This is a genomic window from Streptantibioticus parmotrematis (genome assembly GCF_019890615.1).
Taxonomy (GTDB): domain Bacteria; phylum Actinomycetota; class Actinomycetes; order Streptomycetales; family Streptomycetaceae; genus Streptantibioticus_D; species Streptantibioticus_D parmotrematis.
The window spans coordinates 336,444-522,337 of record NZ_JAINVZ010000002.1 but is presented as its reverse complement, the minus strand read 5'-3'; the positions used below and the strand labels follow the sequence as shown (position 1 = coordinate 522,337).

General features: G+C 72.5%; 168 protein-coding genes and 1 pseudogene. 84 read left to right on the top strand and 85 right to left on the bottom strand.

Going from position 1 to position 185,894, the window contains the following annotated elements; translation table 11 throughout:
* Positions 1-238 precede the first annotated feature (238 nt).
* Entirely contained in the window at positions 239-1,582 is a 1,344-nt protein-coding gene (locus tag K7472_RS05125; RefSeq protein WP_222974299.1) for an ABC1 kinase family protein, read from the top strand.
* A gap of 10 nt (positions 1,583-1,592) precedes the next feature.
* Here K7472_RS05125 and K7472_RS05120 read toward each other — a convergent pair whose 3' ends face one another.
* From K7472_RS05120 to K7472_RS05100, 5 genes are all read right to left on the bottom strand, one after another.
* Positions 1,593-1,811: a hypothetical protein gene (locus K7472_RS05120; protein WP_222974297.1), complete on the bottom strand. Its 219-nt coding sequence runs from the start codon at positions 1,809-1,811 to the stop codon at positions 1,593-1,595.
* Between the two features lie 174 nt (positions 1,812-1,985).
* Positions 1,986-2,297 carry a putative WhiB-interacting protein gene (locus K7472_RS05115; RefSeq protein ID WP_222974295.1) on the bottom strand — a complete coding sequence of 104 codons (312 nt, stop codon included), beginning with the start codon at positions 2,295-2,297 and terminating at the stop codon, positions 1,986-1,988.
* The gene (locus K7472_RS05110) at positions 2,294-2,653 is read right to left on the bottom strand and encodes a WhiB family transcriptional regulator (RefSeq protein ID WP_222974293.1); all 360 of its coding nucleotides are present in this window, start codon (positions 2,651-2,653) and stop codon (positions 2,294-2,296) included. The genes K7472_RS05115 and K7472_RS05110 overlap by 4 nt, the downstream gene beginning before the upstream one ends.
* Positions 2,654-2,820: 167 nt before the next feature.
* On the bottom strand, positions 2,821-3,171 hold the full coding sequence (locus tag K7472_RS05105) for a hypothetical protein (protein WP_222974292.1): 351 nt from the start codon (positions 3,169-3,171) through the stop codon (positions 2,821-2,823).
* 161 nt (positions 3,172-3,332) lie between these two features.
* Positions 3,333-5,693, bottom strand: coding sequence for an ATP-dependent DNA helicase UvrD2 (locus K7472_RS05100; RefSeq protein ID WP_222974289.1), 2,361 nt, complete (start codon positions 5,691-5,693; stop codon positions 3,333-3,335).
* 232 nt (positions 5,694-5,925) lie between these two features.
* Between K7472_RS05100 and K7472_RS05095 the strand changes: the two genes are divergently transcribed.
* Positions 5,926-6,183: a mycoredoxin gene (locus K7472_RS05095; RefSeq protein WP_222974287.1), complete on the top strand. Its 258-nt coding sequence runs from the start codon at positions 5,926-5,928 to the stop codon at positions 6,181-6,183.
* Between the two features lie 74 nt (positions 6,184-6,257).
* Here the strand turns inward: K7472_RS05095 and nudC are convergent, their stop codons facing one another.
* The 3 genes from nudC to K7472_RS05080 form a co-directional block, all read right to left on the bottom strand.
* Positions 6,258-7,181 (bottom strand): NAD(+) diphosphatase, encoded by a 924-nt coding sequence (gene nudC / locus K7472_RS05090; RefSeq protein WP_222974407.1) that lies wholly within the window; start codon positions 7,179-7,181, stop codon positions 6,258-6,260.
* A 178-nt stretch (positions 7,182-7,359) separates the two neighbouring features.
* Positions 7,360-8,757 (bottom strand): dipeptidase, encoded by a 1,398-nt coding sequence (locus K7472_RS05085; RefSeq protein WP_222974285.1) that lies wholly within the window; start codon positions 8,755-8,757, stop codon positions 7,360-7,362.
* A gap of 57 nt (positions 8,758-8,814) precedes the next feature.
* On the bottom strand, positions 8,815-12,426 hold the full coding sequence (locus tag K7472_RS05080; protein WP_222974283.1) for an ATP-dependent helicase: 3,612 nt from the start codon (positions 12,424-12,426) through the stop codon (positions 8,815-8,817).
* A gap of 70 nt (positions 12,427-12,496) precedes the next feature.
* On the opposite strand from K7472_RS05080, the gene K7472_RS05075 reads away from it, so the two are divergent.
* Positions 12,497-13,057, top strand: a complete 561-nt coding sequence (locus K7472_RS05075) for a Uma2 family endonuclease (RefSeq protein WP_222974281.1) — start codon at positions 12,497-12,499, stop codon at positions 13,055-13,057.
* Between the two features lie 15 nt (positions 13,058-13,072).
* On the opposite strand, the gene K7472_RS05070 is transcribed toward K7472_RS05075, so the two are convergent.
* Positions 13,073-16,402, bottom strand: coding sequence for an ATP-dependent helicase (locus tag K7472_RS05070; RefSeq protein ID WP_222974279.1), 3,330 nt, complete (start codon positions 16,400-16,402; stop codon positions 13,073-13,075).
* 273 nt (positions 16,403-16,675) lie between these two features.
* Positions 16,676-17,044, bottom strand: a complete 369-nt coding sequence (locus K7472_RS05065) for an MGMT family protein (RefSeq protein WP_289678870.1) — start codon at positions 17,042-17,044, stop codon at positions 16,676-16,678.
* 251 nt (positions 17,045-17,295) lie between these two features.
* On the opposite strand from K7472_RS05065, the gene K7472_RS05060 reads away from it, so the two are divergent.
* The 6 genes from K7472_RS05060 (at position 17,296) to K7472_RS05035 (ending at position 25,681) form a co-directional block, all read left to right on the top strand.
* On the top strand, positions 17,296-20,244 hold the full coding sequence (locus tag K7472_RS05060) for a lysylphosphatidylglycerol synthase domain-containing protein (RefSeq protein WP_372457913.1): 2,949 nt from the start codon (positions 17,296-17,298) through the stop codon (positions 20,242-20,244).
* A gap of 128 nt (positions 20,245-20,372) precedes the next feature.
* Positions 20,373-20,771, top strand: a complete 399-nt coding sequence (locus K7472_RS05055; protein WP_222974274.1) for a TOBE domain-containing protein — start codon at positions 20,373-20,375, stop codon at positions 20,769-20,771.
* Between the two features lie 29 nt (positions 20,772-20,800).
* Entirely contained in the window at positions 20,801-21,610 is an 810-nt protein-coding gene (modA, locus tag K7472_RS05050; protein ID WP_222974271.1) for a molybdate ABC transporter substrate-binding protein, read from the top strand.
* Positions 21,607-23,622, top strand: a complete 2,016-nt coding sequence (locus K7472_RS05045) for an ABC transporter permease (protein WP_372457912.1) — start codon at positions 21,607-21,609, stop codon at positions 23,620-23,622. The genes modA and K7472_RS05045 overlap by 4 nt, the downstream gene beginning before the upstream one ends.
* A gap of 242 nt (positions 23,623-23,864) precedes the next feature.
* A complete protein-coding gene (locus tag K7472_RS05040; RefSeq protein WP_252395045.1) occupies positions 23,865-24,611 on the top strand; it encodes a VC0807 family protein in 747 nt (248 codons plus the stop codon).
* 53 nt (positions 24,612-24,664) lie between these two features.
* Complete coding sequence (locus K7472_RS05035; protein WP_222974269.1) at positions 24,665-25,681, top strand: glycoside hydrolase family 113 protein; 1,017 nt, start codon at positions 24,665-24,667, stop codon at positions 25,679-25,681.
* Positions 25,682-25,769: 88 nt separating this feature from the next.
* Here K7472_RS05035 and moeZ read toward each other — a convergent pair whose 3' ends face one another.
* The 10 genes from moeZ to K7472_RS04990 form a co-directional block, all read right to left on the bottom strand.
* On the bottom strand, positions 25,770-26,948 hold the full coding sequence (moeZ, locus tag K7472_RS05030; protein WP_222974268.1) for an adenylyltransferase/sulfurtransferase MoeZ: 1,179 nt from the start codon (positions 26,946-26,948) through the stop codon (positions 25,770-25,772).
* Between the two features lie 143 nt (positions 26,949-27,091).
* Positions 27,092-27,997: an NAD-dependent epimerase/dehydratase family protein gene (locus K7472_RS05025; RefSeq protein WP_109451907.1), complete on the bottom strand. Its 906-nt coding sequence runs from the start codon at positions 27,995-27,997 to the stop codon at positions 27,092-27,094.
* 76 nt (positions 27,998-28,073) lie between these two features.
* Positions 28,074-29,330, bottom strand: coding sequence for a hypothetical protein (locus K7472_RS05020; RefSeq protein ID WP_222974265.1), 1,257 nt, complete (start codon positions 29,328-29,330; stop codon positions 28,074-28,076).
* Positions 29,327-30,979 carry a glycosyltransferase gene (locus K7472_RS05015; protein ID WP_222974263.1) on the bottom strand — a complete coding sequence of 551 codons (1,653 nt, stop codon included), beginning with the start codon at positions 30,977-30,979 and terminating at the stop codon, positions 29,327-29,329. The genes K7472_RS05020 and K7472_RS05015 overlap by 4 nt, the downstream gene beginning before the upstream one ends.
* Before the next feature lie 185 nt (positions 30,980-31,164).
* Positions 31,165-32,901, bottom strand: a complete 1,737-nt coding sequence (locus K7472_RS05010; protein ID WP_222974261.1) for a dipeptide ABC transporter ATP-binding protein — start codon at positions 32,899-32,901, stop codon at positions 31,165-31,167.
* Positions 32,898-33,887: an ABC transporter permease gene (locus K7472_RS05005; RefSeq protein ID WP_222974259.1), complete on the bottom strand. Its 990-nt coding sequence runs from the start codon at positions 33,885-33,887 to the stop codon at positions 32,898-32,900. Before K7472_RS05005 ends, K7472_RS05010 begins: the two co-directional genes overlap by 4 nt.
* Positions 33,884-34,975: an ABC transporter permease gene (locus tag K7472_RS05000; RefSeq protein WP_222974257.1), complete on the bottom strand. Its 1,092-nt coding sequence runs from the start codon at positions 34,973-34,975 to the stop codon at positions 33,884-33,886. Before K7472_RS05000 ends, K7472_RS05005 begins: the two co-directional genes overlap by 4 nt.
* 10 nt (positions 34,976-34,985) lie before the next feature.
* Positions 34,986-36,695 (bottom strand): ABC transporter substrate-binding protein, encoded by a 1,710-nt coding sequence (locus tag K7472_RS04995; protein ID WP_222974254.1) that lies wholly within the window; start codon positions 36,693-36,695, stop codon positions 34,986-34,988.
* A gap of 213 nt (positions 36,696-36,908) precedes the next feature.
* A complete protein-coding gene (locus tag K7472_RS33645; protein WP_372457910.1) occupies positions 36,909-37,001 on the bottom strand; it encodes an Ms4533A family Cys-rich leader peptide in 93 nt (30 codons plus the stop codon).
* A gap of 101 nt (positions 37,002-37,102) precedes the next feature.
* Positions 37,103-38,191: an alpha/beta fold hydrolase gene (locus tag K7472_RS04990; protein ID WP_222974252.1), complete on the bottom strand. Its 1,089-nt coding sequence runs from the start codon at positions 38,189-38,191 to the stop codon at positions 37,103-37,105.
* A 282-nt stretch (positions 38,192-38,473) separates the two neighbouring features.
* On the opposite strand from K7472_RS04990, the gene K7472_RS04985 reads away from it, so the two are divergent.
* The 4 genes from K7472_RS04985 (at position 38,474) to K7472_RS04970 (ending at position 40,237) form a co-directional block, all read left to right on the top strand.
* On the top strand, positions 38,474-38,650 hold the full coding sequence (locus K7472_RS04985) for a hypothetical protein (RefSeq protein WP_222974249.1): 177 nt from the start codon (positions 38,474-38,476) through the stop codon (positions 38,648-38,650).
* Between the two features lie 201 nt (positions 38,651-38,851).
* The gene (locus K7472_RS04980) at positions 38,852-39,502 is read left to right on the top strand and encodes a TetR/AcrR family transcriptional regulator (protein ID WP_222974247.1); all 651 of its coding nucleotides are present in this window, start codon (positions 38,852-38,854) and stop codon (positions 39,500-39,502) included.
* A gap of 60 nt (positions 39,503-39,562) precedes the next feature.
* On the top strand, positions 39,563-39,790 hold the full coding sequence (locus K7472_RS04975) for a DUF3107 domain-containing protein (RefSeq protein WP_222974245.1): 228 nt from the start codon (positions 39,563-39,565) through the stop codon (positions 39,788-39,790).
* Positions 39,791-39,967: 177 nt separating this feature from the next.
* Positions 39,968-40,237 carry a hypothetical protein gene (locus tag K7472_RS04970; protein ID WP_222974243.1) on the top strand — a complete coding sequence of 90 codons (270 nt, stop codon included), beginning with the start codon at positions 39,968-39,970 and terminating at the stop codon, positions 40,235-40,237.
* A 3-nt stretch (positions 40,238-40,240) separates the two neighbouring features.
* Here the strand turns inward: K7472_RS04970 and K7472_RS04965 are convergent, their stop codons facing one another.
* Positions 40,241-40,975: a ferritin-like fold-containing protein gene (locus K7472_RS04965; protein WP_222974241.1), complete on the bottom strand. Its 735-nt coding sequence runs from the start codon at positions 40,973-40,975 to the stop codon at positions 40,241-40,243.
* Between the two features lie 428 nt (positions 40,976-41,403).
* Here K7472_RS04965 and K7472_RS04960 point away from each other — a divergent pair.
* The 3 genes and pseudogenes from K7472_RS04960 to K7472_RS04950 all read left to right on the top strand — a co-directional run.
* Positions 41,404-43,113, top strand: a pseudogene (locus tag K7472_RS04960) (DEAD/DEAH box helicase); the annotation flags it as partial.
* A 104-nt stretch (positions 43,114-43,217) separates the two neighbouring features.
* The gene (locus K7472_RS04955) at positions 43,218-44,108 is read left to right on the top strand and encodes an alpha/beta fold hydrolase (RefSeq protein WP_222974239.1); all 891 of its coding nucleotides are present in this window, start codon (positions 43,218-43,220) and stop codon (positions 44,106-44,108) included.
* A 181-nt stretch (positions 44,109-44,289) separates the two neighbouring features.
* The gene (locus K7472_RS04950; protein ID WP_222974237.1) at positions 44,290-44,433 is read left to right on the top strand and encodes a DUF8834 family protein; all 144 of its coding nucleotides are present in this window, start codon (positions 44,290-44,292) and stop codon (positions 44,431-44,433) included.
* 87 nt (positions 44,434-44,520) lie between these two features.
* On the opposite strand, the gene K7472_RS04945 is transcribed toward K7472_RS04950, so the two are convergent.
* From K7472_RS04945 to K7472_RS04935, 3 genes are all read right to left on the bottom strand, one after another.
* Positions 44,521-45,129: a MarC family protein gene (locus K7472_RS04945; protein ID WP_222974235.1), complete on the bottom strand. Its 609-nt coding sequence runs from the start codon at positions 45,127-45,129 to the stop codon at positions 44,521-44,523.
* A 152-nt stretch (positions 45,130-45,281) separates the two neighbouring features.
* Positions 45,282-46,139: a PHP domain-containing protein gene (locus tag K7472_RS04940; protein WP_222974233.1), complete on the bottom strand. Its 858-nt coding sequence runs from the start codon at positions 46,137-46,139 to the stop codon at positions 45,282-45,284.
* 118 nt (positions 46,140-46,257) lie between these two features.
* Positions 46,258-46,926: a DUF6758 family protein gene (locus K7472_RS04935; protein WP_222974231.1), complete on the bottom strand. Its 669-nt coding sequence runs from the start codon at positions 46,924-46,926 to the stop codon at positions 46,258-46,260.
* A 280-nt stretch (positions 46,927-47,206) separates the two neighbouring features.
* Between K7472_RS04935 and K7472_RS04930 the strand changes: the two genes are divergently transcribed.
* Entirely contained in the window at positions 47,207-48,400 is a 1,194-nt protein-coding gene (locus K7472_RS04930) for an MFS transporter (RefSeq protein ID WP_252395134.1), read from the top strand.
* Between the two features lie 65 nt (positions 48,401-48,465).
* Here the strand turns inward: K7472_RS04930 and K7472_RS04925 are convergent, their stop codons facing one another.
* Positions 48,466-49,119 (bottom strand): suppressor of fused domain protein, encoded by a 654-nt coding sequence (locus K7472_RS04925; RefSeq protein WP_222974227.1) that lies wholly within the window; start codon positions 49,117-49,119, stop codon positions 48,466-48,468.
* Between the two features lie 458 nt (positions 49,120-49,577).
* On the opposite strand from K7472_RS04925, the gene K7472_RS04920 reads away from it, so the two are divergent.
* Positions 49,578-50,681 (top strand): magnesium and cobalt transport protein CorA, encoded by a 1,104-nt coding sequence (locus tag K7472_RS04920; protein ID WP_222974225.1) that lies wholly within the window; start codon positions 49,578-49,580, stop codon positions 50,679-50,681.
* Positions 50,682-50,720: 39 nt separating this feature from the next.
* Here K7472_RS04920 and K7472_RS04915 read toward each other — a convergent pair whose 3' ends face one another.
* Entirely contained in the window at positions 50,721-51,704 is a 984-nt protein-coding gene (locus K7472_RS04915; protein WP_372457909.1) for a DMT family transporter, read from the bottom strand.
* Between the two features lie 134 nt (positions 51,705-51,838).
* On the opposite strand from K7472_RS04915, the gene K7472_RS04910 reads away from it, so the two are divergent.
* The 4 genes from K7472_RS04910 to K7472_RS04895 all read left to right on the top strand — a co-directional run bounded on the left by K7472_RS04910 (position 51,839) and on the right by K7472_RS04895 (position 55,823).
* Positions 51,839-52,390 carry a hypothetical protein gene (locus tag K7472_RS04910; RefSeq protein WP_222974223.1) on the top strand — a complete coding sequence of 184 codons (552 nt, stop codon included), beginning with the start codon at positions 51,839-51,841 and terminating at the stop codon, positions 52,388-52,390.
* Positions 52,391-52,743: 353 nt separating this feature from the next.
* Positions 52,744-54,039: a magnesium transporter MgtE N-terminal domain-containing protein gene (locus K7472_RS04905; RefSeq protein ID WP_222974220.1), complete on the top strand. Its 1,296-nt coding sequence runs from the start codon at positions 52,744-52,746 to the stop codon at positions 54,037-54,039.
* Positions 54,029-54,649: a DUF1003 domain-containing protein gene (locus K7472_RS04900; protein WP_222974218.1), complete on the top strand. Its 621-nt coding sequence runs from the start codon at positions 54,029-54,031 to the stop codon at positions 54,647-54,649. The genes K7472_RS04905 and K7472_RS04900 overlap by 11 nt, the downstream gene beginning before the upstream one ends.
* A gap of 19 nt (positions 54,650-54,668) precedes the next feature.
* Positions 54,669-55,823, top strand: coding sequence for an Mrp/NBP35 family ATP-binding protein (locus tag K7472_RS04895; RefSeq protein ID WP_222974216.1), 1,155 nt, complete (start codon positions 54,669-54,671; stop codon positions 55,821-55,823).
* Positions 55,824-55,872: 49 nt separating this feature from the next.
* On the opposite strand, the gene K7472_RS04890 is transcribed toward K7472_RS04895, so the two are convergent.
* From K7472_RS04890 to sigE, 5 genes are all read right to left on the bottom strand, one after another.
* On the bottom strand, positions 55,873-56,559 hold the full coding sequence (locus K7472_RS04890) for a hypothetical protein (protein ID WP_252395043.1): 687 nt from the start codon (positions 56,557-56,559) through the stop codon (positions 55,873-55,875).
* A gap of 136 nt (positions 56,560-56,695) precedes the next feature.
* Positions 56,696-57,160, bottom strand: coding sequence for a sec-independent translocase (locus K7472_RS04885; RefSeq protein ID WP_222974211.1), 465 nt, complete (start codon positions 57,158-57,160; stop codon positions 56,696-56,698).
* A 197-nt stretch (positions 57,161-57,357) separates the two neighbouring features.
* A complete protein-coding gene (locus K7472_RS04880) occupies positions 57,358-58,767 on the bottom strand; it encodes a S1C family serine protease (RefSeq protein WP_222974209.1) in 1,410 nt (469 codons plus the stop codon).
* 117 nt (positions 58,768-58,884) lie between these two features.
* Complete coding sequence (locus K7472_RS04875; RefSeq protein WP_308013775.1) at positions 58,885-59,874, bottom strand: zf-HC2 domain-containing protein; 990 nt, start codon at positions 59,872-59,874, stop codon at positions 58,885-58,887.
* A complete protein-coding gene (gene sigE, locus K7472_RS04870; RefSeq protein WP_222974207.1) occupies positions 59,871-60,665 on the bottom strand; it encodes an RNA polymerase sigma factor SigE in 795 nt (264 codons plus the stop codon). Before sigE ends, K7472_RS04875 begins: the two co-directional genes overlap by 4 nt.
* 171 nt (positions 60,666-60,836) lie before the next feature.
* Here sigE and K7472_RS04865 point away from each other — a divergent pair, with 171 nt between their 5' ends.
* Entirely contained in the window at positions 60,837-61,523 is a 687-nt protein-coding gene (locus K7472_RS04865; RefSeq protein WP_222974203.1) for an O-methyltransferase, read from the top strand.
* Positions 61,524-61,658: 135 nt separating this feature from the next.
* Here the strand turns inward: K7472_RS04865 and K7472_RS04860 are convergent, their stop codons facing one another.
* On the bottom strand, positions 61,659-61,826 hold the full coding sequence (locus K7472_RS04860; protein ID WP_107101321.1) for a DUF3117 domain-containing protein: 168 nt from the start codon (positions 61,824-61,826) through the stop codon (positions 61,659-61,661).
* Positions 61,827-62,168: 342 nt separating this feature from the next.
* On the opposite strand from K7472_RS04860, the gene chcB reads away from it, so the two are divergent.
* A complete protein-coding gene (gene chcB / locus K7472_RS04855) occupies positions 62,169-62,966 on the top strand; it encodes a 2-cyclohexenylcarbonyl CoA isomerase (RefSeq protein WP_222974201.1) in 798 nt (265 codons plus the stop codon).
* A 24-nt stretch (positions 62,967-62,990) separates the two neighbouring features.
* Here the strand turns inward: chcB and K7472_RS04850 are convergent, their stop codons facing one another.
* Both K7472_RS04850 and K7472_RS04845 read right to left on the bottom strand, forming a co-directional pair.
* A complete protein-coding gene (locus K7472_RS04850) occupies positions 62,991-63,587 on the bottom strand; it encodes a DNA-3-methyladenine glycosylase I (RefSeq protein WP_308013774.1) in 597 nt (198 codons plus the stop codon).
* Positions 63,580-63,915 carry a DivIVA domain-containing protein gene (locus K7472_RS04845; protein WP_222974199.1) on the bottom strand — a complete coding sequence of 112 codons (336 nt, stop codon included), beginning with the start codon at positions 63,913-63,915 and terminating at the stop codon, positions 63,580-63,582. Before K7472_RS04845 ends, K7472_RS04850 begins: the two co-directional genes overlap by 8 nt.
* Positions 63,916-64,051: 136 nt before the next feature.
* Between K7472_RS04845 and folP the strand changes: the two genes are divergently transcribed.
* Positions 64,052-64,912 carry a dihydropteroate synthase gene (gene folP / locus K7472_RS04840; protein ID WP_222974196.1) on the top strand — a complete coding sequence of 287 codons (861 nt, stop codon included), beginning with the start codon at positions 64,052-64,054 and terminating at the stop codon, positions 64,910-64,912.
* A 40-nt stretch (positions 64,913-64,952) separates the two neighbouring features.
* Here folP and K7472_RS04835 read toward each other — a convergent pair whose 3' ends face one another.
* From K7472_RS04835 to K7472_RS04825, 3 genes are all read right to left on the bottom strand, one after another.
* Positions 64,953-65,822 carry an LOG family protein gene (locus K7472_RS04835; protein ID WP_308013773.1) on the bottom strand — a complete coding sequence of 290 codons (870 nt, stop codon included), beginning with the start codon at positions 65,820-65,822 and terminating at the stop codon, positions 64,953-64,955.
* 65 nt (positions 65,823-65,887) lie between these two features.
* On the bottom strand, positions 65,888-66,973 hold the full coding sequence (gene dapE, locus K7472_RS04830; RefSeq protein ID WP_222974194.1) for a succinyl-diaminopimelate desuccinylase: 1,086 nt from the start codon (positions 66,971-66,973) through the stop codon (positions 65,888-65,890).
* 131 nt (positions 66,974-67,104) lie between these two features.
* Complete coding sequence (locus tag K7472_RS04825; protein WP_222974192.1) at positions 67,105-68,001, bottom strand: C1 family peptidase; 897 nt, start codon at positions 67,999-68,001, stop codon at positions 67,105-67,107.
* 367 nt (positions 68,002-68,368) lie between these two features.
* Between K7472_RS04825 and K7472_RS04820 the strand changes: the two genes are divergently transcribed.
* From K7472_RS04820 to K7472_RS04800, 5 genes are all read left to right on the top strand, one after another.
* Positions 68,369-69,343: a helix-turn-helix domain-containing protein gene (locus K7472_RS04820; RefSeq protein ID WP_222974190.1), complete on the top strand. Its 975-nt coding sequence runs from the start codon at positions 68,369-68,371 to the stop codon at positions 69,341-69,343.
* Between the two features lie 431 nt (positions 69,344-69,774).
* The gene (locus tag K7472_RS32455) at positions 69,775-70,185 is read left to right on the top strand and encodes an ATP-binding protein (protein ID WP_252395042.1); all 411 of its coding nucleotides are present in this window, start codon (positions 69,775-69,777) and stop codon (positions 70,183-70,185) included.
* 363 nt (positions 70,186-70,548) lie between these two features.
* Positions 70,549-70,752 (top strand): cold-shock protein, encoded by a 204-nt coding sequence (locus K7472_RS04810; protein ID WP_222974187.1) that lies wholly within the window; start codon positions 70,549-70,551, stop codon positions 70,750-70,752.
* 334 nt (positions 70,753-71,086) lie between these two features.
* Positions 71,087-72,568, top strand: a complete 1,482-nt coding sequence (locus tag K7472_RS04805; protein ID WP_308013772.1) for a DEAD/DEAH box helicase — start codon at positions 71,087-71,089, stop codon at positions 72,566-72,568.
* An 80-nt stretch (positions 72,569-72,648) separates the two neighbouring features.
* Entirely contained in the window at positions 72,649-72,951 is a 303-nt protein-coding gene (locus K7472_RS04800) for an SCO5918 family protein (protein WP_222974183.1), read from the top strand.
* A 9-nt stretch (positions 72,952-72,960) separates the two neighbouring features.
* Here the strand turns inward: K7472_RS04800 and dapC are convergent, their stop codons facing one another.
* Positions 72,961-74,055, bottom strand: coding sequence for a succinyldiaminopimelate transaminase (gene dapC / locus K7472_RS04795; RefSeq protein ID WP_222974181.1), 1,095 nt, complete (start codon positions 74,053-74,055; stop codon positions 72,961-72,963).
* A 168-nt stretch (positions 74,056-74,223) separates the two neighbouring features.
* The gene (gene fdxA / locus K7472_RS04790; protein ID WP_222974179.1) at positions 74,224-74,550 is read right to left on the bottom strand and encodes a ferredoxin; all 327 of its coding nucleotides are present in this window, start codon (positions 74,548-74,550) and stop codon (positions 74,224-74,226) included.
* Between the two features lie 115 nt (positions 74,551-74,665).
* Between fdxA and K7472_RS04785 the strand changes: the two genes are divergently transcribed.
* Both K7472_RS04785 and K7472_RS04780 read left to right on the top strand, forming a co-directional pair.
* On the top strand, positions 74,666-75,703 hold the full coding sequence (locus tag K7472_RS04785; protein WP_222974177.1) for a GNAT family N-acetyltransferase: 1,038 nt from the start codon (positions 74,666-74,668) through the stop codon (positions 75,701-75,703).
* A 5-nt stretch (positions 75,704-75,708) separates the two neighbouring features.
* Positions 75,709-76,542, top strand: a complete 834-nt coding sequence (locus tag K7472_RS04780; protein ID WP_222974391.1) for a transglutaminase family protein — start codon at positions 75,709-75,711, stop codon at positions 76,540-76,542.
* Between the two features lie 96 nt (positions 76,543-76,638).
* On the opposite strand, the gene K7472_RS04775 is transcribed toward K7472_RS04780, so the two are convergent.
* Positions 76,639-77,277 carry a response regulator transcription factor gene (locus tag K7472_RS04775; RefSeq protein ID WP_222974175.1) on the bottom strand — a complete coding sequence of 213 codons (639 nt, stop codon included), beginning with the start codon at positions 77,275-77,277 and terminating at the stop codon, positions 76,639-76,641.
* Positions 77,278-77,469: 192 nt separating this feature from the next.
* Here K7472_RS04775 and K7472_RS04770 point away from each other — a divergent pair, with 192 nt between their 5' ends.
* Positions 77,470-78,786, top strand: coding sequence for a NucA/NucB deoxyribonuclease domain-containing protein (locus K7472_RS04770; protein ID WP_222974173.1), 1,317 nt, complete (start codon positions 77,470-77,472; stop codon positions 78,784-78,786).
* Positions 78,787-78,863: 77 nt separating this feature from the next.
* The gene (locus K7472_RS04765; RefSeq protein WP_222974171.1) at positions 78,864-79,514 is read left to right on the top strand and encodes a DUF6461 domain-containing protein; all 651 of its coding nucleotides are present in this window, start codon (positions 78,864-78,866) and stop codon (positions 79,512-79,514) included.
* 61 nt (positions 79,515-79,575) lie between these two features.
* Here the strand turns inward: K7472_RS04765 and K7472_RS04760 are convergent, their stop codons facing one another.
* Entirely contained in the window at positions 79,576-80,181 is a 606-nt protein-coding gene (locus K7472_RS04760) for a TetR/AcrR family transcriptional regulator (RefSeq protein WP_222974169.1), read from the bottom strand.
* Positions 80,182-80,352: 171 nt separating this feature from the next.
* Here K7472_RS04760 and K7472_RS04755 point away from each other — a divergent pair, with 171 nt between their 5' ends.
* A complete protein-coding gene (locus K7472_RS04755) occupies positions 80,353-81,804 on the top strand; it encodes an amidase (RefSeq protein ID WP_222974167.1) in 1,452 nt (483 codons plus the stop codon).
* A 94-nt stretch (positions 81,805-81,898) separates the two neighbouring features.
* On the opposite strand, the gene K7472_RS04750 is transcribed toward K7472_RS04755, so the two are convergent.
* The 4 genes from K7472_RS04750 to K7472_RS04735 form a co-directional block, all read right to left on the bottom strand.
* Positions 81,899-83,353: a hypothetical protein gene (locus tag K7472_RS04750; RefSeq protein WP_222974165.1), complete on the bottom strand. Its 1,455-nt coding sequence runs from the start codon at positions 83,351-83,353 to the stop codon at positions 81,899-81,901.
* Between the two features lie 17 nt (positions 83,354-83,370).
* Complete coding sequence (locus K7472_RS04745; protein ID WP_222974163.1) at positions 83,371-84,000, bottom strand: hypothetical protein; 630 nt, start codon at positions 83,998-84,000, stop codon at positions 83,371-83,373.
* 138 nt (positions 84,001-84,138) lie between these two features.
* Entirely contained in the window at positions 84,139-84,711 is a 573-nt protein-coding gene (locus K7472_RS04740) for a hypothetical protein (protein ID WP_222974161.1), read from the bottom strand.
* A complete protein-coding gene (locus K7472_RS04735; RefSeq protein ID WP_222974160.1) occupies positions 84,708-84,974 on the bottom strand; it encodes a DUF7848 domain-containing protein in 267 nt (88 codons plus the stop codon). The genes K7472_RS04740 and K7472_RS04735 overlap by 4 nt, the downstream gene beginning before the upstream one ends.
* 361 nt (positions 84,975-85,335) lie before the next feature.
* On the opposite strand from K7472_RS04735, the gene K7472_RS04730 reads away from it, so the two are divergent.
* Genes K7472_RS04730 through K7472_RS04710 form a run of 5 tightly spaced genes read left to right on the top strand, consistent with a single transcriptional unit; the run spans position 85,336 to position 86,959 of the window.
* Positions 85,336-86,163 (top strand): helix-turn-helix domain-containing protein, encoded by an 828-nt coding sequence (locus K7472_RS04730; protein WP_222974158.1) that lies wholly within the window; start codon positions 85,336-85,338, stop codon positions 86,161-86,163.
* Complete coding sequence (locus tag K7472_RS04725) at positions 86,160-86,369, top strand: DUF397 domain-containing protein (protein ID WP_222974156.1); 210 nt, start codon at positions 86,160-86,162, stop codon at positions 86,367-86,369. Before K7472_RS04730 ends, K7472_RS04725 begins: the two co-directional genes overlap by 4 nt.
* 13 nt (positions 86,370-86,382) lie before the next feature.
* Positions 86,383-86,583 carry a DUF397 domain-containing protein gene (locus tag K7472_RS04720; RefSeq protein ID WP_222974154.1) on the top strand — a complete coding sequence of 67 codons (201 nt, stop codon included), beginning with the start codon at positions 86,383-86,385 and terminating at the stop codon, positions 86,581-86,583.
* Positions 86,580-86,768, top strand: a complete 189-nt coding sequence (locus K7472_RS04715) for a DUF397 domain-containing protein (RefSeq protein WP_222974152.1) — start codon at positions 86,580-86,582, stop codon at positions 86,766-86,768. Before K7472_RS04720 ends, K7472_RS04715 begins: the two co-directional genes overlap by 4 nt.
* Complete coding sequence (locus tag K7472_RS04710; RefSeq protein WP_222974150.1) at positions 86,765-86,959, top strand: DUF397 domain-containing protein; 195 nt, start codon at positions 86,765-86,767, stop codon at positions 86,957-86,959. Before K7472_RS04715 ends, K7472_RS04710 begins: the two co-directional genes overlap by 4 nt.
* 186 nt (positions 86,960-87,145) lie before the next feature.
* On the opposite strand, the gene K7472_RS04705 is transcribed toward K7472_RS04710, so the two are convergent.
* From K7472_RS04705 to K7472_RS04675, 7 genes are all read right to left on the bottom strand, one after another.
* Positions 87,146-88,405: a sensor histidine kinase gene (locus tag K7472_RS04705; RefSeq protein ID WP_222974148.1), complete on the bottom strand. Its 1,260-nt coding sequence runs from the start codon at positions 88,403-88,405 to the stop codon at positions 87,146-87,148.
* Positions 88,406-88,411: 6 nt separating this feature from the next.
* Complete coding sequence (locus K7472_RS04700; protein ID WP_222974389.1) at positions 88,412-89,170, bottom strand: ABC transporter permease; 759 nt, start codon at positions 89,168-89,170, stop codon at positions 88,412-88,414.
* A gap of 56 nt (positions 89,171-89,226) precedes the next feature.
* Positions 89,227-90,180 carry an ABC transporter ATP-binding protein gene (locus K7472_RS04695; protein ID WP_222974146.1) on the bottom strand — a complete coding sequence of 318 codons (954 nt, stop codon included), beginning with the start codon at positions 90,178-90,180 and terminating at the stop codon, positions 89,227-89,229.
* 188 nt (positions 90,181-90,368) lie between these two features.
* Positions 90,369-92,663: a hypothetical protein gene (locus K7472_RS04690; RefSeq protein WP_222974144.1), complete on the bottom strand. Its 2,295-nt coding sequence runs from the start codon at positions 92,661-92,663 to the stop codon at positions 90,369-90,371.
* Positions 92,664-92,805: 142 nt separating this feature from the next.
* Positions 92,806-93,165 (bottom strand): DUF6113 family protein, encoded by a 360-nt coding sequence (locus K7472_RS04685; RefSeq protein ID WP_222974142.1) that lies wholly within the window; start codon positions 93,163-93,165, stop codon positions 92,806-92,808.
* Between the two features lie 5 nt (positions 93,166-93,170).
* On the bottom strand, positions 93,171-94,088 hold the full coding sequence (gene mshB / locus K7472_RS04680; protein WP_222974140.1) for an N-acetyl-1-D-myo-inositol-2-amino-2-deoxy-alpha-D-glucopyranoside deacetylase: 918 nt from the start codon (positions 94,086-94,088) through the stop codon (positions 93,171-93,173).
* Between the two features lie 51 nt (positions 94,089-94,139).
* Positions 94,140-94,334 carry a hypothetical protein gene (locus K7472_RS04675; RefSeq protein WP_222974137.1) on the bottom strand — a complete coding sequence of 65 codons (195 nt, stop codon included), beginning with the start codon at positions 94,332-94,334 and terminating at the stop codon, positions 94,140-94,142.
* Between the two features lie 305 nt (positions 94,335-94,639).
* Here K7472_RS04675 and K7472_RS04670 point away from each other — a divergent pair, with 305 nt between their 5' ends.
* The 11 genes from K7472_RS04670 (at position 94,640) to K7472_RS04620 (ending at position 110,225) form a co-directional block, all read left to right on the top strand.
* Positions 94,640-96,850, top strand: coding sequence for a S9 family peptidase (locus K7472_RS04670; RefSeq protein ID WP_222974135.1), 2,211 nt, complete (start codon positions 94,640-94,642; stop codon positions 96,848-96,850).
* 677 nt (positions 96,851-97,527) lie between these two features.
* Positions 97,528-98,526 (top strand): ABC transporter permease, encoded by a 999-nt coding sequence (locus K7472_RS04665; protein ID WP_222974133.1) that lies wholly within the window; start codon positions 97,528-97,530, stop codon positions 98,524-98,526.
* An 86-nt stretch (positions 98,527-98,612) separates the two neighbouring features.
* Entirely contained in the window at positions 98,613-100,373 is a 1,761-nt protein-coding gene (locus K7472_RS04660) for an ABC transporter substrate-binding protein (RefSeq protein WP_222974131.1), read from the top strand.
* A gap of 95 nt (positions 100,374-100,468) precedes the next feature.
* Complete coding sequence (locus tag K7472_RS04655) at positions 100,469-101,479, top strand: ABC transporter permease (RefSeq protein ID WP_222974130.1); 1,011 nt, start codon at positions 100,469-100,471, stop codon at positions 101,477-101,479.
* Positions 101,476-102,606: an ABC transporter ATP-binding protein gene (locus tag K7472_RS04650; protein WP_222974129.1), complete on the top strand. Its 1,131-nt coding sequence runs from the start codon at positions 101,476-101,478 to the stop codon at positions 102,604-102,606. Before K7472_RS04655 ends, K7472_RS04650 begins: the two co-directional genes overlap by 4 nt.
* 114 nt (positions 102,607-102,720) lie before the next feature.
* On the top strand, positions 102,721-103,821 hold the full coding sequence (locus tag K7472_RS04645) for an ABC transporter ATP-binding protein (RefSeq protein ID WP_222974127.1): 1,101 nt from the start codon (positions 102,721-102,723) through the stop codon (positions 103,819-103,821).
* A 381-nt stretch (positions 103,822-104,202) separates the two neighbouring features.
* Entirely contained in the window at positions 104,203-105,222 is a 1,020-nt protein-coding gene (locus K7472_RS04640) for an ABC transporter permease (RefSeq protein ID WP_222974125.1), read from the top strand.
* 16 nt (positions 105,223-105,238) lie between these two features.
* On the top strand, positions 105,239-107,038 hold the full coding sequence (locus K7472_RS04635) for an ABC transporter substrate-binding protein (protein ID WP_222974123.1): 1,800 nt from the start codon (positions 105,239-105,241) through the stop codon (positions 107,036-107,038).
* A 3-nt stretch (positions 107,039-107,041) separates the two neighbouring features.
* Complete coding sequence (locus K7472_RS04630) at positions 107,042-108,019, top strand: ABC transporter permease (RefSeq protein ID WP_222974121.1); 978 nt, start codon at positions 107,042-107,044, stop codon at positions 108,017-108,019.
* A gap of 11 nt (positions 108,020-108,030) precedes the next feature.
* Positions 108,031-109,098, top strand: coding sequence for an ABC transporter ATP-binding protein (locus K7472_RS04625; RefSeq protein ID WP_222974119.1), 1,068 nt, complete (start codon positions 108,031-108,033; stop codon positions 109,096-109,098).
* 20 nt (positions 109,099-109,118) lie between these two features.
* Entirely contained in the window at positions 109,119-110,225 is a 1,107-nt protein-coding gene (locus K7472_RS04620) for an ABC transporter ATP-binding protein (protein ID WP_222974116.1), read from the top strand.
* A 52-nt stretch (positions 110,226-110,277) separates the two neighbouring features.
* Here K7472_RS04620 and K7472_RS04615 read toward each other — a convergent pair whose 3' ends face one another.
* Positions 110,278-110,592 (bottom strand): hypothetical protein, encoded by a 315-nt coding sequence (locus K7472_RS04615; RefSeq protein ID WP_222974114.1) that lies wholly within the window; start codon positions 110,590-110,592, stop codon positions 110,278-110,280.
* 235 nt (positions 110,593-110,827) lie between these two features.
* A complete protein-coding gene (locus K7472_RS04610) occupies positions 110,828-111,364 on the bottom strand; it encodes a hypothetical protein (RefSeq protein ID WP_222974112.1) in 537 nt (178 codons plus the stop codon).
* A gap of 427 nt (positions 111,365-111,791) precedes the next feature.
* Here K7472_RS04610 and K7472_RS04605 point away from each other — a divergent pair, with 427 nt between their 5' ends.
* Positions 111,792-115,766, top strand: coding sequence for an SGNH/GDSL hydrolase family protein (locus K7472_RS04605; RefSeq protein ID WP_222974110.1), 3,975 nt, complete (start codon positions 111,792-111,794; stop codon positions 115,764-115,766).
* Positions 115,767-115,782: 16 nt separating this feature from the next.
* Positions 115,783-115,974, top strand: a complete 192-nt coding sequence (locus tag K7472_RS04600; RefSeq protein WP_222974108.1) for a hypothetical protein — start codon at positions 115,783-115,785, stop codon at positions 115,972-115,974.
* Positions 115,975-116,040: 66 nt separating this feature from the next.
* Here the strand turns inward: K7472_RS04600 and K7472_RS04595 are convergent, their stop codons facing one another.
* The 8 genes from K7472_RS04595 to K7472_RS04560 form a co-directional block, all read right to left on the bottom strand.
* Positions 116,041-117,105, bottom strand: coding sequence for an ABC transporter ATP-binding protein (locus tag K7472_RS04595; RefSeq protein WP_222974106.1), 1,065 nt, complete (start codon positions 117,103-117,105; stop codon positions 116,041-116,043).
* A complete protein-coding gene (locus K7472_RS04590) occupies positions 117,095-118,114 on the bottom strand; it encodes an ABC transporter ATP-binding protein (protein ID WP_222974104.1) in 1,020 nt (339 codons plus the stop codon). Before K7472_RS04590 ends, K7472_RS04595 begins: the two co-directional genes overlap by 11 nt.
* 11 nt (positions 118,115-118,125) lie before the next feature.
* A complete protein-coding gene (locus tag K7472_RS04585; RefSeq protein WP_222974102.1) occupies positions 118,126-119,124 on the bottom strand; it encodes an ABC transporter permease in 999 nt (332 codons plus the stop codon).
* Positions 119,117-120,040, bottom strand: coding sequence for an ABC transporter permease (locus tag K7472_RS04580; RefSeq protein ID WP_222974100.1), 924 nt, complete (start codon positions 120,038-120,040; stop codon positions 119,117-119,119). Before K7472_RS04580 ends, K7472_RS04585 begins: the two co-directional genes overlap by 8 nt.
* An 88-nt stretch (positions 120,041-120,128) precedes the next feature.
* Entirely contained in the window at positions 120,129-121,754 is a 1,626-nt protein-coding gene (locus K7472_RS04575) for a peptide ABC transporter substrate-binding protein (RefSeq protein WP_222974098.1), read from the bottom strand.
* 193 nt (positions 121,755-121,947) lie between these two features.
* Positions 121,948-122,367, bottom strand: coding sequence for a MarR family winged helix-turn-helix transcriptional regulator (locus K7472_RS04570; RefSeq protein WP_222974096.1), 420 nt, complete (start codon positions 122,365-122,367; stop codon positions 121,948-121,950).
* Between the two features lie 129 nt (positions 122,368-122,496).
* The gene (typA, locus tag K7472_RS04565) at positions 122,497-124,362 is read right to left on the bottom strand and encodes a translational GTPase TypA (RefSeq protein ID WP_222974094.1); all 1,866 of its coding nucleotides are present in this window, start codon (positions 124,360-124,362) and stop codon (positions 122,497-122,499) included.
* 208 nt (positions 124,363-124,570) lie between these two features.
* Entirely contained in the window at positions 124,571-126,484 is a 1,914-nt protein-coding gene (locus tag K7472_RS04560) for an ABC transporter family substrate-binding protein (protein WP_222974091.1), read from the bottom strand.
* A gap of 311 nt (positions 126,485-126,795) precedes the next feature.
* Here K7472_RS04560 and K7472_RS04555 point away from each other — a divergent pair, with 311 nt between their 5' ends.
* From K7472_RS04555 to K7472_RS04540, 4 genes are all read left to right on the top strand, one after another.
* Positions 126,796-127,083 (top strand): Rv0250c family protein, encoded by a 288-nt coding sequence (locus tag K7472_RS04555; protein WP_222974089.1) that lies wholly within the window; start codon positions 126,796-126,798, stop codon positions 127,081-127,083.
* Between the two features lie 74 nt (positions 127,084-127,157).
* Entirely contained in the window at positions 127,158-127,976 is an 819-nt protein-coding gene (gene sdhC, locus K7472_RS04550) for a succinate dehydrogenase subunit SdhC (RefSeq protein WP_222974087.1), read from the top strand.
* Positions 127,977-127,991: 15 nt separating this feature from the next.
* The gene (locus K7472_RS04545) at positions 127,992-130,028 is read left to right on the top strand and encodes a fumarate reductase/succinate dehydrogenase flavoprotein subunit (RefSeq protein WP_222974085.1); all 2,037 of its coding nucleotides are present in this window, start codon (positions 127,992-127,994) and stop codon (positions 130,026-130,028) included.
* Positions 130,025-130,792: a succinate dehydrogenase/fumarate reductase iron-sulfur subunit gene (locus tag K7472_RS04540; RefSeq protein ID WP_222974083.1), complete on the top strand. Its 768-nt coding sequence runs from the start codon at positions 130,025-130,027 to the stop codon at positions 130,790-130,792. Before K7472_RS04545 ends, K7472_RS04540 begins: the two co-directional genes overlap by 4 nt.
* 18 nt (positions 130,793-130,810) lie before the next feature.
* Here K7472_RS04540 and K7472_RS04535 read toward each other — a convergent pair whose 3' ends face one another.
* A complete protein-coding gene (locus K7472_RS04535; protein WP_222974081.1) occupies positions 130,811-131,623 on the bottom strand; it encodes a class I SAM-dependent methyltransferase in 813 nt (270 codons plus the stop codon).
* 57 nt (positions 131,624-131,680) lie between these two features.
* Between K7472_RS04535 and K7472_RS04530 the strand changes: the two genes are divergently transcribed.
* From K7472_RS04530 to K7472_RS04510, 5 genes are all read left to right on the top strand, one after another.
* Positions 131,681-132,397, top strand: coding sequence for a GntR family transcriptional regulator (locus K7472_RS04530; RefSeq protein ID WP_222974079.1), 717 nt, complete (start codon positions 131,681-131,683; stop codon positions 132,395-132,397).
* A 298-nt stretch (positions 132,398-132,695) separates the two neighbouring features.
* On the top strand, positions 132,696-132,833 hold the full coding sequence (locus K7472_RS04525) for a hypothetical protein (RefSeq protein ID WP_222974077.1): 138 nt from the start codon (positions 132,696-132,698) through the stop codon (positions 132,831-132,833).
* A gap of 64 nt (positions 132,834-132,897) precedes the next feature.
* Complete coding sequence (gene tgmA / locus K7472_RS04520; RefSeq protein WP_222974075.1) at positions 132,898-133,161, top strand: putative ATP-grasp-modified RiPP; 264 nt, start codon at positions 132,898-132,900, stop codon at positions 133,159-133,161.
* Positions 133,162-133,164: 3 nt separating this feature from the next.
* Positions 133,165-134,142 carry an ATP-grasp ribosomal peptide maturase gene (gene tgmB, locus K7472_RS04515; RefSeq protein WP_222974073.1) on the top strand — a complete coding sequence of 326 codons (978 nt, stop codon included), beginning with the start codon at positions 133,165-133,167 and terminating at the stop codon, positions 134,140-134,142.
* A complete protein-coding gene (locus K7472_RS04510; RefSeq protein WP_222974071.1) occupies positions 134,139-135,224 on the top strand; it encodes a methyltransferase domain-containing protein in 1,086 nt (361 codons plus the stop codon). The genes tgmB and K7472_RS04510 overlap by 4 nt, the downstream gene beginning before the upstream one ends.
* 42 nt (positions 135,225-135,266) lie before the next feature.
* On the opposite strand, the gene K7472_RS04505 is transcribed toward K7472_RS04510, so the two are convergent.
* The 7 genes from K7472_RS04505 to K7472_RS04475 form a co-directional block, all read right to left on the bottom strand.
* On the bottom strand, positions 135,267-137,516 hold the full coding sequence (locus tag K7472_RS04505) for a SpoIIE family protein phosphatase (RefSeq protein ID WP_308013770.1): 2,250 nt from the start codon (positions 137,514-137,516) through the stop codon (positions 135,267-135,269).
* A gap of 243 nt (positions 137,517-137,759) precedes the next feature.
* Positions 137,760-140,288 carry a SpoIIE family protein phosphatase gene (locus K7472_RS04500; protein WP_222974069.1) on the bottom strand — a complete coding sequence of 843 codons (2,529 nt, stop codon included), beginning with the start codon at positions 140,286-140,288 and terminating at the stop codon, positions 137,760-137,762.
* Between the two features lie 95 nt (positions 140,289-140,383).
* Positions 140,384-140,788, bottom strand: a complete 405-nt coding sequence (locus K7472_RS04495; RefSeq protein WP_222974067.1) for a (deoxy)nucleoside triphosphate pyrophosphohydrolase — start codon at positions 140,786-140,788, stop codon at positions 140,384-140,386.
* Between the two features lie 57 nt (positions 140,789-140,845).
* Positions 140,846-141,016 (bottom strand): SPOR domain-containing protein, encoded by a 171-nt coding sequence (locus K7472_RS04490; protein WP_222974065.1) that lies wholly within the window; start codon positions 141,014-141,016, stop codon positions 140,846-140,848.
* A complete protein-coding gene (locus K7472_RS04485; RefSeq protein WP_222974063.1) occupies positions 141,016-141,477 on the bottom strand; it encodes an RpiB/LacA/LacB family sugar-phosphate isomerase in 462 nt (153 codons plus the stop codon). The genes K7472_RS04490 and K7472_RS04485 overlap by 1 nt, the downstream gene beginning before the upstream one ends.
* Positions 141,478-141,660: 183 nt before the next feature.
* A complete protein-coding gene (locus K7472_RS04480) occupies positions 141,661-143,295 on the bottom strand; it encodes an APC family permease (protein WP_222974061.1) in 1,635 nt (544 codons plus the stop codon).
* Positions 143,296-143,459: 164 nt separating this feature from the next.
* On the bottom strand, positions 143,460-144,212 hold the full coding sequence (locus tag K7472_RS04475; protein ID WP_222974059.1) for a GntR family transcriptional regulator: 753 nt from the start codon (positions 144,210-144,212) through the stop codon (positions 143,460-143,462).
* Between the two features lie 380 nt (positions 144,213-144,592).
* Here K7472_RS04475 and K7472_RS04470 point away from each other — a divergent pair, with 380 nt between their 5' ends.
* Positions 144,593-146,029 (top strand): APC family permease, encoded by a 1,437-nt coding sequence (locus tag K7472_RS04470; RefSeq protein WP_222974057.1) that lies wholly within the window; start codon positions 144,593-144,595, stop codon positions 146,027-146,029.
* A 77-nt stretch (positions 146,030-146,106) separates the two neighbouring features.
* On the opposite strand, the gene K7472_RS04465 is transcribed toward K7472_RS04470, so the two are convergent.
* The 4 genes from K7472_RS04465 to K7472_RS04450 all read right to left on the bottom strand — a co-directional run bounded on the left by K7472_RS04465 (position 146,107) and on the right by K7472_RS04450 (position 152,374).
* The gene (locus K7472_RS04465) at positions 146,107-147,315 is read right to left on the bottom strand and encodes a type III PLP-dependent enzyme (protein ID WP_222974055.1); all 1,209 of its coding nucleotides are present in this window, start codon (positions 147,313-147,315) and stop codon (positions 146,107-146,109) included.
* A 73-nt stretch (positions 147,316-147,388) separates the two neighbouring features.
* A complete protein-coding gene (locus K7472_RS04460; protein WP_222974053.1) occupies positions 147,389-149,218 on the bottom strand; it encodes an IucA/IucC family protein in 1,830 nt (609 codons plus the stop codon).
* Between the two features lie 106 nt (positions 149,219-149,324).
* Entirely contained in the window at positions 149,325-151,139 is a 1,815-nt protein-coding gene (locus K7472_RS04455) for an IucA/IucC family protein (protein ID WP_222974051.1), read from the bottom strand.
* Positions 151,136-152,374: an ATP-grasp domain-containing protein gene (locus K7472_RS04450; RefSeq protein ID WP_222974049.1), complete on the bottom strand. Its 1,239-nt coding sequence runs from the start codon at positions 152,372-152,374 to the stop codon at positions 151,136-151,138. The genes K7472_RS04455 and K7472_RS04450 overlap by 4 nt, the downstream gene beginning before the upstream one ends.
* A 167-nt stretch (positions 152,375-152,541) precedes the next feature.
* Here K7472_RS04450 and K7472_RS04445 point away from each other — a divergent pair, with 167 nt between their 5' ends.
* The gene (locus tag K7472_RS04445) at positions 152,542-153,378 is read left to right on the top strand and encodes a (2Fe-2S)-binding protein (RefSeq protein ID WP_222974047.1); all 837 of its coding nucleotides are present in this window, start codon (positions 152,542-152,544) and stop codon (positions 153,376-153,378) included.
* Positions 153,379-153,391: 13 nt separating this feature from the next.
* On the opposite strand, the gene K7472_RS04440 is transcribed toward K7472_RS04445, so the two are convergent.
* The 3 genes from K7472_RS04440 to K7472_RS04430 form a co-directional block, all read right to left on the bottom strand.
* A complete protein-coding gene (locus tag K7472_RS04440; RefSeq protein ID WP_222974045.1) occupies positions 153,392-154,198 on the bottom strand; it encodes a class I SAM-dependent methyltransferase in 807 nt (268 codons plus the stop codon).
* A gap of 126 nt (positions 154,199-154,324) precedes the next feature.
* Complete coding sequence (locus K7472_RS04435; RefSeq protein WP_222974042.1) at positions 154,325-155,050, bottom strand: hypothetical protein; 726 nt, start codon at positions 155,048-155,050, stop codon at positions 154,325-154,327.
* A 103-nt stretch (positions 155,051-155,153) separates the two neighbouring features.
* Positions 155,154-156,512 (bottom strand): lipase family protein, encoded by a 1,359-nt coding sequence (locus tag K7472_RS04430; RefSeq protein ID WP_222974040.1) that lies wholly within the window; start codon positions 156,510-156,512, stop codon positions 155,154-155,156.
* A 199-nt stretch (positions 156,513-156,711) separates the two neighbouring features.
* On the opposite strand from K7472_RS04430, the gene K7472_RS33640 reads away from it, so the two are divergent.
* Positions 156,712-157,065 carry an SAV_915 family protein gene (locus tag K7472_RS33640; protein ID WP_372457907.1) on the top strand — a complete coding sequence of 118 codons (354 nt, stop codon included), beginning with the start codon at positions 156,712-156,714 and terminating at the stop codon, positions 157,063-157,065.
* A gap of 109 nt (positions 157,066-157,174) precedes the next feature.
* On the top strand, positions 157,175-157,888 hold the full coding sequence (locus tag K7472_RS04425) for a hypothetical protein (RefSeq protein WP_222974038.1): 714 nt from the start codon (positions 157,175-157,177) through the stop codon (positions 157,886-157,888).
* A 161-nt stretch (positions 157,889-158,049) separates the two neighbouring features.
* Here K7472_RS04425 and ychF read toward each other — a convergent pair whose 3' ends face one another.
* Positions 158,050-159,138 carry a redox-regulated ATPase YchF gene (ychF, locus tag K7472_RS04420; RefSeq protein ID WP_222974036.1) on the bottom strand — a complete coding sequence of 363 codons (1,089 nt, stop codon included), beginning with the start codon at positions 159,136-159,138 and terminating at the stop codon, positions 158,050-158,052.
* A 206-nt stretch (positions 159,139-159,344) separates the two neighbouring features.
* Between ychF and K7472_RS04415 the strand changes: the two genes are divergently transcribed.
* A complete protein-coding gene (locus K7472_RS04415) occupies positions 159,345-160,361 on the top strand; it encodes a 4-hydroxy-3-methylbut-2-enyl diphosphate reductase (protein WP_222974034.1) in 1,017 nt (338 codons plus the stop codon).
* A gap of 174 nt (positions 160,362-160,535) precedes the next feature.
* Positions 160,536-161,387 carry a polyphosphate--glucose phosphotransferase gene (ppgK, locus tag K7472_RS04410; protein WP_222974032.1) on the top strand — a complete coding sequence of 284 codons (852 nt, stop codon included), beginning with the start codon at positions 160,536-160,538 and terminating at the stop codon, positions 161,385-161,387.
* A 52-nt stretch (positions 161,388-161,439) separates the two neighbouring features.
* Here the strand turns inward: ppgK and K7472_RS04405 are convergent, their stop codons facing one another.
* Complete coding sequence (locus tag K7472_RS04405; protein WP_222974030.1) at positions 161,440-162,072, bottom strand: DUF6542 domain-containing protein; 633 nt, start codon at positions 162,070-162,072, stop codon at positions 161,440-161,442.
* Between the two features lie 224 nt (positions 162,073-162,296).
* On the opposite strand from K7472_RS04405, the gene xseA reads away from it, so the two are divergent.
* The 3 genes from xseA to K7472_RS04390 all read left to right on the top strand — a co-directional run bounded on the left by xseA (position 162,297) and on the right by K7472_RS04390 (position 164,608).
* Positions 162,297-163,523 (top strand): exodeoxyribonuclease VII large subunit, encoded by a 1,227-nt coding sequence (xseA, locus tag K7472_RS04400; RefSeq protein WP_222974028.1) that lies wholly within the window; start codon positions 162,297-162,299, stop codon positions 163,521-163,523.
* A 9-nt stretch (positions 163,524-163,532) separates the two neighbouring features.
* On the top strand, positions 163,533-163,811 hold the full coding sequence (locus K7472_RS04395; RefSeq protein WP_222974026.1) for an exodeoxyribonuclease VII small subunit: 279 nt from the start codon (positions 163,533-163,535) through the stop codon (positions 163,809-163,811).
* A 203-nt stretch (positions 163,812-164,014) separates the two neighbouring features.
* Positions 164,015-164,608, top strand: a complete 594-nt coding sequence (locus tag K7472_RS04390) for a malonic semialdehyde reductase (RefSeq protein ID WP_222974024.1) — start codon at positions 164,015-164,017, stop codon at positions 164,606-164,608.
* 54 nt (positions 164,609-164,662) lie between these two features.
* On the opposite strand, the gene K7472_RS04385 is transcribed toward K7472_RS04390, so the two are convergent.
* Positions 164,663-165,169, bottom strand: coding sequence for a DUF4245 domain-containing protein (locus K7472_RS04385; RefSeq protein ID WP_222974385.1), 507 nt, complete (start codon positions 165,167-165,169; stop codon positions 164,663-164,665).
* A 224-nt stretch (positions 165,170-165,393) separates the two neighbouring features.
* On the opposite strand from K7472_RS04385, the gene glpX reads away from it, so the two are divergent.
* Positions 165,394-166,428 carry a class II fructose-bisphosphatase gene (glpX, locus tag K7472_RS04380; RefSeq protein WP_222974022.1) on the top strand — a complete coding sequence of 345 codons (1,035 nt, stop codon included), beginning with the start codon at positions 165,394-165,396 and terminating at the stop codon, positions 166,426-166,428.
* 113 nt (positions 166,429-166,541) lie between these two features.
* On the opposite strand, the gene K7472_RS04375 is transcribed toward glpX, so the two are convergent.
* Positions 166,542-166,895 (bottom strand): WhiB family transcriptional regulator, encoded by a 354-nt coding sequence (locus K7472_RS04375; protein ID WP_109451706.1) that lies wholly within the window; start codon positions 166,893-166,895, stop codon positions 166,542-166,544.
* Between the two features lie 263 nt (positions 166,896-167,158).
* On the bottom strand, positions 167,159-167,863 hold the full coding sequence (locus tag K7472_RS04370; protein ID WP_222974020.1) for a DUF1707 SHOCT-like domain-containing protein: 705 nt from the start codon (positions 167,861-167,863) through the stop codon (positions 167,159-167,161).
* A 158-nt stretch (positions 167,864-168,021) separates the two neighbouring features.
* On the opposite strand from K7472_RS04370, the gene K7472_RS04365 reads away from it, so the two are divergent.
* From K7472_RS04365 to K7472_RS04335, 7 genes are all read left to right on the top strand, one after another.
* Complete coding sequence (locus tag K7472_RS04365; protein WP_222974018.1) at positions 168,022-169,686, top strand: fumarate hydratase; 1,665 nt, start codon at positions 168,022-168,024, stop codon at positions 169,684-169,686.
* A 75-nt stretch (positions 169,687-169,761) separates the two neighbouring features.
* Positions 169,762-170,037, top strand: coding sequence for a ribbon-helix-helix domain-containing protein (locus K7472_RS04360; RefSeq protein WP_222974016.1), 276 nt, complete (start codon positions 169,762-169,764; stop codon positions 170,035-170,037).
* Positions 170,034-170,456, top strand: a complete 423-nt coding sequence (locus tag K7472_RS04355; protein ID WP_222974014.1) for a PIN domain-containing protein — start codon at positions 170,034-170,036, stop codon at positions 170,454-170,456. Before K7472_RS04360 ends, K7472_RS04355 begins: the two co-directional genes overlap by 4 nt.
* Positions 170,457-170,539: 83 nt before the next feature.
* Positions 170,540-171,946 carry a class II fumarate hydratase gene (locus tag K7472_RS04350; RefSeq protein ID WP_222974012.1) on the top strand — a complete coding sequence of 469 codons (1,407 nt, stop codon included), beginning with the start codon at positions 170,540-170,542 and terminating at the stop codon, positions 171,944-171,946.
* Positions 171,947-172,005: 59 nt separating this feature from the next.
* Positions 172,006-172,698, top strand: coding sequence for a cytidylyl-2-hydroxypropylphosphonate hydrolase (fomD, locus tag K7472_RS04345; protein WP_222974010.1), 693 nt, complete (start codon positions 172,006-172,008; stop codon positions 172,696-172,698).
* Positions 172,699-172,817: 119 nt separating this feature from the next.
* On the top strand, positions 172,818-173,501 hold the full coding sequence (locus K7472_RS04340) for a class I SAM-dependent DNA methyltransferase (RefSeq protein WP_372457916.1): 684 nt from the start codon (positions 172,818-172,820) through the stop codon (positions 173,499-173,501).
* Positions 173,502-173,553: 52 nt separating this feature from the next.
* Entirely contained in the window at positions 173,554-175,572 is a 2,019-nt protein-coding gene (locus K7472_RS04335) for a SpoIIE family protein phosphatase (RefSeq protein WP_308013769.1), read from the top strand.
* A 213-nt stretch (positions 175,573-175,785) separates the two neighbouring features.
* Here K7472_RS04335 and K7472_RS04330 read toward each other — a convergent pair whose 3' ends face one another.
* On the bottom strand, positions 175,786-178,020 hold the full coding sequence (locus K7472_RS04330; RefSeq protein WP_372457905.1) for a transglycosylase domain-containing protein: 2,235 nt from the start codon (positions 178,018-178,020) through the stop codon (positions 175,786-175,788).
* 205 nt (positions 178,021-178,225) lie between these two features.
* Between K7472_RS04330 and K7472_RS04325 the strand changes: the two genes are divergently transcribed.
* The 3 genes from K7472_RS04325 (at position 178,226) to K7472_RS04315 (ending at position 181,940) form a co-directional block, all read left to right on the top strand.
* Positions 178,226-178,750: a PadR family transcriptional regulator gene (locus K7472_RS04325; protein WP_222974003.1), complete on the top strand. Its 525-nt coding sequence runs from the start codon at positions 178,226-178,228 to the stop codon at positions 178,748-178,750.
* Positions 178,747-179,481: an ABC transporter ATP-binding protein gene (locus K7472_RS04320; protein ID WP_372457904.1), complete on the top strand. Its 735-nt coding sequence runs from the start codon at positions 178,747-178,749 to the stop codon at positions 179,479-179,481. Before K7472_RS04325 ends, K7472_RS04320 begins: the two co-directional genes overlap by 4 nt.
* A 104-nt stretch (positions 179,482-179,585) precedes the next feature.
* Complete coding sequence (locus K7472_RS04315) at positions 179,586-181,940, top strand: FtsX-like permease family protein (protein ID WP_222974379.1); 2,355 nt, start codon at positions 179,586-179,588, stop codon at positions 181,938-181,940.
* 84 nt (positions 181,941-182,024) lie between these two features.
* Here K7472_RS04315 and K7472_RS04310 read toward each other — a convergent pair whose 3' ends face one another.
* The gene (locus tag K7472_RS04310) at positions 182,025-183,047 is read right to left on the bottom strand and encodes a hydrogen peroxide-inducible genes activator (RefSeq protein ID WP_372457915.1); all 1,023 of its coding nucleotides are present in this window, start codon (positions 183,045-183,047) and stop codon (positions 182,025-182,027) included.
* 88 nt (positions 183,048-183,135) lie between these two features.
* On the opposite strand from K7472_RS04310, the gene K7472_RS04305 reads away from it, so the two are divergent.
* A complete protein-coding gene (locus K7472_RS04305) occupies positions 183,136-183,693 on the top strand; it encodes a peroxiredoxin (RefSeq protein WP_222974001.1) in 558 nt (185 codons plus the stop codon).
* Positions 183,694-183,702: 9 nt separating this feature from the next.
* A complete protein-coding gene (locus K7472_RS04300; protein WP_222973999.1) occupies positions 183,703-184,239 on the top strand; it encodes an alkyl hydroperoxide reductase in 537 nt (178 codons plus the stop codon).
* A 72-nt stretch (positions 184,240-184,311) separates the two neighbouring features.
* Here the strand turns inward: K7472_RS04300 and K7472_RS04295 are convergent, their stop codons facing one another.
* Positions 184,312-185,736, bottom strand: coding sequence for an AI-2E family transporter (locus tag K7472_RS04295; RefSeq protein ID WP_222973997.1), 1,425 nt, complete (start codon positions 185,734-185,736; stop codon positions 184,312-184,314).
* Positions 185,737-185,894: the final 158 nt, after the last annotated feature.

Genomic DNA, 185,894 nt, shown 5'->3' with positions numbered 1-185,894 from the left:
GGATCGGCGGGGGGGGGGGGGGGAGGAGGGGGAGGGGGCGGGGAGCCCCCCGGTGGGGATCGCGAGCGTCGGCGCTCGCCTCTCCCTCTCCCTCGCCGATCTCGCCCCCGTCCGCTCCCCCGCCCCGCCGCATCCGGATTGCGGGTGCGGTGCGGGGCGGAGGACGGGGCGCGCGACAATGGCCGGGTGACCACCCCGCGCCGAGGCGGGCGGCACGGGTGTGACGAAAGAGGGGCGCATGTCGGATCTTCCTCGCAAGGCAGTGACCCGGACCGCCAAGCTCGCGGCGCTGCCCCTCGGCTTCGCGGGCCGGGCCACGCTGGGGCTCGGCAAGCGGATCGGGGGGCGTCCGGCGGACGTCGTGGCGAGCGAGTTGCAGCAGCGCACCGCCGAGCAGTTGTTCAAGGTGCTCGGGGAGCTCAAGGGCGGGGCGATGAAGTTCGGGCAGGCGCTGTCCGTCTTCGAGGCGGCGCTGCCGGAGGAGGTCGCCGGGCCGTACCGGGCGGCGTTGACGAAGTTGCAGGAAGCGGCGCCGCCGATGCCCGCGCGCACGGTGCACGAGGTGCTGGCGAAGGCGCTGGGCGAGGACTGGCGGGAGTTGTTCGAGGAGTTCGACGAGCAGCCCGCGGCGGCGGCGTCGATCGGGCAGGTGCACCGGGCGGTGTGGCACGACGGCCGGGTGGTGGCGGTCAAGGTGCAGTATCCGGGGGCGGGCGCGGCGTTGCTGTCGGATCTGTCCCAACTGGGCCGGGTGGCGCGGTTGTTCGGGCCGTTGATCCCGGGGATGGACATCAAGCCGCTGATCACGGAGCTGCGGGAGCGGGTCTCGGAGGAGCTGGACTACGCGCTGGAGGCGCAGGCGCAGCACGCGCACGCGGTGGAGTTCGCGCAGGATCCGGACGTGGTGGTGCCGGACGTGGTGCACCAGGCCGAGCAGGTTCTGGTGACGGAGTGGATGGACGGGGTGCCGCTGGCGGAGGTGATCGCGGAAGGCACGAAGTCGGAGCGGGACCGGGCGGGGCAGTTGCTGGCGCACTTCCTGTTCGCGGGTCCGGCGCGCACCGGGTTGCTGCACGCCGATCCGCATCCGGGGAACTTCCGGCTGCTGGTGGACGACGGTCCGGCGGACGGCTGGCGGCTGGGGGTGCTGGACTTCGGGACGGTGGACCGGTTGCCGGAGGGGTTGCCGTTGCCGATCGGGACGTCGTTGCGGCTGGCGCTGGACGGTGACGCCGAGGGGGTGCTGGCGATCCTGCGGGAGGAGGGGTTCGTCAGGCCGACGATCACGCTCGACCCGGACGCGGTGCTGGACTACCTGCTGCCGATCATCGAGCCGGCGGGGGTGGAGGAGTTCACCTTCGGGCGCGGCTGGATGCGCAATCAGGCGGCGCGGGTGGCCGATCCGCGCTCGCCCGCGTATCAGCTGGGCAAGCAGCTGAACCTGCCGCCGTCGTACCTGCTGATCCACCGGGTGACGCTGAGCACGATCGGCGTGCTGTGTCAGCTGGACGCCGCGGTGCGGTTGCGGGACGAACTGCTCGACTGGCTGCCGGGGTTCGCGGCGGACGACCCCGAGGGGTGAGGGGCGGCGGCTACCACCACGCGGAGTCGAGGCGGCCTTCGATGCTGCGCAGGTGGGCGCGGGCGCAGTCGTCGCAGAAGTAGCGGCGGACGCCGCCTTCGACGGAGCAGGTCCAGGTGACCGGTGTTCGCTCGCTCACGGTGCCGCAGCGCGCGCAGACCGTGGGCGGCGCGGCGTCCGGCTCGGCGGGACGGTCTTCAGAAGCGGGGTTGCGAGTCTTCTGATCCACCTGGAGACGATACCTCCGTACGCCGGGCGGATCGGGACACAACGCACCGCAGGGCCGGTCCTGTGCGGGACCGGCCCCGGGGTGGTGGCTCCTGCGGGGAGCCGAGGCGTTATGCGATCGTTACGTGGTGACGGCGGCTGCCGTCACCCCGCACGTGCGTCGTCTCCGCGCGCGTTACTGCATGACGACGAGGGCGAGCGCCCGGCGGGCCTTGAGCGAAGCGCGCTCGGCCCGTCGCTGGAGGCGGCGAGCGGTGAGCACCCGGCGGGCGGCGCGTTCGGACTCGGCCTCGTAGAGCCGTTCCTGCACATGGGCGCGGGCCAGGGCTTCTGGGAAGAGTTGCATCTCACGGGTCCTGTTCTGGCGGGTCGCCGCGGCGGCGGCGTGGTGGGTGGTCTCGAAGGCGGACGGGGTCATCGGGGCCTGCTTCTGCGGGTTGTGCGTCATCGGGTTGTCGATCGTTCCGGTGGCGGCGCGGAGCCTCATGCCACGACCTCGTTCTTGCGCGGACGGCCACGCGGCCGCTTGCGGGGCACCACGACGCCCTGCACGAACAGCTCACCGCCCCACACGCCCCAGGGCTCACGGCGGCCCTTGGCCCCGGCGAGGCAGGCCTCGCGGACCGGGCAGGTCTGGCACAGGGACTTGGCGTACTCGACGTCGGCCGGGGTCTCGGCGAAGAACACCTCGGGGTCGTAGGAGCGACAGGGGACGGGGACGCCGAGGCGCTCGATCTCGTCGTCGAGCTCGGTCAGGGGGAGCAAGGGGGCCTCCGGGGGCACGGCGGGCTGGGAGATCGTTTCGGAAGGCGGTACTGACGGGGAGGGCGGGGTGGAATGCACGGTCTGGTGTCTTCCTCGTCTGTCGGTCCGGCCGGTGGGCCGGGCTGGGTCGGTACCGGGTCGGTGTGTTCCGAGGCCCCTTCACCTGTTTCACCTGCACAAACAGAAGGGCCGCGGATCCCGGTTCACGGGTTCCGCGGCCCTGAAGGTGCCGACCTGATGGTGGATCAGGCTGGATCTCTCCAGGGTTCGAGCCCGCGGAAGGCCCGCATCTTGCGGTGGTGCTTCGTCACTGCGTTCGTGTCGCCATTGGCGGCGCTGTCCCAGTCCTGCTGCGGGAATCCGGCACCGTCGGCCGCGGGCACATAGCCGAGGGCCAGTGCTGCCGCTTCCGCCGCCGGTGCCTGGACCGGTCGCTCGCCGGCACCGCCGACAAGACGGCCGCCGCCGAAGAAGCCGGCGCCGGACAGACCGGTGCCGCGCAGAGCGCAGGCGAGGGACAGCGACGAGCCGCCGGACAGGCGGGAGTCGGTGGCCGGGCGACCGGTCAGTTTGGTGATCTCGGTGATGCTGATCATTTCTCTCGCCTCCTCTCGGCGTCTCGCGGCTTATGGGGACAGGGTCCTGCGGGTGGTTCGGGACGTGCCCGGACCAGTACATCACGGCTTCCTCAGCCCCCGGAAGGGCCGTGAGCGACCGTGCTCACGCAGGCTATGAGGATTCCATCGACGCGCGCAAACTATTTATTCGACGAATCCGTAACGGGGGCAACAGGGCTTTCGATGGAATCCGGGGTTCCGGACAGTTTCGGTTCCCCGGGTTCTTCGACGGCGGCTTCGAGGGCGCCTTCGGGAGCGTCCTGCGGCGCGAGTTCGCGGCCCGCGCACAGGGCCAGGACGTCCGCCCCGAAGCTGCGCAGCTTGCGTGCGCCGACGCCCGCGATACGGGCCAGGTCCTGCTCGTCCTCGGGCCGCGCCTCGGCGATGGCCAGCAGTGTCTTGTCGGTGAAGACGCAGAACGCGGGCTGGCCGAGGTCGCTCGCGCGGGCCCGGCGCCAGTCGTGCAGCCGCTCGTGGAGGCCCTCGTCGAGGTCGCTGGGGCAGTCCTCGCAGCGCATCAGTTTGATCTCGCCGGCCTCCGACAGCGTGCGCCCGCACACCCGGCAACGCACCGGCCCGCGCCGACGCGCCCCCGGCACGCGCTCCCCGCCGCCCCCCGCGCCGCCCACGCCGTCATCCGCGCCGCCGCGTCCCGTGCGCCCAGAGCCGGCGAGGTCGGGACCGGTCACCGAGCCGGCGGCGCCGAACGGGCCCGGCGCGGCGTGGCGGGCGCCGGGTCCGCCGCGCAGGCCGGTGAGGAAGCGGGTGGGGCGGCGGCCGCCGTATCCGCCGGGGGAACGCGACAGCGCCCATGACAGAGACAGGTGGGAGCGGGCCCGGGTGACGCCCACGTAGAGCAGGCGTCGTTCCTCCTCGATCTGCGCCTCGGTCTTCGCGTAGGTGATCGGCAGCGTGCCCTCGGTGAGGCCGACGAGGAAGACCGCGTCCCATTCCAGGCCCTTGGCGGCGTGCAGGGAGGCGAGGGTGACGCCTTCGACGGTGGGGGCGTGCTGGGCGGCGGCGCGCTCGTCGAGTTCGGCCACCAGGTCGGCGAGGGAGGCGTCGGGGCGGACGGCGGCGAAGTCTTCGGCCAGCCGCACCAGCGCGGCCAGCGACTCCCAGCGGTCGCGCGCGGCGCCGGATCCGGCGGGGGGCTGCGGGGTCCAGTTCTTGGTGGACAGCACGGCGCGCACCTGGGAGGGCAGGTCGACGGCGCCGTCCAGCAGGGTGTCGTTGGCGCCGAAGCGGGCCGCGCCACGCAGGGCGGCTCCGGCCTCGCGGACCTCGACGCGTTCGAAGAACCGTTCGGCGCCGCGCAGTTGGTAGGGCACGCCCGCGTCGGCGAGGGCCTGCTCGTAGACCTCGGACTGGGCGTTGACGCGGTAGAGGACGGCGATCTCGCTGGGGCGCACGCCGGAGTCGATCAGGCGGCGCACGTGGCGGGCGGTGCCCTCGGCCTCGGCGGGCTCGTCGGCGTACTCGGTGCAGGAGGGGTCGGGGCCGGGCGGGCGCTGGGAGACCAGTTCCAGGCGGTGGGCGGCGGCCTGGCCGCGGGCCTGGGCCAGCACGCCGTTGGCGAGGTGGACGACCTGCGGGGTGGAGCGGTAGTCGCGCACCAGCTTCACGACGGTGGCACCGGGGTAGCGGCCGCGGAAGCCGAGCAGGTACTCGGGGGTGGCCCCGGTGAAGGAGTAGATGGTCTGGCCCGCGTCGCCGACGACGCACAGGGTGTCGCGGTCGCCGAGCCACAGGTCGAGCAGGCGCTGCTGGAGGGGGCTGACGTCCTGGTACTCGTCGACGACGAAGTGCTGGTACTGGGAGCGGACCTGGTCGGCGACGTCGGGCCGCTCGTGCAGCACGCCGACGGTCAGCAGCAGCACGTCCTCGAAGTCGATCACGCCGCGGTCGCGCTTGAGCTGCTCGTAGGTGGTGTAGAGGCGGGCGGTCTCGGCGGGGTCGCGGGGGGTCTCGCGGCCGGCCCGGGCGGCGGCGGCCGCGTAGTCCTCGGGGACGGTCTGGGTGACCTTGGCCCATTCGATCTCGCCGGTGACGTCGCGCAGCTCGCCGCGGTCCAGGCGCAGGCCGCCGCGTGTGGCGGCCTCCGCGACCAGCTGGGCCTTGCGTTCGACCAGCCGGGGCAGCGGCCCGCCGACGACGCGGGGCCAGAAGTACTGGAGCTGGCGCAGGGCGGCGGAGTGGAACGTGCGGGCCTGCACCCCGGCGGCGCCCAGCTGCCGGAGCCTGCCGCGCATCTCGCCCGCGGCGCGCGCGGTGAAGGTGACCGCCAGCACGCTGCCGGGCTGGAGTATCCCGGCGCGCACCCCGTAGGCGATGCGGTGCGTGATGGCGCGGGTCTTGCCCGTTCCGGCACCGGCCAGCACGCACACCGGCCCGTGCAGCGCGGTGGCGACGGCGCGCTGCTCCGGGTCGAGCCCGTCGAGCACCGCGTCCGGGGAGTCCGGGACGGGTGCGAACAGGGAGGCTTCCGTTGGTGCAGTCACCCCGCCATGCTGCCAGGTCCGCCGGAACGGTCGGGAAAGTTGTCCACAGGTGGTGTGCGATGGTCGTACGAACACCGGCAGTCGTACCGGCGCCTGTGGACGGCGGGGCGCCCGGGAATCGACGGCGGTCGTTGAGCGTTGCAGAATCGGGTGCCACGCGAACGGCGCGTGACCGCGCACCGCGCGCCACCCGGGCCGCGCACCACCGACCGCCGAGGGAGATCGAGGACCGATGCAGGGCACCGTGACGATGTACAGCACCACGTGGTGCGGCTACTGCCGGCGGCTGAAGAGCCAGCTGGAGCGCGAGGGGATCGCGTACACCGAGATCAACATCGAGCAGGACCCGGAGTCGGCGGCGTTCGTGGAGAAGGCCAACGGCGGCAACCAGACGGTGCCCACCGTCCTGGTCGTCCCGGCCGGCGGCGGCGAGGACGTCGTGATGACGAACCCGAGCCTGGCCCAGGTCAAGCAGGCCCTCGCGGTCTGAGGCCCCAAGGCGGACGCCCGCGCCCCGTCTCCCAGCGGTGGGCTGGGAGACGGGGCGCGGGCATGCGTAAGCCGTTACGCGTTCCGCTGCGCGCCGCCCGTCGGAAGCGGCTCGCCGAACCACAGCTCGATCAGGCGGGCCGCGATCGAGATGCCGCTCGGCGGCAGGATCTCGCCGGACTCGATGCCCTGGCGCAGGTCGTCGCGGGAGAACCAGCGGGCCTCGTGGATCTCCTCGCCGTCCACCGTGATCTCGGAGCTGGTGGCGCGGGCCATGAAGCCCAGCATCAGGCTGGAGGGGAACGGCCAGGGCTGGCTGGCGACGTAGGAGACCTCGCCGACCGTCACGCCGGTCTCCTCGGCCACCTCGCGCACCACGGCCTGCTCGATGGGCTCCCCCGGCTCGACGAATCCGGCGAGGGTGGAGAAGCGGCCCTGCGGCCAGTGCAGCTGGTGGCCGAGCAGGCAGCGGTCCTGGTCGTCGGTGACGAGCATGATGACGGCCGGGTCGGTGCGCGGGTAGTGCTCGGCGCCGCAGGCCGGGCAGCGGCGTACGTGCCCGGCGGCGGCGATGACGGTGCGTTCGCCGCAGCGGGAGCAGAAGCGGTGCATGCGCTGCCAGTTCTCCAGCGCGACGGCGTGCACCATCAGTCCCGCGTCGCGTTCCGACAGCAGGCCGCCGACCTCGCGCAGTCCGGCGGGCCTGGCGGCGTCGTCCATGCGGCCGGGCAGGGTGTCCTTCTGGAGGGCGAAGTAGTGCGTGCCCTTCTCGTCGGTGCCCAGGAAGTAGCGGTGGTTCTCGCTGACGGGGGCGTCGAAGGAGGGGACGAGGACGAGTTCGGTGCGCCCGTCGGCGGTGTCCTCGACGAGGACCTGGCCGCCGGATACCACCAGGACGCGGGTGGACGGGTGGCTCCAGGCGGCCGCCAGCCACGCCTCGTCCAGCCGGTGGTGGGCGGCGCGGTCGACACCCGGGCGGGTGAGGGCCAGGGGCCGCATGGGCAGGGGTGCTTGTGCTACGGACAAGGCTGCTTCCAACTCCCCTTGAAACGTGGACGTTCCGGGACGCGGTACGGCGTCGTGCCGTACGGCGTCACGCGTGGCGCCGGGCGGCGCCGCGGTCTCCTCGCGGCGCCCGCGACGGGCGCGGCGCCGCCTTCGGTTCACGGCGTCGCGCTCACCGCCGCCAATTCTCCGCCAGGTCGCTCCACAGGTACGCGGCGGTCTCCACGCCCTTGAGGAGCAGATCCAGCTCGACCTTCTCGTTCACCGAGTGCCAGCCGTCGGACGGTACGGAGATTCCCAGGAAGAGCACGGGCACGCCCAGCACGTCCTGGAGGTCCGCGGCCGGACCCGAGCCACCCTCACGAGTGAAGAGCACCTCGCGTTCGAAGGCCCGCCCCATCGCGCGGGTGAGCGCGGTCAGCGCGGGGTGGTCGAGCGGCGTCAGGCAGGGGCGGGTGGCGCCCCAGAAGGTGACCTCGTGGCGGATGCCGGCGGGCAGCCGGGCGGCGATCCAGTCGCGTACGGCCTGCTGCACCTTGCCGGTGTCCTGCCCGGCGACCAGCCGGAACGACAGCTTCAGCTGCGCGGTGGCGGGCACGATGGTCTTGCCGCCGGGGCCGCCGTAGCCGCCGTGGATGCCGTTGACCTCGGCGGTCGGGCGGGCCCAGATCCGTTCCAGGGTGGTGTGGCCGGTCTCGCCGAGGGCGGCGTGGGACTTCGCGGTGCGCAGCCAGCCCGCCTCGTCGAAGGGCAGGGCGGCGAACAGTTCGCGTTCGCGGTCGGTCAGCTCGGTGACGCCGTCGTAGAACCCGGGGACGGCGACGCGCCGGTCCTCGTCGTGCAGGGCGGCGGCGAGCCGGGCGGCCTCGGTGGCGGGGTTGGGGACCGCGCCGCCGAACGAGCCGGAGTGGATGTCCTGGTCGGGCCCGTACAGGTCGACCTGGCAGTCGGCGAGGCCGCGCATGCCGGTGCACACGGTCGGGGTGTCCTTCGCCCACATGCCGGTGTCGGAGACGATCGCGGTGTCGCAGGCGAGCCGGTCGGCGCGGTCGCGCAGCAGGGCGGCGAAGTGCGGGGAGCCGGACTCCTCCTCGCCCTCGACGATCAGCTTGAGGTTGACGGCGGGCGCGGTGCGGCCGGTGGCGGCGAGGTGCGCGCGGACCCCGAGGGTGTGGAAGAAGACCTGTCCCTTGTCGTCGGCGGCGCCGCGCGCGTACATCCGGCCGCCCCGGATCACCGGTTCGAACGGGTCGGAGTCCCAGCCGTCCTCGCGGGCGGCGGGCTGCACGTCGTGGTGGCCGTAGACCAGGACGGTGGGCGCGTCCGGGTCGCCGGACGGCCACTCGGCGTAGACCGCGGGCAGGCCGGGGGTCGGCCAGACCTCGACGACGGGGAAGCCGGTGGCGCTCAGCTCGGCGGCGAGCCACTCGGCGCTGCGGGTCACGTCGCCTGCGCGCCCGGGGTCGGCGGAGACCGAGGGGATCCGCAGCCAGGCGGCGAGGTCGTCGAGGAACGCGTCGCGGTGGGTGTCGATGTACGCGCGGACGCCGTTGTCCGGGGTGCTACTCATGCCCCGAGCCTATCCGGGTGTGACCGCCGGTGGGCCGGGGGCGGTCGCCGCGGGCGGTCAGGGTGCCTCGTCGAGGACCGCCGCGAACGGGTCGTCCGGGCGTACCGCGGCGGCCTCGTCGGCGTCGTCGGCGTCGTCGCGGGCGTCCTCGCCGCGCATCAGCCGCTCCAGCGCGGCGCGGTCCGGCAGGTCGTCCGGGCGCACGATCCGGCCGGTGCGGATGAAGACGAACGCGGCGCGGACCCGCTGCGGGGGCAGCCCGTGCCGTTCCGCCCAGGCCAGCCGGTAGACGGCGAGCTGGAGGGGGTCGGCGTCGGCGGTGCGGCCGGTCTTCCAGTCGACGATCTCGAAACCGCCGTCCGGCTCGGCGTAGACCGCGTCGATCCGGCCGCGCACCAGGCGTCCGGCCAGCGTCATCTGGAACGGGAACTCGACGGCGTGCGGGGTGCGCTCCGCGTAGGGCGTGCGGGCGAACGCCTCCTTGAGGGCTTCCAGATCGCGTTCGTCGGCGATCTCGGCGTCCGGTTCCGGTTCCATGCCGGGCAGTTCGTCCAGGCCGATCAGCGGCAGCTCCTCGAAGCGCGACTCCAGCCAGGCGTGGAAGCGGGTGCCGCGCCGGGCGCCGGGCCGCGGCTCGCGCGGCATGGGCCGGGCCAGCTCGTGGGCGAACGCGTCGGGGTCCTCCGCCATCCGCAGCAGCTGCGAGGCGGTGAGCGACGCCGGTACGGGTACCTCGCGGCCGGTGCGGCGGGCCGCGCGCAGTTCGGCGGCGAGCGCGTCGAGGTCCCGGTCCCAGGAGTCGACGGCACGGGCTTCCTCGGGCAGCAGCGCCGCCGACGGCTGCGGCGCGGGCTCGTGAGGGGTGAGTGCCGGTGCGGTTTCGGGCCGCGGCGCGGGCTCCGGTACGGGGCCGTGCGCGACGGGGCCGTGCGTGACGGGGTCGGCCTCCGGGCGGGCGGCGGGCACGCGGGGCCGCTCGGTGGACCACTCCTCCCAGCCGCCGTCCTCCCCGGCTTCGTCCTCCCAGGCGGCCTCGTCCCACTCCGGCCCGCCGCCCAGGTCCGGCTTCGGCTCACCCCAGTCGGGCTCCTCCGGCTCCTCCGGCGGCGGCCAGTCGGGGTCCACGAAGTCCTCGGCCCGGCCGGCGGACTCGCGCGGGCCGGACGTCGCCGACCACTCCTCCAGCAGCCCCCGCACCGTCCGGGCCGCCTCCCGGCGGCGGTCCAGCGCGGCGGGGTCGAGCGGCAGCGGCCAGGTGTGGTCGGGGGCGGCGTCCAGCGACGGGTTCGTCGCGTCGTCGGCCGGTTCGTCGGCCCACGCCTCGATCTCGCCGAAGCCGGGGCCCGCCTCGCAGTGCTCGCGCAGCGCCAGCAGGAAGTCCGAGGGGCCGCGCTTCTTCTTCTGGGTGGGCCCCCACCAGTGGCCGCTGGCCAGCAGCAGGGAGCGCGGGCGGGTGAACGTGACGTAGCCCAGGCGCAGTTCCTCGGTGGCGTTGTGCTCGCGCATCGCGACGCGAAACGCGTCGAGGCCCTGTTTGGTCCAGTCGGTGACGTCGGGCAGGGTGGCCGCGTCGCCGCGCAGGGCGTGCGGCAGCACCTGGGGGCTGACCGGCCACAGCTCGCGGGCCTTGGCGGAGGGGAACGCGTCGCGGACCAGTCCCGGCACCACGACGACGTCCCACTCCAGGCCCTTGGCCTTGTGGGCGGTGAGCACCTTGACAGTGTTCTCGCCGCCGGGCAGGGAGCCGTCGAGGCCCTTCTCGTACTGGACGGCGGTGCGCAGGAAGGCGAGGAAGGCGCGCAGGGTGGCGTCGCCGTCGAGGGAGGCGAAGCCCGCGGCGACGTCGAGGAAGGCGCGCAGTGTCTCGCGGCGGCGGGCGGCGAGCGCGTGCGGGGAGGCGGACAGCTCGACCTCCAGGCCGGTGACGGCGAGCACCCGGTGCAGCACGTCCATCAGCGGGTCGGCGAGCGCGCGGCGCAGGTCGCGCAGTTCGGCGGCGAGGCGGGCGAAGCGGGCGCGGGCGGCGGTGGAGAACGGCAGTGCGTCGCCGGGGTGGGAGGCGGCGTCGAGGAAGGTCTCCAGGGCGTCGGCGAGCGAGACGACCTCGGCGGGGTCGGTGCCCTCGACGGCCCTGGCCAGCGGGTCGCCGCCGTCGTCGCCGCGGGCGTGCCGGACCAGCAGGCGGGCGCGGCGGCCGAGCAGCGCCAGGTCGCGGGGGCCGATGCGCCAGCGGGGGCCGGTCAGCAGGCGGACGAGGGCGGAGTTGGCGGTGGGGTCGTGCAGGACCTCGCAGGTGGCGACGAGGTCGGCGATCTCCGGCAGGTGCAGCAGCCCGGACAGGCCGACGACCTCGACGGGCACGTCGCGTTCCACCAGTGCGGCGTGCAGGTCGGCGAAGTGCCCCGCGGTGCGGCACAGCACCGCGATCTCGCCGGGCGGGGTGCCGGTGGCGACGAGGTGGCGCACGGAGTCGGCGGCCCAGGCGGTCTCGTCGGCCTGGGTGGGCAGCAGGGCGCAGCGCACCGTGCCGTCATGTTCGGCGCCGGGCGCGGGTCGCAACGCCTCGACGCCTTCGTGGCGGGCGCGCAGCGGGGCGGCGAGGCGGTTGGCGAACTCCAGCAGGCGGCCGCCGCTGCGCCGGTTCTCGCTGAGCGAGTGGCGGGCGGCGGGGGTGCCGTCGCGGTGCGGGAAGTGCCGGGGGAAGTCGTCGAGGTTGGCGACGGAGGCGCCGCGCCAGCCGTAGATGGCCTGGCAGGGGTCGCCGACGGCGGTGACCGGGTGGCCGGTGCCGTCGCCGAAGAGGGCAGCGAGCAGCAGCCGTTGGGCGACGGAGGTGTCCTGGTACTCGTCCAGCAGCACGACGCCGAACTCCTCGCGCAGCGCCCGCCCGACCTGCGGATGGCGGCGGGCGAGTGCGGCGGACAGCGCGATCTGGTCGCCGAAGTCGAGCAGGTCGCGGCTCTTCTTCTGGGCGCGGTAGGCGGCGACGAGTGAGGCCAGTTCGGTGCGGGCGCGCACGGCCGGGGCGACGTCGCGCACCCACGCGTAGCCGCGTTTCGCGGGGTCGAGGGTGTCGAGCAGGGCGGTGAGTTCGTCGTCGTACGCGGTCAGCCGGGCGGGCTCGGTGAGGTGCTCGGAGAGTTCCGCGTCGAGGGCGAGCAGGTCGGCGGTGAGGGCGGACAGGCCACGGGTGAGGGCGGGGTGGGGGCCGGGGCTGGCGGCCAGGACGCGGGCGGCGAGCTGGTAGCGGGTGGCGTCGGCGAGCAGCCGGGAGCCGGGTTCCAGGCCGATGCGCAGGCCGTGGTCGGTCAGGAGCTGTCCGGCGAAGGCGTGGTAGGTGGAGATGCGCGGGTCGCCGGGGGCGGTGTCGGGGTCGGCCGGGTCGGGGTCGGTGACGCCCGCGCGCGCGAGGGCGGTGCGGACGCGCTCGGACAGTTCGCCCGCGGCCTTGTTGGTGAACGTCAGTCCCAGCACCCGGTCGGGGGCGACCTGCCCGGTGCCGACCAGCCAGACCACCCGGGCGGCCATCACCGTGGTCTTGCCGGATCCGGCTCCGGCCACGATGACGTTCGGGGCGAGCGGCGCGGTGACGCAGGCCAGCTGCTCCGGGGTGAACGGGATCCCGAGCAGTTCCTTCAGCTGCTCGGGATCGGTGAGGCGCGAGGACACACCGGGAGGCTACCGGCCACCTCGGACAACCCGAGCGGATGGGGCACGGCCGCCTCTAGACTGATCCGAAATGACCTGGGAGGGCGCCGTGTCCACCACGTTGGACGAGATGTTCGAGCTGATCGAGGCCATGAACGTCCCTGAGGACTACCGCGCGGAGATCATCGAGGGGGAGATCGTCCTGAATCCGCAGCGGGCCACGCACGCGACCATCATCCGGTTGCTGGCGGACGACCTGGCGAAGGCGCGTGGCCGCATGGCCCCCATCCTCTGGGACGTTCGCATCGACTTCCCCGGGACGCTCAACGGCTTCGCGCCGGACCTGGCGCTGGCGGCACCTGAGGCCAAGGCGCTCCCGAACGGAAGCTACCGGTACCAGGACATCGAACTGGTGGCCGAGGTGGTGTCGCAGAGCAGCCGCCGGGACGACTACGGGGCCAAGCTGGAGGTGTACGCCTCAGCCGGTGCCCCCGTCTATCTGCTTGCCGACCCCAAGCTCGGATTCACGCACGTGAACTTCCAGCCGAAGAAGGGCGCGTACTCCGACGTGTTGACCTACGCCTTCGGCCAGGTGTTCACGCTGCCCGGGTCCGGTATCCGGATCGACACCACGGACTGGCCGCGCGACTGAGCGCAGGCGGCAGCCTCACTCCACGACGTGCCTGCCCTCCGGGCGGGCGGAGCAGGTGCGGTGGAAGGCGCAGTGGCCGCAGTGCTGGCCGGGGCTGGGGACGAAGCGTTCCTCCAGGACGCGGGAGGCGGCCTCGGCGAGCAGGCCCGCCGCCCAGTCGCCGTCCCCGCCGCTGACCGCAGGCTGGGCCTGGACGCGGGGCAGCGCCTCGCCGCCCTCCTTCTTCGGGGCGGGCTGCCGCAGCTGGACGAGTTCGGCGCCGCCCGGCTCCGCGCCGGTCTCCTCGGCGACGGCGAGCTGGTAGACGGCGAGCTGGGGGTGGCGGGCGACCTCGGCGCCCGTGGGGGCGTTCTTGCCGGTCTTGAAGTCGACGACGTACAGCCGCCCTTCCTCGTCGCGCTCCAGGCGGTCGACGCTGCCGCGCACGTGGACCGCGTAGGACCCGGCCCGCAGGGTGACGTCGACCGGGTGCTCGGAGTCGACGGGCTCGCGGCCGCGTTCCATGACGTGCCAGCGCAGGAAGCGCTCCAGGGCGGCGCGGGCCTGCTCGCGTTCCTGGCGGGACTTGAACGGCGCCTCGAAGGCGAGCGCGTCCCAGACCGAGTCCAGGCGTTCCATGAGCACGTCGAGGCGGGCCGGGGCGCGTCCCGCCGTGACCTCGTCGGCGAGGACGTGCACCACGTTGCCGAAACCCTGCGCGGTGGTCGACGGGTCGTCCGCGCGCACCTCCCGGCCCAGGAACCACTGCAACGAGCAGGTGTTGACGAGCTGGTCCAGCGCGCTGGCCGACAGCGCGACCGGCTGCGCGGGGTCGCGCAGCGGCGCGCCGGTGTGCGTCGGCTCGTCCAGGCCCCACCAGCGGTCCGGGTGCGCGGCCGGTACGAGGGCGTGGCCGTCGTCGGTGAGCGCGGCGAGCCGGGCCAGCCGTACGGCGGCGGCGTGCCGCAGCGCCGGGGTCGCGTCGGGGTCGACGGTGGTGGCGCGCAGTTCGGCGACGAGGGCGGCGACGGCGAGCGGGCGGCGCGGGCGGACGGTGACGTCGCGCGGCTCGACGCCGAGTTCGGCCAGGAAACGGGAGGGCTGGTCGCCGTCGGCCGCCGGGGCCTTGACGGCGGTGACGACGAGGCGGTCGCGGGCGCGGGTGGCGGCCACGTAGAAGAGCCTGCGTTCCTCCGCGAGCAGTGCGCCGGGCGGCAGGGGTTCGGCCAGGCCGTCGCGGCCGATGCGGTCGGCCTCCAGCAGCGAGCCGCGCCGCCGCAGGTCGGGCCAGAGTCCTTCCTGCACGCCCGCGACGACCACCAGCGGCCATTCCAGGCCCTTGCTGCGGTGCGCGGTCATCAGGCGCACCGCGTCGGGCCGCACGGCGCGGCGGGTCAGCACGTCGGCGGCGATGTCCTGGGCGTCGAGTTCCGCGAGCAGGTTGAGGGCGCCACGGCCGCCGGTGCGTTCCTCGGCGCGGGCGGCGGTCTCGAACAGCGCGCAGACGGCGTCCAGGTCCCGGTCGGCGTTGCGGGCCGCCGCGCCGCCGCGCAGGGCGGCACGTTCCAGCCGGCCCGGCCACGGCGTGCCGTCCCACAGCAGCCACAGCGCCTCCTGCGGGGTGCCGCCGCGCGCGAGGATGCGGCGGGCGCGGCGCAGCAGGTCGCCCAGGCGCTGGGCTCCTCTGGCGTGGAGGGGGTCGTGGGCGGCCAGGCGTTCCGGCTCGGCGAGCGCCTCGGCGAGCAGGACGTCGGACGGCCTGGGCACGGCCCGCCCGGCGGCGCGTTCCTCCTCGCGCAGGGCGCGGCCGAGTACCCGCAGGTCGGTGGCGTCGAGCCCGGCGAGGGGGGAGGTCAGCAGGGTCAGGGCGTCCTCGACGGGCAGCCAGGCGGGCGGGCCGCCGGCCGGCTCGGGGCTTGCGGCGGCGCCGGGCGCGGGGGCCTGCATTTCCTCGGCCGCCTCCGGGCTGGTGGCGGCGCCGTCCAGCGCCCCCCGCGCCGCGACCCGTAGCGCCAGCAGCAGCGGGGCGACGGCGGGCTCGTCGCGCAGCGGGAGGTCGTCACCGTCGATCTCGACGGGCACTCCGGCCGAGGTCAGCGCGCGCCGCAGCACGGGCAGCGACCGCGCCCCCGAACGCACCAGCACCGCCATCTCCCGCCACGGCAGTCCGTCCTCCAGGTGGGCGCGGCGCAGCAGGTCGGCGACGGCGTCGGTCTCGGCCCCCGCGGTCGGGAAGGTCAGCGCCTCGACGCGGCCGCCCTCGCGCACCGCGGTCGGTTCGCGGTGGGCGCGGACCGCGTCGGCGGGCAGCCGGGTCAGCGGCATCCGCCGGGACAACAGCCGGGTCGCCGCCAGCAGTCCGGCGCCGGAGCGGCGGGAGACGCCCAGCACGGCGACCGGTGCCGGGCGGCCGTCGGCGCGGCGGAACGTGTCGGGGAAGTCGAGGATGCCGCCCACGTCGGCGCCGCGGAAGGCGTAGATCGACTGGTCGGGGTCGCCGAACGCCACCAGGGTGCGGCCGCCCGAGGCGAGCGCGGCCAGCAGCCGGACCTGCGCGGGGTCGGTGTCCTGGTACTCGTCGACGAAGACCGCGTCGTAGTCCCCGGCGCGTTCGCGGGCGGCGGGGACCGCGCGGTGTACGAGGTCGGTGTAGTCGACGGCCCCCTGCCAGTCCATCACGTCCAGGTATTCGGCGAGGAACCCGGCGGCGGCCTGCCAGTCAGGGCGTCCGGCACGGCGCGCGAACGCCTCCAGCTCCCCGGGCGCGAGTCCCAGCTCCCGGGTGCGCGCCAGCACCGCCCGCACCTCGTCGGCGAAGCCGCGGGTGGTCAGGCAGGCGCGCAGGTCGTCCGGCCAGCGCACGGCCGCCCGCCCGGCCCGCGCCAGCTCGGCCTGCCCGGCGAGCAGTTCCCGTACGACGACGTCCTGTTCGGGTCCCGACAGCAGGCGCAGCGGGTAGGAGAAGCGCTCCGGGTCCTGGTGGGCGCGGACCAGGGCGTAGCAGTACGAGTGGAAGGTCGTCGCCGTCGGCGCTCCCGCGGCGCCGCCGCTTCCGTCGAGGCGGGCGGCGATGCGGTCCCGCAGTTCACCGGCGGCCCTGCGGCTGAAGGTGAGCACCAGCACGCGTGCCGGATCGGTGCCGCGGCGCACCCGTTCCGCCACCGCCTCCACCAGCGTCGTCGTCTTCCCCGTGCCGGGACCGGCGAGCACCAGGAGCGGTCCGCCCCCGTGGTCAACCACGGCGCGCTGCCGGGCGTCCAGATCAGGGAGCACCGGCGCCCGCGGCGGGGTGTGGACCAGCCGGTAGCCGCGCGCCGGGACGCGCGCGCGCCGGGCACGAGGGGAACGACTGGAGGGGGAGGTCACGTGGATCGGCGGTTCCGGTTGCGGGGGCGGTCGGGGTCGGCGGCGCGGTCGTGCGGGCGGTCGCGGGGGTCGTACGGGCGGTCGGGCGGCGGTGCGGCGGGGGCCGCCGGGCCGGGTGCCGACGCTACGCCACGCCCCGCGCGGGCCGGTGGCCGCCTCGCCGCGCCCTGCGGTCCTCCGTGCGCCGTGGCGTCCGCTACTCCGTCCGGGCCGCGGACCGGGTGTCCCGGCGCCGGATGGCGGAAGCTGGATGGTGTGAACAGCCGTGGGCACTCACCCGCGCGTCCCGTCCCACCGGGCCCGCGCCAGGTCCAGGCGGGGTATGCGGTCACCGGCGGACCGCGCCGCGTCGCGCAGCGGTGTGCCCTCCTCGCGGTATCGGGCCAGCGCCTTCCGCTCGGCCCCGGGCAGCGGGCGGCCGTCGGCGCGCACCACCCGCCACCACGGCACGCCGCCGCCGTACAGCGCCATGACGCGGCCGACCTGGCGCGGGCCGCCCTCTTCCAGCCACTCGGCCACGTCGCCGTAGGTCATCACCTTGCCGGGCGGGATCGCCTCGGCGACGTCGAGCACCCGCTCCGCGTACGCGGGCAGCTCACCGGCTTCCCCCTCGGGGACGTGCTCGTCGCTCACCCGGGCCATCCTGCCGCATGCCACCGACAGTCCCCCCGGGCGCGCGTACGGAGGCCGCGCGGCGCATACCATCCGGCGCCCGCTCCCTCGAAATGCACCCTCATGCCCCCATCCGGGGCCCGTCCGTGCCACCATCTTCCGGGCGGTGACTGGTGATACGAGATCAAAACTCAACGGCCCCAGGGGCGGGCGCGGACTCCACCGAGGTGGTCCGGGCCGGTTCAGGGCTGCCCGCGCACCCGGACGAAGGCGACGGTGACGTGACGGACGAGCCGGCGCGCGACGCGGACGGCCACGACCCGGCACCGGCCCCCGCCGACGCCCACGGCGACGAGGGCGGCCACGACGACAGCGGCGCCCATGACGACGGCGCCCGGGACGACAGCGGCGCCCACGACGACGCCCGGGACGACACCGGCGGCCACGACGACCGCGACGACCACGCCCGTGACGACCACGACGACTCCCCCGACCCCGTGACCCACGACCCGGACGACGACGACGGATCCGGCCGCGAGGACGGCAACGGCGGCGACGGCGAGAGCGGCGACAACGGCGGCAGCGGTGCGGACGACTCCTCGCGCCCGCCCTCCGGCGCGACGGCCGTCGGCAACCCGCTGCCCGTCGAGCACGTGGACGAGTTGTCCGGTGACGAGCCGCTGCTGGCCGCGCGCGTGCACCGGCCGGTGGACCTGCTGCGCTTCCTGATGGGCGTCCTCGGCATCGGCGTGGTGCTGGCCATCGCCGGGTTCGCGCACGGCACGACCTCGGGCGTGGAGCAGGACATCGCGCGCGGCACCAACCACGCCCCGGACTTCCTGATCAGCTTCGCCGGGTTCACCGCCAGCGTCGCCGTGCTGATCGTGCCCGTCGCGTTCGCCGTCGAGCGGCTGATCAAACGCGACGGGCTGCGGGTCGCCGACGGCGTGCTGGCCGCGGTGCTGGCGCACGGCATCTCGCTCGCCGGTGACCTGTGGGTCACCGACACCGCGCCCGCCGCGATCCGCGAGGCGCTGACCCAGACCGCGCCCAGCGGCGGCATCACCGACCCCGTGCACGGCTATCTCGCGCCGGTCATCGCGTACATGACGGCGGTCGGGATGGCGCGGCGGCCGCGCTGGCGGGTGGCGCTGTGGGTGGTGCTGCTGCTGGACTCGTTCGCGGTGCTGGTCGGCGGCTACACGACACCGTTCTCGATCATCGTCACGGTGCTGATCGGCTGGACGGTGGCGTACGGCACGGTCTACACCGTCGGCTCGCCCAACGTGCGGCCGACCGGGCGGACGCTGCTGGCCGGGCTGCGCCGGGTCGGGTTCGCGCCGGTGACCGCGCAGCGCTTCGACGACTCGGGCGTCGCCGACAGCGCCGACCCGGAGTCGGAGCGGGGGCGGCGCTACCTGGTGACGCTGGAGGACGGCCCGCCGCTGGACATCACGGTGGTCGACCGCGAGCAGCAGGCGCACGGCTTCTTCTACCGGGTCTGGCGCCGCCTGCAACTGCGTGAGGTGCACGAGCGCCGCAGCCTCCAGTCGCTGCGGCAGGCGCTGGAGCAGGAGGCGCTGCTGGCGTACGCGGCGATCTCCGCGGGGGCGCACGCGCCGAAGCTGATCGCCACCTCCGAGCTGGGCCCGGACGCCGTGATGCTGGTCTACGAGCACATCGACGGGCGCTCCCTGGACACCCTCGCCGACGAGGAGATCACCGACGCGGTGATGGACGCCGCGTGGGAGCAGGTCAAGGCGTTGCAGTCGCGGCGGATCGCGCACCGCAGGCTGGTGGGCGAGTCGCTGCTGGTGGACCCGGCCGGGACGCTGTACGTGACCGACCTGCGCGGCGGTGAGATCGCGGCCGGTGACGTGGTGCTGCGCATGGACATCGCGCAGTTGATGACGACGTTCGCGCTGCGGGTGGGGCCGCGGCGGGCGGTCGCCTCGGCGGTGCGGGTGCTGGGCCCGGACGCGGTGGCCGACAGCCTGCCGCTGCTCCAGCCGATCGCGCTGTCGCGTTCGACCCGGGGCACGCTGCGGCAGCTGGCGAAGGAGCGCGCGGAGCGGGAGCGGGCCGCGGTGATCGAGGCCGCGCGTTTCAAGGTGCCCGCGGAGCCGCCGGACCCGACGCAGGACCGCAAGGCCGCCAAGGCGCACCGCAAGGCGGAGAAGGAGGCCGAGAAGCGCGCCATGGAGGACGCGATGGAGGCCGCCCGCGAGGAGGACCTGCTGTCGCAGATACGGCAGCAGGTGCTCCAGATCAGGCCGCAGGCGCCGGTGCAGCCGGTGCGCCTGGAGCGGTTCAAGGCGCGCACCCTGATCAGTTTCATCGCCGGTGCCATCGCCGCGTACTTCCTGCTGTCGCAGTTCGCGCAGCTGAAGTGGAGCCAGCTGGTCGGGCAGGCGAACTGGGCGTGGGTGCTGGCGGCGCTGGCGCTGTCCGCGCTGACGTACGTGCCGGCGTCGATGAGCCTGCTGGGCTTCGTGCCGGAGAAGGTGCCGTTCGGGCGCACGATGATGGCGCAGGTCGCGGGCAACTTCGTGAAGCTGGTGGCACCGGCGGCGGTCGGCGGCGTGGCGCTCAACACCCGCTTCCTGCAACGCAACGGGGTCCGGCCGGGCCTGGCGGTCGCCAGTGTCGGCGCGGCGCAGCTGGCGTCGCTGGGCGGCCACATCCTGCTGCTGGCCACCTTCGGCTATCTGACCGGCACCCAGCACGCGCCCTCGTTGTCGCCGTCCCGCACGGTGATCGCGGGGCTGCTGACGGCGGCGGTGCTGGTGCTGGTGGTCACGGCGGTGCCGCAGCTGCGCAAGTTCGTCTCCACCCGGGTGCGCTCGCTGTTCGCGGGCGTGGTGCCGCGCATGCTGGACATGCTCCAGCGGCCGAAGAAGCTGGCGACCGGCGCGGGCGGCGTGATCCTGCTGACGGTCGTCAACGTGGCGTGCCTGGACGCCTCGATCAGGTCGTTCGGGTTCAGCTCGATGAGCTTCGCGAGCGTCGCGGTGGTGTTCCTGGTGGCGAACGCGGCCGGTTCCGCGGTGCCGTCGCCCGGCGGTGTCGGCGCGATCGAGGCGGCGCTGTCCGGTGCGCTGACCATCGCGGGGATGCCGGGCGACAAGGCGCTGTCGGCGGTGCTGCTCTTCCGTCTGGTCACCTTCTGGCTGCCGGTGCTGCCGGGCTGGCTGGCGTTCACCCATCTGACACGCAAGGGCGCGCTGTGACGGGCGGACCGGGCCGCGACAACCACCGCTGAACGTCCGTAGGTTCGTACAACGGCCATCGCATCTGCCGGGCCCATCGACCGAACTTGCTTGCAGATGCGAGGGGGACGGCTCTAACGTCCATGCCCATGCGGTCCTACACCATCGGCCAGGCGGCACGTCTGCTCGGCGTCAGCCCGGACACCGCCCGCCGGTGGGCGGACGCGGGCCGGATCCGTACCCACCGGGACGACTCGGGCAAACGGCTGATCGACGGCCGTGACCTCGCCGCCTTCTCGGTCACGCTCGCCGAGGAGGCGGGTGTCGAGGACACGGACGGGCCGTACACCTCGGTGCGCAACGCCTTCCCCGGCATCATCACCGCCGTGAAGCTAGGGGACGTCGCCGCCCAGGTGGAGATCCAAGCAGGTCCGCATCGCCTCGTCTCCCTCCTCACCCGCGAGGCCGTCGAGGAACTGGGCTTCGAAGTGGGCATGGAAGCCATCGCCCGCGTGAAGTCCACCAATGTCCACATCGACCGCGCCTGAGCTGGTCCCGAAGCCTGACGGAGACTCCGATGTCCTCCACCCTCATCCGCCGTGCGGCCCTGCCCGCGGTGGCCGTCGCCCTCGTGCTGCCCCTGGCCGCCTGTGGCGGCTCCAAGTCCTCCTCCAGTTCCAGCGCGTCGGGGTCGCCCAGCGGCTCGGCGGCCTCCGGCAAGGAGGTCACGCTGACCGTGCTGGCCGCCGCCTCCCTCGACAACGTCTTCAAGGCCGAGGGCGCCGCGTACGAGAAGGCCCACCCGGGCACCACGGTGCGCTTCTCCTTCGCCGGGTCGCAGGACCTGGCCGCGCAGGTCAAGCAGGGCGTCCCGGCGGACGTGCTGGTGACCGCCGACACCAAGACGATGGACGGCCTGAAGTCCGAGACCGGCAGCCCGACGATCATCGCCAAGAACCGGCTGACGATCGCCACCGCGCCGGGCAACCCGAAGAAGATCACCGGGCTGGACGACCTGTCGAAGTCCAGCCTGAAGGTGGTGCTGGCCGCGCCGCAGGTGCCGGTCGGCAACTACGGCGACAAGGTCCTCAAGGCCCAGCACGTCACCGTGCACCCGGTCTCCCAGGAGGCCAGCGTCACGGCCGTGCTCAGCAAGGTGGAGCTCGGCGAGGCCGACGCGGGCATCGTCTACGTCACCGACGCCGAGGGCGCCAAGGGCAAGGTCGGCACGGTGACCATCCCCGACAGCCAGAACGCCATCGCCTCCTACCCGGCGGCGACGCTGGACGACTCCAAGGACAAGACCGACGCCTCGGCGTTCGTCAGCTTCCTGGCGTCCTCCCAGGGCCAGTCGATCCTGCGCTCCTACGGCTTCCAGCAGCCGTGACCGGCACCCGGCCGGCGGCAGCGCCGCCCGCCGCCCCCCGCGTGCGGCGGCGGGCGGCGGGCCGGGTCGGACGACCGCCGATCGCCCTCGCCCTCCCCGCGTTGGCGGCGGTCGTCTTCCTCGCGCTGCCGCTGGCCGGTGTCCTCGTGCGCACCCCGTGGTCGAACCTGTGGTCCGAGCTGACGGCGTCGGACGTACGGCAGGCCTTCAGCCTCTCGCTGACCGTGTCGTTCTCGGCGCTGGGCCTGTCGCTGCTGTTCGGGGTGCCGCTGGCGTGGGTGCTGGCCCGGGTGGAGTTCCCCGGCAAGACGCTGGTGCGCGCGCTGGTGATGCTGCCGATGGTGCTGCCGCCGACGGTGGGCGGTGTGGCGTTGCTGATGGGCTTCGGCCGCAACGGCGTCATCGGCTCGCTGCTTCAGGACTGGTTCGGCCTGACGCTGCCGTTCACCACCAAGGGCGCGGTGGTGGCGGCGGCGTTCGTGGCCATGCCGTTCCTGGTCATCAGCCTGGAGGGCACGCTCGCCGCGCTGCATCCCCGCTACGAGGAGACCGCCGCCTCGCTGGGCGCCCGCCCGCTGCGCGCGTTCTGGACGGTGACGCTGCCGATGACGGCGCCGGGGCTGGTGGCGGGCGCCGCGCTGTGCTGGGCGCGGGCGCTGGGCGAGTTCGGCGCCACGATCACCTTCGCGGGCAACCTGCCGGGCGTCACCCAGACCCTGCCGTTGCAGGTCTACCTGATGCTCCAGGACGACCCACAGGGCGCGACCGCCGTCTCGCTGCTGCTGCTCGCGGTGGCGATGGCGGTGCTGCTGGTGCTGCGCGGCCGCTGGACCGGGGCGCGCCCGGCCGCCGCCCGGCGGGTGGAGGACCCGGCCGGAGACGTCTCCGGGGGCCTGGCCGGTGCCGGGGCGCTCCCCGAGCGGCCGGAGGCGGAGCCCGTCCCGCCCGCCGACGTGACGCCCTGGCCGCTGGCCGCCGAGGTCACCGGCTACACGCACCTGTCGCTGTCCGCCCCGCCCGGCACCACGATCGCCGTCGTCGGCCCGAACGGCGCGGGCAAGACCACGTTGCTGCGGGCACTGCTGGGCCTTACCCCGCTCTCGCGCACCGAGACGCTGCGGCTGGGTGAGGTGGACGCCGCACGGCAGGCACCGCACCGGCGCGGGGTGGCGTGGGTGCCGCAGGACGGCGCCCTGTTCCCGCATCTGACGGCGCTGTCCAACACCGCGTACGGGCTGCGGGCGCAGGGCGTGCCGCGCAAGCGGGCGCGGGCCGAGGCGCTGGACTGGCTGGAGCGGCTCGGGGTCGGGCCGCTGGCGCGCCGCAAGCCGGGCCGCCTGTCCGGCGGGCAGGCCCAACGGGTCGCGCTGGCCCGGGCGTTGGCGGCGCGGCCACGGCTGCTGCTGCTGGACGAGCCGCTGGCCGCCCTCGACCAGACCACCCGGGCGCACGTGCGCCACACCCTGCGCGAGCACCTGTCCGGGTTCGCCGGGGTCTGCCTGATCGTCACCCACGACCCGGTCGAGGCGGTCTCGCTCGCCGGCCAGGTGCTGGTGCTGGAGGACGGCCGCCAGGTGCAGTACGCGCCGCCCGCCGAGGTCGCCCGGCACCCCCGCTCGCCCTGGGTGGCGCGGATGCTGGGCCGCAACGCCTGGACCGGCACGCTGGACGGCGCCGAGCTGTGCCTGCCCGGCGGCGCGCGGCTGGTGGCCGCCGAGGCGCCCCAGGGGGCGGACGGCGACGCCGCGCTGGCCGTGGTCGGCCCGGAGGCGGTCGCGCTGCACCGGGACCGGCCCGAGGGCAGCCCGCGCAACGTGTGGCGCGCGCGGGTGCGGGAACTGACCGCGCTCGGCGGCCGGGTGCGGGTGCTGGCGACCGCGCTCGGCGAGGCGCGCGGCCTGGACGCCATCGCCGAGATCACCACCACCGCCGCGGCCGACCTGGGCCTGGCGGACGGCCAGGAGGTCTGGGTGAGCGTGAAGGCGACGGAGATCACCCTCGTCGCCCTGTAGACCACGCGGCGCCCGCGTTCCGTCCGACGCGGGCGCCGCGTGTGGCCGGAAACCGACCCCGCTGCCCCGCCCCGCGCCCCGGTTCGAGTGCCGCTCCACCCGCTCGCGACCTGTGACATTTGTACTGGCGAGCCATGGAGCGACGACACTGCCGTACGCGCCCCGTCCTCCGCGAACCTGGTCCTGCGACACACCACGGCGGCCCCGAAGGCCGCGAGCCCACGACAGCGGAGGCGGCTGAGATGTCCGAGTCCCCCACCAAGGCCACCACCCAGGCCGACGCCACGTCCGAGGGTGTGGCCGGCAACGAGCTGGTCAACAACCTCAAGCCCCTGGTCCTCGACATCGCGATCCCCCTGGGGTCGTACTACGCGCTGCACGACGGCTTCGGCGTCGGCCTGGTGATGTCGCTGGCGCTCAGCAGCGTCGTGCCCGCCGCGCGCACCGTCTTCTCACTGATCAAGGACCGCCGGGTCAACGGTCTGGCCGCGCTGATGCTGGCGGTCAACGTGATCGGTATCGCGCTGAGCTTCGTCACCGGCAACCCGCGCATCATGCTGGCCAAGGACTCCGGCGTCAGCAGCGTGATCGGGATCGCCATCCTGGTCTCCGCGTTCGGTTCCAAGCCGCTGATGTCGGCCGGTCTGAAGCCGATGATCACCAAGGGTCAGGCCACGAAGGTCGCCGTCTGGGACCACCTGGCCGCCACCTCCACCCGCTTCCAGCGGCTGGAGCGGCTGTTCAGCGTGATCTGGGGCGGTTCGCTGCTGGTGGAGTGCGTGGCCCGGCTCATCGGCGCCTTCACCCTGCCGGTGTCGACCATGGTCTGGCTGGGCACGGTGCTGACCATCGTGGCGATCGGCGCGGCCATCGTGATCGGCCAGGTCGCGGCGGACCCGATGGAGAAGATGGTCGAGGCCGAGGCCGACGCGGTGGCCAAGCGGGAGGCGGCGGGCGCCGACAACGTCCGGCTGCCCAAAGCCGCCTGACGTAGCGTCGGCACACGAGACGACACGGCTGAGCGACCCACCCGAGGAAGACCATGCGCGGCAAGGGCATCAACTACGACACCGGCTTCCGCCCCGGCGGTGAGCTGTCCCGCACCGACTTCGACCCGGACGTGGTCGCCGAGGAGATGCGGGTCATCGCCTCCGATCTGCACTGCACGGCGGTGCGGATCTCCGGCGGGGACCCGGAACGGCTGACGGCCGCCGCGCAGCACGCGGCGGCCGTCGGCCTTCAGGTCTGGTTCGCGCCGTTCCCCTGCGAGCTGACCGCCGACGAGCTGCGGCCGTTCTTCGCCGACTGCGCGCGGCGGGCGGAGGAGATCCGGCGCGGCGGCGCCGACGTGGTGCTGGTGACCGGCTGCGAACTGTCCCTGTTCGCCGCCGGGTTCCTGCCCGGCGCCACCGTCTACGACCGCATCGCGGCGCTGACCACCAACAACCCGCGCGACTGGGCCGAGTTCGGCGGCCTCCCGGGCCGGATGAACGCTTTCCTCGCCGACGTCGTCGCCGACGCCCGGCAGCGGTTCGGCGGCCCGATCACGTACGCGGCCGGGACCTGGGAGGACGTCGACTGGGGGCCGTTCGACATCGTGGCGGCCGACGCGTACCGGGGCGGGCACAACGCGGACCGCTTCCGCGACGAGGTGCGGGCGATGTTCCGGCACGGGAAACCGGTCGCGGTCACCGAGTTCGGCTGCTGCGGCTACCGGGGCGCGGGCGAACGCGGCGGCACCGGCTGGATGATCGTCGACCGCGGCACCGAGCCGCCGTCGCTGACCGGCGACCCGGTGCGCGACGAGGACGAGCAGGTGCGCTACTTCCAGGAGGTGCTGGAGGTCTTCGAACGCGAGGGCGTGGAAGCCGCGTTCTGGTTCACCTTCGCCGGGTTCGAGCTGCCGCACGTGGCGGACGACCCGCTTCACGACCTCGACATGGCGTCGTACGGCGTGGTCAAGGTGCTGCCCGGCGGCCTGCGCGGCACCACGCACCCGTCGATGGCCTGGGAGCCGAAGAAGGTCTTCCACGCGCTGGCCGCGGCGTACGGGGGCTGAGGCCCGGGCGCACGCGCGAAGGGCCCGCACCGGGCGGCCGTTTCCGGCCACTCGGGGCGGGCCCTTCGTGCGAGGCGGGCCGGACCGGTCAGTAGACCGGCTTGTCCGGCTCGATCTGGTGGACCCAGCCGATGACGCCGCCGCCGACGTGGACCGCGTCGGAGAAGCCCGCGTTCTTCAGCACCGCGAGGACCTCCGCGCTGCGCACGCCGGTCTTGCAGTGCAGGACGATGCGCTTGTCCTGCGGCAGGTCCTGGAGGGCGCCGCCCATCAGGAACTCGTTCTTCGGGATCAGCTTCGCGCCCGGGATGGAGACGATCTCGTACTCGTTGGGCTCGCGCACGTCGATGATCTCGATGCTCTCGCCCGCGTCGATCCACTCCTTGAGCTGCTTCGGCGTGATCGTGGAGTCCTTGGCGGCCTCCTGGGCCTCCTCGCTCACCACGCCGCAGAACGCCTCGTAGTCGATCAGCTCGGTGACCGTCGGGTTCTTGCCGCAGACCGCGCACTCGGGGTCCTTGCGGACCTTGACCTGGCGGTACTGCATCTCCAGGGCGTCGTAGATCATCAGACGGCCGACCAGCGGCTCGCCGATGCCGGTCAGCACCTTGATCGCCTCGTTGACCTGGATCGAGCCGATCGACGCGCACAGCACGCCCAGCACGCCGCCCTCGGCGCAGGACGGCACCATGCCGGGCGGCGGGGGCTCCGGGTACAGGCAGCGGTAGCACGGCCCGTACTCGGACCAGAAGACCGACGCCTGGCCGTCGAAGCGGTAGATCGAGCCCCACACGTACGGCTTGTTCAGCAGCACGCACGCGTCGTTGACCAGGTAGCGGGTGGCGAAGTTGTCCGTGCCGTCCACGATCAGGTCGTACTGGGCGAAGATCTCCATCACGTTGGAGGACTCGAGCCGTTCCTCGTGCAGGACGACGTCCGTGTACGGGTTGATGCCCTTGACGGTGTCGCGGGCGGACTCCGCCTTGGAACGGCCGATGTCGGCCTGGCTGTGGATGATCTGGCGTTGCAGGTTGGACTCGTCGACCTCGTCGAACTCGACGATGCCGAGCGTGCCCACACCGGCAGCGGCGAGGTACATCAGCGCCGGGGAGCCGAGGCCGCCGGCGCCCACGCACAGCACCTTGGCGTTCTTCAGCCGCTTCTGCCCGTCCATCCCGACATCCGGGATGATCAGATGACGGGAGTACCGGCGGACCTCGTCGACGGTCAGCTCTGCGGCGGGCTCGACCAGGGGTGGCAGCGACACGGGAACTCCGTTAGTCGAGGTGATTCGATCTCATTCACGGGTGGTTCTGTTCCCGTAACACTGCCACGCCCTTCGGCATTCCGAGACTCCCGGTCCGAGGCGCGAGACAGTTCGCGCTCATATGCCGGGCATCGCCCGGCCGGTCAGATGCGGCACGCCGCCTCCATCCAGATGTCGGCCAGCGACTCGTCCAGCGCGATGCGCGGGCGCCAGCCCAGCCGGTCGCGGGCGGTGCGCACGTCCGCCTGCTGCCAGACGCCGCAACCGTCCGGGTAGGGAGCGGACAGACCCGCGGGCTCGTCCAGTTCGTGCAGCGCGCCGCCGTAGCCCGCCGCCCTGGCCAGGTGGGCGACGGCGTCCCGCAGCCGGACCGCGCGGCCGGTGCCGATGTTCACCACGCCCTGCGCGGCGGACAGCGAGGCGGCGTGCACCGCGCGGGCCACGTCGCGCACGTCCACGAAGTCGCGCTGCATGCCGAGGCCGCCCAGCTTGATCTCGGCGTCGCCGTTCTGCATCGCCCGCCGCAGCGCCTCCGCGAGACGGCCCAGCGGCGAGGCGGGCGGGGTGCCGGGGCCGACCGGCGAGAAGACCCGCAGCACGATCGCGTCCAGGCCGGAGCCGAGGACGAGTTCGGTGGCGGCCAGCTTGCTGACGCCGTACGGGCCGCCCGGACGCGGCACCGCGTCCTCGCCGGTGGACGAACCGGCGGGCGACGGGCCGTACTCGGCGGCGCAGCCCACGTGGACCAGCCGGGCCCCGCAGGAGCTGCGGCGCAGCGCCTCGCAGACGGTGGCGACCGCGACGGTGTTGTGCCGGGTCAGGTCGCGGGCGCCGCCCCTGGTCGTGCCCGCGCAGTTGACGACGACGCCGGGGTGGACGGCGTCCAGGAAGCGGGTGAGCGCGCCGGGGCTGCCGCTGGCCAGGTCGAAGCGCACGTCCGCGTCGTCGCGCCGGCCGAGCGCGGTGAGCTGGACGGCGGGGTCGGCCAGCAGGCGTTCGGCCACGTGGCGGCCGAGGAATCCGTCGGCACCGAGCAGCAGCAGTCTCATCGGGCGCCGCCCTGCCGGTGCGTGGTGGACGGGTGCGAGTGGTGCGTTTTCAAGGGGTCTCCTGGAAGGTTCTCGTTCACCGAGCCGCTGCCCGGTCGGCGGAGGTAGCGGCGGTGGACAGGTGCGGGCGGCCGGGGTGGTGGCCGGACCGGGGACGGCGCGGGGGCACGGCCGGGGGCCCGTACGCGGTGGGGGCGTGGTGGGCGCCGCCCCGGGCCAGCGCGGCGAGCGCGAAGGCGGCCAGGGCGAGCGTCGCGGCGCCGCAGGCGAGCGCCTGGACCGCGCCCGGGCCGCCGGTGCGCGCGAGCAGCCGCAGCGGCGCGCTCGCGGCGGCGAGGCCGGGCAGCCGGCTCACGGCGGCGAGCACGAGGACGGCGGCCTCGGCGGCGCACGCCGCGCCGGTCCCGGCGAGCGCGGCCCGGCCGTGGCCGTGGACGGCGAGGAGCTGGGCGGTGAACAGCAGCAGGCCGAGCAGCGCGGCACCGGCGAGCGCCACGACCGCGTGCGCACCGCCGTCGGCGCCTGCCGCACGGCCGTCCGCCACGGCGTACGCGAGCGTGAGCAGCGCGGTCAGCGTCAGGGCGAACGCGGCGAGCACGCCGAGCGCGGCCGGGCGCATCCCGGCGCCGAACTCGGCGAGGTCGTGGCTGTCGGCGAGCCGTCGCCGCCCGCGCCGGGCGAACCGCGCCGCCAGCCAGGCGGCGGGCAGCAGCGCGCCAGCCCGGGCGAGGAACCCGGACGCGGCGACCGGGTCGAGCAGCCCGCCGGGCCCGCCGCGCGGCAGGCCGGGCAACGCGTCGAGCGCGGCGGGCCCGTAGAGCGCGAAGGCCAGCAGCCAGCAGGTGACGAGCGCGGTGCCGGGGACGCGGGGCGCGCGCAAGGGCCCGCGCCGCACCGCGGCGCGGGCCGAGGCGGCCACCGCGACCAGCGCCGCGCCCCCGGTCACCGCGCTCCACCGGGACCCGGCCACGTGCGAGGCGGCGATCCCCGCCAGGCAGACGGCACCGGGGAGGAAGTGCCACAAAACTTGACGAATCGTCATTTTTGCTGTGGAGGGCGGGACTTTGGGCTCGTCGAGGGCGCGCGGTACGCGGGCGTACAGCTCCTCGGCGAGTGAGAAGACGTCGCGGTGGCGGCAGCGGGCGGCGTCGCGGTCGGTGACGCCACGCGCCTCCAGGCCCGCGGCGATCTCCAGCGGGTCGACCGCGTACGCGCACAGGTCGTGGTGGCGCAGCATCAGTTCGCGCACCGGGTCGGCACCGGCGCGGGCGGCCTGAGAGCGCTCCCCCGCCGGGCGTGCGTCGGCCCGGTGGGCGCGTGGGGCGGGGGTCACGCGAGATCACCGCCCACGGTCGCGGGCACCCGGCGCCGGGCCCAGGCGGGAGGGCGCGGCGCGCGGCCGGTGGTCCCGGCGGCGGGCAGCACCGCCTCGGCCGTCGTGGCGAACGGCACCGGCGCGGCGGCGGTCGCCGGGACGCGTCCGGCGGCCAGGTCGCGGTACATCGCGCGGAAGGCGGTCGCGTTCTGCTCGGCGCTGAAGAGTTCGACGGCGCGGGCGCGGGCGGCGGCGCCGAGGCGGGAGCGGCGCTCGGGGTCGCGCAGCAGGGCGGCGCAGGCCTCGGCGAGCGCGCGGGGGTTGCGCGGCGGGACGACGAGGCCGGTGCCGCCGACGACCTCGCGGACCGCGCCGGTGTCGGTGGAGACGGTGGCCCGGCCGCAGAACATCGCCTCGACGAGGGTGACCGGGAAGCCCTCGACGGCGCTGGAGAGCACCACGAGGTCGGCCGCCGCGTGGACGTCGGCGAGCGCGGGGGCGCCGGGGGCGGACAGGTCGGTGAACACCACCGGGTTCTCGCCCGGCGTGCTGGTGTCGGCGGCCTCGTCGGGGAAGAGCTGCGCCGCCAGCGTGCGGCAGCGGGCGAGGTGGTCGGGGTCGGCCGGGCCGCCGTGGGCGATGCGCAGCCGGGCCCCGGGGACGTGCGCGCGTATCGAGGTGAACGCGTGCAGCAGCGCGACGAGGTCCTTGCCCGGCTCCACCCGCCCTGTCCACAGCAGCGTGGGGGCGGTCCGGGCACCGAGGCCTTCGCGGGCGCCGCCGTCACCGCTCCGCCGCGCGGCCTCCGCCGCCTCGCCCACCTGGGCGAGCCGCCCGGCGTCCATGCCGGGGTGGACGGTGCGCAGGCGCTCGTGCGGGGCGCCGCAGCGTTCCTGCCAGCGGCGGATGTGGGCGTCGCCGGGGGTGATCAGCGCCGCCGCGCGGTAGGTCCCGGCGGCCAGCAGGCGGTGGAACGCGGAGGTCAACGCCCGTTCCGGCGGCGGGAGTTCGCGGGACGCGAGGTAGTGGGCGCGCAGCCGCACCGCGTACTCGGTGACCAGCAGCGGGGTGCCGAGCCGGTGGGCGGCAAGCAGTCCGGGCAGCGCGGCCGGGCCCACCGAGGTGGCGTGGCACAGGTCGGCCGCGCCGAGGGCGTCGGGCCCGTACCAGGGCGCCGACAGCGGGCGAAGGGCCCGCTCCAGCGCGTCGCGGGCGGCGAGCAGCCCGGCCGGGCCCCCGCTCGCGGCCAGCGGGTCGGCGCCGGGCGCCCGGCAGGTGGCTTCCAGGGTGCGGGCGGCCGCCTCCGAGCGCAGGGCGGCGGGCAGCCCGCCGTCCCGCTCCGCGCACCGCGCGAGGCCGTACAGACCACTGCTGAAACGGTCCTCCTGGTGGCCGTCCGACCCCCCGGCGCGGGCCAGCGCGTCCGCCATCTCCCCGTACGCGTCGAGGAAGCGGCGGCGGGCGGCGCGGCGCGGCGGGCGTCCGGCGGGCGGCGGGCCGTCGAGCGGCAGGCGACGCGTCCCCTCCGGGCACTCCCCCGCCGCCGCACCGACCGCGTACACCGCGAAGTCGTGGTCGGCGAGCCGGCGCACCAGGCGGTCGCACCAGGCGGAGGTGCGGCCCTCCGCGCCACCTCGATCACCCTCCGTGAGCAGCGCCACGTGCATCGGAGCACCCCCTTCGTGACCTGGGACGAGACGATGGGGTGACGCTATGCCGAGATGCCGGTGGCGCGACGGACGGTTGTCCGCCGCGCCACCGGAAGGGGTGAACGCCCGTAACTTTTCGGTGCGTCGGCGCGTTCCGGCCGCTACCGCCGGGACGGCGGCGTGCCCGGCGCGGTGGCGGCCGGTCAGCCGCGCACCAGCGCCCGCCGGGCCGCCCGCCGCTGCGCCGACTCCTCGGGGTCGAGCACCGGGACGGCGGCGAGCAGCCCCTTGGTGTACTCGTGCTGCGGGGAGTCGTAGATCCGGTCGGCGGTGCCGTGCTCCACGACGCGTCCGGCGCGCATCACCGCGACCCGGTCGCTGACCTGCCGCACGACAGCCAGGTCGTGGGCGACGAAGACCAGCGACAGGCCGAGTTCGCGGCGCAGTTCGCCGAGCAGGCCGACGACCTGAGCCTGGGTGGTGACGTCGAGCGCGGAGACCGGCTCGTCGCAGACGATCAGCTTCGGCTCGGGGGCCAGCGCCCGGGCGATGCCGACCCGCTGCCGCTGCCCGCCGGAGAACTCGTGCGGGTAGCGGTGGTACCAGTCCGGATCGAGTCCGACGCGTTCCAGCAACTCCCCCACGCGTGAGACGACTTGACGGTCGGTCAACCTGCCCGCCGCGCGCAGCGGGTCGGCGATGGACTCGCCGATGCTGCGGCGCGGGTTGAGCGAGGAGACCGGGTCCTGGAAGACCATCTGCAACTCGCGCCGGATCGGCCGTAGTTGGCGCTCACCGAGGCCGCCGATGTCGCGGCCGTCGTAGACGAGCCGTCCGGCGGTGGGCTCCAGCAGCCGCACCAGCATCCGGCCCAGCGTGGTCTTGCCGCTGCCGGACTCGCCGACGACGCCGAGCGTCTCACCGCGCCGTACGGTGAGCGAGATGTCGTCGACGGCGGTCAGCCGGGCGCCCCTGCGGCCGAACTCCTTGCGCAGCCCGGTCGCCTCCAGCAGTACGTCGCCCCCGGGCCCGGCGGCGTCCGTCGCCGCCCCGCCGTCCCCGCCGTCCGCGTCGGCCGCCGCGGTCACCGGCTCCGGCTCGCGGACCGCGTCCAGCCGGGGCACCGCGCCGACCAGGGCGCGGGTGTACGGCTCGCGGGGGCTGCCGAGCACCTCGGCGACGCCGCCGTGCTCGACGGCCCGGCCGTCCTTCATGACCAGCACCTCGTCGACGCTGCCGGCCACCACGCCCAGGTCGTGGGTGACCAGGATCAGCCCGGCGCCGGTCTCGGCGCGCAGGTCGTGCAGCAGGTCGAGGATCTGCGCCTGCACGGTGACGTCCAGCGCGGTGGTCGGCTCGTCGGCGATCAGCAGCCGGGGTTCGCAGGCCAGCGCCATCGCGATCAGGGCGCGTTGCCGCATGCCGCCGCTGAACTCGTGCGGGCGCAGCCGGGAGCGGCGGGCCGCGTCGGGGATGCCGACCCGGTCCAGCACCTCGACGGCACGGGCCCGCGCCGCCCGTCGGGTGACCCGGCGGTGGGTGCGCAGCACCTCGGCGATCTGGTCGCCGATGGCGTAGTACGGGTCGAGCGCGGACAGCGGGTCCTGGAAGACCATGGCCGCCAACTCGCCCCGCAGCGACTTCAGTTCGTCGCCCTCGGCGGTGTGCGGGTCGACGCCCGCGACGCGCACGGTGCCGCCGAGGCGGGCTCCGGTGCCGCGGTGCAGGCCCAGCAGGTCGAAGGCGACGGTGGACTTGCCGGAACCGGACTCGCCGACGATGCCGAGCGCCTGCCCGGCCCGCACGGTGAAGTCCAGCCCGTCGACGGCGCGCACGCTGCCGCCGTCGTCCACCGGGAACTCGACGGTCAGGCCGCGGACCTCGACCAGCGGCGCGTCCGCGACACCCGAGGCTTCCCGGGTGTCGGTGTCGGCGCTCACGTCAGCACCACCCTTCGGTCGGCCACCGCGTACAGCGTGTCCGCGAGGGCGTTGGCGAGGACCACGCAGAAGCCGGTGACCAGCACCAGGCCGACGACCACCGGCAGGTCGACGACGCCGACCGAGTAGACCAGCAGCTTGCCGAGGCCCGGCAGTCCGAACAGCGACTCGGTGAGCACCGCGGAGCCGAACATCGTGCCCAGGTCGAGCGCGGACAGCGCGATGACCGGGGTGAGGGCGCCGCGCAGCGCGTGCCGGGTGACCAGGGCGCGTTCGCTCACCCCGTAGGCGCGGAAGGTCCTGATGTGGTCCTCCGCGAGCGTCTCCAGCATCGAGGAGCGGGTCAGCCGGGCGTACTTGGCGGACTCGATGAGCGCCAGCGACACCCACGGCAGCAGCAGCCCCCAGAACCACTGCTGCGGGCTCTGGGTCAGGCCCACGTAGGTGGGGAACGGCAGCCACTGGAGGGAGGCGCAGAACAGCAGGAGCAGCAGCAGGCCGATGATGAAGACCGGCACCGCGTTGCCCGCCAGCGTCAGCGTGGTCAGGGCGCGTTCGGTGAACCGGCCGCGGCGCAGCGCGGACAGCAGTCCGGTGCCGACGCCGAGCGCCAGCCACAGCACCATCGCGCCGAGCGCCAGCGAGGCGGTCACCGGCAGCCGGGAGGCGATCAGCGAGGTGACCTGGTCGCCGGTCTTGTACGACACGCCCAGGCACGGCGCGTGGCAGTGCAGCACGCCGGTGCCGGTGCTGAAGTCCCGCCCGGCGACGATGCCTTGGAGGAAGTGCGCGTACTGGAGGTAGACCGGCTCGTTCAGGCCGAGCTGCTCGCGGACCTGCGCGACCTGCGCGGGCGAGCACTTGAGGCCGCAGGCGAGCTGCGCGGGGTCGCCGGGGGCGAGGTAGAAGACCGCGTAGATGACGACGGACAGGGCGAGCAGCACGACGACCATGCCGATCAGCCGCCGCAGGACGAAGCGCGTCATGCCGCGGCTCCCTTCGCGTCCGCGGACGCCTGCTTGGCGTCGCCGCCGCGCTTCGTGTCGTTCCCACGCTGTGCGTCGTTCCCGCGCTTCGTGTCGTTTCCCCGCTTCTTCGCGCGTCCGGTGCCCACCCGCAGGCGGGAGGCGGCGCGCGGGTCGAGCGCGGTGCGCACCGCGTCGCCGACGACCGTGAAGGCGAAGGTGGTCACGAACAGGAAGGCGGCGGGCAGCAGGACGTACGTCGGGTCGGACTGGAACCAGGTGGTCGCGGAGGAGAGCATCTGGCCCCAGGAGGAGGTGGGCGGCTTCACGCCGACGCCGAGGAAGGACAGGCCCGCCTCGCTGGCCACGTTGGACGGCAGCAGCAGCGCCGCGTAGGTGATGACCGGCGCGGCGAGCGAGGGCAGCAGTTCGCGGCGGGCGATGCGCCAGCGCGAGGAGCCGCCGAGCCGGGCCGCCGAGACGTAGTCGAGTTCCTTGAGGGTGAGGGTCTGGGCGCGCACCACGCGGGCCGTGCCGCCCCACCCCAGCAGGCCGATGACGAGCGTCAGCAGCAGGGGGCGCGGGAAGCCGGAGGGCACGACGGCCATCAGCGCGATCGCGAAGACCAGCGAGGGCAGCGCGAGCATCACGTCGGTGGTGTGGCCGAGGAACTGGTCGAGCAGCTTGTTGCCGAGGCCCGCGGCGAGGCCGACGACGACGCCGATGACGACCTCGACGAGGGTGGCGCCGACGGCGACCAGCAGCGAGACCTGCGAGCCGTAGACGAGCCGGGCGAACAGGTCGCGCCCGCTGCCGGGTTCGACGCCCAGCCAGTGCGCGCCGCTGATCCCGCCGAACGGGCCGACGGGCACGCCACCGGCCGCGGAGTTGAGCAGGCTGTCGTGGTACGTGGTGGGGTCCTGGCCCTCGATCGCGGTCAGCAGCGGTGCGCAGACCGCGACGAGCAGCAGCAAGGCGATGACGACGATCCCGGCCAGGGCGGACTTGCGGGCGCGCAGCCGCCGCCACACCTGCCGGGCCCCGGCGGCCGGGGCGGCCTCCCCCGCGGTGGAGGGGGCCGCCCCGGCCAGCAGGTCCTGAGCGCTCATGGGTCCCGGCCTACTTGACCGCGACGTCGGCCACGTCGACGCGGCCGTCCCAGTCGCTGATGACGACGTTGCGGATGTTCTTGCCGTACAGCCGCTCGTAGACCGGGTGGAACAGCGGCACGGTGAGGGCCCGCTGACCGAGCTGCTTGTCCAGCGCGCCCCACTCCTTGGCCGCCTCGGCGTGGTCGGTGACGGCGTTGATCTTGTCGATCGTCGCGTTCACCTGGGCGTCGTTCAGCTGGGCGTTGTTGAAGTTGGAGCCGTCGGTGACGATCTGGCGGCCGTCGAAGATCGGCGCCAGGAACGGGCCGCCGGACGGCCAGTCGGCACCCCAGCTGCCGAGGAAGACACCCGGCTCGGTCTTCACCGAGTCGACGGTCGAGGAGTAGCTGTCGTCCTGGATCTGGTTGATCCTGACGGTGATGCCCGCGGCCTTCAGGCCGTCCTGGACGGCGGTGGCGATGGCCGGGCCCTGGTAGGAGGCGTCGGAGGTGGAGGAGGCCAGGGTGATGGTCAGCCCGTGCGGGTAACCGGCCTCCTTCAGCAGCTCCTTGGCCTTGGCCGGGTTGCCGGTGGCACCGGCCGGGAACCAGTCGTAGGGCGTGTAGCCGAAGGTCGCCTGGTCCGGCAGGAAGGTCGTGGCGGGCTCGGCGAGCGAGGAGCCGCCCGCGGCGTTGACCACCGAGGTGCGGTTGACCGCGTAGGAGATCGCCTCGCGCACCTTGATGTCGTCGAACGGCTTCACCTTGGGGTTGAAGGCCAGGTAGTACGTCTCACCGAAGTGGCCGGTGCCGACGCGGGACTTCAGCTCCTTGTCGCCGTTGATCTTGGCGAGTTCGGCCGGGCCGAGGTTGGTGTCGGTGGTGACGGCGTCGGCGTCGGTGCCCGAGCTGGTCTCCAGACGCTGGTTGATGACGGCCGGGTCCAGGCCCGCCTGCACGTCGATGGTGTCCGGGTAGGCCTTGCGCTGGCTGTCGGTGGCGGCCGACCAGTAGGGGTTGCGCTTGAAGACCAGGTGGGTGCCGTTGTTCTGGTTCTCGGTGACCTCGTACGGGCCGGAGGAGACCGGGTGCAGGTAGTACGTGGCGCCGGTGTCCTTGGCCTTCGGCACCGGCGAGAACTGCGTCATCGTCGCCAGGTACGGGAAGTCGCCCTCGGGCTTGGTGAGGTGGAAGACGATGGTGGAGGCGTTCGGCGTCTCGATGGAGTCCAGGCCGTGCTTGTCCTTGTACGGGCCCTGGTAGTTCTCGGCGCCGACCAGCCAGTCGCGGAAGTAGGGCGGGCCGCCGGACAGTTCGGGGGCGAAGGACCGCTCGATGCCGTACTTGATGTCGGCCGAGGTGATCGCGGTGCCGTCCTGGAACTTCAGGCCGCTCTTGAGGTGGTACGTCCACACGGTGGCGTTCTTCGACGGCTCACCGGTGTCGGTGGCCAGGTCGGGGACGACCTTGGTGCCCTCGGCGCCGTTGGCCCGCTCGCGGGTGGTGAGGGTGCGGAAGACCAGGCCGGGGATGTCGCCGCCACCGGTGGTGTACTGGCGGGCCGGGTCGAAGTTGTCCTGCGGCGCCTGGTTGAGGACGGTCAGCGTGCCGCCCTTGTGCGGGGTCGCGTCGGCGCCCGCGTCACCGCTGGTCGGGCCGCACGCCGCGGCCCCTCCGGCAAGGGCCACGGTGACGGCCGCCGCGGCGGCGCGGCGGGATATACGGGGTGTTCTGGACATCGGGAGGGGCCTTTCTTGCTGCCGGAGGGCACGCGGATGCGAGGGGAACTGCGGAGGGGGCGCGTGCGGCGGCGGCCTGCGGGGCCTGGCGTGGTGGACGACAACACTGACAACGCTGACAACGCTGTCCATGGGCCGGGCGCCGTGCGCGCGGGGGTCGCCCCGGAACGCCGGCCGGGGACGGCCCGGCGGGGCTCTACGGGACGGGCTGGATCAGCGACAGTGGACGTCGGCCACGCTGTGTCCGGTCACACCGATGAGCGCCAGCTGGAAGGCGGTCGGGGCGGCGGCGTGAGGCGTGGACATGACGGCAACATTGAAGGATTTCTTTGGCAATGTCAAAGCCGGACTGATGGTTCGCCAGGCAATCGCAAGGCAAAAGCGGCGAATACGGGACGATTCCTCGGTCAGGCGCCGGCTTCCGTCAGGAGTTCGCGGAAGGTGCGGGCGACCGAGCGCGGGTGCTCCATCATCGCGACGTGGCCGCCGTCGGGGATGACCAGCAGCCGCGCGTCGCGGAACGCCTTCGCCGCGCGCCGGGCCATCCGGAACGACACCAGCTTGTCGCGCCCCCCGTACACCAGCAGGGTCGGCGCCAGCACTCGTCCGGCCTGCCGCCACAGCGAGTGCTGCCCGGGCAGGGTGTAGGCGTTCACGATGCCGCGGGTGGAGCGGATCATCGCGTCCCAGAAGTACGGCAGCTCCAGCCGCCGCCGGTACTCGCGCACCGCCTCCGCCATCTCCTCCTCGCCGAAAGCCGCCGGGTCGCCGTAGCACAGCGAGATCAGGGCGTGGGTGCGGCGCTCCACCGACCAGTCGCGGGTGGCGCGCATGTAGAGCCTGGGCAGTCCCGGTACCGAGGCGAGCGCGGTGGGCCAGGCGCTGCGCTGCGGGCGGATCTCCGGCAGCGCGGGCGAGACCAGGGTCAGGGTGCGCACCAGCTCGGGGCGGGCGGCGGCGACCCGGGTGGCGACGGCGCCGCCCATCGAGTTGCCGAACAGGTGGACCGGGCCGCGCCCTTCGGCCTCCAGCAGCCGCACGACCGCGCGGGCGTGGGCGTTGATGGAGTAGTCGCCGTCGTCCGGCGGCGGGGAGAAGCCGAAGCCGGGCAGGTCGACCGCCTCGCTGTCCAGCACGTCGTCGAGCAGGCCCATCAGCCGCGACCAGTTCTGCGACGAGCCGCCGAGGCCGTGCAGGAAGAGGGCGGGGGCGGGGCGGTCGCCGTTGGGCGGCGCGGGCGGCCGGGAGCGCACGAAGAGCGTCGCGCCGGGGACGGACACCGTGCGCGTGGTCTCCCGGTCGGTGTCCGCCCCGCTCCCGCCCGCGGGCGGCACGGTCGCGGCCGGCTGGGCCACGGCGGCGTCGGTCACCGCGGTGTCCGGCCCGGTCGGCGAGGCGTCGGCGGGCGCCTCACCCGGCCCGGGGGCCCCCGCGGCCCCGCGGGGCTCGCGCGACCCGTACGACTCCGGTGACCCGTACGACTCAGTGGAGGACATGCGCTCAATATTACGAGCCGATCACGTACCGGCACCCCCGGGACACCGAACCGCGCGCGTCACGGGACCTCGCCCGAAGTAACAGGCCGACGCAAGAGAGGGCTCGGGCGTCCCGGGCCCTCGCGCCGGGTACCCGCGCGGCGAGCGGCGTGAACGCGCCGGATGTCCCGCGGGCGGCGGTCACGGGAGGTGCGGCCCGGTGCGCGGCCCGTACGCTCGTAGTACGGGGTGCGCGGGCCGGCCGTCGCGGCCCCGCGCGGACCAGCAGGGACAGGAGGTTCCATGTCGGAAGAACCGAACGAGACCCTCGAGGCCAACGAGGCCGACGCCGCCGAGCAGCGGTCCGGCGTCCTGGAGGACGACGAGCAGGGCGAGGAGCCCACTCGCGACGACGTCGATCCGGCCGACGCCGCCGAGCAGCACCGGTCCGTACCGCTCGACGAAGACGACTATCGCTGACAAGTCCGTACGAAGCGGGCGGGCTCAGGGTGCCGAAACCGGCCGCTCGATGAGATTCTGCCGCCGGGCCACGCACAGGTCGGTTACCCAACCGTACGATGGCGTCCGCAGCGCGGGCACACCGCGGCAGACCGCACATTTCGACGACACCGGCCCCGGCACGGGCCCGGCGTCACGGGAACAAGCACTTTGGGAGGCGGCGTGACAGCCACGGAGCAGACTCAGGCGCGCCCGCGTGGGACGCGTCTGCCGCGCCGCGCCCGACGCAACCAACTGCTGGGCGCGGCCCAGGAGGTCTTCGTCGCCCAGGGGTACCACGCGGCGGCGATGGACGACATCGCGGAGCGCGCGGGCGTCAGCAAGCCCGTCCTCTACCAGCACTTCCCGGGCAAGCTGGAGCTCTACCTCGCCCTGCTCGACCAGCACTGCGAGTCGCTGTTGCAGGCGGTCCGCACGGCGCTGGCGTCCACCACGGACAACAAGAAGCGCGTCGAGGCGACGATGCACGCCTACTTCGCCTACGTCGAGGACGAGGGCGGCGCCTTCCGGCTGGTCTTCGAGTCCGACCTGACCAACGAGCCGGCCGTGCGCGAGCGCGTGGACAAGGTGGCGTTGCAGTGCGCGGAGGCGATCAGCGAGGTGATCGCGGAGGACACCGGCCTGGCCAAGGAGCAGTCGATGCTGCTGGCGGTCGGCCTCGGCGGCGTCTCGCAGGTGGTCGCCCGCTACTGGCTCTCCTCGGGCAGCCCGATCCCGCGCGACCAGGCGGTGCAGCTGCTGACCTCGCTGGCCTGGCGGGGCATCGCGGGCTTCCCGCTGCACGGCGCGGACCCAGCAGGTCAGCAGCACTGACGCCGCGCCGCAGACGCTACTGTTGGCGCACAACGCCGCACCATCGGAGGGAAGAGAGCCGTGGAGGTCAAGATCGGCGTGCAGTACGCGCCGCGCGAGATCGTCATCGAGAGCGAGCAGTCGCCCGAGGAGGTCGAGAAGGCCGTGGCCGCGGCCCTGGCCGGCACCGACAAGCTGCTGGCCCTCACCGACGACCGGGGCCGCAAGGTCCTGGTCCCGGCCGACCGGCTGGCCTACGTGGAGCTCGGTGAGCCGACGAAGCACAAGGTGGGCTTCGGCCCGCTGTAGTCGACCCGCGGGAGCCGTCCCGCTGTCGGGCGTTTCCGCGAACAGACGGCCGAACGGCGGCCATCCGGGAGTGAACCGGATGGCCGCCGTTTGCGTACCCGTGGCCACGGGGTAGGACCCGAAGCGTCTGCATTTACGACGGTGTGCCGGACGTAAGAGATCGGCGGGAGGGACGCCATGGCCTGGGAATCGCTGGTCAGCGCACTCATCGGGCTGGCGGTGGCCTGGACCGCCGTCCACCGGCTGCCCGACCGCTTCCGCGACCACCGCCTCACCCTGGCGACCGGCCCGGCGGCGGCCCTGGTCGGCGGCGGCCTGACGTCCTGGATCGTCGGCCCGACCCCGCCGCTTTTCCCGCTGGCCGCGGCCCTGTTGGTCTCGACGGCCCTGCTGTCGCTGCTGCTGAAGCCCCATCACCTGACGCTGAGCCAGGCGCGCAGGTCGTAGCGGCTAGGACGCGAGCCCGAGCGCCGACATCCGCTTGGTGTGCGCTTCCGTGATCCGGGTGAACATCCGGCCGACCTCCGCGAGGTCGAAGCCGTCCGCCACGCCCCCGACCAGCATCGTGGACAGCGCGTCACGTTCGGCGACGACCCGCTGAGCCTGCGACAGCGCCTCGCCCATCAGCCGCCGCGCCCACAGCGCGAGCCGCCCGCCGACCCGCGGTTCCGCCTCGATCGCGGCCCGTACCTTCTCCACCGCGAAGCTCGCGTGCCCAGTGTCGTCGAGGACGCCCAGCACCAACCCCCGGGAGTCGGAGTCCAGCCGCGCCGCGACCTCCCGGTAGAAGTCGCTGGCGATCGAGTCGCCCACGTACGCCTTGACCAGGCCCTCCAGCCAGTCGGACGGCGCGGTCTGCTTGTGGAAGCCGTCCAGGGCCGCCGCGAACGGCTCCATCGCGGCGGTCGGCTCCTCGCCGATCTCGGCCAGCCGCCCCCGCAGCCGCTCGAAGTGGGCGAACTCCGCCGACGCCATCTTGGCCAGTTCCGCCTTGTCGGCCAGCGTCGGCGCGAGCTTCGCGTCCTCCGCGAGCCGTTCGAACGCGGCCAGCTCCCCGTAGGCGAGCGCGCCGAGCAGGTCGACGACGGCGGCCCGGTACTGCGGGTCGGCGGCGGCGGTCGTCCAGTCCTGGGCGGCGATCCCGGTGGGCTCGGGCTGCTCGGAAGTCTCGTCAGGCGTCTGCATGCTCGGCACAATAGTCCGCCCGCGCCCCCGCGAGAGCCCCGCCCGGCGCCGCGGGGCCTTCCCGGCCACGGCGCACGGACGCGGGCCCGGGCGTGCGCGGGCGCACGCCCGGCGACAGCCCGAGAGAATCGATCCGCCACGCGTGAGCGGTTCCGGGGTACAGTGGTAAGAGAGCCCGCCGAATGAGTCGGCGGACTCATCCACGAATGCGGATGCCCGGTCGGTGGCCCGATCGGCTCCGAACCGACAGCCCTCCCACCTCCCTGTGGGCGGGCCCGCTCGCGGCGCACGTGAGGGCCGCGGTCCCGCGCTCCTCGTACGACCCGAAGCGGCCGTACGACGACACACAAGGCGCGGTCAGCGCCCGGCACGGCAGAGCATGACGCCGGCCGGAAGCTCGACCCCCCTCACCGTACGGCGCCGCGCTGATGGAAGAGGCAAGCATCCTGTCCACCACGACTTTCCGTGATCTCGGGATCCTCCCCGAGACCGCCGAGGCCCTGGAAGCCGTCGGCATCACCACTCCGTTCCCCATCCAGGAGATGACCCTCCCGGTCGCCCTCTCGGGCAGCGACGTCATCGGCCAGGCCAAGACCGGCACCGGCAAGACGCTGGGCTTCGGCCTGCCGCTGCTGGAGCGGGTCACCGTGCCCGCCGACGTCGAGGCGGGCCGCGCGGCCCCCGAGGCGCTGAGCGACGGGCCGCAGGCCCTGGTCGTCGTGCCCACCCGCGAGCTGTGCACCCAGGTCACCAACGACCTGCTGACCGCCGGCAAGGTCCGCAACGTGCGGGTCCTGGCCATCTACGGCGGCCGTGCCTACGAGCCGCAGGTCGAGGCGCTCAAGAAGGGCGTCGACGTGGTCGTCGGCACCCCGGGCCGCCTGCTCGACCTGGCCGGCCAGCGCAAGCTGAACCTGAAGTCCGTGCGCGCGCTCGTGCTCGACGAGGCCGACGAGATGCTCGACCTGGGCTTCCTGCCCGACGTCGAGAAGATCATGGAGATGCTGCCGAAGAAGCGGCAGACCATGCTGTTCTCGGCGACCATGCCGGGCCAGGTCATCTCGCTCGCCCGCCGCTACATGTCGCAGCCCACCCACATCCGCGCCACCGCGCCGGACGACGAGGGCGCGACCGTGGCCAACATCACGCAGCACGTCTTCCGCGCGCACTCGATGGACAAGCCGGAGCTGGTCGCCCGGGTCCTGCAGGCCGAGGGCCGCGGGCTGGCGATGATCTTCTGCCGTACCAAGCGCACCGCCGCCGACATCGCCGACCAGCTGACCCAGCGCGGCTTCGCGGCCGGCGCGGTCCACGGCGACCTGGGCCAGGGCGCCCGCGAGCAGGCGCTGCGCGCGTTCCGCAACGGCAAGGTCGACGTGCTGGTCTGCACCGACGTCGCCGCGCGCGGCATCGACGTGGACGGCGTGACGCACGTCATCAACTACCAGTCCCCCGAGGACGAGAAGACCTACCTGCACCGCGTCGGCCGCACCGGCCGGGCGGGCAACTCCGGCATCGCGATCACCCTGGTCGACTGGGACGACATCCCGCGCTGGCAGCTGATCAACAAGGCGCTGGACCTGCCGTTCAACGCCCCGGAGGAGACCTACTCGACCTCCCCGCACCTGTACGAGCTGCTGGGCATCCCGGAGGGCACCAAGGGCGTGCTGCCGCGCGCCGAGCGCACCCGGGCCGGGCTCGGTGCCGAGGAGATCGAGGACCTGGGCGAGACCGGCGGCCGCGGCCGCAAGTCCTCCTCGGGTCCGGCCGCCTCGACCGCCCCGGCCGAGCGCCCCAAGCGGGAGCGCGCCCCGCGCCAGCGCCGTCGCACCCGCAGCGGCGCTCCGGTGGACGAGTCGGCCGCGACCGTGCCCGCGCCCGCCGAGCGGCCCGCGGCGGAGTCGACCGCCGAGGGTGACGCGCCCGCGTCGCGTCCGGCGCCGCGCCGCCGCCGTCGTACCCGCTCGGGCGCCCCGGCGGCCGCGGAGTCCGGCACCGGCGGCACCGCCACGGCGACCGTGGAGGCCGCGCCCGCCGCGACCGCCGCGCCGCGTGAGGCGGCCGAGGGTGAGGCCAAGCCCGCCCGCCGCCGTCGCAGGACCCGCGCGACCGCCAAGGCGGAGCCCACGACGGAAGCCTGATCCTCCGGGATCTCGCACACCGTCGCACGCCACGGACGGCCCGCACCCCGGACGGGGGTGCGGGCCGTTTCGCGTTGATCGCGGGCGGTTAGCCTGGCCGCATGAGCCGACCTCCGATCCTCGACGTGCCCGAGTCCGCGCGGGCGTACCGGCTGCCCACCGCGCGCGGCGAGTTCGCCGTGCTGGACGCGGGAGAGGCGCGGCGCGGGACCGCGCTGCTGGTGCCCGGGTTCACCGGCAGCAAGGAGGACTTCGTGGCGCTGCTCGACCCGCTGGCGCGGGCGGGCTGGCGGGTCGTCGCGGTGGACGGGCGCGGGCAGTTCGAGTCCGGCGGGCCGCGCGAGGAGTCGGCGTACGCCCGCGAGGAGCTGGTCGCCGATCTGCTGGCGCAGGCGGCGGCGCTGGACGCGGGCCCCGTGCACCTGCTGGGGCACTCGTTCGGCGGGCTGGTGGCGCGCAGCGCGGTGCTGGCGGACGCCGGGCCGTGGGCGTCGCTGACGCTGATGAGCTCGGGCCCCGCCGCGATCGAGGAGGACCAGCGCAAGCGCACCGGGATGCTGCTGCGGGCGCTGGTCACGATGGACATGGAGACGGTCTGGCGGGCGATGCGGGCGCTGGACGCCGAGGACCCGACGGCCGCCGCCGGGGGCGCGGAGCCGGACGGGATGCCGGAGGGGCTCGACGCGTTCCTGCACCGGCGCTGGGTGGCGAACGTGCCCGAGCAGCTGATCGTGACCGGCCGCCAGCTGGTGGCCGAGCCGGACCGGGTGGCCGAGCTGGCGGCGGTGGCGCTGCCCAAGCTGGTGGTGTCCGGCGCGGTGGACTACGCGTGGCCGGTGCCGTGGCTGGACGCGATGGCGGAGCGGCTGGGCGCGCGGCGCGAGGTGATCGAGGGCGCCGAGCACTCCCCCAACGCCGAGCGTCCCGAGGCGACGGCGGCGGTGCTGGACGCGTTCTGGGGCGACGTCCCCCCGTCGGCTACTCGTCAGTAATTAGGCACCGAAAATTTTTCCTTAGCGTACGGAATATTTTCTTACCTACGTTCGTTGAGACGAGATGTAACGGGCAGGCAATCCGGCCGAAGCCGCCGCGAAGCAGCGCGGCTCTCCAATGGAGGAGTGTCCGAAGGTCTCGACCCCGCGCCCGTCGCGGGACGGACGAAGGGAGAAGCCAGTGCGCTTCGAGATCATGCGCCTCGACGACGCGAACGGCACGGCCGTGGACAGCACCGTCGTGGACGCCGCCTCCGTCAAGACGATCGTGCAGCAGGCCGCCGCCACCGGGCAGCGGCTCTACATCCGCCCCGCGGAGCAGTAGGTCACGACGTAGTACGACGAACGAGCGCCCCGTACATCGTGGTACGGGGCGCTTTCGCGTACCCGGGGGGTCGCAGCGGGGCCGGGGTCAGCTGCCGCCGTGGACGAAGCCCATGACGCCGTTGGCGACCTGCTGCACGGCGATGGCGGACAGCAGCATGCCGGACAGCCGGGTCACCAGGACCACGCCGCCGTCCTTGATCAGCCGGATGATGGCCAGCGAGTAGCGCATGGTCAGCCACAGCACGATGTGCATGGCCACGATCGCCGCCCACACCGAGAGCTCCTGGCCGGTGCCGTTGGCGTGCTGGACGGCGAGGATCACGGTGACGATGGCGCCGGGACCGGCCAGCAGCGGCATGCCCAGCGGCACCAGGGCCACGTTGACGTCCTTGGTCTGGCTCGGCTCGTCCGCCTTGCCGGTGAGCAGGTCCAGCGCGATCAGCAGCAGGAGCAGGCCGCCGGAGATGCGCAGCGCGGGCACCGAGACGTGCAGGTAGTCCAGGATCTGCTGGCCGCACAGGGCGAAGACGGCGATCACGCCGAACGCGACGAGCACCGCCTGCCAGGCCATCCGGCGCTGCACCTTGGCGGCGCGGCCACCGGTGAGGGCGATGAAGATCGGGGTGATGCCGGGCGGGTCCATGATCACGAAGAGCGTGACGAAGACCGACCCGAACAGGGTGACGTCGAACATGTTCAGTGGGAGCTTTCGCGGTCGCGGTGCGGGGACGTTCGCTGCGACGGCGCAGAAGGGCGCACCGGCGCAGGAGAGGGAGGTCTGCGGTCGTGAGGGAGTGTCCCGCCGTTCGGGGCGGCGGGCCGGGCGGGGGGAGCCGGTGTTCCGCGCTAGATGGCGGTGATCGGCACGGCGCCGGTGGCCCGGCGGGAGATCTCCCGGTAGACCTCGGGGTCGGTGGTGTACTCCCCGAGCCGACAGCTCTTGCGGCTGCCGTGGTAGTCGCTGGAGCCGGTGGCCAGCAGGCCCAGTTCGGCGGCGAGGGCGCGCAGCCGGGCGCGGGTCGGCTCGTCGTGGTCCATGTGGTCGACCTCGATGCCGTCCAGGCCCGCGGCGGCCAGCTCCGCTATCGCGGCCTCCGGAATGGTCCGGCCGCGCTTGGCGGCGGCCGGGTGGGCGAAGACGGTGACGCCGCCGGCGCCCTTGACCAGGCGGATGGCGTCGAAGGGGTCCAGCTCGTGCTTCTCCACGTACGCGCGACCGCCGTCGGCCAGCCACTCCTCGGTGAAGGCGTCCGAGACGGTCTCCACGACGCCCAGTTCGACCAGGGCGGAGGCGACGTGCGGGCGCCCGACGCTGCCGTTCCCGGCGATCCGGGCGACCTGCTCCCAGGTGATCGGCACGCCGAGGTCGCGCAGCCTGGCGACCATGCCCTTCGCGCGCGGCACCCGGTCGTCGCGGACGAGTTCGCGTTCGGCGGCGAGAGCGGGTTCGGCGGGGTCGAAGAGGTAGGCGAGCATGTGCAGGCTGGTGCCGTCCAGTCGGCAGGACAGCTCGGCGCCGGTGACCAGGGTGAGCGCGCCGCCCAGCGCGCGGACCGCGTCGGCGGCCTCCGCGTACCCGCCGACGGTGTCGTGGTCGGTGAGGGCGACGACGTCGAGGCCCTCGGCGGCGGCGTTGCGTACCAGCTCGGCGGGGGTGTCCGTGCCGTCGGAGGCGGTGGAGTGGGCGTGCAGGTCGATACGCACGACGTGGACTCCTTCCCTGCCTTCGATTCGTGACGGCGATCGCCATGGTGGCGTACTTGCGAAACCAAGGATAACTGCCGCTCGCTACCGGCAAATCCCAGGACAGGGGTCGGATGCGTCACCCCGGGCCGAGGGGCCCCGGCACGGGTCGGCCGATCAGCCGGGGCGACAGCGCCCCGCAGGGCAGCAGGTCCACCTCCGCCCCGGCGTCCCGCAGGTCGGTCAGCACGAGTTCGTCGTAGAGCAGCAGGCCGGACTGCTCGGGCCAGGCGACCGCCCACAGCCACAGGCCGCACGCCTCGCCCGCGAAGACGGCCCGGTCGGGGGGCGCGTTGGCGACGTGCCACAGCGGCGTGGGGCGGCCGGCGGCCAGCACCTTGGCGTGCGGGGGCTGGTCGACGCACATGCGCGGGCCGGGGTCGGGCCCGGGGATGCCCGCGTACCGGGCGCCGAGGCCGACGCCCAGCTCCTCGGCGACGAAGAGCAGCTCCCCCGGTCCGCCCAGCGGTCCGGGTCCGGAGCAGGCCACCGCGGTCGCGCGGCCGCCGCTGCGGTCGTCCCCGGCGGCGGCGATCCCGGTGAACAGCCAGCCGACCGGCAGCGGCCAGGGCATCCAGACGGGCACCCGGGAGCGGTTCACGGCGACGCCGAGCGCTTCCACGCTCGGCGGCACCACGGGCTGCAACGGATACACGGTCCCGTGTTCGTCGCACTGCCAGGAATCGGCGAAGAGGCCGGGCGCCCGGACCCGGCCACCGCACTTCGGGCAACTGGGTTCACCCCTCATAGCGACCCACGGTCCTCCCCCGCGCCGGGGGTCGTCAAGGACGATCACCCATCTGCGGTGGGTCGTTGGGGTACGGACGAGGCCGCGCGCCCGCCGGACACCCGGACATGTAGTTGCATCTTGCATCTATCGGCTTCGCCGACGTAATGTATGTAAAGCACAACTACCTGAGGACGTCGTGAACCCGGTCGTGATCCGGGAGTGAGGAGCCACCGTGCCACGCACCGACCCGCGTCCGGACACCCGCGAGCAGGACCCGTTCGACGAGGGCGCCCGGAGCCTGCTGAAGCAGCCCAGGGCCGTGTGGGCGACCGCGGGCGCGGCCGTCGTCGCGTTCATGGGCATCGGCCTGGTCGACCCGATCCTGCCGTCCATCGCCAAGGGGCTGAACGCCACCCCGAGCCAGGTGTCGCTGCTGTTCACCAGCTACTTCCTGATCACCGCGTTCGCCATGCTGATCACCGGCTTCGTCTCCAGCCGGATCGGCGGGCGCAAGACGCTGCTGGCCGGGCTGGCGCTGGTGGTGGTCTTCGCGGCGCTGGCCGGCACCTCGCACTCGGTCGGCGAACTCGTCGGCTTCCGCGCCGGATGGGGCCTGGGCAACGCGTTGTTCGTCTCCACCTCGCTCGCCGTCATCGTCGGCGCGGCCGCCGGAGGCAGCGCGGCGGCGATCCTGCTGTACGAGTCGGCGCTCGGTCTCGGCATGGCCTGCGGTCCGCTGGTCGGCGCGATCCTGGGCAACCTCAAGTGGCGCTACCCGTTCTTCGGCACCGCCGTCCTGATGGCCATCGGGTTCGTCGCCATCACCTGCTTCCTGAAGGAGCAGCCGAAGCCCGCGCGCAAGACCTCGGTGCTCGACCCGATCCGGGCCCTGGGGCACGGCGGGCTGGCGTCCGCCGCCGCGAGCGCGTTCTTCTACAACTACGCGTTCTTCACCGTGCTGGCCTTCACCCCCTTCGTGCTCGACATGAGCCCGTACCGCTCCGGCGGCGTCTTCTTCGCCTGGGGGCTGCTGCTGGCGGTCTTCTCGGTGCTGGTCGCGCCGCGCGCGCAGGAACGCTTCGGGTCGCTGAAGGTGCTGGGCACCTCGCTGGTGCTGCTCGCGCTCGACCTGGTGGTGCTCGGCTACGGGAGCCACACCACCGCGGTCGTGGCGACCATCGTCTCCGGCGCGTTCATCGGCCTGAACAACACCGTCTTCACCGAGCTGGCGCTCGGCGTCTCGGACGCGCCGCGGCCGGTGGCGAGCGCGGGCTACAACTTCGTGCGCTGGTTCGCGGCGGCCGCCGCGCCCTACCTCGCGCCGAAGATCGCGGGCTGGACGAACCTGCACGTGCCGTTCCTGGTCGCCGGGCTCGCCGCGCTGGTGGGCTCGGGCATCGTGGTGGTCCGGCGGCGCCAACTGCGGCACGACGCGGAGGAGTTGGAGCCCGCGCACGCGACGCGGGACAGCGTGGCGGTGTTCGCCGACTGACCGCGCGTCCCGTACGGGAAGGACGGCCGCGCGTCCCGTACCCGTACGGGAGGAGCGCGCCGCCGTCAGCCCAGGTCGACCCCGGCCCGCAGCGGGTCGCGCAGATCGGTGCCCGCCGCCAGCCAGCGTTCCTGGAGGGCGGCGGCGCCGTGCACCCGCTTCCAGGCGGCCTCGTTGGCCGTCATCGGCAGCAACGGGAAGAAGCGGACCGGGTCCATCGGCTCGTCCAGTTCCAGGTCCTCGACCAGCCCGCCCGGCTCGGCCACCAGCACCGCGGAGAACGGCGCCCCTGGCCACAGCGGCTCGCCCAGGTCCAGCGACCCGCCCGGTGCCACGACCACGCCCTCGACCTGCGGCGACGCGGCGAGCACGGCCAGCGGGCGCAGCGCCTTGTCGGTGTCGGCGCGGCCGGCCCGTACCGACAGCACCAGTTCGGCACGCGGTCCGCGCACCGGGTCGGCGGTGGGCGAGGTCGGATCGCTCATCGGCTCCCGCGACATCCCGAGCGTCGCGTAGCGCACCACGTCGCCGTCGGGCCTGGAGCCGTCGGGCCCGGAGCCGTCAGGCCTGGAGCCGTCGCGGTCGGGCCCGGCGCCGCCCCCGGTGAAGCGCAGCACCTCGATGCGTCCGGTGCCCAGGAAGGTCACCGCCGCGCGGGCGTCCGGCTCGCCGAGCGCGCCGCGCAGCCGGGCCTCCGCCAACTCCACCACGTCAGACATACCGGGAGCATAGAGCGCGTCAGGACCGCGCCACCGGGGCGGGCGGTACCGCGCCACGGGGGCGGGCGGCGACGGGCCGCCTTGGTATGGTGAACCGCTGGGCCGCCGCGACGGCGGACCGCACCAGCGTGGACGTCCCCCTCGGGGACCGGCCGGAGGAGGTGGGGCTGCGATGGATCCCAGTCGACCGTGCAGTACCGACAGCTCTTCCGGTCCTGAGCCCGCCCGCGTCTGACGACCCGGGCCCGCGCCGCGTCCGCCCCTTGGCGGCAGCGCCGCCCCCGCCGTCGTAACGCCCGCTCGTCGCGGGCGCCCGCCCGGCGCACCGGCCCACTTCCGGCCCGCGCGGCCCGGTCTCCGTTCCCGGCCGTTCCGGAAGAGCTTCCTCGTCCTCACCGTCACGCCCCGGACCCTCTCTCCGCCCGGTCCGGCGGCCGGTCCGCGAAGGAGCCAGCCCCATGTCGATGATCCGCGATCTGCGCGCGGCCGTACGCCCGGCGTTCCGCAAGGCGTCCGGAGCCGGTGACGCCCACCCCTGCGAGCCGCTGGGCGATTCCGTGGTCGACTGCGCCGTCTACCGCGAAGGGCGGCGCGCCTCGGGCCAGTTGGCGCCGGGCGCGGCCCTGGCGCAGGTGCGCGAGGCGGGCGAGGGCTTCGTGTGGATCGGCCTGCACGAGCCGGGCGAGGCCGAACTCGCCGGTATCGCCAAGGAGTTCGGCCTGCACCCGCTGGCCGTCGAAGACGCCGTCCACGCCCACCAGCGCCCCAAGCTGGAGCGCTACGACGAGACGCTGTTCACCGTCTTCAAGACCGTGCGCTACGTCGAGCACACCCGGCTGACCGCCACCAGCGAGGTGGTGGAGACCGGTGAGGTGATGGTCTTCACCGGCGCCGAGTTCGTGGTCACCGTGCGGCACGGCGGCCACGGCTCGCTGCGCTCGCTGCGGCACCGCCTGGAGTCCAGCCCGGAGTTGCTGGCCAGGGGGCCGAGCGCGGTGCTGCACGCCATCGCCGACCGGGTGGTCGACGACTACCTCGCGGTCGCCGCCGCCGTGCAGAACGACATCGACGAGGTGGAGATCGACGTGTTCTCCACGGAGACCACCGGCTCCGGCGGCATGGAGACGGCCGGGCGGATCTACCAGCTCAAGCGCGAGGTGCTGGAGTTCAAGCGCGCGGTCGGCCCGCTGCTGCGGCCCACCCAGCTGCTGAGCGAGCGCCCGATGCCCAGCATCGACCCGCAGGTGCGCACCTACTTCCGGGACGTCGCCGACCACCTGGCCCGGGTGCACGAGCAGGTCGTGGGCTTCGACGACCTGCTGAACTCCATCCTCCAGGCCAACCTGGCGCAGGCGACCGTCGCGCAGAACGAGGACATGCGCAAGATCACCGCGTGGGCGGCGATCCTCGCCGTGCCGACGATGATCACCGGTGTGTACGGGATGAACTTCACGCACATGCCCGAACTGCACACCCGCTACGGCTACTACGTGGTGCTGGTCGCCATGGTCGCCGTCTGCGTGGCGATCCACCGCGGCTTCCGCCGCAACGGCTGGCTGTAGCGGCGCTGTTGTCGCCGGGCCGGGGCGCGGGCGCCGTGCTCAGACGCCGGTCTCGGGTTCTGGCGTGGCGCGGCCCTCGCGGCGGCCGGAGAGGATGACCAGGGCGAGACCCGCGAGGATCACCACCAGCCCCGGGTAGACCGCGAGCGGCGGGCGCTGGCCCAGCCAGACCGCCGCGATCAGCGCGGCCCCCGGGGTCTCCAGCAGGATCGCGGTGGAGGTGACCGACGGGCCCAGGCCGCGCACCACCCGGTTGATCAGCGAGTGCCCCAGCAGTTGGGCGGCGACGGTGAGCGCGACCAGCTTGGCCCAGGTGTCCGCCGAGTACCCGGAGCCCACCGAGGCGCCGGAGACCAGACAGGCGACGAGGAGCACGACGGCCGTGGTGCCGTAGCAGACGTAGGTGTACGCGGCCGTGCCGACGGTGCGCCGCACCTCGGCACCCAGCAGCACGTACCCGGCCGCCGCCATGCCTCCGGCCAGCGCCAGCGCGTCGCCGCCCAGGGCGCGGGCGGAGGTGGAGAAGTCGACACCGGAGACGGTCACGACGCCCACGATGGCCAGCGCGCTGCCCGCCCACACCAGGCCCGGCCTGCGCTGGCCGCGCAGCCGCAGGATCAGCGTGGTCCAGATCGGCGTGGTGGTCACCAGCGCGGTGGAGGAGGCCACCGAGGTCATCGACAGGCTGGGCAGCCACAGGCCGAAGTGCAGCGCGAGCACGCAGCCCGCCGCCACCGACAGCAGCACCGCGCGCCGTCCCATCCGGCGCAGCTCCCCGCGCGAGCGCAGCAGCACGAACGGGCTGAGCACGCCGACCGCCATGGCGTTGCGCCAGAAGGCGATGGCCAGGGCGGGCGCCGCGGTGGCGGCCACCAGCGGCGCCGACATCGAGATCCCGGCGACCGCGACCGCCAGCAGCACCAGATCGGTACGGGGCGACGCGCCCGGGGCACCGAGGTCGGTCGTCGGCTCGGCGGCCTGACGCGTCGTGCGGGCCCGGGAGACGGGCGAGGCGCCGGACAACGTGGGGCACACCCCTTCAGCAACTCGGACAGCGGTTCCAGGACCCGTTCAGCGTAAGGGGCGTGACCCCCTCATGGAACTGACCGTCCACCGGCCGGACAGCTCCGGCGGGACCCGGTACTAGGGTGGCCCGCATGGCGGAGGCTGAAACGGAGAGCACGCGGCGCGAGCTGCTGGAACGTGCGCTGATCGAGGAGGCGGCCAAGAAGTCGGGCCTGCTGTGGGTGCGTGGCACCGAGGGCCCGGCGGTCGGCCTGTGGCACGTCTGGCTGGACGGCGCCGTGTGCCTGGTCGGCGGCGGCCCCGGCGAGCAGCCGCTGCGCGGGCTGGCGGACGGCGCCGAGACCATGGTCACCGTGCGCAGCAAGGACAAGGGCGGCCGTCTGGTGGCCTTCCCCGCCGTGGTCCGGGAGCTCACGCCGGACGGCGAGGCGTGGCGGGCGGCCGTCGAGGAGCTGAAGGGCAAGCGGCTCAACGCGCCGGACGCCGAGACGATGACGGAGCGCTGGGCCCGCGAGTGCCGGGTGCTGCGGCTGGAGCCGTCCGGGCCGCCCGCCGAGCAGCCGGGGGCGATGCCCGACGGCAGCGGTGCCGCGGCCCCCGTGCCGACCGCCGCCATCACCCGCCGCCCGGTGCCGGCCGGGTTGCCCCGGCTGCTGTTCGGCCGCCGCCGCGCCGGACGCTGACGCCCGGCCCCGGCCGGGGGCGCGCCTGAGCCCACCAGGCGACCCCGCGGAGTGACGGTGTGACCACCCTCGGCGAGGCGGCTTGCCGTCGGACGTGCCGGGCGGCGTCGAGTTGGCCTTTCCTTGGCCGGCGCGTCGCGACCAGGCCCCGCGGGGCGGCTAGTCTTGCCTTTGATCCTTTGCACCCCTTCGGGTGGGGAGCGCCGCTCGTCGGGGAGCGGGTGAGCCCTCTTCGGGGCGTCCGGGGCGCCGCGGCGTCCAGGCGCCGAGGTACCGGGGACAGGAACAACGAAGAACAACGAAGAACAACGAAGAACGCGGACACGCAGGCGGACTGGTATCGGAGGCTCGGCATGGTCGCGGGAGCCCCCCGGGTCTTCATCTCCCACCTCTCGGGGGTCGCCGTCTTCGATCCCAACGGCGACCAGGTCGGCAGGCTGCGCGACGTCGTGGTGATGCTGCGCATCGGCGGCCGTCCGCCGCTGGTGCTGGGCCTGGTCGTCGAGGTGGTCAGCCGCCGCCGGATCTTCGTGCCGATGACCCGGGTGGTCGGCGTGGAGTCCGGCCAGGTCATCACCACCGGCGTGGTCAACCTGCGGCGCTTCGAGCAGCGGGCGGCCGAGACGCTGGTGCTGGGCGAGCTGCTGGACCGCCGGGTGCGCCTCACGGAGACCGACGAGGAGGTCACCGTCCTGGACGTGTCGATGGCCCAGCTGCCCGCCCGCAGGGACTGGGAGATCGACAAGGTCTTCGTACGGCGCGGCAAGGGGGGCGCGCTGCGGCGGCGGGGCGAGGCGCTCACCGTCGAGTGGTCCCAGGTGACCGGCTTCGCCGCCGTCGAACACGGCCAGGGCGCGGCCAACCTGCTGGCCACCTTCGAGCAGTTGCGCCCCGCCGACCTCGCCAACGTGCTGCACCACCTGTCGGAGAAGCGCCGCGCGGAGGTCGCCGCGGCTCTCGACGACGACCGGCTCGCCGACGTGCTGGAGGAGCTGCCGGAGGACGACCAGGTCGAGATCCTGGGCAAGCTCGCCGAGGAGCGCGCCGCCGACGTGCTGGAGGCGATGGACCCCGACGACGCCGCCGACCTGCTCTCCGAGCTGCCGGAGGCGGACAAGGAACGGCTGCTGGGGCTGATGGAGCCCGGCGAGGCGGCCCCGGTGCGGCGGCTGCTGTCGTACGAGGAGCGCACCGCGGGCGGTCTGATGACGACCGAGCCGATCGTGCTGCGCCCGGACGCCACCGTGGCCGAGGCGCTGGCGCGGGTGCGCAACCAGGACCTGTCCCCGGCGCTCGCCGCCCAGGTCTACGTCTGCCGCCCGCCGGACGAGACGCCCACCGGCAAGTACCTGGGCGTCGTGCACTTCCAGCGGCTGCTGCGCGACCCGCCGTTCGCGCTGGTCGGCTCGCTGGTCGACACCGACCTGCGGCCGCTGCCGCCGGACACCCCGCTGCCCGCGGTCACCAGCTACCTGGCCACGTACAACATGATCGCGGCGCCGATCGTGGACGAGAGCGGTTCGCTGCTGGGCGCGGTCACCGTGGACGACGTACTGGACCACCTGCTGCCCGACGACTGGCGGGAATCCGCCGGGCACGGCGGGATGTCGCCGGTGCAGGACCTGGAGGAGGCGCCCGATGCCCGGTGAGCGCGAGCACGGCGCCGAGCGCGTCAAGTCCAGGGCCGAGCGGGCCAGGGCCAAGGCCGAGCAGCGCGGCAAGCAGCAGTCGGGGACGGGCGCGACGCCGCGCGCCAGGACCCGGCTCGACGTGCCGCGCGCGCCCCGGCGGAGCCTGCTGCCCGCCTACGACCCCGAGGCGTTCGGGCGGATGTCCGAGCAGATCGCGCGGTTCCTCGGCACCGGGCGGTTCATCGTCTGGATGACGGTGGTCATCGTCATCTGGGTGGTGTGGAACATCGCCGCGCCGCACCGTCTCCAGTTCGACCACTACCCGTTCATCTTCCTGACCCTGATGCTCTCCCTCCAGGCGTCGTACGCGGCCCCGCTGATCCTGCTGGCGCAGAACCGGCAGGACGACCGCGACCGCGTCAACCTGGAGCAGGACCGCAGGCAGAACGAGCGGTCCATCGCCGACACCGAGTACCTGACCCGGGAGATCGCGGCGATGCGGATGAACCTGGGCGAGGTGGCGACCCGCGACTGGATCCGCTCGGAGATGCAGGACATGCTCAAGGAGCTGGAGGAGCGCCTGTACTCCGACCTGCGTGACGAAGGTGACGGCCGGGCGCGACCGTAGGCGCCGTACCATCGTCCGTATGGCTACCGACACGTACGGAGTACCGGAGGCCGACGCGGTACGCACCGCGCTGGCGACGGTGAACGACCCCGAGATCCACAAGCCGATCACCGATCTCGGCATGGTCAAATCCGTGGAGATCGGCGACGACGGCCGGGTCCGCGTCGCCGTCTACCTGACCGTGTCGGGCTGCCCGCTGCGCGACACCATCACCCGGCAGGTCACCGAGGCCGTCTCGCGCGTCCCCGGCGTGGCCGGTGTCGAGGTCGAGCTGGACGTGATGAGCGACGAGCAGCGCCGCGAGCTGGCGGAGTCGCTGCGCGGCGGACAGGCCGAGCGCGAGGTGCCGTTCGCCAAGCCGGGCTCGCTCACCCGGGTCTACGCGGTGGCCTCCGGCAAGGGCGGCGTCGGCAAGTCCTCGGTGACCGTGAACCTGGCCGCCGCGATGGCCGCCGACGGGCTGAAGGTGGGCGTGGTCGACGCCGACATCTACGGCCACTCGGTGCCGCGGATGCTGGGCGTGGAGGGCCGTCCCACCCAGGTCGAGAACATGATCATGCCGCCCTCGGCGCACGGCGTGAGCGTCATCTCCATCGGCATGTTCACCCCTGGCAACGCGCCGGTGGTCTGGCGCGGCCCGATGCTGCACCGCGCGCTCCAGCAGTTCCTGGCCGACGTCTACTGGGGCGACCTGGACGTGCTGCTGCTGGACCTGCCGCCCGGCACCGGTGACATCGCGATCTCGGTGGCCCAGCTCGTCCCGAACGCGGAGATCCTGGTGGTGACGACGCCTCAGCAGGCCGCCGCCGAGGTCGCCGAGCGGGCCGGGACGATCGCGGTGCAGACCCACCAGAAGATCGTCGGCGTCATCGAGAACATGTCGGGCCTGCCCTGCCCGCACTGCGGCGAGATGGTCGACGTCTTCGGCACCGGCGGCGGCCAGCGCGTCGCCGAGGGTCTGACCAAGGTCACCGGCGCGAACGTGCCGGTCCTCGGCTCCATCCCGATCGACGTGCGGCTGCGCGAGGGCGGCGACGACGGCCGCCCGGTCGTGCTGTCCGACGAGGGCTCCCAGGCCGCCCAGGCGCTGCGCACCATCGCCGGCAAGCTCGGCGGGCGCCAGCGGGGGCTGGCCGGGCTGTCGCTGGGGATCACCCCGCGCAACAAGTTCTAGCCCGCGGCGCGTCCGGCCCGGCGGTCCCGAGGGGCCGCCGGGCGGGCCGTCAGACCTCGTAGTCGCGCACGTCCTCGACCACGCCCAGGCCCAGCCCGTACGCGCTCAGGCCGCGCCCGTACGCGCCCAGGTGGGCACCGTCCCCGGTGGTCCCGGCCAGCACCCACCCGTACTCCGACTCCCGGTAGCGGAACGGCGTCGGCTCGCCGTCCACCGGCAGCGTCAGGGTGGACCACGCCGAGCCGTCCAGGTCGTCGGCCAGCTCCCAGGCGATCGCGGTCTGCTGGTCCAGCCAGTCCTGGCGCAGCGAGCGCTCCATGCGGTTCGGCCAGGTGCTGGACAGCAGGCCCGCACCGGCCAGCCAGGCCGCCGCGGAGACCGAGGTGGCCTCCAGCATCCCGGTGCCGTCCGCGCTGCGCCGTACCGGCCGCTGGGCCAGCGTGACGACCACCGCGAACCGCTGGGCGTCCGGCGCCGGATCGGCCATCGGCAGCGACGCCTTCAGCGTGGGCTCGTCGCCGTGGCCGAGCGAGCCGTGCTCCACGGTGCCGTCGGCGCTCAGGCCCACCTGGGTGAGCCAGCGCGGCCCGGTCCAGGCCTCGTCCAGCCCGTACCACGGGAAGTCGGCCAGCAGATATCCCTCGATCGGCCGCTGCTCCCGCTGCGGTCCGCCCACTTCGCCGGGGGCGTGCTCACCGCTCGGTGCGGCCGCCCCGCCACGACTCTTGGTCCCCATACGCGCGGCGCCTCCTCGATGCCCTGACGTTCCGTCGGCCGCGCCCGTGCGCCGGCCTGCACGCCCCACCCCTTGGGCGGACCCGACCTGAAGGAGGATAGCCACCCCGGGGGCGCGGAACGGGCAGGTGGTCGGACTACGTGGCGTCCGCGTCGAACGGAGGGGTCTCGCCGGGCTCCACCGGCTCGGGGGCGGCGGGCCGCTTGCGCAGCCGGTCCGACGCGGCCGCGCCGCCGGCGGCAGCCTCGTGCCCGGTCGCGCCGCGCACCGTGCGGCCGCTCTCGGAGACGGCGTCGGTGACCGTGGACAGCTCGTCCTTGAGGTCGAAGCTGTTGCGGATGTCCTTCAGCCCCAGGCTGTCGTTGTCGAGGAGGTTCTTGCGCACGAAGGTCTTGGGGTTGAGGTCCTCGAACTCGAAGTCCTTGAACTCCGGGCCCAGCTCCTTGCGGATGTCCTCCTTGGCGCTGTCGGAGAACTCCCGGATCTTGCGGATCATCGCGGACAGGTCCTGGATGAGCTTGGGCAGCTTGTCGGGACCGAAGATGATCACGGCAAGGAGCACGATAGTGACCAGTTCGAGTGGCCCCATGTCCAAGAACACCGCTGCAGCTCCTTGTGGATATCCGAGGACACCACGGTACCCGGCCCCCTCGGCGGCGCGGGAGGGTGCCGGGCCAACGTTCGGTGGAGCCCGCCCGAGCGGCGGGGGAACGGCGGGCCACGGGAGCGGTACGGGAGCCGTCCGGTGTGTCAGCCGGTGCGTCAGCCGGTGCGTCAGCCGGTGCGTCAGCCGGTGCGTCAGCCGCCGGAGGCGCCGCCCAGCACCAGGTCCAGGGTGAGGCGGTGGCCGCCGCGCAGGACGGTCAGCGCGACGCGTTCGCCGGGCCGGTAGTCGCGGGTGCGCACGATCAGGTCCTCGCCGGTGTGCACCGGCTTGCCGTCGACCGCGGTGACCACGTCACCGGACTTCAGGCCGGCCGCGGCGCCCGGGCCGCCGGGGGTGACCGCGGGCGCGCCGGACGGGCCGGTGGCCGCGATCCGGGCGCCGTCGCCGGTGTAGCGCATGTCGACGGTGACGCCGATGACGGGGTGGACCGCGTGGCCGTGGTCGATCAGCTGCTGGGCGACCCGGCGGGCCTCGTCGGACGGGATGGCGAAGCCCAGGCCGATGCTGCCGCCCTGGCTGCCGTCCGCGCCGGAGCCGTCGTCGGCGGAGCGGATGGCGCTGTTGACGCCGATGACCTGGCCGCGGGCGTTCATCAGGGGGCCGCCGGAGTTGCCCGGGTTGATCGGCGCGTCGGTCTGGAGGGCGTCCATGTAACTGACGTCGGAGCCCGCGCCGCCCTCGCCGCCCGCCGTGATGGCGCGGTCCTTGGCGCTGATGATGCCGGAGGTGACGGTGCCCTCCAGGTCGTACGGGGCGCCGATCGCGACGACCGGGTCGCCGATGCGGACGGCGGAGGAGTCGCCGAGGGTCAGCGGGCGCAGGCCCGAGACGCCGTCGACCTTGACGACGGCCAGGTCGTAGCCGGTGTCGCGACCGGTGATCGCGGCCTTGCGGGTCACGCCTCCGTTGAACGTGACCGAGATGTCGCCGCTGGTCGCGGCCGGGGCGACGACGTGGTTGTTGGTCAGGATGTGGCCCGCGGTGTCCAGCACGATGCCGGTGCCGGTGCCCTCGACGCCGTCGCCCTTGACGTGGATGTAGACGACGCCGGGCAGCGCCGCCGCCGCGATGCGCGCGACGGCGCCCGGCGCGGTCTGCCCGGAGCCCCCGGTGGGGATCTGCGGCAGGCTGACGGTGCCCGAGTCGCCGCCGCCGTCGCCCCGCAGTGCGGCGCCGGTGAGGCCACCGGCGAGCCCGGCGGCCAGCGCGAGCAGCACCGCCCCGGTGAGCAGACGGCGGCGTCCGGGACCGCGGGCGGGCGCGGGCGGCGGGGGCAGGGCGGCCTGCCCGGGCGGCGCCCAGGGGTCGTAGCGGTGCCAGACGGTGCCCGTGCCGGGCTGGGGCGGCGGGTCGTGCGGCGGGGGCGGTACGGGGGCGTACGGCGGCGCGGGGACGTTGCTGCGTCCGGGGGATGCCGGGGTGGTCCCGGGCGCCCGTGACGGGCCGTGGGCGGGCGGTGCGGTGTGCGGCGCCGCCGGGGCGGGCCGGTCCTTGCGCGGGCGCGTCCACCAGCGCGGACGAGCGGGCTTGCCGTCGTTCATGCGCTCCCCTACGTCTGCGGGCCCCCAGGGCGGCGAGGGGCCGTCCACCTCGTAGCCCACACCGGCTCGGGGGAAGCCGCAACGCGACCGGGGGCGCCTGGGTGGGGAGCCCGCGCCTCAGTGGGCCGCGTGCCGCGGGGACCCGGCGAGCGGCGGGCGCTCGGGGGCGACGCCGGTCAGCGGCGTGGGCGACGGCGCGGTCGGCGCCTGCGAGGTGGCGGACGGCCAGGTGGCGGACGGCTCGGGCGCGGACGGCGGCACCACGGTCGGGGTGGACGCGGACAGCGCCGCGCCGGACAGGTCGGTCGCGTTCGGCGAGGAACCGCCGGCCGGGACCTGGCCGCCCTGCGGTGCGAACAGCTGACGGCTGTCGACGGAGACGGAGGTCACGCCGGGCCGGATCGTGCCGTGGTGGGCGATGCTCGTGGTGCTCAGCGGGGTGGTGGCCGTCCCGGCGGCCGGATCGGCGGGGCCGCCGCCCTCCACGACCGCGTCCAGCGGCAGCGCGCCGCCCAGCGCCAGCGCGGCCAGCGAGAACGCGCCCGCGGCGGCGAAGGCGAAGCGCCGTCCCCGGGACGCCGAGCCGCCGGGGCGGGCGAAGTCGTGGGCCGGGCGGCCGAAGTCCTGCCCGGAGCGGCCGAAGGCGGGGGACGGCCGGCCGAAGTCGTGGATCGGGAAGCCGCTGAGCCGCTCACCGGTGGGCGCGAGGCAGGAGTCCGCCTCGCCGCCGGGGCCGCCGCCCAGCACGCTGCCGCCGAAGACACCGCGCCCGCGGGCGCCGGGCGGCCCGCCGGGGCCGGACGGGCCCGCGCCGGGATCGCCGCCGGGCAGTCCCTGCAACCGGGCCAGCAGCCCCGCCGAGAGCGCCGGGGGGATGGCGTCGGCCACCGCGGACTTCAGCCGCCGCTGCTCGTCCGCCGCGCAACGGCAGCGGTCACAGGTGGCGAGGTGGGCCACCACGCGGTCGCGGGCGTCGCCGCCCAGCTCACCGTCGACGAAGGCGGCGAGACGGTCGCCGAGGTGCTCCTCGGGGATGCCGGACGGAGTGCCTGCCCGCCCTGGCTGCCGGGCGCCGCGCGCGTTCCTGAACTGGCCTGTGCCGCTCACGATCTCCCCCGCGTCACCGCTCCGCCGCTGCCGCCGGCTCCTACCGGCACCTGCGCCTCCGCGCGCCCGGGACGGGCGGCGGGGGCGCGGTGCTTCAGGGCGCTGCGCAGGTGGGACCGGCCGCGGTGGATGCGGCTGCGTACGGTGCCGAGCTTGACCCCGAGCGTCGCGGCGATCTCCTCGTACGACAGGCCCTCGATGTCGCACAGCACCACGGCGGCCCGGAACTCCGGCGCCAGGGTGTCCAGCGCCTGCTGGACGTCGGCGTCGAAGTGGGTGTCGCTGAAGTGCTGCGCGGGCGACGGCTCACGGCTGGGAAGCCGCTCCGCCGCGTCGTCGCCGAGGGCGTCGAAGCGGATGCGCTGACGGCGCCGCACCATGTCGAGGAACAGGTTGGTGGTGATGCGGTGCAGCCAGCCCTCGAAGGTGCCCGGGGTGTACGTGGACAGCGACCGGAAGACGCGGACGAAGACCTCCTGGGTGAGGTCCTCGGCGTCGTGCTGGTTTCCGGTGAGCCGGTAGGCGAGACGGTAGACCCGTGCGCTGTGCGTGCTGACGATCTCCTCCCACGAAGGAGGAGTCCACGTGTCACCGTCCGTGGCGAAGGATGCGGTCGCGGTGGTGGCCGCGGCCGGGGCCCCGGATGCGGCGGTGGAGCTGTCAGCGGTCTCGTTCACGGATTTCGGCTGGCCGACGTGTCCTCGAAGGCGCCTGAACAGCGCTTTCCGGTCACCGTCGACGGCCGCACCTCCCCTGGTGGCTCTGGTGGTGTCCAGTAGAGCCCCTACCATATCCACCTCGCCCGTTAGCTCCGGATAAGCAACTTTGCACCGGCTCCGGCCCGTTGGGCCCGGTCCCACCGGCGGCGACCGGCGGTCTCCCGTACCCGATCCCACCAGCGTCAACGCACGGTCCCCTCCACAGGTTCCCGGCCGCAGCGGATACAGTCGCCGGGCGGCCATGTGCCCGCCCGCCCGGCGGGCGGCAGGGCACCCGGGGAACAGGAGAGGGCCATTACCGGCAACCGGCAGGCGAGCTGGGCGTTCGCCGACGCGTTCGTCGCCGAGGACGAGGCGCTGCTGCGCGCCCGCGAGCGCGCGCGTCTCACCGGTGTGCGCGCGGTGTCCCCCGGCACCGGCGCCGCCCTGCGGATGCTGGCGGCGACCGCGGACGCCCGGGTGGTCTGCGAGATCGGCACCGGCGTCGGCGTCTCCGGCCTCCACCTGCTGCACGGGATGCGCTCCGACGGCGTGCTGACCACGGTGGACTGCGAGCCGGACCGCCAGCAGCTGGCCAAGGAGGCGTACCGGGAGGCGGGCTTCGCCGCGAACCGGGCGCGGTTCATCCCCGGCCGGGCGCTGGACGTGCTGCCGCGGCTCGCGGACGGCGGGTACGACCTGGTCTTCTGCGACGGGGACCGGCAGGAGTACACGCGCTACCTGGCCGAATCGTTGCGCCTGCTGCGGCCGGGCGGACTGGTCTGCTTCGAGGGGGCCTTCGCGCAGGGCCGGGCGATGGACGCCGCGTTCCAGGAGACCGAGGTGCAGGAGATACGCGAGGTGCTGCGGGCGGTGCGCGACAGCGACGTCCTGGTGCCGGTGCTGCTGCCCACCGACGACGGCCTGCTGTGCGCGGTGCGCAAGGGCTGAGCGGCGTGCGGGGCCGGGCGGAGACGCGGGAACGGCGACGGCCCCGGGCTTTGACGCACGCGCCGCTGCGCGTACGTGAAAGCCCGGGGCCGTGAAAATCCGAAACGAGGAGCCGAGCGGCTCACCGCGCCCGATTCAGCCGCATGCCTTCTTGAGGGCCTCGCCGAGGGCGTCGGCCTCATCGGGTGTCAGCTCGACGACGAGCCGCCCGCCGCCTTCGAGCGGAACGCGCATGACGATGCCCCGCCCCTCCTTTGTCACCTCGAGCGGGCCATCACCCGTCCGCGGCTTCATGGCCGCCATGCTCGTTCCCCTTCCTGAAACCAGCTCTTCGCAACCGGTGGCCCAGGCGCCACCGGACTCGAACACATTGGTTCCAAGCCATTATCCCGCATGCCGGTCCCCGATGACCAACATCGGGGACCGGCGGCCTCCCCTCCCGGCCCGCCGTCCGGCACCGCCGGGACCTGCGGACCCGGCGCGAATCCGTCCATTCCGGCAAGTCACCCGGGATCACCGGGCGGCTCCGGCACCGCGCGCCCGCCGCCCGGCACGTGACGGCTCTTTGACGCAGGTCACATCCCGCTCGCGATGATCTCCGGCATGCTGGGCGCACACCAACCGCGACGGAGGGGACCGACCGCCATGGCCGACACCGTGCTCTACGAGGTGACCGAGGGCCTCGCCACCATCACCCTGAACCGGCCCGAGGCGATGAACGCCCTCAGCACCGAGGCCAAGGACGCGCTGCGCGACACCCTGCGCGAGGCGGCGGGCGACCCGGCGGTGCGGGCGGTGCTGCTGACCGCGAACGGCCGGGCGTTCTGCGTGGGCCAGGACCTCAAGGAGCACGTGGCGACGCTGCGCGCCGGACGGCCCGAGGGCGGCCGGACGATGAACACCGTCCAGGAGCACTACAACCCGATCGTCACCGCGATCGCCACCATGGCCAAGCCGGTCGTGGCCGGGGTCAACGGCGTCGCGGCGGGCGCGGGCGCGGGCTTCGCGTTCGCCGCCGACTACCGGGTGGTCGCCGACACCGCCTCGTTCAACACCTCGTTCGCCGGGGTCGCGCTGAGCGCGGACTCCGGCGCCTCGTGGACGCTGCCGCGGCTGGTCGGCCCGGCCCGCGCCGCCGACCTGCTGATGTTCCCGCGGTCGGTCAGCGCGCAGCAGGCCCTGGAGTGGGGCATCGCCCAGCAGGTCGTCCCGGCCGACGAGTTGCCCGCCGCCGCGCTCGCGGTGGCCCGGCGGCTGGCCGAGGGCCCGACCGTGGCGTACGCGGCGATCAAGGAGTCGCTGGCGTACGGCACCGGGCACTCGCTGATCGAGACGCTGGTCAAGGAGGACGAGCTCCAGGAGCGGGCGGGCACCTCCGAGGACCACCGGATCGCGGTCGAGGCGTTCCTGAAGAAGGAGAAGCCCAAGTACGTGGGCCGCTGAGCGGTCCGGGGCCCGCGGGAGGCGTCAGGGCGTGCGGCGGGCGTGGCAGGCGGCCAGGTGGTCGTCCACCAGCCCGCACGCCTGCATCAGCGCGTACGCGGTCGTCGGCCCGACGAAGCGGAAGCCGCGTTTCTTGAGGTCCTTGGCGAGCGCGGCCGACTCCGGTGTGCTGGCGGGGACGTCGTCCAGCGTCGGCGGTGCCGGGCGGCCGGCCGGGTCGGGCGCGTAGGACCAGATCAGCTTGTCGAGGCCGCCGTCGACCTCCAGCGCGGCGCGGGCGTTGGCGATCGCGGCGTCGATCTTGGCCCGGTTGCGGATGATCGTGGCGTCGCCGAGCAGCCGTTCGCGGTCGGCGTCGGTGAAGGCGGCCACGCGCTGGATCCGGAAGCCCGCGAAGGCGGCGCGGAACGCCTCGCGGCGCCGCAGGATGGTCAGCCACGACAGGCCGGACTGGAACGCCTCCAGGCAGACCCGTTCGTAGAGCGCGTCGTCGCCGTGGAGCGGGCGGCCCCACTCGGTGTCGTGGTACGGCAGGTACTCCGGCGCGGACAGTGCCCACGGGCAGCGGGCCAGGCCGTCGTCGCCGGTGAGCGGGGAGCGCCCGGCGGCCGGTTCACTCACCGTCGGGGTCACCGCCGTGCGCGGCGTGCCGGCCGGAGCCCGGCGCCGAGGCCAGCGCGGTCTCCAACTGGGCGATGCGCGCGTCGCGTTCGGCCAGTTCGGCGCCGAGCCGGTCGAGGACGTCGTCCACGTCCGACATCCGGTAGCCGCGCGGGGAGACCGCGAGGCGCAGTTCGTCGAGGTCGGACGGGGTGAGCGGGCGGTCCGCGGGCAGCGGGTCCCGCAACCGGTCCGGCTCGGACTCGGGGAGCGTGCCGCCGTCGCCGACCACCGCGAGGGCGACCGCGGCGACCACCGCGACCAGCGCGATGAGCATGAACCAGAACAAGGGGGATCTCCCGGGTCCGAGCGACGCTGTCGAGGACGATCGTGCCACGACCGGTGCTGCGCGGTCCCCGCCCGGGGAGGGGTTAGGGTCGCCAGCGCACCGGAAAACGGGCCATATCAGGAGGGCGGACACCACAATGCTGCGGTTGGGGAAGCGCGAGTTCGGGGCGCACGAGCCGGTGATCATGGCGATCGTGAACCGGACGCCGGACTCCTTCTACGACCGGGGGGCGACCTTCGCGGACGGCGCCGCGCTGGAACGCGTGGAGCGCGCGGTGGCCGAGGGCGCCGCGATCGTGGACATCGGCGGCGTGAAGGCGGGGCCCGGCGAGGAGGTGAGCGCGAGCGAGGAGATCCGGCGCACGGTCGCGTTCGTCGCCGAGGTGCGCCACCGCTTCCCCGACGTGGTGATCAGCGTGGACACCTGGCGGCACGAGGTCGGCGAGGCGGTGTGCGAGGCGGGCGCGGACCTGCTCAACGACGCGTGGGGCGGGGTGGACCCGAAGCTCGCCGAGGTCGCCGCGCGGTACGGCGCGGGGCTGGTGTGCACGCACGCGGGCGGCGCCGAGCCGCGCACCCGCCCGCACCGGGTCGGCTACGAGGACGTGATGGCCGACATCCTGCGGGTGACGCTGGGCCTGGCCGACCGGGCGGTCGCGCTGGGCGTGCGCCGCGACGGCGTCCTGATCGACCCGGGCCACGACTTCGGCAAGAACACCCGGCACTCGCTGGAGGCCACCCGGCGGCTCGGCGAGATGGTGGGCACCGGGTGGCCGGTGCTGGTGTCCCTGTCCAACAAGGACTTCGTGGGCGAGACGCTGGACCGCCCGGTCAAGGAGCGGCTGCTGGGCACGCTGGCGACCACCGCGGTCTCGGCGTGGCTGGGCGCGCGGGTCTACCGGGTGCACGAGGTCGCCGAGACCCGTCAGGTGCTGGACATGGTGGCGTCCATCGCCGGCCACCGCCCGCCCGCGGTCGCCCGCCGCGGGCTGGCGTAGCGGCCTTCCGCGCGGCGCTCGCGGGAGGTCCGCGGACGCGTCAGTACGTGGTCTCCTTGGTGACCAGGGCGACCGCCTCGGACACGTCGTCGGTGACGTGGAACAGCTCCAGGTCGGCGCGGGACGCCTTGCCCTCGGCGACCAGCGTGCCGCGCACCCACTCCACCAGGCCGCCCCAGTACGACGTGCCGAACAGCACGATGGGGAAGCGGGTGACCTTCTTCGTCTGCACCAGCGTCAGCGCCTCGAACAGCTCGTCCAGGGTGCCGAATCCGCCCGGCAGGACGACGAAGCCCTGCGCGTACTTGACGAACATCGTCTTGCGGACGAAGAAGTAGCGGAAGTTGACGCCGATGTCGACGTACGGGTTGAGGCCCTGCTCGAAGGGCAGCTCGATACCGAGGCCGACCGAGACGCCGCCCGCCTCGCCCGCGCCGCGGTTGACCGCCTCCATCGCGCCAGGACCGCCGCCGGTGATGACCGCGAACCCGGCCTCCGCGAGCCCGCGCCCGATGCGCACCCCCGCCTCGTACTCGGCCGAGCCGGTCGCGGTGCGCGCGGAGCCGAACACGCTGACGGCGGGCCCGAGTTCGGCGAGCGCGCCGAAGCCCTCGACGAACTCGGACTGGATGCGCATCACCCGCCAGGGGTCCTCGTGCAGCCAGTCCGTCGATCCCTGGGTGTCCAGCAGGCGCTGGTCGGTGGTGCTGGCCTGCACCTGGCCGCGCCGCCTGACGACCGGGCCGGTCTGCCGCTCGGGCCAGCCCTGCCCGAGCGGAACCGACTCCGCCTCGGCGTTGGCCGCCGCGGCCTTGCGCGCGGCGCCCGCCCAGTCGCGGGCGGCGCCGTTGCGCCGTCCGGCCCCGGTCGTCCCGTCGTCCCGCGCGTCGGCGTCCCTGGGATCGGCCACGTCGCACTCCCTCCTGCCCCGGCCACCCGCCGGGCCCTGCATGCAGCCTACGTACACCTGCCGCGTTACGCGGACAGCCAGCGCCGCAGCCGCTCCTCGCACTCCAGGACGGCCGCCTCGGCCACGTACTCCTCGCGGGTGTGGGCGAGCGCCGGGTCGCCGGGGCCGTAGTTGACGGCCGGGATGCCGAGCGCGGAGAAGCGGGCCACGTCGGTCCACGCCTCCTTGGCCTTCGGCTCGGTCCCGACGACACCGACGAACGCGGCGGCGGCCGGGTGGGCGAGGCCGGGCAGCGCGCCGGGCGCGGAGTCGGTCAGCTCGACGTCGAAGCCGTCGAACACCTCGCGCACGTGGTCCAGCGCCTGCGCCTCGCTGCGGTCGGGGGCGAAGCGGTAGTTGACGGTGACCGCGCAGGAGTCGGGGATGACGTTGCCCGCGTGGCCGCCCTCGATGAGGACCGCGTTGAGGCCCTCGGGGTAGACCAGGCCGTCGATCTCGGCCCGGCGCGGCGCATAGGCGGCGAGGCGGGCGAGGATCGGGGCGGCCTTGTGGATGGCGTTGTCGCCGAGCCAGCTGCGGGCGGAGTGGGCGCGCTTGCCGGTGGTGGTGACCCGGACCCGCAGGGTGCCCTGGCAGCCGCCGTGCACCTCGGCGTTGGTGGGCTCCAGCAGGACGGCGAAGTCGCCCGCGAGCCAGTCGGGGTGCCGCTCGACCAGGCGCCCCAGCCCGTTGAACTCGGCCGCGATCTCCTCGGCGTCGTAGAAGACGAGGGTCAGGTCGCGGTTGGGCTCGGGCAGGGTGGCGGCGACGCGCAGCTGGACGGCGACGCCGGACTTCATGTCGGTGGTGCCGCAGCCGTGCAGCAGGCCGTCCGCCCGCCGGGACGGCACGTTGTCGGCGATCGGCACGGTGTCGAGGTGTCCGGCGAGCACGACGCGTTCGGCGCGGCCGAGGTCCGTGCGGGCCACGACCGCGTCGCCGTCGCGGTCGACGGTCAGGTGGGGCAGGGCGCGCAGCGCGTGTTCGACGGCGTCGGCGAGCGTCTTCTCCTCACGGCTGACCGAGGGGACGTCCACCAGCTGCGCGGTGACGGCGACCGCGTCCTGGCTCAGGTCGAGTACGGGCTGCTCGGGCCGGGCGGGAGTGCTCATGCCCGCGACCCTACCCGGGGGCCGTGCGGGCCGGGATCACGAGCGGGCCGCCGTGCCGGGGAGGAGCGGCCAAGGGGCTTCCCCGGCACGGCGGTTGACGCCGGTCGTGGGTCGGGCGGGTGCCCGACGGCTCAGTTCTGGACGAGCTTGCCGACCGCGTTGGCCTCCTTGACCTGGTCGCTCAGGTAGTCCCAGGAGAGGTTGATGAAGCCCTGGTCGCCCCAGGAGGTGCCCCAGGAGTTCTCGACCCGCACGCCCTGGTCGTTGTAGCCGATGATGGTGATCTCGTGGTCGCCCATGTACTGGTCGCCCGAGGTCGGGGCGTACGAGTAGTCGGTGGCCTGCTGCGCCGTGATGTCCTCGAAGCTCTTGTACACCGGGATGGTGATGACCACCGGCTCGCCGTTGGACAGGGCCTGCTCGACGTCCGACTGGATGCCGGAACCGGTGCTCAGCGAGGTGTGTCCGGACAGCTTCCAGTTCGCGGCGTTGTCGGTCTCGGCCTGCGTGGGCTGCGTGGTGTAGTCGTAGTCGCCCTGGCTGTAGTCGGAGTCGGCGTCGACGCCCTGCGACTCGGCGATCTGGAAGTTCTGTTCGGGCGTGCTGCCCTGGTCGTTGCCCTGCGCGATCTGCGCGTAGGTGTACATCGGGGCCTGCGGGCCGCCGGATATGCCCTGCTCGTTCTCCTCGACGCTGTAGGCCGAGTGGTCGATGGCCCAGGCGACGCACGAGCCGACCTGGCCCTGGTCGCCGGGGCTCGCGGCGTACTGGCTGAGGTCGACGCCGCCGTCGTCGTTCGCGCGCATCGAGGACCTGAGCGGGGAGAGCGCCTTGAGGCTGCGCTCGATCGCGGCGTGGGAGGGGGCGGTGTGGTGCGTGACGCGCACGGACAGCCGGGCGCCGAGGGCGTAGTGGTGGTGCGCGGTCGCGGCGGCCGGGCCCGCGGCGAAGCTCATCGGCGCCGCGGTCAGGGTGAGTCCGCCGCCGAGGGCGGCGGCGAGCAGGAGGGCGGTGGTCTTTCTGCGCATGACGACTCCGTCTGGTGTGGGGGGATCGTGGAGCATGCGCTCCCGCAGGCCGTTCCCGCACCGGTGGGGGTGGTGGGGGCGAGCGGCCTGCGGGGCACGGGGGGAATCCTGATGAACGGCCATGTGCATGGCAATGAGCCAGGGCGTGTCAAGTGTCATGGGAGTTGGCGTCGTCGGGCCCCGCGGGCTCCGACCTGGCCTGAAGTCCCGTGCGGCGAAGCAGGAGTGACGGATTCCGGGGTGGCCGGATACAGTGCGGCATCCTGTGGGCGGGCTGTGACGCCGCTCCGACCGGGAACCACGCGCCGTGCGGGCGCGGGCGGCCCGTTCGGCGCGCGCCGGTACGCGCTACGAGTGGGAGGTCGGGTTGTCATCCTCGAACGCCGTGCCGCCGCCGCCCCGCCCTGCCACGAGGGCGTCGGCCGATCGCGGACCACTGCCCGAGTGCCTGGTCGAACTGCTGCGCACCGGGCCGTTCTGCGTGGCGCTGCGGGCGGCCATCGAGGCGCGGGGGCTGACCCTGCACCGCCTCAAGGACCGGCTGGCCGAGGCGGGATGTCCGATCACGGTGGCCACGCTCAGCGCGTGGCAGCGGGGGCAGCACCGGCCGGAGCGCAGCCACGCCCTGAAGGCGCTCGCCACGCTGGAACGGATACTGCGGCTCCCGGCGGGCGCGCTGACCGCGCTGCTGGAACCGCCCAAGCCGCGCGGGCGCTGGCTGGACCGGGCCGCCGGCCGGCCGGGGATGGCGGAGGTGTGGCTGGGCAGCCTCGACGGCGCGCTGACCGGGGTCGATCCCCGGTGGGGCACCCAGCTGACGTGCCTGAGCAGGCACCAGGTGCTCGAACTGGACGCGGGCGGCCGGGAGGCCAGGATCTGGAACCGGCACGTGCTGCGCGCGGAGTGCAACGGCCCCGACCGCTACGTCGTCGCCTACCGCGCGGACACACCCAATCCCGCCCCCGTCCTGCGCACCCGCGGCTCCTGCCGGGTCGGCCGGGTGGTCGACGATCCGCGCAAGGGGATCCTGGCCGCGGAGCTGGTCTTCGCCGAGCCGCTCTCCCGGGGCCAGACCGTGATCGTCGAATACACCTACACGCACACGCAGTCCCCGCCGCTGTCGCGCTGGAGCTGCGTCAACCTCCAGGGTCCGGTGCGCGAATGCGTGGTGGAGGTCCGTTTCCACCCCGCCGCGATCCCCCGCACCTGCCACACCTTCCACCTGCCGCACGGCGCGCCCACCCCGTCGGAACGCCTCCTGCGCGTCGCCGCCGACCACTCGGCCCACACGATCGGCCTGGATCTGCCGCCGTCGAGGTTCGGCGTGCACTGGGAGTGGTGAGGCCGGAGCGCGGTGCGGGCGCCCGTGCGGCCGCGGTCCGGACGGCTCCGGCGCGGCTCCGGACAGGCGTGCGGGGGCGTTCGGACAGCCCTCGCGGAGGAACCGGGCAAAAATGCGAGAGGCCACCCGTCAGAGGGTCGGCGTGCGGCGCCAAGTAATCGCGGGGCCCGCTTCCGGCCGTCACCGCCGAGGGCACTTCCCCCTTGCGCCGCAAGGGATGTGACGTTTCATCAACCTTCTGTCCGCCGTCACGAATGCCCTATTCTCCCGAAAGGCTATTATGCGACGCATTACCAATTCTTTACGTCGAACGACCGCAACTTTACGGCGGCTCACGCGGTAGTCACGGCGTCCGGGCGGTGGTGGTCGCAGGTGACCGGCCGCCGGACGGACCGATGTCCCGTCTTCACTCCCTCCGTAAAAGGAGCACCATGTCCCTCCCCCTCAAGCGTCGGATCGCCCGCGCCGCCCTGCTGGTCGCGGCCGCGGCCCCCGTCGTCGGCCTGGGCGCCGGCTCCGCGTCGGCCGCCGGGCTGCCGCACACCCCCGACCTGGGCGGACTGACCAACCTCGACTCCGCGTCCAACCTGAGCGGCAAGGCCGACGGCCTCGCCCACAAGGCCGCGGGCGTCGTCAACGAGGCGGGCGGCAACGCCGCGAAGACCCTGGCACCGGCCGCGCGGCAGACGGTGAGCGAGACCACGGGCACGCTCAGCAAGGCCGCCAAGGACAACCACCTCACCGACCAGCTCCCGGTGCACGGCCTGACCGGCAACACCCTGCCGACCAAGGACCTGCACTCCACCGCGGAGTCCCTGCCGGTCAGCAGCCTGCCGCTGTAGGCGGGCAGCCGTCGCCGACGGCGACACGAACGGGCCCGGGAAGCACGCCGCTTCCCGGGCCCTTCGGCTTCTGGGGCCCCCTTGCGGCCACGACGAAAACGTGTATCGCCCTCCTGGCAACACCTGAAATTCACCGTCGCGACCATGGGGGCGAAGGAAGATCCCTCGCCCCGCGACCGCACCTGTGTTACCTTGATTTTAGTTGCAGTTGTGGTTCCCACAGACTTCGAGTACTCCCACCGCCCCCGGGCCGGTGTGTGTACTTTTACATCTCCCCGTGTGCTTTCCGGGCAGGGGCATCATCGCGGCGACACGAAATCCGCACCGTGTGGATTTCGGGCACTGCCCCCGAAGGAGAGAAACATGGCATCCGGTACCGTGAAGTGGTTCAACTCGGAAAAGGGCTTCGGCTTCATCGAGCAGGACGGCGGCGGCGCCGACGTCTTCGCCCACTACTCGAACATCGCCACCCAGGGCTTCCGTGAGCTCCAGGAGGGCCAGAAGGTGACCTTCGACGTCACCCAGGGCCAGAAGGGCCCGCAGGCGGAGAACATCGTTCCCGCCTGACGCCTGCGCGTCCGACGACCGGGGCCCACACCCATGGGTGCGGGCCCCGGCTCGTTTCTTTTTCGCGGCCATGCATCACGGCCGCTTCACGACCGATCTCCGGCCGCCGCCCCCACGGTCCCCTCGTCCGGGCGACGCCATTCGGCCCATCGGCCATGAGGACCGGGGAAATCCGCCCTTTTTTCGCGGAAATCCCGGCCTGTTCGAAGCACCCGGCGCGGCTCTTCCGAAATCCGCGTCGCCCGCTTTTCCCTCGGCTCGTTCTTGCGGTCCCTTTCGCCGTCCACGGCTGCCGGGATTTCCTCGATACGTGCCGTATCGAGGAAGGTTCCCCGTGAACCGCACCACGCGCACGACCGACCGTCACGACCGCACCCCCGCCGCCGGCTCGCGCGGCTCCGGCAAGGGCGGCCGTTCCGCCTCCCGAGGAGGCCGGCGGTCCGGCGGCCCGAACGCCTCCCGGCGACCCGGGCGTCCCGTCACGCCCCAGGGCGACTTCGCCCTGCCGGTCTCGACCACCCCGCAGCTGCCGCCTGTCGCGTCCTTCGCCGACCTCGACATGCCGGCCGAGCTGCTGGCGTCGCTCACCGCCGAGGGGCTGTCGGTCCCCTTCCCCATCCAGGCGGCCACCCTCCCGAACGCGCTGGCCGGCCGGGACGTCCTGGGCCGCGGGCGCACCGGGTCCGGCAAGACCCTCGCGTTCGGCCTGGCCCTGCTGAGCCGTGTCGCGGGGCGCAGGGCGCAACCGAGGCAACCGCTGGCCCTGGTGCTGGTGCCGACCCGGGAGCTGGCCCAGCAGGTCACCGACGCTCTCGCGCCCTACGCCCGTTCGCTGCGGCTGCGGGTGACCACCATCGTCGGCGGTGTGTCGATCGGCCGCCAGACGAGCGCGCTGCGGGGCGGGGCGGAGGTCGTCGTCGCCACTCCGGGACGGCTCAACGACCTCGTCGGCCGCGGTGACTGCCGCCTCGACCAGGTGGGCGTCACCGTGCTGGACGAGGCCGACCAGATGTCCGACATGGGCTTCGTCCCCCAGGTCACCAGCCTGCTCGACCTGGTTCCCGGCACCGCGCAGCACCTGCTGTTCTCGGCCACCCTCGACCGCAACGTCGACCTCCTGGTGCGCCGCTACCTGCACGACCCGGTGGTCCACTCCGTCGACCCCCCGGCGGGCGCGGTCACCACGATGGAACACCACGTCCTGCACGTGCACGCCGCCGACAAGCACGCCACCACGACCGAGATCGCCGCCCGTGACGGCAAGGTGATCATGTTCCTCGACACCAAGCACGCCGTCGACCGGCTCACCCGCCATCTCCTCGGCAGCGGCGTGCGCGCCGCGGCACTGCACGGCGGCAAGTCCCAGGGCCAACGCACCCGTACCCTCGACCAGTTCAAGGCCGGGCACGTCACGGCCCTGGTGGCCACCAACGTCGCGGCCCGCGGCATCCACGTCGACGACCTCGACCTGGTCGTCAACGTCGACCCGCCCGGCGACCACAAGGACTACCTGCACCGCGGCGGGCGCACCGCCCGGGCCGGCGCGTCCGGCAGCGTGGTGACCCTGGTCCTGCCCGAGCAGCGGCGCGACGTCGAGCGGTTGATGTCCGCCGCGGGCATCACGCCCCGCACCGCCCGGGTCCGTTCCGGGGAAGCCGAGCTGACCCGCATCACCGGCGCCCGGACCCCGACGGGGACCCCGGTGACCGTCAGCGCGCCGGAGGAACCGCGTGCGAAGCGCGGTGCCTCGTCGCGTGGCCGGCGCACCCGCGCCGCCCGCCCCGGACGCCGCTCCTCCGCGCGCGGCGCGGCGTGAGCGCACCGCGCCGTCCACGGCCGGTCAGGCCCCGGACGGACGTCATCCCCGCCCCTTCCCCCCGAGCCAGGTGAGGCCCCATGCGCTGCATCATCGCCCGTTTCGCCTTCGACCTCGTCAAGAGCGAGGTGGAGCACTCCATGAAGGGCGTCAAACCCGAGGAGGTCACCGGAGCGTCGGTGACCATCGGCCGCCGCACCTATCCCGTCAAGCAGGTGGGTGAAGTGATCACCCGGCAGGACCGCCGCGACTTCACCGCCGACGAGGTGGCCAGGGCGCTGGGGCGCCTCGGCTTCACCTGTCACGCCGCGCCCGACGCCGGTGCGGGCTCCGCCTTGCTGGGGACGGAGCCCGTGCTGCCCGGACCGTCGGCGCGCTTCTGACCGGCGCCGCTACCCGAGGCGGGCGACCGCCGCCGCGACGCGCTCGTCGGTGGCGGTGAAGGCGATACGGACGAACTCCCGCCCGCCCGGGCCGTAGAACTCGCCGGGGGCGACCAGGATGCCGTGCTCGGCGAGGTCGCCCACGGTGTCCCAGCACGGCTCGCCGCGGGTCGCCCACAGGTACAGGCTCGCCTCGCTGTGCTCGATGCGGAAGCCCGCGCCCTCGAACGCGGTGCGCAGCGCGGCCCGGCGGCGGGCGTAGCGCTCGCGCTGCTCGTCCACGTGGGCCTGGTCGCCCAGCGCCGCGATCATCGCGTTCTGCACGGGGGCCGGGACGATGAGGCCGAGGTGCTTGCGCACGGCCAGCAGTTCCTTGACGACCGCCGGGTCACCGGCGAGGAACGCGCCCCGGTACCCGGCGAAGTTGGACCGCTTGGACAGCGAGTGCACCGCGATCAGGCCCTGGTGGCCCGCGCCGCAGACCTCCGGGTGCAGCACCGAGACCGGCTCGGTCTCCCAGCCCAGCTCGACGTAGCACTCGTCGGAGACGACCAGCACGCCGTGTTCCCGCGCCCACTCGACGATCCGGCGCAGTTCGGCGGCGCCCAGGGTGCGGCCGGTCGGGTTGGAGGGGGTGTTGAGCCACAGCAGCCGCACCCGGGACGGGTCGAGGTCGGTCACCGGGTCGTCGTACGTCACCGGTTCGGCGCGGGCGGTCAGGGCGCCGATCTCGTAGGTGGGGTAGGCGAGCGCCGGGTACGCGACCTGGTCGCCCTCACGCAGGTCGAGCAGGAGCGGCAGCAGGCCGACGAGTTCCTTGGAACCGATCAGCGGCAGGACGTCGGCCGGGGCGACGGCGGCGGACAGGCGGCGGGTGAACCAGGCCGCGATCGCCTCGCGCAGCGCCGCCGTTCCGTAGGTGAGCGGGTAGCCCGGGCTGTCGGCGGCCTCGGTCAGCGCCCGCCGGACGACGGCCGGGACCGGGTCGACCGGGGTGCCCACCGACAGGTCCACGACACCGTCGGGGTGTGCGGCGGCCGCCGCCTTGTAGGGCTCCAGGCGGTCCCAGGGGAAGACGGGAAGCCGGTCGGAGACTCGCGCCACGGTGCTCTTCTCTCTTCGTGCTCTACGTGCTTCGTGCTGTTACGCGCTGCGTTCTGTCACGCGGTCGTGCTTCGTGCCGAACGCGGGCGTTCCCGGGCCGAACGGCAGCGGTCCCGCACGGCGCCTGCCGTGCGGGACCGTCTCACCGGCCGTGCGCCGGTGGAACGCTCAGTGCTCCGCGTTCTGCGGGGGCAGGGCGGCGACGAACGGGTGGTCACGCTCGATCAGGCCCAGCTTGGAGGCGCCACCGGGCGAACCCAGGTCGTCGAAGAACTCGACGTTCGCCTTGTAGTAGTCCTTCCACTCGTCCGGCGTGTCGTCCTCGTAGAAGATCGCCTCGACCGGGCAGACCGGCTCACAGGCCCCGCAGTCGACGCATTCGTCCGGGTGGATGTACAAGGACCGCTGGCCCTCGTAGATGCAGTCGACGGGGCACTCCTCGATGCACGCCTTGTCCTTGACGTCGACACAAGGCTGCGCGATGACGTAGGTCACGCTGTCGTTCCTCCTCGGTAGGGCTCATCTCGCGCGGGAGCGCGGCGTCGTCGATGCCCGCCTCTAGTATCTCCGTTCCCAGGCACCTTACGAACTCCAGGGGGCTGACAGCACTGTGAATTACGCGGCCGGAGGACGGCTCGAAATTCGGATCACCCCTTCTGACGTGGGCAAACGGGTGTCGGTACGGGCGGTGGCTGAGCTCGTCGACGGACGGCCGGTCTTCCGCGACGCGGTCGGCGTTCTCACATCCTGGGCGGACGGTGTGGTGATCGTCACACGGCGCACCGGTGAGGTGGTCCGTATACCGGACGAATCCGTGGTCGCGGGCAAGGTCGTGCCGGACGCCCCGGCCCGCCGGAGGATGGCCGCGCCCGCCGCGACGGCGGACGAACTCCAGCGCACCGCCTCGGACGGCTGGCCCGCGCGGGAGACCGAGGTGCTCGGCGGATGGACGCTGCGCGCGGCCGGCGGCTTCACCCGCCGGGCCAACTCCGTGCTGGCGCTCGGCGATCCGGGCCTTCCGGCGCAGCGGGCGGTCGAGCGGGTGCGCGCCTGGTACGCGGAACGCGGGCTGCCCGCGTACGCGCAGACGCTGCCGGGTTCGGCGGGCGCGCGGGCGTTCGCGGCGGCGGGATGGTCGCCGCGGGCGCGTTCGCTGCTGCTGACCGCGCCGCTGCCGCCGCTCGCCGATCTGCCCGGTGCCGAACGGGTGACGCTCGCCCGCGAGGTGGACGCGGACTGGCTCGCGGCGTACGGGCGTACCGGTGAACGCGCCGACGCGGCGCGGGCGGTGCTGGGCGGCGGGGCCTCGGTGTGGTTCGCCTCCGCGAGGTCCGGCGGCGGGGGCGCCGTGTCGGCGATCGGGCGGTGCGTGGTCGACGGGCGGTGGGCGCTGTTCGGCGCGGTCGAGGTCGAGCCCTCGGCGCGGCGGCGGGGGCTCGCGGTCGCGGTGGTGGCCGCGCTCGCGGCGAAGGCGCTGGAGGAGGGGGCGAGCGGCGCGTACCTCCAGGTCGAGGCGGACAACGACGCGGCGCGCGCCCTGTGGGACCGGCTGGGCTTCACCACGCACCACGAGTACCTCTACTACCGGTGCCCGGAGCCCGCGGAGTCCTCGGAGCCCACGGAGTCCTCGGCGGCGGAGGAGGGGTGACCGGGGTGGAGGAGACCGCGGTGCGCCTTCGCTTCGCGGCCGAGGCGCGGTCGGAGCGGCCGGACCTGGCGGCGCTGTGCCTGCTGGTGTGCACGCGGGCCGACCCGGCGTTCGACGAGAAGGCGCGGCAGGACACCCTGCGCGGTCTCGACCGGCTGGCCGACCGGGTGGGCGCGCGGCTGCCGTCGTCGGGCGGCGAGCCGACGCCGCAGGAGTGGGCCGCGGCCTTCGCGGACGTCCTGGGCACCCGGTGCGGGCTGCACGGCAGGGCGTCGGACTACGAGCGGCTGGAGTCTTCGTTGCTGCACGCGGTGCTGCGGCGGCGGCGCGGGCTGCCGATCCTGCTGTCGGTGGTGTGGACGGAGGTCGGCAGGCGGCTGGGCGCGCCGGTCTACGGGGTGGCGCTGCCGGGGCACTTCGTGGTCGGCGTCGGCGATCCGCACGGGCGGTACGTGCTGGCCGACCCGTTCCACGGCGGCGTGCCGGTGAGCGGTGACGACGCGGAACGGCTGGCGGGCGGGCCGGTGCCGCCGCGCGCGCTGGAGCCCGCCGCGCCGCTGGACGTGATCGGGCGGGTGCTGGGCAGCATCCGCACCTGGGCCGCGGCCCGCCCCGAGCAGACCGCGGTCGGCCTGTGGGCCACCGATCTGGCCCTGCTGCTCCCCCGGCATCCGGCGCGGCTGCGGCTGGAGCGGGCCCAACTCCTGGTCCAGCGGGGCGACTTCCTGGCCGGTGCGGACGGCCTGGACGCCTACGCGGAGCTGATCGAGGCGGTCGACCCGGAGGCGGCCGGGAAGATCCGGCACCAGGCCCGCGCGACGAGGGCACTGCTCAACTGACGGGCGTGGGGCCCGGGTCGATGGCTGCTCGACCGACCGGCGCGGAGCCCGGGTCGGTCGCCGCCGCTCAACGGACCGGCGCGGGCCCTCGACCGTTCACAGCCAGCCCTTCTCGCGGGCGATGCGGACCGCCTCGGAGCGGTTGCGGGCGCCGGTCTTCTGGATGGCGGTGGACAGGTAGTTGCGCACGGTGCCCTCGGACAGGTGGAGGGTGACGGCGATCTCGGAGTTGACGGCGCCGTCCGCCGCCGCGCGCAGCACGTCGCGTTCGCGGGAGGTCAACGGGTCGGCGCCCTCCGCCAGCGCGGCGGCGGCCAGCGTCGGGTCGATCACCTTCTCGCCGCGCAGCACCCGCCGTACGGCGTCGGCGAGTTGGGCCGCGGGGGCGTCCTTGACCAGGAACGCGTCGGCGCCGTACTCCATCGCGCGCCGCAGGTAGCCGGGGCGGCCGAAGGTCGTGACGATGACGACCTTGACGCCCGGCAGCGCGGCCCGCAGCGCGCAGGCGGCGTCGATGCCGGTGGCCCCCGGCATCTCGATGTCGAGCAGCGCGACGTCGACGTCGTGCTCCCGCGCCGCGGCCACCACCTCGTCCCCGCGCGCGACCTGCGCGACGACGTCGATGTCGTCCTCCAGCCCGAGCAGGGTGGCCAGGGCCTCCCGCACCATGGACTGGTCCTCGGCGAGCAGAACCCTGACGCGCCGCACCGCTGGACTGTCCTTGGCATCGCTCATGCGGGCAGCTTAACGATCCCGGCCTCCGGCCCCACCGCACCCAGGAGCACCGGGCAGAGCTACGCACTCCGATGCGGTCACCCAAGATCATTTTTGAGTCAATCCAGCTCGCATGATGCCGAAGTGACCGTCTGACAGTCATAAAGTCGGCCGGTCGGCGTAAACCTGTGCGTCGACTGTGAGGACTTGAGGATGACAGTGAACACCTACGGCAGACGCCTGATCACCGCCGCAGCGTCCATAGCGACGGTGGCCTCACTCGCCCTGGCAGGTACCACGTCCGCGCGCGCGGACGACGACGCTCCTCCATCACCCGGTCCGCTGCTCGGGACCATAGCCCCGAGCGCCCCGGCCGACGGCGACCTGACGCCCGCAGAACCACTGGACGCCAGTTCGTCCTGCACCGCCGTCGCGCCGGACCGCGAGAACGGCGACGCCACCACCGAGTGCGTCGAGATGACACCTGCCGCTGCCCTCGCCGGCGCGCCGGCCATCGCTGATCGGGCCACCCCCTCCGGCGCGACTACGTGCGTCGCCAAGCCGGGGTACTTCCAGCACACCCGCTTCAACTCGTGCCTGACCGGCGGCCGGATCACCTACACCCTTCGCGACAACAAGGGCGAAGCAGTGGGCACCGGCATCATCGTCGTCGGCGACAGTGCTTCGCTGAGCCAGACCAGCACCACGTGGAGGGAGACCGAGACCGTCTCCGTCGCCGAAGTCACTGGTCGGCTCAAGAGCCTCAACATCGCCTTCGACGTCTCGTGCGACGGCGGCTGCAAGGCGACCGGTCCGAGTCCGTGGGCCGGGGCCAGGACGCTCACGGCCGGCGGGACCGCGTCGGGGAGCGTCACGTTCTCCACACCGGTCGGCAAGGGCAGAGACACCCTTGTCACCGTCGGCCATCACCTGTACGTCACCTCGACAGGCGCCATCCCCACCCAGCCGAGCACCGGCTGGTCCAGCCCCGACAAGGTTCGTTGCGACGACGCCGTCGGCAAGTTCCCCGGATGTGTCTACCCTGACCGGCGCGCCGACCTCGACCTGTCGCTGTCCAGGTACGGAGCCGCAGCAGCCACCTACGCCTGGGCCGAGAAGAACATGTCCGACCACTGGGGGTCCTCCGGTAATCCCCTCCAGCGGCTCGCCGACCTCGCCGGCGGGGAATCCCACCGCGCGTCGACCTGCGGCGCCAAGAGCACCGCCCCCTTCGTTCCGAAGCCCGCCTCAGTCGTACCCGACGACAGTTGTGACGAGTACCCCTTCGCCGCAACGGTCCAGGGAGGCCGCAACGGCGGGCTGTGCGCCGAAGTCGTCCCGCTGCGGGAGAACGGCGTATGGAAGTTCTACGAAGCCGATCCCAAGCGTCCCGTCACCCACGACGAACCATGCGTGCGCGCGCACGTCCCCTTGCAGGTGAACTCCGCCGCGGGCGGTGCCGTCGGCGCGTTTCCGGCGGCCTCCCGTGTTCTGGAAGGCGAGAAGTACACCGTCACCATCACCGCGTAACCTGACCGCTCAGCAGTCCTCCGGACTCCGGCCGCTGCGCGGCGGGCGGGGTCCGGCCGAGGCAAGGACACCCTCACATGACGGCCACCCCCTGGCACTGGGCCCTCACTGACGACTATCCCGCCTTCTGCCTCACCTTCGCCCGCGGCCTCGACCCACATGCTCTGCTACGCCGCTACGGCGCCCACTCCGGTGACCCGCGCGTGCTGACGGAACAGGAGAGCATCGCCGAACCCCCGGCGGACGCGTCCCTCCTACGCGCGGGAACCGTCGACGGCTGGGCGTTCTGCTTCGAGACCCGTGGGGTTCAGGGCTGGACAGCGCACGTGCTCACCGAGGTCTCCCGCGACACGGAGAGCTTCACCGTCATGCGCGCGGGCGCGCTCCACGCCGTCAGTCACTGGCAGAACGGGCAGAAGCGGGAAGCCTTCGAACCGGGCACTCCGTACAGCTTCGACCCGAACCATTCACACCTGCTGTGGAACGCGGTGCGAGCCCGCCTGGAACAACCGCGACCGGTCCCCTCGTTCCTCGCGGCCCTGGACGCCGTGAGCGAGCACATCGGAGGCTCGTTGACCGAGAGCGCCATCGAGGGCCCTCTGCTCACCGTGGTTCTGCCGGAGCCGGCCTCCGTCCTCCCCGAGGCGACGGCCGGCCACGAGGGCCTGGGACGCTGCCTCGGCACCCTTGCCCCGCCACCCCCGTCCCGGGACCCGGAATCGCGCTGAGGGCGCGTCCACGACCACCGGACCGACCGCCACCCTCGGGCGACAGCTCGATGGTTCCGGCCTAGCGGGCCGAGTGGCGGTCCAGGACGCCCTGGACGATCCGCATGAGCCGCTCGCCCACGCGCTCGACGCTCGCGTTCTGCGTGGACACCTGGGCTCCTTCGAGGACGAAGGTGATCTCCGCCGCCGCCTCGTCCGGATCGGTCAGCCCGGCGCGGGCGCACAGGCCGGTGAGGCGGCGCGCCTGGCCGGCCTTGTGCGCCTCGATCAGCCGCCGTGCCGGGTGGGCGCGGTCGGGCAGTTCCGCGAGGGAGTTGATGAACGGGCAGCCGCGGTGGGAGATCCCGGGGAGTCCGTCGGCGATGAACCGGGCCATTCCCAGGATCTGCGCCCGGGGGTCGTCGGGATGCGCGGTCTCCAACTGGTCGAAGACGGCGGTGTAGTCGGCCGCGACGATGCGCAGCCACTCCTCGACCAGCGCGTCCTTGGTGGCGAAGTGCCGGTACAGCGCCATCTTGGTGGTCCCGGCCCGGTCGGCGATCGCCTGGACGCCCACCGCCTTGATCCCTTCGCGCGTGAAGAGTTCCTCCGCCGCGTCGAGGATCCGCTCCCGGGGCGGCAGCGTGGCCACCCTGCTCTGCCTGCCGGCTCTGCCGGTGTTCGCCATGCGGCTCCTCGTCGTTCCGGTGAGGCGGTGGACCACCCTGGCGGCAATGCTACGGTACCGATCAGTCTCAAGCGATACCGATCGGTCTCGTTGGATACCGATCGGTATCGCCGCCTGGTGCCGATCCCCCTGTGCCGGCCCTCCCGCGTCGGCCCTCCCGAACGGACGAACATGAAGCTCTCCGAGTACGTGCGCCACGACGGCGTCGGCCTGGCCGACCTGGTGGCCCGCGGCGAGGTGACCGTCGCGGAACTCGCCTCGACCGCCCAGCGGGCCTGCGAGGCGGTCAATCCGCGGATCAACGCCGTCGTCGAGACCTGGCCCGCCCAGGACGACCCGGCCCCGGGCAGTACGCCGCTGGCCGGGGTGCCCTTCCTCATCAAGGACCTCGCCGTCACGATGGCCGGGAAGCGCACGGAGCTGGGCAGCCGGATAGCCGCCGGGAACGTCGCCGGGGCGGACTCGTCGCTCATGGCGCGCTTCCGCCGCGCCGGGCTGGTGACGCTCGGGCGCACGGCGACCCCGGAGTTCGCGTACAGCACCACCACGGAAGGCGTCCTGTACGGCCCCACCCGCAACCCCTGGGACCCGGCCCGCGGTTCCGGCGGCTCCAGCGGCGGTTCGGGGGCCGCCGTCGCCGCGGGCGTCGTCCCGGTCGCGCACGCCACCGACGCGGCAGGCTCCATCCGCGTTCCAGCCGCCGCCAACGGCCTGTTCGGGCTGAAGCCGACCCGCGGCCGGATCTCCATGGGTCCCGACGTGGACGAGGTCTTCAACGGGCTCGCCGTCCACGGCGTCCTCAGCCGTTCGGTACGCGACAGCGCCACGCTGCTGGACCTCGTGCACGGCCCGGAGGCCGGTGACCCCTATTCCGCGCGGCGGCCGGAACGGCCCTACGCCCAGGAGATCACCCGCTCCCCCGGCAGCCTGCGGATCGGCCTGCTCACGCGGCCCTGGGGCGGCCGGGCCGTCGACGCCACGGTCCTCGACGCCACGGTCCGCTCCGCACGGCTCGCCGAGTCCCTCGGGCACCGGGTGGAAGAGGTGCGGGTCGGCCTCGGCGTCGACTGGGAGGAGTTCCTCCTGGCCAACGCCCGCCTGTGGAGCACCAATCTGGTGACGTGGATCGACGGCTTCGCCACGGCCTTCGGACGGCCCGTCGACTCCACCACCGTCGAGCCCGGGACACTGGCCAGTTACGCCTACGGACAGCGGGTCAGCGGCGTCGAGTTCGTCCACGCCCTCGCGATGCGCAACAGCGTCGCACGCGCGATCGGCCGCTACTTCACCGAATACGACCTGCTGCTCACCCCGACGCTGCCCGAACTGCCCGTCCCCCTGGGCACGTACGCGCACGGCGCCGAGGGCGCCGACGGCCTCGGCTGGCTGCGGCACGTCCTCCACCGCTCGCCCTTCACCGCCGCGTTCAACGTCGCGGGCACCCCCGCCATGTCCGTCCCCCTGGAGACCGATCCCGCCACCGGACTCCCCATCGGCGTCCAGTTCGCGGCGGGTTACGGACGCGAGGACGTCCTCTTCCGCCTCGCGGGGCAACTGGAGCGGGCCGCTCCCTGGGCGCGGCGCACCCCCGTCGTGTGGGCGGGCGATCACCCCAGCGCCTGACGGCCGCACGGGCGGGTGCGGGTGCCGCACCGGGCGGGCCGAGTGGTCCGGCCCGTCCGGGCCACCCGGCGGTCGGTGCCCCGCGGGGAGCGGATCAGCGGCGGCCGATGATCTTCGAGAACACGGCGATGGACAGGGTGCCGCCCTTCTTCGCCGCGTCACCGACGACACCCCAACTGCCGATGCTCTGGCCGAAGTTGGCGGTCAGAGCGGTTCCGGCGGCGGCGTCCTTCGGTGTCGACATGTCCGAACCCGAGGACATCTCCACGACCAGGGGGACCTGGGTGGCGAGGTTGACCGAGCCCTGGAGGAACTTCCCGGCCTTCTTTCCACTGGCCGCGGACGCCTTGACGAGCTTGGCGCCCTTGGTGCCGATGTAGTCGAAGACCTTGGACGCCTCGGCCGCCTCGGCGATCGCCTTCGCCCCCTTGCCCGCACCCCCGGTCACGCCCAGGAACTCCCGTCCGGCGGTGGCGGTGAAGACCTTCGCCTTGGACATGGCCTTGGCACCGGTGCCGATCAACTTCATGCCGGCCCTGCCCGCCTTGAGGCTCTTGGCGACCGCGCCCACGCCCGGGAGGGCGGCGAGGGCGTCGGCACCGAGGCCGACGACGGTCATCTCGTCCCACTTGTTCTTGACGACCGCGTCCACGGTGTGGGCACCCAGCGATTCCAGGGCGGCGACCGCGGCCACGGGCCCGGCGATGGGCGTGAGGACCGGGATGAGCGCGAGCACTCCCGCTACGGCGGAGACGATCCCCATGATGTCCCCGAAGGTCGCCCAGAAGCTCGTGCTCTCCTCGGCGGCCTTGCGAGCCGCTTCCGCCTTCAGGTACGCGAACTCCTGGCCGCGGGTGGCGACGATCCGGGTGAACTCGCGGTCGACGAGCAGGCATTGGAGCTGCAACTCGGCCTGGAGAGCCATCGCCATGTCGATCAGGTCGTACAGGCCGCCGTCCTCGATCCACTCGCGGGGATAGCCGTTGTCCGTCAGCCGGAAGTAGCCTCCCCCGCCCGTGTACCCGCCCATGGCCAGGGAAGGGATCTTGCCCAGGTAGCGGGAGACGGCGGGGTGCTGGAAGGCGACGACGCCCGCGACGGCGGGAAACTCCTCCTGGCTGCCCCGTTCCCGTTGCTCCTCGTGCCACACGTCGATGGCGGTGTGCCAGTTCTCCTTCTCCTCCTCGGTCAGATCCTCTTTGTAGGACGTGAGCCCGCGCACCCTCCTCATCTCCTTGGACAGGAACGCCTTGAAGTCCGCCAGCTGCTGCTCGGCCTCCTGGCTGCCGGGCAGTTCCCCGTCCACACGCTTCAACGCGGCCAGGATCTGGTCGCGCTGGAAGACGTACATGCGCAGGAGCTGGTCGATCCGGTAGTGGTCCTCCGGGCGCAGCGCCTCCGGGTCCCACCCCCAGATCTTCATCGCGTCCTTGGCGTTGGTGGTGTACATGTTCAGTTCGCTCTGGGCGTTGAAGACGATCTTGTCCTGGTTGCCCGGCTGGTATCCCAGCTGGTGCAGGGCGAGGTCGATGCCGTACTCGATGTGCATGGTGTCCCTCTGCCCGGTCAGGCCGCGGCGGCGGTGTCGAAGGTGATGGTGCGGCAGACCTCGGCGAGGATCTCCACACAGGCGTCCCACTCGGCGAGGTTCTCCGTGGCGATGGCGAAGTCGGCCATCGCCAGGCGGCCCGGGATCGGCACGAACACGTGCAGCTGGCGTACGACGGTGGGACCGCCGCCCTCGGTGAGCAGGTTGACGGGCTTTTCCACCTTGCGTTCCTCGGTCAGCAGCACCGCCGGGCCCGCCGCGAGGCGCACCACGCCGACCTCGGCCTCCTGGTAGACGGCACCCATGGTGCGCGCCAGGCGGTGGACGGTCTGCTCGTTGGACAGTTCGCTGGGGCGCGCGGTCACGGTCAGGATCGCCGAGGCCAGCTTCGCGTCGGGCTTCTCCTTGGTCGGCCCGTACAGCAGCGTGCCCGCATAGACCGCCCCGGCGGCCGAGAGCAGCTCGTACATCGTCTGCTGCGCGAGGACCGCGTGGGCCATCTCCTCCTGCGACGGCTTGGGATCGACCGTGTTCAGGCGCTCGATGAGCTTGTCGGTGTTGGTCTCGGCGGAGACGGAGAAATCGATGTCGTGGAAGACTTCCGGGACTTCGAAACTCATCGGCAGGTCGATCGAGCTCTTCGCCATGGCGGGCAGCACTCCTCCGAATAGGGGCACGGGCCGGCTCCTGGCCGGTCGACGGCCGACCCGCTCCCCATGATCAGCGGCCGAACGCACGCAAACCACCCATCAGCGGCGTTCCGCGACGCGTACGGTGGCCTGAAATCAGCCCTGTTCACACCACCCGGGCGCCACTCGGCGGCCTTCATGGCGACCGCGCGGCCATCGACTCGGCCGGATTCCGTGTCGCCCGGACGGGGAGCCGTGATCAGCGGCGGCGCGACGGCCGGCACCGTGGCGGGCGGCCCTTCGGCGGCAGAGGGCGATCAGCGCGGCGAGGACGCGGGTTCGGGGCGTCCCACTGAACGGGATCGGCTGAGGGGCGGGCGGGGGCGAGTGCCGCACCGGCCGGACGGAAAGGGTCCAGCGGCAGTCCGTGTCACGTATGACCAGGGTCAACGGGGTGCCGTACTTGAGCAGTTCGCGTTGCGCGGGCTGTTCGGCCTGCCGTAACGCGGTCAGGCCGTCCGCGTGGGGTGTGTGCGCCGGGCGGGTCCAGGGCGCCCGGGCCGGGTCCGGGTCCAGGCGCTCCGCGAGGCGTTCGGCCTGGGCCGTCAGCCAGCGCAGCGCGAGCTTGGGCGAGATCGTGTCCCAGGCCGCCAGTAGGTACGTGCGGGTCTCCCCCGTGCCGAACACCTGGCCTTCGGCCACCACTTCGCAGCGGTAGGTTCCGTTCATGCCGGGCCGCCTCGCCACATCACCCAGGGGCGTTCGATGACCTCGGCATAGCTGGTGTGTTCCGGGTTCTCCCGCAGATGCCCGAACGCCCACTCCTGCGGCACACACGGATCCGCACTCGCCTGCGAACGCTCCCCGCACTCGCTGTCGTCCTCCCGCAACGCCAGACACCGGAAGGCGTAGGTCACGGGAGGTGCGTCGTCGTCCCGGTCCGGCCGCAACGTCCACTCCACGAACCCGAACACCCGCCTCGGCGCGCTCACAACACCTCCCCGCGACTACGGGCGTTCGCCCTCGCCGTCTGAGCACGTAAACGCTGCTCCGGACTGACCGCCCGCACGTCCTTCGGCCGCGCGGCCCACTCCCGCCCACCGGTCACCGGCCGCAGGAACCACCGCCCGCACCACTCACCACGGAACTCACCCACCCGGTCCCGCGCCACATCCACCACGAGCGCCCCCGGCTCAGGCGGACGCGGAAGCTCCATCGGCCCCGCAGGAACGCCCTGGTCACACACGATCACTCCTCTCCGTAGCCATTCCGCTACCAAGCGAGTTCAGCGTGACCTAGAGTCAGTTACCAATCAACGTGCGTTACGGGGAGGAAGGGTTCGGTGGTGTTCCGTTGAACCGCAAGGAGTTAGACCCCGACAGTTCTCCGCAGGCGAGCTTCGGCGCACGTCTGCGCAGTTCACGCGAGGAACGCGGCTGGACACAGGACGAGTTGGCGGAGCGCATGGGCTACTCCAGCCAGCACGTCTCCGCCATCGAAACAGCCCGCAAACCGCCAACCCTGCTCCTCGCCCGCCGCGCGGACGTGGCCCTGGCATCCGGGGAGACGTTCGAACGCGCCTACCGCAAGGTGCGGAACTCGGGCCTGCTGGAGGGCTTCCCGCAGTTCATCGGCCACGAGGCGGAGGCGGCGGAGATCCGGTTGTACGAGGTGGGCGTGATCCCTGGGCTGCTTCAGACGCCGGAGTACGCGGCGATCATCGCGGAGAGCACCGTCAAACGGGGGGCGATCACGAACGACCAGGCGCAAGAACGGATCGCGCTGGTCGCGGAACGCCAGGCTGCCCTAACCCGGACGCCCCCACCCCTGGTCTTCGCAGTGCTCGACGAGAGCTGCCTGCGTCGGCCCATGGGGCAACCAGACGTCATCAAAGCCCAGCTGGACAGGCTGATCGAGTTCGCTGAGCTGCCGAACACCGTCCTCCAAGTCGCACCGTTCAGCATGGGAGAACGCCGACCCCTCAGCCTTCCCATAACCGTGCTGACGCTCCCGGATCGCTCGCTCGTCTCGTATGCCGAGTCCGCGCAACGGGGCCACCTCGAACGGGATAGTACATACGTGCTTCCGCTGCTGACGGCCTACCATCAGCTACAGGCAGAAGCGCCTTCTCAGGCGGAATCTGTCGCCATGATCAACGAGTTGCGAAAGGGTACCCCGTGACGACCGAATCCCCCCGTTGGTTCAAGTCTTCGTACAGCGAGAACGGCGGCCAGTGCGTCGAGGTAGCCGCCAACCTCAGCGGAGCGCACGGCATCGTTCCCGTCCGTGACTCCAAGGACCCGAACGGGCCGGTTCTCTCCTTCCCGGTCGGCGCGTTCTCCGCTTTCGTGGAGGGCGTCAAGGCTGGAGAGTTCGGCGCCGTCTGAAAGGACGCCCGTGATGACCGAGTCCCTTCGCTGGTTCAAGTCCTCGTACAGCGACAACGGCGGCGCGTGCGTCGAAGTCGCCGCTGATCTGATCGCCTCCCAAGGCGTGGTCCCCGTACGTGACTCCAAGGACCCGGAGGGACCGGTCCTCACCTTCCGCGCCGACGCGTTCACCGCCTTCGTGGCCAGCATGAAGGCTGGAGAGCTGCGATGACCGAACCTCTCCGTTGGTTCACGTCCTCGCACAGCAACAACGGAGGCCAGTGCGTCGAAGTCGCCGACGCACAGGACCACATACTGGTCCGCGACTCCAAGGACCCGCACGGACCCGCCCTCGCCTTCCCGGCCTCCGCTTTCGCCGCCTTCATAGACGGCATCAAGACCGGGGAGCTGCGATGACCGAACCCCTTCGCTGGTTCACGTCATCCCACAGCAACAACGGCGGCGCGTGCGTCGAAGTGGCCGCAGGCCACGGCCTCGTGCCCGTGCGCGATTCCAAGGACCCGCACGGACCCGTCCTCGCCTTCCCCGCCGCCGCCTTCGCCGACTTCGTCGCGGCCGTCAAAGCGGGAGAGTTCGGTCCCGCCTGAGAGCGATCGGCGGAAGGCCAACCCCCCGCCCTTCCCGAAACGCTTGTCACCCCCATGTCCCCAGCAACCTTTCCGACAACCTCCGTTGACGAAAACCCGTGTCACAGACAACGACGTGACAAGCGTTCCGGGAACCACACCCCACCCGGTCACCCCTCGCCCGCCCGAAGCGGAGCGGCCCGCGCCTCAGCACTGCGGGCGTGAGGGCTCCGTGATCGGGCGGTCCTGGACCGCGCGCAACGGCACGTACGCCCGGACCGCGAAGCCGCCCCGGCGGGACGGGCCGGTCTCCAGGCGGCCGCCGGACAGGACGAGGCGCTCCTCCAGGCCGCTCAGGCCGTTGCCCGCGTGGTGACCGCGGGCGGGGCCCCGGCCGTCGTCGGCGATCTCCAGGCGCAGGTAGCGGGTCTCGTCCGCCTCCCACACCTCGTCCAGGGACAGTTCGCAGGCGCTCGCGCCGCTGTGCCGTACGACGTTGGTGACCGCCTCCCGCAGCGCCCAGGCCAACGCGCCCTCCTGCTCGGCGCCGAGCCCGGGGTGGGCGGTGGTGACGGGCTGCTGGAGGGCGGGGGCGATCTCGGCCTCGACGCCCGCGGTGTGCAACGCGGTGCGGACACCGGCGAGTTCGACGGCGAGGGTGGGCCTGCGGAAGCCGCTGACCGCCTCGCGGACGTCAACGAGCGCCTGACGGCTCACCCGTTCGATGTCGGCGACCTGGCGGGCGGCCTCCTCCGGCTTGTCCGGGAGCATGCGCCCGGCCAGTTCGCTCTTGAGCGTGATCAGCGACAGCGAGTGGCCGAGCAGGTCGTGCAGGTCGCGGGCGAGCCGCAACCGTTCCTCGTTGGCGGCCAGATGCGCGACCGTCTCCCGCGCGGCCCGCAACTCCCGCATGGTGCGGCCCATTTGGGAGACGCCCATCATCGCCCCGCCGCCGAGCAGCGACGGCAGGACCAGCCCGGTCAGCAGCCAGCCGTTGGCGTGCAGCAGCAGTCCCGCGCCCAGCAGGCTCATCGACACCGCCACCACCGCCCGCGCCGCCAGCCGGAACGGCAGCAGCACGCCGGAGGTGATCGTCACGTAGACGAAGAGCATCAGCCACGCCTGGCCCAGCGTCAGCGACAGCGTCACCGCGAGCACGTACAGCCAGCCCAGCGCCGCCCACTGCCAGACCGCCAAGTGCTGACCGCGCGGGCGGCGGCTGAGGACGAGGTACAGGTACGGGGTGAGGAACGCGGCGAGGCCCAGCCAGCCCAGCACGGTCGCCCAGACGGTGTGGTCGCCGGAGACGAGGTCGGCGACCGCGTAGGCCATGTAGAGCAGGTAGACGAGCGTCCAGCACAGCTTCACGATCTGCTGGCGCCGGGTCTCCGGGGCCATGCCCATGCCGATGTCCCGGACCTCCGGCTCCGTCACCGTCCCGCCGCCCACGCGGTCGTCGCCTCCCATCGTCGCTCAGGCCTTCCGGGTGTCCTTGCGGTACAGCCAGGCCGCACCGCCCGCGAAGGCCACGAGGTAGGCGGCGAGCACCAGCACGTCTTGCAGGTGCGGCGCGTGGCCGACCTCGATGGCCTGGCCGAGTGCCGCGTAGGGGTGGGTGGGCAGCCACTTGGCGATGTTCTGGAGCCAGGTGGGGAAGATCGTGGACGGCATCCACAGGCCGCCGAGGATCGACAGCGCGAAGTAGATGATCATCGTCAGCGGGCGGACCGCGTCACCGGAGGCCAGGTAGCCGATGGCGACGCCGAGCGCGGCGAAGACCAGGCTGCCCGCCCAGATCGCGAAGGTGAGCGCCAGCCACTGCCACGCCTCCATCCGCACGTCCTTGACGGCGGCGGCGACCACCTCGACGACCACGATCGTGGGCAGCGTGACGGTCGCGGCGGACGCGATCTTGGCGATCACGTAGCCGTGCCCGGGCAGCGCGGTCAGCCGCAGCTGCCGGGTCCAGCCCTTCTCGCGTTCCTTGGCGATCCGCTCGCTGTTGCCCATCAGCACCGCGGTGAGCGCGCCGAACGAGGCCATGGCGACCAGGTAGTACAGCTGCATCGTCAGGTCGGTGTGCGGGACCTTCGCGGTCTTGCTCGCCGGTCCCGAGATGATCAGGAACAGCACGCTCGGGTAGATCACCGAGAAGAACATGAAGCGCTTGTTGCGCAGGGTGCGCAGGATCTCCAGCTTGATCAGCGAGCTGGACGCGAACGTGGTGGACATCGCGGAGGGCGTCCTGGTGGGAGTCGCGGGCGTCGTGGTGGGTGTCGTGGTGGACATCAGACCGCCTCCTCGGCGGACGCGGCGTCGGTGATGGCGATGAAGGCCTGTTCCAGGCCGAGTCCGGAGACCTCCAGGTTGCGCGGGTAGACGCCGAGGCCGTACAGCGCGTGCACGGTGGCGTCGGCGTCGCTGGACTGGATGCGGACGGTGTGGCCGGAGACGTCCAGCGCGGTGAGGAACGGCAGCCCGCGCAGCGCCCCCTCGTCGATCGGGCCCTCCAGGTCGAAGACGACGCGGCGGGCACCGGCCTTGGCCTTGATCTCGGCGGCCGAGCCGTCGGCCAGTATCCGGCCGCGGTGCAACACGATCACCCGGTCGGCGATCGCGTCGGCCTCCTCCAGGTAGTGGGTGGCGAACAGCACCGTGCGGCCGGCGTCGGCCTGGCGGCGCATGGCGGCCCAGAACGCCTGGCGGACGGTGACGTCCATGCCGGTGGTCGGCTCGTCCAGGATGATCAGGTCGTTGGCCCCGGCGGTCGCCAGCGCGAAGCGGACCCGCTGCTCCTGGCCGCCGGAGAGCTTGTTGACCAGGCGGTCGGCGATGTCGGTGATCCCGGCGCTCTCCAGCACCTCGCTCACCTTGTACGCCCTCGGGTGCAGGTCGCAGGCGAGCTTCACCAGCTCCTTGACCTTCACCTCCTCCATCAGGCCGCCGCTCTGCAGCATCGCGCCGACCAGGCCCTTGGCGATCGCGCGGGCGGGCGTCGTGCCGAAGACCTCGACGCTGCCCGCGTCGGGGTTGCGCAGGCCCAGCAGCAGGTCGAGGGTGGTCGACTTGCCGGCGCCGTTCGGCCCGAGCAGCGCGACGGTCTCACCGGCGTGCAGCGTCAGGTTCAGCTGGTTGACGGCTTTGACCTGGCCGAAGGTCTTGCTCACCCCGGAGAAGGCGACGACCGGCCCGGTCCCGTCCCGTGGTTCCGTGGGCCTCGTGGTGCCCGCTGTAGCGCTCATGGCATACAGCTTCCGGCACCGGGCGGGCGGACGGCAGTGCCGGGGGTCGTGTCCTGGGGATGACAGATGTCATATGGATTTCATGACGGGCGCCGGACCCCGATGCCCCGGCCCCTGACGAAGCGAGGCGGCCGGGCCCCCACGGAGTCGTGGGGGCCCGGCCGCCTCGCTTCGTCCCGTACGGGCGCCTACTGGGCCACGTTCGTGATGGTCGCCGTCTTCTCGGCGGCCGTCTTGCTCAGCTCCGGCAGCATCGCGGAGGCCACGTCCTGCGGCGTGACGGGCGTCTTGGTGCCGGTGCCGCGCTCCAGCAGCACGCCGTCGAACGCGTTGCCGTACAGCTGCTGCAACTCGTTCAGGTCGATGTGCAGCGTCATCTTGTCGGTGCCGGGGACCGCCACGATCGTGAGGATCTTGCTCAGCGACTTCTGCGGGCTGAACGGGACCGACCTGCCGCCCGCCACCACCGTGATGCGGCCGGACATCGCCGGGTCGCCGATGGTCTTGATGGCCTGGGTCAGGTCGGCCTGGGTGACCTGCGGCTGATGCGTGGTGACCGGCAGCGTGACGGTCTGGTCCTGGCCGGTCTGGGCGCGCTGGACGTAGGCGTCGGTGACCTTGGCGTCCGACAGCGCGGCGTCCACCGCCTGGTACGGCTTGCCCGCCACCGCGACCGGGGTGCCGTCGACGAACTTCACCATGCCGTCGGTGGGCGAGCCGGTGCCGCCCGGCGCCAGGGAGTCCAGCTGGCTGTCCAGCTTCTCCTGGTCGACCGGGATGACCGGCTGGACGACCGTCTTGCCGCCGAAGAGCGAGCCGACCACCGAGATCGGGTCGTAGTCGCGGTGGGCGACCTGCGCGACGGTCCGTTCGGTGTCGATGGACAGCCCGGCGAGCGCGGGCTTGAGCTCCACCGTCCGACCGCCGACGTTCAGCTTCAGCGGCGCGGTGCCCCGGTCGGCGACCGCGGCGTCCAGCGCCTTGACCGCCTCGTCACGGCTCTTGCCGCCGATGTCGACGCCGAGCACGGTGGTGCCGTTGGGCACGTCGGCGTGGTTCATCAGCAGGCCCGCCGCGTAGAGCACGGCCGCGAGGCCGACCAGGCCCATGACGGCCATCTTCGGCTTGGAGCGGCCCTTGCGCTTCGGCGCGGACGCGGCGGAGGACGCCTTGGGTGCGGGCGCGCCGGAGTCGGCCGGCGGGGACGGCGGCTTGATCGTCGGCGTGCCGGCCGGGCCCGCGGGCACCCCGCTGACCAGCGTCTCGCCGGAGACGTGGCCGGCGCCGGTGCCGCCGCTCGCCGGACGGTAGCCGGAGCGGCCCTCGCCCGGGTCGGCGCCGGGCATCCGCATGGCCCCGGTGGCCGGACCCGTGGTGGGCCCGGCGGGCGGCGCGGGCGGACCCGCGTCGGCGCCGGGGGGACGGCCCGAGCCGTCCGGGGCGTGGAAGCCGGGGAACGGCACGCTGCCGGGCGGCGGCCCACCGACGGGCCCGACACCGGCGTTCGGCCCGCCGGGCTGCCCCGCGGGCGATCCTGCCGCCGGGCCCGCCGCCGCTCCCGCGGGCGGGGTGAACGGAGCGCCGCGGCCCTGGCTGCCCGGGCCGAACGATTCGCCGCCGCGTCCACGACCGGGCGCGCCGGAGCCCGCCTGGGGTGCGAAGGGGTCGTTGCCGGGCGCGAACGGGTCGCCGCCCGGGGCGCCGGGGCCCGCGCCGAGCGGGCCGGTGCCGGGCAGCGGCGAGTTGACGGTCGCGGCGTCGCCGTCGAGGCCGCCGGAGCCGTCGGGGCCGCCCGGGTAGTGGTCGTCGGGGAACGCCCGACCGCGCGGCGCGGAGGCGGCCGGGGGGTCGTTGAGATACGGGATCGCGGGCTGGCCGGGACCGGGCCCGCCGGAGCCGGGAGCGGGCGGTCCCGAGGGCGCCGGGGACGCGGGCCCCGCACCGGACGGCCCCGCACCGGAGGCGCCGGGGACCGGCGTGCCGCCGGGCGGCGTGGGCGCCGGAGGCTTGCGCGGGGCGAACCAGTCGCTGGCCGCCTTGTCCCCGCCGTCGCCCGGCGCGTCGCCGGGCGCGGCGTCGCCGCCAGGGGCGCCCGGCGGGGTCCAGCGCGGCACCGCCTGCGTGGCCTCGTTGCCCGCGTTCCCGGGTCCGCCGGACTCGGCGCCCGGTGCGTCACCGTCGCCGTCGCCCTCGCCCATCGGCTTGCGGACCACGACGGGCGGGATGGGACGGGACCCGGGGATGTTGATCCGGATCCGGGTGGTCAACGTGGTCTCGGTCCTGGGCTCGTCGGGGGCCGCGTCGTCGCCGCCGTCACCCTGCGCGCCGCCCGGCCCCGCGGCCCCGGCGGAACCGCCCGGCGGCTCCTCCTGCGGGTGCGCGGAGGGATACTGGCGGGTTCCGTACGGCGGTGTCCCGGACGGGTACGCGGCACCGCCGCGACCCTGGGGTCCTGAGGACGAACTGTCAGTTTCACGGCTCAAGGCAGGTTCTCCCGGTTAGCTTCGCCACCCGTCACGGCCATCCGCTGGGGGCTCGCCGGCGCGCACCACCATACTGGCCGACGCGTGGACCGGAATGGCGCCCGCCGTTACGGCGAACTGTCAGACCGTCATACAGTCCCCATCAACGCCCAAGTCGGGCGCCTGACGCGTCCCCCGGAGAGCGCCGGGGCAGCGTGGCACAGATCACGCCGGCCACCATGCCGCCGAGCAGATAAACGTACGGACCAGCCCCGGCGGCGAACAGGAAGTCGCCCTCGGGCCGCGAGACGCTCAGGTACATCACGGTGACGAACCACAGGATGACGGGCACCGCGGCGCCCAGGCGGCTGCGGGTGGCCACGGCGCCGCCGTGGAAGAGGGCGACGGCCGCGGCGAGGGCGAGCAGCAACCCGCCGGGGAACCAGCCGTCCTGGACCAGCGCGCCCGCACAGGCGACGACCACCCCGAGGACGCCGAGACCGACGAAAGCCAGCACACGCATCGTTCTCAAACCTCCTCAGCCACAGCCGAATCGGCGGAAAGTCCCGCGAACAGGTCGTCCGCGCGCCCCCCGTGAGCCTCGGGCGCCGGTCCGTGCGCCAGGCGGTAGTGCTCAACGGAGAACAGCGGCTGGCCCAGGTCGTTGGAGAGGGCGAAGAAGGGGCCGTCCACGGCGATCTGCGTGGCGTGCGCGCGCATCGCCGCCGCCTTGCGCCCGGCGTACGCGGTGCCGTCCACCGCGACCGCCACGTCGGCGTCGTCCACCACGCCGGGCACGTCGTCGGCCGACGCCACGCCCTCGAACGGGATCTCGCGCCCCGCCGCGCGCAGCCGGGCGAAGCCCTCCTCCACGACGGAACGCGGCACGCAGTTCCAGTAGACGCGGTCGATCGCGTGCGCCGGGCCGAGGTCCGGGCGGAAGCCGGGATCGGCGGCCAGTGCGGCGGCGCGCATGGCGACGCGGTGCGCCTGGATGTGGTCGGGGTGCCCGTAGCCCCCGTCGGGGTCGTACGCGACGAGCACCTGCGGCCGGACCTCGCGGACGACGGCGACCAGGTGGCCCGCGGCCTCGTCCAGGTCGGCCCGCCAGAAGCAGCCGGGGCGCTCGTTCTGCGCGACGCCCATCATCCCCGAGTCGCGGTAGCGCCCGGGGCCGCCGAGGAAGCGGTGGTCGGTGACGCCCAACTCCCGCATGGCCGCCGCCAGTTCGCCGACCCGGTACGCGCCGAGGGTGTCGTCCCGGTCGGCCGCCAGGTGCGCCAGCCGCGGCGGGATGACCTCGCCCTCCTCGCCGAGGGTGCAGGTCACCAGGGTGACGTGGACGCCTTCTGCGGCGTACTTGGCCATGGTCGCGCCGTTGTTGATCGACTCGTCGTCGGGGTGCGCGTGGACGAGCAGCAGGCGCCGGGCGGGAAGCTCGGTCATACCCGGCAGCGTATTACCCGGGGTGTCCGCCGCTCGCCACCCGGGCTCCGCTCACATCCTCAGGTTGCCGATCATGCTGGCCACGCTGGTGGTCAGCTGGTGGATGGTCGGGGCGAAGGTGGAGCTCGCCAGGTAGAAGCCGAGGAGCATGCAGACGACCGCGTGTCCGCCCTTCAACCCGGACTTCCTCACCAGCAGAAGCACGATGACCAGCAGCAGCAGGACCGCTGAGATCGAGAGCGCCACAGCGGCTCACCTCCAGGTCGTGGAGCGGGTCGTGGCCCATACCTACAGCTACCGATCCTAACTTTCCGTGAGCCCGCACACCTCGGGGCACAGGAGCACGCGGGGGCGCACGTATGGGCACGGTTCCGCTGGTCAGCGGGGTCGCGCCGAGCCCTGCGCGGGCCCTGCGCCATTCCGCCGTTCGGATGAACGACCACGCTCCGCACGCGCCGGGGCGAACGGCGCGCGCGGGCGGGGAGCGGCGCCTGCGGCCCGGTTGGGGTGGCGCCCGCGGCCCGGCGGAGGCGGCGCCTACTCTTCGCCGCATGAGTGATCACCTCTCCTTCCCCAGGCAGCACGCCAGGACCCAGCGCTTCACGCTGGGCACCCCGCGTTCCCTCACCGTCGCGCCGGACGGCGGGCGCGTGGTCTTCCTGCGCTCGGCCTCCGGCACGGACCGGGCGAACCGGCTGTGGGTGCTGGACGTGCGCGAGGGCGGCGGTGAGGGAGACGGCGGCGCGGAACGCCTCGTCGCCGATCCGGGCGTGCTGCTGGCGGGCGCGCGGGAGGAGCTGACGGCCGAGGAACGCGCGCGGCGCGAACGCAGCCGGGAGGGCTCGGCGGGGATCGTGGCGTACGCGGTGGACGGCGCGGTGCGCACGGCGGCCTTCGCGCTGTCGGGACGACTGTTCACGGCGGACCTGACGGCGGACGCGGCCGGGGACGCCTCCGGCGAGGGGGCCGGCGTGCGGTCCCGCGTGCGCGAACTGCCCGTCGCCGCGCCGGTGATCGACCCGCGCCCCTCGCCCGACGGCCGCCACGTCGCGTACGTCAGCGGCGGCGCGCTGCGGGTGGTGGCGGCGGACGGGTCGGGGGACCGCGTGGTGGCCGGGCCGGGCGACGGTGAGGGACACGTCACCTGGGGGCTGGCGGAGTTCGTCGCGGCCGAGGAGATGGACCGCTCGCGCGGCTACTGGTGGTCCCCGGACGGCGACCGGCTGCTGGCCGCCCGCGTCGACGACTCCCCCGTGCGGCGCTGGTGGATCGCCGACCCCGCCAACCCCCGGGACGCTCCCGCCGAGGTGGCCTATCCGGCGGCCGGGACGCCCAACGCCGAGGTGACGCTCGCCTTGTGCGGTCTTGACGGCTCGCGCACCGAGGTGACGTGGGACCGCGAGCGGTACCCGTACCTCGCCCGCGCGCACTGGTCGGCCGCCGGACCGCCGCTGCTGCTGGTGCAGTCCCGCGACCAGCGCGGCCAGGCGTATCTGACGGTGGACGTCACGACCGGCCGCACCACGGTCGCGCGCACCGAACAGGACCCGGCGTGGCTGGAGTTGTCCACCGGCGTGCCGGCCTGGGCGCCGGACGGCCGGATGGTGCGGATCGAGGACCGCGACGGCGCCCGGGTGCTGGTGGTGGGCGACGAGGCGGTGACCGACGCGCGGCTGCACGTGCGGGCGGTGCTCGATGTCGCCGCGGACGGCGTGCTGTTCACCGCCTCGGCGGGCCGGGACGCGAAGGACCCCGGGGTCGGCGAGGTCCACGTGCACCACGCGGGCGCGGACGGCGTGACCCGGCTGACGAGCGCCGTGGGCACGCACACGGCGGTGCGCGGCGGTCCGTCGACCGTGGTGAGCGGGACCGCGCTCGACCGCCCGGGCGCCGAGGTGCGGGTGCTGCGCGGGGAGGCGCTGACGGAGGTCGCCCGCGTCGCCTCGTACGCCGAACGCCCGGTGCTCACCGCGCGCCCGGTGCTGACCCGCGCCGGTGAGCGCGGCATCCCGGCGGCGGTGCTGCTGCCGTCCGGGTACCGCGAGGGCGACGGGCCGCTGCCGGTGCTGATGGACCCGTACGGCGGGCCGCACGGCCAGCGGGTCGTCGCGTCGCACAACGCGCACCTGACCTCGCAGTGGTTCGCCGAGCAGGGCTTCGCGGTGGTCGTGGCGGACGGCCGGGGCACGCCGGGCACCTCGCCGGAGTGGGAGAAGGCGATCGCGGGGGACTTCGCCGGGGTCACGCTGGACGACCAGGTGCACGCGCTGCGGGCGCTGGCCGCGTCGCACCCGCTGGATCTGGAGCGCGTCGCGATCCGCGGCTGGTCCTACGGCGGCTATCTCGCGGCGCTCGCCGTACTGCGCCGCCCGGACGTATTCCATGCCGCGGTCTCCGGTGCCCCGGTGACCGACTGGCGGCTGTACGACACGCATTACACGGAACGCTATTTGGGCGACCCGGGGTCGGCGCCCGAGGTCTATGCGGCCAACTCCCTGACCGATCCGGCGGGTTGGGCGCGGGGCGGTCCGGTGCGGCCGCTGATGGTGGTGCACGGGCTGGCCGACGACAACGTGGTCGCCGCCCATACGCTGCGGTTGTCCTCCGCCCTGCTGGCGGCGGGCCGCCCGCACCAGGTCCTGCCGCTGTCCGGGGTGACCCACATGACCCCGCAGGAACAGGTGGCCGAGAACCTGCTGCTGCTCCAGGTCGATTTCCTCAAGCAGGCCCTCGGAGCGACCGGGACGGGGGCGGCCCGCTAGGCCGACGTGGATTCCGAAGCCTCTCCGAGGGCTCCCCAAGCGGTTTCCCCCCGTCATCAGGAAGTTACTGGAATACCGCAGGACCCCCCTTCCTTAAAAGGAAGCAATCGCCATTACTCAGCGTAGTGGCAAGCATCCCTGAAGTAATAGCGAGAGGCATTTACCGGGGACACGGCAGATCAGGGCCGTTCACGCGCCACGACAGCGCCGGGGCGCCACCACGCAGGTGGGTGGCGGCCCACCCAGACACCCCTTACCGGTGTCGGCGCCAAGCCGACGACCAGCACGGAAGCTGCCACCTCGGCCAGTGGTGTCAACCGCGCCCGCGGCCCACCGGCCTGACCTGGCCACCAGGCACGCGACCGCCGCAGAACCCCCGAGTGAAGACCTCTATTCGTAGGCAACAGAAGTGTTACCCGGCAGATCACAGTTGGGCAACCTTTGGCCGGGAGGTCTGGCGGACGTGGGTTTGCTTATTGAAGAGTTACGCCGCGAAGGGCCTGCGTTTGTCCGGCCCCGACCACCAATCCCTGTTCCACCTGCAACGCCGATCCACAGCACTTGGCACCATCCGTGAACTGCGACCGACCCTGCGGTCGGCTCCCCACCGGGGACCGGACGCGCGGAGGCGGCCGGGAACCGTGTGCCGGTCACCACCGGCTAGGGGGTCTACTTCAATGACAGCGCCGCTCGAGGTTTCGGGTTCGGCTGCCGAGGCGCAGCCGGAGGCCGTTCTCTCCGGCATGGAGAGCAAGACGATCGAGGGCCGGTCCCTCGGACGAATTGCCTGGATCCGGTTCAAGCGAGACAAGGTCGCCGTCGCCGGCGGCATCGTCGTCGTGCTTCTGGTGCTGCTCGCCGTCCTGTCCAAGCCCATCGAATGGGTCTTCGGCCTCGACCCCAACGCCCTGCACCAGAACCTGATCGACCCGGTGCTGCTCAGGCCCAAGGGCGCTCTGGGCGGCATCAGTTGGGCGCACCCGCTCGGCATCGAGCCGCAGTTCGGCCGTGACCTGCTGTCCCGGATCATCGAGGGATCCTGGGTGTCCCTGGCGGTCGCCTTCGGTGCCACGGTCCTGTCCAACATCATCGGCATGGTGCTGGGCGTGGTGGCGGGCTTCTACGGCGGCTGGGTGGACACACTGATCAGCCGGCTGATGGACATCTTCCTCGCCTTCCCTCTGCTGCTGTTCGCCATCGCCATCTCGGCGTCGCTCCAGGGTGGTGCCTTCGGCCTGCACGGCCTGCCACTCCACATCAGTGTGCTGATCTTCGTGATCGGCTTCTTCAACTGGCCGTACATGGGGCGCATCATCCGTGGTCAGACACTGTCGCTGCGCGAGCGGGAGTTCGTCGACGCGGCGCGCAGCCTCGGTGCCCGTGGGCCCTTCATCCTGTTCAAGGAACTGCTGCCCAACCTGGTCGCGCCGATCATCGTGTACTCCACGCTGCTCATCCCGACCAACATCCTCTTCGAGGCCGGTCTGAGCTTCCTGGGTGTGGGCATCGAGCCGCCGCAGGCCTCCTGGGGCGGCATGCTGAACCAGGCCGTCGACCTCTACCAGGCCGACCCGATGTTCATGGTCATCCCCGGTATGGCGATCTTCATCACGGTCCTGGCCTTCAATCTGCTCGGTGACGGGCTGCGCGACGCCCTGGACCCGCGCAACAACTGACGTCCGGTCCGCTCTGGCCGGTCATGCGCCGCCTGCTCGCAGAAGCGCTCTCCTTGGGTACAACGAATGAGGGGATTTCACTCACCATGAGAAGGACGAAGGCCGCAGCCCTCGTCGCCGTCGCCACGGCTGCCGGGCTCACGCTGTCCGCTTGCAGCTCCTCCGGCGGCAGCGGCGGCAGCGGGAGCTCCACCTACAACGCGGCCAACACGAGCGTCGTCAACGCCTCCAGCCACACCGGCGGAACGGCCAGCTACCAGCTGTCCAGCACCCCGGACTCGATGGACCCGGGCAACACCTACTACGCGTTCATGTGGGACTTCTCCCGCCTGTACGCACGTCCTCTGGTGACGTTCAACCCCGCCCCCGGGAACGCCGGCCTGCAGCTCAAGCCGGACCTGGCGACCGGCCTCGGCACGCCGAGCGACGGCGGCAAGACCTGGACCTACCACATCCGGTCGGGCCTGAAGTTCTCCGACGGCACGCCGATCACCACCAAGGACGTCAAGTACGCCATCGAGCGCAGCAACTACGCGCACGACGTGCTGTCCAACGGTCCGACGTACTTCGCCCAGTACCTCGTCGACAACTCGTCGCCGTACCAGGGCCCGTACAAGGACAAGAACGGCGGCCTGAACTCCATCCAGACGCCGAACGACACGACGATCGTCTTCCACCTGAAGCAGTCGTTCGCCGACTTCGACTACCTGGTCAGCAACCCGGAGACCGCTCCGGTGCCCCAGGCGAAGGACAACGGCGCCGACTACGTCAAGAACATCGTGTCCTCCGGCCCGTACGAGTTCCAGAGCTACCAGGACGGCAAGGGCGCCACCCTGGTCAAGAACCCGAACTGGAGCCAGGCGAGCGACCCGGTCCGCAAGCAGTACGCGGACAAGATCACTCTGGCGTTCAACCAGCAGCAGACGACGATCGACCAGAACCTGATGGCCGACAACGTCACGATGGACCTGGGCGGCGCCGGCATGGCCGCCGACAGCCAGGCCACCGCGCTGGCCAACCCGCAGAAGAAGACGCACATCGACGACGTCCAGAGCGGCGCGCTGGCCTACGTGGCGCTGTCGTCCCAGGTCGCGCCGCTGAACAACGTCCACTGCCGCCAGGCCGTGCAGTACGCGATCGACAAGACCTCGGTCCAGACCGCGACCGGTGGTGACGTCCACGGCGACATCGCCAGCACCATCCTGCCCCCGACGGTCACCGGCCACACCGACTTCAACCTGTACCCGACCTCCGGGAACAAGGGCGACGACTCGTCGGACGGCCTGGCCGCCGCCAAGCAGCAGCTGAAGCTGTGCGGCAAGCCGAGCGGCTTCAGCACCAACATCGCGGCGCGTTCCGACCGCCCGAACGAGATCGCCATGGCGACTGCCATCCAGGCCTCGCTGAAGAAGGTCGGCATCAACGTCCAGATCCAGCAGTACCCGTCTGGCAAGTACTTCGCCGACGACGCTGGTGCCCCCGCGTTCGTGCACTCGCACAACCTCGGCATGATGATGATGGCCTGGGCGGCCGACTGGCCGACCGGCTACGGCTTCCTGGAGCAGATCCTGGACGGCAACGCCATCAAGGCGTCGGGCAACAGCAACCTGTCGGAGCTGAACGACCCGGCCATCAACAAGATGCTGAACGACGCGATCGGCAACACCAACGACGCCCAGCGGAACCAGGCGTGGGGTGCGATCGACAAGGCGGCGATGCAGCAGGCCGTGATCGTCCCGCTGCTGTACCGCAAGGACGTGATGTACCGGCCGGACAGCGCCACCAACGTGTTCGTGAACCCGGCATACGGTATGTACGACTACCTGACGGTCGGCTCGACCAAGTAACAAGCAGGACCGCCAGATCCCTGGAAGGCAGGTGAAGGCAGCGGCTCCCGCCGACGGGACGATCTCCCGTCGGCGGGCGCCGACGCCGCACAACCGTGGTTGCGTACATCATCCGGCGCGCGTTCGCCGCGGTGGTCTTGCTGCTCATCGTGAGCGCAGTCACCTTCGGCATTTTCTTCCTCGTGCCGCGGCTCGCGGGGGAGACGACCCAGCAGCTCGCCTCTCAATACGTCGGGCGCGACCCGAGCCCTCAAGCCGTACAGTCCATCATCCACAACCTGGGCTTCGACAAGCCCGTCTACCAGCAGTACTGGGAGTTCATCCACGGGATCGTGGCGGGCCGCACGTTCAACGACGGCCCCACGCCGACGCACTGCGCGGTGCCGTGCTTCGGCTACTCGTTCAAGAGCCACCTGCCAGTGTGGCCGGACCTCACCCAGCGCATCCCGGTCACCCTCTCGCTGGCCCTCGGTGCCGCGGTGATCTGGCTGGTCAGCGGTGTGGCGATCGGTGTGCTGTCGGCCCTCAAGCGGGGATCGATCTTCGACCGCCTGTCGATGGGTGTGGCACTCGCCGGCGTCTCGCTCCCCATCTTCTTCACCGGTCTGCTGTCGATGGACCTCTTCAGCTTCCAGTGGCCGATCTTCAGCAACCTGCACTACGTCAACTTCACGGACAATCCGCTGATGTGGGCGAAGAACCTCGTTCTGCCCTGGGTGACCCTGGCGTTCCTCTACTCGGCCCTGTACGCGCGGCTCACCCGCGCGGGCATGCTGGAGACGATGAGCGAGGACTACATCCGCACCGCGCGGGCCAAGGGCCTGCCGGAGCGCAAGGTGGTGACCCGGCACGGCCTGCGGTCGGCGCTCACCCCCATCATCACCATCTTCGGCATGGACTTCGGCCTCCTGCTCGGCGGCGCCGTGCTCACGGAGACCGTCTTCTCCCTGCCGGGTGTGGGCCAGTACGCAGTACAGGCCATCACCGACAACGACCTGCCGAAGGTCATGGCCGTCACTACCCTCGCGGCCTTCTTCATCGTGGTCGCCAACCTGCTGGTCGACCTTCTGTACGCCGTCGTCGACCCCCGCGTGAGGCTGTCGTGAGCAAGACCAACCCCGTTGCGGCCTCCTCGAAGGCCAAGGCCGCCGAGGCCGACGCCAAGGACGCGGACACCAAGGCGGCGTCGGCCGGCAAGGACGCGCCCAACCCGGAAGCCTTCCTGTCCGTCCGGGACCTGCGCATCCACTTCGACACCGACGACGGTCTGGTCCGTTCCGTGGACGGCGTCTCGTTCGACCTGGAGACCGGCAAGACCCTCGGCATCGTGGGCGAGTCCGGTTCCGGCAAGTCCGTGACGTCCCTGGGCATCCTGGGGCTGCACCGCTCGAAGCGGGCTCGCATCTCGGGCGAGGTGTGGCTCGACGGCGAGGAGCTGATCAGCGCCGACCCGGACCGGGTGCGGCAGCTGCGCGGCGAGAAGATGTCGATGATCTTCCAGGACCCGCTGACGGCGATGCACCCGTACTACACCGTCGGCGCGCAGATCGTCGAGGCCTACCGGGTGCACCACCCCCAGGCGTCGAAGAAGGCCGCCCGCGGTGTGGCGGTGGAGATGCTCGACCGGGTCGGCATCCCGCAGCCGGACCGCCGGGTGGACGACTACCCGCACCAGTTCTCCGGCGGTATGCGGCAGCGCGCGATGATCGCGATGTCGCTGGTCAACAACCCCAAGCTGCTGATCGCAGACGAGCCGACCACCGCCCTGGACGTGACGGTCCAGGCGCAGATCCTCGACCTGATCCGGGATCTGCAGAAGGAGTTCGGCTCTGCGGTCATCATCATCACCCACGACCTGGGCGTCGTCGCCGAACTGTCCGACGACATCCTGGTGATGTACGGCGGCAAGTGCGTGGAGAAGGGGACCTCCGAGACCATCTTCACGGCTCCGGAGCACCCGTACACCTGGGGTCTGCTGGGCTCCATGCCCCGTATGGACCGGGAGCTCCAGGACCGGCTCATCCCCGTCAAGGGCAGCCCGCCCAGCCTGATCAACCTGCCCAAGGGCTGTGCGTTCAACCCGCGCTGCCCCTACGCGGAGCTGACCGGCGGCAAGTCGACCACGGAAACGCCCCAGCTGATCGAGGTGAAGCCGGGGCACCGGGTGGCCTGCCATCTCCCGGAGGAGAAGCGCCACAGCATCTTCCGAGACGAGATCGCGCCCCGGCTCTAGCCTCCGACGGCGAACCGGCCCCGCAGGCCACGAGCGGGCGGGGCCGCACAGCACTACACGCGGCATCACGTCGAGCCTCATGACCGGCCCGACTCCGAGGAGACGAGAACAACCATGACTGAAGACAGCGACACCGCGGCGGAGGCCACCGCGGCGACGGTCCCGGCATCTCCCCCTGCCTCCGACCGGGAGCCGCTGCTCAAGGTCTCCGGGCTGGAAAAGCACTTCCCGATCAAGAAGGGCCTGCTCCAGCGCCAGAGCGGTGCCGTGCGCGCGGTCGACGGCATCGACTTCGACGTCAAGCCCGGTGAGACGCTCGGCGTGGTGGGCGAGTCCGGATGCGGCAAGTCGACCATGGGCCGGCTGATCACCCGGCTGCTGGAGCCGACCGGCGGCAAGGTCGAGTTCGAGGGCGTGGACATCACGCACCTGGGCAGCGGGAAGATCCGCCCGCTGCGGCGCGACATCCAGATGATCTTCCAGGACCCCTACTCCTCGCTGAACCCGCGGCACACCATCGGCACGATCGTCGGAGCGCCGTTCCGGCTGCAGAAGGTGCAGACCGAGTTCGGTGTCAAGAGGGCCGTTCAGGACCTGCTCGAACTGTGCGGCCTGAGCCCGGAGCACTACAACCGCTACCCGCACGAGTTCTCCGGCGGTCAGCGACAGCGCATCGGCATCGCCCGGGCACTCGCGCTGCGGCCCAAGATGATCGTGGCGGACGAGCCGGTCTCCGCCCTGGACGTCTCCATCCAGGCACAGGTCGTGAACCTCCTCGACGACCTGCAGCGCGAACTGGGTCTCACCTACGTGATCATCGCGCACGACCTGTCCGTGGTGCGGCACGTCTCCGACCGGGTGGCGGTGATGTACCTGGGCAAGATCGTGGAGCTCGCGGACCGTGACTCGCTCTACGGCTCGCCCATGCACCCGTACACCAACGCGTTGATGTCCGCGGTGCCGGTGCCCGACCCCAAGCGGCGGACCCAGCGGGACCGGATCCTGCTCACCGGCGACGTGCCGTCGCCGATCAGCCCGCCGTCGGGCTGCCGCTTCCACACCCGGTGCTGGAAGGCGCAGGAGGTCTGCAAGGTCCAGGAGCCGCCGCTGGTGGCCCTGAAGACCGGGCACCAGGTGGCCTGCCACTTCCCCGAGAACGCACCCGAGGACACTGCCAAGCCGTCCACGGAGAAGGCTTCCGCACCGGCCAAGTGACCCCGCACGAAAGGCCCGCGTCCGCATCGGACGCGGGCCTTCGTCATATGCGGGCCGCGCGTGGGGGGTTGGGGCATGACGACCGGCCGGGGCGTGAGAGGACTCCCGCCCCGGCCGGTCTACGGCACCCGCACGGCCGTACGTCATTCATGGTCCGGCGCCCCCATATCGCCCGCGCTTCCGTCAAGTTACCGACGCGTTAAGCAGTGCGGCCGGCCATCCAGGGGCCCCTGACCGACCGCCCGCGTTGCCCCTGACCGCCCGTCAATCTCCCGTACGACCTCTTGACGCGCGTCGACCCGGGTTGCGACCCTCCGCTCATCCCGTGGGGCCCGGCGACGGGTTCCGCTTCCACCCACTCGGTGCGGGGGGACGGCGGTCATGACCAGTGCCCGTGAGACGACAACCACCGGATCGGACAACGAAACTGACGCCGCGTTAGCCCGAGCGGCGAGCGGGACGGTGCCCGTCGGCCGCTCCCCGCGGCAACTGGCCTGGATCCGCTTCCGGCGCGACCGCACCGGCGTGGTGTGCGCCGTGATCGTCGCCTGCTTCATCCTGATCGCGCTGGCCGCGCCGCTGATCACGAAGGCGTACGGGAAGAACCCGTACACCCTCTACGGGCAGGACGACGGCCTGCTCAACTCCTACGGCTTGCCGCTGAAGCCCAACGGCGGGATCGACGGCGCCCACTGGTTCGGCGTCGAGCCGGGGCTCGGCCGGGACGTGCTGGCCCTGCTGGTCTACGGCATCCGCACCTCGCTGGGGATCGCACTGTGCGTGACGGTGCTCTCGGTGGTCGCGGGGGTCACGGTCGGGCTCTTCCAGGGCTACCTGGGCGGGCGCACGGACTACGTGGTGGGGCGCTTCTCCGACCTGATGATGTCGTTCCCGCAGCAGTTGTTCTTCATCGCCTTCACCCCGGTCATCGTGGCGATGTTCGTACGGCCGGGGAACGCGGAGCCGACCTGGATACGGTTCGCGGCGCTGGTGATCGTGCAGTTCGTGCTGGGCTGGATGGCGCTGGGGCGGCTGGTGCGGGCGCAGGTGCTCAGCCTGCGGACGCGTGAGTACGTGGAGGCGGCCCGGCTCAGCGGCGCCTCGACCGCCCGCATCGTGCGCAGGGAACTGCTGCCCAACATCTGGAGCACGGTCCTGGTGCAGTCCACCCTGCTGCTGCCGGTCAACGTGACGGCGGAGGCCGGGCTTTCGTACCTCGGCGTCGGGATGCAGACGCCGACGCCGGACTGGGGCCTGATGTTCCAGGACGCGGCGCAGTACTACCAGTCGGACATCACCTACATGTTCTTCCCCGGCGTCGCGATGGTGGTCTTCGTCGTCGCCTTCAACCTGCTCGGGGACTCCGTCCGGGACGCACTCGATCCGAAGACCGTCCGCTGACACCGGTGAGGTTTCCATGAGACTGCGCAACTCGACAGCCCGCACGGCGCGCGCCCGGTGCGGTGCCGCGCTCCTGGCGGCGACCGCGCTGACGTTGTCCGCGTGCAGCGCGGGCGGCGGTACGGGAGGGGACACGGGCGGCGGCGGGGCGGACGGCGCCAAGGCCTCCGTGCAGAGCGTGACGCTGGGCACCGCGGCCGACTCGGTGGGCCCGGCCACCGCGGTCGCCGGCGCGCACAAAGGCGGCACCGCCTACGACCTGGAGCAGAACGGCATCAACCACCTGGACCCGGCGCAGGCGTACATCAACCAGGAGCAGATCATCGGGCAGCTCTTCAGCCGCCAGCTGACCAACTACCGCATCGACCCGAGGACCGGGAAGACCACGCTGGTGGGTGACCTGGCCACCGACACCGGAGAGTCCTCCGACGGCGGCCGCACCTGGACGTACCACCTGAAGCCCGGCCTGACCTGGCAGGACGGCACACCGATCACCAGCGCGCAGGTCAAGTACGGCTTCGAGCGGCTGTACGCGAGCTTCGAGACGGCGGGCCCGCAGTACGTGCAGACCTGGCTGTCGGGGCAGGACTTCCGCAAGGCGTACCAGGGCCCGTACTCCGGCAAGTCACTGCCCGACTCGGTGATCGCCACCCCGGACAACCGCACGATCGTCCTGCACTTCCTCGCCCCGCACCCCGACACCCCGTACGCGATGGCGCTGTCCGGCTCCGGGCCCGTGCTGCCCGCGAAGGACACCGAGGCCAAGTACGACAGCGCGCCGTTCTCCGACGGCCCGTACGAGATCGCCGACTACCAGCCGGGCAAGCAGTTGCTGCTGCGCCGCAATCCGCACTGGGACCCGCGCACCGACCCGGTCCGCGACGCCTATCCGGACGAGTGGGACATCGAACTGGGCATCGCTCAGCCCGGGTTGACCGAGCGCCTGATGCAGCAGGCGGGCCACGACAAGGACGCGCTCGCGCTGGTCGCCCCGGCCGACCCCACCCAGACCCCGCTGATCGCCACCGGCGCGCAGTACCGGTCCCGACTGGTCAGCCAGTACCAGCCGTTCGTCGACGTCTTCAACATCAACACCTCGCGCGTCAAGGACGAACGCGTGCGGCAGGCGCTGATGTACGCGTTCCCGATGCGGCAGGTGCAGACCGCGCTCGGCGGCGCACCGCAGGGCGACCTGGCCACCGACCTGATCGGGCCCACCGTGGCGGGCTTCCAGGCCGCCGACCCGTTCGGCAAGCTCGCCGAACCGAACGGTGATCCGGCCAAGGCGAAGGAGCTGCTCAAGCAGGCCGGGGTCACCCACCTGAAGCTCACCTACGCCTACGCCGACGAAGCGCGCTGGCAGACCGTGGCCCGCACCCTCCAGAGCGCCTTCGCCAAGGCCGGCATCGACCTGCAGACCACCGCGATCGACTCGACCTCGTACTACACGCTGGTCGGCAAGGTGAACAACCCCTACGACCTGTACCGCACCGGCTGGGGCGCGGACTGGCCGTCGGCGTCCACCGTCATCCCGCCCACCATGGACGGCCGCCTCATCGCCGACGGCGACACCGACTACGCGCACCTGAACGACCCTTACGTGAACGCCGCGATCGACCGCGTCGAGAAGATCACCGACCTGAGCCAACAGGCCGTCCAGTGGCAGCAGTTGGCGCAGTACATCCTCAAGAACGACACCCCGGTGATCCCCTACGAGTACGACAAGTACTTCAACGTCCACGGCGACGGGCTCGGCGGCGTCACGTACAACAGCCCGCTGGGCGCCATCAACCCGAACACCGTCTACGTGAAGTGACGCATGCTGCGATTCCTGGTGCGCCGCCTGCTCGGCGCGGTCGTCATCCTGGCCCTGATCAGCGCTCTGACCTACCTGCTGTTCTTCACGCTGCCCAGCGACCCGGCGCTCCTGTCGTGCGGCAAGAACTGCACCCCGGCGAACGTCGCGCTGATCCACCACAACCTCGGCCTCGACAAGCCGGTCCCGGTGCAGTACGGGGAGTACATGGCCGGCATCTTCACCGGCCGCAGGCTGCCGCTGGGCAACTGCCCGGCGCCCTGCTTCGGGCTGTCGTTCGCCAACGACGCCCCAGTGTGGACCATCCTGTCCAGCCGCTACCCCACCACGCTGTCCCTGGCGGTGGGCGGCGCCGCGGTGTTCCTGACCGTGGGCGTCGGGCTCGGGCTGGTCTCCGCGTGGACGCGGGGCTCGCTGTTCGACCGGCTCGCCAGTTCGGTGTCGCTGATGGGCCAGTCGGTGCAGATCTACTTCATCGGGCCGCTCGCCATCTACCTGCTCGTCGACCGCCTCCGCTGGCTGGACCCGGGCGCGGACCCGGACTGGTCGCATGATCCGGCGGGCGCGGTCGGCGGGCTGGTGCTGCCGTGCCTGGTGATGTCGGTGATCTTCTGGTCCAACTACAGCCGCCAGACGCGGTCGTTGATGATCGAGCAGCTGGCGGAGGAGCACGTGCGCACCGCCCGCGCGAAGGGCATGGGCCGCGGCTACGTCTTCTTCCGCTACGCGCTGCGCGGCGCGATGGGCCCGATCGTCACGCTCTTCGGCATCGACCTCGGCTCGGTCTTCGGCGGCGCGATCATCACCGAGACGACGTTCGGGCTGCACGGCCTGGGCCAGCTCGCGGTGGCCGCGGTGACGCAGACCGACCTGCCGCTGGAGATGGGCGTGATGCTCTTCAGCTCGTGCGCGATCGTGCTGTTCAACGTGGTCATCGACGCCAGTTACGCCTTCATCGACCCCCGTGTCCGGCTGCTGTGAGGAGGGTGCGTGTGACCACCGCGACCGAGGACCGGCCCACCGGACCGCCGGAAGGGACGCCCGGGACCGAGCCGTTCCTGTCGGTGCGCGACCTGCGGGTGCGGTTCGCCACCGAGGACGGCCTCGTCAAGGCGGTCGACGGGCTCTCCTTCGACCTGCCGCGCGGCCGCACCCTGGGCATCGTCGGCGAGTCCGGCTCGGGCAAGTCGGTGACCAACCTCGCCGTCCTCGGCCTGCACGACCCGCGCGTCACCACGGTCACCGGCGACATCCTGCTCGACGGAAGGGAGTTGACGCACGCGCCCCGGCGCGCCCTGGAGCGGCTGCGCGGCAACACCATGTCGATGATCTTCCAGGACTCGCTGACCGCCCTGTCGCCGTACTACACCGTGGGCCGCCAGATCGCCGAGCCGTACCGCAAGCACACCGGCGCGAGCCGCGCGCGGGCCCGGCGCCGCGCGGTCGAGATGCTGGGCCGGGTCGGCATCCCGCGCCCCGAACGCCGGGTCGACGACTACCCGCACCACTTCTCCGGCGGCATGCGGCAGCGGGCGATGATCGCGCTGGCCCTGGTCTGCGACCCCGAACTGCTCATCGCCGACGAGCCGACGACCGCCCTGGACGTGACCGTGCAGGCGCAGATCCTGGACCTCCTGGCCGACCTGCAACGCGAACGCGGCACCGCGATCGTCTTCGTCACCCACGACCTCGGGGTGGTCGCGGGGGTCTGCGACGAGGTGCTGGTGATGTACGCGGGGCGGTGCGTGGAACGCGGGACGGTCCGCGACATCCTCAAGTCGCCGCGCCACCCGTACACGTGGGGCCTGCTGGGGTCGCTGCCGCGGATGACGGACGACGCCGACGAGCCGTTGCGGCCGATCCCCGGCACCCCGCCGAGCCTGCTGACACCGCCGCCGGGCTGCCCGTTCCACCCGCGCTGCCCGTACCGCGACCAGGTGCCGGACGACCGGTGCCGCGTCGAGCGGCCCCCGCTGGCCCCGGAGGGCGGCGGCCGCGCCTCGGCCTGCCATCTGCCGGACGAACGGGTGCGGGAGCTGACGCCGGGGGCGGTCCGGTGAGCGGGCGGGAGGCTCCGCGGGTGGGCGCGTCGGGGAAGCCGCCCGTGGACGGCTCGGCGGGCGCGCCGCTGCTCGAAGTGTCCGGACTGGTCAAGCACTTCCCCGTGCTCCAGGGCTTCCTGCTCAAGCGGCAGGTGGGCGCGGTGCGGGCGGTGGACGGCGTGGACTTCGCGGTGCGCGAGGGCGAGGCGCTGGGGCTGGTCGGCGAGTCGGGCTGCGGGAAGTCCACCACCGGGCGGCTGGTGACCCGGCTGCTGGAGCCCACCGCGGGCCGGATCGCCTACCGGGGCCGCGACATCACGCACGCCACCCGCAAGCAGCTCGCCCCGGTGCGCAGCGAGATCCAGATGATCTTCCAGGACCCGTACGCGTCCCTCAACCCCCGCCAGACGGTGGGCGCGATCGTCTCCGGGCCGATGGAGATCAACGGGATCGACCCGCCGGGCGGCCGGGAGAAGCGGGTGCGCGAGCTGCTGGAGACGGTCGGCCTCAACCCCGAGCACTACAACCGCTTCCCGCACGAGTTCTCCGGCGGACAGCGTCAACGCGTCGGCATCGCGCGGGCGTTGGGGCTGTCCCCGAAGCTGATCGTGGCCGACGAGCCGGTCTCCGCGCTGGACGTCTCCATCCAGGCGCAGGTGGTCAACCTGTTGCGGGAGCTGCGGCGCGAGCGGGGTATCGCGTTCCTGTTCATCGCCCACGACCTGGCCGTCGTCCGGCACTTCTCGCAGCGGGTGGCGGTGATGTACCTGGGCCGGATCGTGGAGACCGGCGACCGCGACGCCCTCTACCGCCGCCCCCGCCACCCGTACACCCACGCCCTGCTGTCGGCGGCCCCCGAACCCGACCCCGACGCGCAGGGCCGCGAACGCATCCGGCTCGCCGGTGACGTCCCCTCCCCCGTCGACCCCCCGTCCGGCTGCCGCTTCCGCACGCGGTGCTGGAAGGCGCGGGACAAGTGCGCGGCCGAGGAGCCCCCGTTGACGCGCGTCGAGGGCAACGCGGAAGGCCACCTGACGGCCTGCCACTTCCCGGAGGAGCCGACCGTCGTCCGCGACCGCACGGTCGTCCTGGACCCGGCGCTCGCGGCGCTGGAGGAAGGGACACCGCAGGAAGAGGAGACGTAGCCCAAATCACCGCTCCCGTTCCCGCCAGCCGAAGCCGGGGCGAGGTTCTCTTCTATCGAGGAGTGCGGGTGACCTTCACGATTTTGGCCTGAGGGTCGTAGACCATGATCTGGTACGGGTCGTTGACGAGGTATGAGGACTGCGTTCCGCCCCCGGGCTGCAGAAGTCCGCTGTCCACGGTGACGGTCTTGAAGTAGCTGGTGTCATTGCCGGCGTAGACCCGAACGGTGACGCGGTAATCAGCCGCGTCCTTACCGTGGTTGGTGATGTCGACGGGAACGTGAACGATCTTCCCGTCCGCCGTGGGCTTGAGGACGCGTACGTCCCCGGAGGAGGCGACGACGGGTGGCGTGACGTAGGGCGTCACCGTGGTGACCCCGGCAGGAATGCCCTCATAGGGGTTGGACGGGGTGGGTGACGCAGTCAGTGATGGCGACGGCGTCGGTGACACGGTAAGAGACGCCGGGATGGTGGCGGAATGTGTGGGCGTGGCCTGGTCGTGGTGCGAGGAGGAGCACCCCGCGGCCGAGAGAAGGGCTGCGGCAGCCACGAGGGTGGCGAGACGGTGCTGTCGTATCACGGGGTGCTCTCCTACGGGTGGATCAGTTACAGGGACTGCTGCCGATGCTGCCGTTGATGACGGCGGTGTTGCCGTTGTTCATGACGACGCTGATCGTGCCGCAATAGCCACGGTTCTGGTACACGGGCCCGGCGTACGAAGAGTAATTGCCGGAGTCTACGGCACACTTGTCCGCGGTGTAGTTGTCACAGAAGGTGATCTTCATGTAGCGACTAACACCGAGGTCGTTGAAGAAGGCGGCGCAGACCTGCTTGTCCTCATAGTTGGGACCAGTCACCTTGCCATTGGTGTACGAGTACACATCGCCGAGCGGGGTGCCACCGGTTCCGGTGAAGCGCTGCGCGGCGATGATCGTGTTGTAGCCGCTTCCGCAGACCGTGGTCCCGTCGGCCTTCATCTGGGCGGTGGGCTTGATCCGGAGGGCCTGTGCGGTGCTGATGTGCTGTTCCGCGTTCCGGAACGTCGCGGCCTGCGCCGGCGCGGTGGCGAAGGCCAGGGCCGACATCAGCGTGGTGACACCTGCGACGGCGAGGCGTGCTGCGTTGCGTGCGATGAACATGGGTCCCCCATTCAGTCATGCCCGTGAGCGCCTTCCCTCTCGGAAGCCGCCACACGGACGCGTCCGGTGTGACCGTATGGGCTCGAACGATGCACGCGAAGTGATTATCGATCAAAACTGGACTGTCTTGTTCCATTTGTGGAAATTCAGCGACTTGACGTAGCGAGGATTTCGCGAAAGATCCGACCAATCTCCAGCATGACTGGACAAACCGACGCTTTAACAAGTAACACAGCGTCACTATGTGATTGCGGTCACGGCCTTGAGTCTCGCGAATTCCGACAAGCTGTACGGCGATTCCGGGTTTCCCTGTGGCACCCTTACCTCGCTCATACCGTGAGCCCAGCCCGTCCACAGCTCGTCGGCATCCCGCATGCATCGCGTAGCGGGCCGATCGAGCGGCACGGGCCCCAAAGGGAAGGACACCATGCGCATACGCGCCAAGGTGCCCCTGGGAGCCATCGCCGGCATCGTCGCGACAACCGTCGCCATCACGCTGACCCAGGCGCCAGGAGCAACCGCAGCAACCAGACCCCGGCCTCCACAGGCTGCCGCATCCACAGTGTCGACGGGCGGAGTCGACAACCCGGATGGCGCTTTACCGAAGGGCTGGAAGTCGTCCACGGACAAGGCCGCCGTCATCTCCCCGGACTCCACCGGCGTTCACGTCCTGGCCGCGGAGGCCAAGCAGGGCTACGCGTGGCGGTCCGTGACGACCCTGTCCGAGCCGGGTTTCGACACCGACATGTGGATCGGCGACTCCTGCCAGACCGATCCCGACCACCTCGCGGTCGCCTACGCTCCCCGGGACTTCACCAACGAGCAGGACCTCATGGAGCGCGGCGCCTTCACCGCGATCGTCGACCTCACGACGGGCCGGGTGACGAAGCTCCCGTTCACTGCCACGTTGGCGTACTTCGATCCCACCTGTGACACCACCGCCCACACCGCGACCTTCACACAGCTCGACGGTGACAGGACTCAGCTGGTCACGGTGGACGACACCGGCAAGCGCACCGGCCTGGTGGCCGTGAACGCCGAGATCACTTCCGGCACAACAGCGGGCGGCGAACTGGTGGGAGCCACCGGCAATCAGCTGGTGGCCATCGACTCGCACGGCAAAATGTCGACACTGGCCAGAGGAAGCCGGGCTCCGTACGACATCCACGCTGACGCTTCCGGCGGAATCGACTTCGTGGACCAGACGGGAACGGCGCAGATCGCCAAGCATCTCTCCGGCAGGAAGGTGACGGCCTTCGCCTCCGCGCCCATCGGGAAGCTGGCTCTCACCCAGTCCGGGTCCGCCCAGGTCTATCTCACCGGCACCCCCACTCGTACGAGCGCTCTGCCCACGGGTGTGACGAAGCTGAACGCCCGGTCGGACGCGACGATCTCCACCGATGGGCAACTCGCGGTCACCGATGTGACCGCACCCGGCATCGCCGCCCGGGTCAAGCAGCCTGTCGGGTCCCTCTCACAGCAGCAGACTGCCGGCCCTGTGCAGATCAACGCGACCGTCCCGGAGACCGGCAAGGCAGTGTCATTCGCCGCGTCCACCGGAGCCGACCAGGCCAAGGGCGCTGGCGCAGCGGTGTCCCCCGCGCTCGCCCCGCCTCCGCGGCCGGGGGTCAAGCCGAACGCTTCCGGCACCTCCGGCGCCACCACCGACGCCAACCGGTGGTGCGCGGTCGCCCGTAACGACCCGAACATCCAGGCCCTCCAGCCGACCCCGAATCAGGTCGAATGGGCCGTCGACATGGCCGTTCGCAACGACCTGCACGCCGGCTACATCACCCAGGGTGGCTGGCGCAGCCAGGAGGAGGACTCCACGGTCGACCCCGACACCATGTTCCCGGCGCCCTCGCTGACCGGTCACTCCGGCGCCCACGTCCCGGCGCAAGTCATCCTCGGGATCCTGGCCCAGGAGTCGAATCTCTGGCAGGCCGAGGGCGGGGCGATCGCGGGTCAGACTTCATCCCCGCTGACCAGCCAGAACGGCTTCTACGGACATCCGAGCGTGTCGGGTACCGCGTACTGGCAGATCGACTGGACGAACTCCGACTGCGGGTACGGGATCGGCCAGATCACCGACGGCATGAGGGTGCCCGCGCATCCGAAGCCGAACGAGACCGAGATGCCGTACAACGAGCAGCTCGCGATCAGCCTCGACTACACCGTCAACATCGCCAAGGCCGTCCAGCTGATCTCGGACAAGTGGAATGAGATCCACACCCCCGGTCAGACCATCACGATCAACAACGACGACCCGTCGAAGATCGAGAACTGGTTCGCCTCGGTGTGGAACTACAACGAGGGCTTCAACGCCCCAGGGTCCGACCCGTCCGGCAACTGGGGCTTGGGCTGGTACGGGAATCCGGCCAACCCCATCTACCCGTTCGCACGTGGTCCGTTCATGGACACCTCCTACGACGTCGACGCCAACCAGGACGCGGCGCACCCGCAGGACTGGCCCTATGAGGAGAAGGTCATGGGCTGGGCCGCCTGGTCGCAGGACACCGGCTGGTCGTTCGACGACAACGGTAATCAGCAGCAGCCCGGCGACGCGGGGTACGGCACCATGGGCTTCAACCCCGCCTGGTGGAACGGCAGCTCGACGACCGGCCCGGCCAACCGGGAAGCGGTCAAGCCGCCGCTGGACACCTTCTGCACGACGACCGACAACGCCTGCGACATCAACAATCCACCACCGTGCGAGACCCAGCATCTGCAAGGCTGCGACGTGTTGCACTGGTGGCACTCCAACGCCACCTGGAAGGACGACTGCGCCACCACCTGCGGCAACGAGTCGATCAAGTACCAGACGCTTCGGAGTGAGCCCGGCCGGGGGCACGGAGGCGTGGGCCAGCCCATCTGCTCCACTTCTCCCCTGCCATCTGGAACCAAGGTCATCGACTCGCTGCCGTCGTCGGTTCCGACCTACCGCACGGACTGCGCCAAGGACACCCAGAACGACGGGTCCTTCGCCTTCACCTTCCTGGCCGACTCCAGTGGAGAGTTCGAAGCACGCGGTGACCTGCACCAGGTCGGAGGCGGCTACAACGCGCACTTCTGGTACGCGCACACACGAGACGTCAACGGTGGCGTGACCAACCTGAACGACTCGGCGACCTGGTACGACTCGTCGACGGGAAAGTTCGCGGCGAACGGCGCAGCGGTCGACTCGTTCCTGTCCACACCGGTCCTCGCCGACGGCGACATGGCCATCACCGGCGACTGGAAGCTCAGCCAGAAGATCTCTGGCTACCAGCGGGTGTGGGTCCACGTACCGGACACCGGCTCCACGGCGCAGCAGGAGATCTACACCGTCCACACGGGCTCGGCGACGACCAACCGCGTCATCAACGCGCATGACCGCGCCAATGAGTGGGTCTCTCTTGGCGCGATCGACTTCAAGCCCGGAAGCGACTGGCAGGGCGTCACACTCACCAACTACGCCTATGGCGCGACCGCCGACGACTCGATCGCCTGGGACGCAGTCGCGTTCTCCCCGCTGCCGGGGAAGCCGGCCGACGAGGTGACGCAGCTCGGCGATTCCTACGCGTCCGGTGTCGGCGTCGGTGACTACTACCCCAACTCCGATACCTCCGGGCCGCGCCTGGCCCCCGGGGCGACCGCGCCGGCTGACTACGACGCATGCGTGCGCTCCAGGCGGTCGTGGATCCGCCAGACAATTCTTCCGGGAACAACGACGAGTATCGGGGACCGTGATGACGCGGACGACCCGACGCTCGACTTCCACACCGTGGCCTGTAACGGCGCCCGCACCTACGACGCGACGCAGGACGGCCAGTTCGGAGAGATCCCACAACTCTATTCAGGCTTCATCGGACCTGACACCACGTTGATCGCCTACACCTTTGGTGGCGACGACGCGGGGTTCGCGAACACCTTGACGGACTGCGTCCTGGGAAGCTGCCCGTCGGACGCAACCGTGCGGAACAACATCGACAACGCAGCCACGAACGTGATGAGCCTCACCGAACTTGTTCACACCGTCGCCCCGAATGCCAGGATCGTGGATCTTGGCTATCCGGTGCTGTTCGACACCGGCGTGACAACGTGTACCTCCGCCCCCCTCGCGGCAGACGACCTGAACCTCCTCGCCAGCTGGGGCGGCGAAATGAATACCCAACTGGCCAGCGCCATGCAGACCGCGAAGACGGACGGAAAGGCCAGCTTCTACGACCCGAGCTCCGAATGGAAGGGGCATCTGATCTGCGATTCGGCGGAAGGGCTGCACGAGTTCACCAAGGCCCCCTCGTCAGACATTGCTTCCGACAGGAAGTGGTCGGTATCCGCCCCGGCGAGCATGGAGTCCTATCACCCGAACGACATCGGAGCCAGCGCATACGCTAAGGCGCTCCAAGACGCCCTGAGCTGATCTGACCGGAAAGACGGTGGGCACCGCTGCGCGCGGTGCCCACCGTCTGGCGGAGGAGAAACCACACATGCCCTACCGGACACCGAAGAACCCCGTACTGCGTGCCGGCCTGTTCATCCTGTTGGGGCTAGCCATCGTCGTCATGATCCTGGCCGTCATCTGGTACATCGTCCTTCTGCATTCCTCAAACCTCGGTTTCAACTTCTGACCACCTCCACGCCAGGCCTCGGCCGTCACGCCACGGCTGAGGACGAGAGCCGTTTGAAGCTGGGCTCTAGTTGACCGGCTCCTCCCCCGGCAGTACCCGTACGCGTTCCTGCGCGAAGTGGCAGGCGCTCGGGTGTTCCGCGGGCGTTCCGCTGTCGCGGAAGGCTCGCGGCACGGCCAGTTCCGGCATCCGCTCCTCGCACCGCGGTTCCGCCTTCCAGCACCGCGTGCGGAAGCGGCAGCCGGACGGGACGGCCGCCGGGGAAGGCACGTCGCCGGTGAGCAGGATGCGGTCGCGGCCGCCGCGGGCGTCCGGGTCGGGCACCGGCACGGCGGACAGCAGCGCCTGGGTGTAGGGGTGGGTGGGGTGCTCGTAGATCTGCGCGTCGCCGCCGGTCTCCACGATCCGCCCGAGGTACATCACCGCGACCCGGTCGCAGATGTGCCGCACGATGGACAGGTCGTGGGCGATGAAGACGTAGGCGAGGCCGAACTCCCGTTGCAGCCGCTCCATCAGGTTGACCACCTGCGCCTGCACCGAGACGTCCAGCGCCGAGACCGGCTCGTCGCAGATGATGATCTCGGGGTTGAGGGCGAGGCCGCGCGCGATGCCGATGCGCTGGCGCTGGCCGCCGGAGAACTGGTGGGGATAGCGGTTGACGTATTCGGGGTTGAGGCCGACGACGTCGAGCAGTTCGCGCACCCGGCGCCGCCGGTCGCCGCGCGGCGCGACCTCGGGGTGGATGTCGAAGGGCTCGCCGACGATGTCGCCCACCGTCATGCGGGGGTTGAGCGAGGTGTACGGGTCCTGGAAGACCATCTGGATGTTGCGGCGCACCGCCTTCAGGGCGGGGCCGGACAGCCGGGTGATGTCCTCGCCCTTGTACAGCACCCGGCCCGAGGTGGGCGGCTCCAGGTTCATCAGCACCCTGGCCACCGTGGACTTGCCGCAGCCCGACTCGCCGACGACGCCGAGGGTCTCGCCGGGGTACAGGTCGAAGTCGACGCCGTCGACCGCCCGCACCGCGCCGACCTGCTTCCTGAACAGCACGCCCCGGGTCAGCGGGAAGTGCTTGACCAGGCCCTTGACCTGGAGGATGGGTTCGCGGGCGCCCCGCCGGTCAGTCGTCACCGACGCACTCCTCCCAGTAGTGGCAGGCGCTGCCGCGCTCCGCCGTGACGCGGTACAGCGGCGGCACCTCGGTACGGCAGCGCTCCCGGGCCATCGGGCAGCGCGGGTTGAAGGCGCAGCCCGGCGGTACGTCGGTCAGGCTGGGCGGCAGGCCCCGGATCGCGTACAGCTCCTTGCCCTTGCGGTCCAGTCGCGGGATCGACTCCAGCAAGCCCTTGGTGTACGGGTGCGCCGGGGCGCGGTAGATGTCGTGCACGGGCGCGGTCTCCACGATGCGGCCCGCGTACATCACGGCGATGCGGTCGGCGACGTCGGCGACCACCCCGAGGTCGTGGGTGATGAGGATCAGGCCCATCCCCATCTCCTGCCGCAACTCGGCCAGCAGATCCATCACTTGGGCCTGTACGGTCACGTCGAGTGCGGTGGTGGGCTCGTCGGCGATGATCAGGTCGGGTTCCAGGGCCATCGCCATCGCGATCATGATGCGCTGCCGCATGCCGCCGGAGAACTGGTGCGGGTAGTCGCCGACGCGTTGCCGCGCGGCCGGGATGCGCACCCGGTCCATCAGCTCGACCGCCATCGCCCGCGCGTCCCTGCGCGACATCCCGCGGTGCACCACGAACATCTCGCCGAGCTGGTAGCCCACGGTGAGCACCGGGTTGAGGGCGGACAGCGCGTCCTGGAAGATCATCGCCATCTTCGCGCCGCGCACCTTGCGCCGCTGGTCGGCGGGCATCGTCAGCAGGTTCTCGCCGCGGAAGAGGATCTCGCCGCGGGTGACGAAGCCGGGCGGGGAGTCGAGGATGCCCATCACCGCCTGCACGGTCACCGACTTGCCCGACCCGGACTCGCCCAGCACGGCGAGCGTCTCGCCCCGCGCGACCGCGTAGCTGACCCCGTTGACGGCCTTGGCGATCCCGTCCCGGGTGCGGAACTCCACGTGCAGGTCGCGTACGTCCAGCAGGGTGTCGGTCCGCGGGACCAGCGGGGACTCGGTCAGCGTGTCCATCTGCCGCCTCCTCAGCGCAACTTGGGGTCGAGGGCGTCGCGCACCGCGTCGCCGAGCATGATGAACGCCAGCACCGTGACGCTGAGCGCCCCGGCCGGCCACAGCAGCATGTGCGGGGCGTCGCGGATCTCGGTGGACGCGGTGGAGATGTCGATGCCCCAGGAGACGGTCGGCGGTTTCAGGCCGACGCCCAGGAAGGACAAGGTGGCCTCCAGCGCGATGTAGGTGCCCAGCGCGATGGTGGCGACGACGATGACCGGGGCGACGGCGTTGGGCGCGATGTGGCGCAGCAGGATGCGGGTGTTGCCCGCGCCGAGCGCCCGGGCGGCCTGCACGTAGTCGTGCTGCTTGGCGGTCATGACCGCGCCGCGCGCGATACGGGCGATCTGCGGCCAGCCCAGCAGCACGATGAAGCCGATCACCGGCCAGACCGTGGTGTTGGTGACGACGGACAGGAAGACCAGGCCGCCCAGCACGATGGGGATGCCGAAGAAGACGTCGCTGATCCGGGAGAGCACCGCGTCCCACCAGCCGCCGAAGAACCCGGCGAGCCCGCCCAGCACGCTGCCGAGGATCGCCGCACCCGCCGTCGCGCACACCCCGACGGTGACCGAGGCGCGGGCGCCGTAGACGGTGCGGGTGTAGACGTCGCAGCCCTGGAGGTCGAAGCCGAAGGGGTGGCCGGGGGCCGGGCCGTCCTGCGACTTGTTGATGTCGCAGGCGAGCGGGTTGCCGGAGGCGATGAGCTTCGGCCAGATGGAGATCAGCACGAGGAAGACGATGACGAGTGCGGAGACCACGAAGACCGGGTTGCGCCGCAGGTCGTGCCAGGCGTCCGACCACAGGCTGCGCGGCTTTCCCGTCGTGGTCCCGCCCTCCGGTACGAGGTGTTCCCCGGGTGGTGGCGCGGTGAGCGAGCCGGCCTGTTCGGCGGCGAAGTCCATGGTGCCGCCCGCGCCGGCGTTGCCGACGGACTCGGCCGGGTCCTGGGCGCTGGAGGGTTCAGGCATACCGGATCCTCGGGTCCAGGACCGCGTAGAGCAGGTCGACGAGCAGGTTCGCGATCAGGAAGACGATCACCAGGATGGTGACGAAGCCGACGACGGTCGGGGAGTTCTGGCGCAGGATGCCCTGGTAGAGCTGGTAGCCGACGCCGTGGATGTTGAAGATGCGCTCGGTGACGATGGCGCCGCCCATCAGGGCGCCGATGTCGGTGCCGATGAAGGTGACGACCGGGATGAGGGAGTTGCGCAGCAGGTGGCGCAGGACCACCCGGTGGCGCGGCAGGCCCTTGGCGATCGCGGTGCGCACGTAGTCGGCGCGGTGGTTCTCGACGACGGAGGTGCGGGTCAGCCGGGTCACGTAGGCGAGCGAGACCAGGGCCAGCACGATGCCGGGCAGCAGGAGTTCGCTGAAGGGGGCGGCGGGCGAGACCGAGGGGTTGACGAGGTTCCACTCGACGCCGAACAGGTACTGGAGCACGTAGCCGCTGACGAACGTCGGCACGGACACCACGACGAGGGTGAGCACCAGCACGCCGGAGTCCACCGTCCGCCCCCGCCGCAGCCCGCTGAACAGGCCGAGGACGACACCGATCACGGCCTCCACGACGACGGCGACGATGGTGAGCCGGATGGTCAGCGGCCAGGCCGTGGACATCAGGGTGAGCACCGGCTGGCCGTCGAAGGCGGTGCCGAAGTTCCCCTGGAAGATCTGCGCCATGTAGTGCACGTACTGCTGCCACAGCGGGTGGTCGAGGTAGAGGTCCTTGCGGATCTGCGCGGCGGTGGCCGGGTCGGGGGCGCGGTCGCCGAACAGGGCCGCCACGGGGTCGCCGAGCGCGTACACCATCACGAAGATCAGCAGCGTGCTGCCGATGAAGACCGGGACCATCTGGAGCAGCCGCCGGATCACGTACCGTCCCATGGGGCCTCCCCGCCGGGGGTTGGAGGATCGTTTCAGCTGAGGTCCGGCGCACGGAGGGGGACATCGCCCGCCGCGCGCCGACGGGCGGTCAGTGCACGGTGATCTCGTTGTAGACCGGCACGCTGAACTGGTTGAGTGCCACGTTCGACAGGTTGGAGGCGTAGCCCGCGTTGCCGTTCTGGTACCACAGCGGGATCGCCGGGACCTGGGCGGCGAGGATGCGCTCGGCGTTCTGGAAGGCGGTGACCGCCTGCGCGCTGTCCGACTGCGCGTTGGCCTGGTTCACCAGCGAGTCGAAGTCCTTGTCGCTCCAGTGCGAGTCGTTGGAGGACCCGCCGGTGTAGTACAGCGGCTGGAGGAAGTCCTGGATGAGCGGGTAGTCCATCTGCCAGCCCGCGCGGAACGGCTGGGTCTCGGACTTGGCGGTGATCTGGTTGCGGAAGTCGGCGAAGGTGCCAACCGGCGCGCCGACGCACGCGTTGTCGTTGCCCAGCACGTTGTTGACGCTGTTGCAGACCGCGTCGATCCACTCCTTGTGGGAGCCGGTGTCCGCGTTGTACGCGATCTGCATGCGGCCGCCGGGAAGTCCGCCGCCCTCCTTGATCAGCTTCCTGGCCTGCGCCGGGTCGAAGGCGCAGACGCCGCCGCACAGCCCCTCCTTGAAGCCGCCACGGGCGCCGAGCACCGGGGAGGTCCAGTCGGAGGCGGGGGTGCGGGTGCCGTCGAAGATGCGCTTGGTGATGGAGGCGCGGTCGATGGCCATCGAGATGCCCTGGCGCAGCTTGTCGGAGTTCGCGCCGGTCCACTTCGGGTCGTACATCGGGAACGAGATGGTCTGGATGATGCCGGCCGGCTGGTTGATGTAGCGCGAGCCGAGGTCGCGCTTGACGTTCTTCAGCTGGGTGGCCGGGATGTCGTCGACCAGGTCGAGGTTGCCCGCCTGGAGGTCGGTGTAGGCGGTGTTGTTGTCGGTGTAGACCCGCAGGTCCACGCCACCGTTGCGGGCCTTGTCCGTGCCCTGGTAGCCGTGCCAGGTGCGCAGCGCCATCAACGAGCCCTTGGTGTACGAGGAGACCTTGTACGGCCCGTCGCCGACCGGCTTGCTCAGCCAGCCCGCGTGGTCGGTGAAGAACGACCGGGGCAGCGGGTAGAACGCCGAGTAGCCGAGGGTGTCCGGCCAGGTGGAGAACTTCTGGGTGAGCCGCACGGTGAAGGTGTCGTCGTCCTTGACCTTCAGCCCGGACATCGTGGTCGCGGTCGGGTTGCCGGAGTCCGGGTGCACCTGGTCGTAGCCGTCGATGTACGAGAAGAAGCTCGCGTTGACCTGCTTGTTCTTCAGCGCCGCGCCGTAGTTCCAGGCGTCGACGAAGGAGTGGGCGGTCACCGGCTCGCCGTTGGAGAACTTCCAGCCGGGCTTCAGGGTGATGGTGAAGTCCTGCTGGTCGGTGGTGGTGATGGACTTCGCGAGCCAGTTCTCGGCGGCGCCGGTCCGCGGGTCGTACTTCTTCAGGCCGCGGAAGATCATGTCCAGGACCTTGCCGCCCTGCACCTCGTTGGTGTTGGCCGGCTCCAGCGGGTTCTGCGGATCGCCCCAGGAGGCCCGCACGATGCCGTTGACCCCGCCACCGTCCCCGCCGCCTCCGCCGCAGGCGGTCGCCGCGACCGCCACCGCCGCGGCGCACACCGCCCACTTCACGCGCGTGCCTGAACGCATCGGCGCCTCCCTCGAGGACGAGTCATATGTTCTGCTCATCCCTCGATAACACCGAATGTCCACCAGGCGGCCGACCCCCGCCGAACGAGCGCGATCCGCTCGCCGGATTCCGCCCGATCGCAGTACGCCCGCCGGCCGGCCCCCCGCATCGGACGGCGTCGCGGCCGAGCCGCTCCGGATCACGACCGGGTCCTCAGGGAACGTCCCCCAGCGACACGAGCAGCTCGCGCAGGATCCGCGCCAGGTCGTCCCGCTCGTCGCCGTCCAGACCCGACAGGATGTCCTGCTGATTGCGCGCGTGGCCCACCACCACACGGTCGACCAGGTCCCGCCCCTCGTCCGTGAGGGCGATGTGCAGGCTGCGGCGGTCTCCCGGAACGGCGTCGTGGCTGACGAGACCACGGGCGACGAGCCGGTCGACGCGGTTGGTCAGGGCGACCGAGCCGATCATGACGGTCCCGGCGAGCGCCTTGGCGGTCAGCGGTTCACCGCTGCGCCGGAGCGTGGCCAGGGCGTCGAACTCCCATGTCTCCATGCCGTGCTGGGCGGAGTGGTCCTTCAGCCGCCCGCTGACCAGCCGCGACAGCCGCAGGACACGGCCGATCGTGCCCATGGCGTCGAGGTCCAGATCAGTGCGCCGGGCGGCCCACTGATCCAGGAACCCGTCGCAAGGGCCGCCCTCCGCGTGCGAGCGGAGGGCGGCCCATGGGGTCGCGCGCGGGCGGTCCCGTGCGGGACGGCGTCAGCGCTTGGCGCGGGCCGCGGCGCGGCCGCGCTCCTTCTGGTCGAGGACGACCTTGCGGATGCGGACCGTCTCCGGGGTGACCTCGATGCACTCGTCGTCGCGGCAGAACTCCAGGGACTGCTCCAGCGACAGCAGGCGTGGCGGGACCAGGGACTCGGTGACGTCCGCGGTCGAGGACCGCATGTTCGTCAGCTTCTTCTCCTTGGTGATGTTCACGTCCATGTCGTCGGCGCGCGAGTTCTCGCCGACGATCATGCCCTCGTACACCTCGGTGGTCGGCGAGACGAACAGCACGCCGCGCTCCTGGAGGTTGGTCATCGCGAACGCGGTCACCACGCCCGCGCGGTCGGCGACCAGCGAACCGTTGTTGCGGGTGCGCAGCTCGCCGAACCACGGCTCGTGGCCCTCGAAGATCGAGTGGGCGATGCCGGTGCCGCGGGTCTGGGTGAGGAACTCGGTGCGGAAGCCGATCAGGCCGCGCGACGGCACGATCCACTCCATCCGGATCCAGCCGGAGCCGTGGTTGGTCATCGTCTCCATGCGGCCCTTGCGGGCGGCCATCAGCTGGGTGATGGCGCCGAGGTGCTCCTCGGGCGAGTCGATGGTCATCCGCTCGATCGGCTCGTGGACCTTGCCGTCGACCTGCTTGGTGACCACCTCGGGCTTGCCGACGGTCAGCTCGAAGCCCTCCCGGCGCATGGTCTCCACCAGGATCGCCAGCGCCAGCTCACCGCGGCCCTGCACCTCCCAGGCGTCGGGGCGCTCGGTGGGCAGCACGCGCAGCGACACGTTGCCGATCAGCTCGCGCTCCAGGCGGTCCTTGACCAGGCGGGCGGTGACCTTGTGGCCCTTGCCGCCCTTGCCGACCAGCGGGGAGGTGTTGGTGCCGATGGTCATCGAGATGGCCGGCTCGTCCACCGTGATCAGCGGCAGCGCGATGGGGTTCTCCGGGTCGGCCAGCGTCTCGCCGATCATGATCTCCGGGATACCGGCGACCGCGCAGATGTCGCCCGGGCCGGCCTCCTCGGCGGGCTTGCGGGTGAGCGCCTCGGTCATCATCAGCTCGGTGATGCGCACGTTCTGGATCGAGCCGTCGCGCTTGATCCACGCCACCGTCTGGCCCTTGCGCAGGTGGCCCTGCTCGACGCGCAGCAGCGCGATACGGCCGAGGAAGTTGTCGGCGTCGAGGTTGGTGACGTGCGCCTGGAGCGGCGCGGCGTCGTCGAACGTCGGCGCGGGGACGTGCTCCAGCAGCGTGGAGAAGAACGGCTCCAGGTTCTCGCTGTCGGCCGGGACGGTGCCGTCCTGCGGCTTGGTCAGCGAGGCGATGCCGTCGCGGGCGCAGGCGTAGACGATCGGGAACTCGATCTGGTCCTCGTCGGCGTCCAGGTCGAGGAAGAGGTCGTAGGTCTCGTTGACGACCTCGTCGATCCGCGAGTCGGGGCGGTCGGTCTTGTTGATGCACAGGATGACCGGCAGCCGCGCGGACAGCGCCTTGCGCAGCACGAAACGGGTCTGCGGCAGCGGGCCCTCGGAGGCGTCCACCAGCAGCACGACCGCGTCCACCATGGACAGGCCGCGCTCGACCTCGCCGCCGAAGTCGGCGTGGCCGGGGGTGTCGATGATGTTGATGGTGACCGGGTCGCCGCCGCCCTTGGGGTGGTACTTGACCGCGGTGTTCTTCGCCAGGATCGTGATGCCCTTCTCACGCTCCAGGTCGTTGGAGTCCATCACGCGGTCGTCGACGTGCTGATGGGCGGCGAAGGCTCCGGCCTGCTTGAGCATGGCGTCGACCAGCGTGGTCTTGCCGTGGTCGACGTGGGCGACGATGGCGACATTGCGGATGTCGTGGCGCGTGGGCATACTGCGGCGCTTCTCCCGGATTCGTGGATGACGGCGCGTGCCGTGGTCCGGTACCCGCGCCCGCCGGGCAACGTCACGCCACGGCCTGACCCCATGGTACGGGGCCGGGGCGGCATCGGCCGCCCCGGCGGTGTGCGTACCCCGTCACGTGGGCCCCTCGCGGCGCCCGGGTGCGCGGGTCGTACGGCTACTTGCGGAAGTCGTACGGCTACTTGCGGAAGCCGATGTCCTGGTAGCGCGGGGTGAGGAAGCCGAACGCGCCCGCGTTGGCGACCGAGGTGCGGGTGGCCACCAGCTGCGGCGGCTGGTACAGCGGCACCGAACCGGCCTCCGCCCAGATCCGCTCGTCGGCCTGCGCGGTCAGGTCCTGCGCCCTGCTCTGGTCCAGCTCGTCCCCGGCCTGGTCCAGCAGCTGGTCGATGCGGTCGGTGCCGACCCGCGAGTAGTTCTCCCGCACGGTCAGCGAGCCGTCGGCGGCCGGGACCGGCTTGCCGTAGACCGGCCGGGCGTCGGAGGCCGGGTAGGCGCTGCCCGGCCAGTCGTACAGGGCCAGGTCGAAGTCGCCGGAGGCGATGTGGTCGTGGAAGAAGCTGTCGTCGCTGACCTTGTCGATCTCGGTGCGCACGCCGACGGCCGCGAGCATGTGGGCGATGCGGTCGCCGACCGCGTCCAGGGTGGGCGAGTCCTGCGGCAGGACGAAGCGCAGCGCGAGCGGGTGTCCGGCCTTGTTCATCCGCACCGCCGCGGGCTGCACGATCGCCTGCTGGTCGGCGGCCTGGGCGGTGCCCGCGGACTGGGTGGCGTCGGCGGCCTCGGTGCCGTCGTCGCCTGCGGCGGAACCGGACGGCGAGGCGGAGCCCGACGGGGAGGCCGAGGCGGTCCCGCTCGCGCTCGCCGAGCCGGACGGCACCGGCTTGCCCGGCTCCGGGCCCGCCGCCTTCGCGCCCGGCGTGGCCTGCGCCGCGTGACCCTGCTGCCAGCCCGCGTCGGCCAGCAGCGCCTGCGCGGACTTCACGTCGGTGCCGCCGACCGCGGAGCTGTCGTCGCGGTAGCCGTACTGCGAACCGAGCACGAGGTGGTTGCCGAGGGTGCTGGCGGGCAGCCCGGCGGGCTTGAGCACGTAGGTGGCGATCGCCTGCCGGTCGATGGCCCGCGCCACCGCCTGCCGCACCCGCTGGTCGGTGAGCGGTCCTGAGGCGCCGTTCAGGGTGAGCTGGGTGTACGACGGGTCGAGCGTGCGGTGGACGCGGATGCCGCGTTCGCCCTCGACGCGGGACTGCGCGGAGGTGTCGATCCTGGCGACGTCGACGGTGCCGTCGGCGAGGGCGGCGGCGCGCTTGGCGGCGGGGACGGCGGTGAAGACCAGGTGGCTCAGCTTGGCCCGGTCGCCCCACCACTTCGGGTCGCGCGCCAGCGTCGCGGTGCCGGCGGAGGTGTCGACCGACTGCACCGCGAACGGGCCCGCCGAGACCTTCAGGCTGTCGCGGGCGCTGTCGTTGAAGGCGTCCGGGGTGCCGGTGACCTCCTTCGGGTACAGCGGGGTGAACAGCGACTGCCAGTCCGCCGTCGGCTCCTTGAAGGTGACCTCGACCTCGTGGGCGTCCTTGCCCTGGCGCACCGAGGCGATCCGGTCGTAGCCCGCGTTGTGCGCGCTCCAGAACGAGGCGTTCGCACCGCTGAGCGCCTTCCACTGGGCGGTGAAGTCGGCGGCCGACAGCGGGCGCCCGTTGCTCCAGACGGCCTTGGGGTTCAGCTGGTAGACGACCTTCTGCGGCTTGGTGGAGGTCACCTTCGCCGACTGGAGGAAGTCGCCGTCGCGCTGCGGCCTGCCCTCGCCGTCCACCGTGAACAGCGACGGGAGCGTGGCGGCCGCGATCTGGGAGGTCTCCTGGTCGGCGGCGGCCTGGAAGGTGTTGAGGGTGCCGGGGATGTCGTCGACCGCCCAGCGCAGCGTGCCGCCGTCCTTGACGGCGCCCCGGGAGGCCGAGGCGACGTCGACGGCGGCGGGTACGTGGTCGGCGTCGGAGGACGGGGAGCATCCGGCCAGGGCGGCCGCCGCGAGCACGCCCGCGGCGGCAGCGGCTCCGGCGGCACGCCGCCTGGCGCGAGGGGTGCGGTGCATGGGTCGTACCTCCGCTGATGACGATATTTGTCGCTTATCGCATCTACTGGTAGCGAGGGGTCCGGGGGCACGCGGGGCGACACGCGCCGCCCGGCGCCGCACACCACCCGGGCGGCCCATCCCGGCGACCGCGGCAGCCCGGCCCGGCGGTCCGGGCGGCCCATCCCGGCATCCACAGCAGCCCCGCCTCGCCTCCCGGACCGCCCCGGCGGCACGCCCTCTTCACAGCCCCGGGTGTGACGCGCGACACTTCTCGCACGCGACCCTCGGCCTGGCCCGTCTCCGACGCGGCCCTCGATAAGGTGCGAACCATGCCACTTCAGGACGATCTGTCGGCAATCCAACGGAACCTCGACGATCTGGTCCGCGGTCTCGCCTCGGTCGAACCGCAGGTCGGCCACACCCTGGACATGCGCAGGGTGCGCACCGACGCGGATCACCTGCGCGAGAGCCTGGCGCTGCTGCGCGAGACGACGCGCGGCGCCGCCGGGAGCGGGCGGCAGGACATCGTGCAGGTCCCCGACGCGCCCTACGACCGGAGCCTGTGGGGTGACGCGGAGGAGGAAGGTCTCGGCGCGCGCGACCGCCACGCCCCGTGAGCCCCGGCTGACGGCGCCCACCGACCGCCCGCGTCCGCGCGACGGCGACCGCTCCTACGCTCGGGGAGACCGATTTGGCCAGCATCGAGCGCCCGCGTCCGCCCGCGGGCGTGCACACCCCCGGTCGCGCCGCGATCCCGGCGCGGCACCTTCGTACCGACCGCTGGTGGCTCGCGCCCACGGTCACCGTCGTGGTGCTGACCGCGTTCGTCGTTTACTCCACGTGGCGCGCGTTCGCGAACGCGGACTACTACGCGGCGCCTTATGTCTCGCCGTTCTACTCGCCCTGCCTCGCGAGCGACTGCGTGCCGATGCGCGGCGGAGCGGACCTGGCGGTCTTCGGGCCCTGGTGGGGGATCTCGCCCGCGCTCATCGTGCTGATCTTCCCGCTGGGCTTCCGGCTGACCTGCTACTACTACCGCAAGGCGTACTACCGGGGCTTCTGGAGCGCTCCCCCGGCGTGCGCGGTCGCCGAGCCGCACGCGAGGTACACCGGTGAGACCCGGCTGCCGCTGGTGCTGCAGAACGTCCACCGCTACTTCTTCTACTTCGCGCTCGCCTTCGCGGTGATCCTCAGCTACGACGCCGCCCTGGGCTTCCGCGACCCGGCGGGCCACTGGGGCCACATGGGTCTGGGCACCCTCGTGCTGCTCGCCAACATCGCGCTGATCTGGGCGTACACCCTCTCCTGTCACTCGTGCCGGCACATCGTGGGCGGCCGGCTCAAGCACTTCTCCCGGCACCCGGTGCGCTACCGGATGTGGACCTGGGTGAGCCGGCTCAACGCCCACCACATGGCGCTGGCGTGGGCGTCGCTGGTGGGCGTGGCGGTCGCCGACCTCTACGTCTACCTGGTCGCGAGCGGCGCCTTCGCCGACCCGCGGTTCTTCTAGGAGGGGCACGACGCGATGACGGCAGTCGAACGGCACAACTACGACGTGGTCGTGGTGGGCGCGGGCGGTGCGGGGCTGCGGGCCGCCATCGAGGCGCGCGGCCAGGGCCTGCGTACCGCGGTCATCTGCAAGTCCCTGTTCGGCAAGGCGCACACGGTGATGGCCGAGGGCGGCATCGCGGCCAGCATGGGCAACTCCAACCCGCACGACAACTGGCAGACGCACTTCCGCGACACCCTGCGCGGCGGCAAGTTCCTCAACCAGTGGCGGATGGCGGAACTGCACGCCCAGGAGGCGCCCGAGCGGGTGTGGGAACTGGAGACCTGGGGCGCGCTGTTCGACCGTACGAAGGACGGGCGCATCGCGCAGCGCAACTTCGGCGGCCACGAGTACGCGCGGCTGGCGCACGTCGGCGACCGCACCGGTCTTGAGCTGATCCGCACCCTCCAGCAGCGGATCGTCGCCCTCCAGCAGGAGGACTTCGCGGACGCGGGCGATTTCGAGGCGCGGCTGCGGGTCTTCCAGGAGTGCACGGTCACCCGGGTCCTCAAGGACGGCGAGCGGGTCGCCGGGGTCTTCGGCTACGAACGCGAGTCGGGGCGCTTCTTCGTCATCGAGGCGCCCGCGGTCGTCCTGGCCACCGGCGGCATCGGCAAGTCGTTCAAGGTGACGTCCAACTCCTGGGAGTACACCGGCGACGGGCACGCGCTCGCCCTGCTGGCGGGGGCGCCGCTGATCAACATGGAGTTCGTGCAGTTCCACCCGACCGGCATGGTCTGGCCGCCGTCGGTCAAGGGCATCCTGGTCACCGAGGGCGTGCGCGGCGACGGCGGGGTGCTGCGCAACAGCGACGGCAAGCGGTTCATGTTCGACTACGTGCCCGAGGTGTTCAAGGACAAGTACGCCACCTCTGAGGAGGAGGCGGACGGCTGGTACGCCGACCCCGACACCCACCGCCGCCCGCCCGAGCTGCTGCCCCGCGACGAGGTGGCCAGGGCCATCAACTCCGAGGTGAAGGCGGGCCGCGGCTCCCCGCACGGCGGGGTCTTCCTGGACATCGCGAGCCGCCTGCCCGCGCAGGAGATCCAGCGCAGGCTGCCGTCGATGCACCACCAGTTCAGGGAGCTGGCGGACGTGGACATCACGGCGGAGCCGATGGAGGTCGGGCCGACCTGCCACTACGTGATGGGCGGCGTGGACGTCGACCCGGACACCGCGGCCGCCGGCGGGGTGCCGGGGCTGTTCGCGGCCGGTGAGGTCGCGGGCGGCATGCACGGCTCCAACCGGCTCGGCGGCAACTCCCTGTCGGACCTGCTGGTCTTCGGCCGCAGGGCCGGGCTGCACGCGGCCCGCTACGCGCAGGCGCTGACCGCGTCGCAGCGGCCCGCGGTGGCGGACGCCCAGGTGGACGCGGCGGCCGCGGAGGCGCTGCGGCCGTTCAGCGCGGAACCGGCGGAGGGTACGGACGGAGCGGCGCCCGCAGCAGTCGGAGCGGCAGGCGGGGCGGCAGGCGGGGCGGCAGGCGGGGCGGCAGGCGGGGCGGCAGGCGGGGCGGGCGGAGCCGTGGCGCCGCCCGAGAACCCGTACACCCTGCACCAGGAGCTCCAGCAGACGATGAACGACCTGGTCGGCATCATCCGCAAGGAGCAGGAGATGGAGGAGGCGCTGACCCGGCTGGCCGACCTGCGGACGCGGTCGCGGCGGGCCGGGGTGGAGGGCCACCGCCAGTTCAACCCGGGCTGGCACCTGGCGATCGACCTGCGCAACATGCTGCTGGTGAGCGAGTGCGTGGCGCGCGCCGCGCTGGAGCGCACCGAGAGCCGCGGCGGGCACACCCGCGACGACCATCCGCAGATGGACCGCCGCTGGCGTGGCGTCAACCTGGTGTGCGAACTCGCCTCCCCGCCCGACCAGTTGGCCGCTCAGGACCCGGCCGCCGGGCAGATCACGCTGCGCCGCCGGGACATGCCGCCGATCCGCGCCGACCTGCTGGACCTGTTCGAGAAGGACGAACTGCGCAAGTACCTCACCGACGAGGAGCTGGGCCAGTGAGCTACACCGGGCACTTCAGGGTCTGGCGCGGCGACGCCGAAGGGGGTGAGCTGAAGGACTTCGAGGTGGAGGTGAACGAGGGCGAGGTCGTCCTCGACGTCATCCACCGCCTCCAGGCCACCCAGGCGCACGACCTCGCGGTGCGGTGGAACTGCAAGGCGGGCAAGTGCGGTTCGTGCAGCGCGGAGGTCAACGGCAGGCCGCGGCTGATGTGCATGACCCGCATGTCGGTGTTCGCCGAGGACGAGACGGTCACGGTGACCCCGATGCGCGCCTTCCCGGTGCTGCGGGACCTGGTCACGGACGTCTCGTTCAACTACGCCAAGGCACGCGAGATCCCGTCGTTCGTCCCGCCGCCGGGGCTGGCGCCGGGCGAGTACCGGATGGCGCAGCAGGACGTCGGGCGCTCGCAGGAGTTCCGCAAGTGCATCGAGTGCTTCCTGTGCCAGGACACCTGCCACGTGGTGCGCGACCACGAGGAGAACAAGCCCGACTTCGCCGGCCCGCGCTTCCTGATGCGCATCGCCGAACTCGACATGCACCCCCTGGACGCCGCGGCCGAGACCGGCCTCGACCGCGCGAGGACCGCCCAGGACGTGCACGGTCTCGGCTACTGCAACATCACCAAGTGCTGCACGGAGGTCTGCCCCGAGCAGATCCACATCACGGACAACGCCCTGATCCCGATGAAGGAACGCACGGCCGACCGCAAGTACGACCCGCTGGTCTGGCTGGGCGACCGCATCTTCCGCCGGGATAAGTGAGTTGTGACCTATCCGGCGTCACATCGGCGTCGGCTTCCGCCCGAACCCGAGGAAGTGGGAGCTGGCGGCGAGCAGTTCGGGATACGGCTCGGCCATGCGCGCGGCGGCCAAGGCCGACGCGATCAGTTCATCGGTGGGTCCCTGACCGGGCTGCTTCTCGGCGACCTTGAGGAGGGACCACGCGGGGCCCTCGACACCGAGCACCTGGACATCGGCGAACCCGCAGGCGCTCATCTCGTCGTTGAGTTCCTCGGCCCGGTGGAAGTACGCCAGTGTGAAGCCAGGGCCGTCGTGTACCGAGGTGCGGAGGATCGCCTCCACCGACGCCCGTACTCGTTCTTCGTGCAGGTGGGAGTAGGTCACGTGCTCGAAGAGGGGCGAGTAGCGGTTGATCGCCGCGACCGCCACCAAGCCGCCCGGCACCACGACGCGGAGGGCTTCGGCCAGTGCCTTGCTCCGGTCGGCCGCGTCGGGCAGGTGGTAGAGGGGCCCGAGGAGCAGCACGGCGTCGTAACTGCCGTCGGCAGCGCTCAGCGCTCGCGCGTCTCCCAACGTGGCCCGGCAGATCGCCGAGGCTTGCTCCACGTGACGGGGAACGGGGTCCACGAGGTCCACCTCGTACCCGTCCTCCGTCAGCCACTTCGCGTGAACGCCGGTCGCTCCGCCGACATCCAGCACGCGTGCGGGAGCGGGCGGGAGGAAGCGGCGCAGGAGTTCTTTCGTCCGTTCCAGTTCGAGGCGGCCGTCCGCTGAGCAGTGCAGGCGGATGCCCTCATCAACGGTCTCGCCGTAGAAGCGGGCCACGGTGGGAGCCAGGTCGGGTACCAGCATGACGCCAGTATCGTGTGTACCGGTGGACCAGTCCAGCCACTGGAGAAGGGAAGGCCGATGGCGCTGCTGAAGTACGAGGAGATCGCGGAGTCGCTCCGCGCTCGCATCACGGCGGGCGAGTTCGCACCCGGTGCCACGGTGCCGTCAGGGCGAGACCTGGCCGAGCAGTGGCAGGTATCGCGCGCGACCGCGATCAAGGCGATGGACGTGCTGCGCAATGACGGGGTGGTCGTAGCCAAGCAGGGCACCGGCTTCATCGTGACCGAGGCCCCGGTCGCCCGGCCTGCCGGTTCGCGGCGAGCGGGTTCGGCGCGCGTGACCGGCGGCATGCCCTTCCTGCGCATCGGCGTTCCGGACTGGGTCGAGCCTCCGGCGCGGGTGGCCATGGCACTCCGCATCAGCTCGGGAGTGCGGGCGCTACGGCGAGTCCGTGTGCTGCAACTGCCGGACGGCGGGCCGCACAGCTACGTCGAGGCCTGGTTTCCGCCCGACGTGGCCGAGGCTTCACCGCGACTCACGGAGACCGCCGCGATTGCGGAAGGCACCACCCGCTATGTCCGGCGGCGGACCGGACGCCACCCCGTCGAAGGCGTGGACGTCACCACGGTCCGCCTGGCAACGGGACCGGAGGCCCAGCACCTTGGCCTCTCTGAAGACACTCCGGTCGCGGTCGTTCTGCACACCGCCTACGACCAAACCGGGCGTCCGCTCACATGCGAGGAAGGGGTCACACCGTCCTCCCTCTTCGAGCAAGTGGATACCTACGCCATGTAGTCAAGCATCCCGAAGAGGAAGCTGGACCGGTCCGCCGGTCCAGCTTCTTTCGCTTACTCTGCACGCCGTTGATCTGCACAAATCCGCACCCCGACAAGGAAGTTGACGGCTACTCACTGGACCGGTCCACCGGTCCACAGTGTTGAGCATGCGGAAACCTCGTCATTCCCGTCAGTGTCCCGCCCCACGACCAACCCAGTCGGGCGGAGGCTGAGCCAAGGTGACACGACCTGACTGGATCACCCGCGGAACCGTCGTGGTGGATCTCGCCAAGGGGCTCACGGGAAAGGTCCATGCGGTGCAACCGACTTACGGCTCCCAGGGCGGGACGGAACACACCGTGTTCGTCCTCCCGCTCGGGGGCGGCATCGGCTGGGAGGCCGAGCACGACCACCTGCGTCCAGCCGGGAGCGAGCGCTCCGGAAGCAGGCAGTGAGGTCGCCACGCAGCGCTCCGCTCGCAGAAGCAGCACAGTTCACACCCGGACGGAAGGTATGCACATGCCCATTCCCATCGTCACCGAGGAACGTGCCGGGGTGCCGTTCGGCGCCCGTGGTCTCCAACCCGCGCACGTCGTACACATCGACCCGGAAGAGTTCGCCTACGACCCGCAACGGCAGGTCAACGTGATGGATGACGGCTCCCTCTGGGCCGAATCGCCCATCGCCGCTTCCAGCACGGCGACGAACAACGACACCAGGCCGGGCAACCCGCCCGACGAGGGCAGCGATCCCTACGTCTTCCCGGGCGAGGAGGTGGCGTGACCGGTGACGGCGCCGCGCAACCGGGTCCTGGTGGTCACCGAAGCACTCGATCCGACCGCCGATCTCGTCGTGCAGGCTCTCGTCGACCAAGGGGCCGCGGTCATGCGGTTCGACCTCGCGGACTTCCCGCGCGGGATCACGTTGTCGGCTGAGCATGACGCCGGGGCCAGTGGCTGGCACGGGGAACTCGCTGCCGGTATCCGCGCCACACGGTTGGAGGAGGTCCGGGCCGTCTACTACCGCAGGCCCGGCCTGCCCGGCTTGGAACCGCAAATCCCCGCCGCCTACCGGGCCTGGGCGCGGGCGCAGGCCGTTGTCGGCATGGTCCAGGTCCTCTCGTCCTTACCAGTGGTCTGGATGCACCACCCCGACGTCTACCGCTCCTGCGCACACAAACCCGGGCAACTGGCCGCGGCCACCGCGGCCGGGCTGCCGGTCCCTCGCACTCTGATCACCAACGACCTTGCTCATGCCCGGCGCTGGGCCATCGGCATCGGTGGCCCGTTGGTGTGCAAACCAGTCGCCTCCGCGTCGATCACGTTGCCCGGCAGACCGCTGATGATCCTGCCGACCCGGCGACTGGAGCCGAACGAACTGGACGAGTCGATCGAGTTGACGGCGCACCTGCTTCAGGAGTGGGTGCCGAAGGCGTACGAAGTACGGCTGACCGTCGTGGGCGATCAGATGTTCCCCGTGGCCATCCACGCCCGCAGCGCCGCAGCGCGCGTCGACTGGCGCAGCGACTACGACGCACTCGATTACGAACCCGTGGCCCTTCCCGATGCCGTCGCCGACAGCGTGCGGCGGTTCATGGCCGGCTATCGCATCAACTACGGCGCCTTCGACTTCGCCGTGACCCCGGGTGGGAAGTGGGTGTTCTTCGAGTGCAACCCCGCCGGCCAGTGGCAGTTCATCGCCGCTGCCACGAACCTTCCGATCGCCGAGGCGCACGCCTCCCTGCTCCAAGGAGCCTTCGTATGACCACGGCCGTCGACGCGGAACTCGCCCGTACGCTGCGCGGAGAACTCGCCGCGAACCTTGAGGCCGCCGGGCACGACCCGGCGTGGGTGAAGGCGGTGAGGGAGGTGCCCCGGCACCTGTTCGTACCCGAGTTCCACACTCAGGACGCGAACTACCGCTGGAGCCGGATCGGGCCGAACGACGACGCCTACCTTTCCACTGTCTACTCCGATCGCGCCCTGACCACCCAGCGCGACGGTGACGAGCCCACGTCGTCCTCCAGTGAGCCGAGCCTGATGCTCACCATGCTCGAAGCTCTCGACATCCGGCCTGGCCATCGCGTCTACGAATGCGGCACCGGGACGGGCTGGAACGCCGCGCTCCTCGCCCATCGCTTCGGCGATGCCGGTGTGACCACTGTCGATGTGGACCCGGAGCTGACGCGAGCCGCGGTCGCGCATCTCACGTTGGCGGGCTACCACCCCCTTGTGCATACCGGAGACGGCGTCGCGGGCCTGCCCGAGCACGGCCCGTACGACCGTTTCATCACCACCTGCCGTATGCGGGCGATTCCCTGGGCATGGGTCGAGCAGTGCGCCGACGAAGCGGTGATGGTCGCGCCGATCGGCTGGGGTCTGGTGCGGATCACTGTCGAGAACGACCGGGTCCACGGCAGGTTCCTGCCGGACGGCGCCTGCTTCATGCCCCGGCGAGAGGACGCGGCCGGACCACTGTTCGATGTGCTCGACAAGGTCTCGCCCACAACGACATCGGTATCCGTCACAGGCCTGCTGGACCGGCTGGCCTTCCCGTTGTCACTGGCCCTCCCCAGCCACAACACGTGCACCTGGTACGACGACGCAGGCACCGACACGGCGGTGGGCATCTGGACGCCGGACGGCTCGACCGCCAAAGCGGGCATCGACGGTTCGGTCCGGCAGACCGGCCCACGTCGCCTGTGGGACGTGGTCGAGAAGCTCGACACCCTGTTTCCCACCGCGCCGTGCCGCGCCGACTTCGGACTCACCATCACCCGCGATCGCCAGCGCGTTTGGTGGCGCGCCGAGGACGGTCCTGGTTGGGAGCTGCCCACGCTCAGCTGACTCCATGTCCTGTGAAGCAGGCGCGGAGTGCGCCGGGTCCCGTCAGTACATGCTCAGCAGGGCCTCGGCCAGGTCCGGGGCCTTCGACTTGCCGTCAGGGAGGGTGAGTTCGAACCAGACCGTCTTGCCGTGCGGGGTACGGCGGCTGCCCCAGCTGCGGCTGAGCAGGCTGACGAGTTGCAGGCCGCGGCCGCCCTCGTCGGTGTCGCGGGCCCGGCGGCGGCGCGGCTGCACCAGCCCGGAGTCCCACACCTCGCACACCAGCGTGCGATCCAGCAGCAGCCGCAGCCGGATGTCGCCCTTGCCGTGCCGCAGCGCGTTGGTGACCAGTTCGCTCACCAACAGCTCGGTGGTGTCGACGAGTTCGCCCAGGCCCCAGCCCTCCAGGCGGGCGCGGGCCAGTTCGCGGGCCTGCGCGACCGACTGTCCCTGCGGCGGCAGCGTCCAGTCCCCCACCGCGTCGGCGGGCAGCCCCCGCACCCGGGCCATCAGCAGCGCCACGTCGTCCTCGCCGTGCTGGGTGTCCAGTTCGGCCAGCACGTGGTCGCAGGCGTCCTCCAGCGGCAGCGCCGCCCCGGTCAGCGCGGCGCGCAGGGCGTCCAGGCCCTCGTCCAGCGCGTGGTGCCGGGACTCCACCAGGCCGTCGGTGTAGAGGGCGAGCAGGGCGCCGTCGGGGAGTTCGACCTCGACCTCCTCGAAGGGCTCGCCGCCGACGCCGAGCGGCAGGCCGTGCGGCACGTCCAGCATCAGCGCCTGGTCGCCGGGCTGGAGGACGACCGGCGGCAGATGGCCCGCGTTGGCGATCGTCACCCGGCGGGTGACCGCGTCGTAGACGGCGTAGACGCACGTGGCGAGGTAGACCTCGGCCAGGTCGTCGGCGTCGCGGTCCTTGCCGCGGCGGCTGCGGCCCACCGAGGGGTCGGACAGGCCGCGGGCGATCTCGTCCAACTGGCTGAGGACCTCGACCGGTTCGAGGTCGAGCAGCGCCAGCGTGCGCACGGCGGTGCGCAGTTCGCCCATCGCGACGGCGGCGCGCAGGCCGCGGCCCATCACGTCGCCGACGACCAGCGCGGTGCGGTGCCCGGGCAGGTCGATGACGTCGAACCAGTCGCCGCCCACCTCGGCCGCGGCGTTGCCGGGCAGGTAGCGGCAGGCGATGTCGAGGCCGGCCGCCTCCGGGTTGCCCGGCGGCAGCAGGCTGCGCTGGAGCAGCAGGGCGCGTTCGTGCTCGCGCCGGTACAGGCGGGCGTTGTCGATGCAGACCGCGGCGCGGGCGGTGAGTTCCGCGGCGAGCGACACGTCGCGTTCGCCGAAGGGCTCGCTGCCCTTGGCGCGGGAGAAGTGGACGACGCCCAGCACGGTGTCCCGGCCGACCATCGGGACCACCAGCGTGGAGCGCACCACGCCGCCCGAGGCGCCGTCCGCCATGTCCGGCTGGTCGTCGGCCGCGTCGGAGGTGCTGACCGACTGCACCTGCCCGGTGCGCAGCGCCCTGGCGGCCACCGAGCCGAACGCGTAGCGGTGCACGGCGCCGACCGGCACCGCGCTGTCGCCCTCGTCGCCGCCGAGTTCCTCCGGGCCGCCGGAGACCGCCGACGCACCGGCGACCCGGCGCAGCTCCGCGCTGCCGTCCCCGGTGCCGACCGGGTCCTCGTCGCCGGACAGCAGCGCCTTGTACAGGTCGACGGCGGCCAGGTCGCAGAAGTGCGGCACGGCGACGTCGAGCAACTGGCGGGCGGTGGTCTCCAGGTCCAGCGAGTTGCCGATCCGGGCGCCCGCCTCGTTGAGCAGGGCCAGGTCGCGCCGGGTGTGCGCGGCCTCCCGCTCCGCCCGCTGGGCCGTCGTCACGTCGGTGGCGACCCCGGCGACCCCGATGACCGCGCCGTCGGCGTCGTGCAGCCGGTACAGCGAGATCGAGAAGCGGCGGCGGCCGCGGTGCACCGGGCTGGAGCCGACGACCTGCATGTCGAGCACCGGTTCGCCGCTGTCGAGCACCTGGCGCAGCGCGGCGGTCAGCCGGTCGGCCTCGACGCGCGGCAGGAAGTCGTGCGGGGTGCGGCCCGGGTAGTCCTCGGCGGGACGGCCGTAGACCTGGGCGAAGCGCTCGTTGACGCGGAAGAGCCTCAGGTCGGCGTCGGCGAGGAACAGGCCCATCGACGACTGGCCGAAAATCGCCTCGAAGGTCGCGATCTCGTAGGCGGGGACGGAGACTTGACGCGGCGCGGCACCCCGTACCGCCGAGCCGCCCGGATCAGCCGCGTGGGTGTCCCTGGGCCGCGGGAGGTCAGGCATGGACCGCCCCCGCCCGGCAGGCGGCATCTTCGCGCGGTACGGCGGAGCAACCTCCACCGGAGCGTATGCAGCGCACGACCCCTCCGTATCTGGGGCCCGGGGAGGTCCCCCGGAGCTTCACAGGACCCGGACCAGCCGCTTCCGAGTATCCAGTACCAACGCAGTATTCGGCACTGACATCGTCGGAAAAACGGTCCAGCCGATCACAGCATGATCTCGGCTCGACCAGCGGCATCAGCCGGATCAACTACCCGTCAACGCCAGTTCGAACCACACCGTCTTGCCCAGCGGCCCCTGACGGGTCCCCCAGCGGCGCGAGGCCCGGGCCACCAGGTGCATGCCACGCCCTCCTTCGTCGTCGTCCGCCGCCGTCCTCGCCCGGGGCGGGTCCGGCAGCGGATCGGAGACCTCGACCAGCAGCGAGGCGCCGCGCACCATGCGGACCCCGATCGGCCCGTGCGCGTGCCGCAGCGAGTTGGTCACCAGTTCGCTGACGAGGAGTACGGTCACATCGCTCAGCGCGCTCAACTCCCACCCGGCGAGTGTGGTGCGCACGTGGTGGCGCGCCCGCCGCACCGCGCTGGGTTCGGCGGGAAAGGTCCAGGCCATGGTGGAGCCCTCCGGCAGCCCGCCGAGCCGCACCGCCATCAGCGCCACGTCGTCCGGCTCGCGGTCCGGGACCAGTTCGGCGAGCGCGTCGTCGCAGACGTCCTCCAGGAAGTCGTACGGGCGGCCGAGGATCGCCCGCAGCCGGTCGACGCCTTCCGTGATGTCCTCGCCGCGCCGCTCGACCAGGCCGTCGGTGTAGAGCACCAGCACGGCGCCGTCCGGCACCTCCACCTCGGCGGACTCGAACTCCACCGCGAAGACCCCGATCGGGGTGTTGGCGGGCACCTCGACCTGCCGTACCCGCCGCTCGCCGGACGCGCCGGGGTCCAGCAGCAGCGGCGGCAGGTGACCGGCGGTGGCGACGACGCAGGTGCGGGTGGAGGGGTCGTAGACGGCGTAGACGAAGGTGGCCATCATCGGCTCGTCGGGGCCGGGCGCGAAGTCCTCCGACAGGTCGTTGATCCTGCGCAGCAGTTCGTCCGGCGCCATGTCCAGGCCCGCCAGGGTGCGCACCGCGGTGCGCAGCCGTCCCATGGTGGCCGCCGCCCGCAGCCCGTGGCCCATCACGTCGCCGACCACCAGCGCCACCCGGCCCCCGGCCAGCGGCACCACGTCGAACCAGTCGCCGCCCGCCTCCGCGCCGGTGGAGCCCGGCAGGTAGCGGAACGCGACCTCCACGCCGGGCAGCCGCGGCACCCGCTGCGGCAGCAGGCTGCGCTGGATCATCAAGGCGCCCTCCCGCTCGCGGGCGTACAGCCGGGCGTTGTCCAGGGCGGCGCCCGCGCGGTCGGCGAGTTCGTAGGCGAGCGCCAGGTCGTCGGCGTCGAACGGGTCGCGGGAGATCGCGCGGCCGACGATCAGCAGCCCCAGCACCACGTCCCTGGCGCGCAGCGGCACCGCGAGCAGCGAACCGACGCCCAGGTCGAGTGCGGCCTTGATGCGCGGGTCGCCGACCGGGGAGAACGCGCCGCCGCGCAGGTCGGCCGGGGTCTCGGCGAACCACGCGGGGCCGCCCGCCAGCACGTCGGACAGCGGCGAGCCCTCGGGGAAGCTCAGCCGCCCGCCGGGGCGCAGCAACGCGGCCACCTCGGCCTGGTCGGGCCCGGTGGCGACGCCGAGCAGGATCAGCGGGGTGCCGCCCCGCAACGGCTCGCGGGGCAGGTCGCCGCCCGCCGCCATGTCCTGGGCCACCAGCACGCCCGCGTAGTCGCAGAACCCGGGCACCAGCGCCTCGGCCAGCGACTGCGCCCTGCGGTCGACGTCCATCAGCTCCGACAGCACGCCCCCGACGTCGCTGAGCACGGCGAGCCGGTGGCGGGTGCGCTCGACCTTGGCGGAGGCCATGAAGCGGTCGGTGACGTCCATGACCACGCAGGAGATGCCCAGCACCCGCCCGGAGCGGTCGGTGATCCTGCTGTACGAGGTCGACCGGTAGCCGTCGCCGTCGGGGCCGGGGACCAGCAGGTCCACCACCGTGCGGCCGGTGGTGAGCACCTCGCGCTGCACCATGGTCAGTTCCTCGCCGGGGCGGCCGGGCCTGACCTCCTTGACGGTGTGTCCGAGGTGCTCCTCGACCGTCAGGCCGTTCATCCGGGCCAGTGCCCGGTTGACCCGCACGTAGCGCAGGTCCGTGTCGAAGATGGCGATGCCGAGGGCGGCGGTGTCGAAGACCGCGTCGACCACGGCGAGGTCGTGCTCCAGGCCGCGCAGCAGCCGGGTGTCGGCGAGCGAGGCCAGCACGAACGGCTTGCCGTCGCCGTCGACCAGCAGCGAGGCGCGCACCTCGACCTGGAGGGTGTGCCCGTCGCGGTGGCGCATCGGCAGCACGCCGCCCCAGCGCCCGGCCCGCATCAGCTCGGCGAGCACCCGGTCGGCGAGGCCGCGTCCCGGCTCGGTGCCCGGCGGGCCGGACCGGCTCGCGGCGTCCCCGGCGGTGTCGGCGGCATCGGCCGCGGACCGCCAGGGTTCGATGATGTGCTCGATGCGGCGCCCGACGATGTGCTCCCCGGCCCAGCCGAGCATCTCCTCGGCCAGCGGCGACCACAGCACCACCCGGCCGCGGGTGTCCATCATGACGATGCCGACGCGCAGGGCGTCCAGCAGGCCCCCCGTCAGCTCACCGCTCGCGTCGGGCGGCGGGGGCGCGTCGGGCCCGGTGGTCATCCCGCGCACCTCCCAGGAACGGACATACGGGGCAAGTTGCCCGTAACCCCATGATCAGCGCAGTATACGCGCGCGGGCACGGGGGACTGACCCGTTCAGCGGCCTCGGGCGGCCGCCAGCCGTCCGGCCACCTCGGCGACGGCGGGGCGGTCCTGGTCGAGCCAGTCGACGTCGTCCGCCTCGTCCGGGGTCAGCCAGCGCAACGCGTCGTGGTCCTGGAGCGGCTCGGGCTCACCGGCGGTCAGCCGCACCGTCCACACGTGCAGTTCCAGGCCCGGGCGCAGCGGCCAGGCGCCGGGGATCCGCTCGACCGGCTCGGCGGTCACGCCGAGTTCCTCGCGCAGCTCGCGCACCAGGGCCTGCGGCGGGGTCTCCCCCGGTTCCACCTTGCCGCCGGGCAGCTCCCAGCGGCCGGCCAGTTCGGCGGGGGCGCTGCGGCGCGCGGCCAGCAGCCGGCCCTCGCGCAGCACCGCGCCGCCCACCACCACGCGCGTCGTCATGCGCCCACTCTACGGGCGCGCCCGAGGACTCGACGGACCCGGCGGACCCCGACGGCCTCAGGAGGCCCGGCGCTGGTCGACGCGTTCGACCACGTAGCGGCGGTCGTCCGCGCCGTCGTCGAAGCGGCGGGCCACCCGCTCGGCCTCCTCACGGGTGCCGTAGCGGCCGACGCGGTAACGGTTGCCGCCCTCGTCCTCACGTATGACGGCCCACAGGAGGTCCTCCATCAGGCGGCTCCGTCGAGTTCGGCGACGTGTGCGACGTTGGCCCGGGCCTCGTCCTCGCCGCTGGCCGCGCCCGCGAACCAGGCGTCCAGGATCTCCTTCAGCTGCGGTTCCGAGGTCAGCCGCAGGCCCAGCGCGAGCACGTTGGCGTCGTTCCACTTGCGGGCGCCGTCGGCGGTGTACGCGTCGGTGCACAGGGCGGCCCGCACGCCCGGCACCTTGTTGGCCGCGATCGAGGCGCCCGTGCCGGTCCAGCAGCACACGACGGCCTGTTCCGCGCGGCCCTCGGCGACCTCGCGCGCGGCGGCCTCGGCCGACCAGGCCCAGTCCGCGCGCCCCGCGCCGTCCCGGTCACCGGAGCGCAGCGCGCCGAACACCGACACCTCGTGCCCGCGTTGACGCAGCTCGTAGACGAGGACCCGGGCGACCGGCTCATCCATGTCCGAGGAAACGGCGATCCGCATATGCCAGAGCGTACGCCCGTACGCCGTCGAATGGGCCGCTTCGGCCGCGAACGGACGTGATCCGGCCAGGAGTTGACGGCCACCCGGGAAGCCCCGCGCGGCCGGGCGGCAGTGCGGACACGCCGAAGGCCCCCGTCCGGCGCGGACGCCGGGCGGGGGCCTTCGGGTGACGGATGAGCGAGGTCAGGCGGTGGACGCGACGCGGTCGCCCTCGTCGTCGCCCGCGGTGTCGGCGGCGGACTCCTCCGCCTCCCGCAGCACCTCGGCCAGCGACGGGTTCGGCCAGGCGCTGCGCAGACCCCAGACGTAGAAGACCAGGCCGATCACCACGACGACACCGAGGTCGACGCCCTCCGGGATCCAGCCCCGGCCGCCGTAGTCCTTGCTGCCCGCGTAGGAGACGGCCGCCATCACGAAGAGGTAGGCGATCATCCACACGCCCGCCTTCAGGTGCGGCTTGAGCTGCTCCCACGGCTTGCGCAGCTCGTACCAGGCCCAGATCGGCAGGCCGATGGCCATCAGCAGGATGACCTTGCCGGTCAGCGGCCACTTGGCCCAGTAGAGCACCAGCGAGCCGAAGACCATGGCGATGGGCGCGATCACCGGCATCGCCTTGAGCATCACCGGCCGCGGCAGGTCGGGCGCGATCCTGCGCAGCGACATCACCGCGACGGGGCCGGTGATGTACGAGATGACGGTGGCGACCGAGACGATCGCGGCCAGCGAGCCCCAGCCGCGGAAGACGGCGAGGAAGGCGAAGGCGACGACCAGGTTGAGCACGAGCGCCGGGCGCGGCACGCCGGTCTTGGGGTCGACCCGGCCGAAGATCTTCGGCAGGTGGCCGTTCTCCTGGACGCCGTGGATCATGCGGGACGTGGTCGCCGCGTAGATCATGCCGGTGCCGGACGGGGAGATGAAAGCGTCCGCGTAGAGCGTGACGGCGAGCCAGTTGATGCCCCAGGCGATCGCGAGGTCCGCGAGCGGGGAGTCGAAGTTCAGGCCCGCCCAGCCGCCGGAGGACAGGTCGTGCGCCGGGACCGCCATCAGGAAGGCGACCTGCAGGGCCACGTAGATGACCAGGGCGATCAGGATGGAACTGATGACCGCCTTGGGCAGCGACCTCTTCGGGTCGCGGGCCTCGGCGGCCATGTTCAGCGGCGACTGGAAGCCGTTGAAGGCCCACACGATGCCGGAGACGGCGACCGCGTTGAAGACCGCGCTCCAGCCGCTGGGGGCGAAGCCGCCCGCGCGGTGCAGGTTGTGCGTGTCGAAGTGCGACAGCATCAGCGTGACCGCGGTCAGCGTGGGCACGACGATCTTGAAGACGGTGATCGCGGTGTTGGTCTTGGCGAACAGCGAGATCGCGAACCAGTTGAGCCCGAAGTAGACGATCAGCAGCACGCTGGCGAGGGCGACGCCGGAGAGGGTCAGCTCCTTGCCGTCGTACAGGCCCTTCGCCCACGCCCACTTCCAGGACGCCATGTACTGCACCGAGGCGGTGGCCTCGCCGGGGATCACCGAGACGATGGCGATCCAGTTGGCCCAGGCCGCCAGGTATCCGGCGAGCGAGCCGTGCGAGTACTGGCCGTAGCGGACCATGCCGCCCGCCTTGGGGAACATCGAGCCGAGCTCGGTGTAGGTCAGCGCGATGGTCAAGGCGACCACGGCGCCGATCACCCAGGCGAGGATCGCCGCGGGACCGGCCAGGTGGGCCGCCTTGGCGGCACCGAAGAGCCAGCCGGAGCCGATGATCGATCCGAGGCCGACGGCCGTCAGTGAGACCGTGCCGAGGGATCGGCGGTAGTTGGAACCCGACAAAACGTTGGTTCCCCTTTCTTCTCCCCGTCGCCTTGCACAAACCTCCGCATCGTAAAGGGGAGTCGGGCGATCCGGTTCCGATAATCGGCGAGATGTGACCTTCACAACAGACCGGCAGCCTACCGCGCGCCTTCGATCAGATGGCAAAGCGGCCGCTCAGGACGCTATTTCACCGGAAGGTGATACGTAACCCGGTAGCGGTCGGCGGGGATCACCAGATCGGCGGTCTCGACCGGCCGGTCACCGGTGAAGAAGGTACGGCAGACCACCACCACGACGTGGCCGGGAACGCCGCCCAGCTCGGCGGTCTCGGCGGCCAGCCCGGGCCGGGCGCCGACCTCCTCGACGACGTGGTCGACCACCAGGTCGAGCGCGGCCATCCGCTCCACCACGCCCCGCCCGCCGAGCGGCCCCTCCTCGGGCAGCATCACGGGCGTGCGGCCGGTCAGCGCCAGCGGCTCCCAGGAGGTCGAGAGCATCATCGGCTCGCCCTCGGTACGGAACAGGTAGCGCGTCGACATCACCTTGTCGCCGGGCTGGAGCCGCAGCCGGGCGGCGACGGCGGGGCTCGCGACCTCCTGGACGCTCACCGACTCCCAGGTGCCCTTGCTCCCCTCGTCGGCCTGCTCCTGCCGGAACGGGGTCGGCCCGTAGGAGGGGCGGTAGCCGGAGCGGGCGATCAGCTTGGGCTCGGGCCGCTCGCGCACGTACGTCCCGGAACCGGAGCGCCCCTCGACGAACCCCTCGGCCATCAGCACCTTGCGGGCCTCCAGGGCGACGGTGTCCGAGACGCCGTACTCCTGGCGGATCTTCGCCTGCGAGGGCAGCCGGGTGTGCGGGGCCAGCTCGCCCCCGAGGATCTTGCCGCGCAGATCGTCGGCGACGCGGAGGTACGCGGGCTGCTCACCGAATGGCACGTGACCCTCCATCGAGGTTGACCGACTGCGACAGCTTGGCAACGTTACGTGTCCGGCCGCAAGTCCGGGCCAAGGGTTCACTGGCGACCCGGTGTCCACCAGGTGGGCCGGCGGGCCGCCTTCCGGGAGATTTCCGGACCGGCCGACGGCGGTATCCGTACCGGTCGGCCGGACGGCCGGACAAGCCTCCGCGCGACCAAATCGGTGGCACTGCGGCGATTTGACAACGGATTCCGTCGCCAAGAGGGGGTTGACGCTTTGTTAACAGCACATGTCTCATGACGTCCCGGGAGCGGCCGAGCACCACCAGCAGCCAGCCCTACGGAGGCGATAGCGCTCCCCTGCACCCTTCCGCCCCAGTGAGCCCGATGGGACGCCGTATGACCGACATCCTGCGACCGCCCTCCCCCGACGCCCCCGGCACCGGGCAGGCCGCCACGACGCCCGGCGCGACGCCGCACGAGGCGCCCAAGCTCAACCGTTCCATCGGGGTGGTCGGCGGCACGCTGCTGACCCTCTCCTGCCTGACCCCGGCCTCGTCGCTGTTCGTGATCGTGCCGGGCTCGTTCGCCTCGCTGGGCACCGGGACCGCGCTGACCCTGGTGATCGCCGTCGTGCTGTGCGTGGCGGTCGCCTTCTGCTACTCGGAGCTGGGCACGCTGATCCCGAGCGCGGGCGGCGAGTACGCCATGGTCGGCACGCTCACCGGGCGGTTCTCCGGCTGGCTGGTCTTCATCCAGGCGCTGATCGTGGTGATGATCGTGCCGCCGATCATCGCGCTGGGCACCGCCGAGTACCTCGCGCCGATCGTGCACGTGGACGCGAAGGTGATGGGCGCGGCGGTGATGCTGCTGGCCACCGTGATGGGCCTGCTGGACCTGCGGGCCAACGCCTGGATCACCGGCATCTTCCTGGTGCTGGAGGTCGTCGCCTCCGGCGTGGTGGCCTTCCTCGGCTTCAGCCACACCCACCGCTCGGCGTCGGTGCTGATCCACCCGGTGATGGCCGGGGCGCACGGCGCGAGCACCCCGGTCTCCGCCGGGCTGATCGTCGCCGGGCTGGCCGCCGCCCTGTTCATCCTCCAGGGCTTCTCGACGGCCGTGTACCTGTCGGAGGAGATGGAGAACCCGCGCCGCACGGTCTCGCGCACCGTGCTGTGGACGCTGGCGATCGGCGCCGCGGTCGTGCTGGTCCCGGTCGTCGCCATCACCCTGGGCGCCCCCGACCTGACCACGCTGGCCGGCGGCGACGTCGCCGGGATGGTGCAGCACTGGAGCGACAGCGCCGTCGGCACCTTCATCAGCCTGTGCATCGCGCTGGCCATCATCAACGCGGCCATCGTGATGGTCATCCAGAACTCCCGGGTGCTGTACGCCTCCGCCCGCGACAACGCCTGGCCCGCGCCGGTCAACCGGGCCTTCGGCAACCTCAGCAAGCGCTTCGGCGCGCCGTGGATCGCCACGCTCGCGGTCGGCGTGCCCGGCGCCATTCTCTGCTTCGTGCCGGTCGACACCCTCAACGGCGTCACGGGCGTCGCCGTGGCCGCGCTGTACGCGTTCGTGGCGCTGGCGGCGCTGGCCTGCCGCCGGGGCGTGCACAAGGGCCGCGAGGGCGTGTGGCGGATGCCGCTGTGGCCGGTCGTGCCCGCGCTGCTGCTGGCCGTGCTGGTGTGGGTGCTGGCCCAGCAGACCGCCCGGGACCTGCTGATCACGGCCGGGGTCACGGCGGCGGCCGCCCTGTACTGGGTGTTCTACCTGCGCCCCCGCAAGGAGACGCACTGGGTCATCACGATCCCGGAGGACGAGCTGACCGGCTGACGCCGCGTCAGGCGGCGGGTGTGCGGGGCGGGCTGGACGGAGCCCGCCCCGCACGGCTGTGTGCGCCCGGGCCGGCGTCAGCCCACGTAGTGGAAGCGCGGGCGCGGGTGCATCAGGAACTCGTGGTGCGAGATGTTCCACGCGTACGCGCCCGCCATGGCGAACGCGACCCGGTCCCCGGCGCGCAGCCCGGTCGCCGGGACCCGGCGGGCGAACACGTCCTTGGGCGTGCACAGTTGACCGACGAGCGTGATCCGTCCGCCGCCGGTCGCCGGGCGCGGCCAGGGGTGCGGCCACGCCTCCACCGGCAGCAGGGCGAACGGCTGGTCGTGGCCCCGGGTGACGGGGGTGCGCAGGTGGTGGGTGCCGCCGCGCAGGACGGCGAAGTCCTCGCCGTGGCTGTGCTTGACGTCCAGCACCTCGGTCGCGTACCAGCCGCAGTACGCGGTCAGCGCCCGCCCCGGCTCGATCCGCAACGTCAACTCGGGTTTTTCGCGGGCTATTTCGGCGAGTCCGGTGCCGAACGCGGTCCAGTCGAAGCGGCGTTCCGGGTCGGCGTAGTCGACGGCCATGCCACCGCCGAGGTTGACCTCCGCGTCCGGCACCGGGTGCGTGGCGAGCAGCCCGGCCGCGTACGCCACGATCCGCCGCGCCAGGGCGAGTTGGGCTTCCGCGTCCAGGCCGCTGGCCAGGTGGGCGTGGATGCCGCACAGGGCCAGGTTCCCGAAGTCCGGCTCGCGCAGCAGCCGCAGGCACTCGGCCACCGCGTCCGGGTCGAGGCCGAACGGCGTCGGCCGCCCGCCCATCGCCAGCGCCACCCCCTCCAGCGCGGACGCCACCCCGTCCGGCGCGCCGCCGTCCACGGGCGGGTTGACGCGCAGCAGGACGCGGGCGTGACGGCCCGTTCGGGCGGCGAGGGCAGCCAGCAGCCGCAGTTCGTGGACGCTCTCGACGTGGAAGCGCTCGGTGCCCGCCGCCAGCGCCGCCGCGATCTCGTCGGGCGTCTTGCCCGGGCCGCCGAACGCCACCGGCGCGCCGGGGACCGCCTCGCGCACGTGCGCCAGCTCGCCCCCGGAGGCCACCTCGTACCCGGTGACGGCCTCGCGCAGCGCGGTGAGGATCTCGGGGGCCGGGTTGGCCTTGGCCGCGTAGTACAGCTCGACGGCGGGCGGCAGCGCGGCGCGCACGGCTGCGGCGTGGTCGCGCAGCGTGGACAAGTCGTAGACGTACGCGGGCAGTTCGGCGGCGGAGGCGGAGGTGACGAGGTCGCGGACGGACGAGTGCATCGGGGGCTCCTGCGCGGGATGGTCGGCGCGAGGCGGTGTCATCGGCGGCTCCCGCGCGGCAGATCGGGTGGCGTCATCGGGGGCCGCCCGCACGCCCGGACAGCACGTCACCGGCGAGCGGTGAGGGCAGCCGCACGTAGCCCGCGTCGCGGTCGGCGCTGCGCCGCCAGCGGGTGAGCAGGTTGGCCTTGGCGGGCAGCGGTTCCCCGGCGAGCAGGCGGCGCAGCGCGGGCGGCCGGCCGTGCGCGTCGGCGGACTCCCGCAGCACGTCGCGGACTTCGGCCCACAACGCGGCTTCCAGGCCGGGCCGTTGGTCCGCGAGGGCGGCCAGGGTCTCGGCGACGTTGTTGACCAGCAGGCAGTAGACCACCCGGTCCCAGCCGCGTCGCGCGTCGTACGTCATGGGCCCGGCGACGTCGGCCGGGAGGGCGGCGAGCGCGGCGGCGTGCCGGGAGGCCAGCAGCTTGGCGCCCTCCAGGTCGCGGAAGAGCACCTGCCGGGGCAGGCCGGTGGCGTCCACCCCGATCAGCACGTTCTGCAAGTGCGGTTCGAGGACGACGCCGTGGTCGAACCAGGCGGCCAGCACCGGCGGCAGCAGCAGCCGCAGGTACGCCGACCACCATGCGAGGGCCGCGTCCGGTCCGCCGCTCGCGGCCGGCAGGCGGGAGACGTGCGCGGAGCTGGTGGGGTACTCGTCGGCCACGGCCGCCGCGAGCAACGGGGTGACGCCGGGCGCCAGATGGGCGTCGAGGCCGTCGCGGACGATGACGCCGAAGCCCTCCATCAGCCCGGTGTCGGGCCGCCCGTCGGGGCCGGGCAGTGCGAGCGAGCGGTAGGCGGGCTCGCGCAGCATGCCGGTGCCGGGGAAGCGGCGGGTCAGGTCGTCCAGCGCGGGCCCCAGCAGACGGGTGAGCGCGACCGCGCCGGACAGCTCGTAACTGGCGTTCTTTCGCAGGCAGTTGGTGATCCGCACGTTCAGGCTGAACTTCAGGAAGCCGCCGTCGCCGTGCAGCGTGCGCACCGACGCGGTCGGCGCGAAGGACGGCCCGCCGGTGCCCAGGTCCAGCACCTCGCCGCGCGCGATCGCGGCGCGCAACAGCGGTGTTTCGCCCAGCAGTTCGAACTGCCAGGGGTGGACGGGCAGCAGCCGGTGTCCGGCCGGGACCGGGCGCAGCCGGTCGATCGCCGCGTCCGCGCCCGGCTCGGCGCACTCCCCCGCCACCAGGTCGGCGCGGACCGCGAGATGACGCAGCGGGAAGCGGGCCCACGCCTCGGGCGCGTAACGCCGCCACGCGCTCCGGTCGGCGGAACGGGCCTTGGGCGTGGGGTGGAAGCGGTGACCGAACAGCAGCGCGCGCTCGGACTCCAGGTAGCGGGCGGTACGGGGGTCGGCGGCGGGCTCCGGGGCTTGCCGGGGTGCGGCGTGGTGGGTGGCGGGCTCCGGGGCTTGGCGGGGAGCGGCATGGCGGGCGGCGAGGCCCGCGGTGACGCCCTCGTGGCTGGAGACGACCTGGGCCACGAACTCCTCGTTGGCCACGCCGGTGCGCGCGTCCAGCTCGTCACGCACGTACTCCGCGAGCCGCCGCCAGCCGACCGGCCGCCAGCCGTCGTCCGCGCGGACCGCCACCGGGCCGGTGAAGCGGTGGGCGCCCAGCAGCGAGGTGCGGCGCAGCGCCACCCGCAGCAGCACGTCCCGCGCGGGCAGCCGCAGGTGCAGGTGGTCGCCGACGACGGCGGTGCGGTGCGCGGGCGCGGAGACCTCGCGCAGCAGGCAGTTGAGCAGGGTGTGGGCGACGACGACGTCGGCGGTGGGGAGGGCGGCGTCCGCAGCGGGGGCGGTGCGGACCTCCGGAGCGGCGGGGTGGGGGACGGGCAGTCGGGAGGCGGCGGGGCTGGTCGGCATCAGCGACTCCAGCGATAGGGACAGGCAGACGGGAGGCGAGGGCGGGAAGCGTCCGTGGGACGCCCGGGTATGCGCTCCCGCAGTACGGCGGCGCGGCGGCGGGTGGTCACGAACGCGCGGACCTCACAAGGTAGTTCGGGCCCGTCGTGTAGTGCTTGTTGATGTCGGCCGCCCCGGAGCGTTCCTTGGTGCGCAGGGTGCCCGCGGTCACCATGGCCTTCACCGGCAGCCGCGCGGCGTCCAGCGTGCGTGCGCGCAGCGCCCGGCCCGCTTTCTGCGGCATCCGTCCGATCGCCTCCGCGAGCCGGTCGCGTACCACCGCCAGCGCGGCGTCCAGCGGCACCCGGCCCGCCCGCGCGAGCCCGAACGCGTAGGCGCCCGCGCACAGATGGACGGTGATCGTGGTGAACAGCGCGGCGAGCGCGTCGTCGTCCGCGCCGAGCACGCGCGGGTCGTCGAAGGCGGGCGGCGGACCGCCGAGGGTGGCGGCGAGCCGTTCGGTGTGGACGCGGGGGCCGTCGTTGTCCTTCAGCAGCAGCCGGACCCGGACCGCGCCCGCGTCGTCGCGGTCGAGCACCACGGAGACGTTCTGCTGGTGCGACTCCAGCGCGATGCCGTAGCCGTACAGCGTGGTCTGCCAGTCGAACAGCGGCCGCAGCACCGCGTCCAGCAGCGCCAGCGGGTCGCCGCCGAACCAGTGGCCGGCGAGGTGGTCGATCACCTGCCGCCCGCCCGGCGCGGGCGCGAGCAGCGCGGCCAGCGGCACCACGGCCGCGTCGTCGAGTCCGGCCGGCAGGGTGCGCAGCAGCACCGCGAGCAACGGGTGCCCGGCGTGCGCGTACGCGGTCTCGTCGGCGAGCAGCACCACGCCCTCGAAGCGCGGTTCGCGCGCGATCACCGCCTCCAGCAGCCGCTGGCACACCGCGCCGTCCACCAGCGTGCCGGGCTTGATGGTGCGGCGGTTGAGCAGGCCGAGCGTGGAGGTGGCGAGCGGCAGCTTCAGGTGGGTGTACGGGTCGCAGGCCACGGCGCCGGTGCGCATCGACAGCGTGGGCCGCAGGTCGAGGTGGGGGCGGCGGGCGAGCACCGCGTGGTCGGCGAGCCCGGCCTCGCGCAACGCCTCGTGCAGTTCCTGGGCCCTCGTCAACGGGTGGACGGGAAGCGCGACATGGGTGCGGTCCAGCTCCGGCAGCCCCAGCCGGGCGGGCGTCGGCCACACCCGGTGTGCGGTCACGCCGTGCGCCACGACCGCGTCCTTCGGCAACGCGACCCAGCGCGGCCGGAAGGCGGGCAGGAACTCCGGCGCGAAAGCCCGCAGTTGGCACTCGCCCAGGCCCGCGCGGCCCCGGGCGGTCGGGTAGACGGGGTGGTCGTGGAACGCGGCGAGGGCGTCCAGGGCGAGCGCGCCGAGCGGACCGCGCCAGTGCGCGGGATCGTCGCCGTGCGCCAGGGCGAGGCGGTGGTGGGTGTCGTCGCGCACGGAGTCGTGCAGCCGCATCGTCTCCAGCGTCTGACGGCATTCCGCCGCGTACGCGTCAAAGCCCGCGCGGTCGGGAGCGTCGGCGCGTTCGCGCAGCGCGGCGAGCACGGCGTCGCAGGTGGTGAGGTCTTCGCAGTGGGCGGGTCGCGCGCCGGTCGGCTCGGCGCCGCAGGTGGTCGGCTCGGCGCCGTAGGTGGTCGGCTCGCGGCGCAGGAGCGGCAGCCGGGCGCGGTCCTCACACTGGAAGCCGTCCCGGGTGACCGGCAGCGCCAGCGCGTCACCGCCGCCGTCCGGCCCCGGCACCACCAGCCAGCGCCCGTCCGCGCGCGTCACCTCGGCCGACCGGGTGCGCAGCCCCCCGACGTCCTCCCGCAGCAGCGCGTCCAGCACGCGCGTCAGCAAGGAGGGCTCGGGGTCCGCGGCCGGATCCGGGCCGCTCACGGTGTGATCTCCCAGCGCTGCGCGGCCAGGAAGTCCTCGGCGACCCGGTCCACGGCCTCCTGCTCGGCGCCGACGACCCGCAGCACGCCGAGGTAGTCGCGGTTGGTGTGGTACAGCTCGTGCCGTTCGCCGATCGCGCGCAGCGGCCGGTACGTCAACGCGCAGCCGTCCACGGTGCGTTCGCACGCCTGCGGGGCGGCGGTCAGCGTTCCCGGACGGTCGGCGCACGGGGTGTCCTGCCGGGCGCGGGCGCCGGTGCGGGCGCCGAGGTCGCGGGGCAGCGGCTCACCGAGGTGGGTGCGCAGCACGTGCTCGAACACCGGGACCTCCAGCAGGTCGGCCAGGAGCAGGTCGCACTGGTCGCCGATGGCACGGTAGTTGACCTCCACCAGCCGCGCCCGCCCGCCTCCGTCGACCACGAACTCGGTGTGGCAGATCCCGAACGCCACGCCCAGCGCGTCGAGTTGGGCCAGCACCTGGCTGGTCACCGCGCGGTCCGGGTCCGGCTCCCAGGTCAGCCCCTCCTCGATGAAGTACGGGGGCGGGGACAGCCGGGTGCGGAAGCCGCCCAGCACGTGCCAGGTGCCGTGGGCGTCGCCCAGCGTCTCCAGGGTGCGCAGGTCGCCGGGGAGGAACTCCTCGGCCACCAGTGCCGCCCCCGGCCGCCGGGCCTGCGTCTCGGTGGCCCGTTTCCACAGCTCCTCGGCGTTGGCGGCGAGCACGACGTCCTCGCTGGCGACGCCCTCGCGCGGCTTGAGCACGCACGGGTAGGTGAGGTCGGGGGCGAGCAGGTCCGCCGGGTCACCGCCCGCGGCGATCTCCGCCGACCGCACGGTGTCGACGCCACGGTCCGCCAGGTGGCGCCGCATGTGCGCCTTGTTCTTCACCCGCAGCGCCGCCCGCCAGTCCTTGCCCGGCAGCCCGAACCACTCGGCGGCCAGCGCGGCCTGCGTCTGGAGGTGATCGCTGTTGCTGAACACCGCGTCCGGCGCGGGCTGCCGGGCCAGCGTCGCCACGACCTCGCGGAAGTCCGTCACCTCGCACGGCGCGACCGCCACCCGCCCGGCGTCGAACCGGTCCTGCCCGGCGTACGCGTCGCGGTGCGCGGCGACGTACCGCGGTTCGGTCAGCACGGTGACGTCCAGGCCGAGCCGGGCGGCGGCCGGGAGGAATCCGTGGGTGACGGAGTCCGTGGGATTGAGGGCGAGGACCGCGAGGGCGGGGAGCCGCGACATGCGATCAACTTAGGTTAGGTATACCTAAGTCTTCAAGTTACGGTGGTCACGCGCGCGCCGTCGTGACACGAGCGGGCCGCGTGGCCCCGTTCCGCATGCCCCCGTACCGCAGAACCAGCTTCCGCATGACCAACGCTCCCGCACGGCCCGTTCACGATGGAGACCGGATGCCTCCCCGCACCACCGAAGCCCCGGCGTCGCCGCCGGACACGTACCACCGGCTCGTACGGCTGTGCGAGCCACTGGCGGTGACGCTGGCTGAGGACGATGCCGTGACGTCCGTGCCATCCGTTCATAGCACGCGAACGGCCGGGCGCGGCAGTGGAGTTGACGAGGCCGCCGAGAGTCTGATCCCCGCGCGGGTCGACGCGCTGATCGACGCGTTGATCGACGGCGAGGGCGAGCGCATCGCCGCCGCGCACGGGGCCGCCGCCCGCCGCGACGTGGCCGCGTCCCGGGTGCTGCACCACTGCCTGTGGTCGGTCTGCCTGCTCTTCAGCGGTCCCTGGTACCTGGCGGGCCAGGTACCGCGGATCCCCCGGGACGCGCTGCACGTCAACTCGCGCACCGCCGCTTTCACCCTGCGGGTGGACCAGGTGACGTTCCGGCCGGGCGACGGTGACGCGTTGCGGGCGGCGGTGGCCGAACACGTCGGCCCGGTGCTGGACGCGTTCGCCCCGGCGGTCCGGCGCGGGGCGCGCACGCTGTGGGGCATGGTCACCGACGACCTGGCGTCCGGCCTGTGGTACCTCGGCCGGGTGCTGGGCGACGAGGGCGACGGCATCCGGGCCGCCACCGCGGTCCTGCCCGGCGCCACTCCCCCGCTGCCCGGCGCGGCCGACTTCCGTACGCTGCGCGCCCCTTCGGGCCGCCGCCATCCCACCCGCACCCGGTTGTCGTGCTGCCTGTACTACGCGACCGGGGCCGCCGCCGAGGCGTGCCTGACCTGCCCCAGGACGCCGGACGCGGAACGGGTGCTGCGGCTGGAGGAGGCGGCCGGGTAGTCCGCTGAACCGGTCACAGGCGGGTGACACGCCAGCACAGCGAGCGGAACGGCACCCGAAGCGTCTCCTCGCCCTCCGGCAGCCGCTCGCGCAGCAACTCTTCGGCTTGGGCGATCAGTTGGCGGCGTTCCTCCTCGGGCAGGAGGATGACCCTGCTGTACGTGCCGAGCAGCGCGGCGACGTCGGCAGGGGTGGCGGACCTGACGCAGCTGAACGTGGCCTGCTCGACCTCGCCGAACAGCGGTCCGCCGCTCGCGATGTCCTCCCGAAGCCGCTCACCGCGCGCCACGAACCGGCGGCCCTGCTCCTGCGGGCGTGCGTCGGAGTTGCCGGAGTTGCCTGGCCTCCCGGACCGCATGCCCGCCTGCCACTCGGCGACCCAGGGCACGGAGGAGTCCATCCCGTTCCACACCACGCCGAGTGTGCCGCCGGGCCGCAGCACGCGGGCGATCTCCGTCACGGCGCGCGGCGCGTCGAACCAGTGCCAGGCGGAGGAGACGACGACCGCGTCGACCCGGCCGTCGGTCAGCGGGATCGACTCGGCGGTGCCGCGCAGCGCCCGTACGTCGGGACGGCGTGCCGCGAGCACGGCCCGCATCCGGTCGTCCGGCTCGACCGCGACGACCTCCGGCACGCGTTCGGCGAGCAGCGCGGTCAGCGTGCCCGCGCCGGCCGCCAGGTCGAGGACGGTGCGGCGGTCCTTGGGCACCAGCCACTCCACCGCCTCGTCGCACGGCGCGGGCCGCAGCCGCCCGTACTCCTCGGCGACGGTCCCGAACGATCCGGCCCGGAGCCTGTGCGTCTCGTCCTCGGCACCCACGCGGTCCTCCTCGTCCTCGCGATCCCCCCGCGCACGCCAGTATCCCCGGCGGGGTGAGGTCGGGGAGGTGGGGGCGTCGGCCGGAGTCGGGCGTCCGCCGGACCGGGGCGTGTCCCGATCGGGGTGTCAGCCAGGGGGCAGCTGCCAGACGGTCACGGCCAGGCTGAAGCGGTCACCGTTCGCGCTGAGCACCTTGAAGCGGGCGACGCGCCGGTCCTCCGTGCCCACGCAGCCGACGCTGCCGTCCTCCACGTCCAACTGCCGGTTGCCAAGCTGGGTGTTGAGCAGTTCCCGGCACTGCTCGTGGCTCGGCAGCCCGGAACCGGTCCAGGCGACGAGCGCGTTGCCCGACAGTTCGTCGGCGTCACAGCTCAGCAGGCAGCTGAGCCCGAGGTCCCCGAGCGGGGCCCGGGACGGCGGAACGGAGTCGAGCGCCCAGCCGGTCTCCATGGTGTCGCCGTCCAGCACCAGCGTTCCCTGCCAGCGGACGGCGACGGTGGTGGGGGTCGGCGGTAAGAGTGTGGGAGTGGGTGTCGGGGTGTTCGTGGGCGGCGTGGTCGTCGGCGTCGGGGAGGGTACCGGGGCGGGGGCCGTGGTGCTCACGGCGGGCGGGGGCAGGAACGAGGCCGACGTCGAGGGGGCCGGGCCGGACTCGTTGGAGCTGTGCCCGGAGCGGAACGCGACCAGTCCGAGGACGAGCGCCACGACGCCGACCAGCGCGACGGCGATGCGGACTCCCTTGCGTTGCAGCGCGGGCATCCGGATACCACCGGCCTCCAGCGCCTCGCCGACGACCGCGGCCAGCAGGCACGCCAGCCCGAAGGTCCACAACGGCACCACATCGCCCACCACGCCGGCCCCCCGCGTCCCGACAACGCCCTGCGCCCACGGCAGGTTCAACGTAGCGGACCGCCGTGGGCGCGAGCCAGGGATCAGCCGTGCGGTGGCCTCGTGGTCACGACGTCGGCACCTCGGGCGCGAGGGAGTTGCCCGCGGCGATGGAGCCGCAGTCGGAGGGGGCCGGCTTCCCCGCGAAGCGGTCGTTCAGCCAGCCGAGCGCGCCCGGGGCCCAGGCGGCGGCCGTCGTGATGTGGCTCAGCAGGTCGTACTGCTGGTAGTCGATGGCGTGGTTGCCGGTGGCGCAGTACTGGCGGGTGAGTGCGCGGACGTCGCCGGCGACCATGACGCCGTCCCCGGTGCCGATGCCCGCGGGATTGGCGAACGTCCCCTCGACGACGCCGCCGTCGCCCTCGGCGATGAGGCCGGGGATGGTCGGGGTGGCCGCCGACCCGAGGTTGATCGCGTTCACCGCCTTGACGAAGTCGGGTATCGAGTCGGGGTTCGCGTACTGCGGCTGGGCCAGCTTGGCCCAGGTCAGACCCGGGTAGTGGCCGAGGGCGTCGAGCAGGCCGCCGTTCTCCAGCTTGTCGTAGACCTGGACGCCGTAGGAGCTCATGTACTGCTTGAGGTCGATGCCGTACGAACGCGCCACGCCGATGATCGCCATGGGGATGACGCCGGACCACACGAGGGAGCCGTCGACGTACTTGAGGTTGTGCGCCGCGTCCACGAGCAGGCCGCCTTCGGCGAATCCGACGAGCCTGCGGTTGACGTCGGGCGCGTAGGAGGGCGCGAGCGCGGCCGCCCAGGAGGTGGCGATGGCGCCGCCGGAGTACCCCATGAGGCCGACGCGGGTCGCGGAGTCCATGCCGGTGCTCGCGGCGTCGGAGGTGGCGGCGCGGATCGAGTCCAGGGTGTTGGTCGCGTACTCGGGCCCGGCGGCGAAGTCGGCGCTCTGCCCTTCGGTGTCCGGGATGACGAGGTTGTAGCCCTCGGCCAGCAGCGGGACGACGAAGAGGTTCTCGGCGTTGGGGATGATCCCGTTGAGCGTGAGGTCACCGGCGATGGCGCGCGAGGGCCCGTCCTGCGGGTTGAGGGAGTCGTAGAACGACTGGTAGGACACGGCCTTGGACCCGTCCCCGGTGAGGCTGCGCAGCACGGTGGTGACGTTGGCGGCCGGGCGCCCCTGGGCGTCGGTGGTCCGGTAGAGCAGCTGAATAGCCGTCAGGGGAGTGGGAATCCCGACGATGTGGTAGCTGAGCGTACGTCGCTTGAGCACGGCGCCGGGTTGGTACGAGGCGAGGGGTGCGCTGCCGTCGTAGGAGTAGAAGGGGTCGGAGGCGGATGCCTTGGCGGCGGCCGGGGCGGCGGACGCCGGGGACGCGGCGAAGGCGGACGTGGCGGGTACGGCGCTGACGGCCAGAGCCGCGACCAGTGCAACGGCAAGACGGCGTGCGGCGGCGCGTGAGGTCATGACTCCCCCGTGGGTGATGTGCCCGAAGAGCGGCTTCGGCCGAAAGTTACCCCCAGGTAACGCGGGCCGTACAGGCGTCTGACACGAGAAATTTCCGACCCGCCCGCCCGCCGCCCGCGCCACCTCCCCGAATCCCATCCCTCGGACCCCACCCGTCGGATCCCGACGGATCCCACTCCGCGCCCCTCCGATACGGTCCATGGCGTACGGCCGACCCGGGGGGACCAGATCAGTGACAGAACTGCCTTGCGACACGGACATCTTGTGCGTGCCCGCTCATCCGGTGCGCGAAGGTGACCGGTGGGGTGTGAACCTGGAATTACGGGTGGTCTCCGGCCGGGGAAAGGTGGGTATCGCCTTCACCAGCCCCGACGCCCTGGTGAGCACCCTCGGGGAGCACCAGCCGTGGATCGCACTTCCGGCGATCGGCTTCAGCAGGTTGGCCCAACTCCACGGCGCACGAAGCATATGCATCGATCCCGTCATGGACGCGGGCACGCCTCGTTGGACAGCTGCGAATGTCCACGCCGTCACAGCGATGGTGAACCGATGAGCGGCGACTTCAAGGTCGTCCACGCCGACACCACGGCCATGGCAAACCGCTTCGGCACCGAGGCCGGCGAGTTGAACAAGCTCCACCACTTGATCGCTCCACTGAAGCCATGACGACCGAAGAGAACCGGTTCACGGTTGCTTCTCGCATTCAGGACCCGCGCGCTCGCCACGACGCGTACCAACGGCTGTACCGGCCCGAGGAGCGAGAGGCCGTCTACTTCCCGCGTTGGCTCTCCTGGCGGTCGCGGGAGAAGTGGCGGTGGGCGCTGGACGAGTTGCGCGGTACGCGGCAGGCGGCGCGCCGCGAGGTCCTGGTCAACGGGTACGCACGGCAGCACCGCGGACGCCCTCAGCTCGGGGTCGTCGGCGAGACCTGGGCGGACCGGGGAGCCGGATACTGGGCACGCCGGATTCCGTATGCGCTGGTGTGGTTGCTGATCGCCTTGATGATGGACGTACTCGCCGTGGAGTGCACGGTCATGCTCTTCCTGGAGGCGCGGCTCCCGCTGGCGCTGGAGATCGCGATCGTACCGATCTGGTGGGCGCCGGCTGTGGCGTACTTCCTCAAGTTCTGGCGCAGGTTGGAACTCAACGGAACCGGCTCACAGACGGCGACCACCCCGCCGTTCAGCTACGGCGCGATGCGAATCCTGGCCCCACTGGCCCTGCCCTTCCTCGCCCCTTGCATCGCCGGAACAACCTCAGCGATCTTCCTGTCGTCCCTGCGCAGGAACTTCCCAGGCGAGTCCGTCGCCCGGGAGGCGTTGCGCAGGTGCGAGGCGTCAAGGACGCCCAACCGAGGAAGCGGCAAGCGCCGTTGAAGGTCGAGCAGATTCGGCGGCCGCGGACACGACGCGAATGCTGAGTGAGCGGTATCGGTAGGAGCCCGACAGCTCGGCTTGCGGAGGGGGGCGGACTCGCCTGAGTCCGCCCCCCTCCGACCCGCATCTCAGGAAGTCGCTAACAGCGGCTGACGGAACAGCTACACGTTGAACCGGAACTCCACAACGTCCCCGTCCTGCATCACGTAGTCCTTGCCTTCCATCCTCGCCTTGCCCTTGGCTCGGGCCTCCGCTACCGAGCCGCAGGTCAGGAGGTCGTCGTAGGAGACGATCTCGGCCTTGATGAAGCCCTTCTGGAAATCCGTGTGGATGACGCCTGCCGCCTCGGGGGCCGTGGCACCCTTCTTGATGGTCCAGGCGCGGGCCTCCTTGGGGCCCGCGGTCAGGTACGTCTGCAACCCCAGCGTGTCGAAGCCGACGCGGGCCAGCGTGGCGAGGCCCGGCTCGTCCTGGCCCATGGACTGGAGCAGCTCCAGCGCCTCGTCGTCGTCCAGTTCGATCAGCTCCGACTCGATCTTCGCGTTGAGGAAGATCGCCTCCGCCGGGGCGACCAGCGCGCGCTGCTCGTCCTTGAACTCCTCGTCGACCAGCTCGTCCTCGTCCACGTTGAACACGTACAGGAACGGCTTCGTGGTCAACAGGTGCAGCTCGTGCAGGAGGCGGCCCTGCTCGGTACCCGCGGTGATGCCCGCGGAGAAGAGCGTGCGGCCCTCGTCCAGGATCTTCTTCGCCGCCTCGACCGCGGTGACCTGCGCGGCCTTCTCCTTCTGGAGGCGGGCCTCCTTGGTCAGACGGGGGAGGACCTTCTCGATGGTCTGCAGGTCCGCGAGGATCAGCTCGGTGTTGATCGTCTCGATGTCGTCCTTCGGTGAGACCTTGCCGTCCACATGGACCACGTTCTCGTCCTTGAAGGCCCGGATGACCTGGCAGATCGCGTCGGACTCGCGGATGTTCGCCAGGAACTTGTTGCCCAGGCCCTCGCCCTCGCTCGCGCCGCGCACGATCCCGGCGATGTCCACGAAGTCCACGGTCGCGGGCAGCTTGCGCTGCGAGGCGAAGATCTCCGCGAGCCGGTCCAGGCGCGGGTCGGGTACGCCGACGACGCCCACGTTGGGCTCGATGGTGGCGAACGGGTAGTTGGCCGCCAGCACGTCGTTCTTGGTCAGGGCGTTGAACAGGGTCGACTTGCCGACATTCGGCAGGCCGACGATTCCGATCGTGAGCGACACGTGACGACTTCCCGTTGCAGGAGGATGGGGGACCAACGCCTCAGTTTAGGGCCTTGGGGCGGAGGGGCGGAGTTCGCCTTCCGGCGGGCCGGCCACGGCAGGTCCGGCACCGGGCACGCCCCGCACCCCTCGCGCCTCCGCACTCCCGGCGGCACCCCTCGCGCCACGCCCCGCCGCCCCCTCCCCGCCCGCACCGCGCCCGTACGATGGGTGCCATGACTGCTTCAGCTCGCCGCCGTGTCCTGCTCGCCGCGCCCCGCGGCTACTGCGCGGGCGTGGATCGCGCCGTGATCACCGTCGAGAAGGCCCTCGAGCAGTACGGTGCGCCGGTCTACGTGCGCAAGCAGATCGTGCACAACAAATACGTCGTGCAGACCCTGGAGAAGAAGGGCGCGATCTTCGTCGACGAGACGGAGGAGGTGCCCGAGGGCGCCATCGTCATCTTCTCCGCGCACGGTGTCGCCCCCGTCGTCCACGACGAGGCGGCGCAGCGGCGGCTGGCGTCCATCGACGCCACCTGCCCCCTGGTGACCAAGGTCCACAAGGAGGCCAAGCGCTTCGCCTCCGAGGACTACGACATCCTCCTCATCGGCCACGAGGGCCACGAGGAGGTCATCGGCACCATGGGCGAGGCGCCCGAGCGCATCCACCTGGTGGACGGGCCCGAGGACGTCGCCGGGCTGTCCGTGCGCGACGAGAACAAGCTCGTCTGGCTGTCGCAGACCACCCTGTCGGTGGACGAGACGATGGAGACCGTCGACAAGCTCAAGGAGCGCTTCCCCGCCCTGGTCAGCCCGCCCAGCGACGACATCTGCTACGCGACGCAGAACCGCCAGGTGGCCGTCAAGCAGCTCGGTGCGGACGCCGACCTGGTGGTCGTGGTCGGTTCGAAGAACTCCTCCAACTCGGTGCGGCTGGTGGAGGTCGCCCTCCAGGCGGGCGCCCGCGACGCCCATCTGGTGGACTTCGCCGACGAGATCGACGAGGCCTGGCTGGAGGGCGTGAGCACGGTCGGCGTGACCTCCGGCGCCTCCGTCCCGGAGATCCTGGTCGAGGGCGTGTTGGAGTGGCTGGCGAAGCGCGGCTACGAGGACGTCGAGGTGGTGACGTCGGCCCGGGAGAGCATCCAGTTCTCGCTGCCGAAGGAGCTCCGCCGCGACCTGCGCGCGGAAGCGCAGGCGGGGACCACGACCGCCTCGTCCCCTTCCGGCGACGACGCCTGACGGATACGCCGGCGCCTGACGGATACGCCGGCGCCTGACGGATACGCCGACGCCTGGCGGATACGCCCTCACGTTACGGACCCGTAAGCACCGGACCGTACGGGTACGTGGCGGAACCGCCGTATCCGTCCCCTCCGGCAGGCCCGGCGTGCCCGGCGGCCGTAGGTTGAGGGCATGAGTTCCGGACAAGTCTTCGGCGTGGACATCGGCGGCTCCGGCATCAAGGGCGCCCCGGTCGATCTGGCCCGCGGCGAACTGGCCCAGGAGCGGCACAAGGTCCTCACCCCGCACCCCTCGGAGCCCGACACGGTGATCGCGGCCGTCAAGGAGGTCGTCGAGCACTTCGGCTGGTCGGGGCCGGTCGGCGTGACGTTCCCCGGGGTGATCGCGGACGGCGTGACCCGTACGGCCGCCAACATGCACCGCGACTGGGTCGGCCTCGACGCGACCGCCCTGCTCACCCGCGAGCTGCGCCTGCCGGTCACCCTCATCAACGACGCCGACGCGGCCGGGACCGCCGAGATGGCGTTCGGCGCCGGGCGCGGGATCGACGGCACGGTGATCGTGCTGACGTTGGGCACCGGCATCGGCAGCGCGGTCTTCACCGGCGGGCGCCTGCTGCCCAACACCGAACTGGGTCACCTGGAGCTGAACGGCCACGACGCCGAGCACCGCGCGTCCTCCCGCGCCAAGGAGGACCACGACCTGAGCTGGAAGCACTGGGCGCGGCGGGTCCAGGAGTACCTGGCGCACGTGGAGATGCTCTTCTCGCCCGAGCGCTTCGTGATCGGCGGCGGGGTGAGCCGCAAGGCGGACAAGTTCCTGCCGCTGATCGAGGGCGTCAGGGCCGAGCTGGTGCCCGCCGAACTCCAGAACAACGCGGGCATCGTCGGCGCGGCGATGGCCGCCTCCCTGCGGGCGAACGCGACGAGCACGGCGAACGCGCCGAGCACCGCGCACGCGCCCCTCTCCGTGAACGCGGCCAGCACGCCGAACGCGGCCACCAAGCCGAACGCGGGGGCCTGACCGCGGAGGCCCGAGCCGCAGGGCGCCGCCCCGCCCCCACGACGGCGAACGCCTACGGCCGCTCGCGCCTCCGCGCCCGTCGCGCCGCCGCCCCCTCCGTCGGGCGTTCCCCGAAGTGGCGGGCGGCGGCGACCGCCGCCGACAGCAGGGTTCCGGTGTAGAGCCAGCCGGTGCGCTCGGCGAGGCCGGCGACCGTGGCCGCCGCATGCGCGAGGAGGCCGCCGCCCCCGTCGTCACCGGTGATCACCAGCGCCACGGCGAACGCGATCGGCGCGCTGACCGGCGCGGCGGCCAGGTCGGCGCGCCGTACCCACAACGCGCCCGCCACGGAGGCCAGCACGAAGACCACGCCGAAGAACGCGCCGGGCTGATCGGCGAAGAGCACGTTGAGCCCCCCGCCCAGCAGCGTCAGCACGCCGATGACGACGCCCGCGCCGAAGCCGGTGAGCTTGGCGTCCGGGCGGGCCAGCCTGCCCAGCCGCTCACCGAGGCCGACGGCGCCGCGTGCGGCCGGGGCGCGCCGGGCCCGGCCCGCGTGCGGCGCGTCGGCGCGCGGCGAACGGCGGGTGCGGTCCGACCGGGGTGCCGTCGGGCGCGGCAGCCTGGGCCGGGCGTCGGCCGTCGCCGAACGGGGCGCGCCGGAGGTGCCGGACGGGTTCGGGGTACGCGTGCGCGGTTGGTCCACCCCACCAACGTAGGGGCGCAAGCGGGAGGAACCGGGCGTGGGACACGCGGAAGTCGCCCGCCTTGCCGCCGCACGGGCCCCAAACCCGCGCGTCTCGCCGCCGCCCGACCCCCCAAACCCGCCCACCACGCCGCTGCCCAGTCTCCCGAAGCCGCCCGCCCGGCCCTTCGGGCGGGCCCCCCGCGCTGCCGTCCGCTGTCGGTGGCTGCCGCTAACCTCCCCGTATGGCTGTCACCACGTCCGCGGAAGCGCCGATCCCGGTCGGCGAGGTGTCGCGGCTGATCGGAGGGTGGATCGACCGGCTGGGCGCGGTCTGGGTGGAGGGGCAGATCACCCAGTTGTCGCGGCGTCCCGGTGCCGGGGTGGTCTTCCTGACGCTGCGCGACCCGTCGCGGGACGTGTCGATCAGCGTGACCTGCTTCCGCGCGGTCTTCGAGGCGGTCGCCGACGCGGTCAGCGAGGGCGCCCGGGTCGTGGTGCACGCCAAGCCCGAGTGGTACGCGCCGCGCGGCCAGCTGTCGCTGCGCGCCGCCGAGATACGCCCGGTGGGCGTCGGCGAGCTGCTGGCGCGACTGGAGCGGCTGAAGAAGTCGCTCGCGGCCGAGGGCCTGTTCGCGCTGGAGCGCAAGAAGCCGTTGCCGTTCCTGCCGCAGCTGATCGGCCTGGTCTGCGGCCGCGCCTCGGCCGCCGAGCACGACGTGCTGGAGAACGCGCGGCTGCGCTGGCCCGCCGTCCGCTTCGAGGTGCGCAACGTGCCCGTGCAGGGCGCGTACGCGGTGCCGAAGGTCGTCGAGGCCGTGCGGGAGCTGGACGCGCTGCCCGAGGTGGACGTGATCGTGGTGGCGCGCGGCGGCGGCAGCGTGGAGGACCTGCTGCCGTTCTCCGACGAGGAGCTGATCCGTACGGTGGCGGCCTGCCGCACCCCGGTGGTCTCCGCGATCGGCCACGAGCCCGACTCGCCGCTGCTGGACCTCGTCGCCGACCTGCGCGCGTCCACCCCGACCGACGCGGCGAAGAAGATCGTGCCGGACGTCGGCGAGGAGCAGCAGCGCATCCGGCTGCTGACCGGGCGGGCGCTGCGCACCGTGACGCACCTGCTGGACCGCGAGGAGCGCGGCCTGCGGGCGGCGCTGAGCAGGCCCTGCATGGAGCGGCCGCACCTGATGGTCGAGGAGCGCGAGGAGCGGGTAGCCGCCCTCACCGAGCGTTCTCGGCGCACCCTGGGCCATCTGCTGGACCGCGCGGACGCGGACCTGGCGCACACCCTGGCCCGGGTCGTCGCCCTGTCCCCCGCGGCGACGCTGCGGCGCGGGTACGCGGTGCTCCAGCGGGAGGACGGCTCGGTGGTGCGGGCGGCCGGCGAGGTGGCGGACGGCGACGCGCTGCGGGCGCGGGTGGCCGAGGGCGAGTTCGCGGTCCGCGTCACCGGCGATGTCGGACCCTCCGCCTAGGCTTGCGCCATGGCAGATCAGGACACGGCGGAGACGGCGGATCAGGACACGCTGGGGTACGAGCAGGCGCGCGACGAGCTGATCGACGTCGTGCGGCGGCTGGAGGCGGGCGGCTCGACCCTGGAGGAGTCGCTCGCCCTGTGGGAGCGCGGCGAGGAGCTGGCCCGCGTGTGCCGCCGTTGGCTGGACGGCGCCCGCGCCCGGCTGGACGCGGCGCTGGCGCGGGAGGACGGCGAGGAGGGGGACGCCGAGGACGGCGGGACGGGCGAAGGCGACGCGGCGTCGTAGGCCACGGCCTGCCCCACGTGACGCGTGGCGCCCCACGTGACGGCTCCGTACAGCGCACCGCGTTTTGGCGCGTAATCGGCCGACGTGGCGCGCGTCACACCCGATTCAGGAATGGTTGAACTTTCAGGCAAGTTGTCCCGGATGACACTGCCCGTCGACCACGCGCGCCCCGCGTTGTCCGATATCCATGAGGTTGTCCGGATATGTCGCTCATTCTCGACCCCGCCGCCCAGGACCTGCTGTTCCGCGAGGCCCACACCGCCAACACCTTCACCGACGAGCCGGTGACGGACGAGCAGGTGAAGGCCGTGTACGACCTGGTCAAGTACGCGCCGACCGCGTTCAACCAGTCCCCGCTGCGGGTCGTGCTGGTGCGGTCCGCCGAGGCCCGCGAGCGGCTGCTCGGCCACATGTCCGAGGGCAACCGGGCGAAGACCGCCGCGGCGCCGCTGACCGCGATCCTGGCCGCCGACAACGAGTTCCACGAGGAGCTGCCGAAGCTCTTCCCGCACTTTCCGCAGGCCAAGGACGCCTTCTTCAGCGAGCGCGCGGTCCGCGAGCGCTCCGCCGCGTTCAACGCCGCGCTCCAGGTCGGCTACTTCATCGTCGGCGTGCGCGCCGCGGGCCTGGCCGCCGGTCCGATGACCGGCTACGACCCCGAGGGCGTCAACAAGGAGTTCTTCGCCGACGGCGAGCACGCGGTGCTGGCCGTGGTCAACATCGGCAAGCCGGGCGACGACGCGTTCCGCCCGCGCTCCCCGCGCCTGGAGTTCGACGAGGTCGTCACCACCGTCTGAGCCCCGGACCGGCGTCAGGGCACGGGTGCCGCCGCCGCGTCAGGGACCGCGACCTCAGGTCCGCAGCGCGGCGGCCAGCTCGGCGAGCTGGCTGAACGGCGCGGTGCCGTCCACCACCGTGGTCACCCCGTGCTCGGTGCGGGCCAGCGCCTGGTAGCGGCCACCGGTGTAGCGGTCCCAGGTCTGCCCGGCGACGGTCTGCGTGCCGTGCCGGGTGGACTGCTGGGTGGTTGTGGAGACGAAGGCTCCGGCCGCCCCGTTGCTCTGGTCGACCGAGGCGTACTGCCCCTGCGGGTCGATGAACCCCAGGTGCCAGGTGCTCGCCTTCGGGTCGGAGCCGTCGTACGTCACCGAGGTCGCCCGCCACTGCTTCGGCAACCCCTCGGGGGCGGCCACCGGGTAGGGCGCGGCGTGCCGCGCCTGGCCCAGCTCGACGTTGTAGCTCACGGTCTTCACCGGGTCGGTCCCGCCGTGCGGCAGGAAGATGTAGAGCCCCGCCACGACGACGCCCATGACCAGGATCGAGAGCATCATGTCCCGCACTGTCTGCTTGCCACGCATACCTGCCACGCCCCCTATCGTCCCCCATGGCGTCGGCGGGTCGTGCCACGGGTCCCGGGTGGCGTCGGGCGGAACCGGGACCCGGGCCCGGCCGGGCGGGTACGGGCGGCCGATGGCGGGTACCGGTGCTCATGTGTAGGGCCCCCTGCTCAGACCGGCGCGCGACCGATAAAGTCACATCACCCTCTTGATCCGGCCGTCGCCGTACAGAAAGGTGCGCTCCGATGACCGAGCACCACCACCTGCCGCCCCCACTCGAAGTCAGCCCCGAGGCTCCCGACCGCAACCTCGCGCTCGAACTGGTCCGGGTGACCGAGGCCGCCGCCATGGCCGCCGGCCGCTGGGTCGGCCGCGGCGACAAGAACGGCGCCGACGGCGCGGCGGTCAAGGCCATGCGCACCCTGGTGCACACCGTGTCGATGAACGGCGTGGTGGTGATCGGCGAGGGCGAGAAGGACGAGGCGCCCATGCTCTTCAACGGGGAGCAGGTCGGCGACGGCTCGGGCGCCGAGTGCGACGTGGCGGTCGACCCGATCGACGGCACCACGCTGAACGCCAAGGGCATGCCCAACGCGATCTCGGTGCTCGCGGTCGCCGAGCGCGGCGCGATGTACGACCCGTCCGCCGTCTTCTACATGGACAAGCTGGTCACCGGCCCGGAGGCCGCGGACTACGTGGACATCACGGCGCCCGCGTCCGTCAACATCCGCCGGGTCGCCAAGGCGAAGAACAGCGCGCCCGAGGACGTCACCGTGGTCGTGCTGGACCGGCCGCGCCACGACGGCCTGGTGCGGGAGATCCGGGAGACCGGCGCGCGCATCAAGTTCATCTCGGACGGCGACGTGGCCGGCGCCATCATGGCCTGCCGCGAGGGCACCGGCGTGGACCTGCTGCTGGGCGTCGGCGGCACCCCCGAGGGCATCATCACGGCCTGCGCGATGAAGTGCCTCGGCGGCACGATCCAGGGCAAGCTGTGGCCGAAGGACGACGCCGAGCGGCAGCGCGCGATCGACGCGGGCCACGACCTCGACCGCGTCCTGCTCACCGACGACCTGGTCAGGGGCGACAACGTGTTCTTCGTCGCCACCGGCATCACCGACGGCGAACTGCTGCGCGGCGTGCGGTACAAGGCGGAGACGGCGACCACCTCGTCGCTGGTCATGCGCTCCAAGTCGGGCACGATCCGGCAGATCGACTCCACGCACCGGCTCTCCAAGCTGCGCGCGTACAGCGCGATCGACTTCGACCGCGCGCGCTGAGCGACCCGCCTCCCGGCAGCGGTCGTACGACACACCACGGGCAGGGGCCCCGCCGTCACGTACGGCGGGGCCCCTGCCCGTGGTGCTGGTGCGCGGTCTGCCCGCGGCGCGGCTCAGCCGACCGCCGCGACCTGTGCGGTGCGCTGGAGTTCGGCGTCCCTGCGGCGGCGGCGGGCCAGCACGACCCGGCGCTCCGCGGCGGTCAGCCCGCCCCACACTCCGTACGGCTCGGGCTGGAGCAGGGCGTGTTCCCGGCATTCGAGCATCACCGGGCAGCGTGCGCAGACCTGCTTCGCGGCCTCCTCACGGGACAGCCGCGCCGCGGTCGGCTCCTTCGACGGGGCGAAGAACATCCCCGCCTCGTCACGCCGGCACGCCGCCTCGGCGTGCCACGGGCCGGCCAGATCCCGGTGGTGACGATACGAGGGTGTGGTCGCGTCCCTGAGGGGCTCGATCGGTTGCAGCACGGGGTACTCCTGACGACGGCTTCGGCGTTGTGTTCACCCTTGCCCGCCGCTGCGCACGGCTGTCATCGTCCGTTTCTCCCCGCCCAGCCGCACGAGAGACGTGCACCAAGCCTTACCCGCTGTGCGCTCTTTCATGCGGAGAGTACGCGGACCGCGGCGCGCGGCCCCGCGCGCGGGCCAACTCCGCGCCGTTCCCCGCCCGTTGACCGCCCCGCGAACCGTCCGTGGCCTCGCCGTCAGGCGCCCTCGTCGGACCGCCGCCGTCAGGCGCCGCCGGTCTCCCCCGGGGCGGTCTCCCCGCGCCCCCACGCCTTCAGCCGCTTGCCCTTCTTGCGCTTGGCGCTCACCCCGCCGAACAGCGCGACCCCGGTGACCACCACGACCGGGGCGTCCGGGTCGGCCGACTCGTGGGTCTCGACGTCGAAGCCGCCGAAGATGCCGGTGCCCGTGCAGCGCAGGGTGACGTTCTCCGGGACCTTGATGTCCGTGCCGCCGAAGACCGCGAGGGTGTGGATCACCGTCTCGCGGCGGTCGAAGACGGCCTCGGTCAGGTCGATCTCGACGCCGCCGAAGCAGGCGAACGCGTTGGTGCGGCGGCCGACCCGCCAGCGGCCCTTGCGGGTGGCGCCGCCGAAGACCGCGACCAGGCTCTGCACGCCCTCGTCGCTCGTCGGCTCGGCGGCCCACGGCCGGGGCGCGGGGGCCGGGCCCGGCGCGGCCTGCTGCCGGTGCGCGGGCAGGTCGCGGACCAGCGGCTCCAACTCCCCCACGGTGCGGGCGGAGTACGCGGCGTCGATCCGTTCCGAGTGCTCCTCGTGGGTCAGCCTGCCCTCGGCGAGCGCGTCGCGGAGGATCTCGGCGACGCGGTCGCGGTCGGCGTCGGAGGCTTTCAGGTCCGCCTCGGCGAACGGCCGGGGCGCGGGCTGACTGGGCTGCTGCTCTCGCTTCTGGAGCGACGACTCGTCCACGGGCCCCACGATAGCCAAACGCGATAGATCGTGACCAGAGCGGTCGCGGGAGCGGACGGTCCGGCTGGTGAGCCTTACCTAACTTTCCCGGCCGCCGCCAGGCCGTTCTACGCTGGTCGTCCTGCCGTCAACGCCGCCGAGTGAGGACACCGCCGACCATGCCTGAGTTCACCTACACGGATCTGCTTCCGCTGGGCGAGGACACCACCTCGTACCGCCTGGTGACCTCCGAGGGCGTGAGCACCTTCGAGGCCGACGGCCGCACGTTCCTCAAGGTCGAGCCGGAGGCGCTGCGCGAGCTGGCCGCCGAGGCGATGCACGACATCGCGCACTACCTGCGCCCGTCCCACCTCGCCCAGCTGCGCCGCATCCTGGACGACCCGCAGGCGTCGCCCAACGACAAGTTCGTGGCGCTGGACCTGCTGAAGAACGCCAACATCGCGGCGGCGGGCGTGCTGCCGATGTGCCAGGACACCGGCACCGCGATCGTGATGGGCAAGCGCGGCCAGAACGTGCTGACCTCCGGCGGCGACGAGGAGGCCCTCTCGCGCGGCGTGTACGACGCGTACACCAAGCTCAACCTGCGCTACTCGCAGATGGCGCCGCTGACGATGTGGGACGAGAAGAACACCGGCTCCAACCTGCCCGCGCAGATCGAGCTGTACGCGACCGACGGCGGCGCGTACAAGTTCCTGTTCATGGCGAAGGGCGGCGGCAGCGCCAACAAGTCGTTCCTCTTCCAGGAGACCAAGGCGGTCCTCAACGAGGCGTCGATGATGCGCTTCCTGGAGGAGAAGATCCGCTCACTGGGCACCGCGGCCTGCCCGCCGTACCACCTGGCGATCGTGGTCGGCGGCACCAGCGCCGAGTACGCGCTCAAGACCGCGAAGTACGCCTCCGCGCACTACCTGGACGAGCTGCCGTCTCAGGGCTCGCCGGCCGGGCACGGCTTCCGGGACAAGGAGCTGGAGGAGAAGGTCTTCGAGCTGACGCAGCGGATCGGCATCGGCGCGCAGTTCGGCGGCAAGTACTTCTGCCACGACGTGCGCGTGGTGCGGCTGCCGCGGCACGGCGCGTCCTGCCCGGTCGCGATCGCGGTGTCCTGCTCGGCGGACCGGCAGGCGCTGGCGAAGATCACCGCCGAGGGCGTCTTCCTGGAGCAGCTGGAGACCGACCCGGCGCGCTTCCTGCCCGACACCACCGACGAGCACCTGGCCGCCGACGGCGACGTGGTGCGCATCGACCTCAACCAGCCGATGGACGCCGTCCTCGCGGAGCTGACGAAGTACCCGGTCAAGACCCGGCTGTCGCTGACCGGCCCGCTGGTCGTGGCCCGCGACATCGCGCACGCGAAGATCAAGGAGCGGCTGGACGCGGGCGAGGAGATGCCGCAGTACCTCAAGGACCACCCGGTGTACTACGCGGGCCCGGCGAAGACCCCCGAAGGCTACGCCTCAGGTTCCTTCGGCCCGACCACGGCCGGGCGGATGGACTCCTACGTGGCGCAGTTCCAGGCGGCGGGCGGCTCGAAGGTGATGCTCGCCAAGGGCAACCGCTCCCAGCAGGTCACCGACGCGTGCGCGGCCCACGGCGGCTTCTACCTCGGCTCGATCGGCGGCCCGGCGGCGCGTCTCGCGCAGGACTGCATCAAGAAGGTCGAGGTCGTCGAGTACGAGGAGCTGGGCATGGAGGCGGTCTGGCGGATCGAGGTCGAGGACTTCCCGGCGTTCATCGTGGTCGACGACAAGGGCAACGACTTCTTCCAGGACCCGGCCCCGACGACCCCGACCTTCACGAGCATTCCGGTGCGGTCGCAGGGCTGAGAGGGGGCGCGCCGGGCGGCGGTGCCCAGGTCCGCGCCATTGCAGGCCTGACATACGGCGAGTATGGTCCACTGTATGGCTACCAGGAAAGTGACCGTGACCATCCCGGAGGACCTCCTCGACGAGATCCGGGCCGAGGCGGACGAACGAGGCATCTCTGCCTACGTCACCGAGGCGCTGCGCTCGAAGCGTGACCGGGACCGGCTCCTGGAGCTGGTGCGGTGGCTGGAGGAGGAACACGGGCCGGTCACCGACTCCGAGCGCTCGGCAGCGTACGGCGCGCTGGACGACCTGGACGCCGAGCACGAGCGCCGCCAGGCCGCCGCCAAGCGTGCCGGCGAGGCCGCGTGACCCCGAAGCGTGACCGCGAGGCGAAGCCGCTTCGCGTCTTCGTGCTGGACTGCGAGGCGCTGTCGCTCGCTGTCCGCGGAGATCGCTCGATGATCGCCTGGCTCGACCTCGCCGCACGGGGAGAGGCTGACGTCGTCACCTCCCCCATGACGCTGGTCGAGGCGTACGACGGCAGGACCACGGAACAGCGCTGGGACTGGGTGCTCTCGCGCGTCAAGGTGGCCGGCTTGGGCAAGGAGGAGGCCCGAAGGGCCCGTCGGCTGTTGGGCGACACGAACCTGCACGGTCACAAGTACGCGATCGACGCCATGCTCGCCGTCGTCGCGCTCTCGCAGCGAGGCCAGGTCACCGTCTTCACCTCCGACGTGGACGATCTGGAGAAGTTGCTTCCGGACCGCATCGTCGTCAGAAAGGTCTGACGCGGCCGCGACCGATCCTCCGCGGGGTTGAGACCATCGAGGTCGCCGGGAACAGATCGCCCGTCGCGGGCACTGTCATAAGCATGAGCGACGACAACGTGAACGCGGGCGGGTTTCGGGTCGAGCACGACTCCATGGGGGAGGTGCGGGTGCCGGCCGAGGCCAAGTGGCGGGCGCAGACGCAGCGGGCCGTGGAGAACTTCCCCGTGTCGGGGCGGACGCTGCGGCGGGCGCACATCGAGGCGCTGGGGCGGATCAAGGCCGCCGCCGCCCGGGTCAACGCCGAGCTGGGCGTGGTCGACAAGGCGGTCGCCGAGGCGATCGAGCGGGCCGCCGAGGAGGTCGCCGAGGGGCGGTGGGACGCGCACTTCCCCATCGACGTCTTCCAGACCGGCTCCGGCACCTCGTCCAACATGAACGCCAACGAGGTCGTCGCCACGCTGGCGAGCGAGCGGCTGGGCCGCGGCGTGCACCCCAACGACGACGTCAACGCCAGCCAGTCGTCCAACGACGTCTTCCCCTCCTCCCTGCACATCGCGGCCACCGCCGCCGTCGTGCACGACCTGATCCCCGCGCTGGAGCACCTGGCCGCCTCGCTGGAGCGCAAGGCGCGGGAGTTCGCGGACGTGGTGAAGTCCGGCCGCACCCACCTGATGGACGCCACCCCCGTCACGCTGGGCCAGGAGTTCGGCGGCTACGCGGCCCAGGTGCGCTACGGCGTCGAGCGGCTGCGCGCCTCGCTGCCGCGGCTGGCGGAACTGCCGCTGGGCGGCACCGCGGTCGGCACCGGCATCAACACCCCGCCCGGGTTCGCCGCCCGCGTCATCGAGGAGCTGACCCGCACCACCGGGCTGCCGCTGACCGAGGCCCGCGACCACTTCGAGGCGCAGGGCGCGCGGGACGGCGTGGTGGAGACCTCCGGGCAGCTGCGGACGATCGCGGTCGGCCTGACGAAGATCGTCAACGACCTGCGCTGGATGGGCTCGGGCCCGCGCGCCGGGCTCGCCGAGATCACGCTGCCCGATCTCCAGCCCGGCTCATCGATCATGCCGGGGAAGGTCAACCCGGTGATTCCCGAGGCGGTGGCGCAGGTCGCCGCACGGGTGGTCGGCAACGACGCGACGATCGCGTGGGCGGGCGCCGCGGGCAACTTCGAGCTGAACGTGATGCTCCCGGTCATCGCGGACAGCGTCCTGGAGTCGGCCGGGTTGCTGGCCTCGGTCTCCCGGCTGCTCGCCGACCGCACGGTGGACGGCATCACGGCCAACGTGGAGCGGGCCCGGCAGTACGCGGAGTCCTCGACGTCCGTCGTCACCCCGCTCAACCGGTACATCGGCTACGAGGAGGCGGCCAAGGTCGCCAAGCAGTCGCTGGCGGAGCGCAAGACGATCCGCGAGGTCGTCGAGGAACGCGGCTACGTGGAGCAGGGCAAGCTGACCCGCGAGCAGCTGGACGAGGCGCTGGACGTGCTGCGGATGACCCACCCGTAGCCGTGCGGGCACCCGGAAGCCGGGCCGCACGCGCGGCCCGGCTTCCGTAGGATCCGTGCATGACAGCCGACGCTCACGCCCTGACCGGCCCGCACGACGTCGCCCGCTGGGAGCCGGGCACGCACATCCTGTGGCGCTACCGGGGCAACGGCGAGCGGTACGGCGACCAGGTGCACATCGCCCGGCCGGTGACCGTGGTGCGCGACGACGCGGAGCTGCTCGCGGTGTGGATGGCGCCGGGGACCCGGTGCGTCAAGCCGGTGCTGGCCGACGGCACGCCCGTGCACCGCGAGCCGCTGCGCACCCGTTACCGCAAGCCGAGGACGACCACGGTGGAACGCTGGTGGGGCACCGGGGTGCTGAAGCTGGCGCGGCCGGGCGATCCGTGGTCGGTGTGGTTGTTCTGGCGACCCGAGTGGCGGTTCAAGAACTGGTACGTCAACCTGGAGGCGCCGCATCGCCGTTGGTCGGGTGGTGTCGATTCACAGGACCACTTCCTGGACATCGCGGTCAATCCGGACGGCAGTTGGAGGTGGCTCGACGTGGACGAGTTCACCCAGGCGCAGGCCGACGGATGGGTCGGCCCGGAACTGGCGGAAAGCGTGCGGGAAGCGGGCGCTCGGGCGGTTTCGGTGATCGAGGAGTGGGGGCCGCCGTTCCGCGACGACTGGCCCGCGTGGCGGCCCGATCCGTCCTGGACGGTGCCCACTCTCCCGGACGACTGGGACCGGCTAATTCCCCGAGCCCCTTGATACCACCCTCCCCCGGGTACGTAGGATCGTCCTTCGCGGCATCGCCGAAAAAGCAAGCAGCGACCAAGGCTTGACGCTCAGTCAGGCCGACCAGAGGAGCCAGGGAGCCCGTGGAGTCCGTGGGAAGCGACGGCTACGAGTACGGAGTGCCGGACCGCACCGGCCAGGCCGAGGCGTTCGACGCCATAGGCGACCGGTACGACGACGCCTTCCCGCACAAGGAGGGACAACTCGCGGCGGGCGCCTGGCTCGCCGGGTCCCTGCCGGCCGGGTCGCGCGTGATCGACCTCGGCTGCGGCAGCGGTGTGCCGACGACGCGTCAACTCAGCGACGCGGGCCACAAGGTGGTCGGCATCGACCTGTCGTCCAAGATGGTCTCGCTGGCCCGTGAGCGGGTGCCGGACGCGGTCTTCCACCAGATGGACATCGCGGACCTGCGACCGGGCGGCCCGGGCGAGACGGTGGCGGGCGGCAAGGGGCGCTACGACGGCGCCACCGCGTTCTTCTCGCTGCTGATGCTGCCGCGCGCGGAGATCCCGCTGGCGCTCGCGACGGTGCGTGAACTCCTGGTGCCGTCAGGGTTGCTGGCGCTTTCCATGGTGGAAGCGGACGTGGATGATTTCGCCATTCCGTTCCTCGGTCACACGATCCGGGTATCTGGATACTTGCGGGACGATTTGCGACGGGTCGTGTGTGACGCGGGCTTCGAGATCGTCGAGGAGTCCTCGTACTCGTACGCCCCGGCGAGCACCGATGTGCCGCCGGAGGAGCAGCTCTTCCTGCACTGCCGGCGGCTCACCTGAACGGTTGCGCAGGTTGCCTGCGGCGCACGGACGGACGGATGGAACCCCTAGCGTGACGGAGCACCGCGCCCCTCGGCGGGCGGCCGAGGAGATAAGCGCGTCCAGCGGTGCCGCCGCGCGCCCGCACGAGCCGGGCGCCAGCGGCGGCGATGCGGGCGTGCCCGCGGACCCCCGCGGCGGATCCCGGCCGGGGTCGCGGACCGCGGCCGGTGCCGGACCCGGCGAGGGGCCCGGGGAGCACCGGGTGCGGGCCACCACCCAGGACGGCCCGGCGGCCCGCCCGCCGCGACCGCGTGAACAGCCGCCGCGGGAGCCCGCTTCCGTGCCCGGGCCTGCGCCCGCCTCCCAGCCCGTGAGGGCTTCCGGCGGGGCGCACGCGGGACCGGCCGAGCCGGAGACCGGACGGCTGCGGTACGTGGGCGCCGCCACCCGGCGGATCGCCCGCGGCCTCGACCTGGACGAGATCGTGCTGGGCCTGTGCCGCTCGGTGGTGCCGACCTTCGCCGACGCGATCCTGGTCTACCTGCGTGATCCGCTGCCGGTGGGCGACGAACGGCCGGTGGAGCCGCTGGTGCTGCGGCTGCGCAGGACCGACCGCATCCCGGAGGACGCCGACACCGAGGGCACGCTCGGCCCGCGCCTGCCGCTGGTGCCCGCGCCGGAGGTGAGCGCCGCCGCGGAGACCACCCGGGTGCGGATGGACGGTCCGCTGGCGGAGGTGCTGCGCGGGGTGCGGCCGTTGTTCGCGGAGACCGAGCAGGTCGAGCAGGCGCTCGCCGAACTCGTCGACTGCGAGGTGCCCACCGGGCGGCGGGCCGTGCTGGCCCCGCTGCGCGGCCGGCGCCGGGTGATCGGCGCGGCGGTGCTGCTGCGCCGCCCGGACCGGCCCGCGTTCGAACCGGACGACCTGCTGATCGCCGCTCAGCTGGCCACCCACACCGCGCTCGGCGTGGACAAGGCGGTGCTCTACGGCCGCGAGGCGTACATCGCCGACCAGTTGCAGCGCGCGATGCTGCCCGACTCGCTGCCGCAGCCCACCGGCGTGCGGCTGGCCAGCCGCTATCTGCCCGCGGCGGAGACCGCGCGGGTCGGCGGCGACTGGTACGACGCGATCCCGCTGCCGGGCAGCCGGGTGGCGCTGGTGGTCGGCGACGTGATGGGTCACTCCATGCAGTCGGCCGCGATCATGGGCCAGTTGCGCACCACGGTGCAGACGCTGGCCGGGCTCGACCTGCCGCCGCAGGAGGTCCTGTACCACCTGGACGAGCAGGCCCAGCGCCTCGGCCACGACCGCATGGCGACCTGCGTCTACGCGGTCTACGACCCGATAGCGCACCGGCTGGTCGTGGCCAACGCCGGGCATCCGCCGCCCGTGATGCTGCACGCGAACGGGCGCACCGAAGTGCTCAAGGTGCCCGAGGGCGCCCCGATCGGGGTGGGCGGCGTGCCGTTCGAGGCGGTCGAGCTGCCCGCGCCCGCGGACGCGACCTTACTTCTGTACACCGATGGCCTGGTGGAGTCGCGTACCCGGGACGTGTGGTCCGGGATCGAACGGCTCCGCGAGCGGCTGGGCGCGGTCGGCTCGATCGTCTGCCCGCCGCCCCTGGAACCGCTGTGCGACGAGGTGCTGGACATCCTCGGGCCCGGCGACCGGGACGACGACATCGCGTTGCTGGCCGCCCGCTTCGACGGCATCGCGCCCAGCGACGTCGCCTACTGGTTCCTCGAACCGCATCCGCAGACCGCGGGCCGGGCCCGCCGCCTGGTGCGCAGGGCGCTGCGCCGCTGGGACCTGGACGACCTGGCGGACTCGGTGGAACTGCTGGTCAGCGAGGTCGTGACCAACGCGGTGCGGTACGCGGGACGCCCCATCACGCTGCGGCTGCTCCGTACCGACGTGCTGCGCTGCGAGGTCGGCGACGACGCGCCGCAGCTGCCCCGGATGCGGCACGCCGGGACCCAGGACGAGAACGGGCGCGGGCTCTTCCTCGTCCACCGGCTGGCCCAGCGGTGGGGGGCCACCCGGCTGAGCGCGGGCAAGGTGGTCTGGTTCGAACTGCCGCTGCCCTGAGCGCGGTGCGCGGCCGGCACGGTTCCCCCCGGGAGTGCCGGCCGCCGCGCCGGGCAGGCGTGCCCTGTTGCCGAGGGCGCGGCGCGCCTGTTGACTGCCGGTAAGGGCGGCACCGCGTCCTCGTCGCCCGAGGGACCGCAGCCCCGTGGCACGAGACGTCCGCTCCGTGCCACGGGGCTGCATCGCGTCCGGATCAGTCCCGGATCAGCCTGATCAGCCGAAGCCGGGTACGCCCTGCTGCTCGTCGCCTCCGCCGCCCGGGTCGACCGGCTGACCGCTCGTCGTCGGGTTCGGCGGGTTCGGGCTGACCGGCGGCTTGGGCGAGCGGGACGGCACCGGCGGCTCGCTGGGGTGCGTCGACGGGGTGTGCGAGGGCACCGTGGGCGCCGAGGGGCCGGTGGAGGCGGGGCTGGACGGCGGCGCGGAGGACGGCGTGTGCGACGGGATCGGCGCGTCGGGCACCACGCCCGCGCCCTGGTCGGTGTCGAGGTCGAAGTGCTCGGCGTCCTCGCCGCTGATCGCCGCCTGGGTGTAGGCGCCCCAGATCTGCGCGGGGAACGTGCCGCCGTTGACCCGGCCGTCGCCGCCCGCGCCGGACAGGGTCACCTGGGCGCCGGTCTTGGCGTCCTGGCCGAACAGGCCGACCGAGGTGACCAGGTCCGGGGTGTAGCCGGTGAACCAGGCCGACTTGTCGCTGTCGGAGGTGCCGGTCTTGCCCGCGACGTCGCTCTTCTGCTGGGCGGCCGAGCCGGTGCCGGAGTTGACCACGCCGGTGAGCACCGAGGTGACCGCGTCGGCGGTGGCCCGGCTGACCGCCTGCCCGCCGATCGGGCTGGACAGCTGGGCCGGGGTGCCGTTGCGCACGGCCGACTTGACGATGCTGGGGGTCACCTTCTGGCCGTGGTTGTCGAAGGTGGCGTAGATCCCGGCCATGGTCAGCGGGCTGGCGCCCATCGTGCCGAGCGCGATCGACGGCCCGTCGCGCAGGCCCTCGGTGCTGGACGGCATGCCGAGGCCGACCGCGGTGTTGGCCACCTTGTCGAGACCGGCGTCCACCGCGAGCTGGGCGAAGACCGAGTTGACGGAGTCGTCCATGGCCTTCTGCACGGTGATGTTGCCGTAGTTGACGCCGTCCTCGTTGGGCGGCGCGAACGGCACGGACGCGCCCTGCACCGGGCGGCGACTGGTGCCGTCGTAGATCGTGGAGGCGTCGATCGGCCGCCCGTCCTGGGTGGTCGCGTGGTTCTCCAGCGCCGAGGCGAAGGCGATCGGCTTGAAGGTGGAGGCGACCTGGTAGTCGGAGCGGGTGGCGTTGGAGACGTAGTGCTCGGTGTAGCCCGCGCCGCCGTAGAGCGCCACGATGTAGCCGGTCTTGGGGTCGACGGAGACCGCGCCCGGCTGGACGGCGGCGTCGGTCTTGCGGTCCTTCGGGTCGAGCTGGCTGGTCAGCTCGGTCTTGACCGCGTTCTGCAGGTCGCGCTGCTTGGACGGGTCGATGGACAGGGTGATGGTCCAGCCGCCCGCCGCGAGCTGGGCGTCGGTGATCGCGCCGCTGGACTCCAGCTGGTGGTCGGCGAGTTCGACGAAGTAGCCGCTCTGGCCGGTGAGTCCGGGCAGCGGCTTGGGGGCGATCGGGACCGGGAAGGTGGCCTTGGCGCGGGCGGCCGGGTCCATCCACTTCATGCCGACCATGTTGTCGAGCACGTAGTTCCAGCGGGCGGTCACCAGCTTCTTGCCCTCGGGCCCGGCGACCGCCCAGTCGTACTGGCTGGGCGCCTGCACCAGCGAGGCCAGGTAGGCGCCCTGCTCGGCGTCGAGCTTGCTGACGTCGACGCCGTAGTAGGCCTGGGCGGCGGCCTGGACGCCGTAGGCGCCGCGGCCGAAGTAGGCGGTGTTGAGGTAGCCGTCGAGGATGTCGGACTTGCTGACTTCCTGGTCGACCTTGAGCGAGATGATCAGCTCCTTGGCCTTGCGGCTGATCGTCTGGTTCTGGTCGAGGTAGTAGTTCTTGACGTACTGCTGGGTGATCGTCGAGCCGCCCTGGGTGCCGTGCCCGGACAGGGTGTTGTAGACGCCGCGGGCCATGCCCTTGAGGTCGACGCCCTTGTCCGAGTAGAAGGTCTTGTTCTCGGCGGCCACGAAGTCGTGCTGGACGGCCACGGGTATCTGGCTGAGCGGGACCTTCTCGCGGTTGATCTCGCCGGTGCGGGCGATCACCTTGCCGTCGGCGGTCTTGTAGACGTTGGCCTGGGCGGTGGCGGCCGCGTTCGCGTCGGGCACGTCGACCATGAAGTACAGCGCGACGAACGCGCCGATGCCGAGCACCAGCACGCCGAGGGCGCAGCCCAGCGCCCAGCGCAGTACGCGGCCCAGGGTCCAGCCCCTGCCGTTGCCCTTGGCCCTGCCGCCCCGGCTTCCGCCGGTGCCGGCCCCGTTCCTGGTCCGCACGATCCGTCTCTCCTCAGCCAACAGACGCGATCGCCGAACCTAACACCACTAGCTGCCACTATTTGCCGAAAATCGAACAATATCGGCACGTGAGAAGGGCCACGCCGATGGCCGGGAACCAAAGCGGGCGCCACCCCGAACCGGCGAACGTGGCCGCTTCCGCACCTATACACGCGGTGTATACGCATGGTGTAGAGTCCCTCGCATGTCAATCGGCCACACCTTTCTCGGACTCCTGGAGTCGGGGCCACGCCACGGTTACGACCTCAAGCGGGCCTTCGACGAACGCTTCGGGCAGGACCGCCCGCTCGCCTACGGCCAGGTCTACTCGACGCTGGCCCGGCTGCTGAAGAACGGCCTCGTCGTGGTCGAGGGCATCGAGCCCGGCGGCGGTCCCGAGCGCAAGCGGTACGCGGTCACCGACGCGGGCGTCACCGACGTCGAGGACTGGCTCGCGCGGCCCGAGCGCCCCGAGCCGTACCTGCACAGCACCCTCTACACGAAGGTGGTGCTCGCCCTGCTCACCGGGCGCAGCGCCGCCGACCTGCTGGACTCCCAGCGCTCCGAGCACCTGCGGCTGATGCGCGAGCTGACCCGCCGCAAGACGGACGGCGACCTCGCCGACCAGCTGGTGTGCGACCACGCGCTGTTCCACCTCGAAGCCGACCTGCGGTGGCTCGAACTGACCGCCGCCCGGCTCGACGACCTGGCGAAGGAGGTCCGGTCGTGAGCGTGGCACGCGACGCCCAGGCCGCGGACGACGGCGCGCGACCCGGGCGGCGTCCCCTGCTGACCGCCACCGGGCTGCGCAAGACCTACGGCACCACCCCCGCGCTCGACGAGGCGGACTTCTCCATATCCCCCGGCGAGGTCGTGGCCGTCATGGGCCCCTCCGGCTCCGGCAAGTCGACGCTGCTGCACTGCCTGGCCGGGATCGTCCGCCCCGACGCGGGTGTGGTCCGCTACCGGGACCGGGAGCTGTCGGCGATGCCGGACGCCGAACGCAGCAGGCTGCGGCGCGACGAGTTCGGCTTCGTCTTCCAGTTCGGCCAGCTCGTCCCGGAACTGACCTGCCTGGAGAACGTGGCGCTGCCGCTGCGGCTCGGCGGGGTCAGGCGCAAGGAGGCCGAGCGCCGCGCCACCGAGTGGCTGGAGCGCCTGGAGGTCGCGGAGGTGACCCGGCAGCGGCCCGGCGAGGTCTCCGGCGGCCAGGGCCAGCGGGTCGCGGTGGCCCGCGCGCTGGTCACCGAGCCGCGGGTGGTCTTCGCCGACGAGCCGACCGGCGCCCTCGACTCGCTCAACGGCGAGCGGGTGATGCGGCTGCTGACCTCGGCGGCCCGCGACACCGGCGCGGCCGTCGTGCTGGTCACCCATGAGGCGCGGGTCGCCGCGTACTCCGACCGCGAGGTCGTGGTGCGCGACGGGCGCTCGCGCGACCTGACCCGGGAGCCGGCCGCGTGAGCGCGCCGCACCCCGAGCGCCCCGCGCGCTCCGAGCACCCCGCGCGCTCCGGCTCCGCGGCGCACGACCCGTTCCGTGTCTGGGCGCGCGACCTCGGTCTCGGCATGCGGTTCGCCGTCACCGGGGGCCGTGAGGGCTGGATCCGTACGCTGCTGACCGCGGTCGGCGTGGGTCTCGGCGTGGCCCTGCTGCTGACCACCGCCGCCGTGCCCGCGATGTTGCAGGCCAGGTCGGACCGGACCAGCGCCCGGTCCACCGACGGCTCGGGCGCCGAACCGACGCGGCCGGGCCCGCACACCCTGCTGGTCGAGCCGGCGAACACCACCTACCGCTGGTACGACATCACCGGCGACCTCTTCGAACCCGAGGGCGCCGAGCCGCCGTTGCCGCCCGGGGTGAGCCGGATGCCGGGGCCGGGCGAGATGGTGGTCTCCCCCGCGCTCGCCTCGATGCTCGCCGACCCGGCGGACAGGCTGCTGCGCGAACGGCTGCCGCAGCACGTCGTCGGGACCGTGGGCGCGGCCGGGCTGAGCGGTCCGAAGGAACTGCTCTACTACGCGGGCGCCCATGGGCTCTCCCAGTACGTCGGGATGACCCGGCGCATCGACCGCTTCGGCGGCGGGTTCCCGCAGGACCCGTGGACCCCGGTGCTGATCGTGCTGCTCGTCATCGTCTTCGTGGTGCTGCTGGTGCCGGTCGGGGTCTTCGTCGCGACCGCGGTGCGCTTCGGCGGCGAGCGGCGCGACCGGCGGCTGGCGGCGCTGCGGCTGATCGGCGCCGACTCCCGGACGACGCGGCGGATCGCGGCCGGTGAGGCGCTGTGCGGCGCGCTGTTGGGGCTGGTCGCCGGAGCCGCGGTCTTCCTGGGGCTGCGGCGGGCGATCGGGACGTTCTCCCTCGACCAGACCAGCGTCTTCCCCTCCGACATGACGCCCGCCCCCGAGCTGGCCGCGCTGATCGCGGTGGCCGTGCCGGTGGCCGCGGTGCTGGTGACGCTGCTGGCGCTGCGCGGGGTGGTCATCGAGCCGCTGGGCGTGGTGCGCGGCGCGACGCCCCGAAGGCGGCGGCTGTGGTGGCGGCTGCTGGTGCCCGCGGCCGGGCTCGCGATGCTGTACCCGCTGATCGGCACGGTCGCCGCGACCGGCCCGGCCTCCTCGGTGAACCGGCCGCAGGTCGCCGCGGGCGCGGTACTGCTGCTGCTCGGGCTGACCACGCTGCTGCCGTGGCTGGTGCAGACGGTGGTCGCCCGGCTGGGCGGCGCCGGTCCCGTGCCGTGGCAACTGGCTTCCCGCAGCCTCCAGTTGTCGTCCGGCGTGGCGGCGCGGACGGTCAGCGGGATCACCGTGGCGGTGGCCGGGGCGATCGCGGTGCAGGCGGTGTTCGCCGGTGTGGCGGGCCAGTTCACCCACGACACCGGTCAGGACCCGGCGTCGGCGCAGATGGCGGTCGACATTCCGGTGCGCGACGGCTCCCAGGTCAAGCGGGTCGTCGGCGCCTTCCGCACCACCGAGGGCGTGCGCCAGGTGATGGGCACGGCGGAGAGCGGGGCCGCCGACCTCGGAGCCGCCGCCAGGGCCAGGGACGCGGCGCGGTCCGGGCACGGCGAGCAGGCGGAGGACGACCTGAGCACGACCGGGATCACGGTGGGCGACTGCGCCACGCTGCGGCAGGTCGCCCGTATCGGGTCGTGCTCCCCCGGCAGCGTCTTCCTGGTGACCGGCCTGTACGGCAGCCCGCCCGACCCGCTGCTCACGCCGGGGCACCGGCTCGACCTGAGCGTCCCCGGCACGCCCGGCGCGACCGGCGACGGGCCCAGGCCGTGGACCATCCCGGCCTCGGCGCGGACCGTGACCGGGGAGACGGACGCCACCGGCTACGAGCGCTCGGGCGTGCTGGCCACCCCGGAGGCGCTCGACCCGGACCTGCTCCAGGCCCCCCAGGCCCGCATCGCCATCACGCTGGACCCGGGCGTGCCGGACGCCGAGGACCTGGTGCGCAACACGGCGGTGCGCATCGACCCGTCGGACCCGACGACGACGCTGCACGCGACCCAGGAGGCCCAGCGGTACGTGAGTCTCCGGCGCGGGCTGATGATCGGGGCGGTGGCGGTGCTGGTGATGATCGGGGCCAGCCTGCTGGTGTCGATGCTGGAGCAACTGCGCGAGCGCAGGCGGCTGCTGGCGACGCTGGTGGCCTTCGGCACCCGGCGCCGCACGCTGGGCCTCTCGGTGCTGTGGCAGGCCGCGGTGCCGATGGCGCTGGGGCTGGTGCTCGCCGTGGCGGGCGGCCTGGGGCTCGGCGCGGTGCTGCTGCGGGTGGTCAACGAGTCGGTGGGCTTCGACTGGGCCTCGGTCGCGGTGATGGCGGGCGCGGGCGCAGGCGTGGTCGTGCTGGTCACGCTGCTGAGCCTGCCGCCGCTGTGGCGGATGATGCGGCCGGACGGCCTGCGCACGGAGTGAACGGGCGCCCGGGCGGGCCGCGTCGACCCGCCCGGGCGCTCGACCGCTCAAGCACTCAAGGCCGCCGGAGGCTCCTCGGCCCGCTCAGGCCGCCATGCGCACCGGCAGCGGGCGCAGGGTGTCGCGCAGGGCGGCGGCGAAGGTCTCGAACTCCTGGGCCCGCGCCGTCCCCGTCCGCATCGCCAGCGCGATCCGCCGTACCGGCGCCGGGTCCTGGAAGGTGCCGGTGGCCAGCCGGGCGCCGCGGCCCACCTCGACCGGGACCGCGGTGCGCGGCAGCAGCGTGACGCCGAGGCCGCCCGCGACCAGCTGGACCAGGGTGGACAGGCCGGCCGCGCTGGTGGTCACCGGCGCCCCCTCGGCGCGGCCCACCTCGCGGCAGATGTCGAGGGCCTGGTCGCGCAGGCAGTGCCCCTCGGAGAGCAGCAGCAGGTCGAGGTCGCGCAGTTCGCGGCGCGGGATGTCGTCGCGTCCGGCGAGCCGGTGGTCGCGCGGCATGACCAGGACGAAGTCCTCGTCGAACAGGGGCAGTTCGGTGATCGCGGGCAGTCCCAGCGGCACCGCGAGCAGCAGCAGGTCGAGCCGTCCGGCGGTCAGGCCCTCGGTCAGCGAGGCGGTCTGCTCCTCGTGGACCTGGAGGTCGAGGTCCGGATAGCGGTCGTGGACCAGGCCGAGCACGGACGGCAGCAGGTAGGGCGCCACCGTCGGGATGACGCCGAGCCGCAGCACGCCGGTGAACGGCGCCCGTACCGCCTCCGCCTCCTCCATCAGGTCGGCGACCGCGTCCAGTACGCTGCGTGTCCGCGCCGCGAGGCGTTCCCCGGCGGGGGTGAGCAGGACGCGGCGGGTGGTCCGTTCCACCAGCCGGACGCCGACGACGTCCTCCAGCGCGGCGACGGCGGCCGACAGCGCGGGCTGGCTGGTGCCGGTGACGGCGGCGGCGTCCCGGAAGTGCAGGTGCTCCGCGACCGCGGCGAAGGCCCTGAGCTGGGCGAGGCTGGGCTGACGCTGCGCTTTGACGGCGGGCTCCCCGGGACGTGCGGTGGCGGGCGCACCCGGCGGGTGCGGAGGACACCTCCCAGGATACTGATCAGCCCTACCTATCAGTAGGTCGCGCCGGGGCGATTTCTGTGATCAATCATGGCTGTGGCACGGTGGGTCACGTCCAACCCGCGCAAGCACAGGAGACCCCTCAATGCTCACTGTCGGTGACCAGTTCCCCGCTTGGAAGCTCATGGGCGTGGAAGGCCCGTCCGACGACAAGCTGGAGATCAAGGAGTACAGCTCCGAGGACTTCGGCAAGGGCTGGTCGGTCGTCTTCTTCTGGCCGAAGGACTTCACCTTCGTCTGCCCGACCGAGATCGCCGCGTTCGGCAAGCTGAACGAGGAGTTCGCCGACCGCGACGCGCAGGTGCTCGGCGTCTCCGGCGACTCGGAGTTCGTCCACCACGCCTGGCGGCGTGACCACGCCGACCTGCGTGAGCTGCCCTTCCCGATGCTGGCCGACTCCAAGCACGAGCTGATGCGCGCCCTCGGCGTCGAGGGCGAGGACGGCTTCGCGCAGCGCGCGGTCTTCATCGTCGACCAGAACAACGAGATCCAGTTCTCGATGGTGACCGCCGGTTCCGTGGGCCGTAACCCCAAGGAGGTCCTGCGGGTGCTCGACGCGCTGCAGACCGACGAGCTGTGCCCGTGCAACTGGAGCAAGGGCGACGAGACCCTGGACCCGGTCAAGCTGCTCTCCGGGGAGTGATCCGCTGACATGGCACTCGACACCCTGAAGTCCGCGCTGCCGGACTACGCCAAGGACCTCAAGCTCAACCTCGGTTCGGTCATCGGCAACTCCGACCTGCCGCAGCAGCAGCTGTGGGGCACCGTGCTCGCGGTGTCCATCGCCGCGCGCAGCCCCATCGTGCTGCGCGAGCTGGAGCCGGAGGCCAAGGCCAACCTGAGCCCTGAGGCGTACACCGCGGCCAAGGCCGCCGCCGCCGTCATGGCGATGAACAACGTCTTCTACCGCACCCGGCACCTGCTGTCGGACCCGGAGTACGGCACGCTGCGCGCGGGCCTGCGGATGAACGTCATCGGCAACCCGGGCGTGGAGAAGGCCGACTTCGAGCTGTGGTCGCTCGCGGTCTCCGCGGTCAACGGCTGCGGCCAGTGCCTGGACTCGCACGAGCAGGTGCTGCGCAAGGCGGGCGTGAGCCGCGAGGTCGTCCAGGAGGCGTTCAAGATCGCGGCGGTCGTGCAGGCCGTCGCCACCACGCTGGACGCGGAGGCGGCGCTGGCCTCGGCCTGACGCCGGTCCGCCCTTCGGCAACGACAGAGCGGGGTCACGGGAGTCGTCTCCCGTGACCCCGCTCTCGTCGTGTCAGCCCTCTTCCGGGGCGGGCGCGGCGGGCGGCGTGGGCGGCTCGGATGGCGTGGATGGCGTGGGCGGCGCGGCCTCCGGGACCGCCTGGCGCAGCGCGTTCTCCCGTACGTGCTGGCGCAGGTAGCCGACCACCGTGTTGGTGACCGCGACCAGCGGCACCGCCACCACCGCGCCGCCGATCCCGGCGATCAGCGAACCGGACGCCACCGCCAGCACCACGCCCAGCGGGTGCACCCGCACCGCGCGGCCGAGGATGAACGGCTGGAGGATGTGGCCCTCGATCTGCTGCACCGCCAGGACCACCACCAGCACCATCAGCATGGTGAACGGCCCCTGCGTCACCAGCGCCACGATCATCGCCAGCGCGCCGGAGGCCACCGCGCCGACCATGGGGATGAAGGCGCCCAGGAAGATCAGCACGGCCAGCGGCACCGCCATCGGCACCCCGAGGAAGTAGATCCCCACGCCGATGCAGACCGCGTCGATGAACGCGACGATCACCGTGCCGCGCACGTAGAGCGTCAGGGTGCGCCAGGCGCGCGGCCCGGCGCCGGCCACGCCCTCGCGGGCGTCGCGCGGGAAGAGCTTGAGCACCCAGTTCCACACGTTGCGGCCGTCGTAGAGCAGGAACAGGGTGGAGAACATCGCCAGGAAGAGGCTGGTGAAGACCTCCAGGACCACCGTGACGCCCTGGAGACCGGCCGAGGTGATGGTCTCGGCGTTGGTGCCGACCGCGTGCTGGAGGTTCTTGGCGATCTGGTTGATCTGCTTCTCGGTCACGTGGAACGGCGAGTTGAGCAGCCACTTCTTCAACTGGCCGATACCGGCCTGGAGCTGGTCGGAGAGCTGGTCGGTGTTCTCCATCACCTGCCAGACCACGAACCAGCCGACCAGGCCCATCACCACGAAGCCGCCGATGAACGTCACCGCGGTGGCCAGGCCCCGCGGCAGCCCGGCCCGCTTGAGCCGGGCGACGATCGGCTGGAGCAGCGCGGTGATCAGCAGCGCGGCCACGAACGCCAGCACCACCAGCTTGATCGCGGAGATCACCCGCATCAGGACGTACAGCGAACCGGCCAGGATCAGGAAGCGCCAGGCGACCTCCGCGGCCACCCGCACGCCCCACGGCACCGCGACCACCGGGGCGCGAGGGGCGGCGACGGCGGGCGCGTAGGAGGGCGGCGGGGGCACGTAGTCGTCGTGCGCCTCGTCGTGCGCCTCCTCACGGGCCCGCTCGCGCTCCCTGAACCGGTCGTCGTCCCGGCGCTCCGCCCGGCGCTCGTCGGCCTCGCCGCGCTCCCCCAGACGCTCCTCGAACCGCTCCTCGCGGTTCTCCGCCGCCGCCTTGCGCTCGGCGAGGCGGCCGGCGGCCCTGGCGAGGCTGTCGGCGAGGCCGGTACGCCACCGGCTTGTGTGCGGCATGTCCGTTCCATCCCCTGCGGTGCTGGCGGTGCGCCCCTGAGCGGGCGCGCTCCTGAACCGCCCGGAAGGACGAGGTTACCCGGCGGCGGGGTTGACGGCCCCGGCGAGGCGGTACCGGCGGTCGGGCCGCGGACGCGCCGGTCACGCGACGAGCCCCG

Excerpts from the sequence above, each read along its gene's own strand:
- K7472_RS04925 (WP_222974227.1), bottom strand. The coding sequence starts at position 49,119 with ATGTCTGACGTGGTGGAGTTGGCGGAGGCCCGGCTGCGCGGCGCGCTC.
- fomD (WP_222974010.1), top strand. The coding sequence starts at position 172,006 with ATGACAGCCGACGCTCACGCCCTGACCGGCCCGCACGACGTCGCCCGC.
- K7472_RS04755 (WP_222974167.1), top strand. The coding sequence starts at position 80,353 with ATGAAGCTCTCCGAGTACGTGCGCCACGACGGCGTCGGCCTGGCCGAC.
- K7472_RS04760 (WP_222974169.1), bottom strand. The coding sequence starts at position 80,181 with ATGGCGAACACCGGCAGAGCCGGCAGGCAGAGCAGGGTGGCCACGCTG.
- K7472_RS04555 (WP_222974089.1), top strand. The coding sequence starts at position 126,796 with ATGCCACTTCAGGACGATCTGTCGGCAATCCAACGGAACCTCGACGAT.
- K7472_RS04750 (WP_222974165.1), bottom strand. The coding sequence starts at position 83,353 with ATGCACATCGAGTACGGCATCGACCTCGCCCTGCACCAGCTGGGATAC.
- K7472_RS04740 (WP_222974161.1), bottom strand. The coding sequence starts at position 84,711 with ATGAACGGAACCTACCGCTGCGAAGTGGTGGCCGAAGGCCAGGTGTTC.
- K7472_RS04665 (WP_222974133.1), top strand. The coding sequence starts at position 97,528 with ATGACAGCGCCGCTCGAGGTTTCGGGTTCGGCTGCCGAGGCGCAGCCG.
- K7472_RS05005 (WP_222974259.1), bottom strand. The coding sequence starts at position 33,887 with ATGACGCGCTTCGTCCTGCGGCGGCTGATCGGCATGGTCGTCGTGCTG.
- K7472_RS05095 (WP_222974287.1), top strand. The coding sequence starts at position 5,926 with ATGCAGGGCACCGTGACGATGTACAGCACCACGTGGTGCGGCTACTGC.
- chcB (WP_222974201.1), top strand. The coding sequence starts at position 62,169 with ATGGCCGACACCGTGCTCTACGAGGTGACCGAGGGCCTCGCCACCATC.
- K7472_RS04910 (WP_222974223.1), top strand. The coding sequence starts at position 51,839 with ATGGCGGAGGCTGAAACGGAGAGCACGCGGCGCGAGCTGCTGGAACGT.
- K7472_RS04305 (WP_222974001.1), top strand. The coding sequence starts at position 183,136 with ATGCTCACTGTCGGTGACCAGTTCCCCGCTTGGAAGCTCATGGGCGTG.
- K7472_RS04485 (WP_222974063.1), bottom strand. The coding sequence starts at position 141,477 with ATGCGGATCGCCGTTTCCTCGGACATGGATGAGCCGGTCGCCCGGGTC.
- nudC (WP_222974407.1), bottom strand. The coding sequence starts at position 7,181 with ATGCGGCCCCTGGCCCTCACCCGCCCGGGTGTCGACCGCGCCGCCCAC.
- K7472_RS04470 (WP_222974057.1), top strand. The coding sequence starts at position 144,593 with ATGACCGACATCCTGCGACCGCCCTCCCCCGACGCCCCCGGCACCGGG.
- K7472_RS04995 (WP_222974254.1), bottom strand. The coding sequence starts at position 36,695 with ATGTCCAGAACACCCCGTATATCCCGCCGCGCCGCCGCGGCGGCCGTC.
- K7472_RS05115 (WP_222974295.1), bottom strand. The coding sequence starts at position 2,297 with ATGAGGCTCCGCGCCGCCACCGGAACGATCGACAACCCGATGACGCAC.
- K7472_RS04300 (WP_222973999.1), top strand. The coding sequence starts at position 183,703 with ATGGCACTCGACACCCTGAAGTCCGCGCTGCCGGACTACGCCAAGGAC.
- K7472_RS04715 (WP_222974152.1), top strand. The coding sequence starts at position 86,580 with ATGACCGAACCTCTCCGTTGGTTCACGTCCTCGCACAGCAACAACGGA.
- K7472_RS05085 (WP_222974285.1), bottom strand. The coding sequence starts at position 8,757 with ATGAGTAGCACCCCGGACAACGGCGTCCGCGCGTACATCGACACCCAC.
- K7472_RS04385 (WP_222974385.1), bottom strand. The coding sequence starts at position 165,169 with ATGCGTGGCAAGCAGACAGTGCGGGACATGATGCTCTCGATCCTGGTC.
- K7472_RS04585 (WP_222974102.1), bottom strand. The coding sequence starts at position 119,124 with ATGCCTGAACCCTCCAGCGCCCAGGACCCGGCCGAGTCCGTCGGCAAC.
- K7472_RS05025 (WP_109451907.1), bottom strand. The coding sequence starts at position 27,997 with ATGAGACTGCTGCTGCTCGGTGCCGACGGATTCCTCGGCCGCCACGTG.
- K7472_RS04645 (WP_222974127.1), top strand. The coding sequence starts at position 102,721 with ATGACTGAAGACAGCGACACCGCGGCGGAGGCCACCGCGGCGACGGTC.
- K7472_RS04705 (WP_222974148.1), bottom strand. The coding sequence starts at position 88,405 with ATGGGAGGCGACGACCGCGTGGGCGGCGGGACGGTGACGGAGCCGGAG.
- K7472_RS04985 (WP_222974249.1), top strand. The coding sequence starts at position 38,474 with ATGTCGGAAGAACCGAACGAGACCCTCGAGGCCAACGAGGCCGACGCC.
- K7472_RS04530 (WP_222974079.1), top strand. The coding sequence starts at position 131,681 with ATGGCGCTGCTGAAGTACGAGGAGATCGCGGAGTCGCTCCGCGCTCGC.
- K7472_RS04430 (WP_222974040.1), bottom strand. The coding sequence starts at position 156,512 with ATGACCTCACGCGCCGCCGCACGCCGTCTTGCCGTTGCACTGGTCGCG.
- K7472_RS04890 (WP_252395043.1), bottom strand. The coding sequence starts at position 56,559 with ATGGGGACCAAGAGTCGTGGCGGGGCGGCCGCACCGAGCGGTGAGCAC.
- K7472_RS04640 (WP_222974125.1), top strand. The coding sequence starts at position 104,203 with ATGACCAGTGCCCGTGAGACGACAACCACCGGATCGGACAACGAAACT.
- K7472_RS04535 (WP_222974081.1), bottom strand. The coding sequence starts at position 131,623 with ATGCTGGTACCCGACCTGGCTCCCACCGTGGCCCGCTTCTACGGCGAG.
- K7472_RS04905 (WP_222974220.1), top strand. The coding sequence starts at position 52,744 with ATGGTCGCGGGAGCCCCCCGGGTCTTCATCTCCCACCTCTCGGGGGTC.
- tgmA (WP_222974075.1), top strand. The coding sequence starts at position 132,898 with ATGCCCATTCCCATCGTCACCGAGGAACGTGCCGGGGTGCCGTTCGGC.
- K7472_RS04560 (WP_222974091.1), bottom strand. The coding sequence starts at position 126,484 with ATGCACCGCACCCCTCGCGCCAGGCGGCGTGCCGCCGGAGCCGCTGCC.
- K7472_RS04765 (WP_222974171.1), top strand. The coding sequence starts at position 78,864 with ATGACGGCCACCCCCTGGCACTGGGCCCTCACTGACGACTATCCCGCC.
- K7472_RS04685 (WP_222974142.1), bottom strand. The coding sequence starts at position 93,165 with ATGCGTGTGCTGGCTTTCGTCGGTCTCGGCGTCCTCGGGGTGGTCGTC.
- K7472_RS05065 (WP_289678870.1), bottom strand. The coding sequence starts at position 17,044 with ATGGCCCGGGTGAGCGACGAGCACGTCCCCGAGGGGGAAGCCGGTGAG.
- modA (WP_222974271.1), top strand. The coding sequence starts at position 20,801 with ATGTCCTCCACCCTCATCCGCCGTGCGGCCCTGCCCGCGGTGGCCGTC.
- K7472_RS05075 (WP_222974281.1), top strand. The coding sequence starts at position 12,497 with ATGACCTGGGAGGGCGCCGTGTCCACCACGTTGGACGAGATGTTCGAG.
- K7472_RS04395 (WP_222974026.1), top strand. The coding sequence starts at position 163,533 with ATGGCAGATCAGGACACGGCGGAGACGGCGGATCAGGACACGCTGGGG.
- K7472_RS04490 (WP_222974065.1), bottom strand. The coding sequence starts at position 141,016 with ATGGAGGACCTCCTGTGGGCCGTCATACGTGAGGACGAGGGCGGCAAC.
- K7472_RS04825 (WP_222974192.1), bottom strand. The coding sequence starts at position 68,001 with ATGCGCAGAAAGACCACCGCCCTCCTGCTCGCCGCCGCCCTCGGCGGC.
- K7472_RS04415 (WP_222974034.1), top strand. The coding sequence starts at position 159,345 with ATGGGTGCCATGACTGCTTCAGCTCGCCGCCGTGTCCTGCTCGCCGCG.
- K7472_RS04900 (WP_222974218.1), top strand. The coding sequence starts at position 54,029 with ATGCCCGGTGAGCGCGAGCACGGCGCCGAGCGCGTCAAGTCCAGGGCC.
- dapE (WP_222974194.1), bottom strand. The coding sequence starts at position 66,973 with ATGAGCACTCCCGCCCGGCCCGAGCAGCCCGTACTCGACCTGAGCCAG.
- K7472_RS05105 (WP_222974292.1), bottom strand. The coding sequence starts at position 3,171 with ATGATCAGCATCACCGAGATCACCAAACTGACCGGTCGCCCGGCCACC.
- K7472_RS04450 (WP_222974049.1), bottom strand. The coding sequence starts at position 152,374 with ATGTCGCGGCTCCCCGCCCTCGCGGTCCTCGCCCTCAATCCCACGGAC.
- K7472_RS04660 (WP_222974131.1), top strand. The coding sequence starts at position 98,613 with ATGAGAAGGACGAAGGCCGCAGCCCTCGTCGCCGTCGCCACGGCTGCC.
- K7472_RS04710 (WP_222974150.1), top strand. The coding sequence starts at position 86,765 with ATGACCGAACCCCTTCGCTGGTTCACGTCATCCCACAGCAACAACGGC.
- K7472_RS04635 (WP_222974123.1), top strand. The coding sequence starts at position 105,239 with ATGAGACTGCGCAACTCGACAGCCCGCACGGCGCGCGCCCGGTGCGGT.
- K7472_RS04895 (WP_222974216.1), top strand. The coding sequence starts at position 54,669 with ATGGCTACCGACACGTACGGAGTACCGGAGGCCGACGCGGTACGCACC.
- K7472_RS04465 (WP_222974055.1), bottom strand. The coding sequence starts at position 147,315 with ATGCACTCGTCCGTCCGCGACCTCGTCACCTCCGCCTCCGCCGCCGAA.
- K7472_RS04810 (WP_222974187.1), top strand. The coding sequence starts at position 70,549 with ATGGCATCCGGTACCGTGAAGTGGTTCAACTCGGAAAAGGGCTTCGGC.
- K7472_RS04945 (WP_222974235.1), bottom strand. The coding sequence starts at position 45,129 with ATGTTCGACGTCACCCTGTTCGGGTCGGTCTTCGTCACGCTCTTCGTG.
- K7472_RS05000 (WP_222974257.1), bottom strand. The coding sequence starts at position 34,975 with ATGAGCGCTCAGGACCTGCTGGCCGGGGCGGCCCCCTCCACCGCGGGG.
- K7472_RS04695 (WP_222974146.1), bottom strand. The coding sequence starts at position 90,180 with ATGAGCGCTACAGCGGGCACCACGAGGCCCACGGAACCACGGGACGGG.
- K7472_RS04720 (WP_222974154.1), top strand. The coding sequence starts at position 86,383 with ATGACCGAGTCCCTTCGCTGGTTCAAGTCCTCGTACAGCGACAACGGC.
- K7472_RS04590 (WP_222974104.1), bottom strand. The coding sequence starts at position 118,114 with ATGGACACGCTGACCGAGTCCCCGCTGGTCCCGCGGACCGACACCCTG.
- K7472_RS04425 (WP_222974038.1), top strand. The coding sequence starts at position 157,175 with ATGACGACCGAAGAGAACCGGTTCACGGTTGCTTCTCGCATTCAGGAC.
- K7472_RS04350 (WP_222974012.1), top strand. The coding sequence starts at position 170,540 with ATGAGCGACGACAACGTGAACGCGGGCGGGTTTCGGGTCGAGCACGAC.
- K7472_RS05040 (WP_252395045.1), top strand. The coding sequence starts at position 23,865 with ATGTCCGAGTCCCCCACCAAGGCCACCACCCAGGCCGACGCCACGTCC.
- K7472_RS04510 (WP_222974071.1), top strand. The coding sequence starts at position 134,139 with ATGACCACGGCCGTCGACGCGGAACTCGCCCGTACGCTGCGCGGAGAA.
- K7472_RS04445 (WP_222974047.1), top strand. The coding sequence starts at position 152,542 with ATGCCTCCCCGCACCACCGAAGCCCCGGCGTCGCCGCCGGACACGTAC.
- K7472_RS04775 (WP_222974175.1), bottom strand. The coding sequence starts at position 77,277 with ATGAGCGATGCCAAGGACAGTCCAGCGGTGCGGCGCGTCAGGGTTCTG.
- K7472_RS04315 (WP_222974379.1), top strand. The coding sequence starts at position 179,586 with ATGCGGTTCGCCGTCACCGGGGGCCGTGAGGGCTGGATCCGTACGCTG.
- mshB (WP_222974140.1), bottom strand. The coding sequence starts at position 94,088 with ATGACCGAGCTTCCCGCCCGGCGCCTGCTGCTCGTCCACGCGCACCCC.
- K7472_RS04460 (WP_222974053.1), bottom strand. The coding sequence starts at position 149,218 with ATGCCGACCAGCCCCGCCGCCTCCCGACTGCCCGTCCCCCACCCCGCC.
- K7472_RS04570 (WP_222974096.1), bottom strand. The coding sequence starts at position 122,367 with ATGGGCACGATCGGCCGTGTCCTGCGGCTGTCGCGGCTGGTCAGCGGG.
- K7472_RS05035 (WP_222974269.1), top strand. The coding sequence starts at position 24,665 with ATGCGCGGCAAGGGCATCAACTACGACACCGGCTTCCGCCCCGGCGGT.
- K7472_RS04700 (WP_222974389.1), bottom strand. The coding sequence starts at position 89,170 with ATGTCCACCACGTTCGCGTCCAGCTCGCTGATCAAGCTGGAGATCCTG.
- K7472_RS04880 (WP_222974209.1), bottom strand. The coding sequence starts at position 58,767 with ATGAACGACGGCAAGCCCGCTCGTCCGCGCTGGTGGACGCGCCCGCGC.
- K7472_RS04920 (WP_222974225.1), top strand. The coding sequence starts at position 49,578 with ATGTCGATGATCCGCGATCTGCGCGCGGCCGTACGCCCGGCGTTCCGC.
- glpX (WP_222974022.1), top strand. The coding sequence starts at position 165,394 with ATGACCGAGCACCACCACCTGCCGCCCCCACTCGAAGTCAGCCCCGAG.
- K7472_RS05055 (WP_222974274.1), top strand. The coding sequence starts at position 20,373 with ATGCGGTCCTACACCATCGGCCAGGCGGCACGTCTGCTCGGCGTCAGC.
- K7472_RS04390 (WP_222974024.1), top strand. The coding sequence starts at position 164,015 with ATGTCGCTCATTCTCGACCCCGCCGCCCAGGACCTGCTGTTCCGCGAG.
- K7472_RS04295 (WP_222973997.1), bottom strand. The coding sequence starts at position 185,736 with ATGCCGCACACAAGCCGGTGGCGTACCGGCCTCGCCGACAGCCTCGCC.
- K7472_RS33640 (WP_372457907.1), top strand. The coding sequence starts at position 156,712 with ATGGCGTACGGCCGACCCGGGGGGACCAGATCAGTGACAGAACTGCCT.
- K7472_RS04965 (WP_222974241.1), bottom strand. The coding sequence starts at position 40,975 with ATGCAGACGCCTGACGAGACTTCCGAGCAGCCCGAGCCCACCGGGATC.
- K7472_RS04770 (WP_222974173.1), top strand. The coding sequence starts at position 77,470 with ATGACAGTGAACACCTACGGCAGACGCCTGATCACCGCCGCAGCGTCC.
- K7472_RS05125 (WP_222974299.1), top strand. The coding sequence starts at position 239 with ATGTCGGATCTTCCTCGCAAGGCAGTGACCCGGACCGCCAAGCTCGCG.
- K7472_RS04545 (WP_222974085.1), top strand. The coding sequence starts at position 127,992 with ATGACGGCAGTCGAACGGCACAACTACGACGTGGTCGTGGTGGGCGCG.
- K7472_RS04630 (WP_222974121.1), top strand. The coding sequence starts at position 107,042 with ATGCTGCGATTCCTGGTGCGCCGCCTGCTCGGCGCGGTCGTCATCCTG.
- K7472_RS04955 (WP_222974239.1), top strand. The coding sequence starts at position 43,218 with ATGAGCCGACCTCCGATCCTCGACGTGCCCGAGTCCGCGCGGGCGTAC.
- sigE (WP_222974207.1), bottom strand. The coding sequence starts at position 60,665 with ATGGTAGGGGCTCTACTGGACACCACCAGAGCCACCAGGGGAGGTGCG.
- K7472_RS04800 (WP_222974183.1), top strand. The coding sequence starts at position 72,649 with ATGCGCTGCATCATCGCCCGTTTCGCCTTCGACCTCGTCAAGAGCGAG.
- K7472_RS04990 (WP_222974252.1), bottom strand. The coding sequence starts at position 38,191 with ATGTCCTCCACTGAGTCGTACGGGTCACCGGAGTCGTACGGGTCGCGC.
- K7472_RS04500 (WP_222974069.1), bottom strand. The coding sequence starts at position 140,288 with ATGACCACCGGGCCCGACGCGCCCCCGCCGCCCGACGCGAGCGGTGAG.
- K7472_RS04575 (WP_222974098.1), bottom strand. The coding sequence starts at position 121,754 with ATGCGTTCAGGCACGCGCGTGAAGTGGGCGGTGTGCGCCGCGGCGGTG.
- K7472_RS04360 (WP_222974016.1), top strand. The coding sequence starts at position 169,762 with ATGGCTACCAGGAAAGTGACCGTGACCATCCCGGAGGACCTCCTCGAC.
- K7472_RS04495 (WP_222974067.1), bottom strand. The coding sequence starts at position 140,788 with ATGACGACGCGCGTGGTGGTGGGCGGCGCGGTGCTGCGCGAGGGCCGG.
- K7472_RS04970 (WP_222974243.1), top strand. The coding sequence starts at position 39,968 with ATGGCCTGGGAATCGCTGGTCAGCGCACTCATCGGGCTGGCGGTGGCC.
- K7472_RS04935 (WP_222974231.1), bottom strand. The coding sequence starts at position 46,926 with ATGAGGGGTGAACCCAGTTGCCCGAAGTGCGGTGGCCGGGTCCGGGCG.
- typA (WP_222974094.1), bottom strand. The coding sequence starts at position 124,362 with ATGCCCACGCGCCACGACATCCGCAATGTCGCCATCGTCGCCCACGTC.
- K7472_RS04745 (WP_222974163.1), bottom strand. The coding sequence starts at position 84,000 with ATGGCGAAGAGCTCGATCGACCTGCCGATGAGTTTCGAAGTCCCGGAA.
- K7472_RS04670 (WP_222974135.1), top strand. The coding sequence starts at position 94,640 with ATGAGTGATCACCTCTCCTTCCCCAGGCAGCACGCCAGGACCCAGCGC.
- K7472_RS04580 (WP_222974100.1), bottom strand. The coding sequence starts at position 120,040 with ATGGGACGGTACGTGATCCGGCGGCTGCTCCAGATGGTCCCGGTCTTC.
- K7472_RS04365 (WP_222974018.1), top strand. The coding sequence starts at position 168,022 with ATGCCTGAGTTCACCTACACGGATCTGCTTCCGCTGGGCGAGGACACC.
- K7472_RS04610 (WP_222974112.1), bottom strand. The coding sequence starts at position 111,364 with ATGTTCATCGCACGCAACGCAGCACGCCTCGCCGTCGCAGGTGTCACC.
- K7472_RS04605 (WP_222974110.1), top strand. The coding sequence starts at position 111,792 with ATGCGCATACGCGCCAAGGTGCCCCTGGGAGCCATCGCCGGCATCGTC.
- K7472_RS04325 (WP_222974003.1), top strand. The coding sequence starts at position 178,226 with ATGTCAATCGGCCACACCTTTCTCGGACTCCTGGAGTCGGGGCCACGC.
- ppgK (WP_222974032.1), top strand. The coding sequence starts at position 160,536 with ATGAGTTCCGGACAAGTCTTCGGCGTGGACATCGGCGGCTCCGGCATC.
- K7472_RS04860 (WP_107101321.1), bottom strand. The coding sequence starts at position 61,826 with ATGGCGGCCATGAAGCCGCGGACGGGTGATGGCCCGCTCGAGGTGACA.
- xseA (WP_222974028.1), top strand. The coding sequence starts at position 162,297 with ATGGCTGTCACCACGTCCGCGGAAGCGCCGATCCCGGTCGGCGAGGTG.
- folP (WP_222974196.1), top strand. The coding sequence starts at position 64,052 with ATGCTGCGGTTGGGGAAGCGCGAGTTCGGGGCGCACGAGCCGGTGATC.
- K7472_RS33645 (WP_372457910.1), bottom strand. The coding sequence starts at position 37,001 with ATGTCCACGCCTCACGCCGCCGCCCCGACCGCCTTCCAGCTGGCGCTC.
- K7472_RS32455 (WP_252395042.1), top strand. The coding sequence starts at position 69,775 with ATGTCCCTCCCCCTCAAGCGTCGGATCGCCCGCGCCGCCCTGCTGGTC.
- K7472_RS04505 (WP_308013770.1), bottom strand. The coding sequence starts at position 137,516 with ATGCCTGACCTCCCGCGGCCCAGGGACACCCACGCGGCTGATCCGGGC.
- K7472_RS05015 (WP_222974263.1), bottom strand. The coding sequence starts at position 30,979 with ATGCACGTGGCGCTGCTCACGGAGGGTGATCGAGGTGGCGCGGAGGGC.